Here is a 226317-nt window from a genome sequence, read left to right as displayed (position 1 = left end):
GATCGAGTAGACCTGCTGCGACGAGGGCGAGGCGAAGAGGTTGCCCATTGCCGCGCCGTGCGCGAGGCCGGGGCCGACGAGCCCGCCGAAGGCCGGGTAGTGCCCGCTGCCGCCGCCGATGACGAGCGCCACGGTGGCCTCGTCCGCCTGGGTGGATCGGACGACGCCTCCCGGGGCGGCCTGCACCCAGCGGCCGGCTGCGGCCACGAAGCCCTCGATCATCTCGTCGGCGAACGCACTCGGATCGTTGAACAGTCGCGTCATCGCGGCCTCCTCGCTCGGGATCGCCCACACGTCGGCGGGCAGGTCGTCGAAATCCTATAGGAAATTGGGTTGCCTGTCACGTCCTCCACCACTGCCCGGCACGGGCCCACCGCATCCGCACCCACCGCGACCTAGACTGAAGCCGATCCCGCGCGGCGCCGCCTGGCGGCCGCGCCCGCTGACGAGTCAAGGAGCGCGCCAATGCCCGTCGCAACGCCAGATGAGTACGCAGAGATGCTCGACAAGGCGAAGTCGAACGCCTTCGCCTACCCCGCGATCAACGTGTCGTCCTCGTCGACGATCAACGCGGTACTGCAGGGGCTCGCCGACGCCGGCTCGGACGGCATCATCCAGGTCACGACGGGCGGCGCCGACTACTTCGCCGGCCAGAGCGTGAAGAACCGCGCGGGCGGCGCGATCGCCTTCGCGCGCTTCGCCACGGAGGTCGCGAAGGCCTACCCGATCAAGGTCGCGCTGCACACCGACCACTGCCCGAAGGACGCGCTCGACGGCTTCGTCTACCCGCTCCTCGAGGCGAGCGAGGAGGAGGTGCGCGCGGGCCGCGCGCCGCTGTTCCAGTCGCACATGTGGGACGGCTCGGCCGTGCCGCTCGAGGAGAACCTCGAGATCGCCAAGCAGATCCTCCCCCGCACGCACGCGCTGAACCAGGTGCTCGAGGTCGAGATCGGCGTCGTCGGCGGCGAGGAGGACGGCGTCAGCCACGAGATCAACGATCAGCTCTACACGACCCTCGACGACGCGATCGCGACCGTCGAGGCGCTCGGCCTCGGCGAGCACGGCCGCTACATGGCGGCGCTCACGTTCGGCAACGTGCACGGCGTCTACAAGCCCGGCAACGTGAAGCTGCGGCCCGAGCTCCTGGGGCAGATCCAGGCGGGCCTCGCCGAGAAGTACGGCACGGGCGAGAAGCCGCTCGACCTCGTCTTCCACGGCGGCTCGGGCTCGAGCGACGAGGAGATCGCCGAGGCGGTGCGCAACGGCGTCGTGAAGATGAACATCGACACCGACACGCAGTACGCGTACACGCGCTCGGTCGCGGGCTCGATGTTCGCGAACTACGACGGCGTGCTCAAGGTCGACGGCGAGGTCGGCAACAAGAAGGTCTACGACCCCCGCTCGTGGGGCAAGGCCGCGGAGACGGCGATGGCCGCCCGCGTCGCCTCCGCGACGCAGCAGCTCGGCTCGGCCGGCTGGTCGAGCAAGTAGCTCTCGACGACGAAGCGCCCCTCCGCGGAGGGGCGCTTCGTCGTCCGTCAGCTGCCGCGCGGCATCGGCGGGCGCTACTCCCAGTCGCCCGCGTCGATGATGCTGTCGGTGCCCTCGGGGAGCACGGTGTCGTCGACGCCGTTGTCGTCGGTGTCGATGCCGGCCTGCGTGCCGCCGTGCTCGTCGGGGATGTCGGCGGGGTCGTCGCCCTCCCACTCCTCGTCGCGGCCCTCCGAGCCCTCGGGGGCGTCGTCGTCGTCGATCTCGTCGAGCTCGTCGGTCGCGAGCACGCGGTCGTCGTCGGCGGGCTCGCCCATCGACTCGTCGAAGTCCTCACCCTGGGCCATCTCGTCGGCCCAGCGGTCGTCGGTCTGGCCCTCGGCCGGCTGCACATCGCTCATGGGGCGATCGTATCCACGGCACCTGGTCGTCGCCAGGGCGGCCGCTGAGCGGCCGGCGCGAACCGCCGGGTCAGCGCCTGCGGCTCGGGCGCAGCTCCTTCGGCAGCGAGAAGATGAGGTCCTCCTCGGCGGTGCGCACCTCGGTGACGTCGGCGTAGCCGGCATCCTCGAGCTCCTGCAGCACCTCGCGCACGAGCCCCTCGGGCACGCTCGCGCCGCTCGTCACGCCGATCGTGCGGGCGCCCTCGAGCCACTCCTGCTGGATCTCGGTCGAGTAGTCGACCCGGTAGGCCCGCTCCGCGCCGTACTCGAGCGCGACCTCGACGAGCCGCACCGAGTTCGACGAGTTCGCGCTGCCGACCACGATGACGACGTCGGCGTCGGCCGCGACCTTCTTGATCGCCACCTGGCGGTTCTGGGTCGCGTAGCAGATGTCGTCGCTCGGCGGGTCCTGCAGGTTGGGGAACCGCGCGCGGAGGCGCCGCACCGTCTCCATCGTCTCGTCGACCGAGAGCGTCGTCTGGCTGAGCCAGACGAGCTTGTCCGGGTCCTGCACCTGCACGGTGTCGGCCTCGTCGGGGTTGTTGACGATCGTGACGCGGTCGGGCGCGTGGCCCGCGGTGCCCTCGACCTCCTCGTGGCCCTCGTGGCCGACGAGCAGGATCTCGTAGTCGTCGCGCGCGAAGCGCATCGCCTCGCGGTGCACCTTCGTGACGAGCGGGCACGTCGCGTCGATCGCGTCGAGCCCGCGATCGGCGGCGGCCTGCACGACCATCGGGCTCACGCCGTGGGCGCTGAAGATGACGCGCGAGCCGGTGGGGATCTCGTCGACCTCGTTCACGAAGATCGCGCCCTGCTCGCTCAGCTGCGAGACGACGTGCTTGTTGTGCACGATCTCCTTGCGCACGTAGATCGGGCCCTCGTACTGCTCGAGCGCCTTCTCGACGGCGAGCACCGCTCGGTCGACGCCCGCGCAGTAGCCGCGCGGCGTCGCGAGCAGGATGCGCTTGCCGCCCTCGACGGGGAGGTCCTGGAGTCGACCTCGCTGGAGCGCGGGCCGCGGCATGTCCAGCGGCACCCTTCCGTTCGTGATCGTCACCCGCCCAGTCTACCGTTGGGGGCACGAGGCGGCCCCGTGGTCGCCGCGGGCGAGCGCGACGCGCACCGCCCCGCATCGCCGACGACACCGAGGAGCAGGATGGCCGAGCGCATCACGGGCACCCCCGACGAGCCGTGGAGCGTCGAGCGGCTCGGCGCAGAGCTCAAGGGCTACATCGGCAGGCTCGGGCACCTATGGGTCGAGGGCGAGATCACGCAGTGGTCGAACTCCCGCGGCAACGTCTTCGGCAAGCTCAAGGACGTCGAGGGCGACGCGACGGTCTCGTTCAACGTCTGGAGCTCGACGCTCTCGCGCATCGAGGGCGAGTTCCGGCAGGGAGACCGCGCCGTGCTGCTCGTGAAGCCCGACTACTGGCCCCGCGCGGGCACCCTGTCGATGGTGACGGCGCAGATCCGCCACGTCGGCCTCGGCGACCTGCTCGCCCGGCTCGAGGCGCTGCGCCGGCAGCTCGCCGACGAGGGGCTCTTCGACGCGGCGCGCAAGCGCCCGCTCCCCTTCCTCCCCCACCGCATCGGGCTCATCACCGGCCGCGACTCGGACGCCGAGAAGGATGTGCTGCGGAACGCCCAGCTGCGGTGGCCGGGCGTCGCGTTCCGCGTCGAGCACGCCGCCGTGCAGGGCGACCAGACGGTGCCGACGGTGCTCGCGGCGCTCGCGCGGCTCGACGCCGACCCCGAGGTCGACGTCATCGTGATCGCCCGCGGCGGCGGCGACTTCCAGAACCTGCTCGGCTTCAGCGACGAGCGGCTCGTGCGCGCCGTCGCAGCGGCGACGACCCCGATCGTCTCGGCGATCGGCCACGAGGCCGACCGGCCGCTGCTCGACGACGTCGCGGACCTGCGCGCCTCGACGCCGACGGATGCGGCCAAGCGCGTCGTGCCCGACGTCGCCGAGGAGCTCAGCCGCATCGCGCAGGCCCGCGCGCAGCTGCGCGCCCGCGTCACCCAGCACGTCGCCCGCGAGGCCGAGCGGCTCGAGTCCTTCCGGGGCCGGCCGTCGCTCGCACGGCCGGAGACGATGCTCGAGGGCCGTGCCGACGACCTGGCGCGGCTCACCGCGCGCGCCGACGAGGTCGCGGGCCGCATCGTCGAGCAGGGCGCGCAGCGCCTCGGCCACCTGCGCCAGACGCTGCGGGCGCTCAGCCCGCAGTCGACGCTCGACCGCGGCTACGCGGTGGTGCAGACCGCCGACGGGCACGTCGCGCGCGACGCCGGCGCGATCGCCGCCGACGCCGCGCTGCTCGTCACGCTCGCGAGCGGCACGCTCGACGCCCGGGTGACGGGCGCGCATCCGTCACCCTGACGCCGCGCGTCAGCGCAGGCGGTAGCGCTTGCGCACGAAGTACAGGCCGACGAGCGAGAGCACCGCGATCGCCATGTAGTAGATGCTCGGCGTCTGCAGCGAGTCGGTGACGTCGAGCAGCCACGTGAGCACGAGCGGCGCGATGCCACCGAGCACCGTCACGCCGACGTTGTACGTCACCGAGAGGCCCGTGCCGCGCACCTTGGCGGGGAACAGGTTCGACAGCAGGCCCGGCAGCGGCGCGAAGTAGCAGGCCATGATGATGCCGAGCAGCGCGATGACCACGATGAGCACGGCGACGCTGCGCAGCGACACCATGAGCTGGAAGAGCGGGAAGGCCAGCACGAGCGCCGCCACCGCCGCCCAGGTCATCACGCGGGCCGCGCCCACCCGGTCGGCGAGGTGCCCGACGAACGGTGCGCCGACGAGGGTGATGATGCCGGAGACCACGCCGCCGAGGTAGGCCGCCATCGGCGGGATCTCGAGGTACGTGATGGCGAAGGTCGGCATGTACAGGATCATGTAGACCGAGATCGTCGCGACGCCGATCACGGCGGAGCCGGCGAGCAGCCGGCCCCAGTGGTCGCGGAAGACGGCCACGAGCGGCGAGCGCTCGCGCGTCGCGTCGCTCAGCTCCTCCGGCTCCGCCAGGCGCATGCGGATGTAGAGGCCGACCGGACCGATGAGGATGCCGACGAAGAACGGCACGCGCCAGCCCCACGCGTAGAGGTCCTCCTCGCTCAGCAGCGAGTACAGCGCGAAGCCGAATGCCGAGGCGAGGAACATCGAGACGCCCTGCGCCGCGACCTGCCACGAGGCGTAGAACATCTTCTTGTGCGGCGCCGTCTCGATGAGGAAGGTCGTCGCCGTGCCGAACTCGCCGCCGGCCGAGAAGCCCTGGATCAGGCGCGACAGCAGGATGATCACGCCGCCCCAGACGCCGACCATGTCGTAGGTCGGCGCGAGCGCCATGAGCAGCGTGCCGACCATCATGAGCAGCAGCGTGAGCGTCAGCGCGTTCTTGCGGCTGAAGCGATCGGCGTAGCTGCCGAGGATCATGCCGCCGAGAGGCCGGATGAGGTAGGTCGTCGCGAAGGTCGCGAACGTGTACAGCAACCCGTACTCCCCGGCGTCGGGGAAGAAGTTCTGCGTGATCACGACCGCGAACGAGGCGTAGACGATGATGTCGAACCACTCGAGCGCGGCGCCGATCGACGACGAGATGACCGCCTTCCGGGCGGCTGCGAGCCGCTCGGGCGTGGCCTGGGATGCGGTGGTGGTCATGGGGTCTCCTGCCCGGTGCTGAGGCCGTCGATCAGGCGATCGACGAACGCCTCGCACGCGGCGATCTGGTCGAGCTCGATGAACTCGTCGGGAGCGTGCGCCTGGGCGATGTCGCCCGGGCCGCACACGATGGTCGGGATGCCGGCGCCGGCGAACAGGCCGGCCTCGGTGCCGTAGGTGACCTTGTCGTCGCTGGGGATCGCTCCCCAGGCGGCGGCGAGGCCGACGACGGCCGCGTCGGCGGGGGTGTCGACGCCGGGCGCCGAGGCGACGTGCGAGAGCGTGACGCGGGCGTCGTCGTGGCGGGCGCGCATCTCGCGCTCGACCGCCGCGCACGCCTCGCGCACGCGGCCCAGCAGCGCCCCGTGGTCGAGGGCCGGCAGGCCGCGGAACTCGAAGGTGATCGTGCAGTCCGCGGGCACCGTGTTGATCGCGATGCCGCCGTCGATGCGATTGGTGCTGACGGTCGTGTAGGGGACGACGTAGCCGTCGTCGAAGGGCCCCTGCTCGCGCTGCTCGTCGGCGATCGCCTCGATGGCGTCGACGAGCCGCGCCGCGTAGCGCACGGCGTTGACCCCCTCGGGCGTGAGGGAGGAGTGCGCTGCGACGCCGCGCACGTCGATGCGGTGCACGTTCATCGACTTGTGGGCGCGGATCGCCCGCATGCCGGTGGGCTCGCCGACGACGCAGCCGACCGGCGCGAGGCCGCGGCGGACGATCTCGGCCGCGAGATCGACGGCGCCGATGCAGCCGACCTCCTCGTCGTAGGAGAGGGCCACGTGGATGGGCTCGGCGAGTCGTGCGCCGGCCATCGCCGGCAGGCGGTCGACGACGACGCCGAGGAACGCCTTCATGTCGGCGGCGCCGCGTCCGTAGAGGCGGCCGTCGCGCACGTCGGCGGAGAACGGCTCGCTCGCCCACGCCTGGCCATCGACCGGCACGACGTCGGTGTGCGCCGAGAGCACGATGCCGCCGGTCACCCGTCCGTCGGCGGCCGGGATGGTGGCGAGCAGGTTGGCCTTCTCGCCCGACGGGTCGGGCAGGCGGCTCGACGCGATGCCGACCGCCGCGAGCCGCTGCTCCACGTGCTCGACGAGCGCGAGATTGCTGCCCCGGCTCGTGGTGTCGTGCGCGATGAGCGCGCTGATCTCGGCCAGAGCGGATGCGCTGGGCTCGGCAGGCACGATGTGGCTCCTTCGGCGTCGTGGATATCTGATAGTCCCACAGCCGTCCGCGCGGGACCGCATGCGCTCCCGCCGGGCGCCCGCGGGGCCCCCGCGCGTGGGTGCTCGCGTCTAGACTGGACCCGTGACCACCCCCGACGCCATGCCCGACCGCGGCGCGCCTGCGGCGCCGGTGCCCGTCGCCGAGCTCGGCTACGAGCAGGCGCGCGACGAGCTCGTCCGCGTCGTCACGGCGCTCGAGTCGGGCGGCGCGACGCTCGAGGAGTCGCTCGCGCTCTGGGAGCGCGGCAACGCGCTCGCCGACCGGTGCGAGGAGTGGCTGCAGGGCGCGAAGGCGCGGCTCGACGCCGCGCGGTCGTCCGCATCCGCTGGCGGCGACGAGGCATGAGCCGCCGCCAGCCTCGCGTCGTCGCCGAGCTCGGCCGGCCCGAGACGCCGCAGGAGGCCGCCGACCGCAAGGCCGCCGCTACGCGCCGCCACCGCGAGAACCGCACGTTCGTCAACCTGCTCGCGGCGGTCGCCGTGTGCCTCGGGCTCGTGCTCGTCATGGTGCTCGTCGTGCCGCGGCCCGAGCTGCCCGAGCGGGAGCCCGTCGACGTCGCCGCGGCCGCCGCCGACGCCGAGCCGACGATCGGCGAGCCGCTCATCGTGCCCGAGCTCGGCGAGGGATGGGCGTCGAACGCCGCCGAGATCCGCACGGGCGCCGACCGCGTCACCACGTGGTACGCCGGCTACGTCACGCCCGCCGAGCAGTTCGTGTTCTTCCGCCAGGCGTTCGACGCGAACCCGACGTGGCTCGTGACGGCGATCGAGGCCGCGACCCCGACGGGCGAGCGCACGATCGACGGCATCACGTGGGTCGAGCACGACCAGCGGAGCATCGAGGATCCCGGCAACCTGGCCTACGTGCTCACGACCGAGCACGAGGGATCCACCGTCATCGTCGGCGGCACGGCGGACGACGCCGAGCTGCAGACCTTCGCCCAGGCCGTGAGCGCACAGCTCGCCGCCGGCGAATAGCCCCGAACCCCACGAAGCCAACGAAAGGCACAGCGCAGTGAACGACGTCGACTACCGGATCGAGCACGACACGATGGGCGAGGTGCGCGTGCCCAAGGACGCGCTCTACGCCGCGCAGACGCAGCGCGCCGTCGAGAACTTCCCGATCTCGGGCAGCGGGCTCGAGCCGGCCCAGATCGTCGCGCTCGCGCGCATCAAGCGCGCCGCCGCGCTCGCCAACAAGGAGCTCGGCATCCTCGAGGCCTCGATCGCCGACGCGATCGTCGCCGCAGCCGACGAGGTCATCGGCGGCGCGCACCACGACCAGTTCCCGGTCGACACCTACCAGACGGGCTCCGGCACGTCGTCGAACATGAACATGAACGAGGTGCTCGCGACGCTCGCGACGAAGCACCTCACCGCGGGCGGCGGCGAGGGCTCGGTGCACCCCAACGACCACGTGAACGCCTCGCAGTCGTCGAACGACGTCTTCCCGACCTCGGTGCACATCGCCGTCACCGGCGCGCTCATCGAGCAGGCCATCCCCGCGCTCGAGCACCTCGCCGAGGCGCTCGAGGAGAAGGCGCAGCTGTGGGCCGAGGCCGTCAAGCCCGGCCGCACGCACCTCATGGACGCGACGCCCGTGACCCTCGGCCAGGAGTTCGGCGGCTACGCGGCGCAGATCCGCTACGGCATCGAGCGCATCCAGGCGGCCCTCCCCCGCGTCGCCGAGGTGCCCCAGGGCGGCACGGCGGTCGGCACGGGCATCAACACGCCGCTCGGCTTCCCCGAGAAGGTCATCGCCGAGATCGCCGCCTCGAGCGGCCTGCCGATCACCGAGGCCCGCAACCACTTCGAGGCGCAGGCCAACCGCGACGGCCTCGTCGAGGCATCCGGCGCCCTGCGCACGATCGCGGTCTCGCTCACGAAGATCACGAACGACCTGCGCTGGATGGGCTCGGGCCCCAACACTGGCCTCGGCGAGCTGCGCATCCCCGACCTGCAGCCGGGCTCGTCGATCATGCCGGGCAAGGTCAACCCCGTCGTGCCCGAGGCCGTGCTCATGGTGTGCGCGCGCATCATCGGCAACGACGCGACGGTCGCGTGGGGCGGCGCGTCGGGCTCGTTCGAGCTCAACGTGCAGATCCCGGTGATGGGCACCGCGCTGCTCGAGTCGATCCGCCTGCTCTCGAACGCGTCGCGCGTGCTCGCCGACAAGACGATCGCCGGGCTCGAGGCCGACCTCGAGCGCGCCGCGGCGCTCGCCGGCATGAGCCCGTCGATCGTGACGCCGCTCAACCGCCTCATCGGCTACGAGGCGGCCGCGAAGATCGCGAAGCACTCGGTCGCCCAGGGCATCACCGTGCGCGAGGCCGTCATCGACCTCGGCTACGTCGAGCGCGGCGAGCTGTCGGAGGCCGACCTCGACAAGGCGCTCGACCTGCTGTCGATGACCCACCCGGGCGTCGCCAAGTAGCGCGCCGTCAGCAGCAGAGGGGCACCCGCTTCGGCGGGTGCCCCTCTCGCCTCCGGTCTCGGCACACGCCATAGGGTGGGCGGATGCGCTACCCCGAGGTGAGACGAGACGGTACGGTCGAGACCATCCACGGGGAGGCGATCGCCGATCCCTACCGCTGGCTCGAGGACGGCGAGAGCGACCAGACGCGAGCCTTCATCGAGGCGCAGAACGCCTTCGCCGAGCCGATCCTCGCGCAGCTGCCCGCCCGCGCCGCCTTCCGCGAGCGGCTCACCGCGCTCCTGACTGCGCCGACCCGCGGCTGCCCCTGGGTGCGCGGCGGCCGCGTCTTCGCGTGGCACCGCGACGGCCAGAACCAGCCCGTGCTCGTCGTCGCCGACAGCGTCGACGAGCTCGAGGGCGCGCGCGTGCTGCTCGACCCCAACGCCCTCTCGGCCGACGGCACGGTCGCGGTCACGATGGCATCGGTCTCCCCCGACGGCGCGCTGCTCGCCTACGGCGCGGCCGACGGCGGCTCCGACTGGCGCACGATCCGCGTCCGCGACGTCGCGACCGGCGAGGACCTCGACGACGAGCTGCGGTGGACGAAGTGGAACTCGGCCGTGTGGCTGCCGGGCGACCGGGCGTTCACCTACTGGGCCTACGACGCGCCGACCGGCGACGCGCTCACCGACGAGATGGGCGCGGGCTTCCTGATGCGCCACGACGTCGGCACCGGCCCCGCCGACGACGCGGTGCTCTTCCACCTGCCCGACGAGCCTCGCCGCTTCGCCCGCCACTGGCCGCGCGACGACGAGTGGTTCGTGCTCTCGACCGACACCGGCTCGTCGAGCGGCAACGACCTCGCGGTGCGCCGGCACGACGAGCCGGCGGATGCGCTGCGGCAGCTCGTCACGGGGCACGAGCAGGAGTGGAACGCCGTGGGCATCCGCGACGGGCGCCTGTACGCCGTGACCGACGACGGGGCGCCCCGCTACCGGCTCGCGGCCTTCGACCTCGCGACGGGCGAGGAGTCGACGGTCGTGGCGGAGCACCCGGAGGACGTGCTGCTGGATGCCGCCCTCACCGCCTCCGGCCTCGTGCTCGAGTACTCGCACGACGCGAGCCACCGCATGCAGCTCGCGGACTCCGACGGCGCGCTCGGCGATGCGGTGCCGCTGGGGGCCGACGTCTCCATCACCGGCTCGGAGGCGAGCGCGCGCAGCGACGTCGTGCTCGCCGAGACGCAGAGCTTCGTCGACCGCGGCACGCGCCACGTCGTCGAGGTCGACGGCGGTCGGCTCGTGGCGCACCGCACGCTGCCGACGCCCGGGCCGGAGGCGCCCGCGGCGGCGACCGAGCGCATCCGCGTCGTCTCGAGCGACGGCGCGACGGTGCTCGCCTTCGTCGTGCGACCCGACGTCGTCGACCGGATGCCGCTCGACGACGACCCGCGCCCGACGCTCATCTGGGGCTACGGCGGCTTCAACATCCCGATGAACCCGGGCTTCCGGGCGGTGCTCGCCGCGTGGGTCGCCGCCGGCGGCGTCCTCGTCGTACCCAACCTGCGCGGCGGCGGCGAGTTCGGCTCGGCGTGGCACAAGGGCGGCACGAAGGAGCGCAAGCAGCAGGTCTTCGACGACCTCTACGCCGTCGCCGAGCGGCTCATCGACGCCGGGATCACGACGCCGGCGCAGCTCGCGCTGCACGGCCGCTCGAACGGCGGCCTGCTCGCCGGCGCGGCGCTCACGCAGCGACCGGAGCTGTGGGCGGCCGTGCTGCCGGGCGTCGGCGTGCTCGACATGCTGCGCTTCCACCGCTTCACGATCGGCTGGGCGTGGGCGAGCGACTACGGGGACCCCGACGAGGCGGAGTCCTTCGCCTACCTCCGCGCGTACTCGCCGCTGCACAACGTGCGCGACGGCGTCGCCTACCCGCCGACCCTCATCACGACCGGTGACCACGACGACCGCGTCGTGCCCGCGCACTCCTTCAAGTTCGCCGCTGCGCTGCAGCGGGCGCAGGTGGCGTCCGGGTCGGATGCGCCGGTGCTGCTCTCGATCGACACGCGCGCCGGGCACGGGATGGGCAAGCCCGTCGACGCCGCGGCGCTCGAGTTCGCCGATCAGCTCGCGTTCGCGGCGCACCACACGGGACTCGAGGTCAACGCGCTCGAGCCCGACGCGCTCGCGGTCGACGCGCTCGCGGTCTCGGGCGCCGAGCCCGCGGCGACGGAGGCGGGCAGGTGACCGCGGACTGGGACGCTCGGGTCGACGCCGTCTACGACGACGAGTCGCTCGGCGACGACGCGCGCGTCGCGCGCATCGACGCGCTGGCCGAGAGCGCCCCGCATCCCGCGATCGGGCTCTTCGAGCGGGCGGGTGCGCTCGACTCCGCGGGCCGCGAGGCCGAGGCGGAGCCGCTGTACCGCGCGGCCGTCGCGGCGGGCCTCGCCGACGCCGACCCGGTGCGCGAGGCGTACCGACGGATCCAGCACGCGTCGACGCTCCGCAACCTCGGCCGGGTCGACGAGGCGATCGCCATGCTCGAGTCGGCCGGCGCGAGCCCCGAGGTCGGCGCCGCGCGCGAGGCCTTCCTCGCGCTCGCGCTGCACAGCGCCGGCCGCCACGACGAGGCGCTGCGGGTCGCGCTCGAGGCGCTCGCACCGACGCTCCCGCTGTATCGCCGCGCAGTGCTCGCCTACGCGGCCGAGCTGACGCATCCGACCGCCTGACGCCTGTCCGGCGCGGCCGCTCAGGCCGTGAGGGCGGCAGCGATGTCGCGGTGCAGCTCGAGCAGCGGCACGGTCCGCTTCGCCGGCCCGCGGCCGAACCCGCACTCGGTGGCGATGCCGAACGGCGCGCGCCCGTCGCGCGCGCTCGCGAACGCAGGCACGGCCGCGCGGGCGGCGGCGGCGCGGCGGAGCGCGCCGTCGACGCCGTCCTCGTGGTGCACGAGGCCGAGGAACGGCTGCGTCGTGCCCCACTCGATCCCGGCGAGCGGCGCGAAGTACGCCTCGTCGTCGCGCTCGATCGGCACCGGCAGGTGGAGGAAGTCGACGGTGCGCGGGCTGCGGGCCAGCAGCCGCTGGATCACGTCGGCGAGCACGCCGGCGTCGGCGGGCTGCACGAAGTGCGCCTCCTCGACGTCGCCGTAGCAGAGGTGGAAGCCGAGCTGCACGTCGTCCGCGACCGCGGCGGCGAGCGCCGCGAGCCGCTCGACCACGCCGTCGGCCTCGTCGCCCTCCCACCACGGCTCGATCCGGAAGGCGGCACCGCGCTCGCGCTCGAGGAGGGCGAACTCGGTCGCGACGTCCCACTGGATCGCGAGCGAGGCGTGCGGGATCGCCGCCTGGATGGCTGCGGCCTCCGCCAGGAGGGCGTCGCGGTAGAGCGGCTCGAAGGCCGCGCGGCTGCCCGGCTCGATGAACGCGGCGACCACGCCCGACGGCGTCGGCAGCGACACCTGGAAGCGCGTGCCCGCAGCGATCTCGCCCGCCGCCTGCAGCCGGGCGAACTCCGCGAACGACTCCCGCGCCGCGGCGGCGTAGCCGAGCTCGGGCAGCGAGACCTCGCCGGTGACGCGGAACGGTCGCACGTCGAAGGTGTCGCGGATGCGGTGGCCGGGCTCCCCGACCCGCTCGAGCCCCGCGGCGCGGTCGAAGCGCAGCGTCTGGAACTGGATCCAGTAGTAGCGCTCCCCCACCTCGCCGTCCGGGACGCGCGGCGCGTGGTCGAGCGTGCCGGCGACGGCGCGGAGGACGGCGGATGCGTCGGGCAGGTTGATGCTGCCGACGAGGTGCGAGGGGACGGGGCTGCTCATGCGGTCATCATGCGCAGGTCCGCGGCCGCCACGTGCGACTGTGACGGACTGTGACGACGACGCCCGGCCTCGCGATGAGGCCGGGCGTCGTCGTCAGGCGGGGTCAGCAGCAGCGACCCTCGGGGTTCGCGTCCTGGCGGCGGTACTCGTCGCGCCAGAACTCGCGCTCCGACATCGGTTCGCGATCCGGGTGCGCGCGCCGCTCGTGGTCGACGTACGCCTGGTACTTCGACTCGCCCGTGACGCCCTTGGCCCACCACACGACGCCGTCCCAGGCGCGGTGGAGCTGGGAGCGGCGGCCCTTTCGGGCCGCCGCCGCGACCCCAGCGCCGGGGCCCGTCTCGGGCCCCGGGAGCTGGTTCGTGGATTCGGTCATCGGCGCTGCCGTGTCAGTGCCCGGTCGAGACGTGCTTGTGCTCGTCGGGGACCGCATCCCACTGCTTCTGGAGCTCGCGCTCCTCGGGCGTCGGGATGAAGCCGGCCGGGGCGAACATCGCCGACTCGTGGCGCTCGTCCTCCTGGTCGACGACGTGGTCGATGCGGAACGCCTTGATGACGTTCGCGACCGAGAAGCCGATCACGATGAGCGTGAGCACCACGAAGATGACCGACAGCGAGCCCTGGATGAAGGTGTTGCGCACCACAGCCTCGAGCGCCGCGACGCCCTCGGTCGTGCCGACCGACGTCTCGCCCGCTGCGAGCGCGTCGCGGAAGCGGAAGTGGTTCGCCCAGTAGCCGACGGCCGGCACCGGCGAGAACACCTTGAAGGCGGATGCGGTGACCGTCACGACCGAGATGAACGCGAGCGGCAGCGCGACGACCCACAGCTGCTTGAACGTGCGGCGCTTTGCCACGATCGCCAGGACGATCGCGAGCGCGATCGCCGCGAGCAGCTGGTTGGCGATGCCGAACAGCGGGAACAGGGTGTTGATGCCGCCGAGCGGGTCGGTGACGCCCATGATGAGCACCGCGCCCCACGCGGCGACCATGATCGCCGTGCAGATCCAGGCACCGAGCGTCCAGGACGTGTCCTTGAACTTCGGGAAGACGTTGCCGAGCGAGTCCTGCAGCATGAAGCGCGCGACACGGGTGCCGGCGTCGACCGCGGTGAGGATGAACAGCGCCTCGAACATGATCGCGAAGTGGTACCAGAACGCCATCATGCCGGGACCGCCGATCCACTGCTGCATGATCTGCGCGAGGCCGAGGGCGAGCGTCGGTGCGCCGCCGGTGCGGCTGACGACCGACTCCTCGCCGACCGCGGCGGCGGTCTGCGCGAGCTGCTCGGGGGTGACGCTCACGCCGGTGAGGCCGAGCGACTGCACGAACGCGGCAGCGCCCTCGATCGTGCCCTGCGTGTTCGCGGCCGACGAGTTCATCGCGTAGTAGATGCCCTGGTCGATCGAGATCGCGGCGACGAGCGCCATGACCGCGACGAACGACTCCATGAGCATGCCGCCGTAGCCGAGCAGGCGCACCTGCTTCTCCTTCTCCACCATCTTCGGCGTCGTGCCGGAGGAGATGAGCGCGTGGAAGCCCGAGAGCGCGCCGCACGCGATCGTGACGAACAGGAACGGGAACAGCGAGCCGGGCCAGACGGGGCCGGAGTCGCCCGAGGCGAACTCGGTGAACGCGGGCACCGAGATCTCGGGGCGCACGACGATGATCGCGAGCGCCAGGGCGACGATGACGCCGATCTTCATGAAGGTCGACAGGTAGTCGCGCGGCGTCAGCAGGATCCAGACGGGCAGCACCGCGGCGATGAAGCCGTAGATGACGATGCCCCAGGCGATCGTGACGCGGTCGAGCGTGAAGAGCTCCTGCCCCCAGGCGGTCTCGGCGACCATGCCGCCGCCGACGATCGCCGCCATGAGGAGCACGAAGCCGATGATGGAGATCTCGAGCACCTTGCCGGGGCGGATCCAGCGCAGGTACGCGCCCATGAACAGCGCGATCGGGATGGTCATCGCGACCGAGAAGACGCCCCAGGGGCTCTCGCCGAGCGCGTTGACGACGACGAGCGCGAGGATCGCGGTGATGATCACCATGATGAGCAGCGTGGCGATGATCGCGGCTGCGCCGCCGACGCGGCCGAACTCGTCCTTCGCCATCTGGCCGAGCGAGCGGCCGCCGCGGCGCATCGAGAAGAACATGACGAGGTAGTCCTGCACCGCGCCGGCGAGCACGACGCCCACGATGATCCAGATCGTGCCGGGCAGGTAGCCCATCTGGGCAGCGAGCACCGGGCCGACGAGCGGGCCGGCGCCGGCGATGGCGGCGAAGTGGTGGCCGAAGAGCACGCGGCGGTCGGTCGCGACGTAGTCGCGGCCGTTGGCCTTGTACTCGGCGGGGGTCGCGCGGGTGTCGTCCGGGCGGACGATCTTGCGCTCGATGTACTTCGAGTAGAAGCGGTAGAAGATGAGGTAGGTCGCGACGGCCGCGAACACGAACCAGATCGCGTTGACCGTCTCGCCGCGCACGAGCGCGAGCATCGTCCACGCGACGCCGCCGAGCAGCGCGATCGCGGCCCAGATGATGATCTTGAGCGGTGTCCACCGCTTCGAGCTGGTCTCCTCGACTGCCGCGGGGGGCAGCTCGGGCTTCGATGTGGCGACGTTGGCCATCGGTGCGTCCTATCTGGGTGTAACGGATTACGGGGGTTACCCAGGGAACAATCCTAGACTGCTCGCGCAGCGAGGTCAGACATCCGATGCTATGCGCTCGGATGCGCCGCTGCGGCGCCGACGCTGCTCAGCGGCGCATGATGCGCCGGGCGAGCGCGTTGCCGAGCGCCTGGATGAGCTGCACGACGATCACGACCGCGATGAGCGCCGACCACGTGACGACCTCGTCGAACTGCCGATAGCCGTAGGTGACGGCCCAGTTGCCGAGCCCCTGACCGCCGACGAGCCCCGCGACGGCCGACATGTCGACGATCGCGATCACCGCGAACGTGAAGCCGAGCACGAGCGGGCCGAGCGCCTCGGGGATGATCACCGTGCGGATGATGCGCCACGGGCTCGCTCCCGTCGAGCGCGCCGCCTCGATCACCCCGGTCGGGATCGACACGAGGTTCTGCTCGACGATGCGCGCGATGCCGAAGGTCGCGGCGATCGCGATCGCGAAGACGGCGTACTCGGTGCCGATGCCCTTGCCGACGACGAGCCGCCCGAGCGGCTGGAGCGCGGCCAGCAGGATGATGAACGGGATCGGCCGGAAGGTGTTCACGAGCACGTTGAGCACCCACCACACGACGCTCTGCTGCAGGATGCCGCCGCGTCGGGTGACGTAGAGGCCCGTGCCGATGATGAGGCCGCCGATGCCGCCGAACAGCAGCGCGAGCGCCACCATCCACAGCATGATGGCGGTCTGCTCGAGCAGGTCGGGCAGCACGCCCACGATCTCGCTCATCGCTGCTCCTCGATCGACACGCCGTCGCCGATGCCCTGCAGGGCCCACGCGACCGACTCGGCGTCGCCGCGCACGGCGATGGTGAGCAGTCCGTAGACCCGCCCCTGGATGTCGTCGACGCCACCGTGCACGAGGTTGAAGTCGACGCCCGCTTTCGCGAGCGCCGAGAGCACACGCGCCTCGCTCGCGCCCTCATCGGTGAACGAGATGGTGAAGAAGCGGCCCGGGTGCAGCTCGCGCAGCCGCGCGAGGTCATCGCCGCCGGGCAGCGCGCGCACGACCGTCTGCACGAAGCGCTTCGCGACCGCGGTCTGCGGGCGGGTGAAGACGTCGTAGGTGACGCCGCTCTCGACGACGCGGCCCGCATCCATCACCGCCACGCGGTCGGCGATGCGCGTGATGACGTCCATCTCGTGCGTGATGACGACGATCGTGACGCCGAGCTCGCGGCGCACGCGCGCGAGCAGGTCGAGCACCTCGTCGGTCGTCTCGGGGTCGAGCGCGGAGGTGGCTTCGTCGGCGAGCAGGATCTGCGGCTCGGCGGCCAGCGCCCGGGCGATGCCGACGCGCTGCTGCTGCCCGCCCGAGAGCTGCTCGGGGTAGGCACCCGCGCGGTCGGCGAGGCCTACGAACGCGAGCAGCTCCTCGACCCGGCGGCGGCGCTGCGCGCGCGGCACGCCGAGCACCTCGAGCGGGTAGGCGACGTTGCCCGCGACGGTGCGGGAGGTCAGCAGGTTGAAGCGCTGGAAGATCATGCCGATGCGCGTCTGCTGCTCGCGCAGGCGCCGGCCGCGCAGGCTGCTGATCGGCACGTCGCCCACCGTGATGCTGCCCGCCGAGAGCGGCTCGAGCTGGTTGATGAGGCGCACGAGCGTCGACTTGCCCGCGCCCGAGTAGCCGATGATGCCGAAGATCTCGCCCTGGGCGATCTCGAGCGAGACGTCGTCGACGGCGACGATCTCGTCGCCGCCGCGCTTGGTCGGCGGGAACCGCTTCGACACGCGGTCGAGCACGATGTGGGCCACGGCCTGCTCCTTCGGCTGGGTTCGGGGACGCGGCGCGGCGAGAGGATGCGACCGGGATCGTTCCCGGCGCAGCCTCCCGCCGCGCGCCTGCGGGCTGCTGTGCCTGCGGGCTGGTGAGCCTGCGGGCTGCTGGGCCTGCGGGCTGCTGGGCCTGCGGGCTACTGGGCCTGCAGCGCCTCCTGCACGGACTGCAGGCTCGCCTGCAGCTCTTCCTTCGGCGTCGAGACGAACAGGCCGGTGCCGCCGCTCGACTCGAGCGCGCCCGCCTGCACCTCCTCGTTCGTCTGGTAGATCTCCACGAGGCGCTCCAGCACCTCGTCGTCGGCGTTCTCGGCCGTCGTCGCGAAGACGTTGATGTACGGCTGCGCGGCCGGGTCGGTCGGGTCGTCCTGCGCGATCGCGTCGGCCGGGTCGATGCCGGCGTCGGTGAGGAAGTCGTTGTTGATGATCGCGGCGGCGACGTCGGGCAGCGAGGTCGCCGTGATCGCGGCGTCGACGGCCGAGACCGTCACGCGCGACTCGTCCTCGATGACGTCCGCGACGGTCGAGTAGGGGCTCCCGCCGTCCTCGAGCGCGATGAGGCCGGCCGACTGCAGCACGAGGAGGCCGCGGGCCTGGTTCGTGTCGTCGTTCGGCACGATGACCTCGGCGCCGTCCGGGATCTCCTCGACCGACTCGTACTGCGACGAGTAGAGGCCGATCGGGTACGTGGCGGTCGAGCCGATCGCGGTGAGGTCGTCGCCCGCCTGCACGTTGTAGTTGGCGAGGTAGATGATGTGCTGGAACTGGTTGATGTCGAGCTCGCCCTCGCTGAGCGCGGGGTTGGGCTGGTTGTAGTCGGTGAAGTCGACGATGTCGACCTCGATGCCCTCGGCCTCGGCGGCCTCCTCGAACGTCGTCCAGTACGGCTCGGCGGCGCCCACGACGCCCAGCTGCACCGGGTTGTCCGCCGAGCCGAGGGCGGGCTCGCCCTCGGGAGCTGCGCCCCCGGATGCGGCGCTGCAGCCGACGAGCAGGGCGGCGAGGCCGAGGCCACCCGCGAGGGCGGCGGAACGGGCGAGAGGCTTGGACATGGTGGCTCCTTCAGGTGCTGCCGGGGATGCTCACCACCGTAGGAATCAGCCACCGCGCACGACCAATCGCGCTGTCACAGAAGGTCACACGACGCGGAGCGCCGCCGCCCAGACCGCGAGCGCCGCGCCCACGAGCAGCCACGGGCCGAACGCGACGCTGCGCCGCCCGGCCGCGAGCGCGACGGCTCCGGCGACGCCGCCGACGACGACGGATGCGGCGAGCGCGACGAGCGGGACCGCCCACCCGAGCGTCGCGGTCGCGAGCGCGAGCCCGGCGCCGAGCTTGACATCGCCCATGCCCATGCCGCCCGCGACCGCCATGACGAGCAGCAGCGCGCCGCAGCCGAGCCCGACGAGCGGCGCCAGGTCGCCCGTCGAGAACCGGACCGCGCACGCGGCGGCCGCCACCGCCAGGAGCGGGAGCGTGAGCGCGTTGGGCAGCCGCCGCTCGGCGAGGTCGATGCGGGCGAGCGCGGGTGCGGCGGCCGCCGCGGCGGCGAGCGGAGCGATCGCCACGAGGTCGTGGCCTGCCCTCGCGAGGACGGCCGCCGTCGCCGCGGCGAGCAGCACCCCGACGAGGTCGAGCGGGTGCAGCCGCAGGGGCGGCGGCGCCGAGAGCGGCTCGACGTCGGCCCGGTCGGCGATCGGCACGCGCGTCATGGCGCCACGGTAGCCAGACGTGGTGCGGGCGCGAGCGCGCTCTCCACAGGGGACGACCGCCGACCGCGACACGCCCGGGATGCACGGCACCGCATCCGCTGCAACCGATCGGGCACGCCGCCGCGATACCTGGGCAAGAACGGCGCATCAGCGCCACAGACCTGAAGGAGACCACCATGAAGCGCAAGCTCGCGATCGGCATCGGTGCCGCAGTCGCACTCTCGGCGTTCGGCGCCGCTCCCGCCATGGCCGCAGACGGCGACTCGACGGTGTCGGTGCTGCACGGCGTGCCGGGCCTCACCGTGGACGTCTGGATCAACGGCGAGGAGGCCATCAGCGACTTCGAGCCCGGCACGCTGACCGACCCGATGATGCTGCCCGCCGGCAGCTACGACATCCAGGTCTTCGCCGACGGCGAGACGCCCGACTCGGGCGACCCGGCCATCGAGGCGAGCGGGGTCGAGGTGCCGACCGACGCCAACCTGACCCTCGTCGCCCACCTGAGCGAGAGCGGCGAGCCCATGCTCTCGGCGTTCGCGAACGACACCGACCCTGTGCCGGCCGGCCAGTCTCGGCTCACCGTGCGTCACCTCGCGGCGGCTCCCGCGGTCGACGTGCGGGCGGGTGGCGAGGTCATCGTCGAGGGCCTGACCAACCCCGATGAGGCCTCGCTCGAGACGGCCGCCGGCCAGGTCTCGGCCGACGTGGTGCTCGCCGGCACCGAGGATGTCGCGATCGGCCCGGCCGACCTCGACCTCGCTGAGGGCACGAACACCATCGTCACCGCATGGGGCAGCGCCGAGGACGGGAACCTCGCGCTCGCCGTGCAGTCGGTCGAGGCCCACAGCGCCCCGAGCGGCGTGCCGTCCGGCCTGGGCGGCGCCGCGCAGCAGCAGGCCCTCGGCGTCGCGCTCGCCGTGGCCGGCGTGCTCGGCCTCGCGCTCGTCACGACCCGCACGCTGCGTACGGCGCAGGCGCGCAGCTGACGATGCGCACCGATCGAGGGCTCCCGTCGCGCACCGCGCGGCGGGGGCCCTCCCCCGTGGCCGGCCGCCGGCGCACGGTGCTGCTCGCCCTCGCCGGCACGCTCTCGGCGGCGGCGGTGATCGTCGGCGCCGTGCTCGTCACCCAGTCGGTCGCGCCGTCGCTGCCCGCGGGGCCGCAGACGGCCCCGGCCGCGGCGACGCCCGCGCCGACGACCGCGACCCCCTCCCCCTCGGCGGCGCAGCCGAGCGGCCGCGTGCCCACCGGTGTCGCCGCGCGAGACGCGGCCCCGACGCCGGCGGCCCCGGTGGACGCCCCGACGGCGGTGCGCGTGCCCTCGGTGGACCTCGCCCTCGAGGTCGTGCCGGTGGGCGTGCGCGACGACGGGCAGATGGACGTGCCGGAGCTCGTCGGCGAGCTCGGCTGGTACCGCTACGGCCCGGCGCCCGGCGCCGACGCCGGCTCCGCGGTGCTCGCGGCCCACGTCGACAGCGACATCGGCGCCGCCCCCATGGCGGCGGTGCTGGGCGCCGAGGCGGGGGACCCCGTCGAGGTGACCACCGCATCCGGGGAGGTCCTGCGGTTCCGCATCACGAGCGTCGAGCAGATCGCGAAGGCGGAGCTGCCCCTCGCCTCGCTCTTCGCGCGCGACGGCGAGCACGTCGTGCGGCTCGTCACGTGCGGCGGCGAGTGGGATGCGGCAGCGGGCGCGTACGAGGACAACATCGTCGTGACCGCCGAGCCGGACGCGGGGTGAGGGAGCCTGCGATGGTACGTTCAGCCCGTGATCAGCGAGAACGACGACGTCGCTCGGCTGAGCGCGGCCTTCGCGGCCGATGCCTCGCCCGAGCTGCTGCGCGCCGTCTACGAGCGCTGGGGCGGGCTGGTCTATGCGATCGCCTGCCGGGCGATGCCCGCGCACGATGCGGAGGACGTGGTGCAGCAGACGTTCGTGTCGGTGTGGCGCTCGCGCGAGTCGTACGACCCCGCGGCCGGGCCGCTCGGCGCCTGGATCGTCGCGATCGCCCGCCGGCGCATCGCCGACCACTGGCGGGCGCGGTCGCGGCACGAGCTCGCGACCGAGCCGGAGTCGCTCGCCGCGGCCCTCGAGCGCGGTGAGGGGGATCCCGTGTCGGAGGCCGTGGCGGACGCGCTGACCGTGCAGGAGGAGCTCGAGCGCATCGGCGAGCCCCAGCGCACGATCGTGCGCCTGGCGGTGCTCGAGGATCGCCCGGCCACCTGGATCGCCGAGCAGCTGACCATGCCGGTCGGCACCGTGAAGAGCCACCTGTCGCGCGCGTTGCGCCGGCTCCGAGACCGTTGGGAGGAGACGCATGCAGCACCTGTCGAGTGAGTCGCTCGTCGCCCTCGCGCTCGGCGACGGCGACGAGGGCCGCGACCACCTCTCCACCTGTGCGCAGTGCCGGGGCGAGGTCGAGGGCCTCCGCGGCACCGCCGAGCGGTTCCGCGCCGCCGACGTCGCGCCGATGGCGCCGCCCGCGGCCGTGTGGGAGCGGATCGCCGCCGAGATCGCGGTCGAGGCGGATGCGCCGGTCGGCGCGAGCGCGGCTCCGGACGGTGGGACGAGCGCCGCGCCCGCCGACCGCACCGGGGCGCGCCCCGCATCCGGCCACGTCGCCCCGCGGCGTCGCCGACGCTTCGGCCTCGGCGCGCTGCTCGCCGCGAGCGCCGCCTCCGCCGTGGCGGCCGCCGCGATCGCGGTGCTCGTCGTCGTGCAGCTCGGCGCTGCGCCGCGGTCCGTCGACGTCGCGAACGCGGTGCTCGAGCCGCTCGCCTCGAGCGTCTCGGTCGACCCGGCGCGCGCCGAGGTGATCGAGCAGGACGGCCAGCGCCTGCTCGTCGTCGATACCGATGCGCTGCCCGACGTCGACGGCTACCTCGACGTGTGGCTGCTCGACGAGCAGGCGCAGCAGATGGTGAGCCTCGGCGTGCTCGACGCGCGCCGCACGCAGCTCGCACTGCCGCCCGACCTCGACCTCGCGACGTTCCCGATCGTCGACGTCTCGATCGAGCCGTACGACGGCGACCCGACCCACAGCGGCAACAGCATCTGGCGGGGCGCGCTCGAGAGCTGAGTCAGCCGTGCGGCCACGCGCGGGCGGCCCGCTCGGCGCTCGCGCGCAGCGACGCCGGCACCCCGTCGAGCAGCTCGACGACGGGCGCGCCGCCGGCCGGCGCTGACGGCGCGGGCGCGCGCCACGTGCCGATGACGCGACCGTCGGCGAGGACGAGCGGGCGGAAGACGCCGTTGCCGCCGGGCACCGCCATCGCGAACGCCTCGCGCGTCGCGATGAGCGAGCGGTCGGCGTAGCCGAGCAGCCACTCGTCGAAGGCAGGCACGAGCCGCACGCCCGCGCGCCTGCCGGGCGCTGCGTCGACGGCGGCGAGCATGGGCGTGCCCGCGACGTCGATCGCCTCGAGCGCCGCCGCGTCGGCGAGGATGCCGCGCACGAGCAGCTTCGGGAGCCCGAGCCACCACGCGGCGTCGTCGGCGCGCACGGGCCCGCGGGCGAGCGCGAAGCGCAGCACCACATCCGCCAGCGCCGCCTGCGGGTCGGGCACCGCCGGCGGCGGCCCGCCGACGAGCAGCTGCTCGTCGCCGTCGAAGGGGCCGAAGCGCAGCAGCTCGTCGTAGGCGAGCAGCGCGAGGAGGTGGTAGCCGCGCCCCTCCGCGGTGTCGATGCCGGCATCCCGCCACGCGGCGAGCATCGCGCCGCGCGCGAGCGGCCCCTCGGCGAGGAGCGCGTGCGCGACCTCCGCGGCGCGCGCGGCGATCGCGCCGTCGATGCCGCGGTCGGTGCACATGCGCCACTCCTGCCGGCGCATCCGCTCGCCGACGGCGGCGTGCAGCGCCGCGAGGTCGGCCGGCGCCGCGACGAACAGCGTGCCGCGCATCGCCCACGCGCGCACGAGCTCGCCCTGGTCGAACGCGGCGCGCACGTCGGAGACCGTCGTGCCGGGCGCCGAGCGGATCGCGATCGCGCGCAGCACGGCCCGCAGGTCCTGCCCCTGCATCGCGACCATGCGGCGCACGACGTCGACGGGGGTGCGCGCGGCACCGCCTGCGCCGACGCCCGCCTCGCGGGCGCCGCCTCCGCCACCCTCGGCGCCGCTGGACCGGTCGAGACCTCCGCCACCCTCGGCCCGGCCGAGCCCGTCGAGCCCTTGAGCGGCCAGCCGCATCCGTCGTGCCGCGGACCGCGTGAGCGCCATGCCGGCACGCTACCGCCGGTCGCCCCCGCGCCGACCGTGCGCCGAGGGTGGTCACGACACGCCGGCCGCGGACCGCGGGGTGGTCACGACACGCCGGGCTCGCGACGGTCGGTACGGCGCGCCGTGACCACCCTCAGCCGCGCGCGGGCTCCGCTGAGGCGCAGAGCAGACGGGCGGAGACCCAAGGCGGACCCGCAGAGCGGACCGGCGGAGCGGCAGGACGGCTCAGCTGAGCCGCCCTGCCAGCGCCCCGCTCAGCCCTCCAGCAGGCTGGTGACGAGCGCCGCGATTCGCGAGCGCTCGCTGCGCTGCAGCGTGATGTGGCCGAAGAGCTCGTGGCCCTTGAGCGTCTCGATGACGCTCGCGACGCCGTCGTGCCGGCCGACGCGCAGGTTGTCGCGCTGCGCGACGTCGTGCGTGAGCACCACGCGCGAGTTCTGGCCGATGCGCGAGAGCACCGTGAGCAGCACGTTGCGCTCGAGCGACTGCGCCTCGTCGACGATCACGAACGCGTCGTGCAGCGAGCGGCCGCGGATGTGGGTGAGCGGCAGCACTTCGAGGAGCCCCCGGTCGGCGACCTCGTCGAGCACGTTCTCGCTCACGAGCGCGCCGAGCGTGTCGTAGATCGCCTGGCCCCAGGGGTTCATCTTCTCCTCCTTGTCGCCGGGCAGGTAGCCGAGCTCCTGGCCACCGACGGCGTAGAGGGGGCGGAAGACGATGACCTTCTTGTGGAGGCGCCGCTCGAGCACGGCCTCCAGGCCCGCGGCGAGCGCGAGCGCCGACTTGCCGGTCCCCGCGGAGCCGCCGAGCGAGACGATGCCGACCTCGTCGTCGAGCAGCAGGTCGATCGCGAGCCGCTGCTCGGCCGAGCGGCCGTGCACGCCGAAGACCTCGCGGTCGCCGCGCACGAGCGAGACCTCGCCGCGGCGCGTCACGCGGCCGAGCGCCGAGCCGCGCTCGGAGGTGATGACGAGCCCGGTGTTGAGCGGCAGCGCGGCCACGAGGTCGGTCTCGATCCGCTCGTCCTCGTAGAGCGCGTTGATCTGCTCGCCCGAGAGCGCGAGCTCGGCGGTGCCCGTCCAGCCGGAGTCGACGGCCTGCTCGGCGAGGTACTCCTCCGCCGCGAGCCCGATCGAGGCGGCCTTGACGCGCATCGGCATGTCCTTCGACACGACGCACACGTCGAGGCCGTCGCCGGCGAGGTTCGACGCGACCGCGAGGATGCGCGAGTCGTTGTCGCCGAGCTGCAGGCCGCTCGGCAGCACCTGCTGGTTCGAGTGGTTCAGCTCGACCCGCAGGGAGCCGCCGCCCTCGGTGGGCACGGGGAAGTCGAGCCGCTCGTGCTCGGTGCGCAGGTCGTCGAGGTTCCGCAGGGCCTTCCTGGCGAAGTAGCCGATCTCGGGATCGTGCCGCTTCTTCTCGAGCTCGGCGATCACGATCACCGGGATCACGACCTGGTGCTCGGCGAAGCGGTGGATCGCCCCCGGGTCCGACAGCAGCACGCTCGTGTCGAGCACGTAGGTGCGCTGGCGGGTGTCGAGGTCGGCGATCTCGACGGCCTCGTGAGCGGGGGTGGTGAGTTCAGGCACGTGGCGCTCCCTTCCGACCGGGGTCGGATCACGCGGCCGTCGCCTCCCGTGGTGCTCGCTGGCGCGAAGGCCGCTCGCTCGTCGGGCGAGGGTGCCCGACTGGTGCGAATCTACGCTCGCGCCCGTCGCGGGCGCGGCACGACACACGGATGCGGGGGCAGTGTTCACCTGCAGGAAACCCGAGGAGCCACACCGCGGCACGCCGCGCGCGCCCGCTCACTTGCCGTAGCGGCGCTCCCGCTGCCCGTAGGCGCGCACCGCGCGCAGGAAGTCGACCTCGCGCAGGTCGGGACCGAGCGCCTCGACGAAGTAGAACTCGCTGTGCGCGCTCTGCCACAGCATGAAGTCGCTCAGCCGCTGCTCGCCCGACGTGCGGATGACGAGGTCGGGATCGGGCTGCCCCGCCGTCCAGAGGTGCTCGGCGATGAGCTCGGGCGTGAGGCGCTCGGCGAGCTCGGCCGGGCTCGCGGTCTGCGCGTCGGCGAGCAGCCGGCGCACCGCCTCGACGAGCTCGTGGCGGCCGCCGTAGCCGACGGCGAGGTTCACGTGGATGCCGCTGTTCCCGGCGGTGCGAGCCACCGCTGCCTCGAGCGCGGCGACGAGCGGCTCGGGCAGGCCCTTCGCGTCGCCCACGTGCTGGATGCGGCGGCCGGGCTGGCGCGAGAGGTCGTCGGCGAGGTCGGCGATGATCTCGCAGAGCTCGCCGAGCTCCTCGCGCGCGCGGCCCGTGAGGTTGTCGCGCGAGAGCAGGTAGAGGGTCACGACCTCGACGCCGATCTCGGCGCACCAGTCGACGAACTCCCGCAGCTTCGCCGCTCCCGCGCGGTGGCCGTGCGCGGCGGTCGCGAGGTTCTGCTCGCGCGCCCACCGGCGGTTGCCGTCGATGATCATCGCGATGTGGCGGGGCACGCCCGAGCGCTGCAGGTCGCGGCGGAGCCGCCGCTCGTAGTAGCGGTAGACGAGTCGTGACCCCGGGGCGCTGCGCAGTCGCACGGAGTCGAATCTATCGGGCATCCACAGCGCGCATGCCTGCGGCGGCACTGCGTACGCCATACGCTGTACCCATGGCAGGCACCGCAGAGCACGAGACCGACGGCGCGAACCCGGGCGACGGATCACCGCGCGGCGCGGGCGCCGCAGGCCCGGAGCGGCGCGTGAGCGAGCCCGATCGCGCGCACCTGCCGCTCATCGAGGCGGCCGGCGACGCGATCGCCGAGGCCGCGGTCGAGCAGAAGCCGACCTGGCGTGGCTGGATCCACGCGATCACCGCACCGCTCGCGCTCATCGCGGGGATCGTGCTCGTCGTCGTCGCCGACGGCGCCACCGCCACCGTGTCGACGGCGGTCTTCGCCGCATCCAGCCTGCTGCTGTTCGGCATCTCGGCCGTCTACCACCGCTTCCACTGGCAGGAGCGCACGCGGGTCGTGCTCAAGCGCCTCGACCACGCCAACATCTTCCTGCTCATCGCGGGCACGTACACGCCGATCGCGATGCTCACCCTCCCGTCGCCGACCGACTGGATCCTGCTGACGGTCATCTGGGCGGGCGCGCTGCTCGGCATCGCGTTCCGCGTGTTCTGGCTCTCGGCGCCGCGCTGGCTCTACGTGCCCATCTACCTCGCGCTCGGCTGGGCGGCGGTCGCGTTCCTCGGCCAGATCTGGGCGGCGAACGCCGCGACGGCCGTGCTCGTCATCGTCGGCGGCCTCGCCTACAGCGTCGGCGCGGTCTTCTACGGCCTCAAGAAGCCGAACCCGTTCCCCCGCCACTTCGGCTTCCACGAGATCTTCCACGTCTGCACCGTGATCGCGTTCCTGTGCCACTGGACGGGGATCCTGCTGGTCGCGATCGACCCGCCCGCGTAGGATCCTGCTCTCCGAGCATCCGCTCGGTCGATCGCCCTAGCGTGGAGGGCACCATGCGTCCTGCCTCTCCGCTCGCCGCGCTCGCGGCGGCAGCCGTCGTCCTGACGATGACGGGGTGCCTCCTGCCGCCCCCGCCCCGCGAGCCCGGCCCCGCGGATCCGCCCTCCGCGACGCCGCTCGCGCCCCCGACCCGGCCGTCGCCCGACGCCGGCGACCCTCAGCGGGGCCCGACGCCCGTCGAGCCGGACGAGCCGGTCACCACCACCGACGAGACGGTCGCCGACACCGGCGAGCTCTACGCCGGCTTCGCGGGGCGCACCGATGACGGGTACTTGCCGGATGCGGCGGCCGACGTCGTGCTCGAGCCCACCCGGGGCGCGCCGAGGGTCGCGCCCGGGATCGCGCTGCCCGAGCACGCCGACGGCGACGAGCTCTACCCCGGCAGGCGCCACGACGCGACGGCGAGCCTGCTGCTCACGACCACCGGGCGCCTCGTGATGGAGGCGGGCGACGACCAGTACACGTGCAGCGGCACCGTGATCAACAGCGAGACCGGGCTCGTCGTCGTCACAGCTGCGCACTGCGTGTGGGACGACGACACCCGCGACTACTACGACCGCATCACCTTCTCGCCCGCCTACGAGCGCGGGCTCGCGCCGTTCGGCACGTGGGAGGCGGAGCAGCTGTGGGTGCCCCGGCAGTACCTCGAGGCGAACCTCCGCTGGCTCGACGGCGAGGACGACGACGGCTGGATGGGCTTCGACTTCGGGTTCATCCGCTTCGCGCCGCAGGGCGGGCAGACCCTCGAGGACGCCGTGGGCGGCCAGGGCGTGAGCTTCACCGCCGAGACGAACGGCGTGGTGATCGCCGGGTATCCGGGCAACGACGGCTTCGACGCCGAGGTGCTGCGGTACTGCGCGGATGCGTCGCTCAACTACGGCGCGGGCGGCGACGCGAACTACGGCGCCGACTGCGCGATGGGCGAGGGCGCCTCGGGCTCGGGCTTCGTCTCGAACCTCGACGAGCCGACGGGCGCCGGCACCCTGACTGCTGTCTACTCCAACGGCGGGGCCACGGGCGCCTACGGCCCGCCGCTCGGCGTCACCGCGTGGAACGGCCTGCGCTCGATCGACCGCTGAGCGCGGCGCGCGCCGGACCGCGCAGCCCCACGCGGCCCTGGCGGGCGCGTCCGGCCGCACCACGACGAGCGGTCACTCCCGCGCCTCAACGGTCACTTCCGCGCGTCAACGGTCACTTCCACGGCCGAGCGGTCACTCCCGCGCGTCAACGGTCACTCCAGCGGGTGAGCGGTCACTTCCGCGGGTGAGCGGTCACTCCCGCGCGTCAACGGTCACTCCAGCGGGTGAGCGGTCACTTCCGCGGGTGAGCGGTCACTTCCGCGGATGAGCGGTCACTTCCGCGGGTGAGCGGTCACTCCCGCGCGTCAACGGTCACTCCCGCGGCCGAGCGGTCGCTCCCTCATACCAGCGGCGACTTGCCTCAGGGTCAGTCGGCGCTCACGACCGCGCACACATACGACCGACCGCTCAGGCGCGGAGGTGACCACTCACGTGCGCACGTGACCACTCAGACGCCCAAGCGACCGTTCAGACACGCAAGTGACCACTCACGTGCGCAAGTGACCGTTCAGACGCGCAAGTGACCACTCACGTGCGCAAGTGACCGCTCAGACGCGCAAGTGACCACTCACGTGCGCAAGTGACCACTCACGTGCGCAAGTGACCACTCACGGGCCGGCGTCAGTCCTGGTCGGTCCGCTGGCCGAAGGCGCCCACCTGCTTCGGCGCCGACTGCGCCGCCTGCGCCTGCTTCGCCGCGGCACGGCGCTGCTGGCGGTTGCCGCCCGCGGCCTGCGCCTGCGCCTGCGCGGCGACCGCCGGGTTGCCGCTCTTCGCGCGCGCCTTGCCGGTCGCGGCGCTGAGCTCCTTGCCCTTCGCGTCGTGCACCGAGGCCTCGCCGTCCTCGGACGGCGCGGTGTAGGTGAGCTTCGACGTGTCGTCCTCGCCCTCCTCGAGCCCGCCGCCCTGGAGCGCGGGCGCCTCGGGCGACGCGCCCTGCTGCACCTTGACGTCGAGGTTGAACAGGAACGTCACCGACTCCTCGCGGATCGCCGACATCATCTGCTGGTAGAGCGCGAAGCCCTCGTTCTGGTACTCGACGACCGGGTCTCGCTGCGCCATGCTGCGCAGGCCGATGCCCTCGCGCAGGTAGTCCATCTCGTAGAGGTGGTCGCGCCACTTGCGGTCGATGACCGACAGCACGACGCGGCGCTCGAGCAGCCGCATCGCGGGCGAGCCGAGCTCCTCCTCGCGGCGGCGGTAGGCGAGCTTCGCGTCCGAGAGCAGCTGCTCGTAGACGAAGTCGGCGGTCAGGCGCGGCTGCGCCTCGGCGACGACCTCATCGATCGTGATGCTCACCGGGAAGACCTGCTTCGCGTCGTTCCAGAGCGCCTCGAGGTTCCACTCGTCGCTGTCGCCGCCGACCGCGTGCTCGTCGACGATCTCGCGGATCGTCCCCTCGAGGAAGCCCTGCACGCGGCCCTCGAGGTCGTCGCCGTCGAGGATGTGGCGCCGGTCGGAGTAGATCGCCTCGCGCTGCCGGTTCATGACGTCGTCGTACTTCAGCACGTTCTTGCGCATCTCGGCGTTGCGCGCCTCGATCTGCGCCTGCGCGGAGCGGATCGTGCGGGAGAAGATCTTCGACTCCAGCGGGATCTCGTCCTCATCCGCATCCGCCGCGAGGAAGCGCTGCGCGACGGCGCCGCCGAAGAGGCGCAGCAGGTCGTCCTGCATCGAGAGGTAGAAGCGGCTCTCGCCGGGGTCGCCCTGGCGGCCCGAGCGGCCGCGCAGCTGGTTGTCGATGCGGCGCGACTCGTGGCGCTCGGTGCCGAGCACGTAGAGGCCGCCGGCCTCGACGACCTCCTTCGCCTCGGCCTCGACGGCGGCCTTCACCTCGGCGAAGACCTCGTCCCAGCGCTCCTCGTACTCCTCCGGGGTCTCGGATGGGTTGAGGCCGAGCTCCTGCATGCGCGTGACGGCGAGGTGCTCGGCGTTGCCGCCGAGCATGATGTCGGTGCCGCGGCCGGCCATGTTCGTGGCGACCGTGACGGCGCCGAGCCGCCCCGCCTGCGCGATGATCGATGCCTCGCGAGCGTGGTTCTTGGCGTTGAGCACCTCGTGCTTGACGCCGCGCTTGGCGAGCTGCGTCGAGAGGTACTCGCTCTTCTCGACGCTCGTCGTGCCGACGAGCACGGGCTGCCCGGCGGCGTGGCGCTCGGCGATGTCGTCGACCACGTGCTTGAACTTGCCCTCGACCGTCGCGTACACGAGGTCGGGCCGGTCGATGCGCTGCACGGGCTTGTTCGTCGGGATCGGCACGACGCCGAGCTTGTACGTCGACATGAACTCGGCCGCCTCGGTGTCGGCGGTGCCCGTCATGCCGGCGAGCTTGTCGTAGAGGCGGAAGTAGTTCTGCAGGGTGACCGTCGCGACCGTCTGGTTCTCGGCCTTGATCTGCACCCCCTCCTTCGCCTCGATCGCCTGGTGGATGCCCTCGTTGAAGCGGCGGCCCTGCATGATGCGGCCCGTGTGCTCGTCGACGATGAGCACCTCGCCGTTCATGACGACGTAGTCGGTGTCGCGCTTGAACAGCGCCTTCGCCTTGAGCGCGGTGTTGAGGAACGAGATGAGCGGGGTGTTCGCGCTCTCGTAGAGGCTGTCGATCCCCAGCAGGTCCTCGACCCGCTCGATGCCGGGCTCGAGCACGCCGACGGTGCGCTTCTTCTCGTCGACCTCGTAGTCGACGTCGGGGCGCAGGCGCTTCGCGATGCGCGCGAACTCCGAGAACCAGCGGTTGGCCTCGCCTGCGGCGGGACCGGAGATGATGAGCGGCGTGCGGGCCTCGTCGATGAGGATCGAGTCGACCTCGTCGACGATCGCGTAGCCGTGCCCGCGCTGCACCATGGCCTCCTTCGAGTGGGCCATGTTGTCGCGCAGGTAGTCGAAGCCGAACTCGTTGTTCGTGCCGTAGGTGACATCGGCGGCGTACTGCTCGCGCCGCTGCTCGGGCGTCTGGCCCGCGAGGATGCAGCCGGTCGTCATGCCGAGCGCGCGGAACACGCGGCCCATGAGCTCGGACTGGTAGCTCGCGAGGTAGTCGTTGACGGTGACGATGTGCACGCCGGTGCCGGGGATCGCGTTGAGGTACGCCGCGATCGGCGCGACGAGGGTCTTGCCCTCACCGGTCTTCATCTCGGCGATGTTGCCGAGGTGCAGCGCGGCTGCGCCCATCACCTGCACGTCGTAGGGGCGCATGCCGAGCGTGCGCTTGGCCGCCTCGCGGACGGCGGCGAACGCCTCGGGCAGCAGGTCGTCGAGCGACTCGCCGGCGGCGAAGCGCGAGCGGAACTCCTCGGTCTCGCCCGCGAGCTCCTCGTCGGACAGCTCTTCGAAGGCGTCCTCGAGCGCGGTGACGTCGTTCGCGATGCGCTCGAGCCGGCGCCGCAGCCGGCCCTCGCCGGCTCGCAGCAGGTTCTCGAAGATGTTGGCCACGGTGGGGTGCCTCCCAATTCGGGGGAAAGATCACGGTTCGGTAACCGACTGCTCATCCTAACAACGCGAGCGAAGCGGCGCCCCGGGGGATGCCGGGGCGCCGCTGCGGATGCGTCGGATGGGGCTCAGGAGGCGGCGCGCTCCTGCTCGATGCCGGCCGCCGGCGCGTTCTCGTCGAGCGTGATGACGCCGTAGGACCAGCCCTTGCGGCGGTAGACGACCGCGCACTCGCCCGAGGCGTCGTCGACGAAGAGGTAGAACGGGTGGCCGACGAGCTCCATCTGGTCGACGGCGTCGCGCACGCTCATGCGCTTGGCGGGGAACCGCTTCTCGCGGATCACGACCGGCGACCACTCCGACTCCTGCTCCTGCTCGCCGGTGACGACGGGCATCGAGCCCGTGCGCACGGCCTCGACGACGGCGGGGTCGGCGGGGGTGATGTCGACCTGCTGGAAGCCGGTCGCGACGGCCTCGTGCAGCGGGGTGCGGCGCTTGCCGCCGTGGTCGGTGCGCTTGTCGTGCACGCGACGCGCGCGCTCCATCACCCGGTGGTAGGCGGCGTCGAACGCCATGTACTTGTCGGGTCCGTCGGATTCGGCGCGGATGATCGAGCCGGGGCCGTGCACGGTGATCTCCACCCGGCCGCCCGCGACCGTCGTATGGGGCACCGCATGCCGCGTGAGCTTGACATCGAGGGCGGTGGCTCGCGGGAGCAGCTGCGTCACCTTCGCGAGCTTCTCCTCGGCATATGCCCGGAACCGGTCCGTGATGTCTGCGCCCCTGGCGCCGAACGTGATCTCCATCGTGGCCTCCCGTAAGGATCGGCATCGGCGCCCGCGGCTGCTGCGCCGACTTGCGTGCCGTCACTCTACCCCCGCGATGCTGACGTTTGTCCACGCGTCGGCGAGGCGCCTCGGGGTCCTCGCGACGGCCGCGATCCCGACCGGGAGGCAGCCCGCCGCGCGCAGCGCACGCACCGCCTCGCGCACCGTCGCGCCGCTCGTGACGACGTCGTCGACCACGACGACGCTCGCCCCGGCGAGCGCTCGCGCGGCGCGGCGCGGCAGCGCGAGCGACCCGTGCGCGGCGCGCTCGCGCTCGGCGACCGAGCGCTCCTTCTGCGCTCCGGCGGCGTCCGGGCGGCCCGCGCGCCGGAGCGCGATCGAGCGGAGCCCGGCCGCCCGCGCGACGAGCGCGACCGGGTCGAAGCCGCGCCGACGCATCCCCGCCCTGCTCGCCGGCACGCGTACGAGCGCCGCCTCGGGCAGCGCCGCGACGGCTGCGGCGAGGCCCGCGCCGAGCGCTCGCGCCTCCGCCCGCGCGCCCCGCTCCTTGCACGCGGCGACGAGCGCGCGCACCGGGCCCGCGTACTCGGCGGCAGCCGCGAGCGGCAGGCCGTCGAGCCGCTCGCGCACCGGCGCGTCGAGCACGAGCGCGCGGCAGGCCGCGCACACGGCGACGTCGAGCGCGCCGCACCCCGCGCACTCGACGGGCCACAGCGCGCTCGCCGCTTCGCGCAGCGCCGGCAGCAGCTCCATCCGCGCAGGATGCCGGGCGGATGCGGTGGCCCGCTCGCGCGCCCGAGGCCGCTGTGGAGGGTGCGGCGTCGCCCGCCGCTCCCCCGCGCCCCCGCTACTGCTGCGTCGCGATGAGCCGCACGGGACCGAGCCCCGTCGCGGGGCTCCACACCTGGCCGCGCAGCGACAGCACCGAGCCGTCGGCCGCGAGCGCGCGCAGCGTCGCGCCGCCCTCGCTGCCGCCCACGATCGCGCGCACCGGCACATCGGGCGAGGGCAGCTGCTCGGAGGTGCCGCCGACGTCGAGCATGACGATCTGCGGACGGTCGTCCTCGCTCGCGAGCACCGCGAGCTGCGTCGGGCCCGCCCACGTGATGTCGACCGCCGCGCCGTCGACCTGCGGCATCCGGTACGGCTCGCCGAGCGTCGTCGGCCGGCCGTCGGCGTCGCGCACGACCGCGAGCACCCAGACCTCGCTCGATGCGCCCTGCGAGGTCGTGAGCGCGAGTCGGGCGCCGTCGCGCGAGAGCGCCATGGCGGTCACCCGGTCGGCGCCCGGCGGCAGGGTCAGCTCGGCGCGCTCGCCGTCGCGCCACGCGAGCAGCCGCTGGCGCGCGCCGCGCTCCTGCGCGAGCACCCAGCCGCTGTCGTCGACGGTCGGCACCACCGCGACATCCGTCGACACGACGACCGGCTCGACGCCCGGCACGATCCACGCCGCGGTCGTGCCGGTGTGCGCGACGCCTCCGGCCTCCCCGACGGTGAAGCTCGTCGCGCCGATCGCGGCCAGCGTCGGCCCGACGTCGTCGACCGTCGCGGCGCCGCCGATCGCGCGCAGCGCCGTGCCGTCGAGCACGAGGGGCCGCTGGTCGACCGCGCCGAGGTCGATCGGCGGGGCGTCGGCGCTGCTCGCCGAGACGCCGTCGAGCCCCTCGACCTCGACGATGACCTCGCGCACGCCGAGGTCGCGCAGGGAGGCCGCGAGCTGCGCCGCGAGCGGCCCGAGGCTGCTCGTGCCGAGCTGCCGCACCTGCGCGAAGTCGAGCACGACCGTCATCGAGGTGCCGTCGACCTGCGCCTCGCCCACGCGCGACGCCTCGACCGCGCCGAAGGTCGACACCGCGGGCGACAGCCACGTCGACGGGCCGGCGAGCACCGCGTCGATGACGCGCTCGGCGCGCGTGCCGGCCGTGCGCTCGAACCAGCGCACCTCCGGCACCGATCGTGTGCCGTCGGGCGTGAGCCAGTGCAGCGTGTGGGAGGAGAACAGCTGGTCGAAGTGGTAGCTCGAGAGCACGATGCCGTCGGGCGCCTGCGTGATGCGCCACTCGCCGTCGACCTGCGCGAGCGAGAACTCGAGCATGCGGTCGCCGTCGGTGAGCTGCAGGGCGCCGTTCGGCCCGATCTCCGACAGCGCGCGCACGACGGCCGTCGCCTCGTTCTCGCCCGCGAGCGACACCTCGGGCGCGACGGCGCGCACGAGCACCTGCGCCTCCGGCATCCAGCGCGCGGCAGCCGCATCCGTCAGGTACTCGCGGGCGATCGAGAACCCGCCGCTCGGGCTGACCCCCGCGCCGAGGAAGCCGAGGATGATCTCCTCCTGCGTCGCGCCGGGCTGCGGCTCCTGGGCGAGGAAGACGAGGTTGGTCGACTGCTCGCTCGTGTCGACGTGGCCGAGCTGCACGGGGCCGGCGTCGGGGATCGTGATGCAGCCGGTGAGGCCGAGCACCGCCACGGCCGCGAGCAGCATGCGCTTCATCGGTCGACCTCCTCGGTCGTCGTCGCGATCGTGGGATCGACGAGCGTCGCCTCGTCGCTCTCGGGGATCGTCGAGGCGGCGGACGCGGGTGCGGGCGCCTCGCTCGACAGCGGCACGGCGGGGAGCGCCGGCTGGGTGTCGTCGGGCACGAGGTCGATCGGCGAGACGACGGCGCGGGCGCCGGCTCGCGGGAGCGTGAGGCGGAACTGCGTGCCGGAGCCCGGCTTCGACCACACGTCGATCCAGCCGCCGTGCAGCGCGGCGTCGTCGCGGCTGATCGAGAGCCCGAGGCCGGAGCCGCCCGTGCGGCGCTGCCGCGACGGATCGGCGCGCCAGAACCGGTCGAACACCCGGCCGGCCTCCTCCTCCGTCATGCCCACCCCGTGGTCGCGCACGGCGATCGCCGCGGCATCCGTCGACGAGTCGACGATCACCTCGACCGGCCGGCCCTCGCCGTGGTCGATCGCGTTGCCGAGCAGGTTCTGCAGGATGCGGCGGATGCGGCGCGGGTCGACCTCGGCCTCGAAGTGGCCGCCGGGCGCGATGAGCCGCAGCTCGGTGCCGCGCTCGGCCGCGAGCGGCTCGACCGCCGCGATCTCGCGCTCGGCGAGCCGCACGAGGTTCGTCGGCTCGATCTCGAGTTGCGCGGCGCCGGCGTCGAAGCGGCTGAGCTCGAGCAGGTCGGCGAGCAGCTGCTCGAACCGCTCGATCTGCGTGTGCAGCAGCTCGACGGTGCGGGCGGCGACGGGGTCGAAGCTCTCGCGCCGGTCGTGCAGCACGTCGCCCGCGAGCCGGATGGTGGTGAGCGGCGTGCGCAGCTCGTGCGAGACGTCGGAGACGAAGCGCTGCTGCACCGTCGAGAGGGTCGCGAGCTCGTTGATCTGCCGCGAGATCGAGTCGGCCATGTCGTTGAAGGAGCGGCCGAGCTTCGCGAGCTCGTCCTCGCCGCGCACCGGGATGCGCACGTCGAGCTCGCCCGCCGCGATCCGGGCGCTCGAGTCGGCGGCGGTCTGGACGGGCCCGACGATGAGCCGCGCGACCATCCACGTGATCATGCCGATGAGCGCGATGAGGGCGAGGCCGCCGACCACCATCGTCAGCTGCATGAACGCGAGCGTCTCCTGCGTCGACTGCAGGCTCGTGAGGAAGTAGAGCTCGTACTGCCCCGCGAGCGGCACGTCGACGGTCGTGCCGACGATGAGGCCCGGCTCGGTGCCGCCCGGCGCCTCGATGCGCACCGACTGGTAGTACGGGCTCTCGGATGCCTCGGCCACAGCCGCGCGCAGCTCGGGCGAGAGGAGCGCGGTGTCGAAGGCCTGCGACTGCACGTCGTTCATCTGCAGCAGGGTGTCGGCCTGACCCTCGGTGCGCAGCATCGCGTACTCGGTCGTCGCGCGCGAGGAGATGATGCTCGAGATCGCGTCGAGCGCCGTGTCCTGCAGCGCATCCACCTCGCCGCTCGTGAGGTTGCCGGTCACCGCCTCGGTGAAGATCTGCTGCATCTCGCCCGCCGCGCGCACCGACTCGAGCAGCGCGTCGTCGCGGCGCGTCTCGAAGAGGTTCTGGCCCACGGAGGCCGCCATGTAGCCGAAGACGCCGACGAGCGCGAGCGTCGACAGGATCATGCTCGCCGCGACCACGCGCGCCTGGAGCGAGCGGCGGAACACGCCCGTCGCCCGATCCCAGAGTGAACGGCGCGCTGCGCTCACCGCGGTCTCAGCCCTGCGGAGCGCCGGCGCGATAGCCGACCCCGCGCACGGTCGTCACGACCACGGGGTTGTCGACGTCGCGCTCGACCTTGGAGCGCAGCCGCTGCACGTGCACGTTCACGAGGCGCGTGTCGGCCTTGTAGTGGTAGCCCCACACCTGCTCGAGCAGCATCTCGCGCGAGAAGACCTGCGTCGGCTTCGACGCGAGCGTCACGAGCAGCTCGAACTCGAGCGGGGTGAGCGGGATGGGGGCGCCGTCGCGGCTCACCTGGTGCCCCTCGACGTCGATCTCGAGGTCGGCGACGCGCAGCACGCCGCTGTCGGCGGCCCGCTGCGGGCGCAGGCGCGTGCGCACGCGCGCGACGAGCTCCTTGGGGTTGAAGGGCTTCACGACGTAGTCGTCGGCGCCGGACTCGAGCCCGTGCACGACGTCGGTCGGGTCGCCCTTCGCGGTGAGCATGATGATCGGCACGCCCGACTCCTCGCGGATCTCGGTGCAGATCTGGATGCCGTCCTTGCCCGGGAGCATGAGGTCGAGCAGCACGAGGTCGGGCCGCACCTCGTGGAAGCGGTCGAGCGCCTCCGATCCGTCGGCGCAGTGCTCGAGGTCGAACCCCTCGGCCGAGAGCACGATGCCGATCATCTCGGCGAGCGCCGGGTCGTCGTCGACGACGAGGATCGTCTGCTCCGACATGGGGCGCTCCCTTCGTGCCTGCCCGCGCGCGCGGGGCCGCGACCGCGCGGCTCTCGCCACTGTATCCGAGCGCGCTGGCAGGCCGACGCAGCCCCACCGCAGCCCCACCGCGGCCCTACGCCTCGAGCGCCTCGTGGGCCGCGAGCCACGCCTCCTCGAGCTCGCCGATGCGCTCGTCGACGGCGGCGAGCTCGGCCTGCAGCGCCGCGAGCCCGTCGTAGTCGCTGTGGTCGGCCGTCTCGAACCTGCCGAGCACCGCCTGGCGCTCCGCCTGCGCCTTCTCGAGCCGCCGGTCGAGGCTCGCGGCCTCCTTCTCGAGCGTGCGGCGCTCGGCGCCGGAGAGGGCGGGGGCCTCTCGTCCCGTGACGCCGCCTTCGGCTCCTCGACCGACGGCGTCGGGGGCGCCGCCGCCCGGCGCGGCCGCGGTCTGGGGCTGCGAGCCGGCCGCGCGCCCGACCGAGCCGGTCCCGCTCTGCTGCAGGTACGCATCCACGCCGCCCGGCACGTGGCGCAGCGTGCCGTCGACGATCGCGAACTGGTGGTCGGTGACGCGCTCGATGAGGTAGCGGTCGTGGCTCACGACGATGAGGCAGCCCGCCCACGAATCGAGCACGTCCTCCATCGCGGCGAGCATGTCGGTGTCGAGGTCGTTCGTCGGCTCGTCGAGGATGAGCACGTTGGGCTCGTCGAGCAGGATGAGCAGCAGCTGCAGGCGACGGCGCTGGCCGCCCGAGAGGTCCTTGACGAGCGTCGAGAGCTCGCCCGAGCGGAAGCCGAGCCGCTCGAGCAGCTGGCCGGGCGTGAGCTCCTTGCCGCCCGACTGGTAGCTCGACTTCAAGCGGCTGACGACGACGCGCACGGGGTCGTCCTCGTGCTCGGCGAGCTCGGCGAGCTCCTGCGTGAGCTCGGCGATCTTGACGGTCTTGCCGGTCTTGACGCGGCCGGTGGTGGGGCGGATGCGGCCGGCGACGAGGGCGAGCAGGGTCGACTTGCCGGCGCCGTTGCGGCCCAGGATGCCGGCCCGCTCGCCGGGCGCGATGCGCCACGTGACGTCGTGCAGGATCTCGCGGCCGCCGAGCTCGACCCCCGCTCCCTCGATGTCGACGACGTCCTTCCCGAGCCGGGTCGCGGCGAGCTGCGCGAGCTGGATCGGGTCGCGCGCCGGCGGCTCGTCCTCGATGAGCTGGTTGGCGGCGTCGATGCGGAACTTCGGCTTCGCGGTGCGCGCGGGCGCGCCGCGGCGCAGCCACGCGAGCTCCTTCTTCATGAGGTTCTGGCGCTTCGCCTCCGTGGCGGCGGCCATCCGGTCGCGCTCGACGCGCTGCAGGATGTAGGCGGCGTAGCCGCCCTCGAACGGCTCGACGACGCCGTCGTGCACCTCCCACGTGCCCGTGCACACCGCATCCAGGAACCACCGGTCGTGCGTGACGGCGACGAAGGCGCCGCGGCCGGATGCGTAGCGGGCGTTCAGGTGGTCGGCGAGCCACGCGATGCCCTGCACGTCGAGGTGGTTGGTGGGCTCGTCGAGGAAGAGCACGTCCCAGTCGCCGGCGAGCAGCTTCGCGAGCGCGACGCGGCGCCGCTGCCCGCCCGAGAGGTCGCCGACGCGCGCGTGCCAGTCGAGGTCGCCGACCAGCCCGGCGAGGATGTCGCGGATGCGGGGGTCGCCCGCCCACTCGTGCTCGGGCCGGTCGCCGACGATGGCCTCGCCGATCGCGTGGTCGCCGTCGAGCGTGTCCTGCTGGTCGAGCACGCCCACCTGCAGGCCGCCGCGGCGCGTGACGCGACCGCTCGTGGGCTCGAGGCGCCCCGCGAGCACGCGCAGCAGCGTCGACTTGCCGTCGCCGTTGCGGCCGACGATGCCGATGCGGTCGCCGTCCTCGAGGCCGAGGGAGATCGACTCGAAGACCGTGCGGGTGGGGAACGCGACGCCGACGCGCTCGGCGCCCAGGAGGTGTGCCATATCCCGACCATTGTCCCGCACCCGCCGGCCCCCGCTGTCGAGCGGCCAGTCGTGCGCGTGAGCGGTCATTGCCGCGCGTGAGCGGTCATCTCCACGTGTGAGCGGTCACTCCCGCGCGTGAGCGGCCATCTCCGCGCGTGAGCGGTCATCTCCACGTGTGAGCGGTCACTCCCGCGCGTGAGCGGTCATCTCCGCGTGTGAGCGGTCATCTCCGCGCGTGAGCGGTCATCTCCGCGCGTGAGCGGTCGTCTCCGCGCGTGAGCGGTCAGTGCCGCGCTTGAACGGTGAGTCCCGCGCTCCCGGATGTGTGCGCTCCTCCGGGACGTGAGGTCCCGATCCGGCAGCATGCGCGCGTCGTCGGCGGCGGCTCACGCGCGGCACTCGTCGACCGCTCAAGGGCGGAAGTGACCACTCACACGCCCAATTGACCGCTCACACGCCCAATTGACCGCTCACACGCCCAAGTGACCGCTCACACGCCCAAGTGACCGCTCACACGCGCGAATGACCGCTCACGCGCAGGAGTGACCGCTCACACGCAGGAGTGACCGCTCACACGCGGGAGTGACCGTTCACGCGCAGGAGTGACCACTCACACGCGAGAATGACCGCTCACACGCGCGAGTGACCGCTCGAGCGCGCGAGAGATCGGTGATGGAGAGAGGCGGAGCGCCCCTCAGTCGATGAGGCGGGCTCCCGGCACGGGGCCGGTCACCTTGACCGCCATGAGCTGCGCCGCCGAGAGCGAGACCTGCAGCTCGATCGCCGACTCGAGCCCGTCGCACAGGAACGCCACGGTCGGGCCGGAACCCGAGACGACGCCGGCGAGGGCGCCGGAGCGCTCGCCGAGCTCGAGCGTGCCGGCGAGGCGCGGCATGAGGCGCAGCGCCGGCGCCTGCAGGTCGTTCTGCAGCGCCTCCGCGAGCATCTCGGCGTCGCCGGCCCGCAGCGCCTGCAGCACCCGCGCATCCACGGTGGGCACGTCGTGGGCGGGTGCGATGTCGGCGGCGTGGAGCGCGCGATGCTCGTCGAGCGCGCGGTAGACGTCGGGCGTCGACAGGCCCGCGTCGGTGTAGGCGAGCACCCAGTGGAACTGCCCCTTCGCGAGCGCCGGAGAGAGCTGGTCGCCGCGGCCGGTGCCGATCGCCGTGCCGCCCGCGAGCGCGAAGGGCACGTCGGCGCCGAGCTCGCGCGCGATCTCGTGCAGCACTTCGCGGCCGAGGTGCAGATCCCACAGCTCGTTGCACGCGACGAGCGTCGCGGCGGCGTCGGCCGAGCCGCCGCCCATGCCGCCGGCGATGGGCACGTGCTTCTCGATCGAGAGCGCGACGCCGCCCGTGACGCGGCCGCGCCGGGCGAGCAGCATCGCCGCGCGGATCGCGAGGTTGTCGGCGCCGGTCGAGAGGTGCTCGTGCGGGATGGGCCCCGAGAAGCGCACCGAGAAGTCGGGGGCCTCGGTCGCCTCGACGAACTCGTACAGGCTCACGGCCTGATAGGCGGTGGCGACGTCGTGGTAGCCGTCGTCCTGCAGCGCGCCCACGCCGAGGTGCACGTTGATCTTGCCGGGCGCTTTCGCCCGCACCGCGCTGCCTCGTCCCACGCCACCAACCTACTGGCCGTGCGCGGGCGCTCCTGCACGCCCCCTGCGAGCCCGGTCGCGTCCCCGCGCGAGGGCACGCGGCGCGAAGCGCCCGACCCGCGGCGCACCCGGAGTCGAGGGCGCCCGATCCCTCAGCCCGCGGCCTCCGCGAGGATCGCCGCGAGCTCGGCCTTCGCCGCCTCCATGGCCGCCGCATCCGCGAGCTTCTCGATCGTGAGGTTCACGGGCGTGCCGCTGCGACCCGGCTGCTGCGCCGCCGCCGCGAGCCGCGTGCCGTCGGCGAGCCGCCACCGCACGACCGGCTGCACGGCCACCAGGTTCTCGCCGTGCGCGGCGCCGTGCCGCGCCTCGACCACTGCCCGCACCGCGGCGAGCGCCACGAGCCGCTCCCCCGGCACCGTGCGCGTCATCGACACCGCGAACGTGCCGTCGGCCTGCTGCCCGGGCAGGCGCCCCTTGCGCGCCTGCTCGAAGTCGACGGTGATGCCCTGCGACCACCACGGCTCGACGCCGTGCTCGGCGACGAGCCAGTCGGCGATCGCCCGGTGCGACCACTCGCGCGCGCCCGCGGCGTCGAGCAGGTCGCGCCATTCCTCGTGCCCGCGCCCGGTCGCCGCGCGCATCGCCTCGGAGCCATGTTCCGCTCGATGCGCTCGACCATCAGGCCCCCCGGTGCTCCTCGTCGACGGATGCGTCGGCACCAGCCTCGGCGATGCGGATGAAGTCGGCAAGCCCCAGGGCCTCGCCGCGCAGCGTCGGCTCGATGCCCGCGGCCTCGAGCACCGCCGTCGCGGCCGCGGAGGAGCCGAACACGCCCGAGAGCGCCTGCCGCAGCATCTTCCGCCGCTGGCCGAATGCGCCGTCGATCACGGCGAAGGTGCGGCGGCGGAGCGCCTCCGACCCGAGCGAGGGCCCGCGCCGGAAGCCGACGAGCACGCTGTCGACGCCCGGCACCGGCCAGAAGATCTGCCGCGAGACGTCGCCCTCGAGCGCCCACGGTCCCCACCACGCGACCTTCGCCGAGGGCGCGCCGTAGGTCTTCGAGCCGGGCTGCGCCGCGAGCCGGTGCCCGACCTCGGCCTGCACCATCACGAGCACGCGCTCGATGGTCGGGAAGCGCTCGAGCAGGTGGATGAGCACGGGCACCGACACGTTGTAGGGCAGGTTGGCGACGACGGCCTGCGGCGCGACCGGCAGCGACTCGATGGTGAGCGCGTCGTGGTGCACGACCGCGAGCTGCGCATCCGGCTGCTTGCGCGCGACGGTGCGCGGCAGCAGCTCGGCGAGCCGCGGGTCGATCTCGACAGCCGTCACGCGTGCGCCCGCCTCGGTCAGGCCGAGCGTGAGCGACCCGAGCCCCGGCCCGACCTCGACGACGTCGAGCCCCGCGACATCCGCCGTGCGCACGATGCGCCGCACGGTGTTGGCGTCGACGACGAAGTTCTGGCCCCAGCGCTTCGTGGGGGTGAGGTCGAGCTCGGCGGCGAGCGCGCGGATCTCGGCGGCGCCGAGTAGCGCGTCGGCGCTCGGCCTGCCCTGCGAGGCGCCGCCCCCGCCCGGTGCGCCCTCGTGCCTCGTCTGCTCGCTCACGCGTCGAGCCTATGCCGAGCGCGGCGGCAGTGATCGCACAGCGCGATCCGCGACAATGGTGCTGCGCCGGCCCCAGCGGCGCACGGTCCGAAGGAGGACGCCATGGTCGGCACGACGCCCGCCCTCATCCCCCGCGCCCGTCGCGGCGGCTCGATCCTGCGGCGCGGCACGACCGGGCGGATGCTCGCGGCCGTCGCCCTCACCGGTGCGGCCGCGCTGCTGGCCGGGTGCGCGAGCGGCGGGCCCGCAGCTCCGCCGACGCCGACCGCGGGCGCCGGCGCCGGCCCCGTGCCGCTCGGCGCGGAGTTGCTGAGCGCCGACGGCCTCTTCGACGCCGTCGCGACCGATGGGGTCGTCGTCCGCTGGCTCGCCGCGGGCGAGTCGATCGCCGTCGTCATCGGCGGCTCGGGCGGCGGAGGCGGCTGCATCCCCCAGCCGCACGCGGCGGAGGCCGAGACGGACGGTGCGGTGAGCGTGCGCTTCGACCCGCCCGACCCCGCGATGGCGTGCACGGCCGACTTCACGCTGCACGGCTGGGAGCTCGGCCTCCCCGCGCCCGTCGACGGGAATGCCCCGCTCGCGGTGCGCCTGGTCGACCTGCGCGGCGACGGCGCGACGACCGAGGTCGAGATCGGGCCCGACGACCTGCTCGCGGCGCCCGCCGCGGACCCGGGCCAGGCGACCGCCGACCCGCAGCCGAGCGAGGTGCCGCCCGCCGGCCCCATGCCCGAGCCGAGCGCGCTCCCCGAGACGCTGCTGCCCGACGTGTCGATCGTCGACCCGCGCGAGGATCCCGCGGTCGCGGTGCGGTGGCTCGAGCCCGGCGTCTCGCTCGCGGTGCTCCTCGGCGGCTCCGGCGTCGAGGCGTGCGTGCCGCAGCCGATCGGCGCGACGTCGCCCGGTCCCGGCGCGATCCACGTGGCCTTCGAGTACCCGACCGGCGACCGCGACTGCAGCGCCGACCTGCACCTCTACGGCTGGGAGCTGCCGCTCGCCGAGCCGGTCTCGGCGACCATGCCGGTCGAGGTGACGATCACGGGCGCCGGAGCGGACGGCGCCGCGGCGACGGTGACGCTCGAGCCGGGCGACGTGCTCGAGGGGCGTTGACCCCGACGACCGCTCGCGCGGCGGGCCGGATGCGCCGTGCGGGGCGTCCGGGATCGTCGGACGTCCAGGGCGCGTCCAGCCACGTCCGACACGGTGGGGCGCACGCGGAACCACCCGCGAGCGACGTGGGCCGCGATGCGAAGGAGCACGCACCCATGCGATCGAGCTTCCCGAACACCCTCGTCGGCGTCGCCGCCCTCACGGCAGCGGCGCTGACCGGCTGCGCCTCGGCCGGCGGCCCCGCCGAGACGGCCGCGCCCGCGGCCCCGAGCACCGCGACCGCGACGGCCTCGTCGTCGGCGCAGGGCGGCTCGAGCCCGTCACCGAGCGCCGAGGCCGCGGCGCCGCCCGAGCGCATCACCGACGAGGCGGTGCTGCGCGGCTTCAGCATCGACGACTTCGACGGCGGCGACCCGATCGTGGTGTGGGCCGGCGACCGCTCGACGGTGCAGGTGTTCGGCACCGGCAGCGGCAGCGAGGCGTGCCAGCCGACCGGCGAGAGCGCCGAGGTCGACGACGGCCGCCTCGAGCTCGAGTTCGAGGAGCCGGGCGACGGGGTCTCGTGCACCGCCGACCTGCGCGTCTTCGGCTGGGCGTTCGACGTGCGGGGTGCGGATGCGTCGGTGACGACGGCGCGCATCGACGGCTGGAGCGCCGAGGACGACGAGATCACCGTCGAGATCCGCCCCGCGATGGGCGGCTGAGGCGCGGCGTCGCGCTCGCCCGCCGCGGCGCCGCGCCGCCCGGCGCCTCGGCCCGCGGGCGCGGCGGCGTGCGCGTCAGTCCCAGCTGCCGTAGGCGCGCAGCGTGTTCTCGGCCGTCTCGGCCGCGAGCTCGTCGGCGTCGACGCCGAGGCGCTCGGCCATCGAGCGCACCGTGAGCGGCGTGAGGTAGGGGCTGTTGGGCCGCCCGCGGAACGGCGCCGGGGTCAGGAACGGCGCATCCGTCTCGACGAGGATGCGGCTGCGGTCGGCGACCGCGAGCGCCCGGTGCAGGTTCTTCGCGTTCGAGAACGTGACGGTCCCGGCGAACGAGAGGTACCAGCCGTGCTCGGCCGCGATCCGCGCGAGGTGCTCGTCGCCCGAGAAGCAGTGGAAGACGGTCGTCTCGGGCGCGCCGACCCGCAGGAGCGTCTCGACGACCGCGTCGTGCGCGTCGCGGTCGTGGATCTGCAGCGCGATGCCGTGCCGCTTCGCGATGTCGATGTGCGCCTCGAACGACTCGTGCTGCGCCCGCCGTCCGTCGTCGCCGGTGCGGAAGAAGTCGAGGCCCGTCTCCCCCACCGCCCGCACGCGCGGCTGCGCGGCGAGCGCGTCGATGGTCGCGAGCGCGTCGTCGAGCGTCCCGGCGCTCGCGTAGCCCGGCGCCTCGTTGGGGTGGATCGCGACGGCCGCGAGCACACGCGCATCCTGCGCCGCGAGCGCCGCCGACCACTCGGAGGACTCGACGTCGCCGCCCACCTGGATGACGCCCGCGACGCCCGCGCGCCCGGCCGCATCCAGCGCATCCGCGTACGAGAACGCCTCGCCGTCCTTGATCTCGAGGTGGGTGTGGTTGTCGTAGATCGGCACGCCGAGGGGCTCCGGTTCCGGCGGCCGCGTCATGTCGCGCTTGCCGTCGTCGTGCCGCTCGCGGATGTACTCGCCGCCGGGCAGCACGGTCTCGCGCGGCTCGTCGGGCAGGCGGATGGGTGCGGTTCCGTCGTGGCTCTCGGGCATGCTCCCAGCCTAGGTTCGCCGAGCCTGGGTCCGCCGAGCCTCGCTTCGCCCGCGTCCGCGACCCGCCGCCGGCACGTCCAGCCAGCGCTAGGGATCGGGTGGCACCATGGTCGCCGCATCCGATTGGACAGGAGGCCGTTTCCGCATGCCCAGAACCGTGACCCTCACCGCTGCGCTCGCCGCCGTGCTGATGGCGGCGGGATGCGGATCCGTCGGGACGACGGGCGACGCCGAGCACGCGGCGGTCGATGCGCCCGCGGCCACGGCGCCGCCGACGCCCGGCCCGGAGGACGCCGGCTCGGATGCGTCGGGCGCCGAGCAGAGCGCGCTGAGCGCCGACGCGACCATGCGGCTCGACGCGGGTTCGCCCGGGCTGCCCTCGGGCGGCGGCGCGTCGGTCGATGACGTGCTGCGGCTCGGCGCGGTCGCCTCGTGGCTCGACGCGCCCGACGTCATCGCGGTGTCGCTGCCCGCGACCGACCGGTGCTGGGCGATGACGGATGCGGCGGCCGAGTCGTCGACGCGGCTCGCGGTCGCGTTCGCCGAGGCCGAGGTGTGCGAGGAGCCCGCGGCGGTGCGCACCTACGAGATCGAGGTGCCGGGCGACATCGACGCGCGGGGCGGCATCGCGGTCGCGATCACGGGCGTCGACGGGGACTTCACCCTCGAGCTCCCCGCGCCGTAGCGCCCGCGCGCGCCGGGTCAGCCCGCAGGCCGAGGAGCGCGCGGCCGCAGGCCGCACCCGCCACCCCGCAGGTCGAGGAGCGCGCGGCCGCAGGCCGCCCGCGTCACGAGACCGAAGCCGCTCCCCCGCAGCCCTCAGTGCGCGAGCCGCGCCAGCACCTCGTCGAGCCGCTCGAAGTCGCCGTCCATGCCGCTGTCGATGCCCGACGCCACCATCGCGTCGCAGTCCGCCTTCGACGCGTACGTCGACGTGACCTCGAGCGCCGTGCGCCCGCCCGGCAGCTCGCGGAACTCGAGCACCTCGAGGGTCGGGTGCGCGGGCTCCTCCTGGAACTCCCACGTGTGCACGATCCGCCCCGCGACGACCTCGTGGTACGAGCCCCAGAAGCGCCAGTCGCCGCCCGCCTCGACGACGTAGTCGAACGAGCCGCCCGTGCGCGCGTCGAAGTGCTGGATGCGCATCGTCGAACCGCGCGGTCCCATCCACTGGGCGAAGAGCTCGGCGGTCGTGAAGGCGCGCTGCACGACGAACGGCGGGGCGTCGAACTCGCGGCGGTGCACGATCGACTGCTCGCCGACGCGGTCATGGGTCGTCTCGGTCATGCGCCCCATCGTGGCACCGGCCGCCTGGCAGGTCATCCCTCGCGCCGACGCCGACGCGAGCCTGCTCCGCTCAGCTCGCGGGCTGCGACTGCTCGACGCGCGGGAAGAGCGGCGGCACGGTCGTCACGCGGCCGGTGCCGCGCCACTGGTGCGCCTCGCGGATCTGCTGCGCCGACACCTCGCCCTCGCCGCCGACCGCCGCCCACAGCTTCTGCGCCGTCTCGGGCATGACGGGCGCGAGCAGGATCGCGGCGGCGCCGATGCCCTGCACGTTCGTCGCGAGCACCGCCTGCAGGCGCAGGCGCTGCTCCTCGTCCTTCGCGAGCACCCAGGGCGCCTGCTCGGTGATGTACCCGTTGAGCCGCTCGACGATCGCCATCGCGGCGTCGACGGCGTCGTGGATCTGGAACGTGTCGATCGCGCGGTCCGCGCGACCCACCGCATCCGCCATCAGGGTCGCGATCTCAGCATCCGGGATCACCTCGGGCACGACGCCGTCGCAGTACTTGTGCACCATCGCGATGACGCGCGAGGCGAGGTTCCCGAGGCCGTTGGCGAGCTCGGCGTGGTAGCGGGCGTCGAGGTCCTCCCACGAGAACGAGCCGTCGGAGCCGAACGCGATCGCCGACATGAAGTAGTACCGGAACGCGTCGACGCCGAACACCTCGGTGATCTGGCGCGGCTCGATGCCGGTGGCCTTCGACTTCGACATCTTCTCGCCGCCGACGAGCAGCCAGCCGTGGCCGAAGACGTGCTCCGAGATGGGCAGGCCCGCCGCCATCTGCATCGCGGGCCAGATGACGGCGTGGAAGCGCGCGATGTCCTTGCCGACGATGTGGGTCGCCGGCCAGCGGCGCTCGAACTGCTCCTCGTCGACGCCGTAGCCGATCGCGGTGATGTAGTTGAGCAGCGCCTCGAACCACACGTAGACGACGTGCGACTCGTCCCACGGCACCTTGATGCCCCAGTCGAAGGTGTTGCGGCTGATCGAGAGGTCGGTGAGGCCCTGCTTGACGAACTGCCGCACCTCGTTGCGCACGTGCTCGGGCTGCACGTAGTCGGGGCGCTCGTCGTAGAGGGCGAGCAGCCGGTCGCCGAACTCGGAGAGCTTGAAGAAGTAGTTCGCCTCGTGCACCGTCTCGGTGGGGCGCGAGTGGATGGCGCACACCTGCTGGCCCTCGAACTCGCCCGTGCCGGGCACGAGGTCGTTCGCCGTCTTGTACTCCTCGCAGCCCACGCAGTACTGGCCCTCGAACTCGCCGTGGTAGATGTACCCGGCCTCCTTGAGCCGCTCGAGGAAGAGGCGCACGCCCGCCTTGTGGCGCTCGCTCGTCGTGCGGATGAAGTCGTCGTTGGCGATGTTCAGCAGCTCGAGCTGCGGCAGCCACGCGGTCTCGACGAGCCGGTCGGTCCATTCCTGCGGCGTCGCGCCGTTCGCGACGGCGGTGCGCATGATCTTCTGCCCGTGCTCGTCGGTGCCGGTGAGCATGAAGGTGTCGTCGCCGCGCATGCGGTGCCAGCGCGCGAGCACGTCGGTGGCCACCTCGTTGTAGGCGTGGCCGATGTGCGGCACGTCGTTGACGTAGTAGATCGGCGTCGTGACGGTGAAGCGCTCGGGCATGGGGTCCAGTCTACGAGCCAGTCCTCCGCGGCCTGGACGCCGGATGCGCGCTAGGACGACGGATGCGTGAGCGCGGCCCGGTAGAGGGCGTTGCGCGCGTGCCCCGTGGCGTCGGCCACCTCCGCGGCGGCGTCCTTCAGCCGCATCCCGCCCGCCTGCAGCCGCAGCACCTGCTCGACCGCGGCATCCGTGCCGGTCAGCGCCGGCCGCGCGCCCTCGATGACGAGCACGATCTCGCCCTTGACGCCGCCCTGTGCCCACGGGAGCAGCTCGACCGCGGTGCCGCGCCGCACCTCCTCGAAGCGCTTCGTGAGCTCGCGGCACACCGCCATGCGGCGCTCGGGCATCGCGCGCGCGATCGCCTCGAGCGACTCCGCGAGCCGGTGCGGCGCCTCGAAGAGCACGAGAGTGCGCTCCTCGCGCTCGAGCCCCGCGAGCAAGCGGTCGCGCTCCCCCGCCTTCCGCGGCAGGAAGCCGTCGAACGCGAACCGGTCGGTCGGCAGGCCGCTGAGTGCGAGCGCCGTGAGCACTGCGGACGGCCCCGGCAGGCACGTCACCTCGACGCCCGCGGCGACGGCCGTCTGCACGAGCCGGAACCCCGGGTCGCTCACGGTCGGCATCCCCGCATCCGTCAGCACGAGCACGTCCTCGTCGCGGGCGCGCTCGACGAGCGCGGGGGCCGCGGCATCCTCGTTGTGCTCGTGCAGGGCGACGAAGGTCGCGGATGCGTCGATGCCGAGAGCGCGCAGCAGCTGCTTGGCCGTGCGGGTGTCCTCGGCGGCGATGACGGGCGCGGTCGCGAGGGCGTCGCGCAGGCGGGCGCTCGCGTCGCCGAGGTTGCCGATGGGGGTGGCGCCGAGGATGATCACGCGGCCCAGGCTATTGGCGCCGCACGCGGCCTGCCGCCTCTCAGCGCGCCGGGCGAGCGGCGCAGGCAGCGATGCCACAATCGCGGGGTGACCCTTCCGCGCGCCGCCGAGCCCGACGACGCGGTCGTCGGCGCGGGCGGCGACCGCCTGCCGGAGGCGCCCTCACCGTCGCGGCTCGAGCGGGCGACCGCGGCGTACGGGCGGCTCGAGGCGCGCGTGCGCGAGCCCCGCATCCGCCGACGGCTCGAGATCGCGGCGCCCGTCGCGATCCTCGCGCTCGCCGCCGTCGCGCGCCTCACCGCGCTCGGCCACCCCCACCTGCTGGTCTTCGACGAGACGTACTACGTCAAGGAGGCGTGGTCGGTGTGGCAGCTCGGCTACGAGGGCGAGTGGGGCGAGGGCGCCGACGAGCGCTTCGAGGCGGGCGATCCGGGTGCGCTGACCGCCGAGCCCGACTACGTCGTGCACCCGCCGCTCGGCAAGTGGATCATCGGCATGGCGATGGCGGTCTTCGGCATGGCCGACCCGTCCTGGTGGCGCCTGCCGAGCGCGCTCGCCGGCATCGCGCTCGTCGGCCTCACCTACGCGATCGCGCGCGGCCTCACGCGCTCGGTGGCGTTCGCGTCGCTCGCGGGCCTGTGGATGGCGATCGACGGGCTCGCGATCGTGATGAGCCGCACGGCGCTGCTCGACGGCATCCTCGCCGTCTTCGTGCTCGCGGGCGCCGGCGCGCTGCTGCTCGACCGCCGCGGATCGCCCGCGCGCACGGTGCGCGCGCTCGCCGCTCGGACCCGCCGCTTCGGCGCGGCGATGTGGAGCCGGCCGTGGATCGTGATCGCCGGCGTGCTGCTCGGCGCCGCGTGCGCGACGAAGTGGTCGGGCGCGGTGTTCCTCGCGGTGTTCGGCCTCTGGATCGTGGCATCGGATGCGCTCGACCGCCGTCGCGCGGGCTTCCGCCACCCCTGGATCGGCACGCTGCTGACGCAGGCGCCGACGAGCTTCGTGCTGCTCGTCGGCCCCGCGCTCGTCGTCTACGTCGCGAGCTACGTCGGCTGGTTCGACGGCGGTTGGGGCTCGCAGCTCGCGCTCGAGCGCGCCGACCTGCGCTGGGGCGGGCTGCTCGCGTGGGTGCCGCTCGGGCTGCAGTCGCTGTGGATGTACCACGCGCAGCAGCTCGGCTTCCACGTCGGCCTCACGAAGGATCACGCGTACCAGTCGCCCGCGATCGAGTGGCTGTGGCTCGGCCGCCCCACGGGCTTCGAGATGGCGACGACCGAGGCGGGCGTGTGGTGGATCACGGCGGTGCCCAACCTGCTCGTCTGGTACGCGGGCGTCCTCGCGCTCGCCTTCCTGCTGTTCCACTTCGGCCGCACGCTCGACCCGGTCGCCGGCTTCCTGCTGCTCGGCGTCGCGGCCGGCTGGGTGCCGTGGCTGCTCTTCCCCGACCGCACGATCTTCTTCTTCTACGCGATCGTCATGCTGCCGTTCGTCGTCATCGCCCTCGCCTACGCGCTGCGGCAGCTCGTCGGGCCGCCGGGGCGGCGGGGGGCGGATGCGGTGGGCCCGCTCGAGACGGACGTCGCGGCGGCCGTGCCGTCGCCGCCGGCCGCAGCCGCCGCCGCGACCGCGCACGACGCGCTCGAGCGCCGCGCCGCCGGCTGGGCGGCGATCGCCGTGATCGTCGTCGTCAGCATCGCCGTCTCGCTGTGGTTCCTGCCGGTCTGGTACGGCATCGCGCTGCCCGAGCCGCAGATCCGGCTGCGCTACTGGCCGCCGAGCTGGCCGTAGCGGGGAGGGTCCGCGCCGGGCGCCTCGGCGCGGGTACCGGAGCCGCCGCAGGCATGCGCGCCGCAGCTGGACGCGTGTGCGCGCAGGTCGGCCCCTCGGCGCTCAGAAGCGCTCGGGCAGCGCGCAGACGAAGCCCTCGCAGCGGTAGACGCCCGGCTCCTGCTTGCCCTCGAGCAGGGTGCACCCGGCGGCGGCGAGCGCGGCGGCCTGCTCGGGCGTCGCGGCGAGCGCGCCCGGCTCGCGGCGCAGCGCCTGCCGCCGCTCGGCCGGCGGCTCGCCGATGATCACGGTCGTGCGGGGCGGCTGCGCGAGGAGCCCCGCGACCCGCAGCGTCGCGGCGCCCGCGAACGGGTTCTGCAGGGCGAGTCGCGCGTCGAGCAGGCGGGTCGCCCGCTCGAGGTGCGCGGCGTCGGCGGTGAGCGCGTAGAGCTGCTGCAAGGCGCCCGCGAGCGCCGCCTCCCCGAGGGCGCATCGCCGTCGGATGCGGGCCCGAGCTGCAGCACCGGCCCCTGGTCCGTCGTCTCGGCGGGGTCGGGCGCCGACTCGAGGATGCGCCGGGCGGCGGTCGCCCAGCGGGCCTCGCCGGTCGCGTCGGTGAGCGCGAGCAGCGCGCTCGCGAGGCAGCCGGCGTCGGCGGCGGTCGCGGCGGCGGTCGACGGCACGCCGTCGAGGCTCGCGTGCACGAGCGCGCCGGCCTCGGGCGCGTGGTGCGCCAGGAGGTGCTCGGCAGCCGCGACCGCGAGGGCGAGCGCTCGCTCGTCGTCGTCGCGAAGCGCGCGGATCGCGAGCGCCTCGATCGCGAGCCCGTTGGCGCTCGTCACGACGAGCCGGTCGAGGGGCGGGCGCTCGCGCTGGGCGTCGGCGTGCTGCGGTTCGTGCCAGCCGCCCTCGACGCGCTCGCCGTCGACGAGCGACTCGGCGTCCTCCGCGATCGCGAACGCGCCGCTCGGCAGCCGCAGCACCTCGGCGAGGAAGTCGACGATCCCCGCCGCGATCGTCTCCCGGCCGAGCTGCGTCGCCACGTGCAGCAGCTGCGCGTTGTCGACGAGCATGCGCTCGAAGTGGGGCACCGACCAGTCGCGCTGCGTCGCGTAGCGGAAGAAGCCGCCGTCGCGCCCGCGCAGCCGCGAGTAGCCGCCCCCGGCGACGACCGCGTCGTCGCCCGCCGCGGCGTCGAGCAGGCGGCCCGCGAGCTCGCGCAGCGGCTGCGGCGCCGACGCCCCCGCGCCGGCCTCGTGCGCCGTCGCGAGCGCGAGGATGAGCGGCGCCTGCGGGAACTTCTGCCCCTCGCCGAGCCCGCCGAAGCGCGTGTCCTCCTGATCGGCGACCTTCGCGAGCGCCGCACGCACGGCGACGCTGTCGGGTGCGCCGTCGGCGGCGTCCCCCGCATCGGCGATGCCGCTCGCGGCGGCGCCCGCGCGCGAGCCGCGGCTCGCCGACCGCAGCGCCTCCTGCACCTGGGCCGCGGTGCCGGCCACCGCATCCGGCTGCTCACGCCACGCCTGCGAGATCGCCCCGAGCACCTCGCGGAACGCGGGCGCGCCCTGCCGCGGCTCGGGCGGGAAGTACGTGCCGGCGAAGAACGGCAGCCCCTCGGGCGTGAGGAACGCCGTGAGCGGCCAGCCGAGGTGGCGGGTGAAGGCGGATGCGGCGCCCATGAGGGCGGCGTCGACGTCGGGCCGCTCCTCCCGGTCGACCTTGACCGCGACGAAGCCCTCGCGCAGCAGGGCGCCGATCGCGGGGTCGGCGAACGATTCGCGCGCCATCACGTGGCACCAGTGGCACGTGGCGTAGCCGACCGAGGCGAGCACCGGCACGCCGCGCTCGCGCGCCTCGGCGAAGGCCTCGTCGCCCCACTCGCGCCAGTCGACGGGGTTGTCGGCGTGCAGCCGCAGGTAGGCGCTCGCCGCCTCCCCCAGCCGGTTGTCGGTCTGCTGGTGCTGCTCGCCCTGGTGGCCCGCCATGGGCCCACGCTACGCCGGGTGCCTGAGCGGCACCCGGTTCAGCGCGCGGCCACGACCCGGTCGATGAGCGCGTCGACGGCGGCGAGCGAGGCCTCGAGCGTGAGGTGGCCCGCTTGCGTCAGCTGCGCGAGCCCGTGCACGGTGCCCCACATCGCCGCGGCGAGGTGCGGCAGCGCATCCTCGGCGAGGTCGGGCACGGCGGTGCGCACCGCCTCGGCCAGCAGCGCCTCCTCGGCCGCGATGAGCGGTGCCATCGTCTCGGTCGGGGCGCCCGGCACGCACACGCTCGGGTCGTAGATGACCGCGAAGGCGTGGGGGCGGCGCGCCGCGAAGCTCACGTAGTCGCGCGCGAGCGCCCGCGCCCGCGCAACCGGCTCGCCGGCCGCGGCCGCCGCCGTCTGCGACTCGACGAGCGCCGCCATCGAGCGCTCGGCGAGCACCTTGAGCAGCGCCTTCCGGTCGCCGAAGTGGTGGTACGGCGCGTTGTGGCTCACGCCCGCCTCGCGCGCGACCTCGCGCAGGCTGATGTCGTGCGCGGGCCGCGTCTCGAGCAGCCCCATCGCGGCGCGCTCGAGCGCCTCCGGCAGGTTGCCGTGGTGGTAGGGCGACGCCGATCTTGACACGTGCAAGATGCTACGCCACGCTGGGCGGTGTCCACATTGTTGACACTGTCCAGATCACCTCCCGCGAACGGAGCCGCCATGTCCGCCCTCGTCATCGACGCCCACCCCAACCCCGCCTCGCTCACCGCAGCGCTCGCATCCGCCTACGCCGACGGGCACGGCGACGCGCGGCTGCTCGCGCTGCGCGACCTCGACTTCGACGTGCACATGCGCTTCGGCTACACGCAGCGCATGCCGATCGAACCCGACCTCGCCGACGCCCGGCAGGCGATCCGCGACGCCGACCACGTCGTGATCGCCACGCCCGTGTGGTGGCGCTCGACGCCCGCGCTGCTCAAGGGCTTCCTCGACCGCGCGCTGCTGCCGCAGCAGGACTACCGCTACCGCGGCATGGCCCCCGAGGGGCTGCTCACCGGCCGCACCGGCCGCATCATCGCCACGAGCGATACCCCGCCGTGGCTCGCCGCCCTGCTGCCCGACACGCGGCTCGACCAGCTGCGCAGCGGCACGCTCGGGCTCGTCGGCATCAAGCGCGTGCGGATGCGGCGGCTCGGCCCGGTGCGCACGTCCAGCCCCGAGCAGCGCGCCGCGTGGCTCGCGCTCGTCGCCGCCGACGGCGCCCGCGATGCGGCTCGCGGCGCCCGCGACGCTCGCCGGTCCGCTCCGGTCGCGGTCGACTGAGCGCGCACGCCGGGCGGCGCCCGCGCCGGTGGACCGAGCGCCGTCGGGCACCGACGCGTGGAACGCGCACGCCGGCATGCGCATCCGATCCGCGTCCTCCCCATCGCTCGCCCGATCACCACCGCCTGCGCCGCAGGCGGCCGCTGTAGAGGCGCCGCAGCGCATACCAGTTGCCGCACGGCCGCGTCGAGGCGCGCCGCACGCCGCCGCACGGGGGCATGCGCTCCGGCGGCTCGGCGTCGGAGCAGACGGCGCCGCCGCCGGGTCGCTCCTCCTCGTAGGCGGGCGTCCACAGGTGCCGGGCAGGTTCGAAGACGTTCATGAGCGCCTCGCAGTCGCAGTAGCCGCCGCAGGCCTCGAGCCGCTCCCTCAGCCGCGTGGCGCGCGGCGCGACGAGATCGCGGTAGCGACTGGCGAAGCGCAGGTCGTTCTGGCAGCCGAAGGCTTCGACCGACCGGTGGAGGAAGCAGGGCAGGCACTCGCCCGGGCGGGGCGTGAGCCAGAGGGCGAGCAGCTCGCCGATGTGGGCTTCTGCCTCGGCGACGATGGGTGCGGCGGCGGGATCCTCCATGCGCGCACCGTGGCAGAGCGGCGGCCGGGCGCGCGCGGCGGCGGGGGCGTCCTGTGGATGACAGCGGCAGCGGCGGCGTCGGCCGTGCGGGGGCTCTCGTTCCGCGCTGCGGCCGGCGGGCGGCCGGCACGCGCCGCCCAGCGCGGGGTCCTGGCTCGGGCGCAATGGCTCTGCGAGGATGCGGAGGTGCCGACCGCTCGCCAGACCGTCACCGTGCCGCTCGAGGGCGCCGCGTTCGCCACGTCGCCCGTCGACCGGCTCGAGGCCATCATCGACCTGCCCGACGACCCGTGGGCGAGCCTCGTGCTGCTGCACGGCGCGGGCGGCCGTGCGACCCAGCCCTGGATGGAGGGGGCTGCCGCGGGCCTCGCCGACGCGGGGGTGGCGGTGCTGCGGGCGAGCTTCCCCAATGCGGAGGCGGGGCGCGGCCAGCCCGAGCCCGCGAAGCGCGCGGTCGCCTCGTGGCACGCGATCATGGCGGTCGCGCGCGAGGCGCTGCCGCACGAGCCGTGGGCAGGCGGGAAGTCGTTCGGCGGCCGCATGGCGGCGCACGCCGTGGCCGCCGGGATGCCCGCGACGGGACTCATCTACCTCGGCTACCCGCTGCATCCGCCCGGCAGGCCAGAGCGGCTGCGCACCGAGCACCTCGCTGCGATCGCGCTGCCGCAGCGGTTCCTGCAGGGCACGAACGATCCGTTCCAGTCGGGCGCGCTGCTCGACGACCTCGTCGCGACGCTGCCGGAGGCGCGGATCGACTGGGTCGACGGCGGCGACCACAGCTTCCTCGTCGCGGGCGGCGACCGCGATCAGCCGCGCGTCGCCCGCGCGCTCGCGCCGCGCATCACGGCACTGCTGCGCGACTGAGCCGAATCGCGGGCGGCCATCGCGCGCGGCGATCGCGACCAGCTGCGCGTCGCCCGCCACACGCAGCGGGACCCCCTCCGCCGAGCTCGACCAGGTGCACCAGGTCGACTTCGGCGGACGGGGTCCGCGAAGCGCGATCCGGCGCTAGCTGACCTCGGCGGGGTCGGCCGAGACGCGACCGGCCGCGCCCTGGTCGAGCGCGTCGATCGCCGCGATGTCGTCGGCGCTCAGCTGCACGGCGGCCGCGGCGAGGTTCTCCTCCATGCGCTCGCGGCGGTTCGACTTCGGGAAGACGATGCGCCCGGCGGCGAGGTGCCACGCGATGACGACCTGCGCCCACGTGACGCCGAGCCGCTCGGCGATCTCGCCGATGGCGCCGGCCGAGTAGTCGACCTTGCCCTGGCCGAGCGGTCCCCACGCCTCGATCGCGATGCGGTGCTCGGCGGCGAGCGCGGTCGCGGCGCGCTGCTGGAACTGCGGGTGCAGCTCGATCTGATCGACGGCCGGCACGAGCCCGGTCTCGAGGATCTCGGGCAGGAAGCGCTCGTCGAAGTTCGAGACGCCGATCGAGGTCGTGAGCCCCTCGGCGCGCAGCTCGCCGAGCGTCTCCCACGTCTCGACGGGCGAGCCGTTCGCGGGCGTCGGCCAATGGATCAGGTAGAGGTCGACGTGCGAGAGGCCCAGCTTCTCGAGGCTCTCGCCCATCGCCCCGCGCGCCTCGGCGGCACCGCGGCGGTCGTTCCAGAGCTTCGTCGTCACGAAGAGCTCGTCGCGCGGGATGCCGGAGGCGGCGATCGCGCGGCCCACGCCCTCCTCGTTGCGGTACACCGCGGCGGTGTCGATGTGGCGGTAGCCGGCCTCGAGCGCCTCGCTGACGATGCGCTCGGTCTCCGCGGGGTCGACCTTGAAGACGCCGAAGCCCAGCTGCGGGATGCTGCGGCCGTCGTTCAGGGCAAGCGCGGGAATGGTCACTCGGTCTCCTCGATCGTGGACGTGTCCTCGGGCAGGGCGGATGCGTCGACGCCCGGCACGTGCCGCTCGTCGGGGCCGCTGTAGGCCGAGAGCGGTCGGATGAGCGCGTTGTTCGCGCGCTGCTCGATGATGTGCGCCGTCCAGCCCGTCACCCGCGCCGCGACGAACAGCGGCGTGAAGATCGGCACGTCGAAGCCGATGAGGGCGTAGGCCGGGCCAGACGGGAAGTCGAGGTTCGGCTTGATGGGCTTCCGGTCGGCCATGGCCTGCTCGAGGGCGTTGTAGATCTCGAGCACCTCGGGGGCGTCGTAGTGCTCGACGAGCCGCTCGAGCGCCGCGCGCATCGTCGGCACCCGCGAGTCGCCGTTCTTGTAGACGCGGTGGCCGAAGCCCATGATCTTGCGCTTCTCGTCGAGCGCGGTCTGCATCCACGCATCCGCCTTCGACGCCTCGCCGACCTCGCGGAAGACCTCCATGACGGCCTCGTTGGCGCCGCCGTGCAGGTGGCCCTTGAGCGCGCCGATCGCCGCCGTGACCGCCGAGTAGAGGTCGGCGAGCGTCGACGTGACCACGCGAGCGGTGAAGGTGGATGCGTTGAACGAGTGCTCCGCGTACAGGATCATCGACTGGTTGAAGGCGTCGACGACGACGGGGTCGGCCTCCTCGCCGAAGGCCATCCAGAGGAAGTTCGCGGCGTAGTCGAGGTCGTCGCGCGGCTCGATCGGCTCCTGGCCGTGGCGGCGGCGCTGCTCGTAGGCGACGATCGACGGCAGCACGGCGAAGAGGTTGAACGCCTTGTCGATGTCGGTGTCGGGGTCGTCGGTGTGCGGGTCGTTCGCGCCGACGATCGAGACGGCGGTGCGCACGACGTCCATGGGGTGCGCGGTCTCAGGCAGCGCATCCATCACCGTCCGCACATTCTCGGGCAGCGCGCGGTGGCGGCGCTCCTTCGCGCGGAACTCGGCCAGCTGCGCCTCGTCCGGCAGCTCGCCGTGCCACAGCAGGTAGGCGACCGCCTCGAACGGCTGGGTCGCGGCGAGCTCGGGCACCGGATAGCCGCGGTAGAGCAGCGAGTTGGTGTCGGGGTTGACCTTCGAGATCTCGGTGGTGTCGGCGTAGACGCCAGCGAGTCCCTTCTTGATCTCGGGCTCAGCCATGGTGCTCCTCGGTCCGGTGCGCGGGCGGTACGACTCTACGTCACCGCTCCTGCGCGCCCGCGCCGCCCCGGCGGGCGTCGCGGGCGGGCTCGCGGCACGGTGCTTGACGCGGATGCGTCGCCGCGGCCACGCTCGGAAGCGGCGAGGAGGCAGCATGGCCGACGACGAGTTCCACGTGCGCACGGCGATCGACGTCGCCGCGCATCCGGACCGCGTGTGGGACGCGCTCGTCGACGAGCCGGCGGCCTGGTGGGGCGCGCCGTACCTCATGCTCGGCGGGCCGAGCTCGATCGACCTCCCGCTGCGCGCCGGCGAGCCCGTCGTCGAGCACCTCGGCGCGGCGTCGGCCCTGTGGGGCGTCGTGACGGCGTGCGAGCCGGGGCGCGCCTACAGCTGGCGCGGCCAGATGGGGATGGGCGCGAGCGCCGAGGGCGAGGTGCGCATCGTGCTCGAGCCGGCTCCCGGCGGCACCCGCGTCACGCTCGCGCACGACGGCGCGGTGCTGTGGGGTGGCGAGGGCGCGGCGCTCGAGCGCTCCTACGACGCCGGCTGGGCCGACCTGCTGCGCCGGCTGCGAGCCTTCGTCGAGACCGGCGCACGGTACGGCGCCGCGGGGTCGAACGCGGCACCCGAGCGCTGAGCGGCTGGCCGGGCTCAGCCGACCCCGCCCGCCCCGCCGCCTCAGGCGACGCCGAGCGCGCGCGCGATGACGAGCAGCTGCACCTCGCTCGTGCCCTCGCCGATCTCGAGGATCTTCGAGTCGCGGTAGTGGCGCGCGACCGAGTACTCGTTCATGAAGCCGTTGCCGCCGAAGATCTGCGTCGCGTCGCGCGCGTTGTCCATCGCCGCCTCGCTCGCGACGAGCTTCGCGATCGCCGCCTCGGTCTTGTAGGGCTTGCCGGCGTCGCGGAGGCGCGCCGCCTGGTGCCACGCGAGCCGTGCGGTGTGCACGCGCGACTGCATGCGGGCGAGCACGAACTGCACGTTCTGGCGGCTCGAGAGCGGCTCGCCGAAGACGGTGCGCTTGCCGGCGTAGTCGACGGCGTCGTCGAGGCAGCCCTCTGCCGCGCCGGTCGCGAGCGCCGCGATCGCGATGCGCCCCTCGTCGAGGATGTGCAGGAAGCCCGCGAAGCCGCGGCCCCGCTCGCCCAGCAGGTTCGCCGCGGGCACGCGCGCGTCGGAGAAGGTCAGCGGATGCGTGTCGGAGGCGTGCCAGCCGACCTTGTCGTAGGCGGCCTCGACCGTGAAGCCCCGCGTGCCGTTCGGCACGATGATCGTCGAGATCTCCTTGCGGCCGTCGGCCTCGCCCGTGACGGCGGTGACGGTCACGAAGCGGGTGATCGGCGTGCCCGAGTTGGTGATGAACTGCTTGGCGCCGTTGATGACCCACTCGTCGCCGTCGAGGCGCGCGGTCGTGCGGGTCGCGCCCGCGTCGCTGCCGGCCTCGGGCTCGGTGAGGCCGAAGCCCGCGAGCGCCTCGCCCGCGAGCAGCGGCGGCAGCAGCTCGGCCTGCTGCTCGGCGCTGCCGAAGCGGTAGATGGGCATGGCGCCGAGGCTCACGCCCGCCTCGAGCGTGATGGCGATCGACTGGTCGACCCGCGCGAGCGCCTCGATCGCGAGGCACAGCGCGAAGTAGTCGCCGCCCTGCCCGCCGTGGTCCTCGGGGAACGGGATGCCGAACAGGCCAAGCTCGCCCATCTGCGCCACGACGTCCATCGGGAGCGTCTTCGTGCGGTCGGCCTCGTAGCTCACCGGGGCGACCACCTTGTCGGCGAAGTCGCGCACGGCGCCGGCGAGGTCGAGCTCCTCGTCGCTGAGGGCGTAGGTGGACAGATCGATCGTCATGCCGTCTCCTTCGGGTCAAGGCGCTGCCTCGTCGCGCGGAGAGCCGGCCCGACCGGATCGCGGTCGGCTGCGCTCCACGCTGGGCGCTGCGCTCCAGCATGCCGCATCGCGGCCGCACGTTCGACCAGGAGGAGGCTGTGGAGCCCCGGAGGATCTCCGGCCGCGGGGCCGGCCGGCGGGATCATCCACGCGGCGGCCGCGGCAGCCGGACATCCTCCGGGCACCGGCTCGCGGCCCTACGCCGACGGCCGACGACCCACGGCCGACCGCCCTCGGCGCGCGGCTCAGCCGACGACGCGCGCCCGCGTGTACTGCGCGGGCCAGACCGAGTCGTCCGGCTCCCCGTCGAGCTCGGCCTCCGCCAGGAGCGCCCAGTGCGGATCGCGCAGCCACGGGCGACCGAGCATCACCGCATCCGCATCGCCGTCGGCGAGCACCTGCTCGGCGAGCGCCGGCGTGTCGATCAGCCCGACCGCGTTGACGCTCGCGCCGGTCGCCTCGCGCACGTCGCGGGCGAAGCGCACCTGGTAGCCGGGGCCGAGCGGGATCTCCTGCCGCGGGTCGAGCCCGCCGGAGGAGAGATCGAACCAGTCGGCGCCGGCCTCCATCGCCACGCGCACGTGCTCGATCGTCATCGCGGTGTCGATGCCGCCGTCGACCCAGTCGGCGGCGCTCAGCCGCACCATGAGGCCCGCGTGCGGAACCGCCGCGCGCACCGCCGCGACGACCTCGCGCAGCAGCGCCGTGCGGAGCCCCCGCTCGTCGGCGCCCCACCGGTCGCCGCGGGAGTTCGTGAGCGGCGAGAGGAACTGGTGCAGCAGGTAGCCGTGGGCGGCGTGCACCTCGACGACATCGAAGCCCGCGTCGACGGCGCGGCGCGCGCCGTGGGCGAACGCATCCGGCAGCGCCTCGACCTCGGTGCCGCTCAGCGCGCGCGGCGGCGCGAACCGGCCGAACGCATCCGCCCCCGCCCCGACGGCCTCCCAGCCGCCCTCGGCGACGGGCACGCTGCCGCGTCCCGACCACGGGCGGTAGGTCGACGCCTTGCGGCCCGCGTGCGCGAGCTGCATCGCCGGCACGGCGCCGTGGGCGCGGATGCGTTCGGCGATCGGCGCCCAGGCCTCGGCCTGCGCGTCGTCCCAGATGCCGGCGTCCTGCGGCGAGATGCGGCCCTCGGGCACGACGGCGGCCGCCTCGGTCATCACAAGGCCCGCGCCGCCGCGGGCGAAGGAGGTCAGGTGCTCGCGGTGCCAGTCGTGCGGCACGCCGTCCTGCGCGTCGCACGAGTACTGGCACATGGGCGAGACCCATGCCCGGTTGCGGACCCGGATGGGCCCGACGTCGACGGGCGTGAACAAGCGGCTCACGGCGCTCCTCTCAGCGGGTGGTCACGACATGCCGAGCGGGTGGTCACGACGCGCCGGGCTCGAAGAGCCTGGCACGGCGCGTCGTGACCACCCTGAGCGGCGGATGGCTCAAGGGCGGGCGGGGGGCTCCTGCGCGAAGCCGCCCGGCACCTCGAAGTCGAACACGCCCGCGTCGAACGCGCTGTAGGCGGCGTAGTCGTTGAGCTCGTAGAGCCGCGCGCGCGTCTGCATGCGCGGGACCGCCTCGTCGAGCGTGCCGGTCTCGGCGAGGAGCCCGAGCTCGCGCTCGATCGCCCCCATCGCGACCCGCAGCAGCGAGACGGGGTGGATGGCGAGGTTGACGCCGACGTCCTGCAGCTGCTGGTGCGTGAAGAGCGGGCTCTTCCCGAACTCCGTCATGTTGGCGAGGATCGGCACGTCGACCGCCGCGCGGATCGCGGCGAACTCCTCGAGCGTCGCCATCGCCTCGGGGAAGATCGCGTCGGCACCCGCCGCCTCGAGGGCCTTGGCGCGGTCGACCGCGGCGGCGAGCCCCTCCGACGAGGATCCGTGCACGCCCCGGATGTCGGTGCGCGCCATGATCACGAGATCGGGGTCGCGGCGCGCCTGCACGGCGGCGGCGATGCGCTGTGCGGCGATCTCGACGCCCACGACCTCCTTGCCGTCGAGGTGGCCGCACCGCTTGGGGTTCACCTGATCCTCGAGGTGGAGGCCCGCGACGCCGGCGTCCTCGAGCTCGTGCACCGCGCGCGCGACGTTCATCGCCTCGCCGAAGCCCGTGTCGGCGTCGATGAGGGTCGGCAGATCGGTCATGCGGGAGATCTGCCGGCCCCGCTCGGCCACCTCGCTCAGCGTGGTGAGGCCGATGTCGGGCAGGCCCAGCTCGGCCGCCATGACGGCACCCGAGATGTAGACGCCCTCGAAGCCGAGCTGCTGGATGAGCGGCGCCGTGAGCGGCGTGAAGGCGCCCGGGAAGCGCTGGATCGTGCCCGAGGCGAGGCCCGCGCGGAAGGCCTTCCGCTTCTCGGACGGGGTGACCGAGCTCGAGAGCACTAGAAGAGGCCCTTCGTGGTGCCCGCGTCGACCGTGCCGGCCGGCGCGACGACGTTGAGCTGGCGCACCTCGTCGACCGTGAGCTCCGGCAGGCGCTCGACGAGCCCGAGGAAGCGCTCGATCTCCGCGTCGTCGACGATGCCCTGCGCGAGGGTGCGGAGCTTCTGCACGTACTCCGCGCGGCCGAACGGACGCGCCCCGGCCGGGTGCGCATCCGCCACCGAGATCTCGTCCTCGATGACCGAGCCGTCGGTCTTCGTCACGACGATGCGGCCGCCGAAGGCCTTCTTGTCGGGGTCCGGGTCGTGGTACCGCTCGGTCCACACCGCATCCTCGACCGTCGTGATCTTCTGCCACAGCTCGACCGTGTCGGGACGCTGCGCGCGCTCGGGAGCGTAGCTCGCGACGTGGTGCCAGCCGCCGTCCTGCAGCGCGACCGCGACGATGTAGGGGATCGAGTGGTCGAGGGTCTCGCGCGAGGCCGTCGGGTCGTACTTCTGCGGGTCGTTCGCGCCCGAGCCGATCACGTAGTGCGTGTGGTGGCTCGTGTGGAGCACGATCGACTCGATGCCCTCGGGGTCGCGCAGCTCCGGGTGCTCGGCGGAGAGCCTGCGGGCGAGGTCGATCCACGCCTGCGCCTGGTACTCGGCCGAGTGCTCCTTCGTGTACGTGTCGAGGATCGCGCGCTTGGGCTCGCCGGCGGCGGGCAGCGGCACGCTGTAGGCGCCCTCCCAGCCGTCGAGGAGCCACGCGATGACGCCGTCCTCGCCCTCGTAGATCGGCACGGGGCTCGTCTGCCCGCGCATCGCGCGATCGACGGCCTCGACGGCCATCTTGCCCGCGAAGGCCGGCGCGTGGGCCTTCCACGTCGAGATCTCGCCCTTGCGCGACTGGCGCGTCGCGGTGGTCGTGTGGAGCGCCTGCCCGACGGCCTGGAAGATCGTCTCCGCCTCGAGGCCGAGCAGCGTGCCGATGCCAGCGGCGGCCGACGGGCCGAGGTGGGCGACGTGGTCGATCTTGTGCTTGTGGAGGCTGATCGCGCGCACGAGGTCGACCTGGATCTCGTAGCCCGTCGCGATGCCGCGCACGAGGGCGCGCCCGTCGCAGCCGACGTGCTGGGCGACGGCGAGGATCGGCGGGATGTTGTCGCCGGGGTGCGAGTAGTCGGCGGCGAGGAACGTGTCGTGGAAGTCGAGCTCGCGCACGGCGACGCCGTTGGCCCACGCCGCCCACTCGGGGCTCACGCGGTCGTCGATGCCGAAGACGGCTGCGCCGGGCTCGTACGGGTGCCGCTGCGCCTGCTCGCGCGCCGAGACGACGGGCTCGCGGTTGAGGCTCGCGATCGCCACGGCCGCGTTGTCGATGATGCGGTTGCCGATCATCTCGATGACCTCGGCCTCCACCTCGACGGGGTCGACCGCGACCTGGGCGATCTTCCAGGCGAGCTGCTCCTCGCGGGGCAGGTTCTCGGCGGACTTCCTGGCACGGACCTCGTGCTGGATCATGGCGTCTCCTTCGTTCGGGTGTGTGCGGGCTCGGGCGACTCGTGATCGGCCGGCTCGTCGGTCGGCACGGTCTCCAGCATGGTGGTTCTCGTGAGGCGGCGCTTGGCGAGCGCGCGGATGAGGCTCGGCAGCAGGAGCACGAGCGCGAGCGTGACGTAGACGATCACCGCGAAGGGCGAGCTCACGAGCGTCATCGGGTCGCCGGCCGAGATGTCGAGCGCGCGGCGCAGCTGCAGCTCGGCGAGCGGGCCGAGGATCGCGCCGACGATGACGGGCGCGATCGGGAAGCCGAAGCGGCGCAGCACGTAGCCGACCACGCCGAAGACGATGAGCAGCAGCACGTCGAACGATGCGCCGTTGACGGCGTACGCCCCCAGCAGGGCGAAGGTCGCGATGCCCGCGAACAGGTAGGGCTTCGGGATCTTCAGCAGCTTCACCCACAGCCCCACGAACGGCAGGTTGAGGATGAGCAGCATGAGGTTGCCGATGAGCAGGCTCGCGATGAGGCCCCACACGAGGTCGGCCTCGTTCGTGAGCAGCGCCGGCCCCGGCTGCAGTCCGTACTGCTGGAACGCGACGAGGATGATCGCCGCGGTCGCCGACGTCGGGATGCCGAGCGTCAGCAGCGGCACCATCGTGCCGGCGGCGTTCGCGTTGTTGGCGGCCTCGGGTCCGGCGACGCCCTCGATCGCTCCCCTGCCGAACTCGCGCTTCCGCGAGCCCTTGGCGAGCTTCTTCTCGAGCGAGTAGGAGAGGAACGTCGGGATCTCGCTGCCGCCGGCGGGGATGACGCCGAGCGGGAAGCCGATCGCGGTGCCGCGCAGCCACGGCTTCCACGAGCGCCGGAAGTCGGTGCGCGTCATCCACGCCTGGCCCTTGATGGATGCGACGGCGTACTTCGACGAGGTCTGGTGCGCGACGACGTAGAGCACCTCGCCGATCGCGAAGAGCGCCACGATGAGCACGACGGTGTCGATGCCGTCGAGCAGGCGCGGCATCCCGAAGGTCAGGCGATCCTGCCCCGACTGGAAGTCGATGCCGACCAGGCCGATCGTGAGGCCGAGCGCGAGCGAGATGAGGCCGCGCAGGGGCGATCCGCCCACGAGCGCGCCGACCGTGAGGAAGGCGACGACCATGAGCGCGAAGTAGTCGCGGGCGCCGAGCATCACCGCGACGTCGACGATCGCCGGAGCGAACATCGCCACGAGCACGGTCGCGATCGTGCCGGCGATGAACGAGCCGATCGCCGCGGTCGCGAGCGCCGCGGCGCCGCGGCCGGCGCGGGCCATCATGTTGCCGTCGATCGCGGCGACGATCGAGCCCGACTCACCGGGGGTCTTCAGCAGGATCGACGTGGTCGATCCGCCGTACATCGCGCCGTAGTAGATGCCGGCGAAGAGGATGAACGCGCTCGCGACGGGCATGCCGTAGGTCATCGGCAGCAGCAGCGCGATCGTGAGCGCGGGCCCGATGCCGGGCAGCACGCCGATCATCGTGCCGACGAAGGCGCCGAGCAGCGCGAAGAGCAGGTTCTGGAGCGTGAACGCGACCGTGAACCCGTGGAGGAGTCCTTCGAGGCCTTCCATCAGAGCACTCCCGCAGTCTGGGGGTCGGGGATCATCAGAGGATCCCGGCCAGGAGGCCCGCGGGCAGCTGGATGCGCAGCGCGAGCGTGAAGAGGTAGAAGATGCCGAGCGAGAGCACGATCGCCGTGGCGGTCATGACGAGCCAGCGGCGGGCGCCCGTCGCGGCGGCGACGGCGACGAACGTCGCGGCGGCGGCGATCGGGTAGCCGAGCACGTCGACGGTGAGCGCGAAGCCGACCATCGCGGCGGCGGCGAGCGCGAGCTGCCACCAGCGCACGCGCGTGACGTCGACGTCGCCCTCGGCGGCGTCGGGGTGCCCGAGGCGCCCGCGCAGCACCTGCACGAGCAGGATCGCGCCGAGCACGGCCGTGAGGGTGCCCACGATGATCGGGAACTGGCCCGCGCCGAGGCCCGAGGCCGAGCGCGACGCGGGCTGACCCATCCCATCGATGATGGTGACCGCTCCGGTGGCGAGGACGGCGACCGCGAGCAGCAGCTCTGGCCAGCGGCGGGTGCCGGCGGACGGGCCCGCCCCGGGGCCGGCCGCGGGTGCGGCCGACTCCGGGGCGAGGGGGTCGTGGGTCGTCACTGGACGACGAGGCCCAGCTGCGAGAGCACGCCCTCGACGCGCTCGTTCTCGCTCGTGAGCCAGTCGCCGAACTCGTCGCCCGCGAGGAACAGGTCGTCCCAGTCGTTGGTCTCGAGCTGCTCGGCCCACGCGTCGGATGCGGCTGCCTCGGTGATGACGTCGACGTACTGCTGGCGCAGGCTGTCGTCGATGCCGCCGGGCGCCATGATCGAGCGCCAGTTGGCGAACTCGAGGTCGGGCTGGTCGATGTCGGTGACCGTCGGGATGTCGAGGCCCTCGATCGGCTCGGCGGTCGAGAGCAGCAGGCCGCGCAGCTCGCCGGTCTCGATCTGCTGGCGGAACTCGCCGATGCCCGAGATGCCGGCGCTCACCTGGTTGCCGAGCAGCGCGGTCGTCGCCTCGCCGCCGCCCGAGTAGGGCACGTAGTTGAGCGCGCTCGGGTCGATGTCGTACGCCTCGGCGAGGAGGCCGAGGAAGACGTGGTCGGCGCTGCCCGCCGAGCCGCCGGCGATCGGCACGCCCGCGGGGTCCTCGGCGATCGCGGCGAGCAGGTCGTCGATGGTCTCGAACTCGGACTCGGCCGGCACGACGATGACCTCGGCCTCGCCGATGAGGCGCGCGATGGGGGTGATGTCGTCGAGGCTCACGCCGGTGTCGTTGGTGAGCACGCCGCTCATCATCGCGAGGCCCGAGGCCATGAGCACGCCGTCGCGGCCGGGGTTGCCCGCCATCTGCGCGAGCGCGACGGTGCCGGATGCGCCGGGCACGTTGGTGACGGTGACCGCGCTCGCGAGCTCGGTCGACTCGAGCGTGCCGCTGAGCGCACGAGCGGTCTGGTCCCAGCCCGAGCCGGGGTTCGCGGGGGCGATGATCTCGACGCGCCCGAGGCTCTGCACCTCGGCCGTGCCGTCGCCGGGCGCCTCGCTGCCGGTGCTGGGCGCCTGGTTGGCGGTGGTGCAGCCCACCAGCGCCATGCCGACTGCCGCGACGACCGCGGCGATCTTGACGTGCTGCTTCACGTTCACTCCCTCGTGACTCGCTGTGTGCGGCGCCTCGATGCGCCGCTGGAGGGATACTTGCATACAGATATCCACTTTGGCGAACCCTGTGCCATGATGACCTCGTGGACGCCGCTGGTCGAGGACGACGGGAGGGCCGATCCGTCGCGTACGACCGGATCCGGGCCGGCATCGTCGACCGCTCGCTCGCGCCCGGCTCGGTGCTCTCCGCCCCCGAGCTCGCCGATCAGCTCGGCATGTCCCGCACCCCGGTGCGCGAGGCGCTCGCGACGCTCACGGCCGAGGGGCTCGCGGTGAAGCTGCCGTCGAACCGCACGATCGTGGCGCCCGTCTCGCTCGAGGAGCTCGAGCACGTCTACGACGTGCGCGCCCGCCTCGAGGGGCTCATCGCCGCCGACGCCGCGAAGCGCGTCACCCCCGCCGACGAGCAGATCCTGCTGCGGCAGGTGTCGCTCATGGATCGGCTGCGCGACGACTACCTCGAGGTCGTGCGGATCGGGGCAGCGTTCCACGACCACCTGCGCGAGATGAGCGGCAACGAGCTCGCCGCGAGCCTGCTGCACATCGTGCGCGCGCACGTCGACCGCTACCGCGAGCTGACGACCGAGCAGCCGGGCCGCAGCGGCCACGCCGCCGACGAGCACCGCGCGGTGTGCGAGGCCGTGCTCTCGGGCGACGCCGACCTCGCCGAGCGGGTCATGCGCGACCACATCGAGCACGCCCGCGCCGTCGCGATCAGCCTCGCGCGCCCCGTCGTCGAGGGCTGAGCGCGCCCGGCTCGCGGCGCCTCGCGGTCAGCGGCGGTCGATGACCCGCCGCAGGTAGTGGATGCGGTCGCGCAGCTGCTGCATCGACGCCTGCGCCACGGGCGGGCCGCCGCACACGCGCCGCGTCTCGGCGTGCACGAGGGCGTGCGCCTCGCCGCGCCGCTTCGCGACGATCGCGACGAGCGAGTTGAGCAGCTGCCGCTCCTCGCGCATGTTGCGGTAGAGCGGCTCCGGCGCCGCCTCGGCCGGCGGCCGCTCGCGGATGCGGGCCGCCTGGCGCGCGTGCCGGCGCTTGAGCAGGTCGGAGACCGACTCGGCGTCGAGCAGCCCCGGGATGCCGATGAAGTCGAGCTCCTCGTCGGTCGCGGGCTCGACGAGCTGCCCGAACTCGGCGTCGCCGAAGAGCACGCGGTCGAACGTCGCGCTCGACTCCATCGGCTCCCACGTGAACGGCGACGGCTCGCGCTCCTCGCGGTCGCCCCGCTCGGCCTCGGCCATCAGGTCGTCGTCGAGCAGCTGGTCGTCGGCCTGCTCCCGGTCGAGCGCGTGGTCGCGCTGCCGCTCGAGCTCGGCCGCGAGCGTCAGCAGCGGCGGCACGCTCGGCAGGAAGACGGTCGCGATCTCGCCGCGCTTCCGCGAGCGCACGAAGCGCCCGATCACCTGCGCGAAGAACAGCGGCGTCGCCGAGCTCGTCGCGTACACGCCCACCGCGAGGCGCGGCACGTCGACGCCCTCCGACACCATCCGCACCGCCACCATCCAGCGCGAGTCGCCCTTCGAGAAGGCGTCGATGCGGTCGGATGCGCCGGCGTCGTCCGAGAGCACGACCGTCGGTTCGTGCCCGGTGATGCCGCGCAGGATCTGCGCGTACTGCCTCGCCTGGGCCTGGTCGGTCGCGATCACCAGGCCCCCCGCATCCGGCACCGTCTGCCGCACGTGCGTGAGCCGCACGTCGGCTGAGCGCAGCACCTGCTGGATCCACTCGCCGCCGGGGTCGAGGGCGGTGCGCCAGGCACCGTTCGTGATGTCCTTCGTGTCGCCGTGGCCGAGCGTCGCCTTCATCTCGTCGCCCATCGACGTGCGCCACTGCATCGTGCCGGCGTAGGCCATGAAGACGACGGGGCGCACGACGTGGTCCTTGAGCGCGGCGTCGTAGCCGTAGGCGTAGTCGGTGCGCGAGAGGCGGATGCCGCGCTCGTCGCGCACGTACTCGACGAACGGGATGGGCGCGGTGTCGCTGCGGAACGGCGTGCCGGTGAGCGAGAGCCGCCGGGTGGCGGGGCCGAACGCCTCGAGCACCGCCTCGCCCCAGCTGAGCGCGTCGCCCGCGTGGTGCACCTCGTCGAGGATCACGAGGCTCGGCGCGCTGCGCGTGATGCGCTCGTGCACGGATGCGCGGGCCGCGACCTGCGCGTACGTCACGACGACGCCGTGGTACTGCCTCGGGTAGTCGCCGTCGGCGTTGGCGAAGTCGGGGTCGAGCCGGATGCCGGCGCGGTGCGCAGCGTCGGCCCACTGCTGCTTGAGGTGCTCGGTCGGGGCGACGACGGTGATGCGGTGCACGGCGCCGCGGCGCAGCAGCTCGGAGGCGAGGCGGAGCGCGAACGTCGTCTTGCCGGCGCCGGGCGTCGCGGCGGCGAGGAAGTCGCGCGGCTCGGTGCGGAAGTACTGCTCGAGCGCCTCCTGCTGCCAGGCGCGCAGCGGCTGGGCGGTGCCCCACGCGGCGCGCTCGGGGTAGGCGGGCGGCAGCTGGTCGGCGGCCCACGAGCCGATGCCGGGGTGCATGCCCGCGTGCCCGGCGGCGCCTCCCGCGTGGCTCGAGTGCGCCCCGGGAGCGGCGTGCCCGGAGCCGGGATGCCCGTGGGCATGGGCGGCTGCGGTCGGGCTGGTCACTCGCTCAATGGTAGGCGCGACCGCCCACGCGCCGGGCCCTCGCGTGTCGCGTCAGGGGGTCGCCGGCAGCATCTCGAACGAGTCGGCGGCGGCGTCGAGCTGGGCGTCGTCGACCTCGTCCGCGCCGCCCGAGAAGGCGAGCGCGATCGTGTGGCCGTCGGTGCGGTCGACCGCCGTGATCCACATCCCGTCGAAGACGCCGTCGACGTCGTCGGGCGTGCCGTAGGAGAAGTCGACGCGCACGGCGCTCGCGCTGCCGGGCACCTCGACGTCCTCCTGCGAGTGGATCGTGAAGCCCTCGAGCTGCGTCTGCGCCTGGGCGATGAGCACGCTCACCGCGGCGCGCGCCCCGTGGAAGCTGCCGAAGCCGTCGGCGAGCGAGAGCTGCGGGTCGGTCGCGCCGTCGCCCGAGAAGTAGCGCAGCGCGAAGGCGTCGGAGCCCCGCTGCTCCTCCCAGCCCTCGGGCACGTCGACGGATGCGCGACCCAGCACGCCGCGCTCGCCCGCGGTCGGGGCCGGGGCCGCCTCGGTCTCGTCGGTCGGGTCGGGCGTCGCTGCGGGCGCAGGCGTCGCGGGCATCGGCGTCGTCGGCACGGACTGCGCCGTCGGCTCGGGCGCGGGCGCCTGCGGCGGCGTGATGCACGCGCTCAGGAGCACGGTCGCGCCGAGTGCCGCGGCGAGCGCCGCAGCGCGGCGCAGTGCGGCGAGCCGCCCGGGTGCCGCAGACCGCCCTGGTGCCGCAGACCGTCTCGTTGCCGCGGTGCCCAGCATGCCCGAGCGCTCCAGCGCCGCCCCATCCATCGCTGGTCCCGCCATCCCTCGTCCCGCCATCGTGCGCTCCCCGCTCGCTCCTGCACCGCATCCGTCGCGGCCCGCTCTCGGCGCCGTGCGTCTCCCGGCGCCGCAGCCGACGCTACCGACCCGCCGCTGGGCGATCCCATCCATCCGTCGCGCATCGAGGGACGTGCACCTAGGCTGACCGCATGCACTACCTGCTCGGTCTCGCAGCCCTCGTGATGGGCGCCGTCATCGCCACGCGCCGCACGCGCCCCACGTGGTTCGTCGTGCTCACGTGCGTGCTCGTCGGCGTCGGCGCGCTGCTCGCGATCCTCAGCTACACGCGCGTCACCGATCCGCTCGGCCTGATCGTGAACTCGGTCGCGGGCTGGATCTTCGTCGGCCTCTCGATCATCACGATGCTGAGCGCGATCTTCGTGCTCGAGCGGCGCGGCGAGTTCGGCGAGGAGCGGCCGCCGCTCATCGGTGACAACCCGCTCGACGGCGACACCGACGACTCCGACGACCCGGCGCACGGCACGGCGCCCGCGGTCGCGACCGGCGCCCGCACGGGCTCGGGCGCGGAGCCGCGGGCGACGGGCGCGGTGCTCGGCGGCGCGGCCGCTGTGGGTGCCGCGGGCTCCGCGGCGAGCGGCTCCCCCGGGGCTGCAGGCATCGGCGCCTCCGGCACCGAGGCGTTCGCGGCCGAGTCCGTGGAGCGGCCCGAGCCGCCGACCGACCCCGACTTCGATGCGTGGACGGCCGCGGGCGAGCCCTCGGCACCGCGCACCGCGACCCCGACGACCGAGGAGGCAGGCATGACCCACCACGAGCACGACGCGAGCGCCCACGAGGGCGGGCACACGGATGCGGCGGCGCACTCCGGCGAGGACGCCGCGATGGAGAGCGGCCTCCGCGCCGCGTTCGGCGCCGGCGCGGGCGACCCCGGCGCGCACACCGACGAGCGGCCGGCCGAGCGGCTCGCCGACCGGCCGACGGCGAGCGACGGCGCCGAGGACGGCACGACCGTGATCGGCGCCGACCCCGACCTCGCGACCGACCCCGCGGACACGGATGTCGACGCCGCGCCCGAGGGCAGCGCGGACGACGGGCGCGGCTCGCGCGCCTGACCCGCGGGCGGGCTCCTGACCGAGCCCGCGCATCCGCCACCGCGACGCACGCCGGCGGGTGCGCTTGCGCCCGAGCGGTGCTGGCGCGCCCGCACCGGTGGGGCGCAGCCGCACCGGTCGGGCGCAGCACGCGTCGAGCGGGCGGTCGGCGGGGCCCGGCCCCGCGCATCCGCCCCGCGCATCCGCCCCCGCACGACGACGCCCGCCGAGCTGCTGCTCGGCGGGCGTCGTCGTGCGCGGGGAGGCTAGGCCTTGTCCTCGCCCTTGGTGTCGACCTCCTCGGCGAACGCCGGCGGCTCGTCACGACCGGCCTCCTCGTCGGCCTCGGCGTCGGCCGCCGTCTCCTGCACGATGCCTTGCGCGTGGTGCGTGGGCGCGTAGATCGTGTAGAGCTTCAGCGGCTCGCTGCCGGTGTTGATGATGTCGTGCCACGTGCCGGCGGGCACCTGCACGCTCCAGCCGTCGGTGATGTCCTGCTCGAAGGGCAGATCCTTCTCGGACGGCCCCATGACGACGCGCCCCTGCCCGGCGTCGAGGCGGATGAACTGGTCGGTGCCGTAGTGCACCTCGAGGCCGATCGAGCTGCCGGGCTCGATCGACATGAGCACCACCTGCAGGTGCGCGCCGCTCCAGGCGACGGTGCGGTAGTTCGTGTTCTCGCGCGAGGCGGTCTCGATGTCGAACGCGTTGCGCTGCGGTCCGTTGTCGTGGATCTCCATGTCGCGATCCTGCCCGGCGATCCTGAGCACCACCAGGGCGCCGATGCGGCGGGCGCCCGCATCGCGCCGCCAGCCGCCCGTGGTGTCGCCAGCCCATCCCCGCACGGCTCGGCCTGTCTCGTCGACCCCTTCCACCCGTCCCGACCCGGTGCACCAGGTCGGATTCGGCGGAAGCGGTCGTCGAGAGCCTCGCCTCGCCCGGTTCAGAGCGCAAGCAGCGGGCGACGCACTCGCGGGATGCCGTAGGCGGTGAGGATGCGGTCCAGACGTTCGGGGGACATGACGTCCGCCCAGATCCAGTGCGCAGGATCCCCGCTGAACAGGAGGTCGTCGTCCCGAGCCTTCTCCTTCGCGAGCGCCTGCGCTCCCGTCGCCCCCGACTGGTGGGCGAGCTCGCCGTACTTCTGGAGCCCGTCGAACTCCCCGTAGACCGGGCGGCGATCGATGAGCCTCCAGCACATGTCGACGCGATACCGCTTGCCGCTGCGCCCCGTCACCCACACCTGCAGCGCCGGCGCCGCGAAGCCGAGCTGGAAGATCCGCACGCGACTCCACGACTCCCCGACCGACTCGGCGGCGGCATCCGCGAACGCGATCGCCCACTCGGCGCGCGCCCGACCGCGCTTCGACTGGCGCGCCAGCGCCTCCAGGACCTCGTCCTTCGTCACCCTCTCGAGCCGCAGCGCCTGATCGATCGCGGAGACGGCGGTGAGCGCGTCGGCGCGCCGCGCGACGTCGGCCAACGCGTAGGCGAGCGAGCAGACGCGAAGGTCGCCCACTGCGACGATGTCCCGTTCGCCGAGCGGCGCTGGCGCGTGCACGACGCCGGACTTCCTGCCCGCGGTTCGCGCTCCGCCGGTGGTGTAGACGCACTCGGGCTCGAGCCCGTAGGGGATCCCATGGATCGCGAGCGCCGACTCACGGGCGAACACCGGACGGACTCGCGAGACGTGGACGGCCTGGATGCGCAGCAGGTACCGCGCCTCGCGCGTGGGCTGCCCGGCCGGTTCGACCGCATAGACGCCCCGGCGCACCCGGGTCAGTCGCCGGTCGCGTTCGGGTCGCGCTCCAGGTCTCGCGGCCGCCAGCTCCCGCGCGCCCAGCACAGCGAGCGGCTCGTTCGTCTCGGGCATGGCGCGCAGGATGCCGCAGTCGCGGCGGGCGCAGCCGGGCGGCGGCTGCCGCCTGTGGAGGCGTGAGCCGATCGGCGCTGTCTCGGACGACCGCTGTCTCGGGCGACCGCTGCCTCGTCGACCGGTTCCGCCGATCTCGACCTGGTGCACCGGGTCGAGATCGGCGGAACGGGTCGGCGAATGGCACAGCGGCCGGGGCGCGCGGCGCGCAGCGGATGCGCGGTGGTGCGGCAGAGCGGCCGGGCGCGGGGTGCCCAGAGGATGCGCGAGCGCGGGAGAGCGCCCACCGCCCGTGCGCGAGAATGGCGGGATGCGCATCCACTACCCCGCCGACCTGCCGGTCAGCGATGCGCGCGACGAGATCATGGCGGCGATCCGCGACCACCAGGTCGTCGTCGTCGCGGGCGCGACCGGCTCGGGCAAGACGACGCAGCTGCCCAAGATGCTGCTCGAGCTCGGCCGCGAGCGCATCGGCCACACGCAGCCGCGCCGGCTCGCGGCGCGCACGATCGCCGAGCGCCTCGCAGAGGAGCTCGAGGTCGAGATGGGCCGCGAGGTCGGCTACAAGGTGCGCTTCACCGACCAGGTCGCCGCCGACACCCGCATCAAGGTGATGACGGACGGCATCCTGCTCGCCGAGATGCACCGCGACCGCGACCTGAGGGCCTACGACGCGATCATCATCGACGAGGCGCACGAGCGCAGCCTCACGATCGACTTCCTCATCGGGTACCTGCAGCGCCTGCTGCCGCGCCGCCCCGACCTCAAGGTCGTCATCACGAGCGCGACGATCGACCCCGAGTCGTTCTCGCGCCACTTCGGCGGCGCCCCGATCATCGAGGTGTCGGGCCGCACGTTCCCGGTCGACATCCGCTACCGGCCGCTCGTCGCGGACGGCAAGGCGGCGGATGCGTCGGCCGACGCGGGCGAGGACGCCGACGACGAGGACGCCCACGTCGACCTCGACCCCGTCGAGGGCATCGCCGCGGCGCTCGCAGAGATCGCCCGCGACGACGCCGGCGACGTGCTCGTGTTCCTGCCGAGCGAGGCCGACATCCGCGACGCGCAGGATCAGCTGCAGGGGCGGCTCGGCCAGGCGACCGAGATCCTCCCGCTCTACGGGCGACTGAGCGCCGCCGACCAGCACCGGGTGTTCGAGCGCAGCACCCGCGCAGGCATCCGCCGCCGGGTCGTGCTCGCGACCAACGTGGCCGAGACCTCGCTGACCGTGCCCGGCATCCGGCACGTCATCGACACGGGCACCGCCCGCATCTCGCGCTACTCGGCGCGCTCGAAGGTGCAGCGGCTGCCGATCGAGGCGATCAGCCAGGCGAGCGCCAACCAGCGCTCGGGCCGTGCGGGGCGCGTGGCGCCGGGCATCGCGATCCGCCTCTACAGCGAGGCCGACTTCGAGAAGCGCCCGGAGTTCACCGACCCCGAGATCCTGCGCACGAACCTCGCGGCCGTCATCCTGCAGGCCGCATCGCTCGGGCTCGGGCCGCTCGCGGAGTTCCCCTTCCTGCAGCCGCCCGCCGCGCGCGACATCAAGGACGGCGACGACCTGCTGCGCGAGCTGGGCGCGATCAGCCCGTCGGGCGGCATCACGAAGATCGGGCGCGAGCTCGCGCGCCTGCCCGTCGATCCGAGGTTCGGGCGGATGGCCGTGGCCGGTCGGGATGCGGGCGTCGCCCACGAGGTCATCGCGATCGTCGCGGGGCTCACGATCCAGGATCCGCGGGAGCGGCCGCTCGAGCGACGGGAGGAGGCGGATCGGCTGCACGCGCGCTTCGCTGACCCGTCGAGCGACTTCATCACGCTGCTCGCGCTGTGGCGCTACCTGCAGGAGCGGCAGGCGGCGCTCTCGGGCAACCAGTTCCGGCGGATGTGCAAGGCGGAGCACCTGAACTTCCTGCGGGTGCGCGAGTGGCAGGACGTGGTGCGGCAGCTCACGCGCGCGCTGGGGCTCAAGCGAGAGCAGGCGCCTCGGGGTCTCGATACGCCGGCTTCGCCGGCTACTCGACCAGCGGAGGGACGGCGCGCGGAGCGGCGCAGCCCGCAGGTCGAGGAGCGCGCCGGCAACCCACGATCGTCGAGTAGCGCCGCAGGCGCGTATCGAGACGAGGCGGCGGGTGGTCTCGATACGCCGGCTTCGCCGGCTACTCGACCAACGGGCGGGCCCATGGAAGGCGCCGACGCCGACGCCATCCACAAGGCGCTCCTGGCCGGCCTCCTCGGCCGCATCGGCGTGCGCGACGAGACCGGCAAGGCGCAGCAGCCGCGCCCCGGCGAGAGCAAGCGGCAGCACGAGCGCCGCACGCGGCAGCGAGCCGAGTACCTCGGCGCCCGCGGCGCGCGCTTCCAGATCTTCCCCGGCTCGGGCCTCGCGAAGAGCCCGCCGCGCGCCGTCATGGCCGCCGAGCTCGTCGAGACGAGCCGCCTCTTCGCCCGTACCGTCGCATCCGTCGATCTCGCGTGGGCCGAGCCGCTCGCGGGCGATCTCGCGAAGCGGCAGGTGAGCGAGCCGCACTGGGAGCGCAAGCAGGGCGCGGTCGTCGCCTACGAGAAGGTGACGCTCTTCGGCGTGCCGATCGTCGAGCGGCGCCGCATCCAATACGCGCGCATCGACGCGGAGCACGCGCGCGAGCTCTTCATCCGGCACGCGCTCGTCGAGGGCGAGTGGGATTCGCCGCAGCAGTTCGAGCGCAAGAACCGCGAGCTGATCCGCGAGATCGAGCGGCTCGAGGAGCGCCAGCGGCGCCGCGACCTGCTCGTCGGCGACGAGGCGGTCTTCGACTTCTTCGACCAGCGGATCCCCGCCGACGTGCACTCGACGCGCACGTTCGAGGGCTGGTGGCGGAAGGCCCGCGAGGCGACCCCCGACCTGCTCACGATGACGCGCGCCGACCTCACCGGCGAGGAGCCGCAGGTCGACCAGCAGGCGTTCCCCACCCGCTGGCAGCAGGGCGAGCAGCGGCTGCGGCTCACCTACCGCTTCGAGCCGGGCGCCGCCGACGACGGGCTCACGGTGCACGTGCCGCTCGCGGTGCTGCCGCGGCTCACCGAGGCGGGCTTCGACTGGCTCGTGCCGGGCATGCGCGAGGAGCTGCTCACGGCGATGATCAAGAGCCTCCCGAAGCACATCCGCAAGCACGTCGTGCCCGCGGCCGACTGGGCGCGCGGCATGCTCGCCGACCTCCCGGCCGAGCCTCCCGCGGAGGGGGCGAGCGGCCCGCGCCCGCTCGCCGAGGTGCTCGCGGCGCGCATCTCGCGCACCGCCTACGTGCAGGCAGCCGGCACCGACGTCGACTGGGGACGCATCCCCGACCACCTCAAGCCCACCTTCGCCATCGAGGACTCCCGCGGCCGCCGCCTCGGCCAGGGCAAGGACCTCGAGGCGCTCAAGCGCCGCTTCGCCGGGCAGGCGCGCGCGCAGGTCGCGAAGGCGGCGGTGAAGGTGACGAGCGATCTCGAGCGCGACGAGGTCGCGGGCTTCGTCGAGGATCTCCCCGCCCACATCGACGTCAAGCAGGGCGGCAACACCGTGCGCGCCTACCCCGGCTATGCGATCACGGGCAAGGGCCGCGTCGGCATCCGGCTCGCGAGCACCCGCGAGGCGCAGCAGCGCGACCAGCGGGCGGCGGTGCGGCAGCTGCTGCTCGCACAGGTGCCGAGCCCGGCGCCCTACGTGCAGGCGAACCTCACCGGGGCAGAGAAGCTCGCCCTCGGCGCGAGCCCCTACCCGTCGACCGACAAGCTCTTCGATGACCTCATGCTCGCGATCATCGACGCCGAGCTCGCGGCGGGCGGAGAGGGCGACGCGCCGCCGGCGACCGCCGCCGAGTTCGAGGCGCTGCGCGCTCGCGTCGCCGACGGCCTCGTCGACCGCATGTTCGCGCTCGCGAGCCAGGTCGCGCGCATCCTGACCGCGGTGCGGAACGCCGACCGAGCGATCCGCGACGGCGCGAGCCTCGCCCACATGGCGGCGCTCGCCGACGCCCGCGCGCACCTCGAGCAGCTCGTCTTCGACGGCTTCGTGAGCCGCACGGGGCTCGCGCGGCTGCCGCGCCTCGAGGTCTACGTGCGCGCGATCGAGCATCGCGTCAAGCGGCTGCCCGAGACCGCCAACCGCGACCGCACCTGGATGGCCGAGGTCGAGCAGGCGACCGCCCTCTACACGGCCGCCGGGGGCGCGCTGCCGCTGCCGGCGTCGACGACGGATGCGGTGCCGGGCACCGACGAGGGCGCGCGGGCAGAGCGGCTGGTCACCGCCCGCTGGCTGCTCGAGGAGCTGCGCGTGAGCCTCTTCGCGCAGCAGCTCGGGACGGCGGGGCCGGTGTCGACGCAGCGCATCCGGAAGGTGCTCGCCGCCTGAGAGCGGCCTGGTCTCGATACGGCCGCTCCGCGGCCTACTCGACCAGCGAGGGAGGTCACCGGCTCGTCGAGCAGCGCCGGCCCCCTCGCTCGTCGAGTAGCGCCCGCAGGGCGCGTATCGAGACGACCGGCGGTCCGGTCTCGATACGGCCGCTGCGCGGCCTACTCGACCAGCGAGAGGGGGCCGCGCGCCCACCCAATACCCTGGAGGCGATGAGCTCCGACCGCTACGGCCCCGCCTTCCAGCGCAACGCATTCGCCCCCGGCATCCTCGCCGCGATCGCGCTCATGATCGGCATGGCGCTCATCGACACCGAGTGGGCCGAGATCTTCCGCTACGTGATCGCGATCCTCGCGCTCATCGTCGCGTGGTTCGCGGTGCAGGCGAAGCAGTGGTGGTGGGTCGCGGTCTTCGCGATCGTCGCAGTGATCTGGAACCCCGTGGTGCCGATCGCGTGGGAGGGCCAGGCCGGCAGCACCGTCTTCTTCATAGCGCATCCGCTCGCCGCGATCGCGTTCATCGCCGCGGGCGTGCTCATCAAGACCCCTCGCGACGACCGGTAGCGGGCCGGCGCTCGACGCGCCCCGGACGCACCCGGCGAGCCCACCGCATCCGCACCCCGAGGGACACCGCGGAGGCCTAGGATCGGCTGGTGCGCGCCTACGGTGAAGTCCTCAGAGTCCCGGGGCTCGCGCGCATCATCTTCTCGCAGCTGATCGCCCGCTTCCCGGCAGGGATGATGTCGCTCGGCATCCTCATGCACATGGAGCACGTGCACGGCACGTACAGCGCCGCCGGCCTCGTGCTCGCCGCCTTCTCGGTCGGGATGGCGACCGCCGGGCCGTTCATCACCCGGCTGCTGTCGCGCTTCGGCACGATCGGCGTGCTGCTCACGACCGCCGTCGTGTCGTGCGCCGCGCTGCTGGTCATGGCGACGCAGGCGCTGCCGCTGTGGGTCGACGTGCTCGCCGGCATCGTCGCGGGCGCCGCCACCCCGCCGATCACCCCGACCGTGCGCACCCTCTACCCGCGCATGGTGCAGCAGCGGCTGCTCGCGCCGCTGTTCTCGTTCGACGCGGCGCTGCAGGAGGTCATCTGGATCTTCGGGCCTGTGCTCGTCACGGTGCTCGTGTCGCTGCTCGGCACGGGGCCGACGCTGCTCGTGACCATCGCGATCCAGTTCGTCGGCGCGCTGCTGTTCATCGCCGCGCCCGAGGTGCGGCGGCTGCGCATCCCGCCGACGACGCGCAAGCTCGGGCGCGTGCTGCGGAAGCCCCCGGTGCTGCTGTCGGTCGTGATCTCGGCGATGTTCATCGGCGGGTTCGCCGCGGTCGAGGCGGGCGTCGTCGCGACGTTCGGCGAGGGAGCGCTCGAGGCGGGCATCGTGCTCGCCGTCTCGGCGCTCGGCTCGCTCCTGGGCGGCTTCGCGCTCGGGCACCGCGGCATCACGCCGTGGTCGGTCGCGATCCGGCTCGCGATCGTGCTGCTCGGCATGGTCATCGCGCTGCCGCTGAGCGACGTCGTCGGCCTCTCGATCGCGCTGTTCATCGCGGGGCTCGGCACCGCGCCCGCGCTCGCGGCGTTCTCCGCGATCGTCGCAGCGACCGTGAAGTTCGCCGACACCCCCGAGGCCTACGCCTGGATCGGCACCGGGCAGCTGCTCGGCGCCGCCGTCGGCTCGGCCATCGCGGGCGTCGCGATCGACGCGATCGGCGGCGTCGGCGGCGTGTGGGTCGCGGTCGTGATGGTGGCGATCGCGGCGGCGGTCGCGGCGATCTTCCGCCGCCACCAGCCCGACCTGCGGCACGGCATCGGCGACCCGCCCGACACGGCGCCGGTCGAGCTGCCGCGCTGAGGCGCGCGCTTCGCCTGCGCGCCGCGCCTGCGCGCCGCATCGGCCGCATCGGCCGCATCGGCCGCAAGAGTTGCGGCGAGTCGCGCTCGCGCGGGCCCGCAACGCGCAACACGCCGCAACTCTGGGTCGCGGATGCGCGGCTGCGGGGACGCGTCACGCTCCGCGCAGCGCGAGCGCTGCGCAGAGACGGGCCGCGCGTAGGGTGGCCGCGTGAGCCAGTACCGCGAGCGCCTCCGCGCGCTGCCCACCTTCCCCGAGACCATGCCGACGCTCGACCCCGAGGCCGTGCCGACGCATCCGCTCGACCTCTTCACCGCGTGGCTCGACGACGCGATCGGCAGCGGCGAGCGGCAGCCGAACGCCTTCGCGCTCAGCACGATCGGCGACGACGGCGCGCCCGCGAGCCGCACGCTCATCGTCAAGGACGTCGATGAGCGCGGCCTGCACTTCTCGTCGAACCGCTCGTCGCGCAAGGGGCAGGAGCTCGAGCGGAACCCGGTCGCGACGGCGCTGTTCTTCTGGCGCGAGCTCGGCCGCCAGGTCGAGGTGAGCGGATTCGTGACCGACCTGGGTGCGGATGCGGCGCAGGCGGATTGGCGCGAACGCCCGAGCTACGCGGGCGAGCCGAACCCCGACTGGGTGCTGTGGGCGCTCGAGCCGACGCGGTGCGTGTTCCTGCAGGCGACGCTCGACCGCAAGCACGTGCGCGTCGAGTACCTGCGCGGCGGCGACGGCTGGGAGCACCGGCAGCCGACGACGCCGGCGGGCTGATGACGGGCGCGCGCGACTCGTCGGGCGACATCGGCGATGTGTCCGATCGCTCGATGACCGCTGACGTCCGCATCCCGAGTGAGGTCGCGGCCGTCCTTCGCTACTACGTGTACACACTGCGCGACCCGCGAGACGGACAAGTCTTCTACGTGGGCAAGGGGATCGGCGATCGCATCAACGCCCACGTGCGCGAGGCCGGAGCAGACCCGCAGTCCGAGCGCGCAAAGCTTCGCCGAATCCGGGAGATCGAGGCGAACGGGCAAGCCGTCGACTTGCTGTTCCTTCGAACGGGCATCGACGACGAGCACACCGCGTACATCGTCGAGCAAGCGGTCATCGACGCGTTCCGTGCAGATCATCACCCGCTGACCAACCTGGTGCGCGGCCATCACTCGGGCCGGCACGGCCTGGCTGCGCTACCCGCCGTCATCGCACGTCATCGTGCCCAGGCCTGTCCGCCGATCGATGGCCCGGTGATCATGCTCAAGATCCAGAACGGCTGGCGACCGGACATGAGCGAGCAGGAGACCTACGACAAGACCCGGGGTCATTGGAAGATCGCGGGATGGGTTCGCGAGCGCGCGCAGTACGCGCTCGGCATCGCCTATGGCGTCGTGCGCGGCGCGTATCGCATCGACTCCTGGTTCCCGTCGGAGATGCCTTGGGATCAGGGCAAGGACCGGTGGGGCTTCGAGGGCACGCGCGCACCGGAGCTCGCGCATGTCGTCGGCACGCACGTGCGCGACGCGTTCCCCAACCAGGTGATGTACCGGCGCTTCATGGACGGCTACGCGGGTTCGACGAATCCAGAAGCGAGCCCCGTCTGATCCCGCGCGCGGAACTGTCACCATCGAGGCGTGCCCTCCACTCTCGCGCTCAACGGCGGCTGGACGCACCGGCAGCCGACGACGCCGGCGGGCTGATGACGGGCGAGGCTGTCGCCGTCGCGCGCGGGAGCGACCTCGGCGAGCCGTACCGGCGGCGCATCGCCGAGGTGTACGTGCGGGCGTTCGCGGGCGACTTCGTCGCGTTCTCGCGCGACACCGCCAAGCTCGCGGACGCGTTCGAGCACATGCTGCTACTCGAGCGGTTCCACGTCGCGCTCGTCGACGGCGAGCCCGCCGGCCTCGCCTCGCTGACGCAGGGCGACGAGCGGCTCTTCGCGCCCCGCTGGGACGAGATCCGGCGACATCTCGGCCCGGTGCGCGGTCGGCTGGCGTCGCGCGTGATCGCGCGCTGGTTCATGGCGATCGGGCGCGGATGCGCGCGAGGGCCGCGGCGAGATCGGGTTCGTCGCGACCGAGCCGGCGTTCCAGGGACGCGGTGTCGCGACGGCCCTGTTGCGCCACCTGATCGCGCAGCCGGGCTTCGACGAGTTCGTGCTCGAGGACATCAAGGACACGAACGAGGCGGCGCTCGCCGTCTACGCGAAGGTCGGCTTCGAGGTCTACAAGCGGCGCCCGCAGCGCTTCGCGCGGCTCGCCGGCTTCCGCGAGCTCGTCTCGATGCGACTGGTGCCGGGCGGCTGAGTCTCCGGGCCCACGCGCGGCACTGACACAATCGACGCGTGCCCTCCACTCTCCCGCTCAACGACGGCAGCGCCATCCCCGCGCTCGGCTTCGGCCTCTACAAGGTGCCGGCCGACGAGACCGAGCGGGTGGTCGCCGACGGCATCGCGGCGGGCTACCGGCTGATCGACGGCGCCGAGTTCTACGGCAACGAGCGCGAGATGGGCGACGGCGTGCGCCGCGCGGTCGACGCCGGCGTGCCGCGGGAGGACCTCACCGTCACGAGCAAGTTCTGGGGCGACCCCGTGCAGTCGGCGGATGCGCTGCGGGCGTCGTTCGAGCAGAGCGCGGCCGCGCTCGGCACGGGCATCGACGTCTACATGATCCACTGGCCGAGGCCCGCGCGAGACCGCTTCGTCGAGGTGTGGCGGGCGATGCTCGAGCTGCAGCAGGCGGGGCGCGTGCGCACCCTCGGCGTCAGCAACTTCACCGAGCAGCACCTGCAGCGACTCATCGACGAGACCGGCGTCACGCCCGCGATCAACCAGGTCGAGTCGCACCCGTGGCTGCCGCAGCACGAGCTGCGCGCCTTCCACGCCGAGCACGGCATCGTCACGCAGGCGTGGAGCCCGCTCGGCCGCGCCCGCGTGCTCAGCGACCCCACCATCCAGGCGATCGCGCGGGCGCACGGCGTCTCGCCCGCGCAGGCGATCATCCGGTGGCACCTGCAGCTCGGCGGCGCGCTCATCCCCAAGTCGACGCATCCGCACCGGCTGCGCGAGAACCTCGACGTCGACGGCTTCGCGCTCAGCGACGACGAGATGGCACAGATCGCGGCGCTCGAGACCGGCGAGCGCACCGGCACCCACCCGGACGAGCGCCAGTGACCGCGCCGACCGCTTCCGACCCCGCGGCCGAGCCGGCGCCCGTCCCCGTGCTGCCGCACGCGCACGCCGTCACGTGGGGCGTCGCGGCGCTGCCCCAGCGCGGCCCCAAGCGCGAGCTGAGCACCGAGCGCATCGTCGAGGCGGCGATCGAGATCGCCGATGCCGACGGGCTCGAGGCGGTGAGCATGGGCAAGGTCGCGGCGCGCCTCGGCGCGGCGCCGATGAGCCTCTACCGCTACGTCACGGGCAAGGACGACCTGCTGCTGCTCATGTTCGACGCGGCGAGCGAGGTGACGGTGCCGGGCGCTGCGGGCACGTGGCGCGAGCGGCTGCGCGAATGGGCGGCGTTCGTGCGCGCGGCCTACGACGCCCACCCCTGGCTCGCCGATCTGCCGCCGTCGTCGACCCCGACCACCCCCAACCGGCTCGCGATCATCGAGGCGGGCCTCGGCGCGCTCGAGGACATCGCGGCGCCCGTGAGCATCAAGCTGCCGCTGCTGCGCCTGCTGCTCGGCTACATCGCCCTCTACGCGCAGGCGACGAGCGACGCGGACGTCGACGAGAGCGTGCGCCGGTCGCTGCCGCAGCTCGTCTCCCCTGAGCGCTTCCCGCTGCTCGCGCCGGCGGCGCGCGAGGGGCTCTTCGACGAGCAGGGCGGCGACGACGCCGCGAACGGCTTCGCCTTCGGCCTCAACCGCCTCTTCGACGGCATCGAGCTGTGGCTCGAGCGTCGCACCGTCGACGACGAGCTGCCCGAGCTGCCCGCCGCCATCACCGACGACAAGCAGGTGCGCGACGCCGCGAAGCTCGTCGAGAAGGCCCGCGCCGACCTGCGCGCCGCCGAGGCGAAGGCGGCGGATGCGGTGGCGAAGGCCACCGAGCGCCTGCGGGCCGTCGAGGCCAAGGCCGCCGCCGCCGCCGAGAAGGAGGCCGCGAAGCAGGCGGTGAAGGCCGCGAAGGCCGAGGCCCGCGCCCGCAAGTAGCCCCCTCGCCCGTCGAGGAGCGCGCGGCCCCAGGCCGCTCGCCGCCGACCCAAGCGCATCGCCCCCTCGCCGGTCGAGGAGCGCGCGGCCGCAGGCCGCTCGCGTCACGAGCCCCGCCCCAAGCGGATCGCCCCCTCGCCGGTCGAGGAGCGCGCGGCCGCAGGCCGCACGCGTCACGAGACCCGCCGACCCAAGCGCATCGCCCCCCGCTCGCCGGTCGAGGAGCGCGCGGCCGAAGGCCGCACGCGTCACGAGACCTGACGCCCAACTCGCACGAAAGGTTGGGCTGCGCTTCCGCGAGCTGCCGCGCACTCTGGAAGCATGACCCGCAGACTCCTCTCGATGGCCGGCATCGTCATCGCCGGCACCGTCCTCCTCACCGGCTGCGGCGCGATCGGCGCCGGTTCGAGCTCACCGGAGTCCGAGCCGGGCGCGATGCCGGGCTCCGCGCCCGACTGGGGCAGCGCCGAAGGCCCGATGCCGCTCCCCGACGAGGCGACCGACGGCGGCGGACCCGCCGAGGAGGGCGGCGATCCGTCGCTCCCCCAGGCGACCGACGAGGATCGCGCCGTCATCATCTCGGGCACGGTCGGCATGCGCGCCGCCGACCCGATCGGCATGGCGGATGCGGTGGCCGACGCCGCCGAGGCCCGTGACGGTGCGATCGACCGCAGGGCCGAGCGCGCATCCACCGACTTCGAGCCCGCGTGGGCGACGCTCACCGTGCGGGTGCCGGCCGCCGAGGTCGAGGGCATGCTCGCCGCGCTCCGCGCGCTCGCCGAGGTGACCCAGGTCGACATGGGCGAGGAGGTCGTCACGAGCCAGGTGCGCGACCTCGAGGTGCGCGTGACCGCCGCCCGCGCATCCGTCGACCGCCTCACCGACCTGCTCGCGACCGCCGCCGACACCGAGACGCTCCTCGAGGTCGAGGCGCAGCTCACGCAGCGCACGAGCGAGCTCGAGCAGCTGCTCTCCCAGCAGCGCGCCCTCGACGAGCAGGTCGCGATGTCGACGATCGAGGTGCAGATCCGCTCGACGACCGTCGAGGGCCCGAGCGGCACACCGAGCTTCTGGGACGGCCTCGTGGCCGGCTGGCAGGCGTTCCTCGCCTGGGGCGCGACCTTCCTCTACGGCCTCGGCCAGTCGATCCCGGCGCTCGTGCTGCTCGCCGCGATCGCGCTCATCGCGTGGCTCGTCATCCGCCGCATCATCAAGCGTCGGCCGGCGGCGGCCGCACCGGTCGAGGGCGCGACGGTCGTCAACCCGGTCGCGGCGACACCGGCCGAGTAGGGCGACGGCGCTCGCATCGTCGCCGCGCGGCGTGGCGCGCTCCAGGTGTCAGACATGGGGTACAGGCTGGGGTACATTCTCTAGGTGCTGCACGAACCGCCCAAGCGCGTCTATGGACACGCCGACATCGCCGCGATCCTGGCCGACCTGCAGTCCACCGTGACCACCCATCACGAGCTCCGCGACTGGGCCGCCCAGACCGACGTGCCGATCGAGCGCGTCGTCGCCAACCCCGACCTCACCTACGTGCGGCTCGACGCGCGCGACGTCGATCGCTCGCCCATCGTGCTCATACTGCTCGAGCAGGTGTGGGAGCGCGCGATCTGAGCCGCCGCGCCGACGGATAGACCCTCTACCAGAGGTTGAAGCCCAGGGGTACACTCGGTACGGTCCCCCAGCCATTCCAGCCCCGCCCGGCCCATACCGTCACGAGGTATCGCTTGCGTCGCCGCTCCCTGCTCCTGTCCGCCATCGCCGCCGTCGGCATCGGTGCCGGCGTGCTGGTCGCGCCCGCGGCCCCGACCGTCGCATCCGACGACCTCGCCGAGGTGCAGGAGGCGCACTTCGCGGTGATCGACCAGATCGCGCGCTGGGACGCCACCACGCCCCACCCGCGCCTCGGCGCCGTGGAGGGCGACCCCGTGGCCGGCACGATCCGCATCGGCTGGGCCGGCATGGTGCCGAGCGAGGTGCGGGCGATGGCGGATGCGGCGGCCGACCAGGGCATCGACATCACGTTCGTGCCCCAGGAGTCGAGCGAGGCCGAGCTGCTCGAGGTCGCCTACGGCCTCGCCGCTTCGATGCCCGTCGACGGCGCCTTCGCGATCGGCCTGGGCGCCGACCGGCTCTCGGTCGAGGTGCCCACGCAAGAGGTCGCCGAGGCGGTCGGCACCGAGCACATCGCGCTCGAGGGCGAGGTGCTCGACGTCATCGACGCGGCCGAGCGGGCCGCCGCCGAGGTCGGCGCCGAGGTGACCGTGGAGGAGTCGGAGACCGCTCCCGTCAACGCCGCCGGCACCCCGCTGCAGGCGGGCGCACCGCTCGACCAGGCGGCGCCCGCGCTCACCGCAGGCCGCTCGAACGACCGCACGGTGCTCTCGGGCGGCATGCGCGTGCAGACGCAGTGGCCGAGCGGCGGCTGGGTCAACTGCACCTCGGGCTTCACCGGCACCTTCGGGCACCGCCCGCTCATCGTCACCGCCGCGCACTGCAGCGACTACTACGACGGCCGCGCGGTGCGGAACGTCGCGGGCAGCCGCATCGGCACGAGCGACCTCGTGCGCGAGCTCAACGACGGCGCGCGCCCCTACGACCTCGCGATCATCGCCGCCGAGTACGACGCGCGCACGCTGCCGCGCATCTACACGAACGAGACGAGCACCGTGAACATCACGGGCACGCAGACCACCTGGCCGCCCTCGGGCTATCGCCTGTGCTCGTCGGGTCAGATCACCGGCTGGAAGTGCGACCTCACCGCCGGCCAGGCCTACGTCACGTGCTACGGCACGAGCCGCGGCAGCGAGTGCATGCACGTGCAGATCGTCCGCTCAAGCGGCGCGAGCGCCTTCTGCCTCGGCGACTCCGGCGGCCCCGTCGTCGGCCTCCCCACCTCGCGCGGCGCGACCGCCGTCGGCATCGTGTCGGGCCTCAAGTCGACGAGCAACGTGCGCTGCTCGCCCGAGGGCCTCATCGCGCCGCTGTCGCAGCTCATGAGCACCGTGCACGGCCTCCAGCTGCATACGCTCCCGTAGCCCCCTCCCCCGCTCGTCGAGTAGCGCGCGCAGCGCGCGTATCGAGACGCCCGCGGCTCCCCCGCTCGTCGAGTAGCCGCGCAGCGCGCGCATAGAGACGCCCGCCCACCTCGAGCGCCTAGCCAACCCTCAGCCCCGCCCGGCATCATGGCGCGCATGAGCGCCCAGCCGAACGACCCCGCTCACGGCACCGACGACCCTGCGGTCGTCGACGCCATCGCCGCCTGGATGCCCTCGACCCGCTGGTACCCGCTCAAGGGCCAGCAGGTCGACGTCGCCCTCGAGCGCTCCTTCGACCTCGGCGACGCCGCGATCCTCCTGCTGCGCGCGGGCGACGCCCTGCTGCAGGTGCCCGTCGCGTGGCGCGACGAGCCGGGCGCCGCACCGATCGCCCGACTCGGCGACCGCTGGCTCGTCGACGCGTGCCACGACGCGGATGCGGTGCAGGCGCTCCTCGACGCGGCCTCTGGCAAGCGCTCGGTCGCCGGCCTCGAGGGCGATGCGCTCGGCGAGCCGGCCCCCGTGGGCGACATCCGCGTGGTCGCGGGCGAGCAGTCGAACACGTCGATCATCGGCGGCGACCCCGAGGCTCCGGGCGGCCGCTGGATCGCGAAGGTCTTCCGCGTCGTCTCCCCCGGCGACAACCCCGACGTCGTCGTGACGGGCGCGCTCACCCGCGCCGGCTGCGCGCGCGTGCCCGCCCTCCGCGCCGCCCTCTCGGCGAGCTGGCCGGCCGGCGACGCGACCGTCACGGGGCACCTGATGGCGGTGTCGGCGTTCGTGCCCGGCGCATCCGACGGGTGGGAGCTCTTCCGCCGCCACGCGCTCGCCGCGCTGCGCGGCGACCCCGGCGCCACGCCCGACGCGACCGCGCTCGGCGCGGCGGTCGCGACGGTGCACCGCGACCTCGCCGAGGCGCTCGGCACCGCCGAGGCGACCGAGGCCGACACCCTGCGCTTCATCACCGGCCTCGAGCAGCGCCTCGCGTGGGCGCGCGAGCAGGCCTCGGATGCGCTCGGCGAGCTCGACGCCGAGCTCTCGCTCGCGGCCGAGCGGCTGCGCGCGATCGGCTCGCTCGGGCAGCTGCAGCAGATCCACGGCGACCTGCACCTCGGCCAGGTGCTGCGCGGCGACGACGGCGCCTGGATGCTGCTCGACTTCGAGGGCGAGCCGCTGCGCCCGATGCACGAGCGCATGGTGCGCGAGCCGCGCGTGCGCGACGTCGTGGGCATGCTGCGCTCGTTCGACTACGCGGCCGGCTGGGCGCTGCTGCAGGAGCCGGGGGGCGACCCGGCGATCGCCGGCGACTGGATCGTGCGGCGGCAGCGCGAGTTCCTCGACGGGTATGCGGATGCGATGGGTGCGGCGCCGGATCGCGACCCCGTCTTCGACGCCCTCCTGCTCGACAAGGCGCTCTACGAGGTGGTCTACGAGCTGCGGAACCGCCCCGACTGGCTGCCGATCCCCCTCGAGGCGGTGCGCGCGCTCGTCACCGCGCAACCCCAGCAGGAGCCGAGCGGTGCGCCCGCCGATCGCACCCCCGTCGAGTAGCGCCCGCCGCTCCCCTCGGCCGCCGAGCACGCGCCCCTCCCCACGCTGGTCGAGTAGCGCTCGCGCGCAGCGCGAGCGCGTATCGAGACCACACCGCTCCCCTCGCCCGTCGAGCAGCCCCCGCGCGCAGCGCAGCCGCGCATCGAGACCCCTCCGCCCCGCCCTGCTCGCCGCCGCCCTCACGATCGCCCTCACCGCCTGCACCACCCCCGCACCCGCCCCGACCCCTGGCCCCTCCATGACGACACCCGCCGCATCCGCCTCGCCCACCCCGTCAGCGACCGCCGACCCCACCGGCCGGCCCGTCGCCGTCTTCATCGGCGACTCCTACACGGTCGGCTCGGGCACGAGCCTCGAGGGCACCGGCTTCCCCGCGATGCTCGGCGAGCTGCGCGGCTGGGAGGTCGTGAACCTCGGCATCTCGGGCACCGGCTACGCGATGAGCCGCGACGCCGCGTGGTGCCCGCCGGGCGGCTGCGTCGCCTACGCCGGCGTGATCCCGGATGCGGTGGGGCACGACCCCGACATCGTCGTCGTCTCGGGCGGTCGCAACGACCTCGCCGCCGGCTCGCCCGAGCAGCTCGCGCCGGCCGTCGTCGACTTCTTCACGCGGCTGCGGGCGGCGCTGCCGGAGGCGCGCATCGTCGTCACGTCGCCGCTCTGGGACGCGCCGTCGCCGCCGCAGAGCCTCATCGACCTCGGCGTGATCGTCGAGCGCGAGGCGAACCGCATCGGCGCCGTGTACCTCGACCTGGGTCAGCCCCTCGAGAACCGGCCCGAGCTCATCGCCCCCGACGGCCTGCACCCGAACGAGGAGGGCTTGCGGCTCATCGCCGAGCGCATCGACGCCCTCCTCCCCCGATAGCTATCGGCGGCGCTGCTCCCATCCGCTGGTCGAGTAGCCGACGCAGTCGGCGTATCGAGACCGGTGGCGCAGGCCCTCCCGCTGGTCGAGTAGCCGACGCAGTCGGCGTATCGAGACCAAGATCGCTCACCTCCACCAGCTACCCTGCCGAGGAGCCCGCCCCCGACCTCGAGGACGCCCCCTTGCCCCTGCTCCGCCGCCGCACGCCCCTCGCCTTCGCCGCACTCGCCGTCACGACAGCGCTCGTCGTGACCGGCTGCGGCCCGCAGACCGAGCCGTCGCCGTCGCCCACTCCCACGCCGTCCGTGACCGCCGCGCGCCCGACGCCCACGCCGACGCCGACCCCGACCGGCCCCGTCGACCCGCTGCCCGACGGCGCCGTCACGGCGCTCCTGCTCGGCACCGACTCCCGCACGCCCGGCAGCATGACGGGCAACGCCGACGCGATCATGCTCGCCCAGATCTCGGCCGACCGGGAGACGCTCTCCCTCGTGTCGATCACCCGCGACTCGTGGGTGGCGATCCCGGGCCGCGGCTCGGGCAAGATCAATTCGGCGTTCGCGAACGGCGGCACCGAGCTCATGCGCGACACCGTCTCGCAGCTCTTCGGCGGCCTAGAGATCGACTACGTCGTGCAGGCCGACTTCGAAGGCTTCATCGCCCTCACGCGCGCGCTCGACGGCTTCGACGCCGCCAACCAGCACCCCACGCGCGTCACCGTCAACAGCACCGGTCGCGTCGTCGACTTCTCGGCCGATCCGGTGCACCTCTCAGGCACCGACGGCCTCATCTACGTGCGCCAGCGCAAGGGGCTGCCCGCCGGTGATCTCGATCGCGCCGAGCGCCAGCGCGCTGCCGTCACCGGCATGCTCGAGCGCATCGACGAGATCGCCTCGAGCGGCGACCCCGAAGCGCTCATGACCCTCTTCGGCCACTTCGCCGGCCGGCTGAAGATCACCGGCGACCTCTCGATCGACGACATGATCGCGCTCGCCGCGATGAGCCAGCAGCTCGAGCGCGACGACGTCGTGAGCCTCATGGCGCCCATCACCGGATTCGGCAATCAGGGCGGGCAGTCCGTGAACGTGGTGGATGCGGCACAGACCGCCGCACTCGGCGAGGCACTGCGGGCGGGCGATATCCGCCCCTACGTCGACGCCTACGGCACCGACTACGTGCCCTGACTATCGCCACGCCGGTCGAGTAGCGGACGAAGTCCGCGTATCGAGACCCACCACGCCGGTCGAGTAGCGGACGAAGTCCGCGTATCGAGACCACAATTCCCCTCACCCGCGAAGAGCGCCGCCCATTCGGGTCGGCGCTCTTCGCGTACTGCTTGGGTCAGCGGTTGTGGTATCGCTCCACGATGTCGGCGGGAATGCGGCCGCGGGTCGCGACCTTCAGCCCCTGCGACTCCGCCCACTCGCGGATCGCCGCCGTCTCAGATCCGCCGGAACGAGCGGTCGAACCGCCCGCCTTGCGACGCCCGGAGACACGGCGAGAGGCGCGCACATAGCGCTCGAGCACGTTCGAGAACTCCTCGATCTGCTCGTTGCCGAGGTCGATCTCGTACTCGGCGCCATCGAAGGCGAACCGCACGGTACGACCGCGGCCCTCTTCGATGCTGTCGCCGGTCAGGTCGTCGACCAATTGAACGAACGTCTTCTTTGCCATGGCGGAGAAGATAGCGCACAATTCGGTGCCCAATCTCCTCGAATGTCGAGAATGCCTGAGCGTCGGCCCATGATTGGCCATTTGCACAGCAGAATGCTCGCCAGTTGTCCCCCACGCGCGCTCATGCGCCACGAGATGGAACAATCGGGGCATGCCTTCCGCCGCGCCCGCCTCCCGCGCGCGCGCCGGGGCAACCGCCCGCATCCGTCGGCTCGCCTCCAACGCCTCGATGGCCTCGTCGACGGCGCTGCGCTCGATCGTCGACGACCCGCTGACCTTCGGCATCCAGCTCGGCCGCCGGTTCCCCGCCGCCCGGGGCGGCCTCCTCGCACTTGCCCGCGCCGCGCGCGGCGCCGACCGCGAGCTCGTCGAGCGCTGGCTCGAGGGCGACGTCGCCGCGACACGGGCGACGCTCGACGGCGTGACGGCCAGCGGCTCGCTCAGCCGCCTCGGGGCCGAGATCGCGCAAGCGGCCGGCCGCCCCGAGCTCGTCGCCGACGACCCGAGCATCCACCCCCTCACGCGCGCTCGCGCCCACTGGCAGCTCGGCGAGGCGTCGGCCGCGATCGCCCTGCTCGCGCAGCACGCACCGCGCTCGCGCCTGCACCGGGCGCTACGGGCCGAGCTCGCGCTCATGACGCCCGGCACGAGGCTGCGCTGGACGCACCGCGGCCCGGCCCTCGCGGGCGACCGCGACGGCGTGCTGCACCTGCTCACCAACTCGCTCCCCCACACCCAATCGGGCTATACGGTGCGCTCGCACGCGGTGCTGCAGGCGCAGCGCGGCGCCGGCCTCGCCCCGACGGCGATCACGCGGGTCGGCTACCCCGTGGTGGTCGGCGGCCTCCGCGCCGCGGCGCTCGACACCGTCGACGGCATCGATTACCACCGCGCGCTGCCCGCCCGCCTCGCGCCGACGCCCGACGGCCGCCTCGCGCAGCAGGCGGATGCGCTGGCGGCGCTCGCAGCCGAGGTGCGGCCCGCGGTGCTCCAGACCACCACGCACTACCCGAACGCGATCGTGGTGCGCGAGGTGGCGGAGGCGCTCGGGCTGCCGTGGGCGTACGAGGTGCGCGGCATGCTCGAGCAGACCTGGGTCGCGGGCCTCGGCAGCGACGAAGCCCGCGCACGTGCGCTCGCGAGCGAGCGCTTCCGCCTCACCCGGGAGCGCGAGGCTGAGCTCGCATCGGCAGCGGGCGTCGTCTTCACGCTCGCGGGTAGCATGCGCGACGACCTCGCCGCGCGCGGGGTGCCGGCTGAGCGCATCCACCTCGTGCCCAACGGCATCGACGAGGCGCTGCTCGAGCGCGACGTGCCGCCGGCAGCCGACGCTCGCGAGGCGCTCGGCCTGCCGCGCGAGGGCTTCTGGGTCGGCTCCACCTCGTCGCTCGTCGACTACGAGGGCTTCGACGTGCTGATCGACGCCGTGGCGCTCGCGCGCGCCGACGGCCACGACGTGCGGATGCTGCTGGTCGGCGACGGCGCGGCGCGCGCCGGGCTCGAGCGCCGCGCACGCGAGGCGGGGCTGGATGCGGCGGCGGTGTTCACGGGACGGGTCCCGCGTGAGCGCGTCGTCGCCTACCGCGACGCCCTCGACGTCTTCGTCGTGCCGCGCCGCGACAGCGAGGTGACGCGCACGGTGGCGCCGCTGAAGCCCGTCGAGGCGATGGCGAGCGGCCGGCCGCTGCTCGCGAGCGACCTGCCACCGCTTGCCGAGACGGCAGGGCCGGAGCTCGCTCGCTCGGGGGCGCTGGTCGCGCCGGACGACGCCGAGGCTCTCGCGCAGCGCATCGCGCAGCTCGCCTCGCGACCCGCGCTTCGCGTCGACGCCGCGGCCCTCGGTCGGCAGCGCGCCGCCCGTCTCACCTGGTCGGCGATCGCCCGCACCTACGCTAGTCACCTTCGCGCAATCTGCGAGTAACCCGAGTGTGGGACAATAGGATCTGGCGCCGTTCTCGCGCGCCCGAAACCTTGCACCGAAGAGATTGCTCACAACCTGATGACCTCCACGCCGCCACGCGCTGAGTCGAAGGGACTCCGGACGCAGTGGCGGCGGGCATGGTCCACGCGCAAGGCCGGCGCGTCCGCGCTCTCCGCGCCGCTCCGGCGCGAGCTGCAGACCCGCTACGGCGACCTGTCTCATCTGCGCCGCGTCGGCACCCGGCCCCCGCTTCGGGAGTACTTCACCGAGCTGTTCGACCGCCGGCACTTCATCTGGGCGGGCGCGCGCGGCGAGGCGCTCACGCGCTACTCCAACGAGCGTCTCGGCATGGCTTGGTACATCCTGCGGCCCCTGCTTGACGCCGCCTTCTACTGGGTGATCTTCGGGGTCATCCTGAACATCTCGCAAGGCATGGAGAACTACACCGCGTTCATCCTCATCGGCGTCTTCATGTTCCAGATCTCCTCGCGCGCGATCACCGGGGGCGTCAGCCTCGTCAAGAACTCGAAGGCGATGATCCGGGCGTTCGCATTTCCACGCGCCTCGCTCGGCATCTCGATGGTGCTGCGAGATCTCATGAGCTCCGCCCCGGCGATCCTCATCATGATCGTGCTGATCGTGGCGATCCCTCCGCACGAGGCGCCCAACGTGGCGTGGTCGCTCTTCCCGATCATCCTGGCCCTCCAGGTCGCGATGAGCCTCGGCTTCGTGTTCTTCTTCGGCTGGCTCGGCGCGCTGATGCCTGATCTGGCGCAGGCCATGAGCTTCGTGTCGAGGCTGCTCATGTACGGCTCTGCGGTCATCTTCCCGATCGAGCGCTTCGTCGATCACCCCGCCATCCTCGCGATCATCCAGCTCAACCCGATCTACGTGGCGCTCGACATGTACCGGATGACGCTCATCAGCGGCGCGGTGCCCCCGTTCGAGAACTGGCTGCAGCTCGCCGCCTGGGCGATCGGCGGGCTCGTCGTCGGCTTCACCCTGTTCTGGTGGAACGAGGAGCGCTATGGGCGTGAGTGACCTGCGGGACCTCCAGGCCGGCTGGCGCCTGAGCGGCGAGCCGAAGGTCACCATCGCCGCCGAGAACGTGCGACTGCGCTACACGGTGAGCCGTTCGAGCGGCGGTGCTTGGTGGCGTCGTGGCGGCAAGAGGTCGGTCACCGGTCCGGTGCTGCGCGGCATCACCATGGCCGCCCGCGAGGGCGAGATGGTCGGCATCGTGGGCCTCAACGGGTCGGGCAAGAGCTCGCTCCTCCGGGTGCTCGCGGGTCTGCAGCCTGCCACCGCAGGCACCGTCGTCGCCTCTGCCCAGCCGCAGCTCCTCGGCGTCAGCGCCGCGCTCGTGCCCGAACTCTCAGGCGAGGAGAACATCTGGCTCGGCACGTTGGCCATGGGCATGAACCCCGAGGATGCCTACTTCGCCAAGGAGCGCATCGAGCTGCTGGCGGGCATCGGCGACGCCATCAAGCAGCCCATGAAGACGTATTCGTCTGGTATGGGCGCGAGGCTGCGCTTCGCGATCTCGGCGGCGGCAGACCCCGAGATCCTCATGATCGACGAGGCCCTCTCCACGGGCGACGCGTCCTTCGCCGAGCGCGCCAAGGAGGCCATGCAGGGCCTCATCACCCGCGCGGGCACCGTGTTCCTCGTCAGCCATGCCGCGAAGACCATCGAAGACATGTGCACCCGCGCCATCTGGCTCGACGCCGGCACATTGATCGCCGACGGCCCCGCCGACGAGGTCGCGAACATGTATCGCTACTACGCCCACAGCATCGCCCTCGGCAAGGAGGAAGCGGCGAAGAACGCGCTGCTCAGCGCGACCGCATCGCATCCTCCCTCCATCTCTCAGTAACCAGCACCCATACGCTACGGAGCCCTTCATGCAGCAGCACAAGATCATGGTCGTGTACGGCACGCGCCCGGAGGCCATCAAGGTCGCCACCGTCATCGAGGCGCTCCAGAACGACGACCGGTTCGAGGCCATCCCCGTCGTCACCGGTCAGCACCGCGAGATGCTCGACCAGGTCAACAGGATGTTCGGCATCGAGCCTCGCCATGATCTCGACCTCATGAAGCCCGGACAGTCGCTCAACGGCATCGTCTCCCGTGCGATCGCCGGCGTCGACGCGGTCATCGCCGAGGAGCAGCCCGACGTGGTCGTCGTGCAAGGCGACACTTCCACGGCCATGGCGGCCGCGATCGCCGCGTTCAACCGACAGGTAACGGTCGTGCACCTCGAGGCTGGCCTGCGCACCGGTGACATCGACTCCCCCTTCCCCGAAGAGGCCAATCGCCGTCTCATCGGTCAGGTCGCCAAACTGCATCTCGCTCCCACGGGTGGCTCCCGCGACAACCTTCACCGCGAGTCCTTCGATCCGGAGACGATCGTCGTCACCGGCAACACGGTCATCGACGCTCTGCTCGAGGCTTCCTCTTGGGACACTGTGCCGGGCGACGAGCGCGTTGCCGCGGCCATTGCCGCAGGCCGCCCGCTCATCCTGGCGACCACGCACCGCAGGGAGAACCTCGGTGGCAGCATGAAGGCGATCGGCAAGGCGCTCGCCTCGATCGCCAAGAAGCACTCGGACCACGTGATCGTGCTGCCGATCCACCGCAATCCGGCGGTCCGCGAGTCGGTGCTGCCCGAGCTCGAGGGCCTCGTGAACGTGATCGTCACAGAGCCGATGGGCTATGCCGAGTTCACGAAGGTCATGAACGCTGCGACGATCGTCCTCACGGACTCCGGTGGTGTCCAGGAGGAGGCACCGGCGTTGGGCAAGCCCGTGCTCGTCATGCGAGACAACACCGAGCGTCCTGAGGCAGTCGACGCTGGCACAGTGCGCCTCGTCGGCACCAACCGGGAGCGCATCGAGTTCGAGGCCGATCAGCTGCTGACCGATCACAACGCGTACCGCGCGATGGCGAATGCGGTGAATCCGTACGGTGACGGCAGAGCATCGGTGCGCACCGTAGCCGCGATCGCAGAGCTGCTCGGCGTCGGCGAGCGCGAACCCGAGTTCAGCCCGTAGGTGAGGGTCTGCGCTAAGCGCGCTTCGACGCCCCAAATCGAGAGGATACCGAGTCGAGCAATTGCAGGTAGGCCTGCGCGATGTGGTCATACGAGGCGTGTTCTTCCACCCACGCGCGGCCGCCGCTCCCGATGAGAAGCTTAGAACGATCCCGCTGCAAGTCCGTCCAAAGCGCGACCAACCCGCCTACGTCGCCCGGCGCCACGAGGTCGCCAGCACCAGCCTCGCTCAGGATTGCTGCGGCTTCGCCCGCGATCAGCCCGGTGACGTGCTTCCCTGCAGCCAGCAGCTCGTACAACTTCGATGGGACGGTCCAGCTGAATGGTTCCCAATCGCGCAACGAGACGATCGTGGTGTCCGCCCAGCGGTAGTGGTCGATCACTTGGCTCCCGTCGACCTGACCGACGATCGAGACCGGGCTGCCGAGCCGCTGATTCATGCGACGGAGCCTGCCAACATCCGCGCCCTGCCCGACCAGACGGACCTCGATGGGTATCGAGAGCGCGCGCAGCCTTGCCGCCGCTGCGATCACACTCTCCAGGCCTTGACTGCGCCCAATGGTGCCGATGTAGAGCGCTCGCAACGCCGACTCGCTCCTGCTGTCGGCAACCTCGATCGACCGATAGCGCCTCGCGTCTGTGCCGTTTCGGATGACAGTCACCCGTTCGATGCCCCTCGCCCGCAACACCGAAGCGAACGTATCGGTAGTCGTGACGACTGCATCCGCGCGACGTTGCATCCGAGTGACGAACGTGTGCACTCGGCGCTTCAGCGCCGATGTCAGGGAACCGGGCGACCCCAGGCCCGGGGTATGAGCGACGAGGTCTGGCCAGGCGTCGCGCATCTCGGCAACCAATGGGATGTCGAAGTGCTTGGCTAGCGCCCGCCCTGCGAGCAGCGACTCCATTGCCGGAGCGCTCGCGACGACGACGTCAGGTCCAGTTGCCCTTGCAAGCATGCGACGCCCGCGCCAGTACGTCGAGACTGCCGTGACGGCGTGGTCGAGGCTGCGCGTGAAGATGTCTCCTCGATGCGGCGCATAGGAGACCCGCCGCACGGTCGCGCCCGACTCCGACTTGTGAAGAGTTCCAGGACGATACTCCCTGTGTTTCCAAGCAAGGTGGCCACGAGGGTAGTGCGGCGGCGGCGCAAGGACTTCGACGACATGACCTTCGGCGACGAATCGGCTGATTAACGCAGCCCAACGACGCTGCGGCGCACCGTTCTCGGGTTCGAAGTAGTGAGTAACGAGGAGGATTCGCATGGCTCTCGGGTGTTCGGGCAGCGAACTGCTCGTGGTTCTGGGTCGACCAGGATGAGCCGGCAGCCGCGGCACACTAGGGCGATACGTTGCTATCGTATCGAGCATGCCGAGAGCAGCGATGATCGTCGGAAGCTGCGTCTCGCGCGATGCGCTCTCCCACGTGGCTGCCGACTTCTCGGTCGAGTCGTATATCGCTCGTCAGTCGCTGATCAGCGCGGGTTCGCCGGTCGCCGCATCGCCACTGCACGCCGAACGGATCCCTTCGAGTTTCCAACGCCGCAGCATGCAGAGCGATCACCAGGGCGACCTGTTCGACCAGGTCTCGCATCGAGCTGACGTGGTCGACTTGGTCCTGTGGGACATCGTCGACGAGCGAAACGGCGTCGTGCGGTCACCGGATGGCCACTACTTCACGAACAACTGGGAGCTTCACCAGACGGGCGCGGTCGACGCGTTGCCCGAGCTGCCTGTCGTTGCGTTCGATACAGAGGAACACTTCGAACTATGGAGGCGCGGCGCGGAACGCTTCGTCGCGCTGCTGCGCGCAAAGGAGCTGTTCGATCGCACCATAGCGATACTGCCCGCCATGGCAGACCGCTTCGAGGACGGCACCAAGGTGAGTTCAGTCTCACCGCGGTTCAATGACGGCTACGGGGAGCGCTTCGAACGCTACGTCAAGTTCATCGGTGAGGAGTTGGGGATCGTCACCGTCGCGCTTCCCATCTCTGAGGTTCGCGCCGGCAGACGGCATCGCTGGGGAGTCGCCCCGTACCATTACGACGACCGCACTGAGGCGCTGATCGCCGAAGCGATCCGCCGAGTCGCGGATGAGAACCGATGGCCCTCATCTGGGCACCTGCCGACCTACTGGAGCGTCCCACCGCTCAATGGCTCCCTTGAATTGCGCGTCCACGCGTCGCAAGCGACCTCTCCGAGCGGGTTCTTGGTCGAGGCACATGCGCTCGACGCCGCTGGAGATGTGCTCTCTCCCAGCACTCTGTCGTGGCCATTCTCACGGCACGTGGGCAGCGCGTATTGCTACGTCCCGTCGACGACGGGCCCCGCCGCCATCGACCTCCTGCCCCTTGCGGCCTCCGCGGACGTTCGTTCCGTACTTCTGCGGCCGAGGAACTGGAACGATCAGTCGGCCTCGGCGGAGCGCGTCATCAGCTCGATCGAAGTGAAGTCTTCGGACTCCTGGAAACTCCTCACGCTGCGGCGAGCGCCCGAGGCCCTCGCCATGTCAGACCTGTAGGCTCTACTGGGCGCTCGAACCAGCACTGGTACGGGCGCCTACCGATGCGGACGAGGTATCTAGAGGCGGAGGCTATCGAGCATGGCGAAGCAACTACTGCTCGTAGCGGCCAGCGTCCTCGCGGCAGTGACCGCGATTCTCGCGGCACTGTCCTGGGTGGGGCCAGCGCTCGCCTCGCTGGTTGGCGCAGCAGCACTCGCCGGCGTCTACCTCGTTCGGGAGATGCGCACCGTGCGCGACTCCTTGGCTACTTCGCGACGATCGATCGCTGCCGTTTACGAACGCGACCGGCAGATTCTGACGGCGCTTGAGAGAAATCGAGAAGAATCAGCAGACAGTTCGCTGGCACTGCGCGACGATATATCCGCGATCCCAGCCAGCGCTTCCTCCGTCCTGCGCCAGGAACTCAAGTCGGTGACCACGGTGCGGCGCGAAGACCCGAGTGCCGAGGAACCATTCGCGGAGATCGTCGCGACTGCAATCCAGCATGCTGGCGCAAGAGCGCGCGTCGCTGTTCTGACGAGTTCGAGTGGCGCGAAGCAGCTGCGAGTCATCGATACCGCGATCGAACTCAGAGTCGCGCGATGGGGCACACCACAAGTGGCCGCGCTCCCGCACGCGTACTTCACCCATGTTCTCCTAGACCTGGACAGCGTTGGCGCAGCCGAGGAGGGAGATCTCGTGTGGCTCCGACGAGCGCTTCGGTGGCAGCTCGACACGGTCATCATGGCGTTGCACAGCTCTAAGTGGCCCGCAACTGCGGTATTGCGTCGGCTCGCCACGCTGCTGGACCGCCCCCTCGGCGTGGAGCGCTTGTCTGCGGGCTTCCATCTCCTGGCGCTCGCGCCGGACTCTGCAGATGGCTCTGAAAGTTGAGAGAGGCAAACATGCCGAGCACACTCACAGCACTGGCGACTGGACCCGACCCAGTGCCACCGCGACACACAGGCGCTCTCGATGCCGTCTCCGTGCTCGACGCGTTCTCGGCCCAGTGTTTCGACGGGTCAATGAACTTGTGGCCTATTACGCCCCAGAACGTCGCCACGGACCTCGATCTGATCAAGCCCGACCTCCTCTTCGTCGAGTCGGCCTGGAGTGGCAATCAAAAGGCCTGGCGCTACCAATTGACGTCGTCGACGGGTCCGAAGAAGGCGATCCGGCAATTATTGGACGCATGCAATCAACGAGGCATTCCGACCGTCTTCTGGAACAAGGAAGATCCCCCTCACTTCGAGGATTTCCTTCCCCTCGCCAGCATGTTTGACCACGTGCTGACCACGGAGGGCGACATGGTCCCGCGCTACCGCGCGGAGGCCGGGCGCGACAGCGTCGGCGTCATGCAGTTCGCGGCATCGCCGCTCATTCATAATCCGTTCCGCACCGACTCTTTTCGGCAGGGCGCCGTCTGCTTCGCCGGACAGTACTTCCAGCACAAGTACCCGGAGCGGCAGCAGCAAATGGACATGCTCTTTCCGCCAGCGAAAGAGGCAGGGCTCACGATCTACTCCCGCATGCTGCAGGGGGCGTCGGAATATCAATTCCCTGTCGCGTATTCAGACAATGTGGTGGGCTCGCTACCATACGACGAAATGGTGCACGAGTATAAGCGTCACAAGATTTTCCTCAACGTCAACTCAGTGCCGCAATCCGCTACAATGTGCGCGCGCCGCATCTTTGAACTATCCGCCTGCAAGACGGTCGTCATCTCTGCGGATTCCCCCGCGATTCGGCGCACGTACCCTGACGGCGAAGTACTGACCGTGACCAGCCAAGACGAGGCGGCCGACGCGATGTCCTTGGTGCTTCGAGACGATGTCTACCGACGTGCAATCGGACAGCGAGCTTGGCGCCGGACGGCTGCTGAGCACTTGTACCAGGACCGAGTGATGCAAATCGCTTCGCTAGTCGGCCAACCTCAGGACCGGCAGCCAAGTCTCCTGCGAGTGTTTCTCGATGCGAAGGAGGAGCAGTTGGGCGCGCTTCTCGACGCGGTGAAGCGCCAGAGCATCACCGAGCGGTTGCCCGTCGTGCTGGAAGTCCTTCTGGCACGCGGTACCGCGACGACATCCTCTGCGTCCGAGATCACAGCGCGGACTGGACTTAGGGTCCGCGTGCTTGATACGGAGCCGCTTGCTCCAACTCTCGCCCCGGACGCGCTCGCCGCGATGAGCGGCGGCACGGACTACGGTCCCGACTACCTGCTTGACCTATTCTTGATGCTTGATCGCTTTCCCGTTGGCGACGTCGTTTCCAAAGCGCGTTGGACCGACGTCGGCACCAGCGATCGGGAGGAGCGTCTTGATCCAGGCACCGATTCCGGTGCTTGGATCGCGCGCGGCGCGGCCGCGACAATGTTGCTACAGCATCAGCAAGACCCAGCGCACGATTCAAGCGCGGTTTTCCCCATACCCAGCTACGTCGCGGATCCGTTCAACTTGCGTCGGTCGGGCGACTCCGCGCCGTCAGATTGGACGTGCTGACCATGCGAATCGCTCTCTTCGACGGGATCCTCGAGACCCACCTCCATTCTTCATTGGAGCGCGCACTCGTTCGCCGGGGGCACGAGGTGTTCGCAACGGGCAAGATCGGTCATGGCTTCCGCTTTCCCCACCCTGTGGCTGAGCGACTCAACCTCGAGCGCGCGGTATCGGAAACCATCGCTTTCGCGCCCGAGTGGGTCTTCGTGTTCAGGCCCGCGTCCTTGCCGCCCCACCTTCTGGCGAGACTCAGGGATCGCGGCATCAAAACTGTCGCGTGGTTCTCGGACGACCCCGTGCTGTTCGACCTCTCGTACGGCCCGATAGTCGAGCAGTATGACCGCGTGCTGCATTGCGGCAACGAAGCAGTCCTCGGCTTCTACGAGCGCTTCTTCGGCCGCCCCACCGGGGTCAACTTTCCGTTCTGGACAGACCACGAGGCTTTCCCTCGCGTATGGCGATCAGAGGCGGAAGAGTCCCGAGCAATGTTTCTCGGGAATGTGCAGGACGCCGTCCGGAGGCGCCGGTACTTTGACCTGGCGCGGTTCGGTGACGACATTCGAATTCATGGGAAGACCGGATCGGATTATTGGAAGCGAGCCGCGGGCTACCTCGATAGCGATGCGGAAGTTGTCGTAGCCGGCGCTCGTACTACCTGGGCAATCAACATTCCACAGTTCTTCAAGGACCACCAGGGCCTCGAGACGTGGTTCCCCGGCCTAGATCGCCTGGGCTTCTTCGAATACCCCAGCAGAGTTGTCCAGTACATGGCTATGGGTATTCCTACTGTATCCATCATTCCTTCGGCTCCCGCCTTCGAGACGTATCCAGAGATGCTTGTCGTCGAAGATGTTGAGGCCGCGATCGACGTGGTCCGCGGACATTCCTGGAGTGAGCCCGAGCTCCGTGAGCTCAGCGACCGCGTCACCCGACGCTTCCGCCGGCACTTCTCTGCAGACGCGCGCGCTCAAGCGCTCGAGGCGTTCCTTTCCGACGACGATTCGTGGCAGGACCTTGACGCGGCGGAGCGTGCGCGCTGGTTCACTCGCTTCGATGGCGAGCGGTCCGGCCTCGCGCCGACGGCCGATCCGGAGCGACACGAGGATGCGTCGTATATCCACGCGCCGTCCGCACCGAGTGAACGTCGCGTTGTCGTGGTCACTGATAGACCGCCCCAGCCCACCGACCGCGCCGCCGTGCTCGTCGATTCGCTGAAAGCGCTGGGCCGCGCCGTCACGATCGTAACCGCCACAGATGAGCACCGAGCCCTCGACACCGTCGTCAGTGCCCGTGATGCGAGCGATGCGATCGTCCTGGTCTGCTCCAACAGGCTGAAGCTTTCGGGTCAGTACTCACGCCAGCTAAGCGATGTCCGGTCGACGAGCGTGCTAGTGCTGGACGGCCAGTTCGAGGTCAATCGGGCTAGCGCCGCAATGACCCGGAACTTCGACGTGCTCGCTTTCTCCGACCCGCTCACGCTGTCCCGCTTTCGGGACGCCGGCTTTGAACGCGCGATCAGCCTTCCGCACGTGATCGCACCCACGTTTGTCGAAGCCGTCGCCAAGCAGCGCCCTGCAGCGCGGGCGTCGTTGCGCCTTAGCGCGAGCGCCAACGTGGAGGAAGCAATGTCGCCGGGCTTCTCGGTGGACCTCGCGGACGCGGGCATTGCGCTCGAGTCATGGGAATCGCTGCGAGAGCTCCCGCTAGCCGAACTCGCCAGGGCGGTTACGTCCGAGACTGCTTTCATTAGCCCTGCTGGGACACGCAGCAAGCCCGTGTTCGACAGCCTCTTCCACCATGCGTGGTTCGCCGCTGAGCATGTGTTTCTCCCTCGCCTCAACGACCTGACCGAATATCCCCACCTGGCGGACACGTCGGTGCTAATCGGCGACCCCGGCGAACTCGGCAGGAAGTCTTGGCGATTGCTTCACTCACCGCGCTGGAGTCGCACCCTGCGCGATGCGTCGACCAAGTGGCGCTCGCGCTTCGTAGGTACAGACGCAGTGCGTGACTTCTTGCACCGAGTTGAGCGCCAGCCAGCCATCGATCACGCACAGCTGTCATCGAACACCGGCCTGCTCGACCAAGGCTCCGCACTCACGACATCACTCTGGGCACTCGCCGGGGATGCGCGCGCGCTGAAGATACGCATTGCAGCGCGGGAACGATACTTCGCCGAGCCGCAACTCGAGGTCAGGGTGCGCGCGGAAGGTAAGCATGTCTGGTCCGCACGCGTGGGTACGGGTACTAGCTTTGCTGTCGCCATTCGAGACTCAGTTGATCCCCGCTCGGTGGAGGTCCAGGTCCGCTATACAGGGCGTTCTCGAAACGTGAGCGTCGCTGAGTCCCACCGTATCCGCATCACGTCGTCGGCCACTGACGCGCCGCAGTTGCCCCGCGTCAGGAGCGGCAGCGACGTCACTGTCGTGGAGATTGTCCAACCCGGCGCTTGAGCAACGCCTCGGGACCGCACATTCAAGTCCGATGCGAGCGTGCAGACGCCGCCAACGGGCTCGACGCACCCCACGAGAGGTCATTCCCATCCCACGGCAGCTCGCGCGCCCGGGCGATCGTGATCTTCGATGCAACGCCCCAATTCCAATCGGGACAATCGCGCTCAGCGAGCAGCCGGACGCTGAGATTACGCGGCTCGATCCCGCCCGGCAACGTTACCCAAACCGCGTTCTCCGGCCGCCATGCGCCGATATCCTGCCGGAAGAGTTCCTCGCCCCCGGCGCGGACGCTGTAGTGAATGTAGCCGCGGAGAGCGGCCTGCTCGCGCAGGGTTTGGCGGATAACGATTTCGACGCGGCTTGATCGGGCAGCCGCGGGAAGGCAGAGTTCCCATTCGACGAAGTCGCCAGCCTTCGGAGCACGAGCAGCGAAGCCGAATGTGCAACGTGACGGGTGGCCTTCATGCACGTGGTGCACGACGGCTCCCGGGTGACTCGCAGAGCCGGAATACACGTGCGCGGCTGTGAGGTCGATCCGTGACTCCTGGGCCACGTCAATCGGGGGCCCATGGAGCCAGCGACGCTCGGGCTGGTGCCCAATTGCTGGCGCTGGGACCCCACGCACCGCCGACTTCGCCAGCGTGTTCGCGAACTCAGCCATTGCGTTGCGAGCGGTTGTTTCGATCATTCGCATGGCCTCCGTCGAGGAGGGACTCAGGGCGCCATCGACGAGCGCCGCCCGCAGCAACGACCCCACGTCACCAGCCTTCGCCGTCAATGGCAACAGCCAGGATTCCCGCCCGAGTTGCGCGAAGTGCGCGTTGACCTTTCTGTCGTACGACAGCCCGATGGTCGGCCGCGTCAAGCGGTGAGCCAGAAGGCAGGCGTGCAGTCGCATCGAGACAACAGCGCGAGCACCCTCGATCACGCCAACCAATTCAGCCAGGCTCGCATCGACTGGCATGGCGGATACCTTTACGTCCGGGTCGCCGTCTCGGCTTGTCATCGACGCCACGTCGATGGGCTCCATCGGCACAGTGACGACGGCCAAGCCGAGTCGCGCAGCGGTTGCAAGAACGCCGCGGCGCAGCCGATCGACATCCGACCCGTCGCCCCAAGGCCGCAGATTCAGAACAATGTAGGGCTCCTCTGGCGCCTCCGACGGCTTCGATGGGGGCAGCTCGAGCGCGAAGACTGGGTCAGGAGCGACCCGCGGCTCCACCGACCAAGCGTCCCGGATGCCGTCGAGCCACGCTAGCGACTCTTCATCCCGCAGCGTGACGGCATCAGCGAGCGACCCCACTAGACGCACGGCGGCCCTGGCTGCCTGATCGCGCAACGGCCCCACGCCCATGCCGATCACGTGAAGCGTTCCGCCGTACGCTCGCACCATGAGCGGGAGCTGGGCGAGGTGCGCAGGCGACACCCTCGCGCCACCGAACATCCCGGCGATCCCGCCCGCGTCTGCGATCGAGTAGTCGTGCCACAGGCCGCCGGGGCCGAGGACGATCGCGGCCGCCTCTGCGGCGAAGCGTTCCGCAGCGACGAGGTCCTCCCGCTCGAAGGACTGGAAGCCATAGTCTTCCTCGATCGCTCGCGCATCGACGCCGGCCACCACTGGTAGCAAACGCGGGTCCGCAGCGCGCAATGCTGAAACCACTGCATTCAGGAGAAGATCGTCGCCTCGATTGCGCGCGCCGTAGAACCCAGAGATGATCACCGAGCGCAGTACATCCGAGAAGGCATCCGCGCTCGCCCAAGTGTCCGAGGACACCATGCGCTCGAGAATGGCGAGCCAGCGATCCTCCAACAGATGATGGTCGACGAGGCTGGCGAACGCGCGCGTTCGCAGCTCTTCGAACGCGTTAGGTCGAGAGCGCAACTCGGCAAGTCGCGCAACCAGATCTTCAGGACCAGCGATGCGGACGATCTCGGTCCCCGGAACGAAGAACTCTTCGACCGCGGACCCGAGGTCGGTAAAGAGAACGGCTCCGGCGGCGATCGATTCGAAGACGCCACGCGCAATAGACGGTGTCCCTCCGGACAGCGCTAAGTGCGCGTCCACGCCGCGCGCCAGTTGCACGCGCTCGTCGATGGAGTGCGCGGCAGCGCCCGGTACGGGCCACGCTTCTCCCACAACCCTGACGTTCAGCCCCTCCAACCGGCCGGCGAAGTCCAGCGTTGCTCGCGCGACATCAGGCGTTGCCGGATCAGCATCCTGGAAGGTGATCAAGTCGGGGAGACTCCCGCGGTGAGGTTGAACCCGATGCAGCACCCAGGCGCGATCGACTGACGGCGGCAGCACGTCGGTGTCGTTGGCGCCGCGCTCTAGCCACGCAGCAGCAACGGCTGACGAGGGTGCGAGGCAGCGGTCGAAGCCCCCAAACCAAGCATCGGCGACCATCGATGCCTGCGTGGCAGATGCGGGCAGCCCGACAGATGCAACCCCTCGTTCGCGGAGCCAGCCCGCGACTTCCTCTGTGAGCCCCACCCTTCCAGAGGCGACGACGAGAAGATGAGGCCGGAACTCGTCGAACGCCGCGCTCAGGGGATTGGGATCGAAGGCGAGCAGCAGAGGATCGTCGCGCCACCTGCGGGTTGCGCGATGGTGACGCTGCAAGTCGATCTCGAAAACCGCGTGTCCCAGCGCCCGCAACGCACGGGCGTTCGCTGCAGCAACGCTCGATGAAGTCTGGAGATCGTCACCGGCCAGCATGATGCGCAGAGGCATGGGGCGGTCATACTGTTTGCCCCGCAGACGCTCTCGCTGGAGCTCGACGCTCTCTCCAAGAGGTGGCCCCTCAGGTGCCCTCGTCGCACGCTGCGCCGTGTTCACGCCAGCCTCTTAGGCCATGCCCAGATCTCGGACGCTGCTGGCGCGCACGAAGCCCAGCCGTTCTGCCGACCCGATGACGTCCGGGTCGACCGCTGCCCGCAGAATTGCTTCGAAGATCGTCTTAGGAGGAGCGGTGTGGCCAGCACCCCAGTCCTCACCGCGTAACCACCACACGCGATTCTCGGGATGAAGCGCCTCGAAGAACGGCGCCGCGTGGTTAACCAGATGAAAGTGATCAGCGGCGTTCTGAGCGTAGAGCACCGTCGTATCGACCGGTCGGCGGTATACGCTGACCAGGTCGTCAATCACATCTATCGGGATCCTTGTGATCGGGTTAGCACCTTCGATACCGAAAGCGATACGCGCATAGTTTTCTACCGCTGCAGCGCTGTATTTTGCGATCGACGTCTGCGGATTCGAGACCACGGCATATGAACCCGGAAAGCGGGACGCGAAGAACAAGCTGGCGAAGCCGCCGCCCGACGACCCAAAGAATATCCATCGACGGACTTCGGGTCGATCGTCAATGATGCGCTGGAGAATCGCTTGGAGGGCCGATTGGACTCGTTGTCGAGACGAGCCCGCAAACCAGGCCAGGTTGAGCCCTGGGTCGAGCATGAGGCTGGGGTCGCTGATGAAGATGCGGTTTGCGGGGATGTCTTTCGTCACACCCTGCCCGGCCATGTATGGCAACCGGAAGTCCGGGGTCACCGCCCCGTGAAGCGAGACGATGGTGACGTCGTACCCGCGATCGTTGACTTGCAGATCGATCGGTAGACCGCCGTCCCGGACGACGTTGTAGCCGGGGGGCACCGCGGAGGAGCGTACGAAACTGCGAACACTCGCGTATTCGGTAATGCGATGCAACGCCGGGTCGATGAAGCGTTGCCGTTGGGAAGGGGAAGCGAAAGTCGTCAACGGAAGAGACCCTTCGTGTCGACCACGATCTTCTGGCTCAGCAGGGCTCGGTCAAGCTCCTTGAACTGGTGGTGGTCGACGAGTGCCAGCACGATGTCCGCGCGCTCGATAGCGTCCTCCATCTCAGCGAGCTCCACGTTGATGCGCTCGGTCAGGGACGACGGCAGCTCAACCACGTTGGGCTCAACAACGAGCACCTGTGCGTGCTCCATCTCGGCGGAGAGCCGCTCGACGATCGCCTTCGACGGCGACTCGCGCAGGTCGTCGATGTCGGCCTTGAAGGCGATTCCGAGCGCGGCGATGACCGGCTCGCGGAACTTCGCGGCCTTCGCCATCACCTTCTCGAGCACGTACTCGGGCTTCGCGTCGTTCACCTCGCGCGCGAGGCGGACTAGCTTCGCGTCCTCCGGCGCTGCCGAGACGATGAACCACGGGTCGACGGCGATGCAGTGGCCTCCGACGCCGGGGCCGGGCTGCAGGATGTTGACGCGCGGGTGGTGGTTGGCGAGCTCGATCAGCTCCCAGACATCGATCCCCTGCCGGTCGGAGATGATCGAGAGCTCGTTGGCGAACGCGATGTTGACGTCGCGGAACGCATTCTCGGTAAGCTTCGCCATCTCGGCGGTGCGCGCGTCGGTGACGAGCAGCTCGCCCTTGCAGAAGCTCGCGTAGAGCTCTCGCGTCATCGCCGACGCCTCGGGCGTGGTGCCGCCGATGATCCGGGCGTTGTCGACCATCTCGATCATGATGCGGCCGGGCAGCACGCGCTCTGGGGCGTGCGAGAAGTACAGGGAGTCGGGCCGGCCTGGCTCAGCGACGAGGTCTGGCCGCTCGGCGAGGATGACCTCCGCCATCTGCTCGGTTGCGCCAGGAGGCGACGTCGACTCGAGGACGACGAGTTCTCCACCGGTCAGGTTCGGCGCGATCGCCCGGGCTGCCGCCTCGATGTAGGAGAGGTCGGCCTTGTGGTCGGTCGTGAAGGGCGTGGGCACCGACACGATGTAGGCGTCGGCCGCGGGCGTCTCTAGTTGCGCGCGGAACTTGCCCTGCGCAACGGCGCCTGCGACGACGGTCTCGAGTCCCTCTTCGACGAACGGCACCCGACCCGCGTTGATTGCATCCACCGTCGACTGCTTCACGTCGACGCCGATGACCGTCTTGCCCGCTTGTGCGAACACCGCCGCCGTAGGGAGCCCTATGTATCCGAGTCCGATGACGCAGACGGTCTGCAGGGTCTTCATGGTTCGCTTCCTCACGCGGTGTCGTCACAGATCAGCTGTCCTCGTGGCTGCGAACGGCGCGTCAGCGCGCCCGAAGCAGAGGCATACGTTCTTCCAATCTTGTCAGACTGAGGTAAACGCGGAGTGTCGCGCGAGCGGCGCACGGGCGGGTCGCTGCTCGAACGCGGCTATCCTTGAGGGCGATCGGACGGCGAGCGACGTCGTCCGCGCGACCCAGGAGCCCCGTGTCTGAACCCGACAGCAGCGCCGCGCGCGTGCTGGTCTTCGGCAGCTGCGTGGCCCGCGACACCGTCGAGTTCGCCGAAGCCGACAGCGTCGATCTGCGGGCCTACGTCGCGCGGCAGTCGCTCATCTCGGCCGGCGACGACGCGAGCAAGCACCTGCCCGAGTCCCTCGGGCTGTCGTCGAAGTTCCAGGAGCGGATGATCCGCAATGACTTCGCGGGCAACCTGCTGACGCGGCTCGAGGGCCTCGCCGACGAGATCGACGTGCTGCTGTGGGACTTGGCTGATGAGCGCCACGGCGTGCACCGCTTCCCCGACGGGACGATCGCGACCCGCAGCATCGACACCATCCGGGCCGAGACCGTCTCTGCGGTGCTCGAGCAGGCCGAGCACATCCCCTTCGGCACCGACGAGCACTTCGCGCTGTGGAAGGCCAAGGTCGACGCGTTCGACGCGCGGCTGCGCGAGCTCGGACTCTTCGACCGCACCGTGGTGCTCGAGGTGCCGTGGGCGCTGCGCACCACCGAGGGCAAGACGACGCCGTGGAGCATGGGGGTGCGCGCAGGCGACGCCAACAAGCACTACCGGCGCTACTACGACTACCTGCGACAGACCGGGCACAAGATGGTCGAGCTGCCCGTCGAGGTCGTGCTCGCCGACCCCGACCACAAGTGGGGGCTCGCGCCGTTCCACTACACGCCCGAGGTCTACCGCGAGGTGCTGTGGCAGCTGCGCGAGGTGCACGGGGTGCCGGGGCTCCGGCCCGCGGCCGAGCCCGACGCATCCGACGACTGAACCCGGAGCCGATGCGGCGCGGGCGACCTCAGAGCAGGATGTGCTCGGTCGCGCGCCCGAACGAGTGCACGTCGCTGTTCGCGAGGATGCGCTCGTCGTCGATGCTCCAGGTGTGCCCGCGGGCTGAGCGCAGCTGCAGGAAGTTGAAGCGGTCGGCGCTGTAGATGCCGCCGCCGGCGGCGAGGATAGCGCGCTGGAAGGCGGTGTCCTCCCCCAGGGTGCGATCCTCGAACGGCGTCGCCTCCCACGTGGCGCGCGGACCCACCATGGTCGGGCCGCCGACGAGATCGGTCCAGCGGTGCTCGCGCTCGGGCGACTGCAGCACCGTCGCATCCGCCGACTCGAGGTAGAGGTAGCGGGCGTGCTTGCCGACGAGCTCGGCGCCCGAGTAGTCGAGCGCAAAGCACGAGTCGAGCAAATAGTGCTCGCCGTAGAGGTCGTCGTCGTCGAGCTTCGCGACGATGTCGCCGTCGGTCGCGGCGACCAGCCGGTTGAGGTTGGCGCCGAGGCTCGTCTCGCGGCCGGCGCGGAGCACGACGAGCTCGGCGAGGCCGGCCTCGCGGGCCATCGCCTGCAGCTCGGCCTCGTCGGCGTCGAAGCCGTGCAGCAGCAGGGCGAGCTGCACATCGACGCCCACCTGCCGGCCCGCGGTCTCGATGATGCCCGGCACGAGGTGCGGGCGGATCGTAGGGGCGACGACGCTCACGCGCGGTGCGTGCCACGCCGCCGCATCCGTCACGCCCACCGACTCGAGCACCTGCGTCGCACGGCGCGAGAAGGTGTGCTCGCGCCAGATGCGGCGCTGCGCGAGGTGCACCTGGCGGTCGCGCAGCTCGGGCGAGCGCACGAGGGCGCGCAGCACGAGCGCGGCCTCCTCGCGGTCGTCGACGATCGAGATCTCGCGCTCGTCGAACCAGTGCTCGACCGCGGGGCTGCGCGTCGTGACGACGGGCGTGCCGCTCGCGAGGATCTCAAACACGCGGCGCGCGAGCATCGTCGGGCTGTCGACGACCGAGTTGACGTTGAGCATCACCTTGTGCGCCCGGTAGGCGGTCAGCATCCGGTCGTAGTCGAGCGAGCCTCGCACGTACGGCTCGAAGGCCTCGGGGAACCGGTACTTCGGGTCGTGCTCGAAGCGCGAGTAGATGTCGAAGTCGATCGGGCGGCGCTCGGCCACGTCGGCGGCGGCGCCGAGCAGCAGATCCATCTGCGCCTGCCGCTCGGGGAACTTGTGGCTCCAGTAGCTGCCGCCGAAGCCGATGTCGAGCTGCTGGTGCAGCCCCTGCTGGCGCATCGGGTGGTGCAACGCGGGCTGCGCGGCGAAGCCCAGCACCTCGATGCGGTCGTGGCCGAGCGCCTCGCGGTAGCGCGGGATCATCGCCTCGTCGGTCGTGAACACGCGGTCGAAGAGCCGCGCCGTCTCGAGGAAGTCATCGAAGTGCGGCGGGTCCTCCTTGTTCCAGAAGACGGTGGGGATGCCGTGGTCGCGGCAGTGCGCGACGAGGTCGCGGAGCGCCTGGGGCGGCGCCTTGGGCCCGCTCAGCTGGAACTTCCACGCGCCGTTCGAGCCCGACCACGCCGACTCGACGAAGAGCAGCTCGATCGGCTCGCGCGCGAGCTGCTCGCGCCACTCCTTCGGCTTCAGCTCGACGACGGCGAACTCGTAGCCCCACGCGGCAGCCGAGAAGGTGTCCATGATCACGCCCACGCGCGTGCCGGGGCGGCGGGGGCCGCGGCCGGCGACGGGCCAGACGGGCATCCCCTGGCGCAGGTCGCTGCCCTGCCCTCGGGCGGCGCCGTTGCGTTCGGCCATGCCGCGCCGCTGCAGCCAGGAGCGCAGCTGCCGCGGCCCTCCGGTGCGGAGGTGCCACAGGCCGGTGCGGAACGTCTGCAGGGGCTTCACGCGTCCATCCTCTCGCGCATCGGCGCGCCGCTCGCCCAACCCGCGAATCCCCCTCCTTTACGATGGAGGCATCCCCCACACCTAGGAGCGTCATGCGCGTGCTGTTGACCGGCGGGGCGGGCTACATCGGCTCGCACACGGCGATCACCCTGATCGAGCATGGGCACGACGTCGTCATCGTCGACGATCTGTCGAACAGCTCTGAGGAGGCGGTGCGCCGTGCGGCTCGCCTCGTCGGCCGGGATCTGCCGCTCGTCGTGGGAGACGCGGCCGACAGCGCGCTCCTCGGCCGAGTTATGCGTGAGCATCGGGTCGACGCTGTCATCCACTTCGCGAGCCTCAAGTCCCCGAATGCGTCGATCTCGCACCCGCTTCGCTACTACCGGGTGAACATCGACTCGGCGCTCGCCGTGCTCGAGGCGATGGCAGACTGCGACGTGCAACGGCTGGTGTTCTCGTCCTCCGCCGCGGTCTACGAGCGACCCGGTCCTCTGCTTGACGAGCAAGCACCGAGCGGGCTCGACCTCGCGCATCCGTACGGCCGCACGAAGGCGATGATCGAGGCGATCATCGCGGACGCCGGCGTCGCGAACGAGCGACTGCAAGCGGCAGTGCTGCGGTACTTCAACCCCGTGGGGGCGCATCCGTCTGGAGAGATCGGTGAGGATCCGCAAGACATTCCGAACAACTTGATGCCGTACATCTCGCAGGTGGCAGCCGGCGTTCGCGAGCAGCTCCAGATCTTTGGCGGGGATTACGACACTGCGGACGGGACAGGTGTACGCGACTACATCCACGTGCTCGATCTCGCCGAGGGCCACGTTGCGGCCCTCGAGGCTCTGGAGCCGGGCGTGCTGACGGTGAACCTCGGCACGGGCCGAGGCGTCTCGGTGCTCGAAGCCGTGCGCGCCTTCGAGGACGTGGTCGGTCGCAGGCTGCCGCACCGCATCGTGGCTCGGCGAGACGGCGACTCGGCACATGCGACGGCGAATCCCGCACTCGCACATCAGCGCCTCGGCTGGCGCGCTCGCCGTGCGTTCGACGAAGCGGTCGCCGACGCGTGGCGGTGGCAGCGCGCGAATCCGCGCGGGTACCGCTCGTAACACCTTCCTGGCTACCGCCATGACCGAGCGAGGCAGCTCCTCCACCACACCGCTCCGCACGCTCGGCGCGGTCGGGCTCGCGCTCGCGGTGCCGGCGGTGCTCATGGTGACGCTCTGGCCGACGCACTTCCTGCTGCGCGCCAAGCCGCGCATCGTGCGCGGGCTCGAGTGGTTCCACACGCGCGGCATGCTCGAGTGGGTGTACTGGACGCGGCTCGAGGTGCTCGCGAACGTCGCGATGTTCGTGCCGCTCGCGCTGCTCGTCACCTTCGTGCTGGGCGCGCGGCGGTGGTGGCTCGCGCTGCTGCTGTGCGTCGCGCTCTCGGCCGGCGTCGAGCTCGCGCAGCACGTGCTGTTGCCTGGGCGCGTCGCGACCGTGCGCGACGTGATCGCGAACGGGCTCGGCGCCGCGATCGGGGTGCTGCTCGCCACAGTGATCGAGGGGATCGTGCGGCTCGCTCGGCGGCGTGCGGCGTCGCCGCCGACGGTCGCGCCCCCTCGATAAGCCCAGCTCGGCTGACCGCCGTCGCTCGCCCTTCGCTGGCCGACGCGGCGGCTCAGCACGGGCGGCACCGCAGCATCTGCTTCTCCTGAGGCTTCTGCCGCCGTGCGCGCCGAGGCCCTACGCTCCCAGCAGCGAGGAGGTCAGCGTGGTCACGGAGCTGAACCGACAGACGAGCACCCCCGGCGCGGCCGGTGTGCCCGGCAGGGCAACGGCCACCGTGCTGCTCTGCTCCGCCGGCCGCCGGCCGTACCTCGTGCGGTGGTTCCGCGAGGCACTGGAGCGCAACGGCGTCGCGGGCCGGGTCGTCGTCGCGGACGCCGATCCGTACGCCCCGGCCGCCGCGTCGGCGGACCGCTTCATCCGCTCCCCGCGCATCTCGGAGCCCGGCTACGAGCACTGGCTGCGCGCGGTGGTCGTCGAGCACGAGGTCGATCTCGCACTGAGCATCAACGACTTCGAGCTGTCGCTGTGGTCTGAGCTGGAACCCGTGCCACCGGCGCTGCTCGTGCTCGGGCGAGACGAGCAGCGGATCGTCGAGGACAAGTGGGCGATGGCCTCGGCGGCCGCCGCCGTCGGCATCGACGTGCCCGCGACCTGGCTCGGATCCGCCCTCCTGAGCGGTGAGGCGCAGGGCGAGGGCGAGCGCTTCGTGGTGAAGTCGCGGTTCGGCAGCGGGTCGGCGGGGCTGCGCTTCGCCGAGGCGCGCGACCTGCGCGACGCCGTCGCGGCCGCAGCAGCCGAGGTGCTCGACCGGCGCGGCCAGCGGGTGCTCGAGGGCGACGACCCTGCCGCCCAGATCGTCGTGCAGCAGCGCATCGACGGCGTGGAGTACGGCGTCGACGTGCTCGGCGACTTCGAACGCCGCTACGCGGGGTGCCTCGCGCGGCGGAAGCTCGCGATGCGGCACGGCGAGACGGAGCGGGCCGTCTCGGCGGAGGCCGAGCCGTTCGGGGCGCTGACGCGGCAGCTCGCATCCCTGACCCGGCACCGCGGCGTCATCGACAGCGACGTGATCCTCGACCCCACGGGCCGCGCGTGGCTCATCGACGTGAACCCGAGGTTCGGGGGCGGCTACCCCTTCTCGCACCTCGCAGGCGCCGACGCGCCATCGGCGATCGTCGCGTGGGCGCTCGGGCTGCCGGTCGACGCCGGATGGCTGCGCTCGCGACCGGGCGTGGTGTCGGCGAAGGCGGTCGACGTCGTCCGATCGGAGGCGGCCGCGACGTGACGGGGCGTCCCGCGCGAGCGCAGAGACGACCCTCGACAGCCGCGCCCCTCGGGGCCATGCTGGCCCCATGGCTGACACCTTCCACCACGAACCCCCGTACTCGATCGGCGTCATCTGCGGCAGCATCGCCGCCTCGTCGATCAACCGGCGTCTCGCGAACGCGATGATGAAGCTCGCTCCCGAAGACCTGCAGTGCTCCTACATCGAGATCGACAAGCTCGGCCTCTACAACCACGACCTCGACGGCGACTACCCGCCCGAGGCGCAGGAGCTCAAGCGGCAGATCGAGTCGTCCGACGGCATCCTCATCGTGACGCCCGAGTACAACCGGTCGATCCCCGGCGCGCTCAAGAACGCGATCGACTGGGCATCGCGCCCGTGGGGCACGAACTCTCTCGCGCGGAAGCCCGTCGGCATCGCCGGCGCATCGCCGGGCGGGATCGGCACTGCCGTGGGGCAGCAGCACCTCAAGGCGATCATGTCCTTCTGCAACGCGCCGCTGATGAACGAGATCGAGGCCTACATCACGTTCAAGGAGGAGGACTTCGACGACGACGACAACTGCACGAACGAGTCGACGAAGGGCTTCCTGCAGAGCTACATGAACGCCTACGACGACTTCGTCCGCCGCGTGCTGACGGTGGTGCCGCAGCAGCGCTGACGCCTCAGGCCTGCGATCGCGTGCGCGGTCAGGGCAGCGCGCAGCCGATCGCGAGCTCGCTCAAGGCACGCGCCAGCCGCGGCGCGTACTCCTCGACCGTCGCCGCGCGTCGGCGCGCCCGCACCACGTGCGTGAGCCCTCGCGCCGCGCACGCCGCCTTGACGACCGAGCGCGAGAACGCCGCGTGGCCGCGGTCGAGGATCGAGACGACCGCGTGCGCGGTCGGCGCGTGGGCGACCCGCTCGAGCGTGAGCGTGAGCTCCTCGAGCGTGAAGACGCGGTGGCGGGCGAGCAGCGGCCGGGCGAGGCCCCGCAGGTGGTCGGCGTCGAGGCCGATGACGAGCTCGGCCTCCCGGCACGCCGCGAGCTGCGCGCTGCGCGACGGCTCGAGCTCGAGGTCGAGCGCGCGCACGTCGACGGCCGCCGCGAACCGCTCGCGGCCGAGCGCCTCCCCCACCTCGTCCAGCACGCGCGCGATCACGCGCCGCGAGCGCTCGGCGTCGCCGTCGTAGACGGCGAGCACCCGGACGGTGCGCTCGGTCGCCTGGGCGCGGGGGCGGGTGAGGAGGATCGGCACCCTGCAAGCGTAGAAACTTTGCCTGTCTGACATGCCGCGCGCCGATCAAGATCGGCTCAGCGTCGGGGTCGCCGAACGCCGCGCGACGGCACTGCTGAGCCGATCGCGCGCCGCGCGACGGGCCGCGCTGAGCGCCCGGGAGCAGACTGCGCTCGGGAGCATCGCCGCACCGTCGGGTCGTGGAGGCAGTGATGGAGGACGCCGCACCGCAGCGCGCAGCGGACATGGCGCGCGTCCCGGCCCCGGCGTCGCCCGAACCCGCGCCTCCCCCGCGGGCCGCATCCGCACCGACCGACGCGCATCCGGAGGTCGCGGCCGCGCGAGCGCGACGACGCTCGTGGCTGCTGCGCTGGGCGCTGCAGCTCGGCGTGCCGCTGCTCGTGGGCTCGCTCACGCTCGTCGCGACCGCGTGGCAGATCGGCTCGGAGCTCGAGCGCACGCGCGAGGCCGAGCAGCGCACGCTCGCGATCTCGGGCAACGTGCAGATGCTGCGCGCCGCGAGCGCCTACCAGGCGGCCAACACGGCCCTCGCCGACCACATGGCGCGCAACGGCTACGACGAGTGGCCGGGCACCGACGAGGAGCTCGCCGCCGCGCTCGCCGAGGACGAGCGCTACCTCGACCTCGTGCAGGACGTGAACCTCGCGCACGACGACGTCGCGAACGCGTTCAACGAGCTGCTCGTCTACGGCGACAGCGACGCCGTCGCCGCGGCCCGCGTGATGATCGACGAGATGGTGGGCTTCGACTCGCGCGAGCTGCCCGTCTCGGAGGACTACGCGAGCGCGCAGGACCGGTTCGTGCGCAACATGTGCGAGCAGCTGAGCAGGTCGCCCGAGCAGTGCACGCTCAAGGCGCTGCGCTGACGCCGTCGCACGCCGCGTCGCCGTGGGAACGGCACTCCGTCCTGCGGCGCTCCGGCGGCTGCACCGGCAGCAGCCCCTCCACGAGGGTCGCGGTGCGCGTCGCGCCGCCGAGCGTCGCGAACTCGTCGCTGATCGCGCGCGCCCGCTCGCGGAACGACGGCTCGCGCAGCACCTCGCGCACGGCGTTCCGCACCCGGATCGGGCGCGGCTGGCGCGTGCGCAGATCGATGCCGGCGCCCGACCACGCCACGCGCGCGGCGATCTCGGGCTTGTCGAGCGAGCCCCCCGCGACCACGAGCGGCACGCCCACCGACAGCATCTCGAGCACGCCCACCCATCCGCCGTTCGTGACGCCGACGGATGCGTGGGGCGCGACCGCGGCGAAGGGCACGAAGTCGACGAGCCGGGCATTCGCCGGCACCTCGACGGGGAACGCGACACCGGCGGTCGTGCCGACCACCCGCACGGGGTCGTGCGCCAGGCCCTCGAGCGCCGGCACGAGCAGCTCGCGCGGGTCGGTCTCGAACGTGCCCTGGGTGACGAGCACGACCGCGCGCGGCTCGCCCGCGAGGGTCTCCGTCCACAGCGGCCGCTCGTCGAGGTGCGCCTCGCGCGGCGCCAGCAGGCCGACGAACTCGACGCTCGCCGGCAGGTCGCCCCGCGGCCACTCGAGCAGCGGCGAGCCGGTCGCGATCACGAGGCGCGGCGAGTAGAGCGCCTCGCCGAAGGGCTTCCCGCGCGGCAGCCCCGCTTGCGCTCGCACGGCTTGCCACGCGCGGTCGAGCGAGCGCGAGGCGGTGGGCACGAGCGCCCGCAGCACGCGGTCGCGCACCCGCCCCATCACGCCCTGCCCCGGGCGCAGCGCGAGGCCCGCCGGCGGCAGGTCCTGGCTCGGCAGCGAGAGCGGCACGAGCGAGATCGTCGCCCACGGCAGGCCGAGCCGCTCGGCCGCGAGGGCGGTGCCGACGGCCATGACGTCGCCCACGAGCGCGTCGAAGGGGTCGCGCGCGTGGGCCGCCGCGATGTCCTCGAGCTGCCCGGCCGCCGTGCCGAGCAGCAGGTCGCGCAGGGTGCCGAAGCTGCCGAGCAGCCCCGGCCGGTCGACGCGCGGGAAGGTCGCGGCGACGTGCAGCTCGTCGAAGTCCTGCGCGTCGCGCCACTGCACGACCTCGCACCCGAGCTCGTCGAACGCATCCGCGTAGGCCGCGCCCGTGTAGGCCGTGACGCGGTGGCCGCGCTCGAGGAGCGCGGCGGCGACCGCCGTCATCGGCCGAGCGTGGCCCGCGAACGGCATCGCGGTCACGAGCAGGTGTGCCATGGAGTCACGGTAGTCGCGCTTCGCCCCGGCGGACGGGAATTGACGAACACTGTTACAGAGGCTGAGCATCCTGCGTCTTCCCTGCGGCGCTCGCGAGGCTCCGCTCACGGATCCGCGCGACAGGAGCGCGCCGTCGCGCCGCAGCGCCTCGAGAATGAGAGGGTGAGCCGGGCGCCTCCCACCGGAGCGCCGCGTGCCCGCCCGAAGGAGCGCCATGACCCTCGACATCCCCGCCCTGCGCGCCCACTTCCCGTCGCTGTCGAGCGGCATCGCCCACTTCGACGGCCCCGGCGGCACGCAAACCCCGGCGATCGTCGGCCAGGCCATCGCCGGCACGCTCGCCGCTCCCCTCTCGAACCGCGGCACCGTCACCGAGGCCGAGCGGAACGCCGACGCCGCCGTCGCCGCGTTCCGCAGCGCCTACGCCGACCTGCTCGGCGCCGACCGCCGCGGCATCGTCTACGGGCGCAGCGCCACGCAGCTCACCTACGACCTCTCGCGCGCGATCGCCAAGACCTGGCGACCGGGCGACGAGGTCGTCGTCTCGCAGCTCGACCACGACGCGAACGTGCGCCCGTGGATCCAGGCGGCGGATGCGGCGGGCGCCGTCGTGCGCTGGCTGCGGCTCGATCCCGCCACGGCCGAGCTCGACCTCGCGTCGCTCGACGAGGTCATCACCGACCGCACGCGCCTCGTGGCGGTGACCGCCGCATCCAACCTGCTCGGCACCATGCCGCCCGTCGCCCGCATCGCCGAGCGCGCGCACGCGGTCGGCGCGCTCGTGCACGTCGACGGCGTGCACTACACCGCGCACGCCGCGGTCGACATGGCCGCGCTCGGCGCCGACCTCTTCGTCTGCTCGCCCTACAAGCTCTACGGCCCGCACTGCGCCGCGCTCGCCGCTGACCCGGCGCTGCTCGAGACGCTGCACCCCGACAAGCTGCTGCCCTCGACCGACGAGGTGCCCGAGCGCTTCGAGCTCGGCACGCTGCCCTACGAGGTCATGGCGGGCGCGACCGCGGCGGTCGACTTCATCGCCGGCCTCGGCACCGGCGCGACGCGGCGCGAACGGCTCGCGAGCGCCAACGGGAAGATCGAGCGCCACGAGCTGCGCCTGCGCGCGCGCATCGAGGAGGGCCTCGCGGGCCTCGGCGACCGCGTGCAGCTGCACTCGATCGCCCCCGAGCGCACATCGACGCTCTTCTTCACGACCCCCGGGCGCGACCCGTTCGAGGTCTCGCGCGCGCTCGCCGATCGCGAGATCGCGGCGCCCGCGGGCACCTTCTACGCGCACGAGCCCTTCGCGGCGCTGGGGCTCGACGCGGAGGTGCGGGCGGGCGTGCGCGTCGGCCTCGCCCCCTACAACGACGACGCAGAGGTCGACCGGCTGCTCGAGCGGCTCGCCGAGGTGCTCTGAGCCCGACGCGGCCGTGACCGCGGCCGGGGCCGGACGGCCCCCGCCCGCTCAACGCATCCTCAGCGGGCCCTGAACCCGGCGGCGCACGAGCGCAATCGCTCAGGATCGGATGTCGAGCATTCCGTGCATTTGCCGAGAACGCTGTTTTGTAACACTGATGCGTTTTACGCTCCGACCAGATCGGAGGTCACGATGACGATCGGGCGCGGCGACTCGACGCTCCGAGTCCTGCGCGCCCGCGTCACCTGGCCCCTCTACCTCACCGATGCCGGAGCGTGGATGAGCGCGCTCGTCGCAGGCACGTGGCTGCGCTTCGACTTCGGCGCCGCCGAGTACGACGAGCGGACGGTGCTGCTGCTGTGCATCGCAATGTGCGCGGCCCACCTCGTCGCCGGCACCGCTCTGTCGCTCTACCGGGGCCGGTTCGACGTCGGCAGCCTCGACGAGCTGCTGCGGGTGGGGGTCGCCGCGCTCTCCACGACCGCGGCCGTCGGCCTGCCGGTGCTGATCGCGGGACCCGACATGGGCATCCCCCGCAACGTGCCGCTCGTCGCCGCCCCCATCGCCTTCCTCATCATGGCGCTCGCCCGCTGGGTGCACCGCATGAGCGAGGAGCGCGCGAGCCGCCCGTCGCGCGACGCCGAGCGCGCGCTCGTCTACGGCGCCGGGGTCGCGGGCACGAGCCTCGTCAAGCGGATGCGCATCGACCGCGGCTCGCCGTTCATCCCGGTCGCGTTCGTCGACGACGCGCCCGAGGAGCTCGGCGCGATGCACTGCGGCGTGCGCGTGCGCGGCACGGGCGACCAGCTCGCGCGGCTCGCGCGCCGCACGAACGCGACCGCCGTCATCGTCGCCATCTGCCGCGCCGACGCCGACCTGCTGCTGCGCATCACCGAGCGCGCCGCCGAGGCGTCGCTGCGCGTGCTCGTGATGCCGCCGCTCGAGGAGCTGCTCGACGGCCGCCGCGGCATGACCGACCTCCGCGACATCACGATCGAGGACATCGTCGGCCGGCACCCCGTCGACACCGACGTCGCGACCGTCGCCGGCTACCTCGCGGGCAAGCGCGTGCTCGTCACGGGTGCGGGCGGCTCGATCGGCTCGGAGCTCTGCCGCCAGATCGCGCGCTTCGGCCCCGCCGAGCTCATGATGCTCGATCGCGACGAGTCGGCCCTCCAGGCGGTGCAGATCGACCTCGCCGGGCACGGGCTCCTCCACACCGACGAGGTGATCCTCGCCGACATCCGCGACGCCGAGGCCATCCGCGCGCTCATGGCCCGCCGTCGGCCGGAGGTCGTCTTCCACGCCGCGGCCCTCAAGCACCTGCCGATGCTCGAGCAGTACCCCGACGAGGCGTGGAAGACCAACGTCCTCGGCACGCGCAACGTGCTCGAGGCCGCCCACGCGGCGGGCGTCGAGACCTTCGTCAACATCTCGACCGACAAGGCCGCGAACCCCACGAGCGTGCTCGGCCACTCGAAGCAGCACGCCGAGCGCCTCACGGCCGCGTTCGCCGCGCGCGGCTGCGGCCGCTACCTCTCGGTGCGCTTCGGCAACGTGCTCGGCAGCCGCGGCTCGATGGTGCCCGTCTTCACCGCGCTCATCGAGGCGGGCGGTCCGCTCACGGTCACGCATCCCGACGTCACGCGCTACTTCATGACGATCCCCGAGGCGTGCCAGCTCGTCGTGCAGGCGGGCGGGATCGGGCGGCCCGGCGAGGTGCTCATCCTCGACATGGGCGAGCCGGTGCGGATCCTCGACGTCGCGAAGCAGATGATCCGCATGTCGGGGCGCCCGATCGACATCGTCTTCACGGGCCTGCGCCCGCACGAGAAGCTGCACGAGGACCTCATCGGCGCCGGCGAGCACGACGAGCGCCCCTTCCACGACAAGATCACCCACACGCGCATCGAGCCGCTCGAGCCGTGGCGGCTGCGGAAGTCGGCGTGGGATGCGCTGTGGCGCGAGGGCGCGGACGCGGGCCCCGCGCGGCGGGCGCCCGAGCGCCGCGGGTCGCCCCTCGTCGCCGCTGCGGTCGAGCTGCCCGGCCCCGCTCCCGCGGTCGCGCCGCCGCCCAGCCGTCGGCCGACACAGCCGGCGCTCGTCGAGCACGCGCCCGTCGAGCACGCGCCGGTCTCCCTCGGCCAGCCGAACCGGGCCGCGCGATGAGCGAGCGCATCCACCTCTCCGCGCCCGACGTGGGCGCCGCCGAGCTGGCGGCGATCGTCGCGGCGTTCGACTCGGGCTGGATCGCCCCGCTCGGGCCCGACGTCGACGCCTTCGAGCGCGAGCTCGCCGACCGCGTCGGCGTCGCGCACGCCGTCGCCCTGGCGTCGGGCACGGCGGCGCTGCACCTCGGGCTGCTCGGCATGGGCGCGCGGCCCGGCACCGCCGTCGTGACGTCGACGATGACCTTCGCCGCGACCGCGAACGCCATCTGCTACACCGGCGCCGAGCCGGTCTTCGTCGACTGCGACCCAGTCACGGGCAACCTCGACCCCACCCTGCTCGAGGCGGCGCTCCGCGAGCTGCAGCGCGACGGCGTCGACGTCGCCGCGATCGTGCCGGTCGACCTGCTGGGCCGCGCGGCCGACTACTCGGCGATCCTGCCGATCGCCCGCCGCTTCGGCCTGGCGGTGCTCTCCGACGCCGCCGAGTCGCTCGGCGCCTCGCACGGGGGCCGACGCGCCGGGTCGCTCGCCGACGCATCCGTCTTCTCCTTCAACGGCAACAAGATCGCCACGACCTCGGGCGGCGGCATGCTGCTCTCGGACGACGCAGCGCTCATCGCCCGCGCGCGGCACCTCGCGACGCAGGCGCGCGAGCCCGCGAGGCACTACGAGCACGCCGAGATCGGGTTCAACTACCGCCTCTCGAACCTGCTCGCCGCGATGGGCCGCGCACAGCTCGCGCGGCTCGACGCGATGATCGCGCGGCGCCGGGCGATCCGCGAGCGCTACCGGGCGTTCGTGGCCGAGGCGCCGGGCATCGCGCTCTTCCAGGGCGAGGGCGACGCCGAGGACAACTGCTGGCTCACCGCGATCCTGCTCGACGCCGCGGGCCCGACGCCGACGGCGCTCGCCGAGGCGCTCGACCGGCGCGGCATCGAGGCGCGCCCGCTCTGGAAGCCGATGCACCGGCAGCCCGCCTTCCGCGGCCGGCGCGCGTTCCTCTCGGGGGCGGCCGACCGGCTCTTCTCCCGCGGCCTCGCGCTGCCGAGCGGCTCGGCGCTCGACGACGCCGCGGTCGATCGCGTGCTCGACGCGCTGAGCGCCGCGCTCGCGCACCACGCGACGGGAGCGCACGCATGACCGCCGGGATCCCCCGCACGAGCGACGGCGCACGGGGAGCGACGCGGTCGATCGGGCTGCTGACCTCGGTCGGCTCGACGCTCGACGCGTTCTTCCCCGAGATCGTCGAGCACTGGACGCGCGCCGGGGTGCGCGTCAGCACCGCCGCCGGCGACCGGTCGCGGCGGTTCGCCGAGCAGCGGGTGATCGACGGGATGACGCGCGCGCCGCGGATCGCGAACGTGCGCGCGCCGAGGGCGCTGCGAGCGTGGGTGCTGCGCGACCGGCTCGACGTCGTCATCACGAGCACCGCGACGGCGTCGGCGCTCAGCCGCATCGTGGCGTTGCCCGTCCCGGTCGTCTACTTCTGCCACGGCCTCCACTGGAACGGCTCGCGGCTGCGCGACGCGCCCTTCCGCGCGGCGGAGCGCGTCCTGCTGCACCGGAGCGCCGGCGTGATCTGCATCAACGACGCCGACGAGGAGTGGTTCGCCGATCGCGCCCCGCACGTGCCGCGCGTGCGCCTGCCGGGCGGCGTCGGGCTCGACGTCGCCCGCTACGCCCGGGAGCCCCGCGAGGCGTGGCGGCCCGGGGAGCCCCTGCGCCTCGTGTGGTGCGGCGAGTTCACGGCGCGGAAGCAGCCCGAGGCCGCTGTGGCGCTCGTCGAGGCGCTGCTCGCGCGGGGCGTACCGGTCGAGCTCGACATGCTCGGCGAGGGAGCGCGCTGGGCGCCGCTGCGCGATCGCGTCGGCAGCGCCCTGCCGGTGCGCTTCCCCGGCTACGTCGACCCGCGGCCGCACTTCGCGCGCGCGCACGCGCTCGTGCAGACCTCCCGGTGGGAGGGGCTGCCCCGCGTCGCCCTCGAGGCGGTCGCCATGGGCATCCCGACGGCCGGCTTCGACGTCAAGGGCGTGCGCGACGTGCCGGGCACGCGCACCGCGCCCGAGGGCGACATCGAGGCGCTCGCGGATGCGGTGCTCGACGCCGCGCGCACGCGCGGCGAGGATCTCCCCGACCCCGCGCTGCTGTCGTACACCCGCGCGGCCGACGAGATCCTCGCGTTCGTCGACCGCGTCGCGCCACTGCCCGCATCCGCCGCACCGCCCGCATCCGCCGCACCGCCCACATCCGCCGCACGGCCCGCACCCGCCGCACCGCCCGCATCCGCCGCACCCACCGTGCCGGCGCGAGCCGAAGGATCCTGACCGTGGCGGCGCAGAGCGCGGCCGGCGGCGCATCGGTGCCCGCCCATGCGCGCGCCGCGGGCGGGCCGGGCGGGGCCGTGCCCGCTCGAGCGGCCCACTCGCCAGGCCACCAGCGCGGCCCGTCGATGACGCGCCGCGGGCTCGTCGTCGCGTACATCGCGATGGCGGTGCAGCAGCTCGCCATCCAGGTGATCGCCGTGCTCACGCTCGCGCCGCACGACTACGGCGCCTTCGGGCTCGTCTACCTCGCCTTCGCGTGGATGCTGTCGCTGAGCCTCTCGATCGTCTCGGAGCCGTGGGCGCGCGGCGACGACGCCGACCGGGCGCCATGGGCGGCGTACTGCGGCGCGCTCCTCGCGCTCGTCGTCTCGGGCGCCGCCGTGCTCGCCGCGGTGCTCGCGGTGATCGGCGCGCCGTGGGCGATGTGGGCGCTCGGTGCCGCTGCCGTGCTCGCCGCCTACCGCGCGGGCGCCCGCTACGTCGCGGCCGCCGAGCACGACGGGCGCCACCTCACCGCGCCGGACCTCACGGCGACGGCCGTGACGGTCGCGAGCTGGGCGCTCGCGACGACCGCGCTGCAGCCGCTCGAGGCTGTCGCCGCGGCCTGGCTCGCCGGCAACCTCGCCGGCATCCTGCTCTCACAGCGCGTCCCGTGGCGACGCCTCAGGCTCCGCGGCTGGCTCGCTCGCCACGGCGCCGACGTCCGCGTGCTGCTGACGGAGTCGCTGCTGCTCGACGCCGGGTCGATCGCCGTCCCGGCGCTCCTCGCCGGTCCGCTCGGACTCGGGGGCTACGGCGTGTACCGCGCGGCGCAGAGCATGACGTCGCCGTCGCTCCTCCTGCTCGGCCCGCTGCGACCGCTCATGACCCGCTGGGGCATCGATCCGCTCGTCGGCGCGCGCGCCTTCGCGCTCTCGGTGGGGGCCGGAGCCGCGGTCGCGGGCGCCGTCGTCGGCGCGCTGCTCGTCATCGACGCACTCGGCCTCATGCCGGGGAGCGTGCTGCACGCGCTGCTCCCCCACCTCGCGCCGGTCGCGCTCCTCGTCGCGAGCGCGCTGCCCGCACACTTCTACTACCTCGCCGCCCGGATCCACCTCCCGGGGCGGGCCCTGCTGCGCACCCGCGTCGCGTCCCTCGCGCTCGCCGCCGCGGGCCCGCTGGGCGGCGCGGCGATCGGCGGCCTCTCCGCGGCGCTGTGGGGCTTCGCGCTCGCGATCGCGCTCGCGGCCGCCATCCTGCTGCTCGAGCTCTCGCTCCACGCGCGCCGCACGAGAGCGAGCCGCTGATGCCGCTCGTCACCGTCTCCTCCTACGGGCCGGCCGGCAGCAGCGCCCGCGTGCGGCTGTTCGACTGGCTCGCGCACCTCGGGATCCCGCACGCATCCCACACCTACCTCGGCGGGCGCGACAACCGGCTCGGCTCGATCGCCGCCGAGCCGCGCGCGGTGCTGCGCGCCGAAGCCGGGCTCCGCGCGCTCGTCCGCGACGTGCCCGGCAGCACGCTCGTCATGTCGCGGCGCGCGTCGCCCTTCAGCCGCGGCGGCGTCGAGGCACGGCTGCTCGCCGCCGCCGACCATGGCGTGTACGACTTCGACGACGCCATCCAGCTGCCGCGGCACGACCTCGCGGGGCGCCTCTTCGCCCCGCACCGCCAGTGGCGGCGCGCGGTCGAGGCGGCGGACACCGTGATCGCCGGCAACGACTGGCTCGCCGAGGCGGCCGCTCGGCACGCATCGCACGTCGTGGTCGTGCCGAGCTGCGTCGAGCCGGATCGCTACACCCGCAAGACGACGTACGAGCGCGCCGGCGCACCCCGAGCGATCTGGCTCGGCTCGCCCAGCACGGAGCCCTACCTGCGCTCGATCGCGCAGCCGCTGCTGACCGCGCACGAGGCGACGGGGATGCGGCTGACCGTCGTGAGCGCCGGCCGCGCGTCGCTCGGCGCCATCGACGCGATCGTCGACCGCGTCGACTGGCACGAGGCCACCTACGCCGCCGAGCTCGCGGCCGCCGACTTCGGCATCATGCCGCTCACCGACGAGCCGTGGTCGCTCGGCAAGTGCGCCTACAAGCTGCTGCAGTACGGCGCCTCCGCGCTGCCGATGGTGGGCAGCCCGGTCGGCGCGAACGCGCAGGCGCTCGCGCGCGCGGGCGGGTTCGCGCCGACGTCGCCACAGGATTGGAGCGAAGCGCTCGTCGCGATGGCGCGGCTCTCGCCCGTGGAGGCGGAGCGGCTGGGCGCGCGAGCGCGCCGGGCGATCGACGAGCACTACTCGTTCGCTGCGTGGAGCACGGCGTGGCGGAGCGCGGTCGGAGTCGCCGATGCGGTTCGCTGAGCGCGTGCGCGAGCATCCGGCGGTCGCGGGCGGCGGGCACGCGGCGCCCGAGCCCGGCAGCCGCTCGCGGGCCACCTTCGGCGGCGTCGTCGTCACGCTGTGCCTCATCTACCTCATGCTGCGACCGGTCGGATCGAACGAGGTGCTGATCCCGGTCCTGGGCGTGCTGGGCCTCACGGCGGCAGGGCTCGCGATGGCGCACCGCCGCCGGGTCTCCCCGCTGCTCGTGCCGTGCATCGCCCTGTTCGCGATGGTCGTCGCGCTCGGCAGCGTCGTGGGCATCGACAACCCGGGCTGGGCCTACGCCCTCATCACCTGGGTCGCCGGCCCCGTCGCGTTCGGCCTGTGGGCGGTCGCCCTGCGCGCGCCGCTGCTGCGGCTCACGATGCTCGCGGCCGCGTGGGCGACGATCGCGCTCTCGGCCTTCATCGTGCTCTACGTCGGCGCTCAGGCAGGCATCCTGCCGTCGGTCATCCCGCCGGTCCTCCTCGAGGAGAGCGGCGCGGGCTTCGACGGCACCGGGCCCGCGACCGTCATCCGCCTCTACGGGCTCTCGACGCTCGCGGCCGCCGCGCCCATGTGGACCGCGTCGCTGCTCGTCGGCGCGCATCCGTGGCTGCCGGGCGTGGCGCTCCGGCTCGCCGCGGGCGCGAGCGCGATCGCCGCCGTCATGCTGGGCGGCCGCCGCGCCATCATCCTCACCGTGCTGCTGACGCCGCTCATCGTCGCGGCCCTGCGGATGCTCACGGCGACCGGGCGGCGCGCGCGCGTGCCGCGGTGGGTCGCGGTCACGGGCATCCTCGCGGTGCCTGCCGCGGCGATCCTCGCGCCCCGCGTGCTCGAGCAGGCCGCGGTCCAGCGGGCGCTGCGGGCGCTCGCCGACTTCTTCAGCCCGGATCAGGGCGCGGTCGGCGTCGCCGTGCGCACCGACCAGAGCCGCATCCTGCTCGACGAGGCCGCGCAGCGCCCCCTCTTCGGCCACGGCTTCGGCGCCGTGCTCGAGAGCGGCTACGCGCGCAACCTCGAGCGGCCGTGGGAGTTCGAGCTGCAGTACCACCTGCTCGCGTTCCAGGTCGGCGCGCTCGGCATCGTGCTGCTGTGCATCGCCGCCTGCTGCGCCGTCGCGGCCCTCCGCCGGGCCGCGCTCCTCGACCCGTCCGCCGCGCCCGTGCTCATCGTGACGGCGACCGGAGCGATCGCGATGCTCGTCGCCAACGCCTCGAACCCCTATCTCCAGGCCCCCGGCCACATGTGGGCGATCGCGCTCGCGCTCGGCGCCGTCAACACCGTGCTGGTCTCAGGCGACGGGCAGCGTCACGACGCCGCGCTGCGGCCGACCGGCTCGGCCGGGTCGGCCGACTCTGCGGGCTCGCTGCCACGGGCAGCCGGCTCGTCCGATGCCGCCGCCGGCGGCGTCGGCGACGCGGCTGCGCCGTAGCTGCCGTAGCCGTACACCTCGGCCTCGCGCAGCGGCACCATCGTGAACACGATGCCCCCGACCCGCGCATCCACGGTGCTGAGCCGACGCAGCGCGAGCTCGAGCTGGTGCTTCTTCGTGCGGCGCACCGAGACGACCATCAGCGCCGCGTCGACCTGCTCGGCGATGACCGCCGCATCCGTGACCGGCAGCAGCGGCGGCGAATCGACCAGGACGCAGTCGTAGTCGTGCCGCAGGCGGTCGAGCAGCGCGCTCATCGCCTTCGAGCTGAGCATCTCGGACGGGTTCGGCGGGATCTGCCCCGCCGGCAGCACGCTGAGGCACGTGTCGCCCCACTGCTGCACGACGTCGGGGAGCCGGGCGGAGCCGATGAGCACGTCGGTCAGGCCGACGCTGCCCTCGAGGTTGAGGTACTCGGCGATCTTGGGCTTGCGAAGGTCGGCGTCGACGACGATGACGCGCTGCCCCGCGTCGGCGAGCGCGAGGCCGAGGTTGGCCGTCGTCGTGCTCTTCGCCATGCCCGGGAGGGGCGAGGTGACCACGAACGTCCGCGCGCGCTCGTCGATGCCGACGAAGCGCAGGCTCGTGCGCAGTGCCCGGAAGGACTCCGCGCGCATGCTGTGGGGGTCGGCGCGCATCACGAGGGGCCGCTGCTTGGCCTTGGGGTCGAGCCCGATGGCGCCCAGCAGCGGCGCCGTCGTGATGTCCCGCAGATCCCGCTCGGCGTGGATGCGCGTGTCGAGCGCGTCGCGGAGCACGGCGATGACCGCCGCGAGCGCGAGTCCGAGCAGGCCCGCGAGGGTCATGTAGAGCGCGGGGCGCGGGGTCGTCGGCGCCTCGGGGGGCCGAGCCGCCTGCACGACGGCGAGCTGCACGGGGCTCGACAGGCCCGGCCGCGACTCGATCTCGCTCACGGTCGTCGAGAGGCTCGCCGCCGTCGCGTCCGCGAGCGCCACCGCGCGCACCGCGTCCCCGTCGGATGCGGTGATGTCGATCACCGTCGTGTCCGGCACGATCGTGGCCTCCACGTGCTCGGCGAGGGTCCAGTAGTCGGTGCCGAGCTCGAGCTGGGCGATGACGTCGTCGAGCACGCGCTGCGAGTTCGCGAGGCTCGCGTAGCTCGCGACCCTCGACTCCGTGTAGCTGCTGCCCTGCGCGAGGTCGGACGCGGTCTCGCCGGAGCGCACCGAGACGAAGACCCGCGTCGACGCGGTGTAGGTCGGCGGCTGCAGCAGCGCCGCGAGCCAGCCGGCGCCCACGCCGAGGAGCGTCGCCACGATGAGCAGCGCCCAGTACTTCCTGAGCAGGCGAGCGAAATCCCTGAGCTCCAACGTGACCCCCATCGCATGGGTTGGCGCGTCGGCCGTGACGCACGCAGGGTCATCGTGGCACGCCGAGCGTCGGCGCCGACGAAGGGTTGGCTCAGCGTCTCTGCGCGAGTTCCCTGAGGCGCTCCGCGACGACGGCGACGTGGCCGTCGACCGCTCGAGCGGTCCTCCGGTGGGCGAGCCGACCGCGGCGGAAGGGGTCGGCGATGTCGAGCTCGTCGCCCTGCCACGGCGGCATCATGCCCCGCTCGACGCCCGCCGCCGAGACGACGGCGCGCAGCCGCGCCGCACCGCCCGCGCCGGTCGCCTGCTCGAGCGGCGGGGCGTCGGCGCGAGCGAGCGACGTGAGGATCGCCGCGAGCTCCGGGAGCGTGAACGTCCGCCGCGTCGCCGACGGCACGAGCCGCGCGCACGCGGCGCGGTGCTCCTGCGCCATGGCGACGACGAGGTCGGCGCGCTCGACGTGCTCCGCGCGCAGCCGGCGCGTGCGGTGCACGCCCGCGTCGCGGAGGCCGAGCCGGTCGGCCTCGCCCGCGGCGCGCGCATCCATCGGCTCGCCGTCCCGGGCGACCGTCCCCGCGCTCGCAACCTCCACCGCCGCGAGGTCCCGCCACTCGGGCGACGACAGCCGGGCCCGGAGCAGCTGCTCGGCGAGCGGCGAGCGGCACAGGTTGCCGGAGCACACGGTCAGGATCCGGAACACCGCGTCGTCGCCCGACGCATCCGCGTCTCGGGGTGGCGACGGCTCCGGCATGGGGCGAGGCTACGGCCGAGGTCGCCGTCGCCGCGACCCGACGACGCGAGATCTCGGCGTCTCCTGAGGTGTGCGCTCGCAGCGGACGCCCGCGGCGCGCCGGTGCCGGTCTGGGAGGATGGACGGGTGAGCGCGCGACCGGCCGACAGCACCCCGAAGGAGCGCGAGGCGGCCCCGGAGGGGCCCGCGCGCTCGGTCGATCCCTGGGTCATCGAGGCCGAGCGCACCGCATCCGCACCCGGCTTCCGCCGCCCGGCGCTCGGGCCCGTGCCGCGGTCGCAGGTCTACCTGCTGGGGCTCCTCGCGGCGCTCCGCGCGGCGGGGCTCGTGCTCGTCGCCGAGGCCGTCGCCCGCGGGATCGCGGCGCTCACGGCCGGCGACCTCTCGGCCGAGACCACGCGGCTGATCGTCGTGCTGGGGCTCGCGGGCGCGGTGCTGCGCGCCGGCGCCGAGTGGGGCACGTCGGTCGCGGCGCGGCGCATCGCGATCGGCGTGAAGCGCTCGATCCGCGGGCGGCTGTGGCGGCAGCTCGCCGACGGCGACGTCGCGGGCGGCGGCACGGCGGTGCTCGCGAGCGACGGCCTCGACGACCTCGACGACTACTACGTGCAGTCGCTGCCGGCGACGATCGCGGCGGCGGTCGTGCCGCTGCTCGTCGGGATCCGGGTGCTCGGCGCAGATTGGCTGAGCGCCGTCATCATCGTGCTCACCGTGCCGCTCATCCCCTTCTTCATGGTGCTCATCGGCAAGCACACGCAGCAGCGCACCGACGAGGCGCTCTCGGCGCTCACGCGGCTCGCCGACCACCTCGCCGAGCTCGCGCGCGGCCTGCCGGTGCTCGTCGGGCTCGGCCGGGTCGACGAGCAGGCGGCCGCCCTCGAGCAGCTGCAGCGCGGCTACCGCGAGCGCACGCAGGAGACGCTGCGCTGGGCGTTCCTCTCGGCGCTCGCGCTCGAGCTCGTCGCGACGATCTCGGTCGCGATCGTCGCGGTCTTCCTGGGCCTGCGGCTGCTGAACGGCACGATGGAGCTCGAGCCGGCGCTCCTCGCGCTCATCCTCGCGCCCGAGGCCTACAGCGCGCTGCGCCAGGTCGGCACCGCCTTCCACGCCTCGCAGGACGGCCTCGCGGCGCTCGAGCGCGCGCAGGAGATCCTGCGCCGGCCGGCGCGCGCGGACGTCCGCACGGCCAGCCCGTCGGTCGAGGAGCGCGCCGCCGAAGGCGGCACGCGTCACGAGACCCCCGGCGCCGCCACCGTCCCCTCGTCGGTCGAGGAGCGCGCCGCCGAAGGCGGCACGCGTCACGAGACCCCCACCGCCGCCACCGTCCCCTCGTCGGTCGAGGAGCGCGCCGCCGAAGGCGGCACGCGTCACGAGACCCCCACCGCTACCCCCCGCATCCGCCTCACCGACCTCACCGTCCACTACGCCGGCCGCGACACCCCCACCCTCGCGGGCATCAGCGCCGACCTCGAGGGGATCGTCTCGGTCGCCGGCCCCTCGGGCGCGGGCAAGTCGACGCTGCTCGCCGCCCTGACGGGCGCTCTGCCCGCCGACGCGCACGTCGGCGGCAGCGTCGTCGGCACGGGGGCGGATGCGGTGGGCTGGGCCCCGCAGGCCCCGCGCGCCTTCGCGGACACGCCGCGCGACGAGCTCGCGCTGTACGGCGCCGATCCGATCGCGGCGCTCGAGGAGCTGGGGCTCGGCCACGTCGCCGATGCGGCGGTGCCCGAGCTCAGCCCCGGCGAGCAGCGCCGGCTCGCGGTCGCCCGCGCGCTCGCCCGCGCCGACGCCGGCGCGCGCGTGCTCGTGCTCGACGAGCCGACCGCGCACCTCGACCGCGAGTCGGCCGATCGCGTGCGCGCGGCGATCCTCCGCAGGGCGCCTGGCCGCGTCGTGGTGCTCGCGAGCCACGAGCCCGAGACGACCGCCCTCGCGACGATGACCCTGCGCGTCGGTACCGCCCCCTCGTCGGTCGAGGAGCGCGCGGCCGAAGGCCCCCCGCGTCACGAGACCCTCGCAGCCGGCGCCCCAGCACGCTCGTCGAGTAGCGCGCGAAGCGCGCGTATCGAGACGGCAGCGGTAGGTCTCGATACGGCGCCTGCGGCGCCTACTCGACCAGCGGAAGAGGCCCCCTCGTCGGTCGAGGAGCGCGCGGCCGAAGGCCGCTCGCGTCACGAGACCCTCGCAGCGGCGAACGGCCCGGGTCTCGATACGGCGCCTCCGGCGCCTACTCGACCAGCGGAGGGGGCGGCTGCCTCGTCGACGGCGGGTCTCGATACGGCGCCTCCGGCGCCTACTCGACCAGCGGAGGACGTCCCCTCGTCGGTCGAGGAGCGCGCGGGCGAAGGCCGCACGCGTCACGAGACCCTCGCAGCGGCGAACGGCCCGGGTCTCGATACGGCGCCTCCGGCGCCTACTCGACCAGCGGAGGGGGCGGCTGCCTCGTCGACGGCGGGTCTCGATACGGCGCCTCCGGCGCCTACTCGACCGGCGGGTGGCCGCCTCACGCTCCGCGCCCTCCTGCGCGGGCACCGCATCCGCTGGGCCGCCTCGATCGCGATGGCGGCGCTCGCCGTCGGCTTCGGGCTCGCGCTCACCGCGGTGTCGGGCTGGCTCATCGTGCGCGCGAGCATCGAGGAGCACATCATGGTGCTGCTCGTCGCGATCGTGGGGGTGCGCGCGTTCGGCATCTTCCGCTCGGTGGGGCGCTACGCCGAGCGGCTGCTGACGCACGACGCGGCATTCCGCGCCGTCGACGGGCTGCGGCTGCGGCTATGGCGCGCGATCGCCGCGCGCGGCGCAGGGTCGCGGCGGCTGCTCGAGGGCGGCGCGCCGCTCGACTACCTCGTCACGCTCGCCGACGACCTGCGCGACCAGCTGCCGCGCGTGCTGCCGCCGATCGGCGTGGGTGTGCTCGTGATCGCCGGCACCGGCATCACGACCGCGCTCGTCGCGCCGCAGCTGCTGGCCGTCGTGCTCGCGACCCTGATCCTCGCGACCGCCGCCGGCGCCGCCCTCGCGATCGTCTCGGAGCGCGGCGCGGCAGCGGCGCGCGTCGCCGCACGCAGCGACATGGTGCGCGGCACCGCCGCCCTCGCGTCGGCGGCGCTCGACCTGCGGGGCAACGGCGTCGCGGGCGTCGCGCTCGGGCAGCTCGACGACGCGGCCGATCGCCTCGCCCTCGCCGAGCGCCGTGCGGCATGGTCGGCGGGCCTCGGCACGGCGGTCGTCACGGTCGCCGTGACCGCCCTCGCGGTGCTCGTGCCCGCCCTTGCGCCGGAGCTCTCGGGCGAGGGCGCGTCGGTCATCGCGCTGCTCGCACTCGCCTTGCTCGAGCCGCTCACCGATCTCGTCGCCGCGGTGCACCGCGTGCCGGCGATGCGCGCGCTGCTGGGCCGGCTCGGACCGGTGCTGCGGCCCGCGCCCGCCCCCGCGTGGGGCGACGCCCCGCCCCCGGCGCCCGTGACGGCAGTCGAGCTGGCCGACGTGGCGGTGCGCTACCCCGGCGCCGAGCGCCCCGCGGTCGCGGGCGTCTCCGGCCGCGCCGAGGCGCGCCGCTGGCTCGTGCTCGACGGCCCCTCTGGCTCGGGCAAGTCGACGATCCTGTCGGCCGTCATGGGAGCGTTGCCGCTCGAGCGCGGCGCGATCCTCGCCGAGGGTGGCCGCGATGCCGGATACCCGCGCGACCGGGCTCGAAGCGCGCATTCGGCGCCGCGGAACGCACACATCGCGTCATCTCGAGACGCCTCCGAGGAGCGCCGCCCGCTCACCGACCTCGACGAGCGCGCCTGGCGCTCGACCGTCGCCTGGTGCCCGCAGGACGCCTACGTCTTCGACTCGACCCTGCGCGGCAACCTGCTGCTCGCCCGCTCCCGCGCCGATGCCCCCGACGAGGCGACGATGCGCGACGCGCTCGCGCAAGCGGGGCTCGCGCCGCTGCTCGGCACGCTCGCCGAGGGCCTCGACACGCGGGTGGGCGCCGGCGGCTCGGCGCTCTCCGGGGGCGAGCGCCAGCGCCTCGCCGTCGCGCGAGCGCTGCTGACGCGTGCCGAGCTCATCCTGCTCGACGAGCCGACGGCGCACCTCGACGCGCCCACCGCATCCGTCATGATGGCCGACGTGCGAGCCGCCACCGCCGATCGCGCGGTGATCCTCGTCTCGCACCGCGCCGCCGACCGCGAGCCCGGCGACGCCCTCGTGCGCCTCCCCTGATCGAACCGCAGCCGGCGACCGCCCGACGCCGACCGCCCGAGGCCGAAGCCGCTCGCTCGTCAACCGGTCCTGAGGCCCCGGGGCCGCCCGGCGGGCTCGAGCGGCCCCTCCGCCGGTCGACGAACGGCTGGCCCGACCACCGTCAGCCAAGCCGCAGCGGCCGAACAGCGCCCGACCGGCGGGCGAACGCGCAGACGAGCGCTACGCGACGAGCCGCTTGAAGCGGTCGCTCCCCCGCGTCGACCCGGCCATCTCGACCTCGGCGCCCGGCACCCCGCTCGCGCCCACGTGCAGGATCGCCCGCGCGAGCACCTCGTCCCGCACCTCGCGGCGGGCGTGGTCGTCGGCGAGCATCTCGACGAGCGCCGCGACCTCGGCATCGGCGAGCGCGGCGATCGGGAACCACGGCAGCGCCGCCCGCCAGGCGCGGAACGCGAGCAGCAGCAGGTCGTGCCGCTGCTCGACGTGCGCGCGCTCGTGCGCGATCACGGCGACGAGCTCGTCGGGGTCGAGCCGGTCGAGCAGCCCCTGCGAGAGCACGGTCACCGAGCCCGCGCCGCGCGGCAGGCAGTAGGCGACGGGCACCGCGTCGTCGAGCACGCGCGTGCGCGCGCGGGTCGGATGCGGTGACGACAGCAGGTCGAGCAGGGCCAGGTGGCGCCGGCGCTGCCTCGTGACCTGCACGATCGTGACCGCGAGGTGCACGAGCAGGTAGGCGGCGAAGGCGATCGCCGGGACGAGCGCCCACAGCTGCCCGGCGCTGCCCGACAGCCCTGGCGCGAGCGCGAGCCCGGAGAGCGCGAGCGCGCCGATCATCGAGAGCCCACCGGCGAGCCCGACGCCCTGCCACACGAGCAGCGCCACCACGGGGGCCCGGGCGGGCCACGCGGCACGCGCGAGCCACACCGGCACCGGCCATGCGAGCAGCACTGAGACGAGCCACAGCATGGCGGCGCCCCACACGACCGCGCCATGGGGGATGACGAGCGCGCCCTCCAGCCCGGCCGCCGCCCCGCCCGGCACGATCAGCCCCGGCTGCCCGCCGTGCGCAGCAGCTCGCGCAGCACCGCCGCGTCCTCGGCGGACACGCTGCCGACGAAGCGCTCGAGCACGGCCGAGCGGTCGTGCGACTCGTGCAGCACCTCGTGCATGAGCTCGGCCACGTGGTCGGCGCGCGAGGCGACGGCCGCGTAGCGGTAGGGCCGCACCGCGCGATCGGAGGCGACGAAGCCCTTCTTCTCGAGGCGCGAGAGCACGGTCAGCAGCGTCGTCGCGGCGAGGTCGCGCCCCGCCTCGGCGAGCTGCGCCTGCACGTCATAGGCGCTCACGGGCGCGGCGGCATCCCACACGGCGTCCATCACCGCGCGCTCCAGCTCGCCGAGCGTCCCCATGCTGCGCCTCCTCCGCCGGTCCCCGACCGACCGGTCACGATCCTGCCGGACGCGACCCGCGCATCCGACACACCCCGATCGTACACGGGGTTCTACAAACCGTCGAAGTTCTTCTATGCTGAGTAGAAACAGTTCTACGCGCCGTAGAAGGAGGCCGCGGAGTGGAAGCCCTCGACATCGCCAGGTGGCAGTTCGGCATCACGACCGTCTACCACTTCATGCTCGTGCCGCTCACGCTCGGCCTCGGCATGGCCATCGTCGTCATGCAGACCATCTGGGTGCGCACCGGCGACGAGAAGTTCCTCCGGATGGTGAAGTTCTGGGGCAAGCTCTACCTGATCAACTTCATCCTCGGCGTCGCGACGGGCCTCGTGCAGGAGTTCCAGTTCGGCATGGCGTGGAGCGAGTACTCGCGCTTCGTCGGCGACGTCTTCGGCGCCCCGCTCGCGCTCGAGGGCCTGCTCGCGTTCTTCGCCGAGTCGACCTTCATCGGCATCTGGATCTTCGGCTGGGGGCGCCTGCGCAAGGGCCTGCACCTCGCCGCGCTCTACTGCGCGGTGATCGGCTCGTGGTTCTCGGCGTACTTCATCATCGTCGCGAACTCGTGGATGCAGCACCCCGTCGGCGTCGAGCTCGTCGACGGCCGCCCCGTCATGGTCGACCTGTGGGCCGTGCTCACCAACAACACCGCGCTCGCCGCCTTCACGCACACGATCTTCGGCTCGCTCATCGTCGCCGGCATGTTCCTCATCGGCATCAGCTGGTACCACCTGTGGCGGCGCCGCCACGACGGCATCGACACGACGGATGCGTCGGGTCGCGTCGTCATCGGAGAGGCACCGTCGGTCGCGGGCCGCGACAAGGCCGACCACGGCGTGTGGCTCTGGTCGCTGCGGTTCGGCGCGGTGCTCGCGATCGTCGCCTTCGGCGGCACCGGCATCACGGGCGACTGGCAGGGCAAGCTCATGTACGAGCAGCAGCCGATGAAGATGGCCTCCGCCGAGGCCGCGTGCCACACGGGCTCGGCGTTCTCGGTGCTCTCGATCGGCGACCCGGGCTCGACCGACTGCCGCGACGTCATCACGCTCATCGAGATCCCGGGCGTGCTCGGCTTCCTCGGCACCGGCGAGTGGGGCGCCGACATGCCCGGCATCACCGACCTCGAGCCGCACTACGTCGACCAGTACGGCGAGACGATCCCCGACGACGAGCTCTACGGCTCGTTCGCGGGCACCGAGGTCAACTACGTGCCGCCGATGTGGGTGACCTACTGGGGCTTCCGCCTCATGATCGGCCTCGGCGCGATCACCGCCTTCGGCGCGGTCGTGGCGCTGTGGCTCACACGCCGCGGCACGGTGCCGACCTCGCCCTGGATCATGCGCCTCGCGATCCTCGGCATCCTCGCGCCCTTCGCCGGCAACATCGCGGGCTGGATCTTCACCGAGATCGGCCGCCAGCCGTTCGTCGTCGCGCCCAACCCCGACCCCTCCGGCATCGACGGCGTGTTCATGTTCACGGCCGCCGCCGTCTCCCCCGGCGTGAGCGCCGGCGAGCTGCTGTTCTCGGTCATCGCGCTCACGGGCGTCTACGCGGTGCTCATGGTGGTCGAGCTCTTCCTGCTCGCGAAGTACGTGCGAGGGGGCGTCGCGAGCGCGATGCCCGAGCTGGCCCCGCACGCGCCGGACGACGGCGCGGGCGACGACCACGACGCATCCGACCGACCCGACGACCGGCGCGACGACGTGCTCGCGTTCGCGTACTGATTCGAGGAGTGACCATGGAACCGCTCGCGATCACCTGGTTCGTCTTCATCGCCGTCCTGTGGATCGGCTACCTGCTGCTCGAGGGATTCGACCTCGGCGTCGGCATCCGCATGCTCTTCGCGACCCGCGACGAGCGCGAGCGCCGCGTGATGCTCAACACCATCGGCCCCGTCTGGGACGGCAACGAGGTATGGCTCATCACCGCCGGCGCCGGCACCTTCGCGGCCTTCCCCGCGTGGTACGCCTCGCTCTTCTCGGTGCTCTACGTGCCGCTCACGATCGCGCTCGTCGGGCTCATCCTGCGCGCGGTCTCGATCGAGTGGCGCGGCAAGGTGCACACCGCCCGCTGGCGAGGCCTCTGGACGGCGGGCATCGGCGTCGGCTCGCTCATCGCGGCGTTCTGCGTCGGCGCGATGCTCGCGCTCACCTCGCTCGGGCTGCCGATCGACGACAACGGCGACCGCGTCGGCGGGCCGTTCGTGTGGCTCGGGTGGCCGGCGATCGTCGGCGGGCTCGCGGTCGTGGGGTACGCGCTCGCCCACTCGGCGACGTTCCTCGGCCTCAAGGCCGACGGCGCGGTGCGCGAGCGCTCGGCCGACTTCGCCGCCCGCTGGGCGCCGCTGTGCCTCGTGCCGGCCGCGATCTGGGCGGTGTGGGTGCAGCTCGAGCACGGCGGCACACTGCTGTCGTGGACCCTCGTGGGGCTCGCGGTCGTCGGCGGGGCGTACGGCTGGATGCAGGCGCGCCGCCGCTCGGAGGGGCGGGCGTTCATCGGCTACGCCGCGTTCGGGGTGTTCGGCGTCGCGGCCGTCTTCGCGGGCATGTTCCCGAAGGTGCTGCCCTCGACGATCGACCCGGCGTTCGACCTCACGCTCATGAACGCCGCGAGCGGCACCTACACGCTCGGGGTCATGACGACCATCACGGCCATCAGCCTGCCGATCATCATCGGCTACCAGTCGTGGAGCTACTGGGTCTTCCGCAAGCGCGTCACGCCCGGCATGATCCCCGAGGCGCACATCGTGCTGCCGGCGATCCTGCGGGATCGCGACGCGGCGGCGCCGCGGGCGTAGCGGACGCAGAGTTGCGGCGAGTCGCGTCCGTTCGACGCTCGAACACGCGACTCGCCGCAACTCTGCGGCGACGACCGCGGCTCAGGAGCGCAAGCGCGTCAGCGCCGAGCCCTTGTGCGCCGCGGCCGCTCCCGTCTTGTCGCTCTCGAGCTCGTACTGCGGCTCGTCCTCGCTCGCGTGCCGCGTGCGCCCCTTGAACTCGAAGTCGCGCGTGTGCACCTTCGTCACGCGCCCGCGGATCCGCCCCGCCTCCGAGTTCCAGCTCACGTGGTCGCCCACCTCGTATCGCGCAGCCATGCGGCCATGATGCCCCACCGCCGCTACCGTTGAGCGGTGACGCCGCTCGACTCCGCCGCCGGCATCGGCGAGCTCCTCTCGTGGGTCGGCCTCGGCATGGGCATCCCGCTGCTGCTCATGGGGTGGTGGATGCGGCACCGCGACGGCGCATGGCTGCCCGTCTCGATCGTGGTCGCGCCCGGGCCGCGCGGGGCCGTCGCCCGCTGGTACACCGGCGGTGAGTTCCACGAGCGCAGGCTGCGCGGCGCCGAGGCGCACCTGCGGGCCGGAGAGCACGAGGCCCTGGTGAGCTCGCGCGATGCGCGCCGCGTGCGCCTGCACCCGCCCGCGATGCCGCGCATGCTCCTGCTCGTGGGCGGCATCCTCTGCGTCGTCGGCGCCGTCGGCTTCGCGCTCTCGCTGCTGCCGCTGCTCAGCTGACGCGACCACCGCCCGGCGGCGCTTCCGGCACGGCTGCGAGGCCCCTTCTCGCGTCGGCTTCTAACAGACACGATCCTTGACGAAAGAATCGATCGGGTGTCTACTGTCGAGCACCAGCGGTCTCGACGAAGGGCCACATCATGGGCATCGTGATCATCGGGGCGGGGCTCGCGGGGGCGACCGCCGCCACCGCGCTCCGCCAGCAGGGCTACGACGGCCCGCTCACGCTCATCGGCGCCGAGGCGACGCCGCCGTATGAGCGGCCGCCGCTGTCGAAGGGCTACCTGCTCGGCACGCAGCCGTTCGACGAGGCGCTCGTGCACCCCGAGCCCTGGTACGCCGAGCATGACGTCTCCTTGCGGCTCGGCACGCGCGCCACCGCGATCGACCGCGACCGACGGGTCGTGCGTACCGCATCCGCCACCGACGCCGCCGGTGGCGAAGGCACCGCCGAGGAGGACGTGCCCTACGACCAGCTGCTGCTCGCGACCGGCGCCGCCCCGCGGTCCCTCCGCATGGAGGGCGTCGACGACTTCGTGACGCTGCGCACCGTCGGGGACAGCACGCGGCTCAAGGAGGCCTTCGCCGAGGGCACGAAGGTCGCGATCGTCGGCGCCGGCTGGATCGGCCTCGAGGTCGCCGCCGCCGCCCGCACGGCCGGCGCCGAGGTGACGGTCTTCGAGACCGCCGCGCTCCCCCTCCAGCGCGTGCTCGGCCCGGAGGTCGCGACCGTCTTCGCCGAGCTGCACCGCGGCCACGGCGTCGACCTGCGCCTGAGCACCCAGGTAACCCCCGACGACCTGCGGGGCGCCGACGTGCGCATCGCCGCGATCGGCGTGACCCCGCAGATCGAGCTCGCTGAGCAGGCGGGCCTCGCGATGGCCGCCCGCGAGGAGGGCGGCGGCGTCGCGGTCGACGCGACGCTCCGCACCTCCGACCCGCGCATCCTCGCGATCGGCGACATCGCAGCGCACGACCACCCCGTGCTCGGCCGACGCATCCGCGTCGAGCACTGGGACACCGCCAAGCGCCAGGCGAAGGCCGCGGCCGCCGTGCTGCTCGGCGGCGACGAGCCCTACCGCCGCCTCCCCTACTTCTTCACCGACCAGTACGACCTCGGCATGGAGTACTGGGGCAACCCCGGCCCCGCCGGCTACGACCGCGTCGACATCGAGGGGTCGACGGATGCGCTCGCCGGCGACGCGTTCCACGCGTTCTGGGTGCGGGGCGACGAGGTCGTCGCCGCGATGCACGTCAACGACTGGGACGCCTCCGCGACGATCCGCGAGAGCGTCGGCAGCCGGCGCAGCGCGGCGGTGCGATGAGCCGGCGCAGCGCGGCGGTGCGGTGAGCCGCCGCAGCATCCGGGGGCGCGAGGCCGACGGCGCGCCGCTCGCACCCGGGCCCCGAGCGCTTGTCTGACACCGGCTAGATTGGCCCGATGGGCCACTCCGGGAGCCGGCGCCTGGCGATGGCGCAGGCCGCGTTCGCCGCGGCGTCGTTCGCCATGCTGCTCGCGGGCACGAACTCCGCCTACCCGATGCTGCCGATCTTCCGCGACGAGCTCGGCATGCCTCCCTCGGTGCTCTCCCTGACCTTCAGCCTGTACATCGCGGTGTTCGCGGTCGTGCTCGCGGTGCTCGCGCGGCCGCGCTGGTCGCGGTTCGCCGCTCCCCTGCTGCTCGCGAGCCTCGCGGCGATGCTCGCGTGCGACGTCGCGGTGCTGCTCGGCACCGAGTCGAGCATCCTCATCGGCCGCGCCCTCGCGGGCCTGTCGACGGGGCTCGGCACCGGCGCCGCATCCGCCCTCATGGTCGCCGCGATCGGCGCGCCGGGGCGCGCGGTCACCGCGACCGGCAACAGCGTGGGCGCCGTGCTCGGCGCCGGCAGCGCGCAGCTGCTCGTGAGCACCCTCGAGACGGCCGCTCCCGCCGTGTTCTCGATCGCGCACGCGGCCGCGCTCGCGCTGCTGCTCCTCGCCGGCGGCGTCGTGCTGCGGATGCGGCGGGCGCAGAACCGCGCATCCCTCGCGGTGGTCGCCGGGGAGCCCGCGACGCTGCGGATCGACCGCCGTGCCCTGCGGATGATCGTGACGGGCTCGATCGCGTGGATCTCGGTGAGCATCGGCACCGTGCTCGCCGCGACGATCTTCAACGAGCTGGGTCAGCCCGCCGTGCAGGCGTGGGGCCCGATCACGATGCTCGTCGCCTGCGCGCTCGCGCAGTTCGCCTCGGCGCCCCTCACGCGCCACGCGCCGTGGGCGAGCGGGCTCGTCGCGATCGCTACGGGCATCGCGTGCATCGGCGGCGCCGTCGCGTTCGACTTCGCGTGGCTCGCGCTCGTCGGCTTCGCGCTGCTCGGCGCCGGCGTCGGCACGGCGCACCGCATGTCGCTCGTCGCGCTCACCCGCGACACGAGCCCGGCACGCCAGGGTGCGCTCGCCTCGCTCTTCGCGGGCGTCACCTACGTCGCCGCCGCGGGTGTCGTGCTGCTGATCGGATGGATCGGCGACACGACCGGCGTCGTGCCCGCCGCGCTGACGGCCTGGGCGGTGTGCGCCGCGCTCTCGCTGCTCGCGCTGCTGTGGTCGCCGCGGCTGCGGGACACGGTCGAGCACGACGCGGGCGAGCACGACGCGGGCGAGCACGGGCCGGCCGGCCCCGCGGCGGCCGAGCGCGCCGCTGCCGGAGCCAGGTCGGCGGCGGGCGCGGGCGCGGCTGCGCACGACGCCGAGCTCGACGACCTCGGGGCCGAGCGCCGCGGCTGACGCCCGCATCCGGCGGGCCGCGACGGCACAAGCGAGCGAGTCGAAGACGCCGCCGGCGAGGAGGCGACCGCGCCCGCCCGCGAGACGACGGAAGCCCCGCCGGATGGCGGGGCTTCCTGTGGTGGACCCGGGGGGAATCGAACCCCCGACCTTCTCATTGCGAACGAGACGCGCTACCAACTGCGCCACGGGCCCGGACCGAGCAATGCTATCGGACACCGCGGCGATGTGCGAAATCGGGGCCGGGGCTGGGTGGTTCCGGTCTCGTGACGCGAGCGGCTGCGCCGCGCGCTCCTCGACCTACGCAGGTGACGCGAGCGGCTGCGCCGCGCGCTCCTCGACCTACGGAGGTGACGCGAGCGGCTGCGCCGCGCGCTCCTCGACCTACGCAGGTGACGCGAGCGGCTGCGCCGATGGGGCGGCGACGGGAGTGGATGCGGTCTCGTGACGCGAGCGGCTGCGCCGCGCGGTCCTCGACCTGCGGAGGGGCGACGCGTTCGGCCTGCGGCCGAGCGCTCCTCGACCTGCGGGGGACGCTCAGCCGACGCGGCGCAGGAACGCCTCGTGCACGTCCATGCCGCCGAGGTCGTCGTCGACGAGGCCCATCGAGGCGAACTTCGAGCCGGCGGCGGGAGCCGTGCCGGCGCCGGCGATGATCATGTGCTCGTCGGTCTGCGTCTCGAGCGGCGCATCTGCTCGAGTGACGTCGAGGGCGTGCGCTGCGGCGACCGCCTGCTCGTAGCGCGCGGCGGGCTCGACCTGCGGCGCGCGGTCGGCGGGTGCCGGAGCGAGCTCGACCTCCCGCACGGGCAGCGCGGGGGCGGTCGGCGCGAGCCGGCGATCGGTGCCGCTCGACGCCGCGCGCTCCCCCTCGACGAGGTCGTCGAAGGTCGGCTCGAGCGGCGTGACGCGCGCGAGCGGGCCCGAGATCGCACGGCGGTCCTCGGCGAGGCGCTCGCGCGCCCGGCGCAGCAGCTCGTCGCTCGCGCTCGGCTGGTACTCGGCGCGCAGCCGCTGCTCGGGCACCGGCTGGGGCGTCCACGAGCGCGACTCGAGCACGTCCTCGGTGCGCAGCGCCTGCCGCGCGACGATCTGCTCGGCGACGCGGGCCTCCGACGCGACGGCCTGGGCGGCGACCGCGCGCGCCTCGACCAGGTCGCGCACGCGCGGCGCGGTCGCGGCCGCGACCCGACGCATCCGCACCGCCGAAGCGTTGACGGCGACGAGCCCCACGACGCCAAGCACGGCGACGGCGGCGCCGAGCGCGAGCAGCACCTGCAGGCCCGCCACGAGCGCCCCGGCCGCGAGCGCCGCGACGCCGAGCAGCACGAGCGCGAAGCACGCGAGCCTCGTGCGGCGCAGGCGCTGCGCGCGCGACACGCTCGACTTCACGGCCGCGCGCACCTCGCGCTCGACCGCCTTGATCTGCTCGTCGAGCTCGCGGGCGCGGGCGACGGCCTTCGCGTGCTCCATCGCCTGCTTGAGCCGCGCCTCCTTGGCCACCGCCTTCTGCTGCACCGCGATCGTGCGGGCGTCGGCCTCGAGCTGCACCTCCTCGGGCGCCTCGGCCGACTCGGCCATGATGCGCAGCGTCTGCTGCAGCCGGATGGCGTTGCGCTCGGTCGCGAGGTACTCCCGCTTGCGGGTCCACACGGGCACCAGGTATGCGACCCAGAGCACGACGGCGATGACGAGGACGACGCTCGTCCCGAGACCTGCGAACTCTGGCATGCCCTGCACGGTAGTGGCGATCGAGCGCGGTGCCGCGAGGGCGCGCGGCGGTTCGTTCACCCTCAGGTGGAAGTCGCACCTCGGGGGTCGCCGCCGATCGGCACCGGGTACACCGAGCGGTCGAACTCCGGCACCCGGCCGCCGAGCCAGCGGTCGAGCAGCGGCTCGGTCAGCTCCTCGCGCACGAGCGCGAAGCACAGGTGGTCGCGCCAGTCGCCGTCGATGTGGATGTAGCGGCGGCGGCACCCCTCGTAGCGGAAGCCGAGCTTCTCGACCACGCGCAGGCTCGCGAGGTTCTCGGGGCGGATGCACACCTCGACCCGGTGCAGGCCGCGCGCGAGCAAGAGGTGGTCGGCGACGAGCGCGACGGCGGTCGTCGTGGCGCCGCGGCCGGCGAACCGGCGCGCGATCCAGTAGCCGAGCGTCGAGGAGGCCAGCGCGCCGCCGGAGATGTTGGCGACGTTCAGCTGCCCGGCGAACTCGCCGTCGACCTCGATCGCGAACGCGAGCCCCGAGCCCTCCCGGTCGGCCTCGAGCAGCGAACGGATCGACGAGCGCGTGTCGAAGCGGCCGCTCGGGCGCGTGCCCGGCAGCGTCGCCTCCCAGCGCTCGAGCCACGGGCGGTTCGCGACGAGCTCCGCCTCGAGCACCCGCGCGTCGCGCAGCTTGATGCCGCGCACGGTGACGGCGCCATGGGTGAGCCGCGGGGCGCTGTCGAACACAGTGCGAGCCTACGACGGCTGCGATGTGGACGCGCGCGCGTCAGCCGTCGGCGGCCCGATCGCGCTCCGCCTGCGCCGCGACGAGCTGCTCGATGAGCGCGAGCTGCTGCCGGTTGATCTCCATCAGCCGCGCGATCTCCTCCTCGGCCGCGACGTCGGTCTCGAAGTCGTGCTGCGCGAGCGCGGCGGAGATGGCGTCCTGCCGCTTCGCCGAGATCAGCAGGATCGCCCCCTGCAGTCCCGCGAGCAGGCTCAGCATGAGGTTGAGCAGGATGAACGGGAACGGATCCCAGCCGACCCACCGCTCGTTGAGCACCATCCACGCGACCATGAGCAGCAGGAACACGCCGATGAAGGTCCACGAGCCCATGCCGTTGCGCAGCACGTCGGCGGCCCGCTGGCCGAACGTGCGATCGTCCTTGTGGCGCGAGTGCCAGTTGTCCTCAGGTCGGGGCATGGCCAGATGCTAGACCCGGCCCAGCCCCGCCCGAGGCGCGGTCGCCGCCCTACGCCGAGAGCGCGTCATCGGCGACGACGCTGAAGTTGTCGCGCAAGAGGTTCTCGGGATCCACCTCGGCCTTGAGCGCCCGCAGCCGCGCGAGCGTCGCGGGCGGGAACGCGTCCTCGAGGCGGCCCGGCCGCGGGTCGGTCTCGAACGAGAGGTAGAGGCCGGATGCGTGGGGCGCGACGAGCGTGTCCCACGCGGCGTCGAGGCGCGTGCGGTCCATGCCGAACGCGATGACGGAGTACTGCGCGTCGCGGTGCGCGAACGCCGTCGCATCCGGCGGCACGTCGCCGATCGCCCCGCCCATCGCCCGGATCTGGAAGAAGTAGTGGGTGCCCGCGTCGAGGAACCGCGCGAGCCCCCTCGCGACCTCCGGGGTCATCGCGCCGAGCAGCGCCGAGCGCGTCGTCGGCTCGCCCTGCCCCTGGTGCGCACCGCCGGGCGCGTTGTCGATCACGCCCGCGTAGCGCGTGCGCACGACCTGCTGGCCCACGAGCGGCGCGACCATCGCGAACGGCTGCAGGTGCTCGACGATGGTCTCGGGGTTGGATGCGTCGACCGCGATCATCGCCTGCGCGACCCTCGTCCGCCCCGGCTGGTCGCGGCCCAGCAGCAGGAAGGGCGTCACGACGCGCTCGCTCGCCTCGGTCGCCGCGCCCCAGCGCTCGAGGAAGTCGGCCGTCTCGCTCGCATCGAACGCGAGCTGCGCGAAGCCGATCTCCCCCACCGGCTGCGCGACCATCTCGAACGCGACGGCGACGCCCAGGTTGGCGCCGGCGCCGCGCATCCCCCAGAACAGCTCGGGGTGCTCGTCGGCGCTCGCCCGCACGAGCGAGCCGTCGGCGAGCACGACGTCGACCGCCTCGAGGTGGTCGATGGTGAGCCCGTGCTCGCGGCCGAGGAAGCCGACTCCGCCTGCGGTGGCGAGCCCGCCGACGCCCACGCCGCCGAAGTCGCCGGAAGAGATCGCCCAGCCGTGCTCGTCGAGCACCCGCGCCACCTCGCCCCACGTCGCGCCGGCGCCGATGCGCACGAGTCGCCGCGACGCATCCACCACGTCGATGCGGTCGAGCGCACCGAGGTCGATCACGATGCCGCCGACGTTGGTCGAGCGCCCCGAGATGCCGTGGCCGCCCGAGCGGATGCCCAGCACCACCCGCCCCGCGGCCGCGCCCTGCGAGCGGGCGTAGGCGAGCGCATCCGCCACCTGCGCCGGGCCGGTGGGCCGCAGGATGATGCCGGGCTCGCCACCGCGCAGGTAGGTGCTGCGGCGGTCGGGGTAGGCCCAGGAGCCGGGTTCGACGGCGGTGCCGCGCAGGCTCTCGGGCACCGCGTCGTAGTCGATGCCCTCGGCGCGCAGCGCGAGCGACGCCGCCGACGGACGGGGCGCGGTGTCCGTGCCGCGCTCGCGCCGCGCTGTCGCGACCTGCTCGCGCACCGCCGGCGCCACCTCGGCCATGAAGCGCTGCATGGTGCCCGGGTCGTCGGTCGCGACGATGAAGGTGCTCGTGCCGTGCTCGAGCGCGAGGTCGACCAGCTGCGCCGTCTTCGCCGGGTCGGCGAAGACGCCGCCGATGTTCAGCAGCCGCCGGATCTCGTGGGGCTCGCGGCCCGCCCGTGCCGCCGCCTCGTCGATCGCGGCGCTGCCGCGCGCGAGGTCGCCGGGCTGCAGGTAGCCCAGGCTCGGCAGCCAGCCGTCGCCGAGCCGCCCCGTGAGGCGCAGCATGCGCGGCTTGTACGCGCCGATGTGGAGGGGGATCGGATGCGCGGGGCGGGGCCCGCGCTTGGCCCCGGCCACGCGGTGGTGCTGCCCGTCCACGCGGGCGCCCCCTCGCTCGCCGGTGCTCCAGAGGGCGCGGATGATGGCGATCGCCTCGGCGAGCGCGTCGACGCCCTGGCCGGGCGTGAGCCGCTCGCCGCCCATCGCCTCGATCGCGTCCCAGAAGCCGCCTGCGCCGAGGCCGAGCTCGAGCCGGCCGCCCGAGAGCAGGTCGAGGCTCGCGGCGCTGCGCGCGAGCACCGCCGGCTGTCGCAGCGGCACGTTCGCGACGTTCGGGCCGATGCGGATCGTGCTGGTCTGCGCCGCGACCCACGTCAGCAGCGTCCACGTGTCGTGGAACGCCGGCTGGTAGGGGTGGTCCTGGAAGGTCGCCAGGTCGAAGCCCGCCGTCTCGGCCGCCTGAGCGAGCCGCACGGGCGCGTGCGGCTCCTGGTTCGTCGGGGTGATGAAGACGCCGAACTCGATCGGGTGGCCGTAGTCCATGACAGGTGCAACCCCCGCCGCCGCATCCGGCATTCCGCGGGCTCGTCCGCCGCCGCTCGGCCGCGCGGAGGCCGCAGCGCCCGCCTCGAGCCGACGGGCGTGCGCCGAGCGGGCCTCCGAGCGCGGGTCCGCTCGCCGTGCAGGGGGTCCGCTCTGCAGGGGTCCGCTAGATTCGGGGCCGTGAGCGACGACGAGGCGGCGATCGAGGATGCCAAGCGAGCGCTGCGCCGGCGGCTGCGCAGCGAGCGGGCCGAGCGCGGCCCCGGATGGTCGGCCGAGCGCTCGGCGCAGCTCACCGCGAACCTCGAGCGGCTCACGACCGAGCTCGGCGCCCGCACCGTGTCGGCCTACCTCTCGACGCCCGACGAGCCCGACACCCGCGGCTACCTCGCCTGGGCGGCCGAGCAGGGCATCCGCGTGCTGCTGCCGGTCATCCGCCCCGACGGGCTCCTCGACTGGGCCGAGCACGACGGCACCGAGACGATCGAGGCCACGCTCGGCATGCCGGAGCCCACGAGCGACGCGCTCCCGCCCACCGAGCTCGAGTCGGTCGACCTCATGCTCATCCCCGCGACGGCGGCCGGCCGCGACGGCTCACGGCTCGGCGGCGGCCGCGGATTCTTCGACAAGACGATCGCCGCCATGAGAGAATGTCCACCGGTCTACGCCGTGGTGCATGACGAGGAGCTGTTCGACAGCGTCCCCCATGCGGGCTACGACCAGCCCGTCGACGGCGTCGTCACGCCGTCCGGGATCCACCCCCTCGCCACCAGGAGCTGACACGTGCCCGTCTACGCCTACGCCTGCACCGCTTGCGGCCACGCCTTCGACGCCCGCCAGGGCTTCGACGAGCCGGCCCTCACCGTCTGCGACGCCTGCGGCGGCGCGCTGCGCAAGCAGTACGGCACGGTCGGCGTGACGTTCAACGGCTCGGGCTTCTACCGCACCGACTCGCGCAGCGCGTCGGGGGCCGGCAGCGCATCCGCTCCCGCTGCCAGCGGCTCCCAGCCCGCCGCCAAGAGCTCCACGACCAGTGGAGGCGGCGCGACCGCCTGATCGGGATCGCGCTGCACCCGGCACACCGAAGGAGGGCCCGATGGAGGGCTTCAAGAAGTTCCTGATGCAGGGCAACGTGATCGAGCTGGCCGTGGCGGTCGTGATCGGCACGGCGTTCGCGGCGATCATCGCCGCGTTCACCGAGGCGATCATCGATCCGCTCATCGCGATGGCGTTCGACGCCGACGACCTCGCCGACGCGACGGTCGGTCCGTTCAAGATCGGCCTGCTGCTCGCGGCGATCATCAACTTCCTGATCGTCGCCGCGGTCGTCTACTTCGCGCTCATCTTCCCGATGGCGAAGCTCAAGGAGGTCAACGACCGCCGCAAGGGCATCCAGCCCGACGAGCCGGTCGAGACGGACGTCGACATCCTGCACGACATCCGCGAGCTGCTGCGCGCGCAGCAGGCACCCGGGCCGGCCGCGCCCGGCAGCACGCCGCGCCTCTGACGCGGCCTGCCCGCGGGCGGATGCGTCAGCCCCAGTGCGGCGGGACGTCGCCCCGCAAGCGGGCGTCGTTCTCGCTCGACTGCTGCCGCTCGAGCGCCGGTTCGGCGGTGTAGCCGGGCGGCGGCTCGGTCGTCACGCGCCGCCCGCGCTTGCGGATGACGAGCGGAGGAGTCGGCTCGGGCTCGTCGGCCGGCGCACCCGGCTCACGCCCGGCGGCCGCAGCGGGCTCCGCGGCCTCGGCGCCATCAGCGCCACCGGCAGGGCCGCGAGCGGCGGCAGCGGACTCGGCGGCCTCCATGCCACCAGCGGCAGCGGCAGCGCCCCCAGCGGCGGCAGCCTCCGGCTCGTCGGCCGTGCCAGCCCCGCGCTCGGCCGGGCCGTCAGCGGTCATGACCGCGACGCATCCGCCCCGACGAGCTCGGCGATGCGGTCGGCCACGCCCTCGGGGTCGGTGAAGAGCTCGAAGGCGTGCACGCGCATCGTGTGCCAGCCGAAGCGGCGCAGCACCTCGGGGCGCAGGCGCAGCGCCTCGCGCAGCGTGCGGTCGCCGTCGTCGTGGTCGGCCTCGATCGCCGCGCAGATGCCGCCGTTCGCGACCACGAGCGGCAGCTGCCCGTCGTAGGAGACGTCGGCGCGCAGGCCGCGGCGGCGCAGGCGCGTCGCGAGGTCGACCATGAGCGGGTCGCCGCCGAAGAACGACTTGGGCGGGCCCTCCGAGGCCGCGTCGAGCAGGATCTCGCGCAGCTGCGCCGCGCCGTGGTCGAGGCGCTCGGGGTCGAGGTTCGCGGCGTCGAAGGAGGTGACGATGTGCAGCGACTTGCGCGCGCGGGTCATCGCCACGGCGAGCAGGCGCTCACCGCCGGGCTGGCCGAGCGTGCCGAAGTCGACGTTGCGGCCGTGCCTCGTGTGGCCGTAGCCGACCGAGAAGATGACCCGGTCGCGGCTGAGCGCGCTCGCGTGCGTCACGTCGACGATCACGAACTGCTCGTCGCGGTCAGCGACCACGAAGTCGGTGAGCGACGAGTTCGAGGCGAGCGCCGCCATGACGGCCTGCTGCACCCGCACCTCGTGCTTCTCGTTGGCGGTGACGACCATGAGCGAGTCGTGCGGGCGCGTGCGCGCGTGCTGCGCGACGAGCTGCACGACCCGATCGACCTCGGCGTCGGGGCTCTCGACCGTCGCGGCGCCCTGCTCGGGCAGCCCGTAGGCGCCCTGGACGACCGAGGCGGTGAGCGACGCGTGGCCGAGGTAGGCGCCCGCCCACGGCAGCGCGTCGATGCGGCCCTCGTAGAAGCGCTCGTTCACGGCGGTCACGAGGTCGGCGCCGCCCGTGCGGTACGAGCGGGTCAGGTGCAGCTTCGGCAGCACGGCGCCGAGCCGCGAGAGCGCCGACTCGGCGTGCAGCTCGTCGGGCGTCGCGAGCTCCTCGCTCGGGCGGATGCCGAGCGCCGAGATGCCGACGTCGAAGGGCGCCGGGGTCTGCGTCGCCGAGTCGCCGACCGCGATCACCTGGCGCGCGCGGCTGATCGCGCCCGCGGCCTCGGCGATCGTGATCGCCCCCGCGTCGGCGATCAGCACGGCGTCGAAGGGGATGCGCTTGGGCACCCGGTGCAGGTCGTACGGCGACGCGAGCCACACGGGCGCGAGCGAGCGGGTGAGGTGCCCGGCGACGCGCTGCAGCTCGTCGGCGTCGACGGGACCGGCCTTGATGAGGCGCCGCAGGGCATCCGCCTCGCCCTGGTGGTCGTCGACGGCGAGTCGCCACTGCTGGGCGATCTGGTGCGCGAGGCGCGCGCTCGAGGCGTCGACGTGCGCCTCGTCGACGAGCGCGAAGTCCTGCTCGAGGCGGCGCAGCACCTCGGTGTTGCCGCGCAGCAGCGCGCGCTCGCGGCCGAGCATCGACTGCAGCGCCGACTGCCACCACGCGAGGTCGAGCTCGTGCTCGACCTGGTCGTCGGCGACGTGCCGGTCGGCGAGGTCGGTCAGCAGCGCGTCGAGCTCGAGGCGCTCGATCGACGCCATGAGCTCGGCCCGCTCCTGGATGTTCTGCAGCGCATCGCTCGGCGCGGCGAGCTCGGCCACCCGCTCGGTGAGGTCGGCGGGCGACAGGTCGACGCTGCGCACGTCGGGACGCAGCGCCGCATCGAGGTGGTCGAGGCGCCGCACGACGTCGCGCAGGCGCGCGTCGAGCGCCGCGAGGCCCGCGGGCACGGTCGGGATCGAGCCGTCGGGGGCGAACCGCGCCCAGAGCCGCCGCTGCTGCTGCGCGGCGGTGAGCACGTCGTGCAGGTCGGGCACGTGAGCGCCGGGCCGCACGTACTCCTCGGCGAGCTTCTTGAGGCGCCGCCGCTGCATCGCGCCGAGCGACTGCAGCGCCTCGCGGCGCGGGCCGGTCGCGGTGATGAGCTCGCCGAGCGGCCGGTCGTAGATCGCCGGCGTCATCACGTCGAGCGTCGCGCGCACGTCGGTGAGCAGCGCCACCTGGATGCCGAGCTCGGCGAGCGTCGCGGCGGGCCGCAGCTTCGTGGCGCCCACGACCTCCTTCGCCTGCTTCAGCAGCGCCTGCAGGTCGCCGTCGGCGAGCGCCTTCGCATCCTCGAAGGCGGCGGATGCGTCGGCGCTCGTCTCGAAGGACGCCCCGTACCAGGGGGTGTCGCTCGGGCCGTAGCGGAACTGCCCGAGCTGGGCGGCCTTCCGCATCGTCGCGGCGACGCGCGGGCGGTCGGTCGCGAGCCGGCGCGTGGCCTCCTCGCTGAGCCGCGCGCGGGTCGACGGCGGCGTCGGCAGCATCGAGAGGCGGCTGAGCTCCTTGAGCGCGTCGAGCACGCTCACGTGCAGCTCGGGGTCGACGCGCTGCAGGGCGGCGCGGTAGTCGAGCAGCACCTTCCGCAGGCGCAGCATCGCCTCGTCGATCTCGGCGGTGTCGGGGCGCGCGCTGCCCTCGATCCGGCGGATCGCCGCGATGAGGTCGCGGCGCAGCGTCGCCTCGGAGACCGCGAGCGCCTCGAGCTTCGTCGCGGCGAGCCGGTCGGCGATGTCGCGGAGCGTCGCGCGGCGGGGGCTCACGACGAGCACGCGCTTGTCGTCGCCCACGAGCGCCGCGATGACGTTCACGAGCGTCTGCGTGAGGCCCGTGCCGGGCAGCGCCTCGACGACGAGCGAGTTGCCGGCGGCGGCCTCGGCGATCACCGCGTCCTGCTCGCCGTCGGCGTCGAGCACGAGCCGGTCGATCTCGGGATCGCGCTCGTCCTGCGGCGTCTCGTCGATGCCACTGCGGCCCTCGCGCAGCCGCCAGGCCGCCTGCTCGTCGCCGCGCACCGCATCCAGCACGTCGTGCTCCTGCTGCTGCAGGTCGGCGGCCATCGGCTCGCCCACGTCGGCGAAGGTCGACGCGAGGAGCCGCGCCTCGACGGTGAAGCCCGGCACGTGCGCCGCGGCCTGCCGCAGCGCGTCGAGCACCGCGTTGGGGGTGAACGTGCCCTCGCCGGAGCCGAGCTCGACCAGCTGGCGCTCGTCGAGCCGCACGCCGTGGTGGCCGCGCAGCAGGCTCGCGAGCCTTGGGTTGACGAAGGGACGGCCGAGCAGCTGCAGCTCGAAGTCGCGGCCGCGGCGGCGCACGACGAGCGGGCGCAGCAGCACGGGCCCGTAGATCTCGCGCACCGCGCCGTCGCGGCCCGTGTGCGGGAAGCGGGCCATGCCGATGCCGAGGTGCACGGCGTCGATCGAGCGGGCGGCGGCGAGCTCGACGCCCTTCGAGGCGATCGCGGCGGCGGCGCCGCGCGCGGCGCGCAGCGCCAGGTCGTCGCGGATGAGGCTCGAGAGGGCCGTCGGGCGGCCGGTGATGAACTGCGCGAGCCCGCCGGGATGCGTCGTGGAGAGCTCGATGCGCGTCGCGGTCGTGTCGATGAAGTCGGTCAGGGGGCTGCGTCCGCCGACGCGGCGCAGCGCCTCCGCCCACGCCTCCCACTCGCCCTCGCGCTTGGCCGGCTGCGGCTCGGGCGCGGGGACCGAGGGCGCGGTGAGCGAACGGTCGGGACCGGGGGCGCTCGACGGGTGGGCGTCGCCGGTCACCGGCTCGTCCGCGTCGAGCTCGCGGGTGTCGCGCGCCGCAGGGTCGACGGGCGTGTCGGCCTGGATCTCGATCTCTTCTTCGCGCACGCAGTCACGATAGCCGCGCTCTGCGCGCCGGGCCGGGTGACACTGCGGGCAGGCGCAGAATCGCGCGCCGACCCCGCGCGCGGGCCGGATCGCGCCCTCGGCGGGCCACCGCATCCCGCCCTCACCCTTGTGACATCGTTATAACGTTGTTACCTTTGATGGCTGGACGTGCCGTGAGCGCACCCCGCTCCCGCGCCGCGGGAAGGTGCTCGGACGCTCGTGCGCTGGTCGGGGTCGCGCCCGAGGCCCGCAAGACCCAGACCCGACACTGAGGACCATCTCCCGCGTGATGCGCTACCCGATCCGATCCGCCCGCCCTGCCCGCACCCGCCGCTCCGCCGACGCCGGCCGCGCCCTCGCCCAGGGCGCGCTGCCGGCCCCCGCAGCCGCCGCCGGCACGAGACGGCTCGTGCGGAAGGTCACCGCGGGCGCGTCGCTGCTGCTGACCGCGACCCTCGTGCTCGTGCCCTCGCTGCCCGCCGCCGCCGTGCAGGTGACGGACGAGCTGCATCCCGAGATCGCGATGCTCGAGCCGGAGGCGCAGGCGCTCGACCCGCAGCAGCTCGAGCCGCACGGCGCGGAGTCGGCCACGGCGTTCGTGCGCGACGACATCGTCGTGCACGAGGCGCCGCCCGAGCCCGTCGCGCCGCCGGTCGCCGACGGCGCGCTGTCGCCCGAGCGGCTCGCCGAGCTGCAGGCCGTCGCGAACAGCGAGCCCCGCGGCTCGTCCTACGGCGGCTCGCCGGCCTTCCCGCGCACGTGGTCGATGCTCGAGACCTCGGTGGTGCAGACGCCGTTCCCCGACGTCGCGCAGCTGCCCGTCTCGAGCGGGTTCGGCTACCGCTCCGGCGGCTTCCACGGCGGCACCGACTTCCCGCTCGCATCGGGTCAGCCCATCCGCCCGATCGCGAACGGCGTCGTCTCCGAGGTGTTCTACGGCGACAACCCGGGCGGCGGCGGCTACTCGGTCTTCATCGACCACAACGTCGACGGCCAGTTCGTGCAGTCCTGGTACGGCCACATGCTGCCCGGCTCGATCCAGGTCGAGGTCGGCCAGGTGGTCGACGTGACGACCGTCATCGGGCAGCTCGGCAGCAGCGGCCGCTCGACCGGCCCGCACCTGCACCTCGAGCTGAAGAACAGCGACTACGTCTCGTTCGACCCGCTGCTGTGGCTGCAGACGCGCCAGATGCGCCTCGAGCCCGCCTACTGAGCGCGAGGGCGGCAGGCGCGAGGGTGGTGAGGGTGGTCACGACACGCCGCGTCGGCCGCGCCGGGTGCGGCGTGTCGTGACCACCCTCCGCACGGGCCACGGCGCGTCGTGACCACGCCCGCCCGCGACGGCGCGTCGTGACCACGCCCCCGCCCCAGCCCGGCCCGCGCGAGGCGGGCCGTCGCCTGGGCGGCGCAGCGCGGCTCAGTACCAGGCGTCGCCGGTGCGCCGCGTGTAGACGGCGCGCAGCCAGCGGCCCGCCTTGTGCCACAGCGCGAAGCCGCGGCCGAGCGGCAGCTCGTACGTCGGCATGTACTTGACCGGCTCGGGCGCCCACGCCGTCTTGAACGTGTAGAGCCCCTTGATGTCGCTCGTCTCCCACTCGGCCGGGTCGGGGATGTTCGCGAGCTCGTAGAGCGTGACGCCGTCGGCGTGGAGATCCTGCATGATCTTCCACTGCATGAGGTAGGGCGCGAAGATCTTCGCGTTCTCGCGGATGCTGCCCGCGTCCTTGTACCAGGCGGTGTCGCCGAAGCGGATGACGAACGCCATCGACTGCACCTCGCCCTCGTACTCGGCGACGTAGAAGTAGCCCTGCCCGACGGTCTTGTAGACGTCCCAGATGCGCTGGAAGTACTCGGGGTGGCGGAAGTAGCCGCCCGAGCGCACCTTCGTCTCGCCGATGAGGCGGTGCATCTCCGCCTCGTTCTCGGGCGTCATCTCCGTCTTGTGCACCGTCACGCCGAACTTGTTCTCGGCCGCACGGTAGGAGTTGCGGGCGCGCTTCTTGAAGCGGGCCGCGACCTCGTCGAGCGAGCCCGTCAGGTCGACGGCGACCGCGTGCTGGTACTGGCTCGACGCGGCGGGCACCCAGCCGTTCCGCTCGAAGGCGGCGATGAGCTCGGGGTCCTCGGCCTGGAACGTCTCCATCTTGAGCCCGAGCCAGCGCTTCGGGTAGGCCTTCGCTCGCGCCGTGATCGCGTCGACCGCGGCGGCGTCGATGCCGGAGACGCGCGGCAGGAACAGGATGCGGCCCGCGAGCGGCGCGCTGCGCTCGAAGAGCTGGATCGGCAGCTCGCGGCTGCCCCCGCCCGCCGTCGGCACGGTGACGACGTCGCGCAGCGCCTTCCAGGGGCTCTCCTCGCGCGTGCGGGCCCACGCATCCGACTGCATGTAGTGCGCGCGGCTCTGCCCCTCGAGCACCTGCGCGTCCCAGGCGGCGCCGTCGGTGGCCTTCGCGGGCTTCGGCTCGCTGGCGGCGGTGCTGCTCATGCGCTCGCTCTCTGGGTGCGTCTGGGGGTGGGTCTGGGGAGTGGATGCGGTGAGTGGATGCGGTGCTCACGGCACCGCTATCGATGGTACCGGCGCAGGCACCGGTGGTCGGCCGGCGCGCGCCACACGAACTGCTGACGACACCTTCAGCGCGGAGCACTGGCTGGCCGAGACGAGCCCCGAGATCCTGGAGTCGATCGTGCCCGCGTGGACCGATGGCAAGACCGAGACGCTCGGCCTCGAGGGACAACGAGCCATCTTCACCGCGCTGGCGAGCAGCAACGGGCTCGCCTCGCACTCTGGCGCCGTGCTGGGAGAGCCCTGTCGGCGTGAAGGGACGTTCCTGCTCGACCGCCTCGTGAAGTAGCCATCGGGCCGCAGAGCAGACGGCCCGGACGACACCCGCCTCACCACCGATCCCCGCTGCGGCGAGCGGCTGTCGTCGGCGTCCCGGAGCCGACGAGCCATCAGCGGATGAGCCGACCAATCGCTTGCGAGGCCTCTCGGATCTTCTCCTCGGCGACGTCGCCGCCGGTACGGGCGGCGTCGGCGACGCAGTGACGCAGGTGATCCTCGAGCGATCCGACAGCGACGTTCTGCAGCGCGCCCGTCAGAGCGGAGATCTGCGTGAGGATGTCGATGCAGTACTGCTCCTCGTCCACCATGCGCTGGATCCCGCGTGCCTGACCCTCGATCCGGCGGAGCCGGGAGAAATACCGGGTCTTGTCGGTGATGTAGCCGTGCTCGCAGGCCGTCTCCGCCGTCGTTGTGCTCATGATGTCCTCCGGTCCGAGTGCGCTCATTGATGAAGGATGGCACGGGCCATCGCCTCGGGCCGCAGGTCGAGGCGACGGAGCAGCTGCGCGTTCAGCGCCACGACGATGGTGGAGAGCGACATCAGGATCGCCCCGACGGACATCGGCAGCACGAACCCGACCGGTGCAAGGACTCCCGCAGCCAGCGGCACGGAGAGCAGGTTGTAGCCTGCTGCCCACCAGAGGTTCTGCTTCATCTTTCGATACGCAGCCCGGGAGAGCTCGATCACCGAGAGCACAGACCGCGGGTCGTCGCTCGCGAGGATGACGCCAGCGGATGCGATCGCGACATCCGTGCCAGCGCCGATCGCGAGCCCGACATCCGCCTGGGCCAGAGCCGGGGCGTCGTTGACGCCGTCGCCGACCATCGCGACCTTCCTGCCCTCGTGCTGCAGCTGCTGCACCTTCGCGGCTTTGTCTTCCGGGCGCACGCCGGCGAAGTACCGGTCGATGCCGAGTTCCTCAGCGACCGAGCGCGCCACTGCTTCCGCGTCCCCTGTGATCATGACGACCTGCGCGTGACGCGCGTGCAGCGCCTCGATCGCTTCGCGCGACTCAGCACGGATCTCATCGGCGAGCTTGAGCGCGCCGATGACGTTGCCGTCCTGCACGACGTGGAGGATGATCGCCCCATCAGTGCGCCACTGGTCCGCGGCATCCAGCTCTTCCGCGCGCTCCTCGGTCAGCAGGTGCGGGCCGCCGACGCGAACGATCGTGCCGTCGACGGTCGCGGTGACTCCGACCGCCGGGGACGAGGAGAAGTCACGGCTGCGCGGGACGGTGAGATCTTTGGCCTCGGCTGCCCTGACGATCGCTTTGGCGAGCGGGTGCTCGCTGTCGGACTCAGCCGCCGCGGCCAGGGCAAGCACGTGATCGGGCTCATGTCCGTCGACGACGGCGATGTCGGTCACCGTCGGCTCACCCTTGGTCAGGGTGCCGGTCTTGTCGAACAGGACGGTGTCCACGGTGCGCATGCTCTCGAGCGCGAGGCGATCCTTGACGAGCACGCCGCCGCGGGCGGCACGTTCCGTCGCGATGGAGACCACAAGTGGAATGGCAAGGCCGAGCGCGTGGGGGCAGGCGATGACGAGCACGGTGATGGTGCGGATGACTGCTGCGTCAGGAAGGTCCACGAGCGACCAGACGATCGCGGTGATCGCGGCCGCGGCGAGCGCGAACCAGAACAACCATCCGGCGGCGGTGTCGGCGAGGCGTTGCGCTCGGGAGGAAGAGTTCTGCGCATCCGTGACCAACCGCTGGATGCCCGCGAGGGCGGTGTCGTCACCGGTTGCAGTCACCTCGATACGCAGGCCCGAGTCGGTGGCGACGGTGCCGGCTGTGACGGACTCGCCGACCGTGCGCGTGACCGTCTGCGATTCTCCGGTCACCATGGATTCGTCCATGGCAGCACGCCCATCGACGATGCTGCCGTCGGCGGGCACGCTTCCGCCGGGACGTACGACGACGACATCTCCGACGGCAAGGTCGACAGGCCTGACCGTGACGACGCTGTCGCCTTCCACGCGCTCGGCCTCATCAGGGAGCAGAGCGGCGAGCGAGTCCAGCGCGCTGGTGGTCTGGGCGAGCGAGCGCATCTCGATCCAGTGCCCGAGCAGCATGATCACGATCAGGAGCGCGAGCTCCCACCAGAAGTCGAGCTCGTGATGCAGCAGTCCGAGACTGGCACCCCACGAGGCGATGAAGGCGACAGTGATCGCAAGCCCGATGAGCAGCATCATGCCGGGCTTGCGCGCCCGCATCTCGCCCACTGCGCCGGTCAGGAACGGCTTGCCGCCCCACACGTACATCACTGTGCCGAGCACCGGGGAGACCCAGTCCAAGCCGGGGATGTCCGGCAGCGTGTAGCCGAGGATCATGGCGAACATGTCCGAGAGCGCGACGGTCGGGATCGCCAGGGCCAGCATGATCCAGAACAGTCGACGGAAGTGCCCGACGTGGTCGCCATGGCCGGCATGACCGCCGTGGCCACCGTCCTCCTCACCGGTGTGCCCATCGTGCGACGTGTGATCGCGGTGACCGTCGGCTGTGGCGACGCCGTTCGTCGCTACGGCTGCGTGACCACCCATGCGGTCGTGCGCGTCCGCTGACTCGTGGTGCAAGTGAACCTGCTGAGGTTCCGCATCGTTGCTTCCCTGCTCTCGCGGGTCGGTCATGTCCCATCCTCTCTCATCCGGGGCGACCGCGCCGGACCTCGTGACGACATGTCCGGCACGGTGCGGCTCAGGCTGCGGAAACGTACTTCGCGGGCTCGGCGTCGAACAGGGGTCCGCAGGCGGCGCAGCACAGGTAGTAGCGAGTGCCCTCGTAGTCGCGCACGAGACCGGCGGCCTCGGCGTCTGCCTTGAGGATGGTGCTGCCCACCATCACAGGGCACTCAGCGATGTCATCCGCAGGCACGTCGTGCCCATCGGCGCTGTGGCTGTGGCTGTGGCCGTGGCCGGCGCTGTGGCTGTGGTCGGCACTGTGGCTGTGGTCGGCACTGTGGCTGTGGCTGTGATCCTCCTGGTGCTCGTGGTGGTCGTGGTTACCGATGGTCTCGGGCATATGGGTGATCCTCTCAGTGGTGGGTGTCGACTGCTGCTGACCGTGTGGCAGGTCGCGGCGCGGTCGTGACGGTCGGTGCGGGATCCACCGCCTCGCTTCTGAAGCTGCGGAGGCGGAGGCTGTTGCCGACGACGAAGACGCTGGAGAACGCCATCGCCGCGCCGGCGAGCATGGGGTTGAGCAGGCCGAGTGCCGCCAGCGGGATCGCGGCGACGTTGTAGGCGAACGCCCAGAACAGGTTGCCCTTGATGGTGCGGAGCGTCTTGCGGGAGAGCCGGATGGCATCGGCGGCGCTGCGCAGGTCGCCGCGGACGAGCGTGAGGTCGGAAGCCTCGATCGCGACATCCGTGCCGGTGCCCATCGCGAGTCCGAGATCGGCTTGAGCCAGCGCGGCCGCATCGTTGACACCATCGCCGACCATCGCAACGGCCTTGCCCTCGCGCTGCAGTCCTGTGATGACGTCGACCTTGTCCTGCGGCAGCACCTCAGCGATCACGTCAGTGATGCCGACCTCGGCGGCGATCTGCTCCGCGACCGCCTGGTTGTCGCCGGTGAGCAGGACGGGCTTGAGCCCGAGTCGCTTGAACTGCGCCACGGCAGCAGCGCTCGTCGGCTTGATGGTGTCGGCGACGACCAGCACGCCGCGCGCGTGCCCGTCCCACCCGACGGCGATCGCGGTCTTCCCCTGCTGCTCGGCAGCGGCCTTCGCGTCGGCGAGCTCGGCGGGCAGGTCCAAGGACCAGTCGGCCAGCAGCGAGGCTCGGCCGACGATCACTGCGTGCCCCTCGACGACGCCCTGCACGCCCTTGCCCTCGATGTTCGTGAAGTGCTCCGGAGTAGGCAGTGTGCCGAGCTCCTGCGTGGCGGCCTTCGCGACGGCTTGGGCGATCGGGTGCTCGGAAGCGTCCTCCAGGGCACCGCCTAGACGGAGCAGCTCGGTCCGGTCAGTGCCCACGGCGGTGTGCACGTCGGCCAGCGTCATCTTGCCGGCGGTGACGGTGCCCGTCTTGTCGAGCACGATGGTGTCGATGCGGCGTGTGGACTCGAGCACTTCCGGACCCTTGATGAGGATCCCCATCTGCGCGCCGCGACCCGTCCCCACGAGGAGCGCGGTGGGCGTCGCGAGGCCGAGCGCGCAGGGGCAGGCGATGATGAGCACGGCCACGGCCGCGGTGAACGCGGCGGCGGCGGGGAAGCCTGCGCCGAGCCAGGCGCCGAGCGCGCCGACGGCGATGACGATCACGATCGGCACGAAGATGCCCGAGATCGTGTCGGCCAGTCGTTGCACCTCGGCCTTGCCCGACTGCGCGTCCTCCACAAGCTTGGCCATCTGGGCCAGCTGCGTGTCGGAGCCGACGCGCGTTGCGCGCACGACGAGGCGGCCGCCGGCGTTGACGGTGGCCCCGGTGACGGCATCGCCTTCAGCAACCTCGACCGGTACCGATTCGCCGGTGAGCATGGAGACGTCGACGGCAGACGTGCCGGCAATGACGGTGCCGTCCGTCGCGATCTTCTCGCCGGGGCGCACCACGAACTCGTCACCGACGGCGAGGTCCTTGGTCGGGATGCGGATCTCGGCGCCGTCGCGCAGCACTGCGACGTCCTTCGCGCCGAGTTCGAGCAGCGCGCGCAGCGCCGCGCCGGCCTGTCGCTTGGATCGCTTCTCGAAGTAGCGGCCGGCCAGGATGAACATCGTCACCCCGGCGCCGACCTCCAGGTAGATGTTCGCGGCGCCGTCGCTCGGCGCGATGGTGATCTCGAACGGGTGCGTCATGCCCGGCACCCCGGCGGTGCCGAAGAACAGGGCGTAGAGCGACCACAGCAGCGCCGCGCTCGTGCCCATCGAGATGAGCGTGTCCATCGTCGCGGCCCCGTGACGGAGGTTCGTCCACGCAGCCTTGTGGAACGGCCACGCTCCCCAGACGATGACCGGCGCGGCAAGCGCGAGCGAGAGCCACTGCCAGTAGGTGAACTGCAGTACAGGCGCCATCGCCATGGCGATGACGGGGACTGTGAGCACGACGGACGCGACCAGCCGGTGCCGCAGACTCACCAGCTCCGCATCCGGCGCTTCGCCCTCGTCCGCCGCAGAGGGATGCTCCGGGGCGGGAAGTGCTGCGGTGTAACCGGTCGTCTCAACCTCTGCGATCAGCAGCGCGGCATCGAAGTCTGCGGGTGCCGAGACGCTGGCCTTCTCGGTCGCGTAGTTCACCGTGGCGGTGACGCCGTCGAGCTTGTTGAGCTTCTTCTCGATGCGCATCGCGCACGATGCGCACGTCATCCCGCCGATCTCCAGCTCCACGCTGGAAGCCGCGGGCGGCGGCTGCAATTCAGTCATGATCGTCCCCTCGTCCGTGCGCCAGGCGCATCCGGGCGTCGTTGCTGGTCAGTGACCGTCGTGGTCCGCTTCGTCCTCGGTCTCGGCCGGCTCGTCTGTGCCGCCGGCGCCCCCCTCGCGGGGCGACGCGTCGAGCACGAACTGCGCGGTGTGCACCTGCCCGTCGACCCGGAAGTCGAGGTACAGCAGGTATCGGCCCGCAGTCGGGGTCTCCGCGGTGAACGCCACCTCGGGACCGGCGAGGTCACCAGCCTGCGGCTCGTCGCCGTGCGCATGCACGTGCAGGTAGGCGAGGTCGCCCTGGCGGAGCGCGACCAGGTGACCGAAGGCGCCGAGGTACGGCTGCAGCTCGGTGACCGGCTCACCATCCCGGGTGACGTCGACTGTCAGTTCACTTGCCCCACCCGCCTCCAGCTCGCCGCTGATCGTCACGTCGAAGCCGCTGACGCTGTCGCGCTGGCTGACACCCGCCGCGGGTCGTGGCTCGAAGTCGCCGGTCACGTCGATCATGCGGGAGAGCGTGACGGCTGTGCCGTCAGCAGCGGTGAAGTCGGCATACACCCTGTAGCTGCCAGCGGCATCCCAGGTCCACGGCATCGACCACGTCCCCGTCCCCGGGTCGAGCTCGGGATGCACGTGCCTGTACTCGGTGCCATCGGCGCGGACCGTGATGAGGTGCAGGTCCTTGCCGTGGGCGGTGTCAAACCCGGTCACCGGCTCGCCGTCGCGATCGAGGATCTGGAACGAGAGCGCGCTCGTCTCGCCCGCCGCAGCGGGAGCCTCGATCGGTCCGATCGCGAAGCCCGATCGAGCGAGGGACACTCCCATCACGTCATCCTCCTCATGTTGCGCGGATTGCGACGGGGTCACCTCGCCGGCGGCCGACCCGCGGTGATCGGCCATGTCGCGCTGCGACCATGTGGCTGCAGCGTCATCGGGGACCACCGCATTGGCGATGGCGAACGTGCCGCCGAAGGCGAGCACGAGGCCAGCGCCGTAGATGCCCAAGCGGGCAGCCGTGCTCATCGGAGCGGTGCCGCCTCGTATCCAGCCTCGTCGACGGCGGCGAGGATGGCGGCGTCGTCGATGGGCTGCGATCCTGTGACCACCAATCGACCGGTCTGCGCGCTCACCTCGACACTTTGGACACCCTCGACCTGCTCGACCTCACCGCGGATCGCCACCTCGCAGTGGCCGCAGCTCATGCCGGTGACCTGGAACTCGGTGATGGTCATGGTGACTCCCTCTCGCTAGAGCAGATACCCCCGGGGGGTATTAGTCTTGGCTCGACGATATACCGAGCCGGGTACGCGGTCAAGAGAGGAGTCGAGCGCGATGAGGCGATGGAGTCAGCTTTTGCGCGTCGGCAGGAGCCGAGCTGCACCTGGTCGCACGATCGGACGCGCCGCTCACGCACGCACTCGGACGCCCGATCGCGACGCGGCTCCGCGGTCTGCACGCAGCGCACGTCGATGTCCGCATCGGACGAGCCGTGGTCGCGCTGCAACCGTCTGGCTCGCAAACGAACGTGAGGCTCGACGACGGCAGCGAGCTGCGGTCGGATGTGGTGATCGCGACGCAGGGAACCGTCACGGACTGCGGTCGCCGACACGTCCCACTCGCGTGAAGGCAGCATCGTCACGACCTTCTGTGACGGCGGGCGCGCGACCGGTGCGGTCGGCCTGTCGGCGGCCCGCGAGATCTTCGCCATCAAGGCTGGTCTCGCGGGCCGCCGATGACCCGACTCCGACACTTGCAGGCGTCAGGAGACGAGAGGCTGCCAACTCTGGCCGAGATCACTGCTGCGCTGCAGCCCGGACTCCGTCGCGACGATCAGGTCCCCGCTCGGGAGGAGCGTCAGCGCGTGGATCTGCTCAGGCGTCGTGCCCACCGGCACCCACTCCCCGCCGGGTTCTAAATGCCACACCGTGCTATCCAGGGCGACGCCGACACTCGCATCGTCGCCACCGGCGAGCAGCACGAGCGGAGGAGCATCCTCGTCCGCCTGGAAGCTCTCACCGCCGTCGGTGCTGATGCTCAGGCCGGTGATGCTCGTCATCAGCAGCCCGTCGGTCGTGGCGAGCAGATCGAACGGATCAGCGGCCGCGCCCTCACGCCACGACGTGCCCATGTCGTCGCTGATGAGCATCTGGCCCGCGTGGGCCCCGATCACCGCGCCCGCGGCCGGGTCGTAGGTGAGCGCGTGGAAGTCGGCGATCCCCTCGAGCGATACAGAGTCCCATGTCTCTCCGCCATCGAGGCTCTGGATGAGACCGAGGTTCGGTCCCTCCAGGTGCTGGGGACCCGACGCCCCCGGATGGCCCGAAGCGAGCAGTCGGTCATCAGCGCGGGTCAAGCCCATGAGATCGATGACGTGCTCGCCCACTGGACCCGCGACGTCGCCAGACTCGAGGTCGACGGAGAACAGGCCGTTGTGGGTGCCGACGAGCAACGATTGCCCGTCGTCACTCGGCACGAGCTGGTGGATGTGGTTGTCCGTCGTGAGCGATGCCGCGGTCGCGCCTGCGGGTGCGCACCCCGTGGCGACGAGCAGGACCGTGGCCGAGAGCGCAGAGGTCGCGGCGAACCGCCGGGAGCGGGGTGTTCGAAGGATGTGCATAGACCGTTCTTCTCGATGCAGTGGCTGATGGCGGGGAGCGCTCGCAGCGGATCGCTGCGGCGGCGATCGGCGTGGGGCGCAGCGACGGCCGCCCCACGCCAGGTCGTCACAGCTCGTCCAGCAGCGCCTCCATCTCGGCGATCTCGGTCGTCTGGTCGCTCATGATGCGCTCTGCAAGCTCGACAGCGTCGGCGTTCTCGCCTGCGTCCACCTCGGCCTGCGCCATCTCCACGGCGCCGTCGTGGTGCACGATCATCTGCTCCAGGAACAGCCGCGACGCCTCCGGTCCCGGCGCTTCCTCGAGCGCCTCCATGTCGGCCTCCGACATCATGCCGCCCATGCCGGATCCATGGTCCATGCCCTCATGGTCCATGCCCCCCATGGAGTCCATGGGCTCTTCGCCCCAGGCCTCCAGCATCGAGTTCATGCGCTCGATCTCCGGCTGCTGCGCCTCCCTGATGCGCTCCGCGAGATCGGAGACACGCTCATCGACGTCGGACTTGGCCAGCAGCGTGTCGGCCATCTCGATGGCCTGCTGGTGATGAACGATCATGTTCATCGCGAACATCACATCGTCCTGGTTGAAATCTGTCGCTTGCTCGCTTCCGCTGCCGTTCTCCGTCGGGCTGCTTGACGCCGTAGGGTTCGTGGCGGGCTCAGATGCGGCGGAGCAGCCGGTGAGAGCGAGGGCGATCGTGAGCGCGCTCGCTGCGAGCGCGCGCTTGGGTGCATACATGGTGTACTTCTCTCTGTCAGTCAGGATCTATGGGTAACCGAGTTGCGGCTGCCGTGACGAGCCGCGCCGGCTCCATCAAGTCCGACTGATCGAGAGCGAGATGAGGGAAGGCGTGGGTACGAACTGCGCGGGGAGTGCGAAGGAGCGGGTCGGTGGCGCGATCGTTCGCAGGAACCACCGCGCTGGGGAGGCCGGCAGCAGCGACGTGAGCGCCAAGAGCGCCAGGACGCAGCTCACCGCCATCAGCCCGAGCTCGTCGCACCCGGTATCGCCGCAGTGCCCGACGGCCGGCGTCTGATCTTCACCCATCGAATGCGAGACGGACTCTGCGGGGGCAGCATCGTGAGCGGCGTGAGTGCCGCCGCCCAGCACGTGCATGCCGAGCAGACCGACCAGCACGCCGGCCACGGCCAGCACCAATGCGAGCAGGATCCGCGCACGGGGAGCGGCGCCAGCTGGTCTGCTGCTGAGCGCGCGCATGGATGCCCCCGTTCCCACTCCACCAGTCTACCGCTGGCGCAGCGCGCGGCACGGCTCCTGGCGGGCGCCTTGCCCTGAGGTTGTGCGGCATTCCCTGTGCGAGCTCTTGGTCCTAGGCGCCATGCATGCTCGAGGTGGCCCTTCGAGCACAACCGATCAGGGCGGCACAGGTGTGGTCAAGAAGATGCGGCGTCTCGCGATGCGCGTTCACCCCAGGATGGCGAGAAGGTCGGCGCATGCACGCTCACACCGCCGGCACGCCTCCGCGCACACTCGGCACGGCTCGTGCATCTGCGCGTGCTGCTCACACTCGTCGGCGCACGCAGTGCACGTCTGCGCGCATTCGAAGCACGCTTCGATGCGCCGAAGGGGGTGTCCTCGAGGGGACTCGCACGTCGATCTCTTCGCCACGCTCCCCGTCTCGGTTGGATGCGGATGACGTCCACCACGGGTGCATCCGGCTCGAGACCGCCCGGCTGGACGAGACCTGATACTCGGACTTCACCCGCGACGGCCAGTCGTCGAGCGCTCGACATCCAGCTCCTGGCGGCTTCGGCGCGAGGCACGGAACTGCTGCAGTTCGAGCTCGATCGGCAGCATGGCAACGCCGGGCCCACCTGCTCGCACGAAATCGCTGAGCGCGGTGTTCAATTCGCGGTCGTTCACACCGCCGACCCACACCTGCTCGCCATCGCGGGCGCCTGGCACCACCACGACGACGTTCGAGTGCTCACAGGCCTCCAAGCACTTGCTCGGCGCGACCCGGGCTGAGCCCCCGATCCTGTCCCTCATCTGACGCAGCAGCCCGACGTGATCGACGTCAGGATGCTTCGCTCGACTGCCGCAGTCGCCGCCACGGCAGACGACCACAGTCAGCGCATCCGCATCGACACCGCGATCGCGCTGCTTCTTGTTGCTGGGCGCCATACGGACACCGTATCTGGCGATCACCTTGGCCACCTGGTTGGACTTCCAGGAAAGTCGAACGGCCCTGCTGCCCCATGACCCGCGAGGAAGCAGTGCCCGTTCTGGGCTAGTGCCCCTGGAGGGACTCGAACCCCCAACCAGCTCCTTAGGACGGAGATGCTCTTCCATTGAGCTACAGAGGCCAGGCGCGACGAGTCTACCCGCGCGCCCTATGCGGAGCGCCCGCCCCCGATCAGGGGCGGGCGCCTCGCGTGCGAGGCTCAGCTCACGTGACGTCGTAGAAGATCGGCGTCGAGCCGCCGATGTCCACGCCGGCCACGACGGTGTTGTAGCCCGACCAGCCGCCGTGCACCGCGCGATCGCCGCCGATGTAGATCCCGATGTGCGCGCGGCCGGTGCCGCCGTTGGCGTAGTAGATGATGTCGCCGGGCGAGGCCTGCGACCTGGGGATCTGCGGCCCCAGGCTCGACAGGTTGTTCATGCCGGTGTACGTGAGGCCGGCTGCCGCGATCGCGCGGCGCACGAGCGCGACGCAGTCCTGACTGACGCCCACCTGGGCGAGCGCGGCGTCGGCGATGACGCTGCCCGACGCGCCGGCCGGTGCGGCCGACGACGCGGCGTCCGCGCCGCCTCCGGTGCCCGCGGTGCCGCGCGAGGCGGCGGCTGCCGCTGCCTCCTCCTGCTGGCGCTCGGCCTCGGCCTCGGCCGCGGCCTGCAGCTCGGAGCGGATCGCCTGCAGCTCCTCGGGCGTGGTCGCCTGGATCTCGAGGCGCGCCTCGGTGAGGCCGCTCTCGCCGGCGGTCACGACGCCGGAGACCGTCTGCGCGTCGCGCGCGACGAGCGCCGACAGCGACTCCTCGCTCCCCTGGTCGGCGCCGGATGCGAAGGCCGGCAGCGCGAGCGGGGTGGCGAACGCGGCGGCGACGGCGATCACGCCGACCCGACGAGCGTTGCGCACGATGGTGGCGCGCGAGAAGCGCTTGCCGCCATCGGGCTCCATGCCGGTCATCTCGGTAGAAGTCGTCACTGGTTCATGCTCCAAAGTTCGTGATCGTTGTCGCACCGCCGGGGCGGCACAGGGGACTACGTTACCAAATCGTTATCGGTTTGTCACCAGGCGCTCAGGCTCAGCCGAAGCGCCGCACCTCGGGGGTGCCGAAGGCGGCGACCATCGCCGAATAGCTCGAGTACTTCACGGGCTTGCCGCTCGTCGCGGCGTGGATGATCCGGTCTCCGCCGACGTGGATGCCGACGTGCCCGCTCCACACCAGCAGGTCGCCTGCCGCGACCTGCGACGCGGGCACCGGCGTGCCGTAGCCCGCCTGCGCGTTCGACGAGTGCGGGAGGTAGTGGCCGGCCTGGCCGTAGACCCACATCGTGAAGCCTGAGCAGTCGAAGCCGGTCGACGGGCTCGAGCCGCCCCACACGTAGGGAGCGCCGAGCTGCGACTGGGCGATGCCCACGATGCCGCTGTTGGCCGGGATGCTGACAGGTGCCGCGGCGGCGGGCGCGCCGGCAGCGTTCGCCGCCACCTGCTCGCGGGCCGCGGCGAGCTCGCTCTGGCGCTGCTCCTCCGCCTCGCGGGCCTCAGCGCGCGCCGCCTCGAGCTCCTCGGCGGTCGTGCCGGAGATGCCGTCGCGGCCGATCGCCTCGACGCGAGCGTCGGTCGCGACCGTGACGGTCTGCGAGTTCTCCGCGACGACGCTCGCGAGCTCCTGCTGCGAGAACTGCTCGCCCTGCGGCGAGAAGGCCGCGGCGGGCAGCGAGAGCGCGCCCACGAGCGCCGCGGCGATGCAGACGACGCCGATGCTCTTGGCGCCCTGGCGCATGCGGCCGACAGCCGGGCGGGCGTGGCTCGTCGGGACGGCCACGGCCGTCGAGTGCTGCTTCATCAGAACGGTGTTCCCCCAGGACTTCGTGCAAGCCCCCGCACCGCGAGGTGCAGGGCTGACCCGGGGAGACTAACCCACCGTTACCAATCCGTCACAATCGGCGCGCAGGGTACCGGCGAGCCTGCACGCCGCCTCCACGAACCCTGAACGCGCGGGCTCCTCGCGCAGCGTCAGGCGTCGAGGTAGATGTGCTGCGCGAGCTCGAGCGGCAGGTCGATCGCGCCGTTGCCCGCGACGGCGAGGCGGATGCGTCCGGCCGCCTCCGTCACCTCGACGAGCGCGCCGGGCACGACGCCCGCCGCCTGGAGCTCGGCGAGCCCCTCGACGTCGAACTGGATGGGTTCCCCCAGCCGCCGGACGACCCGCGCGCCCCGCGCATCCGTCGCCGGGACGACCCCGTGGAGGAACGGCGCGGCGGGCTGCAGGCCGAGCTCCTCGAGCCCGGGGATCGGCGTGCCGTAGGGCGACTCGGTCGGGTTGCCGAGCAGCGCGAGCAGCCGGCGCTCGACCTGCTCGCTCATGACGTGCTCCCAGCGGCACGCCTCGTCGTGCACGAGGCTCCAGTCGAGCCCGATGACGTCGGCGAGCAGCCGCTCGGCAAGGCGATGCTTGCGCAGCACGCGAGTGGCGAGGGCGCGCCCCTCCTCGGTGAGCTCGAGGTGGCGGTCGGCGCCGACGATGACGAGGCCGTCGCGCTCCATGCGCGCGATGGTCTGCGAGACGGTCGGGCCGGAGTGGTTCAGGCGCTCGGAGATGCGAGCCCGCAGCGGCACGATGCCCTCCTCCTCGAGGTCGAGGATCGTGCGGAGGTACATCTCTGTCGTGTCGACGAGATCGGTCATCCGCACCTCCCTCTCCTGCCGCGCGTCCGCTGCTCCACCCTATTGCGGCGCGCTCCTAAGATCGTCCTGTGAGCGACATCGTCATCCCCGCCGACCTCCTGCCCGCCGACGGACGCTTCGGCTGCGGCCCGTCGAAGGTGCGGCCCGAGCAGGTCGCGCGCCTGCAGTCGAGCATGGACCTCCTCGGCACGAGCCACCGGCAGGCGCCGGTCAAGTCGCTCGTCCGCTCGGTGCGCGAGGGCCTCGCCGAGCTCTTCGCCCTGCCCGACGGCTACGAGGTGCTGCTCGGCAACGGCGGGTCGACCGCGTTCTGGGACGCCGCGGCGTTCGGCCTCATCGAGCGCCGCTCGCACCACCTGGCCTTCGGCGAGTTCGGCGCCAAGTTCGCGAAGGCCGCGGCCGCGCCGTGGCTCGAGGCGCCGTCGATCGCGACGGCCGATCCCGGCTCGCGCCCGACGCTCGAGCACGTCGAGGGCGTCGACGTCGTCGCCTACCCCCACAACGAGACGTCGACCGGCGTCTTCCACCCGGTCGTGCGCGGCCAGTCGGATGCGCTCACGGTCGTCGACGCGACGAGCGCGGCGGGCGGCCTCGCCGTCGACGTCGCCGAGAGCGACGTCTACTACTTCGCGCCGCAGAAGAACTTCGCAGCCGACGGCGGCCTGTGGCTCGCGCTCGCATCGCCCGCGGCGATCGAGCGCATCGAGCGCATCGCCGGCTCGGGCCGCTACATCCCCGAGTTCCTCTCGCTGCAGCAGGCCGTCACGAACTCGCGCCTCGACCAGACGCTCAACACCCCCGCGCTCGCGACGCTGCTGCTGCTCGACGAGCAGGTGCAGTGGATGCTCGGCGCCGGCGGGCTCGATGCCATGACCGCGCGCACCGCGGAGTCGTCGGGCACGCTCTACGCGTGGGCCGAGGGCCGTGCCGAGGCGACGCCGTTCGTCGCCGACCCCGAGCACCGCTCGAACGTCGTCGTGACGATCGACTTCGACGAGTCGGTCGACGCGGCCGCGCTCGCGAAGGCGCTGCGCGCCAACGGCGTCGTCGACACCGAGCCCTACCGGAAGCTCGGCCGCAACCAGCTGCGCGTCGCCACCTTCGCGGCGATCGAGCCGAGCGACGTCGAGCAGCTCACGCGCTGCCTCGACTTCCTGCTCGACCGGCGCTGAGCCGGGCCGCGGCGCGCTGCGACGCGGGCGTGCTCGGGCGCGCGCCCGAGCACGGCGTCAGGGGCGGGTGGATGCGGCGTCAGCGCGCGTCGTCGGGCTCGGCGTCGGCCTCGGGTCCGTCGGCGACAGCCTCGAGCCCCTCGCCGTCGACGTCCGGCTCGCCCGCCTCGTCGTCCCAGGCCGCGGCCTCGACGTCGAAGTCGTCGTCGAAGTCGTCCTCGAGGTCCTCCTCGAGATCGGACTCGAGCTCGTCGTCCTCACCCTCGAGCTCGTCGTCGTCGGCACCGGCGGCCTCCTTGGCCGCGAGGTAGTCGGCGAGCCGATCGGCCCACGGCACCCACGCGGGAGCGAGCAGCGACGTCTCGCCCGGCAGCAGCGCCACCTCGAGCACGGTCGGGCCGCCCTCGAGCCCGCGCGAGAGCAGCACGGTCCAGCTCCAGTCGGGGTATCCGGCGAGCGTCGACGCGTGGCGGATGGCGACGACCTGCGCGGGGCCGCGGCCCGGCTCGAGCAGCGCGTCCCGCACCTCGCCGACGGCGCCCTTCGGGGCGACCTCGTCGAGGGCCGCGAGCGCGAGCTCGAGCTCCTCGAGCGTCGGCGTCGTGGGCTCGGGCTGCGGCGCGGGGGCCGCCGCCTCGGGGGCGGGCTCGGGCTCGGTGTCGGCCTTCGACGCGGGCGCAGCGGTGCCCGTCGTGACCGTCTCGTCGGCGACCTCTCCGCTCGGCTCGGCCGACGCATCCGCCACCGGCTCGGCCGGCGCCTCGGACGGGGACGGCACCGACCGCGGGTCGGTCACGTGCGCGGCGACCGCAGCGGGGTCGACGCGCTCGACCGAGGCGTCGACGTCGTCGGGCTCGGCGTGACGGTGCTCGTGCGCGTGCTCGTGCCGCTGCTCGTGCTCAGGCGTCGAGGTCATCGGCGACCCTCCGCAGCATCTGCGCGACGGTCGATCCGTGCGCGGCGCTCGGGTAGCGGCCGCGACGCAGGTCGTTGCCGATCGTGTCGAGCAGGCGCACGAGGTCCTCGACGATGATCGCCATGTCCTCGGTGTCGCGGCGCGCGGCCTTCACGGCGCTCGGCCCGATGAGGCGCAGCGAGAGCGCCTGCGGGCCGCGGCGGCCGTCGGCCACGCCGTACTCGACCTTCGCGCCGGGCTTGACGTGCACGCCCTCGGGCACCGCCGACGCGTGCAGGAACACCTCGCCGCCGTCGTCACCGGCGATGAAGCCGAAGCCCTTGGCCTCGTCGAAGAACTTCACCCTGCCCGTCGGCATGACACCCTCCCGCTGCAGATCCAGGCGGCGTGCTGCCGCTCGCCCCAGCGTAGCGACGTCGGCGCGCGCCCCGTGCCCGCGATATCCTGGGCGGATGCCGAAGGCCAGCAGCAACCCGACGCAGCGCCCCAGGAAGCGGGCGCAGGTCGGCGCGCCCGAGCCGCGCCCGGTGCGCGAGGCCGTCGAGCGCGTCCTCGCCGTGCTCGTGGTCGTCTTCGGGGCGATCGCCGTGCTCGGCTTCGCCGCCACGCTCGCGCACGTCGCATTCCGCGACGGCAACCCGTTCTTCGCGGGCGTGCTGTGGCAGTGGGCGTACTGGCTGCCGCTCGTCGCGCTGCCGGTCATGATCGTCTGCGTCGTCGCGCTCGTCGTGCTCAGCGCCTCCGGCAAGGCCCGCCGGCGCTGATGGACGTGGTCGAGCTCGCAGCCCGCATCCAGGCGATGCCGGACGACGCGCTCGACCTGCTGGTCGTCGAGCGGCAGGCGCCGGCGCAGCTCGGCTCGACCTTCGACCTCGCCGAGCACCTCGTGACGGATGCGTCGATCGCGGCCGCGCTCCGGTGGCGCACGGCGTCCGAGCTCGCCGCACTCGCCCGCGGCGAGTCGACGCCGCGGCTCGACGCGCTCCTGCTCGGCGTCGACGGCGCGGCGCTGCCCCGGGTGCGCGCCCTCGCCGCTGCGGCCGAGGTCGTCGACGCACCGCAGGCCGAGCCGATCGAGAGCCCGACGGCGCCGCAGACGGCGATCGACGAGGCGATCAAGGTCTCGGAGCTCGTGCACCGCGTCGCCGACGCTCCCATCGTGCTGCGCAGCCGCGCGCAGCTGCCGGCCGCGACGGGGCGCGAGCTCGCCGCCGCCGTCGACGCCGACCCCGCCGAGCTCGAGGAGCGGCTCGAGCCGGCGCTGCTCGCGGGCCTGCTCGACCGCAGCGACGGGCGCCTGCGCGCGACCGTCGACGCCGATGCTTGGCTCGCCGCCCCCGTGCCCGAGCGCTGGTCGGCGCTCGCCGAGGCGTGGCTCGCCGCGACCCCCGACCACGCGGCGGTCGCCGCCGAACCGCGCGCGCAGTTCCCGCTCGCCGACGCCGCCGCGCTCGCGGTGCGGCAGCGCCAGCACCGGCAGGCGCAGCGGCTCGGGCTCGCCGACCGCGGCGCCCCCACGACGCTCGCGGTCGACCTGCGGGAGCGGCCCGACGCCGCGCGCGCGGCGCTCGCGGCCCACGTACCCCCGGCCACCGCATCCGTCTACCTGCAGCCCGACCTCTCGGCGGTCGCGCCGGGGCCGCTCGAGGCCGCGGTCGAAGCGCGGCTGCGGCGCATCGCGCGCGTCGAGCGGGCCGGGATCGCATCGCACTGGCGCTTCACGCGGCAGTCCGTCGCCGCCGGGCTCGCCGCCGGCGACGACGTCGACGACGTGCTCGCCTTCCTCACCGAGGCGTCGCTCACCGGGCTGCCGCAGCCGGTCGCGTACCTCGTGCGCGAGACGGCCGCGAAGTTCGGCTCGCTGCGCGTGCGGCCCGTCGACCCGATCGCCGAGGGCGGCGCGCGGTCGCAGGCGCGCAGCGACGACGAGCAGGTCATCCGCACGATCGCGGTCGACCGCGCGCTCGTGAGCGCCGGCCCGCGGCAGACCGGCCCGCATCGCGTCACCTTCCGCACGAGCGCCGAGGAGGCGCTGCAGGCGCTGCTCGAGGAGCGCTACCCCGCGGTGCTCGAGGACGACGAGGGCGAGCTCGTGCTGCGCGCGCCCGAGCGCGCGCCGCGGCCCGTGCGCGAGCGCCACCGGCTCGTGGCGCGGCTGCGCGACGCGGGCTTCGAGGTCGGCGACCAGGAGCGCGCGTGGCTCGAGCGGCAGCTCCAGGGCGCGATCCGCGAGCGCGTGCCCGTGCGGCTCACGGTCGCGACCGGCGACGAGCCCGTCGACGTCGAGCTCGTGCCGCTCGCCGTCGCGAACGGCCGACTGCGCGCCCGCGACGCCCGCCGCGACATCGAGCGCACCCTGCCGCTCAGCGCCATCACGAAGGTCGCGGGCCTCGGCGTCGCGACCTGAGCCCGGCCCGCGCGAGCCGCGCGGCGCACCCGAGCCCGTGCCCGCACCCGTGCCCGCGCCGCCGCTCGAGGGGTACGCTGGAACGCTATGACTCTTCCCGGCCCGCTGATCGTGCAGTCCGACCGCACGGTGCTGCTCGAGGTCGCGCATCCCGACGCGACCGCGGCGCGCCAGTCGCTGCAGGTGTTCGCCGAGCTCGAGCGCGCCCCCGAGCACATCCACACCTACCGCGTGACGCGGCTCGGCCTGTGGAACGCGCGCGCCGCGGGCCACACGGCCGACGAGATCATCGCGACGCTCGACCGGCACGCGAAGTTCCCCGTCCCGACCGGCGTGGCCCAGGACATCCGCGAGACCATCGGCCGGTACGGCCGCCTCGTCATCGAGCGCGACGACGAGGGCCTCGTGCTGCGCAGCGACGACCGCCCCGTGCTCGAGGAGGTGCGGCGGTCGAAGAAGATCCAGCCGCTGCTCGCCGGCCCCGCGGCCGACGGCATCCGCGTCGTCGACTGGGCGCGCGGGGAGCTCAAGCAGGAGCTCGTGAAGCTCGGCTGGCCCGCCGAGGACCTCGCGGGCTACACGCCCGGCACGCCGCTCGAGATCGACCTCGAGGAGGACGGCTGGTCGATGCGGCCGTACCAGGCGGATGCGGTGGCCCACTTCGCCGCCGCCGGCTCGGGCGTCGTCGTGCTGCCGTGCGGCGCCGGGAAGACCATCGTCGGAGCCGGCGCGATGGCCGCGACCGACACGACGACGCTCATCCTCGTCACCAACACGGTCTCGGCGCGCCAGTGGCGCGCCGAGCTGCTCGCCCGCACGAGCCTCACCGAGGACGACATCGGCGAGTACTCCGGGCAGACGAAGGAGATCAAGCCGGTCACGATCGCGACCTACCAGATCCTCACCGTCAAGCGCGGCGGCGAGTACGCGCACCTCGGCGTGCTCGACGCGCTCGACTGGGGCCTCATCGTCTACGACGAGGTGCACCTGCTGCCCGCGCCGGTGTTCAAGCTCACCGCCGACCTGCAGGCGCGCCGCCGCCTCGGCCTCACCGCGACGCTCGTGCGCGAGGACGGCCGCGAGTCGGACGTCTTCAGCCTCATCGGCCCGAAGCGCTTCGACGCGCCGTGGAAGGAGATCGAGCAGCAGGGCTTCATCGCGCCGGCCGAGTGCTTCGAGGTGCGCATCGACCTGGACGAGGACGAGCGGCTCGAGTACGCCGCCTCGGGCGACCGCGACCGCTACCGCATCGCCGCCTCGAGCCCGCGCAAGATCGAGACGGTGCGCCGCGTGCTCGCGCAGCACCCCGACGAGCCGACGCTCGTGATCGGGCAGTACCTCGACCAGCTCGACGAGCTCTCGGCCGCGCTCGGCGCTCCCCTGCTCACCGGCGAGACGCCTGTGGCCGAGCGGCAGGAGCTGTTCCAGGCGTTCCGCGAGGGCACCGAGCGCGTGCTCGTCGTCTCGAAGGTCGCGAACTTCTCGGTCGACCTGCCGGATGCGTCGCTCGCGGTGCAGGTGTCGGGCTCGTTCGGCTCGCGGCAGGAGGAGGCGCAGCGCCTCGGCCGACTGCTGCGGCCGAAGGGCGGCCGCACGGCGAGCTTCTACACGATCGTCGCGCGCGATACCGTCGACCAGGAGTTCGCGCTCGGCCGCCAGCGCTTCCTCGCCGAGCAGGGCTACGCCTACACGATCCTCGACGAGCACGAGCTCGGCGTCGCCGACCGCGCCACGGCCTGACGCGTTCCGCTCGCGTTCAGGAAACGCACAGCGCACCACCAGAGACTGGAGCCATGACTGAGCCCAGCGCCAAGATCCTCGTCGTCGACGACGAGCCCCACATCCGCGACCTGCTGACGACGAGCCTCCGGTTCGGCGGCTTCGACGTGCGGGCGGTCGCCAACGGCGCCGCCGCCATCTCGGCCGTGCTCGAGGACGAGCCCGACCTCATCCTGCTCGACGTGATGCTCCCCGACATCAGCGGCTTCGGCGTCACCAAGCGCCTCCGCGCATCCGGGTTCGCCTCGCCCATCTTGTTCCTCACCGCGAAGGACGACACCGAGGACAAGATCACGGGCCTCACCGTCGGCGGCGACGACTACGTGACGAAGCCGTTCTCGCTCGACGAGATCATCGCCCGCATCAAGGCGATCCTCCGCCGCACGATGGCCGAGACCGACGACGCCACGATCGACGTCGGCGAGCTCTCGATGAACCAGGACACGCACGAGGTGAGCGTCGCGGGCGAGGAGATCGAGCTCTCCCCCACCGAGTTCAAGCTGCTGCGCTACCTCATGCTCAACGCCAACCGCGTGCTCTCGAAGGCGCAGATCCTCGACCACGTGTGGGAGTACGACTTCAACGGCGACGTGGGCATCGTCGAGTCCTACATCTCCTACCTCCGCCGCAAGATCGACGATCGCGTCGAGGAGCCGATGATCGTGACCAAGCGCGGATTCGGCTACATGCTGAAGTCGCCGAAGTAGGTGCGCGCGGCCATGGCCCGCCTGCTCGGCCGCATGTCGCTGGCCGGGCGGATCACGGCGCTCATCGTCGTCGTCATGATGCTCGGGCTCGCGCTCGCGGGCGTCGGCACGCTGTCGATCATCCGCGACGCGCAGACCGCCGAGGTCGACCGCGAGCTCGAGCAGGCGATGCGCGCCTTCACGAGCGAGGAGGTCACGCGCTCGGACTCCCCCGAGCAGTGCGACCTCGCGCAGCGCATGCCCAACACGTACTACCTGGGCGTCGCGGATGCCGCGGGCACCATGCTGTGCGACAACAAGCTGCCGAGCGCCATGAACCCCGACCTCAGCGGCCTGTCGATCGCGACGGTCGCCGAGGAGGACGGCGCCTTCACGCTGCTCTCGATCGACCGGCAGACGCGCTGGCGCACGATCGTCGCGCCGAGCACGGTGCAGGGCACCGGCGAGCTGCTCATCTCGGTCGTCGCAGTCGACCTCTCGGCGACCGAGTCCGCGACGGCGACCTTCACGCTCGTCTTCGCCGGCTTCTCGGTGCTCGCGACCGTGCTCGGCGCGGCCCTCACGCGCATCCTCGCCGTCTCGACCTTGCGGGGGCTGCGCAAGACCGCGGCCGAGGCGCAGCGCTTCGCCGACGGCGACTACGACACCCGGCTCACGGGCGAGCACCCGCGCACCGAGGTGGGCTCGCTGCAGCTCTCGCTCAACACGATGCTCGATCGCATCGAGGCCGCGATCGAGCAGCGCGACGAGTCGGTCGCGCGCATGCGGCAGTTCGTCGGCGACGCGAGCCACGAGCTGCGCACGCCGCTCGTCGCCGTGCGCGGCTACGCCGAGCTCTACCGCATGGGCGCGATCTCGAAGCCCGAGGACGTCAAGAACGCGATGGAGCGCATCGAGGGCGAGGCCAAGCGCATGGGCCGCCTCGTCGAGGACCTGCTGCTGCTCGCGCGGCTCGACGAGCGTCGCCCGCTCGACCTGCAGCCGCTCGACCTCGTGCCGCTCGTCAACGACGCCGCGAGCGACACGCGCGTGAGCTCGCCCGACCGCCCGGTGACCGTACTGGCGATCGACGCGGATGCGCTCGCTCCCGTGGCGGGCGCGGCCGTCCCGACCCCGCAGGGCTCCGGCGTCTTCACGCCGCCGCCGCTCACGCCGCCCGCGATCGTGCAGGGCGACGAGCACGCGCTGCGGCAGCTGCTCTCGAACCTCATCGGCAACGCCACCCGCTACACGCCCGACGGCACGCCGCTCGAGCTCGGCGTCGGCGTCTCGGTGCAGCGGCGCGAGGCCGTGATGCACGTGATCGACCACGGCGAGGGCATCCCGCCGGAGCTGCGCAAGCGGGTCTTCGAGCGCTTCTTCCGCGCCGATGAGTCCCGCGCGCGCGACACGGGCGGCACGGGCCTCGGGCTCGCGATCGTGCAGGGCATCGTGCGGGCGCACTCGGGCCGGCTCGACGTCGTCGAGACACCGGGCGGCGGCGCGACGTTCCGCATCGCCATCCCGCTCGCCGACGACGAGTCGGTCATGGCGCTCAGCCGTCGGCTGCGGCCCGAGTCGGTGTCGACGACGAGCGGCGATCCACAGGTCGCCTCGCACCGCCGCGGCTGATCCGCCGCTTCCCCTACCGTCTGCGCACGAGCGCGGATGCGCCGCGCAGGAACGAGGGGATCATGAGCAGGTACGTCGTCGACGCCGACGCCATCCACGGCGCGCACGTCGCGGTGCGGGGCACCGCGAGCCGCGTGCAGTCCGAGGTGACCGCGATGCACAGCCAGCTGCAGGCGCTGCAGGACTCGTGGAGCGGCCAGGCCTCCGTCGCCTTCCAGGGCGTCGTGCAGGACTGGCGCGCCACGCAGCTCCGCGTGGAGGAGTCGCTCGCGGCCATCAACGAGGCGCTCGCGCACGCGGGCCGCACCTACGACGAGGTCGAGCAGGGCAACCTGCGCATGTTCGCGGCGTAAGCCCGTCCCGCCGGTCGAGGAGCGCGCGCCGCTCCCACGCTGGTCGAGTAGCCCGACGGAGTCGGGCGCATCGAGACCATCCGGGCACGCCGAAGGGCCCCAGCATCGCGCTGGGGCCCTTCGTGCTGTGGAGCTCCTGGGTCTCGGTACGGCGGCCGTCGGCCGCCTACTCGACCCTGATGCCTCCGCGCTCAGGTCCGCGAGGCGGACCTGAGCGCTGCGGCATCAGAAGTCCATGCCACCCGTGGGGTCGGCCGGCATGGCCGGCGCCTTCTCGGGCTTGTCGGCGACGACGGCCTCGGTCGTGAGGAAGAGGCCGGCGATCGACGCGGCGTTGGCGAGCGCCGAGCGCGTCACCTTGACCGGGTCCGAGATGCCCGAGGCGAGCATGTCGACGTACTCGCCCGTGGCGGCGTTGAGGCCGTGGCCGACCTCGAGGCCGCGCACCTTCTCGGCGACGACGCCGGGCTCGAGGCCCGCGTTGAGCGCGATCTGCTTGAGCGGAGCGTCGACCGCGACCTTCACGATGTTCGCGCCGGTCGCCTCGTCGCCCGTGAGCTCGAGCCCGTCGAACGCGGTCTTGGCGGCCTGGATGAGCGCGACGCCACCACCGGCGACGATGCCCTCCTCGACGGCGGCCTTCGCGTTGCGGACGGCGTCCTCGATGCGGTGCTTGCGCTCCTTGAGCTCGACCTCGGTCGCGGCACCCGCCTTGATGACGGCGACGCCGCCGGCGAGCTTCGCGAGGCGCTCCTGCAGCTTCTCGCGGTCGTAGTCGCTGTCGGTGTTCTCGATCTCCTGGCGGATCTGACGCACGCGGCCGGCGATGGCGTCGGCCTCGCCGGCGCCCTCGACGATCGTGGTCTCGTCCTTGGTGATGACGACCTTGCGCGCACGGCCGAGCATGTCGAGCGTCGTGTTCTCGAGCTTGAGGCCGACCTCCTCGGAGATCACCTGGCCGCCCGTGAGGATCGCCATGTCGGCGAGCATCGCCTTGCGGCGGTCGCCGAAGCCCGGGGCCTTGACGGCGACCGACTTGAAGATGCCGCGGATCTTGTTCACGACGAGCGTCGCGAGCGCCTCGCCCTCGACGTCCTCGGCGATGATGACGAGCTGCTTGCCCGCCTGGATCACCTTGTCGACGATGGGGAGCAGGTCCTTAATGTTCGAGATCTTCGAGTTGACGATCAGGACGTAGGGGTCCTCGAAGACCGTCTCCTGGCGCTCGGGGTCGGTGACGAAGTACTGCGACAGGAAGCCCTTGTCGAAGCGCATACCCTCGGTCAGCTCGAGCTCGGTGCCGAAGGTCTGCGACTCCTCGACGGTGACGACGCCCTCCTTGCCGACCTTGTCGATGGCCTCGGCGATGAGCGCGCCGATCTCCTCGTCGGCGGCCGAGATCGAAGCCGTCGCGGCGATCTCCGCCTTGGTCTCGACCTCCTTGGCGTTGGCGAGCAGCTGCTCGCTCACCGCGTTCGCCGCCTTCTCGATGCCGCGCTTGAGGCTGATCGGGTCGGCGCCGGCCGCGACGTTGCGCAGGCCCTCGCGGACGAGTGCCTGGGCGAGCACGACCGAGGTGGTCGTGCCGTCACCGGCGACGTCGTCGGTCTTCTTGGCGACCTCCTTGACCAGCTCGGCGCCGATCTTCTCGTAGGGGTCCTCGAGCTCGATCTCCTTGGCGATCGAGACACCGTCGTTCGTGATCGTGGGAGCGCCCCACTTCTTCTCGAGCACGACGTTGCGGCCGCGCGGCCCGAGGGTCACTTTCACCGCGTCGGCGAGCGTGTTGAGTCCACGCTCCAGCCCGCGGCGGGCCTCCTCGTCGAATGCGATCATCTTTGCCATTGCAGTCTCGTCCCTCCTGGACGCTGTGGACGTTCAACTGGCACTCCATCGGTGGGAGTGCCAATCCCAAGTCTGGCACTCGGGGCGGGCGAGTGCAAGCCGCTCAGCCTGGCGGGCGGCGCCGCGCCCCGCGAGCGCCTGCGCGCCCGGCTCAGGGGGCGGGAACGGTCTGCGACGGGTCCGGCAGCATGCTCTCGTGCGGCTCGACGCTCGGGGCCGTGCCGACCGCATCCGGGCCGAGCACGATCGTGATCGGCGTGCCCGAGAGCCGTCCCTCGGAGAGCTGTGCCTCACCGACGCCGAGCCTGGCGACGAGGCCGCGGGCGACCGGGGCGAGGTCCTCGCTGTCGAACCAGACGACCGTCGTGTCGGCCGGGGTGCTCACGCTCGTGGCGATGACGTCCCAGCCCTCATCGGCGAGCGCCTGCCCGACGGCGGCGGCGAACCGCCGCTCGCCCGAGGAGTTCAGCACGGTGATCGACGCGTCGAGCGACGGGTCGATCGCCGCGGGGTCGTCGACGACCTCGGGCGCCTGCGTCTCGGCGGGCGGCGGCGCCTGCGGGCGCAGCGTGTCGAGGGCGAAGAGACCGGCCGCGGCGAGCACGATCGCGACGGCGAGGCCGGCGAGCAGGATCGCCCAGCGGGGCCAGCCGCCGGAGGACGTCGAGCGGTGCGCGCCGACGCGCTGCGTGGGCCTCATCGCGCCTCGCGCAGCCGCAGCAGGCGGCGCACGAGCATCGGGTCGTGCCGCACCGCCTCGGGCGACTCCAGCAGCCCGTCGAGCACCTGGTAGTAGCGGGTGGTCGTCCAGCCGAACTCTGCGCGGATCGCGCGCGCCTTCGCGCCCCCGTGGCTCAGCCAGCCGGCCTCGAAGTCGAGCACGCGGCGGATGCGCTCCTCGCGCGCCGCCTGGAGGTCGTCGTGCGCCGACGCATCCGTCGCCCGCGCATCGCCCGCCGCCTCGGCGAACGCCTGCGCGGCGGCCTCGTCGGCGCTCCCCGCGGGGCGGGGTCGAGGCTCGGTCGGCATGCGTCCGATCCTACGGCGGCGCGCATGATCCGCTCGTCGCGAAACGCGCGCCGGATGCCGCTCCTCCCAGGCGCGCAGCGGCCCGGCGGTCGTAGGCTGGAGGCATGACCGATCGCATCCAGCGCACCGACGCCGAGTGGCGCGAGATCCTCGACCCCGCAGCCTTCAAGGTGCTGCGCGAGGCCGGCACCGAGCGACCGTGGACGGGCGCGCTGCTCGACGAGCAGCGCCAGGGCGTCTACTCGTGCGGCGCGTGCGGCAACGAGCTGTTCCGCGACGAGACGAAGTTCGACGCCGGCTGCGGCTGGCCGAGCTTCTACGAGACGGTGCGCGACGACGCCGTCGAGCTGGTCGAGGACCGCTCGCTCGGCATGGTGCGCACCGAGGTGCGCTGCGCGAAGTGCGGCAGCCACCTGGGCCACATCTTCGACGACGCGCCCCAGACGCCCACGGGCGACCGCTACTGCATGAACTCGGTCGCGCTCACCTTCACGCCCGAGGGCTGACGCGCGGGCGGCGGATCGCCGAGACCGCGACCGCCGCGATCGTCAGCAGCGCGCCGACGACCGACCACACCGTCACCGGGTGGCCTGCGGGCACGAGCAGGTCGAGCAGCAGCGACGTGACGACCTGGCCGCAGATGACGCCGAGGCCCATCGTCAGCACGCCGAGGTGATGCACCGCGACCGACATGAGCGCGATGAAGAGGATGCCGAGCACGCCTCCGACGTAGAGCCAGGGTTCCACGGGCAGCGGCTGCGCCGACATGCCCGCGAGCGCCTGGACGCCGACGAAGAGGGCGAGCGCGACGGTGCCGACGAGGAAGTTCGAGACGGTCTGCGCGATCGCTGAGCGCGCGTGCCGCTGCACGAGCCCGCCGAACGCCTGCTGCACCGACTGCAGGAGGCCCGCGACGAACGGCAGCACGATGAGCCACGCGCCCTGCAGCTCGCCCGCGCCGGCGAGCGCGATGCCCACCGCTGCGAGCGCGAGGAGCGCCCCGAGCACCCGCTGCGGCGTGATCGGCTTCTTGGCGAGGCCGCCGAACCCCGCCCGGTCGACGGCGAGCCCGCTCGCGGTCTGCCCCGCGACAACGCCGACCGTGTAGAGCGCGACGCCGGTCGTGCCGACCACGACGCCCTGCGTCGCGACGAGGAACGCGCCGAGCAGGCCCGTCGTCGCGTACCACCACGGCATCGAGCCGTCGCGGATCACCCGCACGAGGCGCGCGACGCCCGCGCGTGCGCCCGGCCACACCGCGAGCAGCACCCCGAGCAGCGCGAGGCCGACGCCGAACGAGATGAGCGCGGCGAGCATGCCGTGCTCGAGCCGCGCGCCGAGCTCGCCGTTGATGCGGCTCTGCACCGCGAGCCCCGCGCCGGCGGCGACGGCCGTGAGCAGCCACCAGAACGCGCTCATGCGTTCTCCAGCGGGTCGAGCCGCGGCGCCGGGTCGCTCGCGAGGCGGGCGAGCCGCACGACGTCGAAGCGCTCCGGGCGACCCCCGTCGTCGACGTAGCGCAGCCGCTCGCGCTCGACGCCCTCGTGCACGTAGCCGGCGCGCTCGGCGACCGCGATCGATGCGGGGTTGTTCGCGCGCGCACCGAGTTCGAGCCGGTGCAGGCCATCGGCGAAGAGCTGCCGCGAGAGCGTGTCGAGGGCGCGGCTCGCGAGCCCCGCGCCGCGCGCGGCGGGCGCGAGCCAGTACGACATCCACGCCGTCCCGTGCCGCGCATCGCGGTCGGCGGCCATGACGCATCCGACCGCCTCGCCGTCGACGTCGATCGCGAGCGCCTCCTCGGCGATCACCTCGAGGTAGCGCTGCGCGTCGCCCAGGGTCGCGAGCGGCGGCGCCTGCCGGTGCAGGTCTGCGGATGCGGCGAACGCGGCGAGCACGGCTGCCGCGTCGCGCTCGGGGTGCCAGACGCGCAATCGACTCACCGGTCAAGCCTAGAATGGCCTGGCGCACCCGGAGACCATCGCGTCGGCGGGGCCCGCCTCCTTAGCTCAGTGGTAGAGCAACGCTCTTGTAAAGCGTAGGTCGTCGGTTCAATCCCGACAGGGGGCTCTTGCGGCCGGAGGACGCAATGCGACGCAGTCGCGTTGCGCCCGGAGGCCGCAAGGTCGAGGAGCGCGCGGCGCAGCCGCTCGCGTCGCGAGACCTCGCCGCCCAGGTCGATCCCCTCGGCAGCGATGCTGCCGTCGACCGGCCCGGCTCGGCTCGCCGCGGCGGGCGCTGCCTACGGCGTCTGCTCGTCGACGAACGCCGCGAGCGCATCCGCATCGCCCACGTCGCCCGCGAAGGTGGCGCCGTCGACGATCACCGTCGGCACGCCGCGCAGCGGCTCGACGCCCTGCAGCGGCTCGTCGATCGCGCGCACCGTCGCCTGCCGCACCCACCACGCGAAGCGCGCGGTCTGGATGCAGTCGCCCACCTCGGCCTGCGCGTCGCCCGAGACGTGCTCGGCGGCGAGGCCGGCGATCTCGGTCGCGTCGAACGCCGCCTGCTGCAGGTGCGACAGCAGCGCCGACTGGAAGCCGCGGTAGGCGTCGGGCTCCGCGTCGGCGACGCACGCGAGCGCGTTCGCGCCGAGCGTCGAGGCGAAGCCGTTGCCGATCGCGTCGCCGAGCGACACCGGCAGGTAGGCGACCCGCGCCTGGCCGCTATCGGCGAGCTCGGTCAGCAGGTCGCCGCTCGCGCCGAGCAGCCGGTCGCAGTACTCGCACTGCGCGTCGACGACGACGAGCACGTCGTGGGCGGATGCGTCGGCCGGCGCAGCACGCTCGGCGGGCTCGCCGTCGGCCGGCACGGGCTCCGCGGGCACGACCCCGCCGGCGTCGAAGGCGATCGCGTCGGCCATGTTCGCCGGTCCGTCGGCGGGCGCGAGCGTGACGATCTCGCCGCCGAGGCGCTGCTGCAGCTGCTCGACGTCGGGGTCGCGGATGAGCCAGCGGCCGGAGACGAGCACCGTCTGCTCCTGCAGCTGGCGCTCGGTCGCGATCGCGAGCGCCTGGTCGGCGTCGGCGGCGAGCACGAGCTCGGTGTCGGTGCCGCACGCGGCGACGACCGGGTCGTCCTCCGACGCGCGGTACTGCTCGACGAGCTCGCCGCATCCGCCCCCGGCGTCGAGGTAGGCGGCCCCGAGCTCACCGATCGTCGTGATCGGCGGCGGCGGCTCGGCGGCGCACCCGGCCAGCAGCGCGAGCGCGACGAGCGCTGCGCCGACCGGCCGGGCGGCTCGCCGCATCAGCCCTCGTCGGAGGGTGCCGGGGTCTCGGACTCGGCCGGCGCCTCGCTCTCGGCGGGCGCCTCGCTCTCGCCGCCCTGGCCGGCGACCGAGGTCACGAACGCCTGGAAGCCCGCGGCGTCGGCGCCCGAGCCCGGGTAGAGCTGGCCGTTGACGATGACCGTGGGCGTGCGGTTGGCCATCACGCCGTCGGTGCCGGGGAGCGGCTCGGTGCCGGCGAGCACGGTGGCGTCCTCGGCCCAGCCCATGAAGCGGCCCTCGGTGATGCAGTCGGCGAGGCCGCCCGAGGTGTCGATGCCGACGCTCTCGACGACGCCCACGATCTCCTCGTTCGAGAGGCCCGCGGTGTTCTCGGCGGGCTGGGCGGCGTACATCGCGGTGTTGAAGTCCCAGAAGCTGTCGGGCGCGTACTCCGCGACGCACGCGGCGGCCGAGGCGGCGCGGGTCGAGTACTTCGTGCCGAGCGAGGCTCGGTCGAGGATCGAGATGGGGTGGATCTCGACCGTCGCGGCGCCGCTGGTGACGAGCTGCTCGAGCACGGGGCCGTTGGCGTCCTCGAACGCCTTGCACGCGGGGCACATGTAGTCGAGGTAGACCTCGATCTGGATGACGTCGTCGCGCTGCTCGGTGGGCGTCGGCTCGCCGTCGGCGGGCGTCGCGGCGGTGCGCTCTGCGACGAAGTCCTGGCCGATGACGATGCCGTTCGACGCCATGTTCTCGGGGCCGGGGCCCGCGGGGCGAATGCTGTTGACGATGACGAGCGCGACGATCGCGACCACGGCGACGGCGGCGACGATGATGCCGCCGACGGTCAGGCCCTTCTTGAGGCGCTCCTTGCGGCGGCGCTCCTCCTGCATCTTGCGGGCCTGCTCGCGCGCCTGCGCACGCCGCTCGTTCTTCGTCAGCTTGTCGCTCATGCGTCCTTCACCTGGGGTCGGCCGGGTCTCCGGCATGCGGCGCGATCGGGTCACACGCCATCTGCAAGGGTACCGCCCGGCGGACGTGCGATGATGTGGCTGCGGGCGCAGCCGCCCGTCCTGACACAACGGATCGTCCGGCACGTGCCTGCCGGTGGAAGGAAAGAGACAATGGCGTCTGTCACGTTCGACAAGGCCTCCCGCGTCTACCCCGGGAGCACCCGCCCCGCGGTCGACCAGATCGACCTCGAGATCGCCGACGGCGAGTTCCTGGTGCTCGTCGGCCCCTCGGGCTGCGGCAAGTCGACCACCCTGCGCATGCTCGCGGGCCTCGAGGAGGTCAACGACGGCAGCATCCTCATCGGCGACCGCGACGTCACCGACATGCCGCCGAAGGACCGCGACATCGCGATGGTGTTCCAGAACTACGCGCTCTACCCGCACATGACGGTCGCCGAGAACATGGGCTTCGCGCTCAAGATCGCAGGCGTCGCCAAGGAGGAGCGGGCCAAGCGCGTCGAGGAGGCAGCGAAGCTGCTCGACCTCGAGCCCTACCTCGCGCGCAAGCCCAAGGCGCTCTCGGGCGGTCAGCGCCAGCGCGTCGCGATGGGCCGTGCGATCGTGCGCCAGCCGCAGGTGTTCCTCATGGACGAGCCGCTGTCGAACCTCGACGCCAAGCTGCGCGTGCAGACGCGCACGCAGATCGCCTCCCTGCAGCGCCGCCTCGGCGTCACGACCGTCTACGTCACGCACGACCAGACCGAGGCGCTCACCATGGGCGACCGGATCGCCGTGCTGAAGGATGGCGTGCTGCAGCAGGTGGGCACGCCGCGCGAGCTCTACGGCTCCCCCGCGAACGTCTTCGTCGCCGGATTCATCGGAAGCCCTGCGATGAACCTCATGGAGCTCAAGGTGAGCGACCAGGGCGTGCACTTCGGCGACCACCTCGTGCCGATCTCGCGCGAGCAGCTCGCCGCGGTCAAGGACGGCCTCATCGTGGGCGTGCGCCCCGAGGACGTCTCGGTCGCCGAGCAGGGCGACGGCCTGCCCGTCGAGGTCGACCTCGTCGAGGAGCTCGGCGCCGACGGCTACCTCTACGGCCACGCCGACGTCGAGGGCAAGCGCGTCGACATCGTCGCGCGCGTCGACGGCCGCAACCACGCGACCGCCGGCGACACCGTCTACATCACCCCCGACCCCACGCACCTCCACGTGTTCGACAAGGAGTCCGGCCGCCGCGTCTGACGCCGCGCGCACACAGGGCCCCGACCTCGGTCGGGGCCCTGCCGCGTGAAGGGCCCCGACCTCGGTCGGGGCCCTCGAGCGTGATGCGCGGATGCGTCAGCGCTGCCCCGCGATGAAGTCGGCCACGGCGCCGGGCCGGTCGATCGGCCCGGCGTAGCGCTCGCCGTCGAGGTAGAACGCAGGGGTCTCCCGCGGCGGCGGGACGTCGCCCGTGACCGGCTCGAGGAAGCCCGACTGCGTGGCCGCCGCCGTGAAGTCGGCGAGCGCGCCGTCGCGGATGCGCTGCTCGAGCTGCGGCGACGAGGCGCCCGTGATCGCGGCGATCTCGATGAGCTGCTCATCGGTGAGGCCGGGTTGCCCCTCCTCGGGCTGCGCCGCGAACAGCGCGCGGTAGAACGCGAGCGCGCGCTCGGGGAACTCGTCGACGACCGCCGAGAACGCGCCCGCGGCGCGGGTCGAGTACCGGTCGGGGGATGCGCGGTCGAGGAAGGTGAGCGGCCGGATCTCGAGCGCGATGTCGCCCGAGTCGACCGCGTCCTGCAGCTCGTCGCCGTACGCCTCCTCGAACATGCCGCAGTAGGGGCAGAGGAAGTCGATGTAGAGGATCGCGTGCGGCAGGTCGACCGCGACGTCGGCGCGCTCCGGCGCCGCGGCCGGGGTCGGCAGCACGCCGCCCGCGACGAGGATCGCGCCGTGGCTGGCCATGTTCTGCGGCCAGACCGGGCCGCCCGGCTGCGCCGACGCATCCGGCTGGGCCGACGCATCCGACTGGCCGGGGGCATCCGACTGCCCGGGTGCCTGCGACGCCTGCTGCACGGGCGGGGAGGGCGCGCACCCGGCGAGCGCCAGCGCGACGAGCGCGACGACGGCGAGCGGTGCGAAGCGACGCATGGGCCAACAGTAGCCGCGCGCCTACGATGACGGCATGGGCACCGATCTGCGCATCACCTCGGCGCTGATGGACGCGACGCTGCTCGACCTGCCATGGGACGAGCCCCTCGAGGAGTGGACCGAGACCGACGTCGTGCAGCTGCCCAAGGGCATCTCGCGGCACCTCGTGCGCTTCGCGCGGCTCGGCGGCCGCGTCGTCGCGATCAAGGAGACGACGACCGAGATGGCGCAGCGCGAGTACGGGATGCTGCGCACGCTCCAGCGCCTCGAGGTGCCGTGCGTCGAGCCGCTCGCGGTGATCGCCGACCGAACGTCGGCCGACGGGGAGCCGCTCGCCGCCGCGCTCGTCACGCGGCACCTGCGCTTCTCGCTCCCCTACCGCGCGCTCTACTCGTCGTCGCTCAAGGCGGCGACCGCGGTGCGACTCGTCGACGCGCTCGCCGGCCTGCTCGTGCGCCTGCACCTCGTGGGCTTCTTCTGGGGCGACGTGTCGCTCTCGAACACGCTCTTCCGCCGCGACGCGGGCGCATTCGCCGCCTACCTCGTCGACGCCGAGACCGGCTCGCTCGAGACCGGGGGCCTCTCGGACGGCCGCCGCGAGGAGGATCTCGAGCTCGCGCGCATCAACATCGCGGGCGAGCTGCTCGACCTCGCCGCCGGCGACCGCCTCGACGCCGCGATCGATCCGGTCGCCGTCGCGGGCTCGATCGTGAGCCAGTACCGATCCCTGTGGCACGAGCTGCACAGCGATCAGGAGGTGCCGACGAGCGAGCGGTGGCGCATCCGCGAGCGCATCGAGCGGCTCAACGCGCTCGGCTACGACATCGGCGAGCTCTCGATGCGCACGACCCGCGGCGGCACGACGGTGACGATCAGCCCGAAGGTCGTCGATCCCGGGCACCACCACCGACGGCTGCAGTCGCTCACCGGCATCGACGCGCAGGAGAACCAGGCCCGGCGCCTGCTCAACGACCTCGACGAGTACGTCGCGACCCAGCAGGATGCGCGGCCCGGCGTCGACGCCGAGGTGCTCGCCGCCGAGTGGTACGACCGGGTCTTCGCGCGGGTCGTCGCCGCGGTGCCGGTCGAGCTGCGCGGCAAGCTCGAGGGCCCGGAGGTCTTCCACGAGGTGCTCGAGCACCGCTGGTTCCTCTCGGAGCAGCGGCAGCGCGAGGTGAGCCTCAAGGAGGCCACCTACGCCTACATCGAGACCCAGCTCGCGCACCGCCGCGACGAGGCGGCGCTGCTGAACGTGCCGACGACCGTCACGATGCCGATCGTCGCGCTCGACGACCTCCCGGAGGGCTCGGAGGCCGAGGGCGACGCCGACGACGCCGACGAGCCCGACTGGCGCGACCGGGTCTAGCCGCGCCCGCCTGGCCGAGCCGGCCTGGCCGTGCTGGTCTCGTCGAGCCGGCCTGGCCGACCTGGCCTGGCGGCCTGACCTAGGAGGCTTGCCCCGACCGGCGCTTCGCGACCTCGTAGAGGGTGACGGATGCGGCGATGCCGGCGTTGAGCGACTCGGTCATCGACTCGATCGGGATCGAGACGATCGCGTCGCACGTCTCGGCCACGAGGCGCGAGATGCCCTTGCCCTCGCTGCCGACGACGATCACGAGCGGGCCGTCGGCGAGGTCGAGCTCGTGCAGCGGCACATCGCCGTCGCCGTCGAGCCCGATGACGAAGCAGCCGGCCGACTTGAGCTCCTTGAGCGTCGCCGTGAGGTTCGCGGCCATCGCGACCGGCACGCGCGCGGCGGCGCCGGCGCTCGTCTTCCACGCGCTCGCGGTCACACCCACCGAGCGGCGCTGCGGCACGATGACGCCCTGCGCCCCGAACGCGGCGGCCGAGCGGATGATCGCGCCGAGGTTGCGGGGGTCGGTCACGCCGTCGAGCGCGACGAACAGCGGCGTCTGGCCGCGTTCCTGCACCGTCTCGAGCAGGTCGACCGGATGCGCGTACTGGTACGGCGGTACCTTCAGCGCGACGCCCTGGTGGACGGCGTCGTGGCCGGAGATGCGGTCGAGCTCCGGCCGCATGACCTCGAGCACGGGCACGCCGCGCTTCGTCGCGATCGAGAGGATCTCCTTCACGCGGTCGTCCATCTCGAGCCGCGCCGCGATCATGAGCGACGTCGCGGGGATCTTGGTGCGCAGCGCCTCGAGCACGGCGTTCCGCCCGGTGACGAGCTCGGACTCGTCCTTCGCGCTCGAGGGCTTGCGGTGCCGGGGCGGCTCGGGCCGGCGGCCGCGCGACGCGGCGGCCTCGAAGCGCTCGCGCGCCGCCTTCCGCTTCCCGGCGACGTGCCAGGAGCGGTCCTCGGCCTTGGGCGTGGGGCCCTTGCCCTCGAGTGCCTTGCGGCCGTGGCCGCCGGTGCCCTTCGTGGCACCCTTCTTGCGCGGGCTGCGCTGCGGCTTGCTCATGCGATGCTCCAGGTGGTCGTGTCCTTGCCGTCCTCGACGGCGATGCCCGCGGCCGCGAGCGCGTCGCGGATGCGGTCGGAGGCGGCGAAGTCCTTCGCGGCCCGCGCCTGCCGGCGCTCGGCGAGCAGCGACTCCACGAGCGATGCGAGCGCCTCGGTCTCGGCCGACGCCCCAGACTGCCACAGCGCGTCCGCCGGGTCGAGCCCGAGCACGCGCAGCATCGCGCGCACCTCGCCCGCGCGGGCGAGCCCCGCATCCGTCTCGCCCGCGTCGAGCGCGGCGTTGGCGGCGCGCGTCGTCTCGTGCAGCACGGCGACGGCCTGCGGGGTCGAGAGGTCGTCGTCCATGGCCGCGCCGAACGCATCCGGCACGTCGGCCCCGGGCAGCTCCCCCGCGCGCGCGGCGCGCTCGAGCAGCGCCTCGATGCGCCCGAACGCGGCCTCTGCCTCGGCGAGCGAGCCGCCCTCGAGGCTGCCGCCCGCGGTGCGCAGGTCGATCGTCGAGCGGTAGTGCGGGGCGACGAGGAAGTAGCGGGCGACGATCGGCCGCACGCTCGCGAGCAGGTCGGCCGCGAAGATCGAGTTGCCGAGCGACTTCGACATCTTCTCGCCGTCGACGTTGACGAGCCCGTTGTGGCTCCACACGCTCGCGAAGCCCAGGCCCGCGGCGGTCGACTGCGCGAGCTCGTTCTCGTGGTGCGGGAACCGCAGGTCGAGGCCGCCGCCGTGGATGTCGAACGCGTCGCCGAGGTACTTGCGCGACATCGCCGAGCACTCGATGTGCCAGCCGGGGCGGCCCGCGCCCCACGGCGACTCCCAGCTCGCCGAAGCGGGCTCGTCGTCCTTGCGCGCCTTCCAGAGCGCGAAGTCGCGCGGGTCGCGCTTGCCGCGCGGGTCGGCGTCGGCGGCCGGCTCCATCTTGTCGATCGACTGCCGCGTGAGGGCGCCGTACTGCTCCCACGAGCGCACGTCGAAGTAGACGTCGGCCGAGCCGTCGAGCGCCGGGTAGGCGTGGCCGCGCTCGATGAGCAGGGCGATGAGCGCGTGCATCTCGGGCACGGATGCGGTGGCACGCGGTTCGTACGTGGGCGCGAGCACGCCGACGGCCCGGTACGCGGCGGTGAACTCGAGCTCGATGCGGTACGCGAGCGCCCACCACGGCTCGTCGACGGCGTTCACGAGCACCTTGTCGTCGATGTCGGTGACGTTGCGCACGAAGGTGACGCGCAGCCCCCGGTGCGCGAGCCAGCGGCGCCAGACGTCGTAGGCGACGGCGCTGCGCACGTGGCCGATGTGGGGCGACGACTGCACGGTCGGGCCGCAGACGTACATCGAGACCTCGCCGGGCTTGAGCGGCTGCAGGTCGACGATCGCCTGCTGCTTCGAGTCGTAGATGCGCACGGTCACAGCACCCAAGGCTACTTGCCGCTCCCGTCCTGGCCGCTCAGCGGCGGGCGGGTGGCAGGGCGGGCGGCGGAGGCGGTAGCGTCCGAGCGGCGGCGACGGGGCCGCCCGGAGTGCGAGGAGCATCCATGTCGTTCCAGGCCTACCTCGACGCGGTCGAGACCAAGACCGGGCTCACGCCGCGCCGACTCGTCGAGCTCGCGCGCGAGCGCGGCTTCGACGAGACCACGAAGGCGACCCCGATCCTCGAGTGGCTCAAGGAGGACTACGGGCTGGGCCGGGGCCACGGCATGGCGATGGTGCACGTCATCACGAAGGGGCCGCGGATCAGCGACAAGCACGTCGGCAGCGGCGGCGCGCACGCCGACGCGAGCGACGAGCTGTGGCTCGACGGGGCGGCGACGAACCCGCATCGCTGATCGGCGCGGGCGAGGCGGTGCGGTGCGGTGCACCGCAGCTCGCGAGGAGTGCGGCTGCGCCCGACGGGTGCCGGCATGCCCGACCCGGTCGGGCGCAACCGCCCCGGCGATGCGGCCGCCGACGAGCGGTGCGGTGCCGGAGCGGTCAGCCGCGGCGGATGAGCGCCGTCGCGATCGCCTGCACGCCCTCGCCGCGGCCGACGGCGCCGAGACCGTCGGTCGTCGTGCCCGCGACGCTGACGGGGGCGCCCAGCATCGCGCTGAGCGCTCGCTGCGCCTCCGCGCGACGCGGACCGATGCGCGGGTGCACGCCGAGCACCTGCACGGCCACGTTCACCGGCGCCCAGCCCTCGGCGCCGATCGCCTCGAGGGCCGCGCGCACGAAGACCTCGCCGGATGCGCCGGCGTGCTGCGGTTCGTCGACGCCCACGAGGCCGCCGATGTCGCCGAGCCCCGCGGCGCTCAGGAGCGCGTCGACGATCGCGTGGCACACGGCGTCGCCGTCGGAGTGCCCGGCGAGGCCGGGCCCGGGCCACGCTTCCTCGTCCCACTCGAGCCCGGCGAGCCGGCGGGGTCCGACGCCGCCGAACGCGTGCACATCCACGCCGATCCCGGTCCGCAGCTCCTGCATCCCCGCCTCCTTCGCCAGCAGCGCCTCCGCCCGCTCGGCGTCGGCCCGCGTGGTGATCTTGAACGCCAGCTCGTCGCCGGGCACCGCGAGCACCGGCTCCCCGAGCGCCTGCACGAGCTGCGCATCGTCGGTCGACGCCGCGCGCGCCGCTCCGGCCGCCTCGTAGGCTCGCCGCAGCACGGCGGCGTCGAAGCCCTGCGGCGTCTGCATCGCGCGGAGTGTCGCGCGGTCGACGACCGCGCCGAGCCGCTCGCCGAGGACGTGCTCGGCCGCCTCGCCCTCCTCGCCGGCCGCCGCGGCCGAGCGCGCCGGATCGACCGAGCGCACCGTGTCGACTGAGCGCACCGTGTCGACGACCGGCAGCACGGGAACCACCGCCACGGCGCCCGCCTCGAGCGCCGCGCGGACCCGATCGAAGGGCGTCGCGGGTGTGAGCGCACGCGCGGCGTCGTGCACGAGCACGTGCTGCGCGTCGCCGGCCGCGGCGAGGCCGGCGAGCACCGAGTCGGCCCGCGTCGCACCGCCCGGCACCACGTCGGCGCGGACGCCTGCGCGAGCGGCGATCGTCGCCGCCTCCGCCTCGAAGCCGGGCGGCACGACCACCACGACGCGCTCGGCGACCCAGTCGATGCCCCGCAGGGCGTGCTCGAGCAGCGTGACGCCGGCGAACTCGGCGAACGCCTTCGGCACCGGCTTCCCCTCACGCGCGGCTCCCAGCCGCGCGCCGCTGCCGGCCGCGACGACGATCAGTGCGGTGTCGGTCACCCGCTCAGCCTAGGACGCCGCTCCGCGCCGACCGCTCGAGCACGAACGGCGAAGGCGCCCGGCCTCACGGCTCGGGCGCCTCGCGACGTGCGTCTGCGGCTCAGCTCGCGGGGGCGAGCGCCTCGTCGAGGCGGGCCGCGGCGGCGTCCTCGTCCGTGTGCTCGGCGAGCGCGAGCTCGCTCACGAGGATCTGGCGGGCCTTCGCCAGCATGCGCTTCTCGCCTGCCGAGAGGCCGCGGTCCTGGTCGCGGCGGCTCAGGTCGCGCACGACCTCGCTCACCTTGATGACGTCGCCAGAGGCGAGCTTCTCGACGTTGGCCTTGTAGCGGCGCGCCCAGTTCGTGGGCTCCTCGGTGAAGTCTGCGCGCAGCACCTCGAAGACCTTGTCGAGGCCCTCCTCGCCGATGACGTCGCGGACGCCCACCATGTCGACGTTGGCAGCGGGCACCTCGATCGTGAGGCCGCCCTGCGCGACGTTGAGCTTGAGGTAGGTGGTCTCGACGCCCTTGATCTTGCGGACCTTGACCTCGGTGATCGTCGCAGCGCCGTGGTGGGGGTAGACGACCGTCTCTCCGACCTCAAAGTTCATCGAATGCTCCTCGTCATAGCCAGAACCTTGATTTTATCACAGCGTGTCGCTCGCGAGCCCCCGCGCGGCGTGGTTGGATCACGCCCCTGACGAACGCCGATCGGGCCGCCGCGCCGCTGCTCGGCCCGTCGGTACTAGACTCATGACCGACCGCGCCACGCACGCCGGCAGGCGCGCGCGTCATCTTGTCGAAAGGGTACCCGTGCAGCCTCGCCTCGCCGCCGCAGCCGCCGCAGCCGTCGTCGTCACCATCGCCGCGACGGGGTGCAACATCCTCACGCCGCAGGCGACGCAGATCGAGTACGACGCCTCCGACGGCGTCTCGGGCACGACCGGCACGGTCACGATGCACAACGCGATGCTCATCGGGGAGCCCGACGGCTCCGAGCTGAACCTCGCGGTCACGTTCACGAACGAGGGCGAGGCCACGTTCGTCGAGGTGCGCGTCGAGGACGAGTCGCAGGATGTGCGGGTCCCCGCGGGAGTCACGACCTTCGGATTCCCCGACCAGCAGCTCATCTTCGAGACGCCGAGCGAGTTCACCTACGGCAAGCTGCAGAACGTCTCGTTCGCGGCGGACGGCGCCGAGCCCGTGGGCCTCGGCGTGCCGACCATCTCGACCGAGGTCGTCGGCTACGAGTCGTACGCGCCCGCTGCCGAGTAGTCCGCAGCACGAGCGGAGAGCGGCGGGGACCGAGAGGTTCCCGCCGCTTCGTCGTCCCGGGCCGTCGCCCCGCGGACGGCCTCAGCGCTCGAAGCGGTAGCCGAGCCCGCGGAGCGTGACGAGGCGCGTCGGGCTCGAGGGGTCCTCCTCGATCTTCGCCCGCAGGCGCTTGATGTGCACGTCGAGGGTCTTCGTGTCGCCGAAGTAGTCGCTGCCCCACACGCGGTCGATGAGCTGCCCGCGGGTGAGCACGCGCCCGGCGTTGTGCATGAGGTACTCGAGCAGCTCGAACTCGCGCAGCGGCATCGCGACCTCGGTGCCCGCGACGTGCACGGTGTGGCTGTCGGAGTCGAGCCGCACGCGGCCGATCTCGACGACCGCGTCGTCCTCGTCGTCCTCCGCCCCGCGGCGGCGCAGCACCGCGCGGATCCGCGCGACGAGCTCGCGCGTCGAGTACGGCTTCGTCACGTAGTCGTCGGCGCCGAGCTCGAGCCCGACGATCGTGTCGACCTCGCTGTCCTTCGCCGTGACCATGATGATCGGCACGCGCGAGCTCTGGCGGATGTGCCGGCACACCTCGGTGCCCGAGCGGCCCGGCAGCATGAGGTCGAGCAGGATGAGGTCGGCGCCGTCCTCCTCGAACATCCGTACGCCCTCATCGCCGTCGGCGGCGTGGGCCGTCTCGTAGCCCTCGAGCTCGAGCAGGTACGACAGGGGCTCGGCGAGCGCCGTCTCGTCCTCGACGATCAGGATGCGCGTCATGCGTTCTCCTCGGTGGCGGATGCGTCGGCTGCGGGCAGCCGGAGGGTGAAGGTCGATCCCTGACCGGGACGGGACCAGAGCGTGATCTCGCCGCCGTGGCTGACGGCGACGTGCTTCACGATACTGAGGCCGAGGCCCGTGCCGCCGGTCACGCGGCTGCGCGCGGGGTCGACCCGGTAGAAGCGCTCGAAGACGCGCTCGGCCTCCTCCGGCGCGATGCCGACGCCCTTGTCGGTCACCGCGATCTCGACGATCCCGTCGACGACGCGCACGCCGACGCCGACGTGCGTGGCCTCCGGCGAGTACTGCACCGCGTTCGAGACGAGGTTCTGCACGGCCATCGTGACGAGCTCCTCCGAGCCCAGCACCTCGGCCTCCTCGAGCACCCGGGGGATGATCCGCATCCGCTTCGCATCGGCGACGACCCGGTTGCGGTCGACCGCGACCTCGACGACGCGCGCGACGGGGAAGCGCTCGGGGTGGTCGAGCGGGTCGTCGGCCTGGATGCGGCTGAGGTCGATGAGCTCCTTCGTCATGCGGCCCAGCCGGTCGGCCTCGACCTGCATGCGCTTCGCGAAGGCGCGCACGCGCTCGGGCTCCTCGGCGCCGGCCTCGATCGCCTCGGCGAGCACCGTCAGCGCCCCGATGGGGGTCTTGAGCTCGTGGCTGATGTTGGCGACGAAGTCGCGGCGCACGCCCGCGAGCCGCAGCTCCTCGGTGCGGTCGGCGGCCAGCAGCAGCATGAAGCGGTTGCCGAGCGGCGCGACGCGCACCCGCAGGTGGACCTCGCTCCCGGTGCCGATGCGGCCCCGGCGGTGGATGAGGTCGAGCACCTCGGCCTCGCCGGTGCGCCAGACGCGACGCACCGCATCCGACATCTCGTGCGAGCGGAGCGTGCGCCCGTCGACGAGGTCGAGCGACTGCGCGCCGGGTGAGGAGAGGATGACCTGGTTGGAGCCGTCGAGCACGACGCCGGCCGACTCGAGCACGTGCACCATCGCGGCGATGCCGTCGGGGATCGGCTCGCTCGCGATGGCCATCACCTGACGGCCGCGCTGGGCGGCGAGGCCCAGCAGGTGCACGGAGGACGCCCCGAGCGCGAACCCCAGCAGGAGTGCGAGGAGCACGTACCAGGACGCTTCCACCTCTCGATCGTATCGGTGCGCGCCGGGCCCCCATGGTTCAGCCGGGGGACACTCGCCGGTAACCTGGCTCAGGAACACTCGGGGTTCGACCGGTGCCCGATCCCGACGCAGCTGACGGGCACAGCAGGAGGAGCAGGACATGCGCGACGTATTCCAGCAGGAGCTCGCCGAGGTGCAGGAGCGCCTCGTCGACATCGCCAACCACGTGGTGGTGTCGATCGAGAACGCCGTGCGCGCCTTCGGCGACTCGAACGTGCAGCTCGCCGAGCAGGTCATCGCGACCGACCCCGTCATCGACGACAAGGCCGTCTCGCTCGACGAGCTCGCCATCAACATCATCGCCCGCCAGTCGCCCGTCGCGCGCGACCTGCGCATCGTCGTCTCGGCGCTGCGCATCTCGGCGTCGCTCGAGCGCATGGGCGACCTCGCGCGCCACATCGCCCTGCTCGCGCGCTACCGCTTCCCCATGAACGTGGTGCCCGAGTCGCTGCAGCCGACGTTCGCCGAGATGGGCGCGCAGGACATCGAGATCGCCAAGATGCTGCGCGACCTGCTCGAGACGCAGGACCTCTCGCTCGCCGACCGGCTCATGGCCGCCGACGAGCACGTCGACCAGCTGCACCGCGACGTCTTCTCGCACGTGCTCGGCACCGAGTGGCAGGGCGCCGCGCACACGACCGTCGACGCGACGCTCGCGAGCCGCTACCACGAGCGCTTCGCCGACCACGCCGTCGGCATCGCCAAGAAGGTGCAGTACCTCGCGACCGGCGACTGGGTCGGCGACGAGGACGCGCACGCCGACATGACGCCCGAGCCCGTGCAGCCGGTCGCCTCGACCGAGGGGCGCCACCCGCTCGAGTCCGACTGACGTCGACCGACGACGAAGGGGGCCGCGCGATGCGCGGCCCCCTTCGTCGTGCGACCGGGGACTAGTGCTTGGTGCCCTGCGCGGCCACCGCCGCCGCGCCCGCGGCCGCGGCCTCCGGGTCGAGGTACTCCCCCGGCTCGAGCGGCATGTTGTCGTCGCCGAGGCGGTAGAGCAGCGGGATGCCCGTGGGGATGTTGAGGCTCGCGATGTCGTCGTCGGAGATGCCGTCGAGGTGCTTCACGAGCGCGCGCAGCGAGTTGCCGTGCGCGGCGACGAGCACCGTGCGGCCCGCCTCGAGGTCCTTCGTGATCGTCGACTCCCAGTACGGCAGGAAGCGCTCGATGACGTCCTTGAGGCACTCCGTCTTCGGCAGCTCGCCGTCGATGCCCTCGTAGCGGGGGTCGCCGGCCTGCGAGTTGGGGTTGTCGTCGGCGATGGGCGGCGGGGGCGTGTCGAACGACCGGCGCCAGGTCATGAACTGCTCCTCGCCGTACTGCTCGAGCGTCGCGGCCTTGTCCTTGCCCTGCAGGTCGCCGTAGTGGCGCTCGTTGAGCCGCCACGAGCGGTGCACGGGGATCCAGTCGCGGTCGGCGGCCGCGAGGGCGATGTTCGCGGTGTGGATCGCGCGCTTCAGCAGCGACGTGTAGAGCACGTCGGGCAGCAGGTCGCGCTCGCGCAGCAGCTCGCCGCCGCGCTTCGCCTCCTGCTCGCCCTTGGGCGTGAGGGGCACGTCGACCCAACCGGTGAAGAGGTTCTCCTCGTTCCACGTGGACTGGCCGTGGCGGAGCAGGATGAGGGTGCGCTCGGTCATGCCGCCAGCCTAGTCGGCAGCCGGGCGCCCAGCGCCCGCGGTCGCGGCCGCGCTCCGCTGCTAGCGTGGCGCGAGCCCCGCCCGCCGACCCGGAGCCCACGATGCCCAGTCCCGTCCAGAACCGCATCGGCGCGGTGTTCGTGCCGGTCTCCGACCTTCCTCGCTCGGCCCGCTGGTACAGCGAGCTCCTCGACGTCCCGCTGCGCGAGGCGACCCACGAGGGGCGCATCTACGACGTGCCGATGGCCGGCGATGCCGCGCTCATCCTCGACGCGCACAAGCCCGTCGAGCGATCGTCGCAGCCGCTGTGCTTCTTCTGGACCGACGATCTGGCGCAGGCGCTCGAGCGGCTGCGCGAGCTCGATGCGCGCATCGTCACCGAGATCGAGGACATCGGGAGCGTCTCGACGCTGCAGTTCCTCGACCCCGACGGCAACCCGCTCATGGTGTGCCAACGCTCCTGAGCGCCGGCCGCCGCCGCGGCAGAATGGCTCGCATGGCGAAGCCGACGGGGCGCATCACGCGCGGCACGACCGGGGTGAACCGGCTGCGCCGCGTCGACCGCTGGATCGCCGCGCAGCCGGCTGCGCGGGTGCCGGGCGCCCTCGTCGTCGACCTCGGCTACGGGGCGAGCGCGACGACGAGCCTCGAGCTGCACGAGCGGCTCGCGCGCCGCAACCCGTCGGTCGAGGTGCTGGGGCTCGAGATCGATCCCGAGCGGGTGGCGATCGCGACGGCCGAGCTCGCCGCGGCCCGCGAGGCGGGGCCCTCGCGCTACGGGCGGGCCATCGCATCCGACGCGCGCGTCTCGTTCGCGCTCGGCGGGTTCGAGGTGCCTGCGCCGCGGCCGCCGCACGTCATCCGCGCGATGAACGTGCTGCGGCAGTACGACGAGCACGAGGTCGCCGGCCACTGGGCGACGATGCTCGCGCGGCTCGCGCCCGGCGGGCTGCTCGTCGAGGGCACGTCGAACGAGGTGGGGCGCGTGTGCGCGTGGGTCGCGCTCGACGTGGCCGGCCCCCGCTCGCTGACGATCGCGCTCAAGGTCGACGAGCTCGGCACCGACGCGATGGAGGCGCCCTCGGTCGTCGCCGAGCGGCTGCCGAAGGCGCTCATCCACCGGAACGTGCCCGGCGAGCGGGTGCACGCACTGCTGGCCGAACTCGATCGGGCGTGGGCGGTGGAGGCGCCGCTCGCCGACTTCGGCGCGACGCAGCGGTGGGTCGCGACGGTACGGCGGATGCGGTCGGCCGGCTGGCCGGTAGCGGACGGCCCCGCGCGGTGGCGGCTGGGCGAGCTGACGGTCGCGTGGTCGGCGGTCGCGCCGGGCGCGGCTCCGGTCCCGCGGCGCCCGGAAGATTCCCGCGGCTGAGCGCATCGGGCTGGACTATCCACGCATAGGCGCGCTGGGGCGTGAATCTTCCGGAGCGGCATCGGTCTCGTGACGGCTGCGCCCTGCGGGCGCGGCCTCCTCGACCTACGAAGCGACGGCTGCGCCCTCCGGGCGCGGCCTCCTCGACCTACGAAGCGACGGCAGCGCCCTCCGGGGGCCTCATCGACCGACGAGGGGACGCGCGGCGCGGGGACGCTAGGGCTGCGGGCGCGTCGGGCGCTGCACGGCGCCGAGGCGCGGCAGGCGGGGCGGCCGGTGCGCGTGGCCCGCGCTCGGCGGCACGAGCAGCTGCTGCCCCGCCGCGACGGCGACGCCGTCGCCGGTGCGCACCACGAGGTCCTGGTCGGCGGGCGCCGAGCGCTTCACGATTGCGAGCGCGATGGGCCCGAGCTCGTCGTGGATCGCCGCCGACGTGACGCGGCCGACCTCGGCCTCCCCCGCGAGCACGACGTCGCCGGGCGCGACGGGCGAGCTCTGGCTGCCGTCGAGGTGCAGCAGCACGACCCGGCGCGGCGGGGCGCCGAGGTTGTGCACCTTCGCGACGGTCTCCTGGCCGCGGTAGCAGCCCTTCGACAGGTGCACGGCGGTCGTGAGCCAGTCGAGCTCGTGCGGGATCGTGCGCTCGTCGACCTCGGCGAGCGCCGGGCGGCCCGCGGCGATCCGCAGCGCATCCGCCGCGAGCGAGCCGACGAACCGGTCGGGCTCGATCGCGGCGGCCGCAGCGGGCTCGAGGACGGACTCCGCCCAGCGCCACGGCTCCCCCGTCGGCTCGCCGTAGCGCACGCCGCCGGGCGACACCTCGGGCCAGCCGTCGACCCACGTCGGCGCGTCGTCGACCTCGGCGGGCGGCTCGCCCGCGGTGCCCACGACGACCGCCTCGGGCCGGGTGATCTCGACCTGCTTGAAGAAGCGCATCCGCGTCAGCCACGCCTCGAGCGCGTCGCCCGTGCCGGCGTCGACGAGCACCCAGAGCCGCTCGCCCGTCCATCGCAGCCGCATCGCGTGCTCGATGCGCCCCTCGGGCGAGAGCACGAGCGACTCGGTCGAGGCGCCCGCGGGCAGCTCGCCGATCGCCTGCGTCGTGATCGAGTCGAGCCACGGCAGCGTGTCGGGCCCCTCGAGCAGCAGCACGTCGCGCGGCAGCAGGACGAGCGCGCCCGCGCGCAGGCGGCGCTGCTCGGCGATCGGGTTGCCGACGTGGAGCGGCAGCCCGCTCGCCTCGTCGAGCACCGCATCCGGGATGCGGGCGGCGACGTCGCGCGCGCTCACGCCTCGTTCGCCTCGCTCGGCGTCACGCGGGCGAGCCGCCCCGAGGCGTGGCTCTCGAGCCCCTGCCCGAGCGCGGCGAGATCCCACGCCCACAGCAGGTGCTGCTCGACGAGCCCGTACATGCGGGTGGATGCGGTGTGCTCCTTCGCGCTCGCACCGCGCAGCACGGCGTCGGTCGCGAGGTCGATGCGCGGGCCGGCGATCGTGCCGAGGTAGAGCTCGGAGACGCCCGTCGGGTGCGCGATGAGCGCCTGGATGTCGAAGGCGCCGTCGGGCCGGCGCAGCCGCTCGACCGCTTCGGCGTCGGCGAAGGCGGGCTCGCCGTCGGCGGGCAGCATGCCGGGGCCCGCGTCGGACGCGTGCGAGTCGCGCGCAAGGCGCCAGAAGCCGTTCTCAGCGGCGAGCGGCGTCAGCTCGTCGTCGAGCAGCCACGCGTAGGACGCGTAGTCGAGGTAGGGGCTGCCGTGGTGGGCGAACGAGATGCGCTGCCCGAACTCGTGCTCGACGGTGCGGTCGCCGACCGGGAACGAGAGCACGCCGGTGCCCTCCCACGTGCCGATGAGCCACTGCAGCGGACCCAGCTCGGCCGGGAGCGTCGGGTCGAGCTCGAGCATCGCCTAGCGCTGGCCGCGGAAGAGGTTGCGGATGACGACGAACGAGACGCCGACGATCGCGAGCATCGCGAGGCCCAGCAGGCCGAGGAAGAAGATCTCGAGTGCGACGACGGGGATGGCATCCATGGCTCGATCCTATCGCCCCCGCACCGTGGAGCCTTGCGTCAGAGCAGGGTGAGCGGCACGAGGATCGCGCTCGCGACCGCGAGCACGACGATCGTGCCGAACACGGCGGCCGCGAGCCGCTCGACGAGCCCCGGCTCGGTCGGCCCGCCCAGCTGGATCGCGAACGCGACGAGCGTGCACACGCCCAGCACGATCGGCAGCCAGACGATGCCGTCGGTCGGCTGCAGCGCCCCGACGAGCACGGCGCCGAGGAGCGCGAGCAGCCACACGGGCCACACGCTCGCCCACTGCCAGGTCATCGCCGCGCGCATGCCGCCATCATGGCGCACTTCCGCCGCGGCCGCTGGGGACGACCTGGGCGCGAGCGGCGCCTGACGACGCTCTAGGATCGAGATCGGCAGGAGGCTGGATGGCGCACGTCGTGATCTTCACCCGCCGCGACCGAGGCGTGCTGCCCGCCCTCGAGCTCCTCGAGCACCGGGTGACCGCGCTGCCGGCGACGGCGGAGTCGGTCGCACGCGCACCCGGCGGCGACCTGCTCATCGTCGACGCGGTCGGCGAGCTCGCCGCGGCGAAGGCCATCTGCCGCCTGCTCGACGGCGACGCGGCGCCCGTGCTGCTCGTGCTCGGCGAGGGCGGCTTCGCGGCCGTCACCCCCGAGTGGGGTGTGACCGACATCGTGCTCGACGCGGCCGGTCCCGCCGAGGTCGAGGCGCGCATCCGGCTCGCACTCGCGGCCGCGCGCGCCGAGGCGCCGGCCGCGACGAGCGGGCTCACGATCGACGAGGCGAGCTACCAGGCCAAGGTCGACGGCCGGCCCGTCGACCTCACCTACAAGGAGTTCGAGCTGCTGCGCTTCCTCTTCGCGCACCCCGCGCGCGTGTTCACGCGCGAGCAGCTGCTGAGCGAGGTGTGGGGCTACGACTACTTCGGCGGCACGCGCACGGTCGACGTGCACGTGCGGCGCCTGCGGGCCAAGCTCGGCGACCTCGAGACGCTCATCGGCACGGTGCGCGGCGTCGGCTACCGGTTCGAGCTGCTGGACGAGTGAGGTGGGGCGGATGCGCGACGCGGGCGTGAGCGGACAAGTGCCGGCGGGTGGGGAGATCACTGACGGGGAGCCCGCGGGCGACCGAGAGGCGGCGCGCGCGATCGCGATCGCCGAGGCGCTCGGCGCCGCGTGCGCGGCCGCCGACGGCGCACCGCCCTTCAACGACCAGGCGCTCGTCGAGCTGCGGCGCGGTGAGCGGCGGGCGGTGGGCGACGACACCGCGCTCGCGGTCGTCGGCAAGGCCGACGGCCGCCCCGAGGTCGAGCTCGCCGTGCATCCCGAGCACCGCGGCCGCGGGCTCGGCGGCGCGCTCGCGGCGCGGCTCGCCGACGAGCTGGGCGGCCTCGACGCGTGGGCGCACGGCGACCACCCGGGCTCGCGCGCGATCGCCGCGCGACTCGGCATGGCGCGCGTGCGCACGCTCCTGCAGCTGCGGGCGCCGGTGCCCGCCGGCCTCGACCGCCTGCCCGACGGCGCGCGGGCCTTCGAGCCGGCCGACGCATCCGCCCTGCTCGAGCTGAACGCCGCCGCGTTCGCCGACCACCCCGAGCAGGGCCGCATGTCGGCCGACGACCTCGCGGCGCGGCGCGCCGAGCCGTGGCACGACGACGCCAACCTCGTCGTGCTGCCCGGCGAGGCGGGGCTCGACGGCTTCGCGTGGGTCAAGGCCGACGCCGCGCAGCCCGACGTCGCCGAGCTCTACGTGCTCGGCGTCTCGCCCGAGCGGCAGGGCGCAGGCATCGGGCGACGGATGCTCGAGGCCGCGTTCGCGCGCATGCGCGCGCTCGGCGCCACGACCGCGCACCTCTACGTCGAGGGCGACAACGAGCCGGCGCTCGCCCTCTACCGGCGCGCCGGCTTCGCGCAGTGGGCGATCGACGTGCGCTGGCGGCTGGGCGACTGAGGGATCGCCAGCGCGACCGGGCGCTCGGTACGCAACTCGCGCGCGCGCCGTTCACCGTCGCTTGGCACAATGACGCCATGAGCGACGCACGTGCGACCGACGTCCAGCCGGCTGAGGAGCCGCGCCTCGATCGCGCGCCGATGCGGCTCGAGGGGGAGCAGACCTTCCAGGACGCGAACGACGCCGACTTCGACCGTGACGACTTCGACGAGGAGGTCGGCTGGTCGGCCGAGATGCAGGGCGTCGAGACCGAGGACGGCCTGCCCGCCGACCGCTTCCTCGACCGCGAGCTCTCGTGGCTGCAGTTCAACCAGCGCGTGCTCGAGATGGCCGAGGATCCCCGCACGCCGCTGCTCGAGCGCGCGAACTTCCTCGCGATCTTCGCCTCCAACCTCGACGAGTTCTTCATGGTGCGCGTCGCCGGCCTCAAGCGGCGCATCACGACGGGGCTCGCGGTGCCCACCAACGTCGGCATCGCGCCGCAGCAGCTCTTCGACGAGATCGTCGAGCGCGCGCACGAGCTGCAGCTGCGGCACGCGCGGGCGGTGCAGGACTCGTTCGGGCCCGACCTCGAGGCCGCCGGCATCTCCATCGCCCGCTGGGACGAGCTGAGCGACGCCGAGCGCGACGCGCTCTCGGCCCGCTTCGACGCCGAGATCTTCCCCGTCCTCATGCCCCTCGCGGTCGACCCCGCGCATCCGTTCCCGTACATCTCCGGCCTCTCGCTCAACCTCGCGGTGCGCGTGCGCGTGCCCGGCGAGGCAGAGGAGCAGTTCGCGCGCCTCAAGGTGCCGGCCGTGCTGCCGCGCTTCGTCGAGCTCGAGCGGCTCGACGGGCAGCAGCGGTTCCTGCCGCTCGAGGCGCTCATCGCCAACAACCTCGACGAGGTCTTCCCCGGCATGGAGATCGTCGAGCACCACGTCTTCCGCGTGACCCGCAACGAGGACGTCACGATCGACGAGGACGACACCGAGAACCTCATCAAGGCGCTCGAGCACGAGCTCTCGCGGCGCAAGTTCGGCCCGCCGATCAGACTCGAGGTCTCGGAGGACATCGACGACGACACCCTCGAGCTGCTCGTCGACGAGCTCGGCATCACCGAGCACGAGGTCTACCGGCTGCCCGGCCTGCTCGACCACACGGGGCTCTTCCAGATCTCGGGGCTCGACCGGCCCGACCTGCGCTACACGAAGCGCGTGCCCGTCACCGCCGCGGCGTTCCTGCCGAACGACCAGGACGAGGTGACCGACCTCTTCAAGGCGATCACGCGCAAGGACGTGCTCGTGCACCACCCGTACGAGTCGTTCGCGACGAGCGTGCAGGCGCTGCTCGAGCAGGCGGCCGACGACCCCGACGTGCTCGCCATCAAGCAGACGCTCTACCGGACCTCCGGCGACTCCCCCGTCGTCGCCGCCCTCATCCGGGCCGCCGCGGCCGGCAAGCAGGTGCTCGCGCTCGTCGAGGTGAAGGCGCGCTTCGACGAGCAGGCCAACATCCGCTGGGCGAAGCAGCTCGAGCGCGCGGGCGTGCACGTGGTCTACGGCATCGTCGGTCTGAAGACGCACTGCAAGCTCATGCTCATCGTGCGCCGCGAGAACGGGCGGCTGCGCCACTACTGCCACATCGGCACGGGCAACTACAACCAGCGGACGAGCCGCATCTACGAGGACTTCGGCCTCTTCACCGACAACGACCAGGTGGGCCGCGACATCACGCGGCTGTTCAACGAGCTCTCGGGATACGCGCAGGAGAAGGAGTACCACCGGCTCCTCGTCGCCCCGCGGCACCTGCGGAAGGGGCTGCTGACGCGCATCGAGCGCGAGACCGCGGCCGCCCGCGCGGGCCGCGCCGCGCGCATCCGCCTCAAGGTCAACTCCATCGTCGACGAGCAGATCATCGATGCGCTCTACCGCGCGAGCCGCGCCGGCGTCGAGGTGCAGGTGTGGGTGCGCGGCATCTGCTCGATCAAGCCGGGCGTGCCGGGGCTGAGCGAGAACATCACCATCCGATCGATCGTCGGCCGCTACCTCGAGCACTCTCGCGTGTTCGCCTTCTGGAACGACGGCCACGAGGAGGTCTTCATCGGCTCGGCCGACATGATGCACCGCAACCTCGACCGCCGCGTCGAGACGCTCATCCAGCTCACCTCGACCGAGCACATGCGCGACATCCAGCAGCTGTTCGACAAGGCGATGTCGCCGCAGACGGCCTCGTGGTGGGGCGAGCCCGACGGCACGTGGACGCGCCGCTTCGAGGGCCCGGACGGCACGCCGCTCGACGACCTGCACCGCGACCGCATGATCCAGATCCAGCGCCGGAAGCGGGCCCGGTGAGCGCCGCGTCGCCCGTGCTCGCCGCGGGAGTGCTCGCGTGGCGCGTCGTCGACGACCAGGTGCTCGTGCTGCTCGTCGAGCGCACGCAGCACCGCGACCACTCGCTGCCGAAGGGCAAGCTCGACCCGGGCGAGACGCTGCCGGAGTGCGCGGCGCGCGAGCTCGACGAGGAGACCGGGCTCGCGATCGCGCTCGGCGCGCCGCTCGGGCAGAGCGAGTACCGGCTGCCCGACGGCCGCGACAAGGTCGTCTACTACTGGCAGGCGCGCGTCTCGGAGGAGGCGTTCCGAGCGGCGCGCCCGTTCGAGCCCGACGACGAGATCCTCGCGCTCGCTTGGCTGCCGCTGCGCGAGGCGAAGCGGCGCTGCACGTACGAGCACGACGTCGCGATCATCGAGCGCTTCGAGGAGCGCCTCGCCGCCGGCCACGCCGAGACCTTCCCGATCATCGCGCTGCGGCACGCGAAGGCCGCGAACGCCTTCGACTGGGAGGGCCCGGATGCGTCGCGGCCGCTGACGCCGCGGGGGCTGCGGCAGGCGGCGCTCGTCGCCCCGGGCATCGGCGCCTTCGCGCCCGAGCGCATCGTCACGTCGGATGCCGCGCGGTGCGTCGCGACGGTCGAGCCGCTGCGGCGCCTGCTCGGGGTCGAGCCGAAGGCGTCGGCCGAGATCAGCCAGGACGCGCACGAGGCCCCCGAGCGCGACCCGCGGGCCGAGATCGAGCGCCGCATCGCGAAGGCGGTGCGCAAGCGCCGCGGCACCGTGCTGTGCTCGCACGCGCCGGTCATCCCCGAGATCGTCACAGCGGTCGTGCACGCGGCGGATGCGGCCGAGACCGAGCGCACCCACCGGGCGTCGATGCTCCACACGGCCGAGTTCACCGTGCTGCACGTCGCGGCGGGCGACGAGCCGGCGCTCGTGGCGCTCGAGACGCACGGGCCGCGGGAGGCGTAGGGCCCCCGGCGGTCGTCGAGTAGCCCCGCAGGGGCGTATCGAGACGACGACGCCCGGTCTCGATACGGCCGGCTGCGCCGGCCTACTCGACCAGCGAGGGACAAGGCTCGCGAGACGGCGTGCTCGCCGCGGGCGACAGCGAGGTCTCGCGACGCGTGCGGCCGAGGGCCGCGCGCTCCTCGACCTTGAGCGCGACGGAGGCAACGCGGCGAAGCCGCATTGCCTCGTCTGCGCTCAACCGAAGCGGCCGGAGACGTAGTCCTCGGTCGCCTGCACCGACGGGTTGGAGAAGATCTTCGTCGTCTCGTCGAACTCGATGAGCTTGCCCGGCTTGCCGGTGCCCGCGATGTTGAAGAACGCGGTCTTGTCGCTCACGCGCGACGCCTGCTGCATGTTGTGCGTGACGATCACGATCGTGTACTCGGTCTTGAGCTCCTCGATGAGGTCCTCGATCGCGAGCGTCGAGATCGGGTCGAGGGCCGAGCAGGGCTCGTCCATCAGCAGCACGTCGGGGCTCACCGCGATCGCGCGCGCGATGCAGAGGCGCTGCTGCTGGCCGCCCGAGAGGCCCGAGCCGGGCACGCCGAGTCGGTCCTTGACCTCGTTCCAGAGGTTGGCGCCGCGCAGCGAGCGCTCGACGAGGTCGTCCTGATCGCTCTTCGACATCCGGCGGTTGTTGAGCAGCACGCCGGCGAGCACGTTCTCGCGGATCGTCATCGTCGGGAACGGGTTCGGGCGCTGGAAGACCATGCCGATCTGGCGGCGCACGTTCACCGGGTCGACGCCGGGGCCGTAGAGGTTGGCGCCGTCGAGCAGCACCTCGCCGTCGACCCAGGCGCCCTGGATGACCTCGTGCATGCGGTTGAGCGAGCGGAGCACCGTCGACTTGCCGCACCCGGACGGCCCGATGAAGGCCGTGACGGCGCGCGGCTCGATGTCGACGGAGACGCCCTCGACCGCCTTGAAGTCGCCGTAGTAGATGTCGAGGTCGTTGATCTCGATGCGCTTGGACATGCTGCGTTACCTTCCGGCCTTCGGCGCGAAGAAGTGCGCCACGAGGCGCGCGCCGATGTTGAGGATCATGACGATGAGGATGAGGACGAGCGCCGCCGACCACGCGCGGTCGAAGTAGGCCTGCTCCTGCACCCCGGGCGAGATGTACTGGTTGTAGGCGAACACCGGGAGCGTCATCATGCGGCCGTCGAACACGTTGTAGTTCATGTTCGTCGTGAAGCCGGCGATGATGAGCAGCGGCGCGGTCTCGCCGATCACGCGCGCGACGGCGAGCGTGACGCCGGTGACGATGCCGGCGAGCGCGGTGGGCAGCACGACCTTCCAGATCGTCAGCCACTTCGGCACGCCGAGCGCGAGCGAGGCCTCGCGCAGGTCGTTCGGCACGAGCTTGAGCATCTCCTCCGTCGAGCGGACGACGGTGGGGATCATGAGCAGGCTCAGCGCCACGGCGCCGCCGAGGCCGCTGCGCACGCCCTCGCCGGCGAACAGCGCGAAGAGGGCATAGGCGAACAGGCCCGCGACGATCGAGGGGATGCCCGTCATGACGTCGACGAAGAAGGTGATGGCCTTCGCGAGCGCGCCGCGGCCGTACTCGACGAGGTAGATGGCGGTGAAGATGCCCACCGGCACCGAGATGATCGCCGCCCAGAGAGTGACGAGCACGGTGCCGACGATCGCGTGCAGGACGCCGCCGCCCTCGCCGACGACGCTGCGCATCGAGTAGGTGAAGAACTCGACGTCGAAGCGCGCGAGGCCGTTGACGACGACCGTGAGGACGAGCGAGATGAGCGGCACGAGCGCGAGCACGAACGCGCCGACGACGAGTCCGGTGACGAGCCGGTCCGCGGCCTTGCGGCCACCCTCGATCAGCTGGCTCACGACCGTGATCGCCACGAGGTACAGCACGTAGCCGATGATGCCGACGAGCACGAGGCTGAAGTCGGAGTCGGACGCGCCCGCGATGAGGCCCGCGACGGCGGCGCCGACGGCGACGCAGATGCCCAGGAGCGCCCAGGGGCTCCAGCTCGGCAGCTGGCCCGCGGTGAGCGGATTCTGCGTCTGGCGACTGGGAGCGATGGTGGCGGTCATGGTCTACCTCCCTCCGTTCACGGTCGTGCGGGCGATGATCCAGCGCGAGATCGCGTTCACGAGCAGCGTGATGGCGAAGAGCACGAGCCCCGAGCCGATGAGCATGTTGACGGTGATGCCGTGCGCCTCCGGGAAGCGCAGCGCGATGTTGGCGGCGATCGTCGAGGGGTTCTGCGAGCCGATGAGCACGAAGCTCACCACGCCCGAGGAGGCGAGGACCATGGCGACGGCCATCGTCTCGCCGAGCGCGCGGCCGAGGCCGAGGATCGACGACGCGATGATGCCGGAGCGGCCGTGCGGCAGCACGGCCATCTTGATCATCTCCCACCGCGTGGCGCCGAGCGCGAGCGCGGCCTCCTCGTTGAGGCGCGGCGTCTGCAGGAAGATCTCGCGGCACAGCGCCGTGATGATCGGCAGCACCATCACCGCGAGCACGATGGATGCGGTGAGGATCGTACGGCCGGTGCCCGACGCGGGCGGGGTGAAGAGCGGGATCCAGCCGAGGTTCTCGCCGAGCCAGCGGAACCCCGGCTGGAAGAACGGCGCGAGCACGGCGATGCCCCAGAGCCCGTAGATGACCGAGGGGATCGCGGCGAGGAGATCGATGACGTAGCCGAGCAGCTGCGCGAGCCGGCGCGGCGCGTAGTGCGTGATGAAGAGCGCGATCGAGACCGCGAGCGGCACCGCCATGACCATCGCCAGGAACGCCGACCACAGCGTGCCGAAGGTGAGCGGCCATACCCATGCCCAGAAGTTCGCGCCCTCGCTCTCGGGGATCGGCCCGATGATCGCGGGCACGGCCTGCGCGACGAGGAAGATCGCGACCCCGCCGAGCGCCAGCAGGATCAGCACACCGGCCGTGGTCGAGATCGCCTTGAAGACGACGTCGGCCGGCCGGTTCTTGACAGCGGCGCGCGGTGCGGCCGGTGCAGCGGTTGTCATGGGGCTCCCTGCGGAGTCTGGAGTGCCGATCGAACAGATCCGGCCGGGGCGATGGAGCGCCCCGGCCGGACGGTGCAGCCCTACGGGCGTGCGGTGTGCGGTTCCAGTATTACTGGATCGAGTCGACGACGGCGAGGATGTCCTCGCGCAGGTCGTCCGAGATGGGGGCGTTGCCCGCGTTCGCGGCGCCCGCCTCCTGGCCCTCGGCCGAGGCGATGTAGCCCAGGTAGCCCTTGACGAGCTCGGCGGTCGCGTCGTCGGTGTAGTCCGAGCAGGCGATCGCGTACGAGACGAGCACGAGCGGGTAGACGCCGGCCTCGGTCGTCGTGCGGTCGAGGTCGACGGCGAGGCTGCCCTCGCCACGGCCCTCGACGAGCGGCGACGCGTCGACGGCGGCGGCAGCCGCCTCGGCGGTGAAGGGCACGTACTCGTCGCCCACCTGCAGCGCGACCGTGCCGAGGTCGCCGGCGCGCGAGGCGTCGGCGTAGCCGATCGTGTTGGTGCCGTTGGTGACGGCGTCGACGACGCCCGAGGTGCCCTGCGCGCCCTCGCCGCCGTAGGCGGCCGGCCACGTCTCGAACACGCCCTCGCTCCAGTCGGACTCAGCGGTCGCGGCGAGGTACTCGGTGAAGTTCTCGGTCGTGCCCGAGTCGTCCGAGCGGTGCACCGCCGTGATCGTGGCGTCGGGCAGCTCGACGTCGGGGTTCTGGCTCGCGATCGCCTCGTCGTTCCAGTTCGTGATCTGGCCCGAGAAGATCTTCGCGATCGTCGCGGCGTCCATGTTGAGCGACTCGACGCCCTCGACGTTGAAGATGACCGCGATGGGCGAGATGTAGATCGGCAGCTCGACCGGCACCGTGTCGGCGACGCACGCGCCGAAGGTGCCCTCGAGCTCCTCGTCCTTCAGGTAGGCGTCCGAGCCCGCGAAGGCGACGCCGCCGGCGATGAACTGCTCGCGGCCCGCGCCCGAGCCTGCGGGGTCGTAGGTGACGTTGACGTCGGGGTTCGCGGTCTGGAAGCCGGCGATCCACGCCTCCTGCGCGGCACCCATCGACGAGGCGCCGGCACCCGCGAGGTCGCCCGACAGCGAGGCGGCCGAGGGCGCGGTCGACGCGTCGGCCTCGCCGGCGGGGGCCTCGTTGGCGGCGCAGGAGCTGAGCAGGACAGCGCCTGCTGCGGCGACGACCGCAGCGCGGCCGAGCTTCGTGAACTTCACGGTGTTCCCTTCGGAATGGATCGGTGCAGGGGCTGGAGCTCCCTGGAGTGCGGCGCGACCGAGCGCGCCATCGACCACGGTAGGCAGAACGGGTGGCGCGCAGGCCCCACGGACGTGAACGGCAGGTGAACACGGACGCCCGACCCAGTCGCCGACCATCCGTCGGAGACGAGAGTGCCGGGCCGCGAACGCCTCTCGGCGGAAGGCCGCTCGCAGCGGCGAATATTGGAGCCCGGGGTTACGCGGCCCGGCCGAACCAGGGTAACGAGGCTCGCGCCGACACGCGGGTGGATGCGCTGAGCGCGAACGGTGGGCATCGGGCCCCTCGGTCAGTCCAGGTCGTCGGCGCGCCAGAGCCGGGCGCAGACCCGCAGGTCGTCGGCGATGTCGGTCAGGCGGGCGGCGAGCCTCGTGCGCTCGGAGGCGCGCTCCGGGTGGAGCGGCTCATCGGCGTGCGCCGCCTCGACGGCACCCGCAGCGGTGACGACGGCGAACGCGGCGGCTCGCTCGAGCGCCATCGCGAAGTCGCCGGCGAACACGCCCCGCAGGATCGTCTCGCTCAGCGCCCGCATCTCGTCAGGGCTCGCCGGGGACGGCACGCCCGCGACGACGGGCGCGGCCGTCGGCAGCGCATCCGCCCCCCGCTGGTAGAGATGCGCGACGTCGGCGGCGCGCTGCGTCACGAGCGCGTGCAGCAGGTGCACGCGCCAGAGGGTGCCCGGCAGCGAGTGCGGGCGCGCCTGCGACCAGAGCTCGGCGACGGTATCGATGCCGTGCTCGCGCGCGACGTGCAGGATGCGCTCGACGACCTCGGGGTCGGCGCCCGACCGCACGCGCGAGAGCAGCGCGTGCGCCGTGCTGCTCGCCAGCTGCAGGCGCACGACGGGATCGACGTCGCCCTCGACGCGCTCGAACCAGTCGTTCGAGAAGCGGGTGGGGCGGTGGAAGTCTTCGGCCATGCGCGTCGATCCTCCCACGCCCGACGGCCGCGCGCACCCGACTACCCTGGACGCTGCGGGCCTGTAGCTCAGTCGGTAGAGCATCGGACTTTTAATCCGCTGGTCGTGGGTTCGAGCCCCACCGGGCCCACCAGCGCTCGCGGTGCGACGCACGAGCGGCTGCGCCGCGGCGTCGTCCCTTGTCGCCCCTGACCCCGCCCTGTAGCCTCGGGGCACACGGGTTTCGACTTACCTCCGCAGCGACAGCCCTTCCCGCGCACTCTCGCTGCAGGCCGCGACTCATCGCAGCGGAGACTGAACGAAGACCCCATGCACGCGCATCCTCGCGACGTGGAGTCCACGGTCGCGATCGGCGGCCGGTGCTCCACCGTCCACGCCCCGCTCGCGGCACGACCCGCCGCCCGACCGCACGCACGCTCATGACCATCCTGTGGGAGTGGGACGTGCTGCTCGCCGTCATCCTCACGGTCGCGTTCATCGCCGCCGTGGTGGCCGGCGTCGCGGTGCTGCGCATGATCGTCGTGCGCCTCGACCCCGAGCTGGGATCCGCCGAGCCCGTCGAGCGGGAGACGCGGCGGATGCGTCGCGCAGCGCGCAGAGCCGCGCGGCGCGCTGCCCTGCCGCCGGACGGGCCCGCACCGATCGACGCCTGACGGGCAGCGCTCGCGCGCGTCGCCCCACGCTGACGGCCGAGGTCCGCTCTCCCCGGACGCCGCCGGCGGGGTCAGGGGTCGGTGCGGAGGATCGCGCCGTCGGCCACGGAGACGAAGACCTCGAGCTCGTCATCGAACGAGACCTCCCACGCGGGTCCGCTGTCGTCGTCCTCGAGCGTCGCGTCGTCGAGGGGTGCGCCCTGCGCCTCGGCCGCGGCCGCCTCGATGGCGTCGGCGAGCGTGATGCCCGCGGCGTCGAGCGCCGCGCGATCCTCGTCGTCGACGTCGTCGTCCTCGCGCTCGGTCTCGAGCACCGACGCGCCGTCGCCGGTCACGCGCACGGTCACCTGCGCCGCGCCGTCGGCGAGCTCGATCTCCCACGACCCGTCGTCGTCCTGGTCGTCGATCTCGTACGCCGTCGCGCCGGTCTCGGACTCGGCGAGGCCGATGGCGGCGATCGCGCCCGCGACGTCGCCGCCGGCGGCGGCGGACGGGGTCGCATCGGCGCTCGCGGACGGCGTGGTGCTCGAGGACGGCACGGTCGCCGGCGATGCCGAGCTCTCCGCGGGCGCGCTGTCGCTCGGCGCCTGCGGTGCGGTCGACGCGCAGGAGGCGAGCACGACGGTGGCGGCCGCGGCGAGCGCGGCGCGGGCGGTGATGCGGAGCTTCGTGTCGGTGGCCATGCCGGCCATGCTCGCGGGCGCGCGTGAGAGCCCGGTGAGAGGCGCCTGAGAGGTCAGAAGCCGACCGGGTCGATGCCCCAGTGGCCGCGCCACGTCTCGCCCGGCTCGAGCCACACGAGCCCGATGCCGCTGTTGAGGGCGTTCGCGGGTGCGCTCATCGGCTCGACCGCGGCGGCGTGCTTCGGCCCGCTCGAGGCGGGGAAGTCGCGGGGCGTGAAGACGACGGCGTAGGGGTACGCCGCGTCCTGCCAGAGCGCCGCCCCGCGCCCGGTGTCGTCGAGCAGCGTCGAGGTCGCCACGCCGCCCACGTGCTCGAGGCCCGCGTAGTTGTGGTCGATGTCGAGGTCGGCGAGGCGCCGGCCGCCGCGCAGGTCGGGCGCCGACGCATCCATCGCATCCACGAGGGTCTCCTGCGTCGGGATGTGGCGCTCGGCGTTGAAGACGCGCTCAGCGGGCACCGTGAGCGTCAGGCGGTCGGCAGGGGTGTCGCCGACGGCGAGGTACGGATGCGCGCCGCACGCCCACGGAGCGGGCTCGGCACCGATGTTCGTCGCCTCGTGCGCGACGCGCAGGCCGTCGTCGGTGAGCTCGTAGGTGACCGTCGTGTCGATCAGGAAGGGCCAGCCGGGCTGCGGGTGGATCGTCGCCTGCAGCACGACCGCCGACTCGGTGTGGTCGAGCACGCGGTAGGGCGAGAAGCGCAGCAGTCCGTGGCTCGCGTTGCCCTTGTCGCGCTCGGTGATGGCGAGCCGCTGCACCTCGCCGTGGTGCATCCAGTCGCCGCCCGCGACGCGGCCGCCCCACGGCGCGAGCACGATGCCCTGCGCCTTCGCGGGGCGCGCCGCCTCGTCGAAGGGCTCGACGAGGTCGACGCCGTCGTAGACGAGCTCGCGCAGCGTCGCTGCGACCTCGGTGATCGTGGCGTGCAGGGGACGGCCGTCGACCGTGCCGGCGAGGGCGAGCTGCTGACCAGTGGGCGGACGCATGCGGCGAGCCTAGCGAGCCGCTGAGGCGAGGCGCAGGGTTGGCTGAAGCCGCCGGGCGCTCCCGCGCCGCGACTCCCGGATCCCGTACCGTCGATGGGTTCGCCGCCCTCGGCGAACATCCGGCCGCTCCGAGGAGACTGACTGCATGACCGACGCACCGCCCCTTGCGATCACCGGCGCCACCGGCGCGATCGGCCGGCTCACGGCCGAGGAGCTCGCTCGCGGCGGCGCCGCCCTCCGACTGCTCGCGCGGACGCCGTCGCGAGCGCCGCACCTCCCCAGCGCCGTGGTGGTCGAGGCCTCGTACGGCGACCGGCAGCAGGCGCGTCGCGCGCTCGACGGCGTCACGACGCTGCTGATGATCTCGGGCGGCGAGGAGGAGGGCTGGCTCGAGGGGCAGCTCGACTTCGTGGCGGCGGCTGCGGATGCGGGCGTGCGCCACATCGTCTACACGTCGAGCCAGGGCGCCGCGGCCGACGCGGAGTTCACCTACGCCCGCATCCACTTCGCGACCGAGGAGGCGATCCGGGCGAGCGGCATGGCGTGGACGATCCTGCGCGACAGCCTCTACCTCGACTTCCTCGCGCTCCTCCCCCGCGCCGACGGCGCGATCCTCGGCCCCGGCGGCGACGGCCGCATCGCGGGGGTCGCGAAGGTCGACGTCGCGCGCTCGCTCGCGGCCGTGCTGCGCGACCCCGCCGCCCACGCGGGCCGCGTCTACGAGCTCACCGGGCCGGAGGCGCTCAGCCTCGACGAGGTCGCCGCGACCCTGTCGGCGGCGACCGGCCGCGACATCCGCTACGTCGACGAGACGCTCGAGGAGGCGCGCGCCTCGCGAGAGCCCTACGGGGTGCCCGAGTGGCGCATGCAGGGGTGGATCACGACCTACACCGCCATCGCGCGCGGCGACTTCGCGCGGGTGACCGGCGACGTCGAGCTGCTGACCGGCCGCGCGCCGATCGGGCTCGCGGAGCTCACGGGCCAGCCGACGTCGCGCGGCTGAGCGGCGCGGCACGCGTGCCCCCACTGGGATTCGAACCCAGACTCGGCGGAGTTTAAGTCCGCTGCCTCTGCCAGTTGGGCTATGGGGGCGGGCGGGCGCCCGCCCCTACGCTACGCGGACTCCCGGGCGAGCACGGCGATGAAGCGCTCGGGCAGCAGCACGTTGGCCGGGGCGCCGCGCAGCATCGGCGCGACCTGCTCCGGGGCGTGGCCGGCGATGCCGCAGCCGAGCTCGGTGACGAGGAACTCGAGCCGCGGATGCTCGGCCGCGAACGCGAGGAACGCGTGCGCCTCGCTCTCGAGGGTCGCGAGCCCGCTCATGGTGTCGATGCCGTAGGACTGCCCCTGCAGGCCGCTCGACTGCCCCCAGACGGCGCCGAAGCGCTCGTGGGCGAGCCGCGCCGCGCCACCCGCATGCGCGCCCTCGGCGTTGGAGCCGAACACGAAGACCTGGTGCGGCTCGAGCGACTCGATGCGGGCGGGCGATGTGGCGGTCATGGCGCGAGGGTACGCGCTTGCTGGGAAGAGGTCTAGGAATGGGGTACACGAGTGCAGTACGGTCCGGTTCGAGGGCCGCTCGCGTCCGCGGGCCGCCAGGTGTCGAAGGGGACGGGCCATGCGCACGAGTGCGAGCAGGACCGGCAGCGGGCCGGGCAGGATGGGACGGATCGGGAGCGGGGCCGCCGCGGCGGTCGCGATGACGCTGCTGCTGACGGCATGCGGCGGCGGCGCAGGCGGCGAGGACGCCGCGGCCGACGTCGACTTCGCGGCAGAGCCGACGGGCGAGCTCCGCGGATGGGGCTTCGAGAACACCGACGACGTGGGCCAGGCGCGCCTCGACCACGCGGCAGGCGAGCTGGGCGACGTGACGATCGAGCTCGACCAGACCGCGTTCGACGCGCAGAAGTTCACGACCCTCGCCGTCTCCGGCGACATGCCCGACGTCGTGCAGATCGACCGGCAGTTCGTGCCCACCTACGCCGCGCAGGGGCTCCTCATGCCGCTCGACGCGTGCTTCACCGCGCACGAGGTCGATGCCGCCGAGCGCTGGTACCCGCACGTGCTCGCCGACGTCACCTGGGAGGACCAGGTCTGGGCGGTGCCGCAGTTCTACCAGCCGCCCGTGATCCTCACCAACGCGCGCGTGATGGAGGAAGCGGGCGTCGACGCCGGCGCGCTCGACCTGAGCGATCCGGATGCGTTCATCGCCGCCGCCGAGGCGATGACCGTCATGGACGGCTCGAGCGTCTCCCGCGTGGGCTTCGACCCGCAGGGCGTCTCGAAGGCGGCGCAGTGGATGCTCGCCTTCGGCGGCGGCGTCGTCGACGAGTCCGGCGCGCCCACCCTCGACCGGCCGGAGAACCTCGAGGCGGTCGAGTTCCTGCAGCAGCTCTACGAGGCGCAGGGCGGCTTCTCTGAGGTGAGCGGCGTGATCGACTCGATCGACATCTTCGGCGACGGCAACGGCTACGCCAACGACCTCGTCGGCGCCGCGGTGTTCGACCAGTGGTACCTCAACGTGCTCACCCCGTACGCCGACGACGTCGAGATCGGCGCCGTGCCGATGACCACGACCGACGGCAGCCCCTTCACCGCGACCGGCGGCTCGGCGTTCGTCATCCCTGCGGGCGCGCAGAACCCCTCCGCCGCGTGCGCGTGGGCGCTCGACCTGACGAGCGGCGACGCCTGGATCGCCGCGGCCGACGCGCGCGCCGCGACGACCGAGGAGGAGGAGGACCGCAACGGCATCAACACGGGCCTGTTCACGGGCTCGCCCGAGAGCGACCAGGAGATCCGCGCCGAGTACGCCTCGGCCGAGGGCTACCCCGGGTTCGAGGAGGCGATCGGCGTCTACTACGACGTCGCGGCGGAGGGCGCCTCGCTCGGCGCCTCGCCCGCGGGCCAGCAGATCCGCGGCGAGCTCGAGAACGCGATGACCTCGGCGCTCGTGGGCGAGCGCTCGCCCGAGGAGGCGCTCGCGCAGGCCCAGCAGGCCGCGATGAGCGCGTACGACCAGGTCAGCGAGCAGTAGCGGCACAAGACGGGGGCGGGGCGGCCGAGCCGCTCCGCCCCCGTCGTGCGTGCGGATGCGTCAGCCCGTGCGACCGGACGTCGCGATGCCGCGGATGAAGGAGCGCTGACCGAAGGCGAACATGATGAGCATCGGCAGCGTCACGATGAGCGCCGCGACCATCACGTACTGGTAGTCGCCGTGGCCGCCCGACTCGGGGCTGTACTTCGTCATCGCGCTCGCGATGCCGAGCGGCACCGTGTAGTCGGTCGCCTGCCCCGTGTTGAGGTAGATGAGCGCGCCCTGCAGGTTGTTCCAGCTCGCCTGGAACTCGAACAGGAACACGATCACGAACGACGGCAGCGACAGCGGCAGCGCGATGCGCCAGAACTGCCCCCACGCGCTCAGCCCGTCGATGCGCGCCGCCTCGAACAGCTCCTGCGGCAGCCCCAGGAAGAACTGCCGCAGCAGGAAGATGTAGAACGCCGAGCCGAAGAGGTTCGCGCCCCACAGCGGCACGTTCGTGCCGACGAAGCCGAGCTGGTTCCAGATGAGGAACTGCGGCACCAGGGTCACGGCTCCCGGCAGCATCATCGTCGCGAGCAGCACGCCGAAGAGCACCGACCGCCCCGGGAAGCGGAAGCGCGCGAAGCCGAAGGCCACGAGCGCGCTCGAGATCGTCACGAACCCCGCGGCGAGCACGGCGATGAGCACGCTGTTGCCGAGCCACGACAGCAGCGGCAGCTCGGAGAAGACCTCCACGTAGTTCTCCGGCTGCCACGTCTGCGGGATCAGCCGGTTGTCGAAGACCTCGCCGCGCGGCTTGAGGCTCGCCGCGAGCAGCCACAGCAGCGGGTAGAGGAACAGGGCGCTGCAGCCCAGCAGCAGCACCCACCGCACCACCTGCCCGATCCAGCCCCACACCGAGAGCCGCTCGCCGCGCGCCTTCACCGGGCGGGTGGCGGCGGTCGCGAGCTCCTCGGAGCCCATCCGCTCTCCCGTCTCGGTCGCGCTCATCGGTCGCCTCCCTCGTAGTAGACGAATCGGTTGCCGACCCGCATCTGGATGATCGAGATGACGAGGATGATGACGAACAGCAGCCATGCCATCGCCGCCGCGAAGCCGAAGTTGAACTGCCGGAACGCCTGCTCGAAGAGGTAGATCGCGTAGAAGAGCGACGCGTCCGACGAGCCGGTGCCGGTCGTGCGGTGGAACAGCAGGAACGCCTGGTCGAAGATCTGGAACGCGGCGATCGTGAGCACGAGCACGTTGAACAGCACCGCCGGCGAGATGAGCGGCAGCGTCACGTGCCAGAAGCGCCGCCACGCGCCGGCCCCGTCGATCGACGCCGCCTCGTGGAGCTCCTTCGGCACGTTCTGCAGCGCCGCGAGGAAGATGACCATCGTGCCCGCGACGCCCCACACGGTCATGAGCACGATCGAGGGCTTGACCCACGCGGGGTCGAGCAGCCAGTCGGGCCCGTCGATGCCGATCGCGGCGAGCCCGCGGTTGATGGCACCGGTCGAGCCGTTGAGCAGCAGGAGGAAGACGGATGCGGTCGCGACCGTCGGGGTCATCTTCGGCAGGTAGAAGACGGTGCGGAAGAAGCCCGCGCCTCGCCGCACGCTGTTGAGCAGCAGCGCGAGGCCGAGCGCGAGGGCGATCTCGAGCGGCACCGCGAGCACCGCGTAGTAGAGCGTGTTGCCGAGCGCGATCGCGATCTTCGGATCGGTGATGAGCGCCTCGTAGTTCGCGAGCCCCGCGGGCCGCGCGGTGTCGGTCGCGAGCTGGTAGCGGCTGAACGAGATGACGAGGCTGTAGACCATGGCGCCGAGCGTGAAGACGAGGAACCCGAGGATCCACGGCGACACGAACAGCAGGCCCGTGATCGCCTCGCGCCGGCGCATCGACCCCTTGCGTTGCCGCCGGCGGCCCGCGGAGGGAGGCTCGGGCGGGGTCGCCGCGCGCGCGGCCGGTGGCGGCGGTGGTGCTGCGGTCGAGGTCGTCACGGTCGTCTCCTCCCGCGCGGCGGTCGACCGCCGCGCCGCTTCTCGTTGTACCCCACTTCTCCGAGAAGCGCACCCAGCGGCTCTCCGGCGTACGCTGGCGCCATGACCGTCCACGAGCGCGCCACGATCATCCCGCTTCCCGACCGGGTGCCGCACCTGCCGAAGTCGGCGCTCGTCATGCCCGGCGCGGTCATCGCGGGCGAGGTGTCGCTCGGCGAGCGCGTGGGCATCTGGCCCGGCGCGAGCCTGCGCGCCGAGGAGGAGGCGATCACGATCGGCGAGGAGTCGAACGTGCAGGACTCGTGCTCGCTGCACGTCGACCACGGCTCGCCGCTCACCATCGGCGCGCGCGTCTCGATCGGCCACAACGCCGTCGTGCACGGCTGCACCGTCGAGGACGACGTGCTCATCGGCATGCACGCGACCGTCATGAACGGCGCCGTCATCGGCACCGGGTCGATCATCGCAGCTGGCGCGCTCGTGACCGAGGGCACCGTCATCCCCGAGCACTCGCTCGTCGCTGGCGTGCCCGGCAAGGTGCGCCGCGAGACGACCGACGACGAGCGGCACGGCATCGCGCGGAACGCCGAGGCGTACGCGAAGCGCATCCAGCTCTACGTCGACGCCATCGCCCGCTGACGCTCGAGCCCCCTGGCGTTCCGGGCGGGCGGATGCGTAGGCTCGGCCCCACCGGGAGGAGCACGAGATGGCGATCCGACGGACAGGCACGGTGACCGAGCACGGCCAGACGTGCGAGCTGACGCTCGAGCGCACGGTGAGCGCCGACGCCATCGCCGTGTGGCCCTTCCTCTCCGAGTCGCGCGAGCTCGGCATCTGGTTCGCGACCTACGTGGGCGAGCCCGACTCGGGCGAGGTCGTGCTCGCGATGACCGCCGAGGAGGGCGACGCGACGAGCGCCGTCGAGATCCTCGACTGCAACGCCCCCGAGCACCTGGCCGTGCAGACGACCGACGAGTCGGGCAGCTGGAGCCTCGAGGTCGAGCTCATCGACGGCGGGCACGAGCCGGGCTCGGGCACCCTCATCCGCTTCATGCAGCACGAGCTGCCCAAGGCGGCGCTGCCGGATGTCGCGGCCGGCTGGGAGTGGTACCTCGACCGGCTCGTCGCGGCGATCGCGGGCGAGCCGATGCCCGCGTGGGACGACTACTACCCGGCGCTGCGCGACGCGTACGCGGGCTGAGCGGGGCGCCGGCCGCGCGTGCGCGGCGCCGAGCACCGGCTCGGGATGCTGAGGTGATCCACAGCGCCTCCGCGGGCGCTTCCCCGCCGCCGCGCGCGCTCCTATGCTCAGCCGCATGCGCAGCCCCATCACGGATGCGGTGGCCGACATCCTGCACGAGCAGGATGCCGATGCCGCGCGCGCTCTGCTCGCCGAGGCGATCCTCGTCGCGACCGACAGCGAGATCGCGACGCGCGTGAGCGTGACGCGCGGCCGCCCCGACGCGCTCATGCGCATCCACGGGCACGGGCACCGACCCGCGGCGTCCGAGATGCCGTGCGCCGCCGACGTGCGCGCGCATCCGCTCTTCCGCTTCCGGGCTGCGACCCGCTCCCCCGAGCCCGTGCGGCTCGGCGACGTCGTGCGGGCCGGCTGGGCGCTCGAGGAGCCGACGCTGCGCATCTTCGAGCGGCTGCGGGTCTCGGCACACCAGGCCGACCTCGCGGTCGCCTCGGGCGGCGAGTACGACGGCTGGACGCTCATCGCGCCGAGCGCCATCACCCGGCTGCAGCTGCGGCCGATCGTCCAGCACGCGCGCCTGCTGCGCGGCCTCGACCGCCACGTCGAGCTGCTCGCGCGAGTCGGCGCCGCGGCGCCCGAGCCGGCCGAGGGCGCTCCGCGGCTCACGCCCCGCGAGCGCACCGTGCTGCACCTCATGCACCTCGGTCGCACGGCGGCCGCGATCGGCGCGACCCTGGGCGTCTCGGAGCGCACGGTGCACAAGCACCAGGAGCACCTGTACCGCAAGCTCGGCGCGCGCGACCGGCTGAGCGCCGTGCTGCTCGGGCAGCGGAGCGGCCTCCTCCCGACAGCACGTGGGGAGGAGGCCGCCGCTTCCGGCGCGAGCAGCCGGGACTAGAGACCCGCCGCGCAGGCCTCGACGCCCGCGAGCAGGTCGACGGTGAGCGAGCCGAACTGCGCCTCGGTGAGGTAGCTGAACGGGCGCGGCTCCCTGCCCTGGTGGGCGGCGCCGCCGCCGACGGTCGCCTTCGCGTGGATGAGCGGCTCCTGCGTCATGCCGTTCTCGGCCATGAAGTCGGCGACGACCTCGTCGGCCACCCACGCGCAGTCGGCCTGCAGGTGCGGCGGCACGGCGAACATCACGCCGAGGTCGCTCAGCGGCACCCACGGCGTACCGCCGCGCAGGTGGTGCTGGTAGGCGGCGCCCGCCCACTGGTCGCGATAGCAGTGGTGGGCGGATGCGGCGGTCGCACCGACCATGGTCAGGACGACGGCGAGCGCGACGGCGGCGGTGCCTCGGCGCGCGCGGGCGGCGGCGGTCATGGAGTCTCCTCCTCGGGATCGTCCGGGACCTGGGTGCCCGGGCATCCACGAGTCTCCACCGCCGCCCGCCGCCGCGGTATGCGCAGAGGTGCGTACGTGCGCGACTAGCGGGAGCGCACCTGGTGCTCGGCCATCTGCACGACGTTGTCGAGCAGCATGACGCGCGTCATGGGGCCGACGCCCCCGGGCACGGGCGAGACCCAGCCGGCGACCTCGCGGACGCCCGGCTCGACGTCGCCGAGCAGCTTGACCTTGCCGGTCTCGGCCGAGAGGCCGCGCGTGATGCCCACGTCGAGCACCGCGGCCCCCGGCTTGACCCAGTCGGCCTTGATGAGGCCCGGCACGCCGACCGCGGCCACGACGATGTCGGCCTCGCGCACCTGCGCCGCGAGGTCGGGGGTGCGCGAGTGGCACAGGGTGACGGTCGCGTCGATGCCCTTGCGCGTCAGCAGCAGGCCGAGCGGCCGGCCGACCGTGAGGCCCCGACCGACGACCGCGACGGTGCTGCCGGCGATCTCGATGTCGTGGCGGCGCAGCATCTGCACGATGCCCGCGGGCGTGCACGGCAGCGGCGACTCGATCGGGCCGTCGACGCCGAGCACGAGCCGGCCGAGGTTGTAGGGGTGCAGGCCGTCGGCATCCTTGTCGGGATCCATGAGCCCGAGCATCGCGTGCTCGTCGTGGCCCGGCGGCAGCGGCAGCTGGATGATGTAGCCGGTGACCTCCGGGGCGGCGTTGAGGTCCTCGATCGCCTTCCTGACGTCGGCGCTCGAGGCCCCCGACGGCAGGTCGACGCGGATCGACTCGATCCCCACCTCGGCGCAGTCTCGGTGCTTGCCCTTCACGTACGACTGGCTGCCCGGGTCGTCGCCGACGAGCAGCGTCCCGAGGCCGGGCGTCATGCCCTTGCCGCGGAGCGCGGCCACGCGCTCCTGCAGCTCAGCCTTGATCGCGGATGCGGTGGCGTTGCCGTCGAGGAGCCGCGCGGTCATCGGTCGACCGACGAGCCGAGCTCGTGCACGGCCGCCGGCTGGCCCGAGGGGCCGACGCCCGGGTACAGCGGGAACGCATCCGCGAGCGCCGCGACGCGCGCGCGCAGCGCATCGAGGTCGGCGCCCGGCTGCAGCGCGAGCGCGATCACGTCGGCGACCTCGGTGAACTCCTCGTCGCCGAAGCCGCGCGTCGCGAGCGCGGGCGTGCCGATGCGCAGGCCGCTCGTGACCATCGGCGGGCGCGGGTCGTTCGGCACCGCGTTCCGGTTGACGGTGATGCGGATCTCGTGCAGGAGGTCCTCGGCCTGCTTGCCGTCGATCGCGGCGTCGCGCAGGTCGACGAGCACGAGGTGCACGTCGGTGCCGTCGGAGCGCACCGTGATCCCCGCATCCCGCACGTCCTGCTGCATGAGGCGCTCGGCGAGGATGTGCGCGCCGCGGAGCGTGCGCTCCTGGCGCTCCTTGAACTCGTCGCTCGCGGCGAGCTTGAACGCGGTCGCCTTCGCGGCGATCACGTGCATGAGCGGGCCGCCCTGCTGGCCCGGGAAGACGCCCGAGTTGATCTTCTTGGCGATGTCGGCGTCGTTCGTGAGGATGAAGCCCGAGCGGGGGCCGCCGATGGTCTTGTGCACGGTCGACGAGACGACGTGCGCGTGCGGCACGGGGTTCGGGTGCAGGCCCGCGGCGACGAGGCCGGCGAAGTGCGCCATGTCGACCCACAGGAGCGCGCCGACCTCGTCGGCGATCGCGCGGAAGGCGGCGAAGTCGAGCTGGCGCGGGTAGGCCGACCAGCCGGCGACGATGACCTTGGGCTTGTGCTCGATCGCGAGGCGGCGCACCTCGTCCATGTCGACGCGGCTCGTGGTCTCGTCGACGCCGTACGCGACGATGTCGTAGAGGCGGCCCGAGAAGTTGATCTTCATGCCGTGCGTGAGGTGGCCGCCATGGTCGAGCGAGAGGCCGAGCACGGTGTCGCCGGGGCGGGCGATCGCGTGGAGCACGGCGGCGTTCGCCGTCGCGCCCGAGTGGGGCTGCACGTTGGCGTACTCGGCGCCGAAGAGTGCCTTGGCCCGCTCGATCGCGAGGTTCTCGGCGACGTCGACGAACTCGCAGCCGCCGTAGTAGCGGCGGCCCGGGTAGCCCTCGGCGTACTTGTTGGTCAGCACGGAGCCCGCCGCCTCGAGCACCGCGACGGGCACGAAGTTCTCGCTCGCGATCATCTCGAGGTAGTCGCGCTGGCGGTCGAGCTCGAGCTGCAGCGCCTCGGCGATCTCGGGGTCCACCTCGGCGAGGGGGCTGTTGAACGTGCTGGGCAGGCGGTCGGTCACGGGTGCTCCTTCGCTGTGCGCTCGCGCGCGTCGCTGGCTGGCTCGCCCAGGCGCGCGGCAGGGGGTGATCCCACAGGTCGGCCGCTCCCCGGTGGTGCTCCACCAATGCGCCAGTCACGGCCGCGTCCATCGTAGCCCGCGCTCGCGCGCGACGACGGATGCGTCGACGCGGCACGGACGACCACGGTCCCTTGCCGCCCGGCCGCCCGATGCCGCAGGCTGGTGCCGTTCGTCACCCGAGAGCGAAGGAGCTCCCCATGGCCGTCATCGACCTCACCGGCAAGGTCGCCGTCATCACCGGCGCAGGCAGCGGCATCGGCCGCGCGACCGCCCAGCTGTTCGCCGAGCTCGGCGCGACCGTCGTCGCGAGCGACATCGCCGAGACCGCGCACGAGACCGTCGAGCTCCTGCAGGGCGCCGGCGGCACCGCATCCGCCCACGTCGGCGACATCGGCGACGCCGCCACGGCCGACGCGGTCGTCGCGGCCGCGGTCGAGCGCCACGGCGGCCTGCACGCGCTCGTCAACAACGCCGGGATCATGGATCACTTCGCCGGCGCCGCCGCCGTCGAGGACGACCTGTGGCGCCGCGTCATGCGCGTCAACCTCGACGGGCCGTTCTTCCTGACGCGCGCGGCGCTGCGCGTCATGCTGCCGGCGGGCGGCGGCTCGATCATCAACATCGCGAGCGAGGCGGGCATCCGCGGCGCCGCGGCGGGCGCCGCGTACACGGCGTCGAAGCACGGGCTCATCGGGCTCACGCGCAACACGGCCTACACGTACGCGAAGCAGGGCATCCGCGCGAACGCGATCTGCCCGGGCGGCGTCGAGACCAACGTGATGACGCCCGACATCCAGCAGCACATCGACCAGGAGGGGCTCGCCGCGATCACGCCCGTGCACCAGAGCGCGCAGCGCACGGCGCAGCCGATCGAGCAGGCGAACCTCGCCGCGTTCCTCGCCTCGGACGCCGCCTCGAACGTGAGCGGCGCGATCATCCCGAACGACGGCGGGTGGTCGGCGGGCTGATCCGCTCCCCCGGCCCTGTCAGCCGGACCCCTTCCGCCGAGCTCGACCTGGTGCACCGGCTCGCCGCTGGCGGAAGGGGTCCGGCACGCGGTGGGCGGCCGGATCGGCGCCGTGCTTGGATCGGCGCATGGACGACGACCGCGCACGCGCGCTGCTGCTCGAGGCGCTCGACGCGCAGCGCCGCCACATCCTCGCCGCCGTCGACGGCCTCGACGACGCGCAGCTGCGCACGGCGGTGCTGCCCTCGGGCTGGTCGCCGATCGGGCTCGTCCGCCACGTGACCCTCGGCGGCGAGCGCTACTGGTTCCACACCGTCATGGCGGGCGAGCCGCTCGACTACTGGCCGGTCGCCGACGCCGCGCTCGACGAGGGCCGGCCCGCCGACTGGCGGGTCGAGCCCGACGAGTCGACGGATGCGGTGCTGCAGGACTACCGGGATGCCGTCGAGCGCTCGGATCGGATCATCGCCGCCGCTGCGCTCGATGCGCCGCCGCGGATGCCCGACCCCGACTGGCCCGAGGGCGCGTTCGCCGACCTCGCCGAGGTGCTCGTGCACGTGATCCTCGACACGGCGACGCACGCGGGCCACCTCGATGCGGCGCGCGAGCTGCTCGACGGCCGCCAGCACCTCGTGCTGTGAGGACGCTCGCTGACCCGCGCCGGTCGTATCCGTCAGTAAGGTGCGAGCATGAGCGCCAATGGCCCCCAATCCTCGAACCGCTTGAGTCCCACCTTTCTCTCTCTCACTCTGACGAACTTCCTTTCCTACAAGAGGGCGACCGTTGACTTCGGAGACCTCACTGCCCTAGTAGGACCGAATGCCAGCGGCAAGTCGAACTTCGTCGCGGCCATCAGACTGCTCCGCGATATCAGTTCGCATGGGCTCCCCGTCGCTGTGGCGCGTCGAGGCGGCTTCCCTCAGATTCGCCACCGCAGCAATGGCAGACCCACCAATCCTTCGCTCCGCCTGGAGTTTCGACTGGGCGACGCCAGTGGCCAACCGTCCTCTCATTATGAGATCGCGTTCTCATCGGTCGCTGGCGGCACCTACAGGGTGAAGAAAGAGACGGCGGTCGTCTACTACCGCGACGCGCGCTATGAGTTCCGAAGCGATGGCTCAACCGTCGTCTCACGCGACTCCACGTCGAAGCATGGCGACCGCACATCCGCGATCGCGCCGGGGCACAGCGCCGCGTCCGGCGCATCATCGTTCGCTAGCTATCTGATCTTCCAGACCCTCTCCCAATTGCAAACGGTGGAAATCAACCCACAAGTCATTCGAGAATTCCAAGAACCTAGTTCGCTTGGGCAGTTCGAGCCAGACGGCTCGAATGTGGTTTCCATCTATGATTCACTCAGCAGCGAACAGCGTCGGGTTGTACTGAGCCATTTGAACGCCATCGTGCCTGGCATCGTGCGAGTCGAGGTCTCGTCGTTGGCAGGCCAGCAGACGCTCATCTTCGGACAACAGACACCGAACGGCGTGCGCGAGTTCAGTGCGCGGCAGATGTCGGACGGAACACTCCGCGCCTTCAGCATGCTGATTGCGCTGTTCCAACCAACAGTCCCGGCGTTGGTAGTTCTTGAAGAGCCGGAGATTGCAATTCATCTCGGTGCGCTCCGCGCGCTCGTGGACATCCTGCGGAGCGAAGCGCGGCGGACGCAGATTGTGATCACGACGCACTCGGCTGACATCGCTGACCAGGTCGATGTCGACAGCGTCAGGGTGGTCTGGTCTGACGGTGAAGCTTCCCATCTCGCCAGAGTGGCTCCTGAGACTCGTCAGGTGGTTCACGAACGACTTCTAACCGTGGGAGAACTGATGCGCTCGCACGCGCTGGACCCCGAGGCGGTGGATTCGTAGATGGGCATCGATGGCGCGATCCAGCTAATCGTCGAGGGCCCGGGAGATCGCGGCGCGGTTCCAACGCTTCTACGAAAGCGACTCCACGAGCTCGAAGACTTCCGGCCGGGGTTGCTTGCCACCCCCATCGCCGTAAATGGCATCAGCAATCTGACTAAAGCGGGCGGCATCGAAGGTTATGTCCGCATCGCTGCCAGTCGCCCCGGGGCGCAGCAGATTCTTGTGGTGATCGATGCAGACAAGGAGTGCATCAAGCAGGTAGCGACCGGCTTACTCCCCCGGTGCGGGAGCCGGGTGCCAGTGACCTTGGCGATCGCGGAGAAGAACTTCGAGGACTGGATCTACGCGTCGTGCGAGACCACGATTCACGAAGACGCTGTGTACGAAGTTGGCGCCAATGGCCTCAGTCGCATCCGCGCGCATCGTGACTACACGAAGAGCGTTGACCAGGCGACCCTTGCCGCGAATATCGAGATTCATGTCGCCGCAGGACGCAACGGATCATTCAAGCGGCTCATCGAACGATTCGACGCGATCGCCACGACGGTCACCGTGGCCTAACATCCGCCACCGCCTGATGCGCCGCCCATCCTCGCTACGCTCCCTTGAGCCCGGCGCACCGCGCCAGATCATGCGGTCAGTCAGGTGGTTCTGCGAGCCGACGCTGAGCGCCGTAAGTGCGATCGTCGGCTCGCGCACGGACAGCAACGGCCGCAGCACACCGCGCCCTGGCACGACTGCTCGCCATAACGGCTCTCGCCGTCACTCGACCCGTTTTGACCGCCCGGAGTCGTTGCAGCGGGTCCAGTCGCCCGGATGGGGTGGAGTCGCCGCGGAAACGGGTCGAGTTGCCGGGATGCGTCGAGCCGAGTCGCCGTCGATCGCGCAAGGGCCCCGCTCACGAGAGCGGGACCCCTTCGCGGCGACCGGCGAGCGTCAGATGAGCCGATCGGTGAGGTGGTTGGGCGTGCCGAACCGGTGCGCCGTGATCGCGATCGCCTGCTCGCGCAGGAACGGCAGCAGCTCGACACGGCCCGCCTCCGTCACCGGGTGCGACACGATCGCGAGGTCGGGGCGGCCGTCGACCGCCTCGGCGAGCGCCCGCACGCCCGCGGCGACCGTCGCCTCGGGTGCGAGGTAGCGGATGCGGCCCTGCGGCAGGCGCGCCGCCGCAGCCGCGAAGGCCGCGTCGTCGTGCACCTCGACCGGCACGCCCGCCGCCGCGAGCGCCGCGCGCACAGCGGGCGCCGGCTCGATCGCGGTCGAGACGCGCACCTCGGCACCCGCCCGCAGCGCCGCGACGACCGCGCGGGCGAGCTGCGCGATGCGACCGCCCTCCGCGAGCCGGATCACGACGCCCGGCATCGGGAGGTGCCGCAGGATGTCGCGCTCGGCGAGCAGCCCCTGCACGTCGCGCGCGACGCCGAGCTCGGTCGCCCACACGTGCTGGTCGCTGCCGGCCGAGCGGCGGAGCGCGTCGGCCTCGCCG

212 protein-coding genes, 5 tRNA genes and 1 riboswitch (2 of these 218 only partly in view) are annotated in these 226317 nt (G+C 72.7%); of the genes, 99 read left to right on the top strand and 118 right to left on the bottom strand.

Going from position 1 to position 226317, the window contains the following annotated elements:
- A protein-coding gene (locus tag BLT67_RS11010) for a dihydroxyacetone kinase family protein (RefSeq protein WP_092667636.1) crosses the window boundary here: on the bottom strand, positions 1 to 264 show its 5' end (the start). The gene continues 1479 nt to the left of window position 1, outside the view; 264 of the gene's 1743 nt are visible here — the first part of the coding sequence; it begins with the start codon at positions 262 to 264; its stop codon lies beyond the left edge, outside the window.
- 201 nt (positions 265 to 465) lie between these two features.
- On the opposite strand from BLT67_RS11010, the gene fbaA reads away from it, so the two are divergent.
- Entirely contained in the window at positions 466 to 1491 is a 1026-nt protein-coding gene (gene fbaA, locus BLT67_RS11005; protein ID WP_092667061.1) for a class II fructose-bisphosphate aldolase, read from the top strand.
- Between the two features lie 74 nt (positions 1492 to 1565).
- Here fbaA and BLT67_RS11000 read toward each other — a convergent pair whose 3' ends face one another.
- Positions 1566 to 1892 carry a hypothetical protein gene (locus tag BLT67_RS11000; RefSeq protein ID WP_092667060.1) on the bottom strand — a complete coding sequence of 109 codons (327 nt, stop codon included), beginning with the start codon at positions 1890 to 1892 and terminating at the stop codon, positions 1566 to 1568.
- A gap of 70 nt (positions 1893 to 1962) precedes the next feature.
- Positions 1963 to 2958: a 4-hydroxy-3-methylbut-2-enyl diphosphate reductase gene (locus tag BLT67_RS10995; protein ID WP_092667635.1), complete on the bottom strand. Its 996-nt coding sequence runs from the start codon at positions 2956 to 2958 to the stop codon at positions 1963 to 1965.
- 132 nt (positions 2959 to 3090) lie between these two features.
- Here BLT67_RS10995 and xseA point away from each other — a divergent pair, with 132 nt between their 5' ends.
- A complete protein-coding gene (gene xseA / locus BLT67_RS10990; protein WP_092667059.1) occupies positions 3091 to 4314 on the top strand; it encodes an exodeoxyribonuclease VII large subunit in 1224 nt (407 codons plus the stop codon).
- A gap of 9 nt (positions 4315 to 4323) precedes the next feature.
- Here the strand turns inward: xseA and BLT67_RS10985 are convergent, their stop codons facing one another.
- Both BLT67_RS10985 and argE read right to left on the bottom strand, forming a co-directional pair.
- Positions 4324 to 5598 carry an MFS transporter gene (locus BLT67_RS10985; protein ID WP_092667058.1) on the bottom strand — a complete coding sequence of 425 codons (1275 nt, stop codon included), beginning with the start codon at positions 5596 to 5598 and terminating at the stop codon, positions 4324 to 4326.
- Entirely contained in the window at positions 5595 to 6782 is a 1188-nt protein-coding gene (argE, locus tag BLT67_RS10980) for an acetylornithine deacetylase (protein WP_231945477.1), read from the bottom strand. Before argE ends, BLT67_RS10985 begins: the two co-directional genes overlap by 4 nt.
- Before the next feature lie 142 nt (positions 6783 to 6924).
- On the opposite strand from argE, the gene BLT67_RS10975 reads away from it, so the two are divergent.
- From BLT67_RS10975 to BLT67_RS10955, 5 genes are all read left to right on the top strand, one after another.
- Positions 6925 to 7170, top strand: coding sequence for an exodeoxyribonuclease VII small subunit (locus BLT67_RS10975; RefSeq protein ID WP_092667634.1), 246 nt, complete (start codon positions 6925 to 6927; stop codon positions 7168 to 7170).
- Complete coding sequence (locus tag BLT67_RS10970) at positions 7167 to 7802, top strand: DUF4245 family protein (RefSeq protein ID WP_092667056.1); 636 nt, start codon at positions 7167 to 7169, stop codon at positions 7800 to 7802. The genes BLT67_RS10975 and BLT67_RS10970 overlap by 4 nt, the downstream gene beginning before the upstream one ends.
- Positions 7803 to 7839: 37 nt before the next feature.
- Entirely contained in the window at positions 7840 to 9258 is a 1419-nt protein-coding gene (locus BLT67_RS10965) for a class II fumarate hydratase (RefSeq protein WP_092667055.1), read from the top strand.
- A gap of 83 nt (positions 9259 to 9341) precedes the next feature.
- Positions 9342 to 11486, top strand: a complete 2145-nt coding sequence (locus tag BLT67_RS10960) for a prolyl oligopeptidase family serine peptidase (RefSeq protein ID WP_092667054.1) — start codon at positions 9342 to 9344, stop codon at positions 11484 to 11486.
- Entirely contained in the window at positions 11483 to 11971 is a 489-nt protein-coding gene (locus BLT67_RS10955) for a tetratricopeptide repeat protein (RefSeq protein WP_092667053.1), read from the top strand. The genes BLT67_RS10960 and BLT67_RS10955 overlap by 4 nt, the downstream gene beginning before the upstream one ends.
- Before the next feature lie 20 nt (positions 11972 to 11991).
- Here the strand turns inward: BLT67_RS10955 and BLT67_RS10950 are convergent, their stop codons facing one another.
- From BLT67_RS10950 to BLT67_RS10920, 7 genes are all read right to left on the bottom strand, one after another.
- Complete coding sequence (locus BLT67_RS10950) at positions 11992 to 13059, bottom strand: hypothetical protein (RefSeq protein WP_092667052.1); 1068 nt, start codon at positions 13057 to 13059, stop codon at positions 11992 to 11994.
- Between the two features lie 103 nt (positions 13060 to 13162).
- Entirely contained in the window at positions 13163 to 13435 is a 273-nt protein-coding gene (locus tag BLT67_RS13815) for a YbdD/YjiX family protein (RefSeq protein ID WP_092667051.1), read from the bottom strand.
- A gap of 13 nt (positions 13436 to 13448) precedes the next feature.
- Entirely contained in the window at positions 13449 to 15683 is a 2235-nt protein-coding gene (locus tag BLT67_RS10940; protein ID WP_092667050.1) for a carbon starvation CstA family protein, read from the bottom strand.
- A 127-nt stretch (positions 15684 to 15810) separates the two neighbouring features.
- Positions 15811 to 16470: a methionine ABC transporter permease gene (locus BLT67_RS10935; RefSeq protein ID WP_092667049.1), complete on the bottom strand. Its 660-nt coding sequence runs from the start codon at positions 16468 to 16470 to the stop codon at positions 15811 to 15813.
- Complete coding sequence (locus BLT67_RS10930; RefSeq protein WP_092667048.1) at positions 16467 to 17495, bottom strand: methionine ABC transporter ATP-binding protein; 1029 nt, start codon at positions 17493 to 17495, stop codon at positions 16467 to 16469. Before BLT67_RS10930 ends, BLT67_RS10935 begins: the two co-directional genes overlap by 4 nt.
- Positions 17496 to 17653: 158 nt before the next feature.
- Positions 17654 to 18568, bottom strand: a complete 915-nt coding sequence (locus BLT67_RS10925; RefSeq protein ID WP_092667047.1) for a MetQ/NlpA family ABC transporter substrate-binding protein — start codon at positions 18566 to 18568, stop codon at positions 17654 to 17656.
- An 84-nt stretch (positions 18569 to 18652) separates the two neighbouring features.
- Positions 18653 to 19228 (bottom strand): prepilin peptidase, encoded by a 576-nt coding sequence (locus tag BLT67_RS10920; RefSeq protein ID WP_092667046.1) that lies wholly within the window; start codon positions 19226 to 19228, stop codon positions 18653 to 18655.
- A 176-nt stretch (positions 19229 to 19404) separates the two neighbouring features.
- Here BLT67_RS10920 and BLT67_RS10915 point away from each other — a divergent pair, with 176 nt between their 5' ends.
- The 4 genes from BLT67_RS10915 to BLT67_RS10900 are packed head-to-tail and all read left to right on the top strand — an operon-like array spanning position 19405 to position 22308.
- The gene (locus tag BLT67_RS10915) at positions 19405 to 20214 is read left to right on the top strand and encodes a DUF4397 domain-containing protein (RefSeq protein ID WP_092667045.1); all 810 of its coding nucleotides are present in this window, start codon (positions 19405 to 19407) and stop codon (positions 20212 to 20214) included.
- 2 nt (positions 20215 to 20216) lie between these two features.
- Entirely contained in the window at positions 20217 to 20969 is a 753-nt protein-coding gene (locus tag BLT67_RS10910; protein ID WP_092667044.1) for a class F sortase, read from the top strand.
- Positions 20970 to 20996: 27 nt separating this feature from the next.
- Positions 20997 to 21566, top strand: coding sequence for an RNA polymerase sigma factor (locus tag BLT67_RS10905; protein WP_157674338.1), 570 nt, complete (start codon positions 20997 to 20999; stop codon positions 21564 to 21566).
- Positions 21547 to 22308, top strand: coding sequence for an anti-sigma factor (locus BLT67_RS10900; RefSeq protein WP_092667042.1), 762 nt, complete (start codon positions 21547 to 21549; stop codon positions 22306 to 22308). Before BLT67_RS10905 ends, BLT67_RS10900 begins: the two co-directional genes overlap by 20 nt.
- A gap of 1 nt (position 22309) precedes the next feature.
- Here the strand turns inward: BLT67_RS10900 and BLT67_RS10895 are convergent, their stop codons facing one another.
- The 3 genes from BLT67_RS10895 to uppS form a co-directional block, all read right to left on the bottom strand.
- Positions 22310 to 23446 (bottom strand): winged helix DNA-binding domain-containing protein, encoded by a 1137-nt coding sequence (locus BLT67_RS10895; RefSeq protein WP_092667041.1) that lies wholly within the window; start codon positions 23444 to 23446, stop codon positions 22310 to 22312.
- A gap of 254 nt (positions 23447 to 23700) precedes the next feature.
- Positions 23701 to 25035, bottom strand: coding sequence for a PhoH family protein (locus BLT67_RS10890; protein ID WP_407922505.1), 1335 nt, complete (start codon positions 25033 to 25035; stop codon positions 23701 to 23703).
- A gap of 216 nt (positions 25036 to 25251) precedes the next feature.
- The gene (gene uppS / locus BLT67_RS10885; RefSeq protein ID WP_092667632.1) at positions 25252 to 26049 is read right to left on the bottom strand and encodes a polyprenyl diphosphate synthase; all 798 of its coding nucleotides are present in this window, start codon (positions 26047 to 26049) and stop codon (positions 25252 to 25254) included.
- Positions 26050 to 26099: 50 nt separating this feature from the next.
- Between uppS and trhA the strand changes: the two genes are divergently transcribed.
- A complete protein-coding gene (gene trhA, locus BLT67_RS10880; protein ID WP_092667040.1) occupies positions 26100 to 26897 on the top strand; it encodes a PAQR family membrane homeostasis protein TrhA in 798 nt (265 codons plus the stop codon).
- Positions 26898 to 26950: 53 nt separating this feature from the next.
- Positions 26951 to 28036 carry a trypsin-like serine peptidase gene (locus BLT67_RS10875; protein WP_157674336.1) on the top strand — a complete coding sequence of 362 codons (1086 nt, stop codon included), beginning with the start codon at positions 26951 to 26953 and terminating at the stop codon, positions 28034 to 28036.
- Between the two features lie 621 nt (positions 28037 to 28657).
- Here the strand turns inward: BLT67_RS10875 and secA are convergent.
- From secA to rsmA, 10 genes are all read right to left on the bottom strand, one after another.
- Positions 28658 to 31468: a preprotein translocase subunit SecA gene (gene secA, locus BLT67_RS10870; RefSeq protein WP_092667038.1), complete on the bottom strand. Its 2811-nt coding sequence runs from the start codon at positions 31466 to 31468 to the stop codon at positions 28658 to 28660.
- Positions 31469 to 31593: 125 nt separating this feature from the next.
- The gene (hpf, locus tag BLT67_RS10865) at positions 31594 to 32271 is read right to left on the bottom strand and encodes a ribosome hibernation-promoting factor, HPF/YfiA family (RefSeq protein ID WP_092667037.1); all 678 of its coding nucleotides are present in this window, start codon (positions 32269 to 32271) and stop codon (positions 31594 to 31596) included.
- 60 nt (positions 32272 to 32331) lie between these two features.
- Positions 32332 to 33006: a ComF family protein gene (locus BLT67_RS10860; protein ID WP_092667036.1), complete on the bottom strand. Its 675-nt coding sequence runs from the start codon at positions 33004 to 33006 to the stop codon at positions 32332 to 32334.
- 94 nt (positions 33007 to 33100) lie between these two features.
- Complete coding sequence (locus tag BLT67_RS10855) at positions 33101 to 34744, bottom strand: LpqB family beta-propeller domain-containing protein (RefSeq protein WP_092667035.1); 1644 nt, start codon at positions 34742 to 34744, stop codon at positions 33101 to 33103.
- Complete coding sequence (gene mtrB / locus BLT67_RS10850; protein ID WP_231945475.1) at positions 34741 to 36411, bottom strand: MtrAB system histidine kinase MtrB; 1671 nt, start codon at positions 36409 to 36411, stop codon at positions 34741 to 34743. The genes BLT67_RS10855 and mtrB overlap by 4 nt, the downstream gene beginning before the upstream one ends.
- A gap of 49 nt (positions 36412 to 36460) precedes the next feature.
- Positions 36461 to 37147 (bottom strand): MtrAB system response regulator MtrA, encoded by a 687-nt coding sequence (gene mtrA, locus BLT67_RS10845; RefSeq protein WP_092667034.1) that lies wholly within the window; start codon positions 37145 to 37147, stop codon positions 36461 to 36463.
- Between the two features lie 115 nt (positions 37148 to 37262).
- On the bottom strand, positions 37263 to 39110 hold the full coding sequence (locus BLT67_RS10840; RefSeq protein ID WP_092667033.1) for an ABC-F family ATP-binding cassette domain-containing protein: 1848 nt from the start codon (positions 39108 to 39110) through the stop codon (positions 37263 to 37265).
- Positions 39111 to 39786: 676 nt separating this feature from the next.
- Complete coding sequence (locus BLT67_RS10835; protein WP_092667032.1) at positions 39787 to 40710, bottom strand: 4-(cytidine 5'-diphospho)-2-C-methyl-D-erythritol kinase; 924 nt, start codon at positions 40708 to 40710, stop codon at positions 39787 to 39789.
- A gap of 131 nt (positions 40711 to 40841) precedes the next feature.
- On the bottom strand, positions 40842 to 41333 hold the full coding sequence (locus tag BLT67_RS10830; protein ID WP_092667031.1) for a hypothetical protein: 492 nt from the start codon (positions 41331 to 41333) through the stop codon (positions 40842 to 40844).
- A gap of 37 nt (positions 41334 to 41370) precedes the next feature.
- Positions 41371 to 42207, bottom strand: coding sequence for a 16S rRNA (adenine(1518)-N(6)/adenine(1519)-N(6))-dimethyltransferase RsmA (gene rsmA, locus BLT67_RS10825; RefSeq protein ID WP_231945655.1), 837 nt, complete (start codon positions 42205 to 42207; stop codon positions 41371 to 41373).
- Positions 42208 to 42402: 195 nt separating this feature from the next.
- Between rsmA and BLT67_RS10820 the strand changes: the two genes are divergently transcribed.
- Together BLT67_RS10820 and BLT67_RS10815 are read left to right on the top strand one after the other, a co-directional pair.
- Positions 42403 to 43407: a hypothetical protein gene (locus tag BLT67_RS10820; protein ID WP_092667029.1), complete on the top strand. Its 1005-nt coding sequence runs from the start codon at positions 42403 to 42405 to the stop codon at positions 43405 to 43407.
- A gap of 155 nt (positions 43408 to 43562) precedes the next feature.
- Positions 43563 to 44111, top strand: a complete 549-nt coding sequence (locus BLT67_RS10815) for a hypothetical protein (RefSeq protein ID WP_157674335.1) — start codon at positions 43563 to 43565, stop codon at positions 44109 to 44111.
- 75 nt (positions 44112 to 44186) lie between these two features.
- Here BLT67_RS10815 and BLT67_RS10810 read toward each other — a convergent pair whose 3' ends face one another.
- Positions 44187 to 45125 carry a TatD family hydrolase gene (locus BLT67_RS10810; protein ID WP_092667027.1) on the bottom strand — a complete coding sequence of 313 codons (939 nt, stop codon included), beginning with the start codon at positions 45123 to 45125 and terminating at the stop codon, positions 44187 to 44189.
- Positions 45126 to 45270: 145 nt separating this feature from the next.
- Here BLT67_RS10810 and BLT67_RS10805 point away from each other — a divergent pair, with 145 nt between their 5' ends.
- The gene (locus tag BLT67_RS10805) at positions 45271 to 45810 is read left to right on the top strand and encodes a hypothetical protein (protein ID WP_157674334.1); all 540 of its coding nucleotides are present in this window, start codon (positions 45271 to 45273) and stop codon (positions 45808 to 45810) included.
- A 134-nt stretch (positions 45811 to 45944) separates the two neighbouring features.
- Here BLT67_RS10805 and BLT67_RS10800 read toward each other — a convergent pair whose 3' ends face one another.
- The 3 genes from BLT67_RS10800 to rsmI all read right to left on the bottom strand — a co-directional run bounded on the left by BLT67_RS10800 (position 45945) and on the right by rsmI (position 48902).
- Positions 45945 to 46412 carry an SRPBCC domain-containing protein gene (locus tag BLT67_RS10800; protein ID WP_157674333.1) on the bottom strand — a complete coding sequence of 156 codons (468 nt, stop codon included), beginning with the start codon at positions 46410 to 46412 and terminating at the stop codon, positions 45945 to 45947.
- Between the two features lie 70 nt (positions 46413 to 46482).
- The gene (gene metG, locus BLT67_RS10795; protein ID WP_092667024.1) at positions 46483 to 48033 is read right to left on the bottom strand and encodes a methionine--tRNA ligase; all 1551 of its coding nucleotides are present in this window, start codon (positions 48031 to 48033) and stop codon (positions 46483 to 46485) included.
- 50 nt (positions 48034 to 48083) lie between these two features.
- On the bottom strand, positions 48084 to 48902 hold the full coding sequence (gene rsmI, locus BLT67_RS10790; RefSeq protein WP_092667023.1) for a 16S rRNA (cytidine(1402)-2'-O)-methyltransferase: 819 nt from the start codon (positions 48900 to 48902) through the stop codon (positions 48084 to 48086).
- 87 nt (positions 48903 to 48989) lie between these two features.
- Here rsmI and BLT67_RS10785 point away from each other — a divergent pair, with 87 nt between their 5' ends.
- Positions 48990 to 50690 (top strand): dolichyl-phosphate-mannose--protein mannosyltransferase, encoded by a 1701-nt coding sequence (locus BLT67_RS10785; protein ID WP_092667022.1) that lies wholly within the window; start codon positions 48990 to 48992, stop codon positions 50688 to 50690.
- Between the two features lie 102 nt (positions 50691 to 50792).
- Here the strand turns inward: BLT67_RS10785 and BLT67_RS13455 are convergent, their stop codons facing one another.
- The 3 genes from BLT67_RS13455 to BLT67_RS10775 are packed head-to-tail and all read right to left on the bottom strand — an operon-like array spanning position 50793 to position 53277.
- Entirely contained in the window at positions 50793 to 50978 is a 186-nt protein-coding gene (locus tag BLT67_RS13455) for a hypothetical protein (RefSeq protein WP_157674332.1), read from the bottom strand.
- Complete coding sequence (locus tag BLT67_RS10780; protein ID WP_092667021.1) at positions 50975 to 52654, bottom strand: thioredoxin domain-containing protein; 1680 nt, start codon at positions 52652 to 52654, stop codon at positions 50975 to 50977. The genes BLT67_RS13455 and BLT67_RS10780 overlap by 4 nt, the downstream gene beginning before the upstream one ends.
- A 38-nt stretch (positions 52655 to 52692) precedes the next feature.
- Positions 52693 to 53277, bottom strand: coding sequence for a TetR/AcrR family transcriptional regulator (locus BLT67_RS10775; protein WP_231945474.1), 585 nt, complete (start codon positions 53275 to 53277; stop codon positions 52693 to 52695).
- Positions 53278 to 53355: 78 nt separating this feature from the next.
- Here BLT67_RS10775 and BLT67_RS10770 point away from each other — a divergent pair, with 78 nt between their 5' ends.
- A complete protein-coding gene (locus tag BLT67_RS10770) occupies positions 53356 to 53958 on the top strand; it encodes an NAD(P)H-dependent oxidoreductase (protein WP_092667020.1) in 603 nt (200 codons plus the stop codon).
- 115 nt (positions 53959 to 54073) lie between these two features.
- On the opposite strand, the gene BLT67_RS10765 is transcribed toward BLT67_RS10770, so the two are convergent.
- Positions 54074 to 54529 carry a DUF2695 domain-containing protein gene (locus tag BLT67_RS10765; protein WP_092667019.1) on the bottom strand — a complete coding sequence of 152 codons (456 nt, stop codon included), beginning with the start codon at positions 54527 to 54529 and terminating at the stop codon, positions 54074 to 54076.
- A gap of 186 nt (positions 54530 to 54715) precedes the next feature.
- Between BLT67_RS10765 and BLT67_RS10760 the strand changes: the two genes are divergently transcribed.
- Entirely contained in the window at positions 54716 to 55393 is a 678-nt protein-coding gene (locus BLT67_RS10760; protein ID WP_092667018.1) for an alpha/beta hydrolase family protein, read from the top strand.
- 144 nt (positions 55394 to 55537) lie between these two features.
- Here the strand turns inward: BLT67_RS10760 and BLT67_RS10755 are convergent, their stop codons facing one another.
- Positions 55538 to 56365 (bottom strand): aldo/keto reductase, encoded by an 828-nt coding sequence (locus BLT67_RS10755; protein ID WP_092667017.1) that lies wholly within the window; start codon positions 56363 to 56365, stop codon positions 55538 to 55540.
- Positions 56362 to 57522 carry a bifunctional 2-methylcitrate synthase/citrate synthase gene (locus BLT67_RS10750; protein WP_092667016.1) on the bottom strand — a complete coding sequence of 387 codons (1161 nt, stop codon included), beginning with the start codon at positions 57520 to 57522 and terminating at the stop codon, positions 56362 to 56364. The genes BLT67_RS10755 and BLT67_RS10750 overlap by 4 nt, the downstream gene beginning before the upstream one ends.
- A 154-nt stretch (positions 57523 to 57676) precedes the next feature.
- Here BLT67_RS10750 and BLT67_RS10745 point away from each other — a divergent pair, with 154 nt between their 5' ends.
- On the top strand, positions 57677 to 58162 hold the full coding sequence (locus tag BLT67_RS10745; RefSeq protein WP_157674331.1) for an SRPBCC family protein: 486 nt from the start codon (positions 57677 to 57679) through the stop codon (positions 58160 to 58162).
- A 41-nt stretch (positions 58163 to 58203) separates the two neighbouring features.
- Here BLT67_RS10745 and BLT67_RS10740 read toward each other — a convergent pair whose 3' ends face one another.
- From BLT67_RS10740 to BLT67_RS10710, 7 genes are all read right to left on the bottom strand, one after another.
- Positions 58204 to 59367 carry an acyl-CoA dehydrogenase family protein gene (locus BLT67_RS10740; protein WP_092667014.1) on the bottom strand — a complete coding sequence of 388 codons (1164 nt, stop codon included), beginning with the start codon at positions 59365 to 59367 and terminating at the stop codon, positions 58204 to 58206.
- Positions 59368 to 59651: 284 nt separating this feature from the next.
- A complete protein-coding gene (locus BLT67_RS10735; RefSeq protein ID WP_092667013.1) occupies positions 59652 to 60734 on the bottom strand; it encodes an oxidoreductase in 1083 nt (360 codons plus the stop codon).
- A gap of 108 nt (positions 60735 to 60842) precedes the next feature.
- Positions 60843 to 61787 carry a methylisocitrate lyase gene (gene prpB / locus BLT67_RS10730; RefSeq protein ID WP_092667012.1) on the bottom strand — a complete coding sequence of 315 codons (945 nt, stop codon included), beginning with the start codon at positions 61785 to 61787 and terminating at the stop codon, positions 60843 to 60845.
- On the bottom strand, positions 61787 to 63292 hold the full coding sequence (locus BLT67_RS10725; protein ID WP_092667011.1) for an MmgE/PrpD family protein: 1506 nt from the start codon (positions 63290 to 63292) through the stop codon (positions 61787 to 61789). The genes prpB and BLT67_RS10725 overlap by 1 nt, the downstream gene beginning before the upstream one ends.
- Positions 63289 to 64878 carry a tripartite tricarboxylate transporter permease gene (locus BLT67_RS10720; protein ID WP_092667010.1) on the bottom strand — a complete coding sequence of 530 codons (1590 nt, stop codon included), beginning with the start codon at positions 64876 to 64878 and terminating at the stop codon, positions 63289 to 63291. Before BLT67_RS10720 ends, BLT67_RS10725 begins: the two co-directional genes overlap by 4 nt.
- Before the next feature lie 34 nt (positions 64879 to 64912).
- Entirely contained in the window at positions 64913 to 65467 is a 555-nt protein-coding gene (locus tag BLT67_RS10715; protein ID WP_092667009.1) for a tripartite tricarboxylate transporter TctB family protein, read from the bottom strand.
- Positions 65464 to 66486, bottom strand: coding sequence for a Bug family tripartite tricarboxylate transporter substrate binding protein (locus BLT67_RS10710; protein WP_197674416.1), 1023 nt, complete (start codon positions 66484 to 66486; stop codon positions 65464 to 65466). The genes BLT67_RS10715 and BLT67_RS10710 overlap by 4 nt, the downstream gene beginning before the upstream one ends.
- Before the next feature lie 104 nt (positions 66487 to 66590).
- Here BLT67_RS10710 and BLT67_RS10705 point away from each other — a divergent pair, with 104 nt between their 5' ends.
- Positions 66591 to 67253 carry a GntR family transcriptional regulator gene (locus tag BLT67_RS10705; protein WP_092667007.1) on the top strand — a complete coding sequence of 221 codons (663 nt, stop codon included), beginning with the start codon at positions 66591 to 66593 and terminating at the stop codon, positions 67251 to 67253.
- 27 nt (positions 67254 to 67280) lie between these two features.
- On the opposite strand, the gene BLT67_RS10700 is transcribed toward BLT67_RS10705, so the two are convergent.
- Positions 67281 to 69038 carry a DEAD/DEAH box helicase gene (locus BLT67_RS10700; RefSeq protein ID WP_092667629.1) on the bottom strand — a complete coding sequence of 586 codons (1758 nt, stop codon included), beginning with the start codon at positions 69036 to 69038 and terminating at the stop codon, positions 67281 to 67283.
- Positions 69039 to 69197: 159 nt separating this feature from the next.
- A complete protein-coding gene (locus tag BLT67_RS10695) occupies positions 69198 to 69803 on the bottom strand; it encodes a hypothetical protein (RefSeq protein ID WP_157674330.1) in 606 nt (201 codons plus the stop codon).
- Between the two features lie 326 nt (positions 69804 to 70129).
- Here BLT67_RS10695 and BLT67_RS10690 point away from each other — a divergent pair, with 326 nt between their 5' ends.
- A complete protein-coding gene (locus BLT67_RS10690) occupies positions 70130 to 71053 on the top strand; it encodes a hypothetical protein (protein ID WP_092667005.1) in 924 nt (307 codons plus the stop codon).
- Positions 71054 to 71298: 245 nt separating this feature from the next.
- Here BLT67_RS10690 and BLT67_RS10685 read toward each other — a convergent pair whose 3' ends face one another.
- A complete protein-coding gene (locus BLT67_RS10685) occupies positions 71299 to 71772 on the bottom strand; it encodes a cupin domain-containing protein (protein WP_092667004.1) in 474 nt (157 codons plus the stop codon).
- 203 nt (positions 71773 to 71975) lie between these two features.
- Positions 71976 to 72905: a hypothetical protein gene (locus BLT67_RS10680; RefSeq protein ID WP_092667003.1), complete on the bottom strand. Its 930-nt coding sequence runs from the start codon at positions 72903 to 72905 to the stop codon at positions 71976 to 71978.
- Positions 72906 to 73215: 310 nt separating this feature from the next.
- On the opposite strand from BLT67_RS10680, the gene hrpA reads away from it, so the two are divergent.
- The 14 genes from hrpA (at position 73216) to BLT67_RS10610 (ending at position 89922) form a co-directional block, all read left to right on the top strand.
- Positions 73216 to 77277: an ATP-dependent RNA helicase HrpA gene (gene hrpA, locus BLT67_RS10675; protein WP_092667002.1), complete on the top strand. Its 4062-nt coding sequence runs from the start codon at positions 73216 to 73218 to the stop codon at positions 77275 to 77277.
- 212 nt (positions 77278 to 77489) lie between these two features.
- The gene (locus BLT67_RS10670) at positions 77490 to 77840 is read left to right on the top strand and encodes a DUF6804 family protein (RefSeq protein ID WP_092667001.1); all 351 of its coding nucleotides are present in this window, start codon (positions 77490 to 77492) and stop codon (positions 77838 to 77840) included.
- 89 nt (positions 77841 to 77929) lie between these two features.
- Positions 77930 to 79132 (top strand): MFS transporter, encoded by a 1203-nt coding sequence (locus BLT67_RS10665; RefSeq protein ID WP_092667000.1) that lies wholly within the window; start codon positions 77930 to 77932, stop codon positions 79130 to 79132.
- Between the two features lie 210 nt (positions 79133 to 79342).
- Entirely contained in the window at positions 79343 to 79903 is a 561-nt protein-coding gene (locus BLT67_RS10660; RefSeq protein WP_092666999.1) for a pyridoxine/pyridoxamine 5'-phosphate oxidase, read from the top strand.
- 53 nt (positions 79904 to 79956) lie between these two features.
- The gene (locus BLT67_RS10655) at positions 79957 to 80730 is read left to right on the top strand and encodes an LEM-3-like GIY-YIG domain-containing protein (protein ID WP_157674329.1); all 774 of its coding nucleotides are present in this window, start codon (positions 79957 to 79959) and stop codon (positions 80728 to 80730) included.
- Positions 80731 to 81186: 456 nt separating this feature from the next.
- Positions 81187 to 81432, top strand: coding sequence for a GNAT family N-acetyltransferase (locus BLT67_RS13610; RefSeq protein ID WP_197674469.1), 246 nt, complete (start codon positions 81187 to 81189; stop codon positions 81430 to 81432).
- A 38-nt stretch (positions 81433 to 81470) separates the two neighbouring features.
- Positions 81471 to 82298, top strand: coding sequence for an aldo/keto reductase (locus BLT67_RS10645; RefSeq protein ID WP_092666997.1), 828 nt, complete (start codon positions 81471 to 81473; stop codon positions 82296 to 82298).
- The gene (locus BLT67_RS10640; protein ID WP_092666996.1) at positions 82295 to 83281 is read left to right on the top strand and encodes a TetR/AcrR family transcriptional regulator; all 987 of its coding nucleotides are present in this window, start codon (positions 82295 to 82297) and stop codon (positions 83279 to 83281) included. Before BLT67_RS10645 ends, BLT67_RS10640 begins: the two co-directional genes overlap by 4 nt.
- 321 nt (positions 83282 to 83602) lie before the next feature.
- A complete protein-coding gene (locus tag BLT67_RS10635) occupies positions 83603 to 84571 on the top strand; it encodes a DUF4349 domain-containing protein (protein WP_092666995.1) in 969 nt (322 codons plus the stop codon).
- An 84-nt stretch (positions 84572 to 84655) separates the two neighbouring features.
- The gene (locus BLT67_RS10630; RefSeq protein ID WP_092666994.1) at positions 84656 to 84898 is read left to right on the top strand and encodes a hypothetical protein; all 243 of its coding nucleotides are present in this window, start codon (positions 84656 to 84658) and stop codon (positions 84896 to 84898) included.
- A gap of 113 nt (positions 84899 to 85011) precedes the next feature.
- On the top strand, positions 85012 to 86322 hold the full coding sequence (locus BLT67_RS10625) for a trypsin-like serine protease (protein WP_092666993.1): 1311 nt from the start codon (positions 85012 to 85014) through the stop codon (positions 86320 to 86322).
- Between the two features lie 156 nt (positions 86323 to 86478).
- The gene (locus BLT67_RS10620) at positions 86479 to 87873 is read left to right on the top strand and encodes a maltokinase N-terminal cap-like domain-containing protein (protein ID WP_092666992.1); all 1395 of its coding nucleotides are present in this window, start codon (positions 86479 to 86481) and stop codon (positions 87871 to 87873) included.
- A 238-nt stretch (positions 87874 to 88111) separates the two neighbouring features.
- Complete coding sequence (locus BLT67_RS10615) at positions 88112 to 88738, top strand: SGNH/GDSL hydrolase family protein (RefSeq protein WP_092666991.1); 627 nt, start codon at positions 88112 to 88114, stop codon at positions 88736 to 88738.
- A gap of 182 nt (positions 88739 to 88920) precedes the next feature.
- Positions 88921 to 89922: an LCP family protein gene (locus BLT67_RS10610; protein WP_092666990.1), complete on the top strand. Its 1002-nt coding sequence runs from the start codon at positions 88921 to 88923 to the stop codon at positions 89920 to 89922.
- 157 nt (positions 89923 to 90079) lie between these two features.
- On the opposite strand, the gene BLT67_RS10605 is transcribed toward BLT67_RS10610, so the two are convergent.
- Positions 90080 to 90412 carry a histone-like nucleoid-structuring protein Lsr2 gene (locus BLT67_RS10605; RefSeq protein WP_092666989.1) on the bottom strand — a complete coding sequence of 111 codons (333 nt, stop codon included), beginning with the start codon at positions 90410 to 90412 and terminating at the stop codon, positions 90080 to 90082.
- 151 nt (positions 90413 to 90563) lie between these two features.
- On the opposite strand from BLT67_RS10605, the gene BLT67_RS10600 reads away from it, so the two are divergent.
- From BLT67_RS10600 to wecB, 4 genes are all read left to right on the top strand, one after another.
- The gene (locus tag BLT67_RS10600; protein ID WP_092666988.1) at positions 90564 to 92333 is read left to right on the top strand and encodes a glycosyltransferase; all 1770 of its coding nucleotides are present in this window, start codon (positions 90564 to 90566) and stop codon (positions 92331 to 92333) included.
- 78 nt (positions 92334 to 92411) lie between these two features.
- Positions 92412 to 93374, top strand: coding sequence for an ABC transporter permease (locus tag BLT67_RS10595; RefSeq protein WP_092666987.1), 963 nt, complete (start codon positions 92412 to 92414; stop codon positions 93372 to 93374).
- A gap of 67 nt (positions 93375 to 93441) precedes the next feature.
- Complete coding sequence (locus BLT67_RS10590; RefSeq protein ID WP_231945473.1) at positions 93442 to 94209, top strand: ABC transporter ATP-binding protein; 768 nt, start codon at positions 93442 to 93444, stop codon at positions 94207 to 94209.
- A 28-nt stretch (positions 94210 to 94237) separates the two neighbouring features.
- Positions 94238 to 95386, top strand: a complete 1149-nt coding sequence (wecB, locus tag BLT67_RS10585; protein WP_092666985.1) for a non-hydrolyzing UDP-N-acetylglucosamine 2-epimerase — start codon at positions 94238 to 94240, stop codon at positions 95384 to 95386.
- A gap of 13 nt (positions 95387 to 95399) precedes the next feature.
- On the opposite strand, the gene BLT67_RS10580 is transcribed toward wecB, so the two are convergent.
- A complete protein-coding gene (locus BLT67_RS10580; RefSeq protein ID WP_092666984.1) occupies positions 95400 to 96650 on the bottom strand; it encodes a glycosyltransferase family 4 protein in 1251 nt (416 codons plus the stop codon).
- Positions 96651 to 96753: 103 nt separating this feature from the next.
- Between BLT67_RS10580 and BLT67_RS10575 the strand changes: the two genes are divergently transcribed.
- From BLT67_RS10575 to BLT67_RS10560, 4 genes are all read left to right on the top strand, one after another.
- Positions 96754 to 97905 carry a DUF6270 domain-containing protein gene (locus BLT67_RS10575; RefSeq protein ID WP_157674328.1) on the top strand — a complete coding sequence of 384 codons (1152 nt, stop codon included), beginning with the start codon at positions 96754 to 96756 and terminating at the stop codon, positions 97903 to 97905.
- Positions 97906 to 97986: 81 nt separating this feature from the next.
- Positions 97987 to 98781: a hypothetical protein gene (locus BLT67_RS10570; protein WP_092666982.1), complete on the top strand. Its 795-nt coding sequence runs from the start codon at positions 97987 to 97989 to the stop codon at positions 98779 to 98781.
- A 92-nt stretch (positions 98782 to 98873) separates the two neighbouring features.
- Positions 98874 to 100385, top strand: a complete 1512-nt coding sequence (locus tag BLT67_RS10565; RefSeq protein WP_157674327.1) for a CgeB family protein — start codon at positions 98874 to 98876, stop codon at positions 100383 to 100385.
- Positions 100379 to 102835: a glycosyltransferase gene (locus tag BLT67_RS10560; RefSeq protein WP_157674326.1), complete on the top strand. Its 2457-nt coding sequence runs from the start codon at positions 100379 to 100381 to the stop codon at positions 102833 to 102835. Before BLT67_RS10565 ends, BLT67_RS10560 begins: the two co-directional genes overlap by 7 nt.
- Before the next feature lie 22 nt (positions 102836 to 102857).
- Here BLT67_RS10560 and BLT67_RS10555 read toward each other — a convergent pair whose 3' ends face one another.
- The 3 genes from BLT67_RS10555 to wecC form a co-directional block, all read right to left on the bottom strand.
- The gene (locus BLT67_RS10555) at positions 102858 to 105566 is read right to left on the bottom strand and encodes a polysaccharide pyruvyl transferase family protein (RefSeq protein WP_092666979.1); all 2709 of its coding nucleotides are present in this window, start codon (positions 105564 to 105566) and stop codon (positions 102858 to 102860) included.
- Positions 105567 to 105680: 114 nt separating this feature from the next.
- Positions 105681 to 106589 (bottom strand): hypothetical protein, encoded by a 909-nt coding sequence (locus BLT67_RS10550; RefSeq protein WP_157674325.1) that lies wholly within the window; start codon positions 106587 to 106589, stop codon positions 105681 to 105683.
- Complete coding sequence (gene wecC, locus BLT67_RS10545; protein ID WP_092666977.1) at positions 106586 to 107830, bottom strand: UDP-N-acetyl-D-mannosamine dehydrogenase; 1245 nt, start codon at positions 107828 to 107830, stop codon at positions 106586 to 106588. The genes BLT67_RS10550 and wecC overlap by 4 nt, the downstream gene beginning before the upstream one ends.
- A gap of 224 nt (positions 107831 to 108054) precedes the next feature.
- Between wecC and BLT67_RS10540 the strand changes: the two genes are divergently transcribed.
- A complete protein-coding gene (locus tag BLT67_RS10540) occupies positions 108055 to 108849 on the top strand; it encodes a DUF6270 domain-containing protein (protein WP_157674324.1) in 795 nt (264 codons plus the stop codon).
- 28 nt (positions 108850 to 108877) lie between these two features.
- On the opposite strand, the gene BLT67_RS10535 is transcribed toward BLT67_RS10540, so the two are convergent.
- A complete protein-coding gene (locus BLT67_RS10535) occupies positions 108878 to 110752 on the bottom strand; it encodes a glycosyltransferase (protein WP_231945472.1) in 1875 nt (624 codons plus the stop codon).
- 92 nt (positions 110753 to 110844) lie between these two features.
- Here BLT67_RS10535 and galE point away from each other — a divergent pair, with 92 nt between their 5' ends.
- The 4 genes from galE (at position 110845) to BLT67_RS10515 (ending at position 114249) form a co-directional block, all read left to right on the top strand.
- Positions 110845 to 111855: a UDP-glucose 4-epimerase GalE gene (gene galE / locus BLT67_RS10530; protein ID WP_092666975.1), complete on the top strand. Its 1011-nt coding sequence runs from the start codon at positions 110845 to 110847 to the stop codon at positions 111853 to 111855.
- 19 nt (positions 111856 to 111874) lie between these two features.
- A complete protein-coding gene (locus BLT67_RS10525) occupies positions 111875 to 112360 on the top strand; it encodes a VanZ family protein (RefSeq protein ID WP_092666974.1) in 486 nt (161 codons plus the stop codon).
- A 145-nt stretch (positions 112361 to 112505) separates the two neighbouring features.
- Positions 112506 to 113588 (top strand): ATP-grasp domain-containing protein, encoded by a 1083-nt coding sequence (locus BLT67_RS10520; RefSeq protein WP_092666973.1) that lies wholly within the window; start codon positions 112506 to 112508, stop codon positions 113586 to 113588.
- A gap of 67 nt (positions 113589 to 113655) precedes the next feature.
- Positions 113656 to 114249 (top strand): NADPH-dependent FMN reductase, encoded by a 594-nt coding sequence (locus tag BLT67_RS10515; protein WP_092666972.1) that lies wholly within the window; start codon positions 113656 to 113658, stop codon positions 114247 to 114249.
- Between the two features lie 28 nt (positions 114250 to 114277).
- On the opposite strand, the gene BLT67_RS10510 is transcribed toward BLT67_RS10515, so the two are convergent.
- Positions 114278 to 114826 carry a hypothetical protein gene (locus BLT67_RS10510; RefSeq protein WP_092666971.1) on the bottom strand — a complete coding sequence of 183 codons (549 nt, stop codon included), beginning with the start codon at positions 114824 to 114826 and terminating at the stop codon, positions 114278 to 114280.
- A gap of 191 nt (positions 114827 to 115017) precedes the next feature.
- On the opposite strand from BLT67_RS10510, the gene BLT67_RS10505 reads away from it, so the two are divergent.
- A complete protein-coding gene (locus BLT67_RS10505; RefSeq protein WP_092666970.1) occupies positions 115018 to 115692 on the top strand; it encodes a hypothetical protein in 675 nt (224 codons plus the stop codon).
- On the opposite strand, the gene BLT67_RS10500 is transcribed toward BLT67_RS10505, so the two are convergent.
- Entirely contained in the window at positions 115676 to 117010 is a 1335-nt protein-coding gene (locus BLT67_RS10500) for a glycosyltransferase (RefSeq protein WP_157674323.1), read from the bottom strand. The two genes, BLT67_RS10505 and BLT67_RS10500, sit on opposite strands and share 17 nt — an antisense overlap.
- A 214-nt stretch (positions 117011 to 117224) precedes the next feature.
- On the opposite strand from BLT67_RS10500, the gene BLT67_RS10495 reads away from it, so the two are divergent.
- The 6 genes from BLT67_RS10495 (at position 117225) to BLT67_RS10470 (ending at position 125257) form a co-directional block, all read left to right on the top strand.
- Complete coding sequence (locus BLT67_RS10495) at positions 117225 to 118427, top strand: cysteine desulfurase-like protein (RefSeq protein ID WP_092666968.1); 1203 nt, start codon at positions 117225 to 117227, stop codon at positions 118425 to 118427.
- A 192-nt stretch (positions 118428 to 118619) separates the two neighbouring features.
- Positions 118620 to 120596, top strand: a complete 1977-nt coding sequence (locus tag BLT67_RS10490) for a polysaccharide biosynthesis protein (protein WP_092666967.1) — start codon at positions 118620 to 118622, stop codon at positions 120594 to 120596.
- Positions 120593 to 121738 (top strand): DegT/DnrJ/EryC1/StrS family aminotransferase, encoded by a 1146-nt coding sequence (locus BLT67_RS10485; protein WP_092666966.1) that lies wholly within the window; start codon positions 120593 to 120595, stop codon positions 121736 to 121738. The genes BLT67_RS10490 and BLT67_RS10485 overlap by 4 nt, the downstream gene beginning before the upstream one ends.
- Complete coding sequence (locus BLT67_RS13605; protein ID WP_092666965.1) at positions 121735 to 122922, top strand: glycosyltransferase; 1188 nt, start codon at positions 121735 to 121737, stop codon at positions 122920 to 122922. The genes BLT67_RS10485 and BLT67_RS13605 overlap by 4 nt, the downstream gene beginning before the upstream one ends.
- Positions 122923 to 122924: 2 nt before the next feature.
- Positions 122925 to 124208 (top strand): hypothetical protein, encoded by a 1284-nt coding sequence (locus BLT67_RS10475; protein ID WP_092666964.1) that lies wholly within the window; start codon positions 122925 to 122927, stop codon positions 124206 to 124208.
- Entirely contained in the window at positions 124208 to 125257 is a 1050-nt protein-coding gene (locus BLT67_RS10470; RefSeq protein WP_092666963.1) for a glycosyltransferase family protein, read from the top strand. The genes BLT67_RS10475 and BLT67_RS10470 overlap by 1 nt, the downstream gene beginning before the upstream one ends.
- A 1314-nt stretch (positions 125258 to 126571) precedes the next feature.
- Here the strand turns inward: BLT67_RS10470 and BLT67_RS10465 are convergent.
- Both BLT67_RS10465 and BLT67_RS10460 read right to left on the bottom strand, forming a co-directional pair.
- Positions 126572 to 128026: a polysaccharide biosynthesis tyrosine autokinase gene (locus BLT67_RS10465; protein WP_092667627.1), complete on the bottom strand. Its 1455-nt coding sequence runs from the start codon at positions 128024 to 128026 to the stop codon at positions 126572 to 126574.
- Between the two features lie 91 nt (positions 128027 to 128117).
- A complete protein-coding gene (locus tag BLT67_RS10460; protein ID WP_092666962.1) occupies positions 128118 to 128777 on the bottom strand; it encodes an arsenate reductase/protein-tyrosine-phosphatase family protein in 660 nt (219 codons plus the stop codon).
- A gap of 126 nt (positions 128778 to 128903) precedes the next feature.
- Here BLT67_RS10460 and BLT67_RS10455 point away from each other — a divergent pair, with 126 nt between their 5' ends.
- The gene (locus BLT67_RS10455; protein WP_092666961.1) at positions 128904 to 132989 is read left to right on the top strand and encodes an ATP-binding cassette domain-containing protein; all 4086 of its coding nucleotides are present in this window, start codon (positions 128904 to 128906) and stop codon (positions 132987 to 132989) included.
- A 201-nt stretch (positions 132990 to 133190) separates the two neighbouring features.
- On the opposite strand, the gene BLT67_RS10450 is transcribed toward BLT67_RS10455, so the two are convergent.
- Both BLT67_RS10450 and BLT67_RS10445 read right to left on the bottom strand, forming a co-directional pair.
- Positions 133191 to 134012 (bottom strand): M56 family metallopeptidase, encoded by an 822-nt coding sequence (locus tag BLT67_RS10450; protein ID WP_092666960.1) that lies wholly within the window; start codon positions 134010 to 134012, stop codon positions 133191 to 133193.
- Positions 134013 to 134014: 2 nt separating this feature from the next.
- Entirely contained in the window at positions 134015 to 134380 is a 366-nt protein-coding gene (locus BLT67_RS10445; RefSeq protein WP_092666959.1) for a BlaI/MecI/CopY family transcriptional regulator, read from the bottom strand.
- 161 nt (positions 134381 to 134541) lie between these two features.
- Here BLT67_RS10445 and BLT67_RS10440 point away from each other — a divergent pair, with 161 nt between their 5' ends.
- Positions 134542 to 136143: a cytochrome ubiquinol oxidase subunit I gene (locus BLT67_RS10440; protein WP_092666958.1), complete on the top strand. Its 1602-nt coding sequence runs from the start codon at positions 134542 to 134544 to the stop codon at positions 136141 to 136143.
- A 14-nt stretch (positions 136144 to 136157) separates the two neighbouring features.
- A complete protein-coding gene (cydB, locus tag BLT67_RS10435; protein ID WP_092666957.1) occupies positions 136158 to 137216 on the top strand; it encodes a cytochrome d ubiquinol oxidase subunit II in 1059 nt (352 codons plus the stop codon).
- Between the two features lie 81 nt (positions 137217 to 137297).
- Here the strand turns inward: cydB and BLT67_RS10430 are convergent, their stop codons facing one another.
- Positions 137298 to 137513 carry a hypervirulence associated TUDOR domain-containing protein gene (locus BLT67_RS10430; RefSeq protein WP_092666956.1) on the bottom strand — a complete coding sequence of 72 codons (216 nt, stop codon included), beginning with the start codon at positions 137511 to 137513 and terminating at the stop codon, positions 137298 to 137300.
- A gap of 36 nt (positions 137514 to 137549) precedes the next feature.
- On the opposite strand from BLT67_RS10430, the gene BLT67_RS10425 reads away from it, so the two are divergent.
- The 3 genes from BLT67_RS10425 to BLT67_RS10415 all read left to right on the top strand — a co-directional run bounded on the left by BLT67_RS10425 (position 137550) and on the right by BLT67_RS10415 (position 140700).
- Complete coding sequence (locus BLT67_RS10425; RefSeq protein WP_092666955.1) at positions 137550 to 137933, top strand: hypothetical protein; 384 nt, start codon at positions 137550 to 137552, stop codon at positions 137931 to 137933.
- Positions 137934 to 138073: 140 nt separating this feature from the next.
- Positions 138074 to 139258 carry an NAD(P)/FAD-dependent oxidoreductase gene (locus tag BLT67_RS10420; protein WP_092666954.1) on the top strand — a complete coding sequence of 395 codons (1185 nt, stop codon included), beginning with the start codon at positions 138074 to 138076 and terminating at the stop codon, positions 139256 to 139258.
- Positions 139259 to 139374: 116 nt separating this feature from the next.
- Positions 139375 to 140700: an MFS transporter gene (locus tag BLT67_RS10415; protein WP_092666953.1), complete on the top strand. Its 1326-nt coding sequence runs from the start codon at positions 139375 to 139377 to the stop codon at positions 140698 to 140700.
- A 119-nt stretch (positions 140701 to 140819) separates the two neighbouring features.
- Here the strand turns inward: BLT67_RS10415 and BLT67_RS10410 are convergent.
- The 5 genes from BLT67_RS10410 to BLT67_RS10390 form a co-directional block, all read right to left on the bottom strand.
- Positions 140820 to 140895 (bottom strand) — tRNA-Ala (locus BLT67_RS10410).
- Between the two features lie 342 nt (positions 140896 to 141237).
- Complete coding sequence (locus BLT67_RS10405) at positions 141238 to 142431, bottom strand: hypothetical protein (protein WP_092666952.1); 1194 nt, start codon at positions 142429 to 142431, stop codon at positions 141238 to 141240.
- Between the two features lie 62 nt (positions 142432 to 142493).
- Entirely contained in the window at positions 142494 to 143153 is a 660-nt protein-coding gene (locus BLT67_RS10400; RefSeq protein ID WP_092666951.1) for a GNAT family N-acetyltransferase, read from the bottom strand.
- 40 nt (positions 143154 to 143193) lie between these two features.
- On the bottom strand, positions 143194 to 143610 hold the full coding sequence (locus BLT67_RS10395) for a DUF1003 domain-containing protein (RefSeq protein ID WP_231945471.1): 417 nt from the start codon (positions 143608 to 143610) through the stop codon (positions 143194 to 143196).
- Between the two features lie 49 nt (positions 143611 to 143659).
- Positions 143660 to 145921 carry an LLM class flavin-dependent oxidoreductase gene (locus BLT67_RS10390; RefSeq protein WP_092666950.1) on the bottom strand — a complete coding sequence of 754 codons (2262 nt, stop codon included), beginning with the start codon at positions 145919 to 145921 and terminating at the stop codon, positions 143660 to 143662.
- 180 nt (positions 145922 to 146101) lie between these two features.
- On the opposite strand from BLT67_RS10390, the gene BLT67_RS10385 reads away from it, so the two are divergent.
- The 3 genes from BLT67_RS10385 to mscL are packed head-to-tail and all read left to right on the top strand — an operon-like array spanning position 146102 to position 147428.
- Positions 146102 to 146701, top strand: coding sequence for a 5-formyltetrahydrofolate cyclo-ligase (locus tag BLT67_RS10385; protein WP_092666949.1), 600 nt, complete (start codon positions 146102 to 146104; stop codon positions 146699 to 146701).
- A gap of 3 nt (positions 146702 to 146704) precedes the next feature.
- A complete protein-coding gene (locus BLT67_RS10380) occupies positions 146705 to 146977 on the top strand; it encodes an FmdB family zinc ribbon protein (RefSeq protein ID WP_092666948.1) in 273 nt (90 codons plus the stop codon).
- A 40-nt stretch (positions 146978 to 147017) separates the two neighbouring features.
- Positions 147018 to 147428, top strand: coding sequence for a large conductance mechanosensitive channel protein MscL (gene mscL / locus BLT67_RS10375; protein ID WP_092666947.1), 411 nt, complete (start codon positions 147018 to 147020; stop codon positions 147426 to 147428).
- A 25-nt stretch (positions 147429 to 147453) separates the two neighbouring features.
- Here mscL and BLT67_RS10370 read toward each other — a convergent pair whose 3' ends face one another.
- Both BLT67_RS10370 and BLT67_RS10365 read right to left on the bottom strand, forming a co-directional pair.
- Positions 147454 to 147819 (bottom strand): hypothetical protein, encoded by a 366-nt coding sequence (locus tag BLT67_RS10370; RefSeq protein ID WP_157674322.1) that lies wholly within the window; start codon positions 147817 to 147819, stop codon positions 147454 to 147456.
- Positions 147816 to 151586: an ATP-binding protein gene (locus tag BLT67_RS10365; RefSeq protein ID WP_092666945.1), complete on the bottom strand. Its 3771-nt coding sequence runs from the start codon at positions 151584 to 151586 to the stop codon at positions 147816 to 147818. Before BLT67_RS10365 ends, BLT67_RS10370 begins: the two co-directional genes overlap by 4 nt.
- A 289-nt stretch (positions 151587 to 151875) precedes the next feature.
- Between BLT67_RS10365 and BLT67_RS10360 the strand changes: the two genes are divergently transcribed.
- Complete coding sequence (locus BLT67_RS10360; protein ID WP_231945653.1) at positions 151876 to 152799, top strand: M23 family metallopeptidase; 924 nt, start codon at positions 151876 to 151878, stop codon at positions 152797 to 152799.
- A gap of 204 nt (positions 152800 to 153003) precedes the next feature.
- Here the strand turns inward: BLT67_RS10360 and BLT67_RS10355 are convergent, their stop codons facing one another.
- On the bottom strand, positions 153004 to 154071 hold the full coding sequence (locus tag BLT67_RS10355; protein ID WP_092666943.1) for a lipid II:glycine glycyltransferase FemX: 1068 nt from the start codon (positions 154069 to 154071) through the stop codon (positions 153004 to 153006).
- Between BLT67_RS10355 and BLT67_RS10350 the strand changes: the two genes are divergently transcribed.
- Positions 154061 to 154438, top strand: coding sequence for a hypothetical protein (locus BLT67_RS10350; RefSeq protein ID WP_092666942.1), 378 nt, complete (start codon positions 154061 to 154063; stop codon positions 154436 to 154438). The two genes, BLT67_RS10355 and BLT67_RS10350, sit on opposite strands and share 11 nt — an antisense overlap.
- Before the next feature lie 100 nt (positions 154439 to 154538).
- Here BLT67_RS10350 and BLT67_RS10345 read toward each other — a convergent pair whose 3' ends face one another.
- The 4 genes from BLT67_RS10345 to BLT67_RS10330 all read right to left on the bottom strand — a co-directional run bounded on the left by BLT67_RS10345 (position 154539) and on the right by BLT67_RS10330 (position 159732).
- Positions 154539 to 154874 carry a metal-sensitive transcriptional regulator gene (locus BLT67_RS10345; protein WP_269456964.1) on the bottom strand — a complete coding sequence of 112 codons (336 nt, stop codon included), beginning with the start codon at positions 154872 to 154874 and terminating at the stop codon, positions 154539 to 154541.
- Complete coding sequence (locus tag BLT67_RS10340; RefSeq protein ID WP_231945470.1) at positions 154871 to 157060, bottom strand: heavy metal translocating P-type ATPase; 2190 nt, start codon at positions 157058 to 157060, stop codon at positions 154871 to 154873. Before BLT67_RS10340 ends, BLT67_RS10345 begins: the two co-directional genes overlap by 4 nt.
- Positions 157061 to 157127: 67 nt before the next feature.
- The gene (locus tag BLT67_RS13870; RefSeq protein WP_092666941.1) at positions 157128 to 157451 is read right to left on the bottom strand and encodes a YHS domain-containing protein; all 324 of its coding nucleotides are present in this window, start codon (positions 157449 to 157451) and stop codon (positions 157128 to 157130) included.
- A 13-nt stretch (positions 157452 to 157464) separates the two neighbouring features.
- Entirely contained in the window at positions 157465 to 159732 is a 2268-nt protein-coding gene (locus BLT67_RS10330; protein ID WP_407922523.1) for a heavy metal translocating P-type ATPase, read from the bottom strand.
- Between BLT67_RS10330 and BLT67_RS13760 the strand changes: the two genes are divergently transcribed.
- Complete coding sequence (locus BLT67_RS13760; protein WP_231945468.1) at positions 159704 to 159844, top strand: hypothetical protein; 141 nt, start codon at positions 159704 to 159706, stop codon at positions 159842 to 159844. The genes BLT67_RS10330 and BLT67_RS13760 overlap by 29 nt on opposite strands.
- Here the strand turns inward: BLT67_RS13760 and BLT67_RS10325 are convergent.
- The 11 genes from BLT67_RS10325 to BLT67_RS10275 form a co-directional block, all read right to left on the bottom strand.
- Positions 159838 to 160815: a heavy metal-binding domain-containing protein gene (locus tag BLT67_RS10325; RefSeq protein ID WP_092666939.1), complete on the bottom strand. Its 978-nt coding sequence runs from the start codon at positions 160813 to 160815 to the stop codon at positions 159838 to 159840. The genes BLT67_RS13760 and BLT67_RS10325 overlap by 7 nt on opposite strands.
- Positions 160812 to 161024: a heavy-metal-associated domain-containing protein gene (locus tag BLT67_RS10320; protein WP_092666938.1), complete on the bottom strand. Its 213-nt coding sequence runs from the start codon at positions 161022 to 161024 to the stop codon at positions 160812 to 160814. Before BLT67_RS10320 ends, BLT67_RS10325 begins: the two co-directional genes overlap by 4 nt.
- Before the next feature lie 527 nt (positions 161025 to 161551).
- Positions 161552 to 162409 (bottom strand): WD40/YVTN/BNR-like repeat-containing protein, encoded by an 858-nt coding sequence (locus BLT67_RS10315; RefSeq protein WP_092666937.1) that lies wholly within the window; start codon positions 162407 to 162409, stop codon positions 161552 to 161554.
- Positions 162410 to 162515: 106 nt separating this feature from the next.
- Positions 162516 to 163145, bottom strand: a complete 630-nt coding sequence (locus BLT67_RS10310; protein WP_092666936.1) for a DUF305 domain-containing protein — start codon at positions 163143 to 163145, stop codon at positions 162516 to 162518.
- Between the two features lie 75 nt (positions 163146 to 163220).
- The gene (locus tag BLT67_RS10305; RefSeq protein WP_157674321.1) at positions 163221 to 163625 is read right to left on the bottom strand and encodes a DUF6153 family protein; all 405 of its coding nucleotides are present in this window, start codon (positions 163623 to 163625) and stop codon (positions 163221 to 163223) included.
- 207 nt (positions 163626 to 163832) lie between these two features.
- Entirely contained in the window at positions 163833 to 164036 is a 204-nt protein-coding gene (locus tag BLT67_RS13755) for a four-helix bundle copper-binding protein (RefSeq protein WP_231945467.1), read from the bottom strand.
- A 90-nt stretch (positions 164037 to 164126) separates the two neighbouring features.
- Entirely contained in the window at positions 164127 to 164552 is a 426-nt protein-coding gene (locus BLT67_RS10295; RefSeq protein ID WP_092666933.1) for a hypothetical protein, read from the bottom strand.
- A gap of 110 nt (positions 164553 to 164662) precedes the next feature.
- Positions 164663 to 164734, bottom strand: a tRNA-Arg gene (locus BLT67_RS10290).
- A gap of 83 nt (positions 164735 to 164817) precedes the next feature.
- Positions 164818 to 165579 carry an NlpC/P60 family protein gene (locus BLT67_RS10285; RefSeq protein WP_157674320.1) on the bottom strand — a complete coding sequence of 254 codons (762 nt, stop codon included), beginning with the start codon at positions 165577 to 165579 and terminating at the stop codon, positions 164818 to 164820.
- Positions 165580 to 165679: 100 nt separating this feature from the next.
- The gene (locus BLT67_RS10280) at positions 165680 to 166444 is read right to left on the bottom strand and encodes a C40 family peptidase (RefSeq protein ID WP_092666931.1); all 765 of its coding nucleotides are present in this window, start codon (positions 166442 to 166444) and stop codon (positions 165680 to 165682) included.
- A gap of 170 nt (positions 166445 to 166614) precedes the next feature.
- Entirely contained in the window at positions 166615 to 167286 is a 672-nt protein-coding gene (locus BLT67_RS10275; protein ID WP_092666930.1) for a metal-dependent transcriptional regulator, read from the bottom strand.
- A 68-nt stretch (positions 167287 to 167354) separates the two neighbouring features.
- On the opposite strand from BLT67_RS10275, the gene serC reads away from it, so the two are divergent.
- Positions 167355 to 168458, top strand: coding sequence for a phosphoserine transaminase (gene serC / locus BLT67_RS10270; protein ID WP_092666929.1), 1104 nt, complete (start codon positions 167355 to 167357; stop codon positions 168456 to 168458).
- A gap of 79 nt (positions 168459 to 168537) precedes the next feature.
- Here serC and BLT67_RS13750 read toward each other — a convergent pair whose 3' ends face one another.
- Both BLT67_RS13750 and BLT67_RS10260 read right to left on the bottom strand, forming a co-directional pair.
- Complete coding sequence (locus tag BLT67_RS13750) at positions 168538 to 169374, bottom strand: DUF3027 domain-containing protein (protein WP_092666928.1); 837 nt, start codon at positions 169372 to 169374, stop codon at positions 168538 to 168540.
- Positions 169358 to 169732, bottom strand: a complete 375-nt coding sequence (locus BLT67_RS10260) for a cold-shock protein (protein WP_092666927.1) — start codon at positions 169730 to 169732, stop codon at positions 169358 to 169360. The genes BLT67_RS13750 and BLT67_RS10260 overlap by 17 nt, the downstream gene beginning before the upstream one ends.
- A 94-nt stretch (positions 169733 to 169826) precedes the next feature.
- Here BLT67_RS10260 and BLT67_RS10255 point away from each other — a divergent pair, with 94 nt between their 5' ends.
- The 6 genes from BLT67_RS10255 (at position 169827) to BLT67_RS10230 (ending at position 176231) form a co-directional block, all read left to right on the top strand.
- Positions 169827 to 170138 carry a hypothetical protein gene (locus tag BLT67_RS10255; RefSeq protein WP_092666926.1) on the top strand — a complete coding sequence of 104 codons (312 nt, stop codon included), beginning with the start codon at positions 169827 to 169829 and terminating at the stop codon, positions 170136 to 170138.
- Positions 170138 to 171781 (top strand): helicase-associated domain-containing protein, encoded by a 1644-nt coding sequence (locus tag BLT67_RS10250; protein ID WP_092666925.1) that lies wholly within the window; start codon positions 170138 to 170140, stop codon positions 171779 to 171781. Before BLT67_RS10255 ends, BLT67_RS10250 begins: the two co-directional genes overlap by 1 nt.
- An 87-nt stretch (positions 171782 to 171868) precedes the next feature.
- Entirely contained in the window at positions 171869 to 173521 is a 1653-nt protein-coding gene (locus BLT67_RS10245; protein WP_092666924.1) for a DNA repair helicase XPB, read from the top strand.
- A gap of 53 nt (positions 173522 to 173574) precedes the next feature.
- Complete coding sequence (locus BLT67_RS10240) at positions 173575 to 174267, top strand: response regulator transcription factor (RefSeq protein ID WP_092666923.1); 693 nt, start codon at positions 173575 to 173577, stop codon at positions 174265 to 174267.
- Positions 174268 to 174279: 12 nt separating this feature from the next.
- On the top strand, positions 174280 to 175878 hold the full coding sequence (locus BLT67_RS10235; RefSeq protein WP_092666922.1) for a sensor histidine kinase: 1599 nt from the start codon (positions 174280 to 174282) through the stop codon (positions 175876 to 175878).
- A 62-nt stretch (positions 175879 to 175940) separates the two neighbouring features.
- Entirely contained in the window at positions 175941 to 176231 is a 291-nt protein-coding gene (locus tag BLT67_RS10230) for a WXG100 family type VII secretion target (protein ID WP_092666921.1), read from the top strand.
- 225 nt (positions 176232 to 176456) lie between these two features.
- Here BLT67_RS10230 and groL read toward each other — a convergent pair whose 3' ends face one another.
- From groL to BLT67_RS10215, 3 genes are all read right to left on the bottom strand, one after another.
- Positions 176457 to 178076 carry a chaperonin GroEL gene (gene groL / locus BLT67_RS10225; protein WP_092666920.1) on the bottom strand — a complete coding sequence of 540 codons (1620 nt, stop codon included), beginning with the start codon at positions 178074 to 178076 and terminating at the stop codon, positions 176457 to 176459.
- Positions 178077 to 178227: 151 nt separating this feature from the next.
- On the bottom strand, positions 178228 to 178776 hold the full coding sequence (locus BLT67_RS10220; RefSeq protein WP_092666919.1) for a LytR C-terminal domain-containing protein: 549 nt from the start codon (positions 178774 to 178776) through the stop codon (positions 178228 to 178230).
- Positions 178773 to 179105 (bottom strand): DUF3263 domain-containing protein, encoded by a 333-nt coding sequence (locus BLT67_RS10215; protein ID WP_092666918.1) that lies wholly within the window; start codon positions 179103 to 179105, stop codon positions 178773 to 178775. The genes BLT67_RS10220 and BLT67_RS10215 overlap by 4 nt, the downstream gene beginning before the upstream one ends.
- A 104-nt stretch (positions 179106 to 179209) precedes the next feature.
- Here BLT67_RS10215 and msrB point away from each other — a divergent pair, with 104 nt between their 5' ends.
- On the top strand, positions 179210 to 179611 hold the full coding sequence (gene msrB / locus BLT67_RS10210; protein ID WP_092666917.1) for a peptide-methionine (R)-S-oxide reductase MsrB: 402 nt from the start codon (positions 179210 to 179212) through the stop codon (positions 179609 to 179611).
- On the opposite strand, the gene BLT67_RS10205 is transcribed toward msrB, so the two are convergent.
- Positions 179595 to 180524: a DMT family transporter gene (locus BLT67_RS10205; protein ID WP_092666916.1), complete on the bottom strand. Its 930-nt coding sequence runs from the start codon at positions 180522 to 180524 to the stop codon at positions 179595 to 179597. The genes msrB and BLT67_RS10205 overlap by 17 nt on opposite strands.
- Complete coding sequence (locus BLT67_RS10200; protein ID WP_092666915.1) at positions 180521 to 181045, bottom strand: GNAT family N-acetyltransferase; 525 nt, start codon at positions 181043 to 181045, stop codon at positions 180521 to 180523. Before BLT67_RS10200 ends, BLT67_RS10205 begins: the two co-directional genes overlap by 4 nt.
- 55 nt (positions 181046 to 181100) lie before the next feature.
- Between BLT67_RS10200 and BLT67_RS10195 the strand changes: the two genes are divergently transcribed.
- Positions 181101 to 181172 (top strand) — tRNA-Thr (locus tag BLT67_RS10195).
- A gap of 172 nt (positions 181173 to 181344) precedes the next feature.
- On the opposite strand, the gene BLT67_RS10190 is transcribed toward BLT67_RS10195, so the two are convergent.
- Positions 181345 to 182352 carry a DsbA family protein gene (locus BLT67_RS10190; protein WP_092666914.1) on the bottom strand — a complete coding sequence of 336 codons (1008 nt, stop codon included), beginning with the start codon at positions 182350 to 182352 and terminating at the stop codon, positions 181345 to 181347.
- Positions 182352 to 183269, bottom strand: coding sequence for a DsbA family protein (locus BLT67_RS10185; RefSeq protein ID WP_157674319.1), 918 nt, complete (start codon positions 183267 to 183269; stop codon positions 182352 to 182354). Before BLT67_RS10185 ends, BLT67_RS10190 begins: the two co-directional genes overlap by 1 nt.
- A 171-nt stretch (positions 183270 to 183440) precedes the next feature.
- Here BLT67_RS10185 and BLT67_RS10180 point away from each other — a divergent pair, with 171 nt between their 5' ends.
- On the top strand, positions 183441 to 184514 hold the full coding sequence (locus BLT67_RS10180; RefSeq protein WP_092666912.1) for an ABC transporter ATP-binding protein: 1074 nt from the start codon (positions 183441 to 183443) through the stop codon (positions 184512 to 184514).
- Positions 184515 to 184610: 96 nt separating this feature from the next.
- Here BLT67_RS10180 and BLT67_RS10175 read toward each other — a convergent pair whose 3' ends face one another.
- Positions 184611 to 185405: a DsbA family protein gene (locus BLT67_RS10175; RefSeq protein WP_092666911.1), complete on the bottom strand. Its 795-nt coding sequence runs from the start codon at positions 185403 to 185405 to the stop codon at positions 184611 to 184613.
- A gap of 34 nt (positions 185406 to 185439) precedes the next feature.
- Here BLT67_RS10175 and BLT67_RS10170 point away from each other — a divergent pair, with 34 nt between their 5' ends.
- Positions 185440 to 186771 carry a DUF4032 domain-containing protein gene (locus BLT67_RS10170; RefSeq protein WP_092666910.1) on the top strand — a complete coding sequence of 444 codons (1332 nt, stop codon included), beginning with the start codon at positions 185440 to 185442 and terminating at the stop codon, positions 186769 to 186771.
- A gap of 79 nt (positions 186772 to 186850) precedes the next feature.
- Here BLT67_RS10170 and rlmB read toward each other — a convergent pair whose 3' ends face one another.
- Both rlmB and cysS read right to left on the bottom strand, forming a co-directional pair.
- Positions 186851 to 187828: a 23S rRNA (guanosine(2251)-2'-O)-methyltransferase RlmB gene (gene rlmB / locus BLT67_RS10165; protein WP_092666909.1), complete on the bottom strand. Its 978-nt coding sequence runs from the start codon at positions 187826 to 187828 to the stop codon at positions 186851 to 186853.
- On the bottom strand, positions 187825 to 189234 hold the full coding sequence (gene cysS / locus BLT67_RS10160; protein WP_092666908.1) for a cysteine--tRNA ligase: 1410 nt from the start codon (positions 189232 to 189234) through the stop codon (positions 187825 to 187827). The genes rlmB and cysS overlap by 4 nt, the downstream gene beginning before the upstream one ends.
- 125 nt (positions 189235 to 189359) lie before the next feature.
- Between cysS and BLT67_RS10155 the strand changes: the two genes are divergently transcribed.
- The gene (locus BLT67_RS10155) at positions 189360 to 189650 is read left to right on the top strand and encodes a DUF4287 domain-containing protein (protein ID WP_092666907.1); all 291 of its coding nucleotides are present in this window, start codon (positions 189360 to 189362) and stop codon (positions 189648 to 189650) included.
- A gap of 145 nt (positions 189651 to 189795) precedes the next feature.
- On the opposite strand, the gene ispF is transcribed toward BLT67_RS10155, so the two are convergent.
- Both ispF and BLT67_RS10145 read right to left on the bottom strand, forming a co-directional pair.
- Positions 189796 to 191046, bottom strand: a complete 1251-nt coding sequence (gene ispF, locus BLT67_RS10150; RefSeq protein WP_092666906.1) for a 2-C-methyl-D-erythritol 2,4-cyclodiphosphate synthase — start codon at positions 191044 to 191046, stop codon at positions 189796 to 189798.
- A 100-nt stretch (positions 191047 to 191146) separates the two neighbouring features.
- Positions 191147 to 191635 carry a CarD family transcriptional regulator gene (locus BLT67_RS10145; protein ID WP_092666905.1) on the bottom strand — a complete coding sequence of 163 codons (489 nt, stop codon included), beginning with the start codon at positions 191633 to 191635 and terminating at the stop codon, positions 191147 to 191149.
- Between the two features lie 202 nt (positions 191636 to 191837).
- Here BLT67_RS10145 and BLT67_RS10140 point away from each other — a divergent pair, with 202 nt between their 5' ends.
- Positions 191838 to 192299 (top strand): hypothetical protein, encoded by a 462-nt coding sequence (locus BLT67_RS10140; RefSeq protein ID WP_092666904.1) that lies wholly within the window; start codon positions 191838 to 191840, stop codon positions 192297 to 192299.
- 81 nt (positions 192300 to 192380) lie between these two features.
- On the opposite strand, the gene BLT67_RS10135 is transcribed toward BLT67_RS10140, so the two are convergent.
- The gene (locus tag BLT67_RS10135; RefSeq protein WP_092666903.1) at positions 192381 to 193061 is read right to left on the bottom strand and encodes a response regulator transcription factor; all 681 of its coding nucleotides are present in this window, start codon (positions 193059 to 193061) and stop codon (positions 192381 to 192383) included.
- Positions 193058 to 194206, bottom strand: coding sequence for a sensor histidine kinase (locus BLT67_RS10130; protein ID WP_092666902.1), 1149 nt, complete (start codon positions 194204 to 194206; stop codon positions 193058 to 193060). Before BLT67_RS10130 ends, BLT67_RS10135 begins: the two co-directional genes overlap by 4 nt.
- A gap of 139 nt (positions 194207 to 194345) precedes the next feature.
- Between BLT67_RS10130 and phoU the strand changes: the two genes are divergently transcribed.
- Positions 194346 to 195074 (top strand): phosphate signaling complex protein PhoU, encoded by a 729-nt coding sequence (gene phoU, locus BLT67_RS10125; protein ID WP_092666901.1) that lies wholly within the window; start codon positions 194346 to 194348, stop codon positions 195072 to 195074.
- Between the two features lie 61 nt (positions 195075 to 195135).
- On the opposite strand, the gene BLT67_RS10120 is transcribed toward phoU, so the two are convergent.
- Positions 195136 to 195885, bottom strand: a complete 750-nt coding sequence (locus BLT67_RS10120; protein ID WP_092666900.1) for a phosphoglyceromutase — start codon at positions 195883 to 195885, stop codon at positions 195136 to 195138.
- A 101-nt stretch (positions 195886 to 195986) separates the two neighbouring features.
- On the opposite strand from BLT67_RS10120, the gene BLT67_RS10115 reads away from it, so the two are divergent.
- On the top strand, positions 195987 to 196349 hold the full coding sequence (locus BLT67_RS10115) for a VOC family protein (protein ID WP_092666899.1): 363 nt from the start codon (positions 195987 to 195989) through the stop codon (positions 196347 to 196349).
- Positions 196350 to 196372: 23 nt separating this feature from the next.
- Positions 196373 to 197257: a class I SAM-dependent methyltransferase gene (locus BLT67_RS10110; RefSeq protein ID WP_092666898.1), complete on the top strand. Its 885-nt coding sequence runs from the start codon at positions 196373 to 196375 to the stop codon at positions 197255 to 197257.
- A gap of 216 nt (positions 197258 to 197473) precedes the next feature.
- Here the strand turns inward: BLT67_RS10110 and ygfZ are convergent, their stop codons facing one another.
- The 4 genes from ygfZ to BLT67_RS10095 are packed head-to-tail and all read right to left on the bottom strand — an operon-like array spanning position 197474 to position 199598.
- Positions 197474 to 198547 carry a CAF17-like 4Fe-4S cluster assembly/insertion protein YgfZ gene (gene ygfZ, locus BLT67_RS10105; RefSeq protein ID WP_092666897.1) on the bottom strand — a complete coding sequence of 358 codons (1074 nt, stop codon included), beginning with the start codon at positions 198545 to 198547 and terminating at the stop codon, positions 197474 to 197476.
- Entirely contained in the window at positions 198544 to 199161 is a 618-nt protein-coding gene (locus BLT67_RS10100; RefSeq protein ID WP_092666896.1) for an FABP family protein, read from the bottom strand. The genes ygfZ and BLT67_RS10100 overlap by 4 nt, the downstream gene beginning before the upstream one ends.
- 3 nt (positions 199162 to 199164) lie before the next feature.
- Positions 199165 to 199287: a hypothetical protein gene (locus BLT67_RS13810; RefSeq protein ID WP_269456963.1), complete on the bottom strand. Its 123-nt coding sequence runs from the start codon at positions 199285 to 199287 to the stop codon at positions 199165 to 199167.
- 38 nt (positions 199288 to 199325) lie between these two features.
- Positions 199326 to 199598 carry a hypothetical protein gene (locus BLT67_RS10095; protein ID WP_092666895.1) on the bottom strand — a complete coding sequence of 91 codons (273 nt, stop codon included), beginning with the start codon at positions 199596 to 199598 and terminating at the stop codon, positions 199326 to 199328.
- A gap of 98 nt (positions 199599 to 199696) precedes the next feature.
- Here BLT67_RS10095 and BLT67_RS10090 point away from each other — a divergent pair, with 98 nt between their 5' ends.
- From BLT67_RS10090 to BLT67_RS10075, 4 genes are all read left to right on the top strand, one after another.
- Positions 199697 to 200338 (top strand): winged helix-turn-helix domain-containing protein, encoded by a 642-nt coding sequence (locus tag BLT67_RS10090; RefSeq protein WP_092666894.1) that lies wholly within the window; start codon positions 199697 to 199699, stop codon positions 200336 to 200338.
- A 10-nt stretch (positions 200339 to 200348) separates the two neighbouring features.
- A complete protein-coding gene (mshD, locus tag BLT67_RS10085) occupies positions 200349 to 201242 on the top strand; it encodes a mycothiol synthase (protein WP_157674318.1) in 894 nt (297 codons plus the stop codon).
- A 140-nt stretch (positions 201243 to 201382) separates the two neighbouring features.
- Entirely contained in the window at positions 201383 to 203575 is a 2193-nt protein-coding gene (locus BLT67_RS10080; RefSeq protein WP_092667623.1) for an RNA degradosome polyphosphate kinase, read from the top strand.
- Positions 203572 to 204528 (top strand): NUDIX hydrolase, encoded by a 957-nt coding sequence (locus tag BLT67_RS10075; RefSeq protein ID WP_092666892.1) that lies wholly within the window; start codon positions 203572 to 203574, stop codon positions 204526 to 204528. Before BLT67_RS10080 ends, BLT67_RS10075 begins: the two co-directional genes overlap by 4 nt.
- Before the next feature lie 234 nt (positions 204529 to 204762).
- Here the strand turns inward: BLT67_RS10075 and pstB are convergent, their stop codons facing one another.
- The 5 genes from pstB to BLT67_RS10050 all read right to left on the bottom strand — a co-directional run bounded on the left by pstB (position 204763) and on the right by BLT67_RS10050 (position 209748).
- Positions 204763 to 205542 carry a phosphate ABC transporter ATP-binding protein PstB gene (gene pstB / locus BLT67_RS10070; RefSeq protein ID WP_092666891.1) on the bottom strand — a complete coding sequence of 260 codons (780 nt, stop codon included), beginning with the start codon at positions 205540 to 205542 and terminating at the stop codon, positions 204763 to 204765.
- Positions 205543 to 205548: 6 nt separating this feature from the next.
- Positions 205549 to 206631, bottom strand: coding sequence for a phosphate ABC transporter permease PstA (pstA, locus tag BLT67_RS10065; RefSeq protein WP_092666890.1), 1083 nt, complete (start codon positions 206629 to 206631; stop codon positions 205549 to 205551).
- 3 nt (positions 206632 to 206634) lie between these two features.
- Positions 206635 to 207573, bottom strand: coding sequence for a phosphate ABC transporter permease subunit PstC (gene pstC, locus BLT67_RS10060; protein WP_092666889.1), 939 nt, complete (start codon positions 207571 to 207573; stop codon positions 206635 to 206637).
- 109 nt (positions 207574 to 207682) lie between these two features.
- Positions 207683 to 208789 carry a phosphate ABC transporter substrate-binding protein PstS gene (locus tag BLT67_RS10055; protein ID WP_092666888.1) on the bottom strand — a complete coding sequence of 369 codons (1107 nt, stop codon included), beginning with the start codon at positions 208787 to 208789 and terminating at the stop codon, positions 207683 to 207685.
- A gap of 329 nt (positions 208790 to 209118) precedes the next feature.
- Positions 209119 to 209748: a hypothetical protein gene (locus BLT67_RS10050; protein WP_092666887.1), complete on the bottom strand. Its 630-nt coding sequence runs from the start codon at positions 209746 to 209748 to the stop codon at positions 209119 to 209121.
- Between the two features lie 57 nt (positions 209749 to 209805).
- On the opposite strand from BLT67_RS10050, the gene BLT67_RS10045 reads away from it, so the two are divergent.
- Positions 209806 to 209881, top strand: a tRNA-Lys gene (locus tag BLT67_RS10045).
- A 286-nt stretch (positions 209882 to 210167) separates the two neighbouring features.
- A complete protein-coding gene (locus tag BLT67_RS10040; protein ID WP_092666886.1) occupies positions 210168 to 210401 on the top strand; it encodes a hypothetical protein in 234 nt (77 codons plus the stop codon).
- Positions 210402 to 210472: 71 nt separating this feature from the next.
- Here the strand turns inward: BLT67_RS10040 and BLT67_RS10035 are convergent, their stop codons facing one another.
- Together BLT67_RS10035 and BLT67_RS10030 are read right to left on the bottom strand one after the other, a co-directional pair.
- Complete coding sequence (locus tag BLT67_RS10035) at positions 210473 to 211084, bottom strand: PepSY domain-containing protein (RefSeq protein WP_092666885.1); 612 nt, start codon at positions 211082 to 211084, stop codon at positions 210473 to 210475.
- Between the two features lie 53 nt (positions 211085 to 211137).
- Positions 211138 to 212070, bottom strand: coding sequence for an aldose 1-epimerase family protein (locus BLT67_RS10030; RefSeq protein ID WP_092666884.1), 933 nt, complete (start codon positions 212068 to 212070; stop codon positions 211138 to 211140).
- Between the two features lie 145 nt (positions 212071 to 212215).
- Here BLT67_RS10030 and BLT67_RS10025 point away from each other — a divergent pair, with 145 nt between their 5' ends.
- Positions 212216 to 213073, top strand: coding sequence for an SDR family oxidoreductase (locus BLT67_RS10025; RefSeq protein ID WP_092666883.1), 858 nt, complete (start codon positions 212216 to 212218; stop codon positions 213071 to 213073).
- 15 nt (positions 213074 to 213088) lie between these two features.
- Here the strand turns inward: BLT67_RS10025 and BLT67_RS10020 are convergent.
- Both BLT67_RS10020 and BLT67_RS10015 read right to left on the bottom strand, forming a co-directional pair.
- Positions 213089 to 213162: transfer RNA gene (locus tag BLT67_RS10020), tRNA-Leu, on the bottom strand.
- A 21-nt stretch (positions 213163 to 213183) separates the two neighbouring features.
- Positions 213184 to 213570: an A1S_2505 family phage non-structural protein gene (locus tag BLT67_RS10015; RefSeq protein WP_092666882.1), complete on the bottom strand. Its 387-nt coding sequence runs from the start codon at positions 213568 to 213570 to the stop codon at positions 213184 to 213186.
- A gap of 199 nt (positions 213571 to 213769) precedes the next feature.
- Here BLT67_RS10015 and BLT67_RS10010 point away from each other — a divergent pair, with 199 nt between their 5' ends.
- The gene (locus BLT67_RS10010; protein WP_231945466.1) at positions 213770 to 215104 is read left to right on the top strand and encodes an ABC transporter substrate-binding protein; all 1335 of its coding nucleotides are present in this window, start codon (positions 213770 to 213772) and stop codon (positions 215102 to 215104) included.
- 60 nt (positions 215105 to 215164) lie between these two features.
- On the opposite strand, the gene BLT67_RS10005 is transcribed toward BLT67_RS10010, so the two are convergent.
- The gene (locus BLT67_RS10005; protein ID WP_092666880.1) at positions 215165 to 216100 is read right to left on the bottom strand and encodes a carbohydrate ABC transporter permease; all 936 of its coding nucleotides are present in this window, start codon (positions 216098 to 216100) and stop codon (positions 215165 to 215167) included.
- The gene (locus BLT67_RS10000; RefSeq protein WP_092666879.1) at positions 216097 to 216990 is read right to left on the bottom strand and encodes a carbohydrate ABC transporter permease; all 894 of its coding nucleotides are present in this window, start codon (positions 216988 to 216990) and stop codon (positions 216097 to 216099) included. The genes BLT67_RS10005 and BLT67_RS10000 overlap by 4 nt, the downstream gene beginning before the upstream one ends.
- Positions 216991 to 217194: 204 nt before the next feature.
- Here BLT67_RS10000 and BLT67_RS09995 point away from each other — a divergent pair, with 204 nt between their 5' ends.
- From BLT67_RS09995 to BLT67_RS09985, 3 genes are all read left to right on the top strand, one after another.
- A complete protein-coding gene (locus BLT67_RS09995; RefSeq protein ID WP_092666878.1) occupies positions 217195 to 217731 on the top strand; it encodes a gamma carbonic anhydrase family protein in 537 nt (178 codons plus the stop codon).
- A 67-nt stretch (positions 217732 to 217798) separates the two neighbouring features.
- The gene (locus tag BLT67_RS09990; protein ID WP_092666877.1) at positions 217799 to 218293 is read left to right on the top strand and encodes an SRPBCC domain-containing protein; all 495 of its coding nucleotides are present in this window, start codon (positions 217799 to 217801) and stop codon (positions 218291 to 218293) included.
- A 115-nt stretch (positions 218294 to 218408) separates the two neighbouring features.
- Positions 218409 to 219191, top strand: a complete 783-nt coding sequence (locus BLT67_RS09985; RefSeq protein WP_197674415.1) for a helix-turn-helix transcriptional regulator — start codon at positions 218409 to 218411, stop codon at positions 219189 to 219191.
- On the opposite strand, the gene BLT67_RS09980 is transcribed toward BLT67_RS09985, so the two are convergent.
- From BLT67_RS09980 to glyA, 3 genes are all read right to left on the bottom strand, one after another.
- Complete coding sequence (locus BLT67_RS09980; protein WP_092666875.1) at positions 219188 to 219616, bottom strand: hypothetical protein; 429 nt, start codon at positions 219614 to 219616, stop codon at positions 219188 to 219190. The two genes, BLT67_RS09985 and BLT67_RS09980, sit on opposite strands and share 4 nt — an antisense overlap.
- Positions 219617 to 219720: 104 nt before the next feature.
- On the bottom strand, positions 219721 to 220608 hold the full coding sequence (locus BLT67_RS09975; RefSeq protein ID WP_092666874.1) for a bifunctional methylenetetrahydrofolate dehydrogenase/methenyltetrahydrofolate cyclohydrolase: 888 nt from the start codon (positions 220606 to 220608) through the stop codon (positions 219721 to 219723).
- On the bottom strand, positions 220605 to 221936 hold the full coding sequence (gene glyA / locus BLT67_RS09970) for a serine hydroxymethyltransferase (protein WP_092666873.1): 1332 nt from the start codon (positions 221934 to 221936) through the stop codon (positions 220605 to 220607). The genes BLT67_RS09975 and glyA overlap by 4 nt, the downstream gene beginning before the upstream one ends.
- Positions 221937 to 221973: 37 nt before the next feature.
- Positions 221974 to 222064: riboswitch (ZMP/ZTP riboswitch) on the bottom strand.
- A gap of 129 nt (positions 222065 to 222193) precedes the next feature.
- Here glyA and BLT67_RS09965 point away from each other — a divergent pair.
- The 4 genes from BLT67_RS09965 to BLT67_RS09950 all read left to right on the top strand — a co-directional run bounded on the left by BLT67_RS09965 (position 222194) and on the right by BLT67_RS09950 (position 225389).
- The gene (locus tag BLT67_RS09965) at positions 222194 to 222964 is read left to right on the top strand and encodes an SDR family NAD(P)-dependent oxidoreductase (RefSeq protein WP_092666872.1); all 771 of its coding nucleotides are present in this window, start codon (positions 222194 to 222196) and stop codon (positions 222962 to 222964) included.
- A gap of 127 nt (positions 222965 to 223091) precedes the next feature.
- Positions 223092 to 223604, top strand: coding sequence for a DinB family protein (locus BLT67_RS09960; protein ID WP_092666871.1), 513 nt, complete (start codon positions 223092 to 223094; stop codon positions 223602 to 223604).
- Between the two features lie 48 nt (positions 223605 to 223652).
- Positions 223653 to 224828 carry an AAA family ATPase gene (locus BLT67_RS09955; protein ID WP_092666870.1) on the top strand — a complete coding sequence of 392 codons (1176 nt, stop codon included), beginning with the start codon at positions 223653 to 223655 and terminating at the stop codon, positions 224826 to 224828.
- Positions 224829 to 225389, top strand: a complete 561-nt coding sequence (locus tag BLT67_RS09950) for a hypothetical protein (protein WP_092666869.1) — start codon at positions 224829 to 224831, stop codon at positions 225387 to 225389.
- A 375-nt stretch (positions 225390 to 225764) separates the two neighbouring features.
- On the opposite strand, the gene BLT67_RS09945 is transcribed toward BLT67_RS09950, so the two are convergent.
- A protein-coding gene (locus BLT67_RS09945) for a bifunctional proline dehydrogenase/L-glutamate gamma-semialdehyde dehydrogenase (RefSeq protein ID WP_092666868.1) crosses the window boundary here: on the bottom strand, positions 225765 to 226317 show its final stretch. Its footprint extends 3044 nt past the window's final position; only the last 553 of its 3597 coding nucleotides appear in the window; its start codon lies off the right edge, out of view; the stop codon is at positions 225765 to 225767.

The organism is Agrococcus carbonis, from assembly GCF_900104705.1.
Classification (GTDB): Bacteria; Actinomycetota; Actinomycetes; order Actinomycetales; family Microbacteriaceae; genus Agrococcus; species Agrococcus carbonis.
The sequence above is the reverse complement of the archived record's forward strand: the minus strand, read 5'-3'. Positions and strand labels throughout refer to the sequence as shown.

Coding starts and splice junctions, on each gene's coding strand:
- BLT67_RS10995 (WP_092667635.1), bottom strand. CDS start 2,958: ATGCCGCGGCCCGCGCTCCAGCGAGGTCGACTCCAGGACCTCCCCGTC.
- BLT67_RS10855 (WP_092667035.1), bottom strand. CDS start 34,744: ATGAAGCGCATGCTGCTCGCGGCCGTGGCGGTGCTCGGCCTCACCGGC.
- cydB (WP_092666957.1), top strand. CDS start 136,158: ATGGAACCGCTCGCGATCACCTGGTTCGTCTTCATCGCCGTCCTGTGG.
- BLT67_RS10445 (WP_092666959.1), bottom strand. CDS start 134,380: ATGGGGACGCTCGGCGAGCTGGAGCGCGCGGTGATGGACGCCGTGTGG.
- wecC (WP_092666977.1), bottom strand. CDS start 107,830: ATGAAGACCCTGCAGACCGTCTGCGTCATCGGACTCGGATACATAGGG.
- BLT67_RS10815 (WP_157674335.1), top strand. CDS start 43,563: ATGCGATCGAGCTTCCCGAACACCCTCGTCGGCGTCGCCGCCCTCACG.
- BLT67_RS10925 (WP_092667047.1), bottom strand. CDS start 18,568: ATGTCCAAGCCTCTCGCCCGTTCCGCCGCCCTCGCGGGTGGCCTCGGC.
- BLT67_RS10420 (WP_092666954.1), top strand. CDS start 138,074: ATGGGCATCGTGATCATCGGGGCGGGGCTCGCGGGGGCGACCGCCGCC.
- BLT67_RS10025 (WP_092666883.1), top strand. CDS start 212,216: ATGACCGACGCACCGCCCCTTGCGATCACCGGCGCCACCGGCGCGATC.
- rlmB (WP_092666909.1), bottom strand. CDS start 187,828: ATGAGCAAGCCGCAGCGCAGCCCGCGCAAGAAGGGTGCCACGAAGGGC.
- BLT67_RS10205 (WP_092666916.1), bottom strand. CDS start 180,524: ATGAGCGCGTTCTGGTGGCTGCTCACGGCCGTCGCCGCCGGCGCGGGG.
- BLT67_RS10040 (WP_092666886.1), top strand. CDS start 210,168: ATGACCATCCTGTGGGAGTGGGACGTGCTGCTCGCCGTCATCCTCACG.
- metG (WP_092667024.1), bottom strand. CDS start 48,033: ATGCCCGAGCGCTTCACCGTCACGACGCCGATCTACTACGTCAACGAC.
- BLT67_RS10110 (WP_092666898.1), top strand. CDS start 196,373: ATGGCTCGCATGGCGAAGCCGACGGGGCGCATCACGCGCGGCACGACC.
- BLT67_RS10820 (WP_092667029.1), top strand. CDS start 42,403: ATGGTCGGCACGACGCCCGCCCTCATCCCCCGCGCCCGTCGCGGCGGC.
- BLT67_RS10030 (WP_092666884.1), bottom strand. CDS start 212,070: ATGCGTCCGCCCACTGGTCAGCAGCTCGCCCTCGCCGGCACGGTCGAC.
- hrpA (WP_092667002.1), top strand. CDS start 73,216: ATGCGCATCCACTACCCCGCCGACCTGCCGGTCAGCGATGCGCGCGAC.
- BLT67_RS10920 (WP_092667046.1), bottom strand. CDS start 19,228: ATGACGCGCGTGCCGATCGCCGACCGGGCCGACGTCGAGCCGCTCTCG.
- BLT67_RS10355 (WP_092666943.1), bottom strand. CDS start 154,071: ATGAGCAGCACCGCCGCCAGCGAGCCGAAGCCCGCGAAGGCCACCGAC.
- BLT67_RS10700 (WP_092667629.1), bottom strand. CDS start 69,038: ATGCACCCCGGCATCGGCTCGTGGGCCGCCGACCAGCTGCCGCCCGCC.
- BLT67_RS09985 (WP_197674415.1), top strand. CDS start 218,409: ATGCGCAGCCCCATCACGGATGCGGTGGCCGACATCCTGCACGAGCAG.
- BLT67_RS10960 (WP_092667054.1), top strand. CDS start 9,342: ATGCGCTACCCCGAGGTGAGACGAGACGGTACGGTCGAGACCATCCAC.
- BLT67_RS10395 (WP_231945471.1), bottom strand. CDS start 143,610: ATGCCCCGACCTGAGGACAACTGGCACTCGCGCCACAAGGACGATCGC.
- BLT67_RS09995 (WP_092666878.1), top strand. CDS start 217,195: ATGACCGTCCACGAGCGCGCCACGATCATCCCGCTTCCCGACCGGGTG.
- BLT67_RS10805 (WP_157674334.1), top strand. CDS start 45,271: ATGCCCAGAACCGTGACCCTCACCGCTGCGCTCGCCGCCGTGCTGATG.
- BLT67_RS10390 (WP_092666950.1), bottom strand. CDS start 145,921: ATGGACTACGGCCACCCGATCGAGTTCGGCGTCTTCATCACCCCGACG.
- BLT67_RS09965 (WP_092666872.1), top strand. CDS start 222,194: ATGGCCGTCATCGACCTCACCGGCAAGGTCGCCGTCATCACCGGCGCA.
- BLT67_RS10090 (WP_092666894.1), top strand. CDS start 199,697: ATGGCGCACGTCGTGATCTTCACCCGCCGCGACCGAGGCGTGCTGCCC.
- xseA (WP_092667059.1), top strand. CDS start 3,091: ATGGCCGAGCGCATCACGGGCACCCCCGACGAGCCGTGGAGCGTCGAG.
- BLT67_RS10740 (WP_092667014.1), bottom strand. CDS start 59,367: ATGACGATCGATCTGTCCACCTACGCCCTCAGCGACGAGGAGCTCGAC.
- BLT67_RS10685 (WP_092667004.1), bottom strand. CDS start 71,772: ATGGAGATCCACGACAACGGACCGCAGCGCAACGCGTTCGACATCGAG.
- BLT67_RS10330 (WP_407922523.1), bottom strand. CDS start 159,732: ATGACGTGCGCATCGTGCGCGATGCGCATCGAGAAGAAGCTCAACAAG.
- BLT67_RS10255 (WP_092666926.1), top strand. CDS start 169,827: ATGCCGAAGGCCAGCAGCAACCCGACGCAGCGCCCCAGGAAGCGGGCG.
- BLT67_RS10415 (WP_092666953.1), top strand. CDS start 139,375: ATGGGCCACTCCGGGAGCCGGCGCCTGGCGATGGCGCAGGCCGCGTTC.
- BLT67_RS10345 (WP_269456964.1), bottom strand. CDS start 154,874: ATGAGCGCACTCGGACCGGAGGACATCATGAGCACAACGACGGCGGAG.
- BLT67_RS10875 (WP_157674336.1), top strand. CDS start 26,951: ATGCGTCCTGCCTCTCCGCTCGCCGCGCTCGCGGCGGCAGCCGTCGTC.
- BLT67_RS10275 (WP_092666930.1), bottom strand. CDS start 167,286: ATGACCGATCTCGTCGACACGACAGAGATGTACCTCCGCACGATCCTC.
- pstB (WP_092666891.1), bottom strand. CDS start 205,542: ATGTCCAAGCGCATCGAGATCAACGACCTCGACATCTACTACGGCGAC.
- BLT67_RS10050 (WP_092666887.1), bottom strand. CDS start 209,748: ATGGCCGAAGACTTCCACCGCCCCACCCGCTTCTCGAACGACTGGTTC.
- BLT67_RS10575 (WP_157674328.1), top strand. CDS start 96,754: ATGCCGAGAGCAGCGATGATCGTCGGAAGCTGCGTCTCGCGCGATGCG.
- BLT67_RS10860 (WP_092667036.1), bottom strand. CDS start 33,006: ATGGAGCTGCTGCCGGCGCTGCGCGAAGCGGCGAGCGCGCTGTGGCCC.
- BLT67_RS13760 (WP_231945468.1), top strand. CDS start 159,704: ATGCGCATCGCGCACGATGCGCACGTCATCCCGCCGATCTCCAGCTCC.
- galE (WP_092666975.1), top strand. CDS start 110,845: ATGCGCGTGCTGTTGACCGGCGGGGCGGGCTACATCGGCTCGCACACG.
- BLT67_RS10910 (WP_092667044.1), top strand. CDS start 20,217: ATGCGCACCGATCGAGGGCTCCCGTCGCGCACCGCGCGGCGGGGGCCC.
- BLT67_RS10135 (WP_092666903.1), bottom strand. CDS start 193,061: ATGACGCGCATCCTGATCGTCGAGGACGAGACGGCGCTCGCCGAGCCC.
- mshD (WP_157674318.1), top strand. CDS start 200,349: ATGCGCGACGCGGGCGTGAGCGGACAAGTGCCGGCGGGTGGGGAGATC.
- BLT67_RS10580 (WP_092666984.1), bottom strand. CDS start 96,650: ATGCGAATCCTCCTCGTTACTCACTACTTCGAACCCGAGAACGGTGCG.
- BLT67_RS09950 (WP_092666869.1), top strand. CDS start 224,829: ATGGGCATCGATGGCGCGATCCAGCTAATCGTCGAGGGCCCGGGAGAT.
- BLT67_RS10515 (WP_092666972.1), top strand. CDS start 113,656: ATGGCTGACACCTTCCACCACGAACCCCCGTACTCGATCGGCGTCATC.
- BLT67_RS10940 (WP_092667050.1), bottom strand. CDS start 15,683: ATGGCCAACGTCGCCACATCGAAGCCCGAGCTGCCCCCCGCGGCAGTC.
- BLT67_RS10570 (WP_092666982.1), top strand. CDS start 97,987: ATGGCGAAGCAACTACTGCTCGTAGCGGCCAGCGTCCTCGCGGCAGTG.
- BLT67_RS10605 (WP_092666989.1), bottom strand. CDS start 90,412: ATGGCAAAGAAGACGTTCGTTCAATTGGTCGACGACCTGACCGGCGAC.
- BLT67_RS10145 (WP_092666905.1), bottom strand. CDS start 191,635: ATGAACTTTGAGGTCGGAGAGACGGTCGTCTACCCCCACCACGGCGCT.
- BLT67_RS13815 (WP_092667051.1), bottom strand. CDS start 13,435: ATGACCGAATCCACGAACCAGCTCCCGGGGCCCGAGACGGGCCCCGGC.
- BLT67_RS10770 (WP_092667020.1), top strand. CDS start 53,356: ATGTCCGCCCTCGTCATCGACGCCCACCCCAACCCCGCCTCGCTCACC.
- BLT67_RS09980 (WP_092666875.1), bottom strand. CDS start 219,616: ATGACCGCCGCCGCCCGCGCGCGCCGAGGCACCGCCGCCGTCGCGCTC.
- BLT67_RS10720 (WP_092667010.1), bottom strand. CDS start 64,878: ATGGAAGGCCTCGAAGGACTCCTCCACGGGTTCACGGTCGCGTTCACG.
- hpf (WP_092667037.1), bottom strand. CDS start 32,271: ATGGAGATCACGTTCGGCGCCAGGGGCGCAGACATCACGGACCGGTTC.
- BLT67_RS10260 (WP_092666927.1), bottom strand. CDS start 169,732: ATGCCGACGGGCAGGGTGAAGTTCTTCGACGAGGCCAAGGGCTTCGGC.
- BLT67_RS10600 (WP_092666988.1), top strand. CDS start 90,564: ATGCCTTCCGCCGCGCCCGCCTCCCGCGCGCGCGCCGGGGCAACCGCC.
- BLT67_RS10500 (WP_157674323.1), bottom strand. CDS start 117,010: ATGGCACACCTGCTCGTGACCGCGATGCCGTTCGCGGGCCACGCTCGG.
- BLT67_RS10100 (WP_092666896.1), bottom strand. CDS start 199,161: ATGCTCGAGCTCGACCCGACGCTCCCGGCCGAGCTGGGTCCGCTGCAG.
- BLT67_RS10935 (WP_092667049.1), bottom strand. CDS start 16,470: ATGAGCGAGATCGTGGGCGTGCTGCCCGACCTGCTCGAGCAGACCGCC.
- BLT67_RS10295 (WP_092666933.1), bottom strand. CDS start 164,552: ATGGCGCCCAGCAACAAGAAGCAGCGCGATCGCGGTGTCGATGCGGAT.
- BLT67_RS13870 (WP_092666941.1), bottom strand. CDS start 157,451: ATGCCCGAGACCATCGGTAACCACGACCACCACGAGCACCAGGAGGAT.
- BLT67_RS10615 (WP_092666991.1), top strand. CDS start 88,112: ATGACGACACCCGCCGCATCCGCCTCGCCCACCCCGTCAGCGACCGCC.
- fbaA (WP_092667061.1), top strand. CDS start 466: ATGCCCGTCGCAACGCCAGATGAGTACGCAGAGATGCTCGACAAGGCG.
- groL (WP_092666920.1), bottom strand. CDS start 178,076: ATGGCAAAGATGATCGCATTCGACGAGGAGGCCCGCCGCGGGCTGGAG.
- BLT67_RS10180 (WP_092666912.1), top strand. CDS start 183,441: ATGGCGTCTGTCACGTTCGACAAGGCCTCCCGCGTCTACCCCGGGAGC.
- BLT67_RS10970 (WP_092667056.1), top strand. CDS start 7,167: ATGAGCCGCCGCCAGCCTCGCGTCGTCGCCGAGCTCGGCCGGCCCGAG.
- BLT67_RS13750 (WP_092666928.1), bottom strand. CDS start 169,374: ATGACCTCGACGCCTGAGCACGAGCAGCGGCACGAGCACGCGCACGAG.
- BLT67_RS10655 (WP_157674329.1), top strand. CDS start 79,957: ATGACCGCTGACGTCCGCATCCCGAGTGAGGTCGCGGCCGTCCTTCGC.
- BLT67_RS10120 (WP_092666900.1), bottom strand. CDS start 195,885: ATGACCGAGCGCACCCTCATCCTGCTCCGCCACGGCCAGTCCACGTGG.
- BLT67_RS10095 (WP_092666895.1), bottom strand. CDS start 199,598: ATGCGCGCGGCGATGACCTGGCAGTGGGCGAGCGTGTGGCCCGTGTGG.
- BLT67_RS10320 (WP_092666938.1), bottom strand. CDS start 161,024: ATGACCATCACCGAGTTCCAGGTCACCGGCATGAGCTGCGGCCACTGC.
- BLT67_RS10670 (WP_092667001.1), top strand. CDS start 77,490: ATGAGCTCCGACCGCTACGGCCCCGCCTTCCAGCGCAACGCATTCGCC.
- BLT67_RS10405 (WP_092666952.1), bottom strand. CDS start 142,431: ATGCCAGAGTTCGCAGGTCTCGGGACGAGCGTCGTCCTCGTCATCGCC.
- BLT67_RS10280 (WP_092666931.1), bottom strand. CDS start 166,444: ATGAAGCAGCACTCGACGGCCGTGGCCGTCCCGACGAGCCACGCCCGC.
- BLT67_RS10950 (WP_092667052.1), bottom strand. CDS start 13,059: ATGAGCAGCCCCGTCCCCTCGCACCTCGTCGGCAGCATCAACCTGCCC.
- BLT67_RS10690 (WP_092667005.1), top strand. CDS start 70,130: ATGCACTACCTGCTCGGTCTCGCAGCCCTCGTGATGGGCGCCGTCATC.
- uppS (WP_092667632.1), bottom strand. CDS start 26,049: ATGCCCGATAGATTCGACTCCGTGCGACTGCGCAGCGCCCCGGGGTCA.
- BLT67_RS10555 (WP_092666979.1), bottom strand. CDS start 105,566: ATGCCTCTGCGCATCATGCTGGCCGGTGACGATCTCCAGACTTCATCG.
- BLT67_RS09990 (WP_092666877.1), top strand. CDS start 217,799: ATGGCGATCCGACGGACAGGCACGGTGACCGAGCACGGCCAGACGTGC.
- BLT67_RS10080 (WP_092667623.1), top strand. CDS start 201,383: ATGCGGCTCGAGGGGGAGCAGACCTTCCAGGACGCGAACGACGCCGAC.
- BLT67_RS10305 (WP_157674321.1), bottom strand. CDS start 163,625: ATGCGCGCGCTCAGCAGCAGACCAGCTGGCGCCGCTCCCCGTGCGCGG.
- pstA (WP_092666890.1), bottom strand. CDS start 206,631: ATGACCGCCACCATCGCTCCCAGTCGCCAGACGCAGAATCCGCTCACC.
- BLT67_RS10490 (WP_092666967.1), top strand. CDS start 118,620: ATGACGATCGGGCGCGGCGACTCGACGCTCCGAGTCCTGCGCGCCCGC.
- BLT67_RS10985 (WP_092667058.1), bottom strand. CDS start 5,598: ATGACCACCACCGCATCCCAGGCCACGCCCGAGCGGCTCGCAGCCGCC.
- BLT67_RS10240 (WP_092666923.1), top strand. CDS start 173,575: ATGACTGAGCCCAGCGCCAAGATCCTCGTCGTCGACGACGAGCCCCAC.
- BLT67_RS10220 (WP_092666919.1), bottom strand. CDS start 178,776: ATGAGGCCCACGCAGCGCGTCGGCGCGCACCGCTCGACGTCCTCCGGC.
- wecB (WP_092666985.1), top strand. CDS start 94,238: ATGCAGCAGCACAAGATCATGGTCGTGTACGGCACGCGCCCGGAGGCC.
- trhA (WP_092667040.1), top strand. CDS start 26,100: ATGGCAGGCACCGCAGAGCACGAGACCGACGGCGCGAACCCGGGCGAC.
- BLT67_RS10810 (WP_092667027.1), bottom strand. CDS start 45,125: ATGCCCGAGAGCCACGACGGAACCGCACCCATCCGCCTGCCCGACGAG.
- BLT67_RS10250 (WP_092666925.1), top strand. CDS start 170,138: ATGGACGTGGTCGAGCTCGCAGCCCGCATCCAGGCGATGCCGGACGAC.
- BLT67_RS10800 (WP_157674333.1), bottom strand. CDS start 46,412: ATGACCGAGACGACCCATGACCGCGTCGGCGAGCAGTCGATCGTGCAC.
- BLT67_RS10235 (WP_092666922.1), top strand. CDS start 174,280: ATGGCCCGCCTGCTCGGCCGCATGTCGCTGGCCGGGCGGATCACGGCG.
- BLT67_RS10525 (WP_092666974.1), top strand. CDS start 111,875: ATGACCGAGCGAGGCAGCTCCTCCACCACACCGCTCCGCACGCTCGGC.
- BLT67_RS10245 (WP_092666924.1), top strand. CDS start 171,869: ATGACTCTTCCCGGCCCGCTGATCGTGCAGTCCGACCGCACGGTGCTG.
- BLT67_RS13605 (WP_092666965.1), top strand. CDS start 121,735: ATGACCGCCGGGATCCCCCGCACGAGCGACGGCGCACGGGGAGCGACG.
- BLT67_RS09960 (WP_092666871.1), top strand. CDS start 223,092: ATGGACGACGACCGCGCACGCGCGCTGCTGCTCGAGGCGCTCGACGCG.
- BLT67_RS10635 (WP_092666995.1), top strand. CDS start 83,603: ATGACCCGCAGACTCCTCTCGATGGCCGGCATCGTCATCGCCGGCACC.
- BLT67_RS10830 (WP_092667031.1), bottom strand. CDS start 41,333: ATGCGCGCGGCGACCGGGCGCGGGCACGAGGAATGGCGCGACCTGCTC.
- BLT67_RS10325 (WP_092666939.1), bottom strand. CDS start 160,815: ATGAGCACGGCTGCCCGCTTGGGCATCTACGGCGCTGGCCTCGTGCTC.
- BLT67_RS10505 (WP_092666970.1), top strand. CDS start 115,018: ATGGAGGACGCCGCACCGCAGCGCGCAGCGGACATGGCGCGCGTCCCG.
- BLT67_RS10485 (WP_092666966.1), top strand. CDS start 120,593: ATGAGCGAGCGCATCCACCTCTCCGCGCCCGACGTGGGCGCCGCCGAG.
- BLT67_RS10460 (WP_092666962.1), bottom strand. CDS start 128,777: ATGCCGGAGCCGTCGCCACCCCGAGACGCGGATGCGTCGGGCGACGAC.
- mscL (WP_092666947.1), top strand. CDS start 147,018: ATGGAGGGCTTCAAGAAGTTCCTGATGCAGGGCAACGTGATCGAGCTG.
- BLT67_RS10370 (WP_157674322.1), bottom strand. CDS start 147,819: ATGACCGCTGACGGCCCGGCCGAGCGCGGGGCTGGCACGGCCGACGAG.
- BLT67_RS10470 (WP_092666963.1), top strand. CDS start 124,208: ATGCCGCTCGTCACCGTCTCCTCCTACGGGCCGGCCGGCAGCAGCGCC.
- BLT67_RS09975 (WP_092666874.1), bottom strand. CDS start 220,608: ATGACCGCGCGGCTCCTCGACGGCAACGCCACCGCATCCGCGATCAAG.
- BLT67_RS10840 (WP_092667033.1), bottom strand. CDS start 39,110: ATGGCACACCTCCTGGGCGCCGAGCGCGTCGGCGTCGCGTTCCCCACC.
- BLT67_RS10010 (WP_231945466.1), top strand. CDS start 213,770: ATGACGCTGCTGCTGACGGCATGCGGCGGCGGCGCAGGCGGCGAGGAC.
- BLT67_RS10155 (WP_092666907.1), top strand. CDS start 189,360: ATGTCGTTCCAGGCCTACCTCGACGCGGTCGAGACCAAGACCGGGCTC.
- BLT67_RS10230 (WP_092666921.1), top strand. CDS start 175,941: ATGAGCAGGTACGTCGTCGACGCCGACGCCATCCACGGCGCGCACGTC.
- BLT67_RS10495 (WP_092666968.1), top strand. CDS start 117,225: ATGACCCTCGACATCCCCGCCCTGCGCGCCCACTTCCCGTCGCTGTCG.
- BLT67_RS13810 (WP_269456963.1), bottom strand. CDS start 199,287: ATGGATGCCATCCCCGTCGTCGCACTCGAGATCTTCTTCCTCGGCCTG.
- msrB (WP_092666917.1), top strand. CDS start 179,210: ATGACCGATCGCATCCAGCGCACCGACGCCGAGTGGCGCGAGATCCTC.
- BLT67_RS10915 (WP_092667045.1), top strand. CDS start 19,405: ATGAAGCGCAAGCTCGCGATCGGCATCGGTGCCGCAGTCGCACTCTCG.
- BLT67_RS10595 (WP_092666987.1), top strand. CDS start 92,412: ATGACCTCCACGCCGCCACGCGCTGAGTCGAAGGGACTCCGGACGCAG.
- BLT67_RS10175 (WP_092666911.1), bottom strand. CDS start 185,405: ATGCGTCGCTTCGCACCGCTCGCCGTCGTCGCGCTCGTCGCGCTGGCG.
- BLT67_RS10900 (WP_092667042.1), top strand. CDS start 21,547: ATGCAGCACCTGTCGAGTGAGTCGCTCGTCGCCCTCGCGCTCGGCGAC.
- BLT67_RS10680 (WP_092667003.1), bottom strand. CDS start 72,905: ATGCCCGAGACGAACGAGCCGCTCGCTGTGCTGGGCGCGCGGGAGCTG.
- BLT67_RS10190 (WP_092666914.1), bottom strand. CDS start 182,352: ATGCGGCGAGCCGCCCGGCCGGTCGGCGCAGCGCTCGTCGCGCTCGCG.
- phoU (WP_092666901.1), top strand. CDS start 194,346: ATGCGCGACGTATTCCAGCAGGAGCTCGCCGAGGTGCAGGAGCGCCTC.
- pstC (WP_092666889.1), bottom strand. CDS start 207,573: ATGACAACCGCTGCACCGGCCGCACCGCGCGCCGCTGTCAAGAACCGG.
- BLT67_RS10000 (WP_092666879.1), bottom strand. CDS start 216,990: ATGCGCCGGCGCGAGGCGATCACGGGCCTGCTGTTCGTGTCGCCGTGG.
- BLT67_RS10340 (WP_231945470.1), bottom strand. CDS start 157,060: ATGACCGACCCGCGAGAGCAGGGAAGCAACGATGCGGAACCTCAGCAG.
- BLT67_RS10750 (WP_092667016.1), bottom strand. CDS start 57,522: ATGGCTGAGCCCGAGATCAAGAAGGGACTCGCTGGCGTCTACGCCGAC.
- BLT67_RS10975 (WP_092667634.1), top strand. CDS start 6,925: ATGCCCGACCGCGGCGCGCCTGCGGCGCCGGTGCCCGTCGCCGAGCTC.
- BLT67_RS10620 (WP_092666992.1), top strand. CDS start 86,479: ATGAGCGCCCAGCCGAACGACCCCGCTCACGGCACCGACGACCCTGCG.
- BLT67_RS10315 (WP_092666937.1), bottom strand. CDS start 162,409: ATGCACATCCTTCGAACACCCCGCTCCCGGCGGTTCGCCGCGACCTCT.
- BLT67_RS10725 (WP_092667011.1), bottom strand. CDS start 63,292: ATGATCCAGCACGAGGTCCGTGCCAGGAAGTCCGCCGAGAACCTGCCC.
- BLT67_RS10185 (WP_157674319.1), bottom strand. CDS start 183,269: ATGAGCGACAAGCTGACGAAGAACGAGCGGCGTGCGCAGGCGCGCGAG.
- BLT67_RS10005 (WP_092666880.1), bottom strand. CDS start 216,100: ATGAGCGCGACCGAGACGGGAGAGCGGATGGGCTCCGAGGAGCTCGCG.
- mtrA (WP_092667034.1), bottom strand. CDS start 37,147: ATGTCGGAGCAGACGATCCTCGTCGTCGACGACGACCCGGCGCTCGCC.
- BLT67_RS10115 (WP_092666899.1), top strand. CDS start 195,987: ATGCCCAGTCCCGTCCAGAACCGCATCGGCGCGGTGTTCGTGCCGGTC.
- BLT67_RS10170 (WP_092666910.1), top strand. CDS start 185,440: ATGGGCACCGATCTGCGCATCACCTCGGCGCTGATGGACGCGACGCTG.
- BLT67_RS11000 (WP_092667060.1), bottom strand. CDS start 1,892: ATGAGCGATGTGCAGCCGGCCGAGGGCCAGACCGACGACCGCTGGGCC.
- BLT67_RS10780 (WP_092667021.1), bottom strand. CDS start 52,654: ATGGCGGGCCACCAGGGCGAGCAGCACCAGCAGACCGACAACCGGCTG.
- BLT67_RS10765 (WP_092667019.1), bottom strand. CDS start 54,529: ATGGAGGATCCCGCCGCCGCACCCATCGTCGCCGAGGCAGAAGCCCAC.
- BLT67_RS10035 (WP_092666885.1), bottom strand. CDS start 211,084: ATGGCCACCGACACGAAGCTCCGCATCACCGCCCGCGCCGCGCTCGCC.
- BLT67_RS10015 (WP_092666882.1), bottom strand. CDS start 213,570: ATGACCGCCACATCGCCCGCCCGCATCGAGTCGCTCGAGCCGCACCAG.
- BLT67_RS10360 (WP_231945653.1), top strand. CDS start 151,876: ATGCGCTACCCGATCCGATCCGCCCGCCCTGCCCGCACCCGCCGCTCC.
- BLT67_RS10745 (WP_157674331.1), top strand. CDS start 57,677: ATGGCCGACGACGAGTTCCACGTGCGCACGGCGATCGACGTCGCCGCG.
- BLT67_RS10430 (WP_092666956.1), bottom strand. CDS start 137,513: ATGGCTGCGCGATACGAGGTGGGCGACCACGTGAGCTGGAACTCGGAG.
- BLT67_RS09955 (WP_092666870.1), top strand. CDS start 223,653: ATGAGCGCCAATGGCCCCCAATCCTCGAACCGCTTGAGTCCCACCTTT.
- BLT67_RS10310 (WP_092666936.1), bottom strand. CDS start 163,145: ATGTATGCACCCAAGCGCGCGCTCGCAGCGAGCGCGCTCACGATCGCC.
- BLT67_RS10895 (WP_092667041.1), bottom strand. CDS start 23,446: ATGGCGCTCACGCGGTCCGCGGCACGACGGATGCGGCTGGCCGCTCAA.
- BLT67_RS10215 (WP_092666918.1), bottom strand. CDS start 179,105: ATGCCGACCGAGCCTCGACCCCGCCCCGCGGGGAGCGCCGACGAGGCC.